Raw genomic sequence first — 223,803 nt, 5'->3', positions numbered from 1 at the left:
TAGCGCGAGAAGCCGCGCTTGGCGACGAGCTGCTCGAGGTCGGCCGGTGTCGCCCCGATCGGGAGGGTGACCAGACCGTCGACCGGTACGGCGACGTCGCCCGCGACCCGGTCGGAGAACTCCAGCGCCGCGCGGGTGCGGTCCTGCTGCTCCTTCTCGAGCAGGCCCTCACGGTGGCTCTCCTCCATGATCATGTGCACCTCCTGCGCCGAGAAGGTCGAGGCCACCTCGTCCTTGGGCTCGATGCCGAACCGGCGTACGAGCCACTTGGCGATCGCCTCGAGCAGCATGATCAGCGGCCGCAGCGCCTTGGTGATCCACAGGAGGGCCGGCGCGAGCAGGAGCGCGGCCCGGTCGGGTCCGGCGATCGCGAGGTTCTTGGGGATCATCTCGCCGACCACGACGTGCAGGTAGACGACGACCAGCAGCGCGAGCAGCAGCGCGACGACGTCGGCGGCCTCCTCGGGCAGACCGGCCGAGTGGAACGGACCCGCGAGCAGGTGGTGCAGGGCGTCCTCGGCGACGGCACCGAGGAGCACCGAGCAGACGGTGATGCCGAGCTGTGCGCATGCCAGCAGCGAACCGAGGTTCTCGAGCGACTCGAGGACCAGCTTGGCGCGCCGACTGCCTTGTGCCGCAAGGGGTTCCATCTGTGAGCGGCGCGCGGCCATGACCGAGAACTCGGCGCCCACGAAGAACGCGTTGCCGAGCAGCAGGAGCAGGGAGAACCAGAGGGCCATCAGCGCTGCTCCCCCTCGGCCGGCTCGTCGACGGGCAGCTGTGACACCCGCAGCCGGTCGACGCGGCGCTTGTCCATCGAGACCACGCGCAGCAGCCACCCGTGGGTGCTGACCTCGTCACCGACAGCGGGTACGCGCCCCACCTGCGCCATCACGAAGCCGCCGATGGTCTCGTACGTCGCACCCTCGGGGATCTGTGCGCCGATGCGGTCGCGCACCTCGTCGGGGCGCCACAGCCCGGAGACGGTCCAGGAGCCGTCCGGCAGCATCCGGCTCGGGTCGCGGACCCGGTCGTGCTCGTCGCTGACCTCGCCCACGATCTCCTCTATGACGTCCTCGAGGGTGACGACGCCGCTGGTGCCGGAGTACTCGTCGATGACGATCGCCAGCTGGAAGCCCCCTTTGCGCAGCAGCACGAGCAGCGGGTCGAGCCGGATCGTCTCGGGGACGAGCACCGGCGGGATCATCAGGGCCGTCACCGGGACGTCCGTACGACGCTCGGGCGGCACCGCGATCGCCTTCTTGACGTGGACCACGCCCTGCACGTCGTCCCACCCGTCGCCGGTGACGGGGAACCGCGAGTGGCCCGTACGCCGTGCGAGCGCCACGACGTCATCGGCACTGGCCGTCCGGTCGACCGAGACGCAGCGCACCCGGGGACTCATCACATCGCTCGCGGTCCGCTCACCGAAGTCGAGCGACCGCGTCACCAGACGGGCGGTGCCCTCCTCGATCGTGCCGGCCTCGGCCGAGCGACGCACCATCGAGGAGAGCTCCTGAGGGGTGCGCGCGGCCGACAGCTCTTCCTGCGGCTCGATGCCGAGCAGACGCAGGAAGCGGTTGGCCGAGCCGTTGAGCAGCAGGATCAGCGGCTTCATCAGGACCGAGAACCCACGCACCGGGCGGGCGACCACCTTGGCGACGGGTAGCGGTGCGGAGATGCCGAGGAACTGCGGGAGCAGCTCGCCGAAGATCATCGAGAAGATCGTCGCGAGGACGAGGGCGAGCGTCGTACTCGCCGCGAGCGCCGCCGTCTCGCCGAGCCCGAGGGCACCGAGCGGGGTCTCGAGCAGCGCGCCGAGCGAGGGCTCGACCAGGAACCCGAGGACCAGCGTCGTGAGCGTGATGCCCACCTGTGAGGCGGACAGCTGGGTCGACAGCTGACGCAGCGACCCGAGGACCGGCGTGGCCGCCTGGTCACCGGCGTCGATCGCGCGTTGCACGGTCGGACGGTCGAGCGCGACGAACGAGAACTCCGCGGCGACGAACACCGCCGTCCCGGCTGTCAACAGCACTCCGGCCAGGACAAGGAGCCACTCGGTCATAGTGCGGATCATCCTAGAGGCGGATCTCACGTGACCTCCTCCGACGTGAGGATGGTGGGATGGCAGCCATGTCCACGACCAGGGGGTCCGCGTGACCGCATCCGCTCTACCCGACAGCCCGCCTCCGCGCCCGGCTCCGCAGGGCGCACGTATCGAGATCAGCAACCTGTCCAAGACCTTCGGCAGCTTCCGGGCCGTCGACGACCTGTCCTTCTCGGTCGAGCCGGGCCGGATCACCGGCTTCCTCGGCCCCAACGGCGCCGGCAAGACCACCTCGCTGCGCATGCTGCTCGGGCTGATCCGGCCCTCCAGCGGCGCCGCCACGATCAACGGCGTCCCGTACGCCTCGCTCGACAACCCGATGCAGGTCGTCGGCTCCGCGCTGGAGGCGACCAACTTCCACCCTGGCCGCACGGGGCGTGACCACCTGAGGGTGCTCGCCGCGGCGGCCCGGGTGCCCGACGCCCGCGTCGACGAGCTGCTCGAGACCGTCGGCATCGCGGCCGCGGCCAAGAAGCGTGCGGGTGCGTACTCCATGGGTATGCGTCAGCGCCTGGGCCTGGCCGCGGCGCTGCTCGGCGACCCGCAGGTGCTGATCCTCGACGAGCCGGCCAACGGCCTTGATCCCGAGGGCATCCGATGGCTGCGTGGCTTCCTGCGCCACCTGTCGTCCGAGGGCCGCACGATCCTCGTGTCGAGCCACATGCTCAGCGAGGTCGAGCAGACCGTCGACGACGTGGTGATCATCGCCAACGGCCGCCTCGTGCGGCAGGGTCCGATCAGCGAGCTGCACGGCGAGCGACGGTCCCTGGTCCGTACGACGGACGCGCGCCGCCTGGCTCAGGCCCTCGCCGAGGCCGGTCACCCGGCCCAGCAGACCGGCGACGACACCCTCGAGGTCACCGGCGACGACCCGCGCCACATCGGCGACACCGCCCTCGCGGTCGGCTTGCCGATCTACGAGCTGCGCGAGTCCAAGTCGGACCTGGAGGACCTGTTCTTCCAGCTGACCTCCGCACCCGAGAACCGCAACCGCAACCTCGGTGACGACGCACCTGCCGGACCGACCGACGTACCTCAGGGAGGGGGTCAGTGATGGGCGCCGCCATCAAGTCCGAGATCCGCAAGATCTTCACGACGCGCATGTGGTGGGGCCTGCTCATCGGCCTGGCCCTCATCGCGGCTCTGCTGTCGATGCTGTTCGCCTCGCTCGTCGGCACCGACAACGCCGACGACGGCAGTGGCAGCGGCAACCCGTTCAAGACGATGACTCCCGGCACGGCTCAGCTGATCTACTCCGCGGGCATCAACTTCAACCTGACGACGCTGATCCCGCTCGCACTCGGGGTCATGCTCATCACCAACGAGTACCGCCACAAGACGATCAGCTCGACGTTCCTCGCGACGCCGAGCCGCACCACAGTGCTGCTGTCCAAGATCATCGCGCTCATCCCGCTCGGCATCGTCTACGGACTCGTCCACGACGTCGCGAGTGTGGCCGGCGCGGCGCCCATCCTGTCGTCCAAGGGCGAGGACACCCTGATCAGCAACGGCGACGTGATCACCACGTTCGGGCTGTGCATCGTGGCGTTCACCGTGTGGCTGCTGCTCGGGTTCGGGTTCGGGATGCTCGTGCGCAACCAAGTGGCTGCTGTGATGTCCGCCGTCGGTGTCGCCTTCGTGCTGCACATCGCGCTGAACATCTTCTTCAGCGCCAAGAACTGGGACGGCGCAGCCAAGTTCCTGCCCGGCAACCTGACCTCGGGCATGCTCATCACGAGCGACCCGACTGCAGGCCAGCAGACCACGTCCGACCCGGGCGCGGTCTACTTCGACCAGTGGTGGCAGTCGGCCGGCGTCCTGCTCATCTACGCCCTCGTGCTCGCGGGCGTCGGAGCGTGGCTGACGCGTCGTCGCGACGTGAGCTGAAGCGCCGTACGAGTGCTTCGAGAGAGGCGCGTCACACCCGTGGCGCGCCTCTCTCGTACCCGTCCGCGACAGGCCCGGGGCGGTCCATCGTCGGCAGGCCCTCCGCAGTACGCTTGCCCCTGTCTGTGCTATACGCAGGCAGTCGGCGAACCCGGCTCGAATCGACGCATTGAAAGAGGCGCATCCGCGTGTCATCTCAGTCCTCCAGCGGCGACCCACTCGCGGCCTTCGGCCCGAACGAGTGGCTAGTGGACGAGCTCTACCAGCAGTACCTCAACGACAAGAACTCCGTGGACGAGGCCTGGTGGGAGTTCTTCGCGGACTACCAGCCCGAAGGGTCCGCGACCAACGGCACCGCCGCCACACCCGCGCCGGCCACCACCGGGACCGCGACCGCGAGCAGCCCCGAGGCGAAGGCCGCGCCGGCCGCTGCCTCCACCGGCCGCCCGACCCCGAAGGCCGAGACGCCCGCGCAGCCGCCCGCCGGCGCACCCGAGGCTCCCGCAGCCGACAACGAGCAGGGCAGTGAGGTCACGCCCGAGGCGCCCGTCGCCGCGACCGACCACACCGCCCCCGGTCAGCCCGACCCGGCCAAGGCCGAGGCCAGCGCGTCTCGGCTGACCCCGCGTGACGGCTTCTCCACCACCGTGGAGCCCGTCGAGAACGCCGGGGCCTCCGAGTCCACGCCGTTGCGCGGTGTCGCCGCCCGCATCGTCACCAACATGGAGGACAGCCTCGAGGTCCCGACCGCCACGAGTGTGCGCGCGGTCCCGGCCAAGCTGCTGATCGACAACCGCATCGTCATCAACAACCACCTGTCGCGCAGCCGCGGCGGCAAGGTGAGCTTCACCCACCTGATCGGCTACGCCATCGTCAAGGCCCTCAAGGCCATGCCCGAGATGAACTACGCCCTCGGCACCGACGACAAGGGCAAGCCCCAGCTGCTCAAGCCGGGCCACATCAACTTCGGGCTCGCCATCGACCTGCAGAAGGACGACGGCAGCCGGACCCTCGTCGTCCCGAGCATCAAGGGCACCGAGGCGATGGACTTCGCCCAGTTCTGGACCGCCTACGAGGACATGGTCCGCAAGGCGCGCACCGGCAAGCTCACGATCGACGACTACGCCGGCACCACGATCAGCCTCACCAACCCCGGCGGCATCGGCACGAGCCACTCGGTGCCGCGTCTGATGAAGGGTGCGGGCGCGATCATCGGCGTCGGCGCGCTGGAGTACCCCGCCGAGTGGCAGGGCGCCAGCACCGAGCGGCTGATGAGCAACGCCGTCAGCAAGATCGTCACGCTGACCTCGACCTACGACCACCGCATCATCCAGGGCGCCGTCTCGGGTGAGTTCCTCCGTCGCGTGCACCAGCTGCTGCTCGGCGAGGAGGGCTTCTACGACGAGATCTTCGCCGCCCTGCGCATCCCGTACGAGCCGGTGCGCTGGGTGCAGGACATCTCGGTCACGCACGACGTCGACATCTCCAAGGTCGCGCGCGTCCAGGAGCTCATCCACGCCTACCGCGTGCGCGGTCACCTGATGGCCGACACCGACCCGCTGGAGTACAAGCAGCGCAAGCACCCCGACCTCGACATCACCACGCACGGCCTCACGCTGTGGGACCTGGACCGCACCTTCCCGACGGGCGGTTTCGGTGGCCAGCCGTTCCTGAAGCTGCGCAAGATCCTCGGCATCCTGCGTGACTCGTACTGCCGCACCGTCGGCATCGAGTACATGCACATGCAGGACCCGGCCGAGCGCACGTGGATCCAGGACAAGGTCGAGAAGCCGTACGCCAAGGAGTCCCCCGAGGACCAGCTGCGCATCCTGCGCAAGCTCAACGCGGCCGAGGCGTTCGAGACGTTCCTGCAGACCAAGTACGTCGGCCAGAAGCGGTTCAGCCTCGAGGGCGGCGAGTCCGTCATCGCCCTGCTGGACCGCATCCTGTGCGAGGCAGCCGACGAGGACCTCGACGAGGTCTGCATCGGCATGCCGCACCGCGGCCGCCTCAACGTGCTGGCGAACATCGCGGGCAAGTCCTACGGCCAGATCTTCCGTGAGTTCGAGGGCACCCAGGACCCCAAGTCCGTGCAGGGCTCGGGCGATGTGAAGTACCACCTGGGCACCGAGGGCGAGTTCGTCTCCGACGAGGGCAACAAGACCAAGGTCTACCTCGCGGCCAACCCCTCCCACCTGGAGGCGGTCGACCCGGTGCTCGAGGGCATCGCGCGCGCCAAGCAGGACCGCATCAACCTCGCCGGCACGGCGTTCACCGTGCTGCCGATCCTGATGCACGGTGACGCGGCGTTCGCCGGTCAGGGTGTCGTCGCCGAGACGCTCAACCTGAGCCAGCTGCGCGGCTACCGCACGGGCGGCACGATCCACATCGTCGTCAACAACCAGGTCGGCTTCACCACGGCGCCGTCGGCGTCGCGGTCCTCGACCTACTCCACCGACGTCGCGCGGATGGTGCAGGCGCCGATCTTCCATGTCAACGGTGACGACCCCGAGGCGTGTGTCCGGGTGGCCGAGCTCGCCTACGAGTTCCGTCAGAAGTTCCACAAGGACGTCGTCATCGACATGGTGTGCTACCGCCGCCGCGGTCACAACGAGGGCGACGACCCGTCGATGACGCAGCCGCTGATGTACAACCTCATCGAGGCCAAGCGCAGCGTCCGCAAGCTCTACACCGAGGCCCTCATCGGTCGTGGTGACATCTCGGTCGAGGACGCCGAAGCCGCGCTGAAGGACTACCAGCAGCAGCTGGAGCGCGTCTTCGTCGAGACCAAGGAGGCCCGCAAGGCCGCCGCGGCCTCCACCGAGCCGCCGACCGAGGACTCCAGCAAGGGCACCGACGCCGAGGGCCACGGCGGCCTCGAGCGTCCGTCCGCGCAGGAGGAGGACGACCGTCGCGGCTGGCAGCAGACCACGCGGCCGACCGCGATCTCGCCGCGCGACCTCAAGGCCATCGGCGACACCTGGGTCAACCCGCCCGAGGGCTTCACGCTGCACCCCAAGCTCAAGCAGCTCATGGACAAGCGCTCGGCGATGGTCAGCGAGGGCGGCATCGACTGGGCCATGGGTGAGCTCGCGGCGTTCGGCTCGCTGCTCCTCGAGGGCACCCCGGTGCGCCTGTCCGGTCAGGACTCCCGCCGCGGCACGTTCGTGCAGCGTCACTCGGTGCTGATCGACAAGACCAGCGGTGCTGAGTGGACCCCGCTGCGCTACCTGTCCGACGGTCAGGCGTGGTTCTGGGTCTACGACTCGCTGCTGTCCGAGTACGCCGCGATGGGCTTCGAGTACGGCTACTCCGTCGAGCGCCCCGACGCGCTCGTGCTGTGGGAGGCGCAGTTCGGTGACTTCGTCAACGGCGCGCAGTCGATCATCGACGAGTTCATCTCCTCCTCCGAGCAGAAGTGGGCGCAGCGCTCGTCCGTCGTGCTGCTGCTGCCGCACGGCTACGAGGGCCAGGGGCCGGACCACTCCTCGGCGCGCATCGAGCGGTTCCTCACGCTGTTCGCCGAGGACAACATGACGATCGCCTACCCGAGCACGCCGGCATCGTACTTCCACCTGCTGCGTCGTCAGGCGTACGCCCGTCCGCGGCGTCCGCTGATCGTCTTCACGCCCAAGCAGCTGCTGCGCCTGAAGGCCGCGACGAGCTCACCGGAGGAGTTCACCTCGGGCACGTTCCGTCCGGTCATCCCCGACACGTCGGTCCCGGCCGACAAGGTCACCCGGGTGCTGCTCGGCTCCAGCCGCGTCATGTACGACCTCGAGGCCGAGCGCGCCAAGCGCAAGGACGAGACGACCGCCATCGTGCGCGTCGAGCAGCTCGCGCCGATCCCGGCGGCCGAGATCACCGAGGCGGTCAAGGCCTACCCCGACGCCGAGCTGGTGTGGGTGCAGGACGAGCCCAAGAACCAGGGCGCCTGGCCGTTCATGGCGCTCAACCTGCCCGAGCTGCTGGCCGAGCACGGCGAACGACGCGGGCTGCGTGTCGTGTCGCGTCCGGCGTCCGCATCGCCGGCGACGGGGTCGTCCAAGAAGCACCAGGCCCAGCTCGCTGAGCTGCTCGCCGGCGCGTTCGACCGCTGAGTCATGACGAGTCCCCAGCCGGGTGTGCCGGCCGTCGAGGTCCCACCCGGCTGGGTGACTCGCGCCCCGTCCCCTGACGACGTGCCGGCGTTGATCGATCTGGTCGCCGCCCATCAGCGTGCCGTCCGTGGACGCAGCAGCGTCGACGCCGATGCCGTGCACTCCGTGGTGGTCGGCGTCGGCTCCTGGACGCGGCGTCATGTCGTGGTCACCGATGACGCGGGCACCGTCCGGGCGTGGGCGAGCGTCCACGACCGGGCCGCGGGCCGCACGTCCATCGAGGTCACTGTCTCGCCCGATCTGCCTGAGCCCCAGGCCGATCCGCTCGCGACGGGGCTCTACACCTGGACCTGCGAGACGGCCAAGGAGGTCGCGCGCGAGCGCGATCAGGACGTCACCCAGCTCGATGCGACGGTGCTCGCCGGCGACACCCGGCAGCAGCGCTGGATGCAGGCGATCCAGCTGCGCCGTACCCGCACCTGGTTGCAGATGTCGCGCCCCGTCGCCGCCGAGGAGGCGGACCCGCAGGCCTTCCCTCCCCCACGCGAGGGGGTCGTCGTACGCCGGGTCGCTCAGCACGAGGACGGCCTGCCGGTCGCCGAGGACGTCCGCGCCGTCCACCTGGTGCTGGAGGAATCGTTCGCCGACCACTTCAACTCCTACCGCGAGAGCTTCGCCGAGTTCGTCACCCGCCTGCGTGAGGACCCCGGCCACCGCTGGGACCACTGGTGGCTGGCGACGGTCGACTCGCCCGAGGGCCCGCAGCTGGCCGGTGCGGTCGTCGGCTCGGTGCTCGCCGAGGACGCCGACGGGTTCGAGGGCAGCTACATCGACTACATCGGCGTGCACCGCAGCGCGCGTGGCCGTGGTGTCGCGAAGTCGTTGCTGCACACCGTGATCCGTGACGCCGCCGAGCGCGGACGCAACCGCGTCGGGCTCGAGGTCGACGCCGACTCGCCCACCGGCGCCGACGGGTTGTACGCCTCGATGGGCTGGGAGACCGTCTACCGCACCGAGTCGTGGCAGCGCGACATCGAGACCTCCTGACGGCTCCACCCTCGAATCCCCGGCACCCCGGCCCGGCGCCGCAGCACGGTGAGGTCCCCGCGATAGCCTCGCCCTTGTGTACTTCACCGACCGAGGCCTCGAGGAGCTCGCGAGCCGCCGTGGCGAGGAAGAGGTCAGCCTGTCCTGGCTGGCCGACCAGCTGCGCGTGTTCGTCGACCTGAACCCCGAGTTCGAGGTCCCCGTGGAGCGGCTGGCCACGTGGCTGGCCCGGTTGGACGACGACGAGTGACGAGGCAGAGGCACCGCATCGCATGAGCTACCCACACGAGGGCAGTGAGCCCGACTTCACCCCGAGCGCCGAGTTCCAGGTCGCAGACGGACCCCGCCAGATCGGGCTCTGCTTCGTGGGCGACTCGCTGACCGCCGGCATCGGCGACCCCAAGTCGCTCGGCTGGGTGTCCCGGGTGATCGCTCGTACGACGCTGGGCGAGGCCCAGCTCGCGTCGTACAACCTGGGTGTGCGCGGTGAGAGCTCGACCGACGTCCTCGGTCGCTGGCGTGCCGAGACGACTCCGCGGTGGGCCCGCTCCAACGAGAAGCGGCTCGTCGTCAGCTTCGGCACCAACGACATCAACCAGGGCATGACCACCGCGCGCTCGCGGCTCAACCTGGCCAACATCCTCGACGAGGCGGCCACGACCGGCATCGCGACGTTCGTCGTGGGCCCGCCGCCCACGTCCGACGCCGACGTCAACGCCCGCCTCGAGGTGCTCGTCGACGCTCAGGCCGACGTCTGCTCACGCCGTCGGATCACCTACGTCGACTGCTTCCGCCCGCTGCTCGGTCACGACCAGTGGCAGGCCGACCTCGCCTCTGGCGACGGGTTCCACCCCGGCCAGGCGGGTTACGGCCTGATCGCCTGGCTCGTGCTGCACGCCGGTTGGCAGGACTGGCTTCAGATCTGATCCTTCTGGGCTCGACTCCTCATCGAAGAGCCGGGATGCTGCGGACTTCGTCCTCGGCTCCCCGGCTCTTCTTGATCGTCGTCTCGCCGTCCGATCCGCACCGGGCGCGGACAGGCGAGGTCGTCGTACGCGGTGTCTAGTCCCTGCCGAAGAGGTCGCGGCTGTAGACCTTGTCCTCGACGCCGGCCAGCACCGGTGAGAGGCGGTTGGCGAGGATCAGGTCGGAGCGTTCGCAGAACTCCTCGAAGTCGCGCACGACCTCGGAGTTGAACAGGCGCCGCTCGTCGAGGTTGGGCTCGTACACCAGCACCTCGATGCCCTTGGCCTTGAGGCGCTTCATGACGCCCTGGATGCTGGACTCGCGGAAGTTGTCCGAGCCTTCCTTCATCGCTAGCCGGAACAGGCCGACGACCTTGGGGCCTCGCCGCAGCACGTCGTCGGCGATGACGTCCTTGCGGGTGGTGTTGGACTCGACGATCGCCTTGATCAGCGTCTGCGGGACATCGCGGTAGTTCGCGAGCAGCTGCTTGGTGTCCTTGGGCAGGCAGTAGCCGCCGTAGCCGAACGACGGGTTGTTGTAGTGCGTGCCGATGCGCGGGTCCAGACCGACGCCCTCGATGACCTGGCGCGAGTCGATGCCGTGCGCGAGCGCGTAGCTGTCGAGCTCGTTGAAGTAGGCGACGCGCATCGCGAGGTAGGTGTTGGCGAACAGCTTGATCGCCTCGGCCTCCTTGGCGCCCGTCAGCAGCACGGGCGCCTCGTCGAGCGCACCCTCGGCGAGCAGGTCGGCGAACATCTTGGCCGCGTGCTCGGGCCCGCCGACGACGATGCGGCTGGGGTGCAGGTTGTCCCACAGCGCCTTGCCCTCGCGCAGGAACTCAGGTGAGAACACCAGAGCCAGGTCGGGGTGGACCTGGTGCATCCGGTCGGTGAACCCCACGGGGATGGTCGACTTGACCGCGACCACGGCGTCCGGAGCCGCCGCGGCGACGTCGGCGAGCACGGACTCCACGGTGGAGGTGTCGAAGTAGTTGCGGTCGGGGTCGTAGTTGGTCGGCGTCGAGATGACGACCAGCTCGGCTCCGTCGTACGCCTCGGGCGAGGCCTGCACTGCGCGCAGGTCGAGCTCGCGGTGCGCGAGGTAGTCCTCGAGCTCGGCGTCCTCGATGGGCGACTGACGGGCGTTGACCATCTCGACCCGACGCGCGTCGACGTCGACGGCGACGACCTGGTGGCGCTGGGCGAGGATCACCGCATTGGCGAGCCCGACGTACCCCAGGCCGACGACCACGATCTTCATGCGGGTCACGGTAGCCCAGCAGGACCGTCGCCGGACCCGTGATGCAGGACCGGCGCGGGTGTGCACCGCCGATCCTCGTGGCCGTCGCCCGCCGGTCACGGTGACGTCACGTTCAACCACCTGCACACGCTCACTCTCCCAGTGGTCGGCCCGTGGACGATTCGATGCAGGGGTCCACCCACCAGCCCTGCGGAGGTATCCGCATCCGCGGGACTGGTGGGCCTTGCGACGCTGGGGACAGTGCCGACCCGGGCTTACTGATCAACTACGAGCGGAAGAAACTGAATTTCTGGTTCGCTCTTCCGTTGCACCCCCACTGAAGAAGTGCGGCGTTGTTAGCTTGGCTAGCTCCCTGGATGTCCAGGCATCGCCCGTCAGTGAGCTGGGCATGGAGTGGAATACTCACCTGCGAACTCCAGAGCCCGTTATGAATCCTGAACCGCTGGTGCGACGTAAACTGGCAGGGCATTTGTACGATTCGCGCTCCGCGATTCGTAGAACCGCGGCTGACAGTCATGCATTTTCCGGTGCTCACTGCCTGAAAATAATAATCGACCGGAGCGCCAACCCCTCCGTTGGGCTTAAGCATTCGCCAGCGCTGATTCGCCCGCCCCAGGCACTGGTACTGATTGATCGCAGCACCATCGGAGTACGAGTTTCGGTTGACTGTCAAACACTTTCCGCTAAACGATGGTCTGATAGTGTAGATCGCTCCATTGATTGGCCACGTCACCGCCATGGGCTGCACCGTCTTTGCCGGCGCGGCCGGAGAGTCGCCAGCGGCATTCGTACTCTGTTTTGCCACCCCAGAAACCCGCACGGAACCCGTCGGAGCATCGGCTTCGGCCGATCCCGCCCCCACTACCAAGGCGCCGACCGAGACACACATGGCCACCGCCACTACCGCGCTGCTTACGGCGGTCCTTCTCTTCGCAGGTTTGCGCATTTCAGATTCCCCTCACTGGACTTCCTCGAATTCAAGAAGAATCGCAAGAATGCGGCCCCTGAGCAACAACGTTTCCGGATGCGGAAAAGTGTAAGGACGACGCTCGAGACCGGGATCCTCATGCTAGGTCGGTCACGGTGACGTCACGTTCAACCACCTGACGTACGCCGACCGGTCACCTCAGTGGCAAGATGCTCGCACCCGAACGGCCGCTGGAAGGACCTCCCCCATGTCATCTCGACTCAGCCGCGCCACTGGCGTCGGCGCCATCGCTGCGGCCACCTCGCTGCTGCTCGCTCTGACCGCGTGCGGCTCGGACTCGCTCGACACCGGTGGCGACAAGAGCAGCGCCCCTGCCGGCCCGACCACCAAGGTCTCGCAGGACACCTCCCTCGCGGCCAAGGTGCCGGCCGACATCAAGGCCAAGGGCACTCTCAACGTCGCGAGCGACGCGTCGTACCCGCCCAACGAGTACCTCGCCGCCGACGGCAAGACCATCGAGGGCATGGACATCGAGATCCTCGACGCCGTCGCCGCCAAGCTCGGTCTGAAGATGAACTACCAGAATGCCGGCTTCGACTCGATCATCCTCGGCGTGAAGTCCAAGAAGTACGACATGGCGGTCTCCTCGCTCACGATCAACCCCGAGCGCAAGCAGCAGGTCGACTTCGTCAGCTACTTCACCGCCGGCACCCAGTGGGTGACGGCCAAGGGCAACCCCAAGAAGGTCAACCCGGCCAGCGCCTGCGGGGCGACGATCTCGGTGCAGAAGGGCACGGTGCAGGTCGACGACCTCAACAAGCGCAGCGACGCGTGCAAGAAGGCCGGCAAGCCGGGCATCAAGCTGCTCATTGAGGACGCCCAGGTCAAGGCGACCACCGACCTGGTGTCGGGTCGCGCCGACGCGATGGCCGCCGACCTGCCGGTCTCGGTCGACGCGGTCACCAAGAACGGTGGCAAGGTCGAGCTGCTGGGCGACAACTACGACAGCGCCCCCTACGGCTTCGCACTGCCGAAGGGCCAGACGGCGTTCGCCGGTGTCCTGGTCGATGCGCTCAAGGCGATCAAGGCCGACGGCACCTATGACGCGATCCTGAAGAAGTGGAAGACCGAGGGCGGCGCCATCAGCAACTTCGCGGTCAACCCCTGATGTCCTCCCCCGCCGACGCAGCGGCAGGTACGCCGGGTCCGGCGACGCCGGACACGGAGCGGCCGGGCAAGATCGACGCCCGACCGGTCCGGCACCCCTGGAGATGGGTCGCGCTCGCGGTCATCGCGGTGCTGATCGCGATGATGATCAGCTCGTTCGTCACCAACGAGAAGTGGGACTGGGAATTCGTCCCCAAGGTGATGCGGTACAACCCGGTCCTCGAGGGTCTGGTCAAGGGCACGATCGTCGCGACCATCGGCGCGATGGTGATCGGCGTCGTTCTCGGCGTGCTGCTGGCGATCATGCGGCTGTCGGACAACCCGGTGCTCAAGGGTGTGGCCTTCGTCTACACCTGGTTCTTCCGGGCCGTCCCCCGCCTCGTCCTGCTGGTGATGCTGGGCGCCGGTGCGGCCTACCTCTACCCCACGCTCGACATCGGTGTGCCCTTCGGCAAGGAGTTCGCCGGCTGGCTGGGGCTGTCCAGCGACCTGACCATCGGGTCACTCGACGTCAACGACCTGTCGAAGGGCATCTGGGTCGGCATCATCGGCCTGGGCCTGTCCGAGGCGGCCTACATGGCCGAGATCGCCCGCGCGGGCATCATGTCGGTCGACAAGGGCCAGTCCGAGGCCGCCCAGGCGATCGGCATGTCACCCGGCAAGACGATGCGACGCGTCGTCCTCCCGCAAGCCATGCGCGTGATCGTCCCGCCCACCGGCAACGAGACGATCGCCATGGTCAAGGACACCTCGCTGATGTTCGCGGTCCCGATCAGCATGGAGCTGTGGTTCCAGGTGGATCAGGTCGCCAACACCCAGTACCGCATCATGGGCGCCTACGTCGCCGGCTGCATCTGGTACCTCATCCTCGGCACGATCCTGATGATCGGGCAGTACTTCCTGGAGCGCCGCTTCGGCCGAGGCTTCGGCGCCACCGCGCCCGGCGCCGGGCGCCGGGCGATCGCGACTCCTCGGACTCGGCGGAGGTAAGTGATGACCGAGACGACCGACTCGACGTACGCACAGGGCTCCGCAAGCGGCGTACCCCTGGTGCGAGCACTCAACGTCACCAAGGCTTTTCACGGCAACGAGGTGCTCAAGGGCATCGACCTCGACGTCAGTGAGGGTGAGGTCGTGTGCCTGCTCGGGCCATCCGGTTCGGGCAAGACGACGTTCCTGCGCTGCATCAACCAGCTTGAGAACATCGACGGCGGCCGCATCTGGGTCGACGGCGACCTCATGGGCTACGAGGACAAGGGCGGTCGCCTGCACCGGCTGCACGACAAGCGCATCGCTGCGCAGCGTCGTGAGATCGGCATGGTGTTCCAGCGGTTCAACCTGTTCCCGCACATGACGGCGCTCGAGAACGTCATGGAGGGCCCCGTCCAGGTCAAGGGCATCGGCAAGGCCGAGGCCAAGGGAGCGGCCCTGGAGCTGCTCGAGCGGGTCGGGCTGAAGGACCGCTGCGACCACTACCCCGCCCAGCTGTCGGGCGGTCAGCAGCAGCGCGTCGCCATCGCCCGCGCGCTCGCGATGAAGCCCAAGCTGATGCTGTTCGACGAGCCGACCTCGGCGCTCGACCCGGAGCTCGTCGGCGAGGTGCTGTCGGTCATGCGCGAGCTCGCCCAGGACGGCATGACGATGATCGTGGTCACCCACGAGATGTCGTTCGCCCGGGGCGTCGCCGACCGCGTGATCTTCATGGACGCCGGCGTCGTCGTCGAGAGCGGCCCGCCCTTGGAGGTCATCGACCGGCCGCAGCACGAACGCACCCGCGCGTTCCTGTCGCGGCTGCACGCCGACGAGGAGCACCGCCGCGAGGTCATCGAGGACCCGCTGCACGCCGAGCCGACCGACTAGTCGCGTGCAGCTCGGGATCGCCGTCGTCCGAGGCCGGTCGATGCTGCCGACCTACCGCGACGGCGACCGGCTGCTCGTCCTGTACGGCGCACGCGTCGTCCGCGGCCGGGCGCACGTCGTCGACCTGCCGCCAGGCCCCGACGGGCCGCGGCCGGTCGCGGTCAAACGGGTCACGCGGCGTGACGGCGACGGCTGGTGGGTCGAGTGCGACAACCCCGCCGAGGGCGTTGACTCCTGGACCGTGGGCGCGCTGCCCGAGAGCGCCGTACGAGCCCGCGTCGTCACCCGGCTGCCGCACCGGCGTACGGGCTGAAATGCGTTGAGGGCCCTGCAGATGCGACGTGGTCGCATCTGCAGGGCCGACCGTTTCGCGGTGCCGCCGGGCGGGGTACGTTGCCGATGAACGGCCATCCACGTGCGAAGGGATTCACAGCCATGCTCAAGCGCTTGTTCGCCCCCACCATCGAGGTCAGCGCGCACTGCGACCTCCCGTGCGGCGTCTACGACCCCGCCCAGGCTCGCATCGAGGCCGAGTCCATCAAGGCGATCCTGCAGAAGGTCGCCGAGAAGCCGGACGACCAGGACTTCAAGACGCGCGCCGCCATCATCAAGGAGCAGCGCAGCCAGCTCGTCAAGGAGCACCTGTGGGTGCTGTGGACGGACTACTTCAAGCCGCCGCACTTCGAGAAGTACCCGCAGCTGCACACCCTCGTCAACGAGGCCACCAAGCTCGCGGGCGCCGGTGGCACCAAGGCCAGCTGGGACGTCGCGACGGCCGACGAGCTGCTCGGCAAGATCGACGAGATCGCCACGATCTTCGCCGAGACCAAGAAGGCCTGACCTCGGTCTCACGTCGACGGGCCCGCTCCTTGCCGGAGCGGGCCCGTTCGCGTGTCCGGATCGTTGCCGAGCAACACCGACGAGTAACACTGTGACCGGCGTCACGACCGGTAGCGTTCGGATGTTTCTCGTTCCGGGCATCACTGGAGGTTCTTTTCGTGACTGATCACGAGAACCCCGACCAGGCTCCACCGGCCAACACCGGACTGCTCTGGCTCGCGGGCATCTTGCTGCTCATCCCCATGCTCGCGCTGGTCCCCGTCGGCTGGTACGCCAAGAAGGACCCCGAGCTGTGGGGCTTCCCCTTCTTCATCTGGTACCAGCTCATGTGGGTGTTCCTGTGCGCGGCGTGCACGTCGATCGCGTACGTCGTCGTCCAGAAGGCGCGGCCGCACGTGCCGATGCGCACGTCGGCACACATCGACGCCGAGGAGGGTGACGACCGATGAACGCACTTCTGCCTTTCGAGGCCAACCCGTCCACGCCGGGCACCGGCGTCAACGGCGTCGCCCTGACCGTGCTCATCGTGCTGTTCCTGATCGTCACGGTGATGGGCTTCATGGCCGCGCGCTGGCGCCGGGCCGACTCGATGGAGTCCCTCGACGAGTGGGGCCTCGGCGGTCGGTCGTTCGGCACGTGGATCACGTGGTTCCTGCTCGGCGGTGACCTCTACACGGCGTACACCTTCGTCGCCGTCCCCGCTGCGATGTTCAGCGCCGGCGCAGTGGCCGGGTTCTTCGCAGTGCCGTACACGATCGTCGCCTACCCGATCATCTTCTTCTTCATGTCGCGGCTGTGGTCGATCAGCCACCGCCACGGCTACGTCACGTCGGCCGACTTCGTCCGCGGCCGCTACGGCTCACGGTCGCTGTCGCTCGCGATCTCGGTCACCGGCTTCGTCGCGCTGATGCCCTACATCGCACTGCAGCTGGTCGGCATCCAGGCGGTCCTGGAGGTCGCCGGCATCGGTGGCAGCGGCAACTGGTTGGCCAAGGACCTGCCGCTGCTGATCGCCTTCGGCGTCCTCGCCGCGTACACCTACTCCAGCGGTCTGCGTGCGCCGGCGATCATCGCGTTCGTCAAGGACATCCTGATCTACCTGGTGATCATCGTCGCGATCATCTACCTGCCCGCCAAGGTCGGCGGGTGGAGCCACATCTTCGACGCCGTGCACGACAAGACCTCGGCGCCCGTGCCGCCGTCGAAGCCCGGCTACGGGCCCGGCGCCCCGTTCGCCGAGACGGTCGGGCCGAAGGCGCAGTGGGCGTACGTCACGCTCGCGTTCGGGTCGGCGATGGCGCTGTTCATGTACCCGCACTCGATCACCGCGGTGCTCTCGTCCAAGAGCCGCAAGACGATCCGGCGCAACGCGTCGATCCTGCCGGCGTACTCGTTCGTGCTGGCGCTGCTGGCGCTGCTCGGCTGGGTCGCGATCGCGGCCGGCACCAAGCCAATCGGCCTGGACGGCAAGCCCAACGCCCAGCTGGTGGTTCCGCAGCTGTTCGAGGACCAGTTCCCCGACTGGTTCACCGGAATCGCGTTCGCGGCGATCGCGGTGGGCGCCCTCGTGCCTGCGGCGATCATGTCGATCGCGGCGGCCAACACCTTCACGCGCAACATCTACAAGGAGTGGCTGCGACCCAACGCGACCGTCGCCGAGGAGGCCAAGGTCTCCAAGGTGACATCACTGGTGGTCAAGCTGTTCGCGCTGCTGTTCGTGTTCACGATGGACAAGCAGAACGCGATCAACTTCCAGCTGCTCGGCGGCATCTGGATCCTGCAGACGTTCCCGGCGATCGTCATCGGCCTCTACACACGGTGGCTGCACCGGTGGGCGCTGCTCGCCGGCTGGGCGGTCGCGATGGTCTACGGCACGGTGACGGCGTACGGCGTCAAGAGTCCTGCGACCAAGCACTTCGGTGGCTCGCTCGACACAATCCCGACCATCGGCAAGCTCGGCTACATCGCGCTCACGGCGTTCGTCATCAACGTGCTCGTGTCGGTGCTGCTGACGTTCGTCCTGCGCGCGGTGAAGGCACCCGAGGGTGTCGACGAGACGCGCAAGGCCGACTACTTCGTCGACTCCGACGACCCGCGGGTCCAGCAGTACGACCCCGACCCGTACGACGACGTGGAGCCCTCCACCGGCAAGGCCTAGCCTTCCGGTCCGGTCCCAACGGCAGAAGGTTCGGGCGTCATGGCGCTCGAACCTTCTGCCGTTCTCGGTCTCAGTGGCCGGCCATCCAGCGGGTGTACGCGACGCCCAGCTCGAACCGGCTGTGCACGTCGAACATCGTGTACAACGCGTTGACGTCGTTGCGGACCGTACGGCTGGTGACCGTGAGCTCGGATGCGATCTTCTCGTCGGTCAGGCCGTACGTCATCAGGTGCAGAATCCGCAGCTGACGCACCGTCGGCCGCAACGGCGCCCGCCGGTCAGGCGTCAAGACAGGCATACTCGTCTGCTGTAGCTCATCGAGGTAGAGGCTGATGTTGCGCACAACGACCCGATCCGCGGTCACGACATGCATCGATGATCCAAAGGGTGCGCCAGGGACGCCGATCACGGCGATCCGGTCGTCGACCAGGTGCGACTTCAGCGGCACAGCCGGATGGTCCCCCGCGAATCCCCCGCCCGTTCGCTGGCAGGGACAACCAGCCTCGCACAACACATCAGGGCTGATCGTGCGCCGGATGTTCGACGCACGCACGCCGCGTGAAGCAGAACGATGATGCGCCGCTCGCCCTCGGTCATCATTCGTCAGAACCGCCACGTCTGCGCAACCGCGAATCGTCGTTGAGCAGCTGGGCTCGAGCGACTCCATGCCATCCCGGAGCTCCCCGTAATCGAGCCAGACCGCTTCCACAGCGGGCGCATCCTCAATGCCCGCCCGCTGACCGAACCACGCAGCGGGCCACATCCCCTCGACATCTCCCATCGCCAACGCCCGCGACGACATCTCCCTCAGCAGCTCGACGGGCTGGGCAGTCATCGACCAGCGATCCAGTCGCGATAGGCAATGCCGAGCTCGAACCGGCTGTGCACGTCGAACATCGTGTAGAGCGCAGCCACGTCGTTACGGACCGTACGGCTCGTGACCTTCAGTTCGGAGGCCACCTTCTCGTCAGTCAGCCCGTACGCCATCAGGTGCAAGATCCGCAGCTGCCGCACCGTCGGCCTCAGCGGTGCACGTCGATCCTTCACAAACATCGGCATGCTGGTCGCCTGGATGCTGTCCAAGTACCGCAGGCTGTGCCCAACAACCCTCGAATCGCTGGACACGATGCTCATCGACTCCCGGTCCGGTCGGTGCACGGTGAACACGCTGATCGCGCGGTCGATCACGTGAACTGCGAGCGTGATTCCTTTGCACTCGCCGTAGTAGAACTCGCCGTTGCAATCGCACGATCGGGAGTCGCACAGCACGACCGGAGCAATGCGCTCCCGGACCGACCGGCTCCGCACTCCACGCGATGCGGACCGTCGATGAAGGGCGTAGAGCTCGGGATCCATCGCAAGGTTGATGGTCGGCGCAACGCTCTCGACAGTCCGCAAACAGGAACGCTCAAGCTCCGCCATGCCTTCACGCATGCGACGGCCGCCTACCCAGATTGCATCGATACCCGCGGCCCAGTCATGCGACCCCGGCTCCATCCCGCCGACGTGCGCGCGCAGTTCATCTGGGACATGCCCCTGTACGGCTGCCTGTCCCATCGCTCGGAGCAACTCGACCGGCGAGGCCGCGACCGGGCTCCCCTTGGATGGTGCACTCACTCGGGCCTCCCAACCACGACGACGGATGTTCTACCAGATCAGTCGCAGTCCCTGGCGCCCGTGACGTCCGCTCGCCCACTCTGCGGACCACCCGGCGTCATTGAACGGCCGCGGCCACCTCATCGCCGGCGATCACGCGCGCGAGGGCTTCGACAACCTCCGGGTCGTACTCGTAGCCGAGTCCTAGGCGCAGTCGCAGGATCGCGTTGTCGTGCTTTGTCGGGTCTCCGTGGCTGAAGTCGTCGTAGGCATTACAGACCTTGAGGATGCGGGCGGGCATCGTCAAAGGCTCCCCCTCCTCAACCAGCCGTCGGAACGGCATGGCCTGTTGCTCAATAATGTTCACTACCTGCTCCGTTGCACCGGCCTGCGCAGCGATTGCTGCCCCCTCGTCAGCAATGCGTTGCTGATCGCGCGGTGCGGCGTCGACTGTCGCTCCGGCCGGGATCGGTGCGCCCAATGACACCTGTCCGATGTCGTGCAGAAGCGTTGCGGACTCGAGCGCGCCCAGCTGTTCCTCTGTGAGCCTCATCGCTGTACCGACGCGTGAGCACAGCAGAGCTACCCGTCTCGCGTGGCCAGCCTCGGTGTACCCGGCGAGGTCAGTCATCTGTGACAGCGCGGCAACCGTCTGTATCCGGGCGGCATTGATGCGTTCCTCCTGCTGCATGGCGAATCGCATGAGGACCAGGGGAACCATGAAGAGCGGGATCGCGACCAAGCCGAGCGAACGCATGCCAAGTGCAATGACCACCGCTGTCGACAGCGCAGCCATCGATGCCGGAACCATCTCCCGGAAATCTTCCTGCAAGACATGCTTGACGCGCTGACGGGTTCGACAAGAGCGAAGGGCAACCTGAAGTAATAGTTCGACAAGATGCGCAAGCATGACCGAAAGAAGCATTCCCGCCGCAAGTCGCCATTGATCACCTCGCCAGAATGTGAGCCCTGCGACCGCACCGTCCTCAGAGAACGGGACCGAGCGGAACCCCACGGCCAACACCAAGAGCGCCAACAAACGCGCCACATACGGCATGACATCCACGCTTGCAGTCATTCCAGTGATTACCTTGCTCGATATCACCCCCGCAACGAGAGCAGCACACGATACCAACATGACTTCCGGCGCACCGAACGTCAGCCGTCCCGCTGGAACTTCTGTGGCGAGCGCGGCCGCGTATGTCGCGCTGACGGCCACAGGAGAAATTCCACGTGCGCCCAGGCCGCGCAACCGAAGCAGTTCTCCCACGTAGGCCGCTCCGAAAAATGCGAACAGGGCCCAATAATCCTGTGCGCTCAGGTCAGGAATACGAAACAGGCTTGCCACTGCAAACCCACCCACCAACGCTACCGCAACAAAGGAAAGCAGCCGCGACATCTTGACCACGAAGAGATTCCGGCCCAATCGACTCATCGGCGCACACTCGTCCGGACCCCTGCAAGGAGATCCGATGTGGCCGGATCATCGTGATCCAGATCGGGCAGCATCGCCAAAGTTTTCAAATGATCAAGCCGCCCGCGGCTAATCGCTTGGTCCAGAGCGACAACGCACCCAGGGTCAAGCTGCGACCCTGCGCGAGCCTTGATTGAGTCCAGCGCCCATGCGGGGTCCCCAGTGCGGCGAAGTAGCGCAACGTAAGTCGCGGAGACCGCCACGATCCGTGCCAGCAACGGAATTTCTTCACCTTCGAGCCCGTTCGGATACCCCGTTCCGTCCCATCGCTCGTGGTGGTGACGAATTGCGGCCGTACTGCCTTCCAGGAATTCAATCCCCTCCAGCATCGATACCCCGCGGTCAGGATGAGTGAGGTACTGGGCGATGTCAGAGTCGCCAAGCCGCCCGTCGATGCGATGCCGCGATACCATAGGCGCAATCAAACCCACGTCATGAAGAATCGCCGCAAACTGCAGCGATTCTGCCTGTCCGGCGCGCAACCGTAGTTCGTCGCCCACTGCGCCGGAAACGCTTGCGACCGCTTGACTTACGCCGCGAGTATTCGGGTGACGAGCTTCCACAGCTGCGACAACTGTCTCGACGGTACGATAATGCGTTCGTTGCTCCGCAGCCTGCTGCGACATTGACCACTGCGCTAGAGCGAGAGGCGCCACAACGAGGATCACGCTAACTGGACCAAGCCCTTCAACCGTCCAGAGGTCTGCAAACAAAAATGCGACGATCCCGTATCCCAGGTACGGGATCCATCCACCGCGAACCGAAGTCGCAAACGAATGCCTAATGGGCATACCTTCGGCAATCCTGATAACGGTGGCAACCAGGAAAGCGTTGAGAGTGAGCATGATGATATTCGCGGCAAACAAAGGGGCAAGTACGTGCACAAGAATTCCGGTTGCGGTTCGCCCATTCTGGGGCTCTATTACACCACCTAGCGCCAGATAGGCGATACCGCCCAAAACCGACACGAGCCCGCTCATGACCGTGTTGAAGATACGCTGGATCGCCAACTGCTTGCGGCGAACGGAACCAATCGTAGAAAGGGAGCCAACCAGCATTGAAGCAATTGGCCCCGCAACCACAATCGCCGCAGCCTGCACAATTCCAGAGAAAGAAATGTACGTCGTGGACTCGGCCTGCTTAATGCGGATCGATTTCGACAGTATTCCGAGTGCCACCAACACTGCGACTGTCGCCCAACTCCGAGGGCCGCCGACATGAATCCAAACGATAAATGCCGAAAGAACTAACGCAACAGCCAGCGCCGCGACGAGCCAAGCAATGTCACGCGCGCGTGATCGTGGCGTGAGCAGCCTTGCCACGGCGAGCGCGGAACTAGCCCCACTCAATCCCTGACGCGTTGGACTGGCCGTTGTACATGCCGAGCATCGAAGCCAAGTAGGCCCACATGACGTTCCTCTCTCGGCCACGGAGGGGGATCGTGGCCGACCTGCTGCCGCACCGGGGACGGCGAGACATGACGTGATTTTACCTGGACGTCCAACAACTGACCAGACATCACTCAGCCGCTCGTGTCTCCACGACCGAGCGGCATGTGGGACAATACCGCGGTTCGACTCGGCACGTCCGAGGTTCTGCGAAGCAGGGAGCACCAGATGAGCAAGCGCGCACGCAAGCGTCGCTCGCGCAAGGGCAAGGCCGCCAACCACGGCAAGAAGCCCAACGCTTGAGCATGACGGCCGCCAGCCGGCCGTCCTGACGACCACAAACCGGTCGTCGTACGACACAGCCCCCGTGGTGCCCAGAGGCACCAGCGGGGGCTGCGTTGTGTTCGGGGACGGCGACCGCGGTCAGCAGTCGGTGACCTGCACGGTGGTCACCGTCACGGAGATGCGCGTCAGGATCTGGGCGCGCAGCTCGCTGGGGGCTTCCTCGCACGCGCAGGACCGCTGCAGCAGGGACTTCAGCAGCAGGTCCCGCTCGTACTCCCCCACGCACGGTGGGCACTCGAGCAGGTGCTGCTTGAGCAGCTCCTGGGAGGGCCGGTCCAGCTCACCGTCGAGGTAGGCGTAGATCTGGTCCATCACGGCCTGGCACTCCGGTTTGGGCTTCTCAGGGGTGGTCACGACGTCGCTCCCTCGCGGATGAAGCCACGCTCGACGGCGTAGTCGCTGAGCAGCTCACGCAGCTGGCGCCGACCACGGTGCAGCCGCGACATCACGGTGCCGATCGGCGTCTCCATGATCTCGGCGATCTCCTTGTAGGCGAAGCCCTCGACATCGGCCAGGTAGACGGCCATGCGGAAGTCTTCGGGCAGGGCCTGCAGCGCGCGCTTGACGTCGGCGTCGGGCAGGTGGTCGAGGGCCTCGACCTCCGCCGACCGCAGACCCGTCGAGCTGTGCGCCTCGGCGCGAGCCAGCTGGTAGTCCTCGATCTCGGCCGAGTCGGACTGCTGCGGCTGTCGCTGCTTCTTGCGGTAGGTGTTGATGTAGGTGTTGGTCAGAATGCGGTAGAGCCAGGCCTTGAGGTTGGTGCCGGGCTTGTACTGGTGGAAGGCGGCGTACGCCTTGGCGAACGTCTCCTGGACGAGGTCCTCGGCATCGCTGGGGTTGCGCGTGGTGCGCAGCGCAGCGCTGTAGAGCTGGTCCAGGAACGGCATCGCTTCGCGCTCGAAGCGTGCGGCACGCTCGGCAGGGGTCTCGGCCGCCACGTCGACGTGGGCGTCGTCGATCGGCGTACGGTCGCTCGGTGTCTCGGCGGACACGGACTCGTCTGTCATCGTCGACCAGCCTAGTCCTGCCCCCGAGCCGGGCGTCTCGGAGCCGGACCGCACCTCGTCGGTGCGGTACCCGGTCGGCGTACTTGCGGCGAGCAGCAACGGAGCTCCTTCTGCTGTCAGCATCGGTCTGTGCCCTATAGCAGGGCACGTGCGCTTCAACGTCACCAGGTCCCCCGGACATTCCCTGTACGCCGGCCGCCTCGGTCAGGTCAGGTGTGGCTGACCTTGGGAGGGCTTGCCTTTCCTTGGGAGACAAGCCGCGCGCGCCGTCGTACGTTGCCCGCATGCCCCGCGCCAAGAACGCCCAGCCGACCTTCCGCAGCCTGCTGACCGAGCAGGTGCGGCACGAGTTCACCGCCTCGCAGCAGTACATCGCGATCGCCGTGTGGTTCGACGACCACGACCTGCCCCGTCTGGCCGCGCACTTCTACGCGCAGGCCGTCGAGGAGCGCAACCACGCGATGATGATCGTCCAGTACCTCCTCGACCGCGACTGGGGTGTCAGCATCCCGGGCGTCGACGAGGTGCGCGGCGAGTTCGAGGCCCCGACCGAGCCGATCGCGCTCGCCCTGTCGCAGGAGAAGATCGTCACCACGCAGATCGAGGCGCTGTTCCGCGCCGCCCGGAGCGAGGGTGACGTCCTCGGCGAGCAGTTCATGCTGTGGTTCCTCAAGGAGCAGGTCGAGGAGGTCGCCGCCATGAACACTCTGCTCGCCATCGCCGAGCGTGCCGGCAAGGACTGGTTCCAGATCGAGGACCACCTGGCCCGCGAGAAGGTCGGTGACGGCGGCGGCGACAGCGCCGCTCCGACCGCCGCCGGAGGCGCGCTCTAGCCGAGCGAGCGCAGCAGGGGTACGACGTCGCGTGCGAACTGGTCCAGGAACCGCCGCTGGTCGTGCCCCGGCGCATGGAACACCAGGTGGTCGAACCCGAGGTCGAGGTAGGGCTGCAGCTGCTCGACCACGGCCTCGGGTTCGGAGGCCACGATCCACCGCGACGCGACCTGCTCGATGGGCAGCTCGTCGGCGACGCGCTCCATCTCCTGCGGGTCGTGGACCGAGTGCTTCTGCTCGGGCGTCAACGACAGCGGTGCCCAGAAGCGGGTGTTCTCCAGAGCCTTCTCGGGGTCGGTGTCGTAGGACACCTTCACCTCGAGCAGCTGCTCAACCGAGCCCGGCTCGCGCCGACCGACCTCCATGCCTTCCTTCATCGCAGGGACGAGCTTGTCGGCGTACAGCTCGCGGCCCTTGCCCGAGGTGCAGATCATGCCGTCACCCATGCGGCCGGCGTACTTGGCGACGGTGGGCCCGCCGGCGGCGACGAACACCGGCACCGGCTCGTCAGGTCGGTCGTAGATCGTCGCGTCGCTGGTGGTGTAGTAGTCGCCCTCGAACGTCACGCGCTCCTCGGTCCACAGGCGGCGCATCAGGCGTACGGACTCGCGCAGCCTCCCGAACCGCTCCTTGAACTCGGGCCAGCTCTGCTGCCCGACCGCGATCTCGTTGAGCGCCTCGCCGGAGCCCACGCCGAGGACGACCCGGCCCGGGTAGAGGCAGCCGAGCGTCGCGAACGTCTGCGCGAGCACAGCCGGGTTGTAGCGGAACGTCGGCGTGAGCACGGAGGTGCCGAGTCGGATGCGAGACGTCCGCTCCCCCGCCGCGGCCAGCCAGGTCAGTGCGTGCGGCGCGTGGCCGCCCTGATGACGCCACGGCTGGAAGTGGTCGGACGCGAACGCCGAGTCGAGACCGACTCGCTCGGCGTGGACGGCGAGCTCGACGAGCTCGCGCGGGTCGAACTGCTCAGCAGAGGCCTTGTACCCGATCGTCAGCGGCATGCGTTCAGGCTATGCCTCACAGGGCGCCGTTCAGCCGGAGACCGTGTTGAGCCAGGACCGGACCTCGTCGACGACGTCCTCGGGATGCTTGCTGAAGCTGTGATCGCCGCGCGCCCTGAACACGTGCGCGCGTGAGCCCAGCGCGTCTCGTACGTCGTCGGGCGTCCCGAACGGGTCACGATCACCTTGTACGACGGCCAGGGGCAGCTCGGCGTCGAGCACCAGCTGTGCCTCGAACGCCCTTGACTTCTCAGGCTTTCCGGGCGGATGGAGCGGGAAGGACAGCGCGAGCACGGCATCTGCGCCCACCTCGACCGCCGTCCGGCACGCCACACGCGCACCCGCCGAGCGACCTCCTTGGACGAGGGGCCGCGGGAGCTTCCAGCGGCCCGACGTGAGCGACCGCATGATCGGAACCCAAGCGGTGTCAAGGGTTTTCGGTGGGGACGCGATGCGCTTGCCGGCCACCCGCCACGGCTGCTCGACGAGGACGTACGTCCAGCCCTCGTCGACGAGCTCACGCAGCGCCTGCAGGTCCTTCGACCCGATGCCACCACCGGCGCCGTGGCTCAGGACGACTGATCCACGCGGGTCACGAGCCCGCCACACGTGGGCTCGCGCCAGGCCTGCCGGGGTCTCGATCTCCTTGACGGACAACGTCATTCACCTCCGCCGATGACCTCGCCGGTCATCGGGTCGACGACGCCGACCAGCTCGTCGCGCCCGACCGGCTCGATCAGTGTCGCGCCGTTGTTGCGGTTGCTGCTGACCGCGCGACTGACCGGCCACGCCTCGAAGCGCCCGGTCTCGGACGGCTGCAGCATCTCCTCGACCGCGCCCGGGTCGGTGACGGCGGGGTCAAGCCAGGTCTGCCACAGGTCGCGGTCGAGCACGAGCGGCTGCCGGTCGTGGATGCGGTCCAGCCCCGTCTCGGCCGCCTGCGTGATGATCGAGTACGACGCGACCCACGCGAGCGGGTCGTCGGCGTCCTTGCTGCGGTCCTTCCAGAACTCGTACAGGCCGGCGAAGGCGATGCGGTCGCCGTCGGCCCGCCGGATGAAGAACGGCTGCTTGCGCGGCTTGCCCTTGGCGTCGGTCGCGGTCGGGCTGACCTGCCACTCGTACCAGCCGTCGGCGGGGACGATGCACCGGCGTACGAGGGCGGGCTTGGCGTAGGTGCGGCTCTCGAGCAGTTCCTCGGAGCGGGCGTTGATCATGCGTACGCCCACCTTGGTGTCCTTGGCCCACGCCGGCACCAGCCCCCAGGTCAGCAGGCGCAGCTGGCGGGTCGGCTCGGCGTCGGGCTCACCACGCGGCGCGCGGGTGAGGACCACGGGCGCCTGCTTGGTGGGCGCCATGTTGTAGTCGGGCTCGCCGGCGGGAGGCTGCTGGGGGTTGACCAGGACGCTTCGGGTGGCCTCGTCCAGTCGGTCCTGGTCGATGTCGAACTCGTCGACCAGGTCCTCCGGGCTCGCGCTCGAGGCGTAACGACCGCACATGCTCAGCGAGCATAGGCGGGCCGTGCACGGCGTGGACTCCCGTTCTGCGTGCCTCCGGGCATACCGTAGGGGCCCAAGGAGCACCATCGCCCGATCCGCACAAGGAGTGGAACGCATGCTCGTCCGCCGTCTGGCACGCCCCCTGCTGGCCTCGTACTTCATCTACGAGGGCCTCAACAACGTGCGTACGCCCAAGGCGCACGCCGAGGAGCTCGCTCCGTTCGTCGAGATGGCCGCCAAGCAGACCGGCGTGCCGAACGAGCCCGAGACGATCGTCCGCGGCGTCGGAGGCGCCCAGATCGCCGGTGCCGCGCTGCTGGCCACCGGTCGCGTGCCCCGCCCCGCGGCCGCACTCCTCGCGAGCCTCATCGGCCCGAGCACCTACGTCCACGAGGCCTTCTGGGCCGAGACCGACCCGGCGCGCAAGGCCGCCAAGAAGTCCGGGTTCTTCCGCAACGCCGCGATCCTCGGCGGCGTGATCCTGGCCGCGGTCGACACCGAGGGCAAGCCCAGCCTGCGCTGGCGCGCCGCCCAGGGTGCCGAGCAGTCCCGCCGTGGTGCGCGCCGCGCCGCCAAGGCAGCCCGCCGCGAGGCCAAGCTGTTCGCGACCCAGACGGAGAACAAGCTCACCTGATGCCTGCTCAACCTGCGAGTACCACGCTCGACGCCGACTGGCCGGCGCCGTACGCCGAGGAGCCCCTCGACGCCACGGTGTCCGTCCCCGGCAGCAAGTCCCTGACCAACCGGTTCCTCGTCCTCGCCGCGCTCGCGGGCGACGAGAGCCTCCTACGGCGTCCGCTGCGCTCGCGCGACACCCTGCTGATGGCCTCAGCACTGCGCAGCCTCGGCACCGAGGTGACCGACGTCGACGAGGACTGGCTCGTCCGCCCCCGCGACCTGCGCGGGCCGGCCCTCGTCGACTGCGGGCTCGCAGGCACGGTGATGCGGTTCCTGCCACCGGTCGCCGCGCTCGCGCAGGGGCCGGTCGAGTTCGACGGCGACGAGCACATGCGACGTCGCCCGATGGGCCCGATGCTCGACGCGCTGCGGGCGCTCGGGATCACGGTCACGGGTGACGCTCCGGGCCTGCCCTTCACCGTCGAGGGCAACGGGCACGTCACCGGCGGCAAGGTCGTCGTCGACGCCAGCGCGTCGTCGCAGTTCGTGTCGGCGCTGCTGCTCGCCGGAGCCCGGTTCGAGAAGGGCGTCACGGTCGTGCACGACGGCAAACCCCTGCCGTCACAGCCGCACGTCGACATGACCGTCGAGGCGCTGCGCGACACCGGTGTCATCGTCGACGACGGCGACGCCAACACCTGGCACGTCGAGCCGTCCGAGATCCACTCCCTCGACGTCGAGGTCGAGCCCGACCTGTCCAACGCCGCACCGTTCGTCGCTGCGGCGCTCGTCGCCGGCGGCACGGTCACCGTCCCGTCGTGGCCGCAGTTCACCACCCAGGCGGGCGATGCGATCCGCGACATCCTCGACGCGATGGGCGCCGACGTCAGCCTCACTCGCGACGGACTCACCGTGAGCGGCACGGGCCAGATCGACGGGGTCGACCTCGACCTGCACGACGTCGGCGAGCTCACACCGGTGGTGGCCGCCGTCGCGGCGCTGGCGTCCGGGCCGTCACAGCTGCGCGGCATCGCCCACCTGCGCGGCCACGAGACCGACCGGCTCGCAGCGATCACCACCGAGATCAACCGCCTCGGCGGCGACTGCCGCGAGACCGAGGACGGCCTGGTGATCCGGCCGCGGCCGCTGCACGGTGACCTCGTCCGCACCTACGCCGATCACCGGATGGCCATGGCTGCCGCGGTGCTCGGTCTGCGCGTGCCGGGCGTCGTCATCGAGAACGTCGCCACCACCGGCAAGACGCTGCCCGACTTCACGACCCGCTGGAGCTCCCTGCTCGGTCGAGCGTGAGGGTGACTGCGTGAGCGGGCGACGTCGCTACGACGAGAGCGACGTACGAGTTCGCCCGGGCCGCAAGGGTTCTCGGCCACGCACCAAGGACAGGCCGGCCCACAAGGACGCGGTCGTCGGCATGGTCATCGCCGTCGACCGCGGCCGCTGGACCGTCCGTCTCGACGATCGTCAGGTGACGGCGATGCGGGCCCGTGAGCTCGGTCGTACGAGCATCGTGGTCGGCGACCGCGTCGCTCTCGTCGGTGACACCAGCGGTGCCGACGGATCGCTCGCGCGCATCGTGCGCGTCGAAGAACGCAGCAGCGTCCTGCGGCGGACGGCCGACGACACCGACCCCTACGAACGCGTCGTCGTCGCCAACGCCGACCAGCTGGTCATCGTCACCGCCCTCGCCAACCCCGAGCCGCGCCCACGCATGGTCGACCGCTGCCTGGTCGCGGCGTACGACGCCGGCATGGACCCGTTGCTCGTGCTCACCAAGGCCGACCTGCGTCCGGCCGAGGACTTCGTCGGCAGCTATGCACCGCTCGACGTGCCCTACGTCGTCACCTCGGTCACCGATGACGGCATCAGCGGCATCGATCAGGTGCGCGCCGCCGTCGACGGCCGCATCAGCGTGCTCGTCGGGCACTCCGGAGTCGGCAAGTCCACGCTCGTCAACGAGCTCGTCCCCGGCACCGACCGCGCCACCGGCCATGTCAACGTCGTCACCGGACGCGGTCGACACACGTCGACCTCAGCCGTGGCGCTGCCCCTCGCCGGTGGCGGCTGGGTCGTCGACACACCGGGCGTCCGCTCGTTCGGGCTCGCGCACGTCGATCCCGCTCGCATCGTGCACCTGTTCCCCGACCTCGAGCCCGGCACCGCCGACTGCCCGCGCGGCTGCACCCACGACGAGGAGGAGTGCGCCCTCGACGCGTGGGTCGCCGACGGCCACGCCGGCCCGGCAGGGCCGTCACGGCTGGAGTCCCTGCGTCGTCTGCTGCGCTCGCGCGGAGACGGCGAGTGAGCTCGCCTGCGACACCGCCGCCGTCGCCGGGACGACGGACGGCCCGCACCGTCGTACGCCGCGTCGTCCGCCCGGTCGCCGCACGACGCAGCTGGCTCAGCGAGAACCTCGTCGTCCTCGCGCTGCTGGCGTTCGGCGCCGCCCTCGCTCTCGGACTCACCGCATCGGCCGCCGAGGTCTACGACGCGGTCGAGGAGGGCGACGGCATCGCCGGCCTCGACCAGCCGGTGCTCGACACGGCGATCGACCTGCGGACGCCCGGGCGCGCCGACGCCGTCACGTGGTTCACCGACCTGGGTGGCGAGACGTGGTTCCCGGTGGTGGCGGTCGTCGTCCTCGGCGCCATCGCGATCCGGTGGCGCACCTGGTCGGCCGTCCTCCTCCCTGCCGTCGGGTTCAGCGTCGCTCTGGCGATGACCTGGGTCGGCAAGGTGATCGTCGGGCGAGCCCGTCCGCCGTACTCCGAGGCGGTGCCGCCCTACGAGACGTCGGCGTCGTTCCCGAGCGGCCACAGCCTGCTCGCGACCGTGCTCGCCGCACTCGTCGGCTACCTGCTGCTGCAGCGCGTACGCCGCGGCTGGCTGCGCGGTGTCGTCGTCGGCCTGTGCACCCTGTGGGCGGTCGCGATGGGGCTCTCCCGCGTCTACCTCGGCCACCACTGGTTCACCGACGTGTGCGCGGGCTGGGCCCTGGGTCTGGCCTGGACCGCGGCGCTCATCACTGCGCACCAGACCTGGCTGCTCGTACGCCGCTCGCAGGACGAACCCGGCGAAGTCCCCTGAGGAGCCGCCCGCGTCGAGTACGGTCGGCCGAGTGCCGACCTACGACGACGACCTCCGCCTGGCTCACGTACTCGCGGATGCGGTCGAACCCACCACGATGGGCCGGTTCAAGGCCAATGACCTCGTGGTCGAGACCAAGCCCGACCTGTCCCCCGTCTCCGACGCCGACCTCGCCGCCGAAGAGCTGATCCGCACCCAGCTCAAGCGCACTCGCCCTCGGGACGCGGTGTCGGGCGAGGAGTTCGAGACCACCGGCCATGGCCCGCGTCGATGGGTCATCGACCCGATCGACGGCACCAAGAACTTCGTCCGCGGCGTCCCCGTGTGGGCCACCCTGATCGGTCTCGTCGTCGACGAGAAGCCCGTGCTCGGACTCGTCGCCGCACCCGCCCTCAACCGTCGCTGGTGGGCCGCCATCGGCTCCGGCGCGTGGACCGGCCGCAGCCTGTCGTCCGCCAAACGCGTTGGTGTCTCGAAGGTTTCGCGCATCCGTGACGCCTCGATGTCGTACGGCGACATCGAGGACTGGCGCAAGATCGGCAAGCGCCGCGAGCTGCTCGAGCTGATGGACGACTGCTGGCGCACGCGCGCCTACGGCGACTTCTGGTCGCACATGCTCGTCGCCGAGGGTGCCGTCGACATCGCCCCCGAGCCCGAGCTCGCGGTCTACGACATGGCGGCGCTGGTGCCGATCGTGCAGGAGGCCGGCGGCAGGTTCACCGGCCTCGACGGACGCGACGGCTGCTGGAGCGGCAACGCCCTGTCGAGCAACGGCCTGCTGCACGACGAGGTGCTCTCGCGCATCGGCAGCACGGCCGGGTCCGGCACCCTGCCCCTGGGCTGAGCCCGGCGCCGCCCGCGGCCGGTGGCAGGATGCACCTCGTTGCCCAACGCTGTGCACCGAAGGAGCCCTGCCATGCCCACGACCACCGAGGTCCCCCAGCGCCGCGAGATCAAGACCGCGCTGCCCGGTCCGCGCTCGCAGGAGCTCGCCGCCCGTCGTACCCAGGCCGTCGCCGCAGGTGTCGGGTCCGTCATGCCGGTCTACGCCGCCCGCGCTGCCGGAGGCGTCATCGAGGACGTCGACGGCAACCTGCTGATCGACCTCGGCTCGGGCATCGCCGTGACCTCGGTCGGGTCGTCCGCGCCGCGCGTCGTCGAGGGCGTGCAGCGGCAGGTCGCCGACATCACGCACACGTGCTTCATGGTCACGCCGTACGACGGTTACGTGGAGGTGTGCGAACGCCTGGCCGAGCTCACGCCGGGTGACCACGCCAAGAAGTCGGCCCTGTTCAACTCCGGCGCCGAGGCCGTCGAGAACGCCGTCAAGATCGCGCGGTACGCCACCGGTCGCCGGGCCGTCGTCGCGGTCGATCACGCCTACCACGGCCGTACCAACCTCACGATGGCCCTGACGGCCAAGGCGATGCCGTACAAGAAGGGCTTCGGGCCGTTCGCGTCCGACATCTACCGGGTGCCGACGTCGTACCCGTTCCGCGACCCCGAGGGCATGACCGGTGAGCAGGCGGCCCAGCGCGCGATCCTCGCCGCCGAGAAGGCCGTGGGCGCATCCGAGATCGCCGCGCTCATCATCGAGCCGATCCAGGGCGAGGGCGGTTTCATCGTGCCGGCGCCGGGTTTCCTTGCGGCACTAGCGGACTGGTGCACCGCCAACGGCATCGTGCTCATCGCCGACGAGGTGCAGAGCGGGTTCGCGCGCACGGGAGCGTGGTTCGCGTGCGATCACGAGGGCGTCGTCCCCGACCTGGTGACGACCGCCAAGGGCATCGCCGGCGGCCTCCCCCTGGCGGCTGTCACGGGTCGCGCCGAGCTGATGGACTCGGTGCACTCCGGTGGCCTCGGCGGCACCTACGGCGGCAACCCGGTCGCCTGCGCCGCCGCGCTCGGGTCGATCGAGACGATGCGCGCCGACGGCCTGACCGAGCGCGCCCAGCACATCGAGCAGCTGGCCCTCGGACGCCTGCGTGAGCTGCAGCAGCGGGTGCCGGCCATCGGTGACGTCCGCGGTCGCGGCGGCATGCTCGCGGTCGAGATCGTCAAGCCCGGCACCACCCAGCCCGACCCCGAGCTGACCGCCGCCGTCGCCAAGAAGTGCCACGAGCAGGGCGTGGTGATCCTGACGTGCGGGACCTACGGCAACGTCGTACGCCTCCTGCCGCCGCTGGTGATCAGCGACGGGCTGCTGCTCGAGGGCCTCGACGTGCTGGCAGCCGCCTTCTGACCCAACCGCTCTCGCCGAGAGGCCCACTCGTCGCCCAGAGGCCCACCTGTTCGAGCCGGACAGGTGGGCCTCTCAGCGCGTTGTGGGCCTCTCGGTGAGGACGATCATGCGGCGGGTACGACGTCGGCGGCCTCCGGCGCACCCGACCGCTGGGGTGTGCCGAACTCGCGAAAGCTCTTGCGTACCAACGGTGCCAGCGTGGTGACGAAGTAGGCGAGGCCGACGACCAGCATGGCCCACGAGACGCCGAGACCGGTCACGAGCAGACCACCGACGAGTCCGCCGAACGGGATGAGCGCCCAGCACAGCGCTGTGTTGAGCGAGGACACCCGACCCATCAGCGGCTTCGGGATGCGCTCGAAGATCACGGCACCGAGGATCGGGTTGATGAACCCCGATGCGAATCCGCCGGCGGCCAGCGTGACGACCACACCGGCGACCGGCACGTCGAGCGCGTACACAGCGAACCGAGGCAGCCCGCAGATCAGGAACGCCACGGCGTAGACCGGCAGTCGCGGCAACCGCTCGCCGAGCATCGCCGCGACCGCGGAGCCCCCGATCGAGAACGCCGCGAACACCGCGAACATCATGCCGAGCAGCCCGGCGCCGTGGCCGCCGTCCTTGATCCAGACGGGCAGCAGGACGGCTGACCATGCCTGGTCGAGCAGGTTGGTCGTCGCGACCATGACGACGATGCCGACGAGCACGGCGTCACGCCGCAGGAACTGCCATCCCTCGCGCAGCTCCTGGCCGTACGACGACGGCTCGGGCTCGGTCGCTGACGCACCCCGCTCGCGCAGCGCGGGGATGCCGAACTGCACGATGAGCGCGGCGAGCGCGAACGTCGCGGCGTTGACGCCGAGCGCCTGGCTCGGCCCGATCCAGCTGACGAGGACGCCGGCGAGCGCCGCACCCACGGTGGACCCGAGCCGCTCGATCATGCCGGCGACGCCGGTGACGCGTTCGAGAGGCACAGCGGCGATCTCGGCGATGTCGGGCACCATCGAGCTCTTGGCGGCGTCGGACGGCCCGCGCAGCAGACCCATCACGAACACGATGGCGACGAGCAGGCCGAACCGCAGCAGACCGAGCGCGTGCAGCACCGGGACGAGGACGACGGCGAGCACCGAGGCCGAGTCACAGGTGATGGCAACGCGTTTGGGGCCGAGGCGGTCGATCAGCGGCCCGCCGAGCGCCTTGGCGAGGACGTAGGGCAGCATCTCCGTGAACACGACGACGCCGGTGAGTGCGGCGCTTCCGGTGGTGCTCAGCACCAGCCACGGGACGGCGATGGTCGACAGCCGGGTGCCGGAGATCGAGAACGTCTCGGCGGCCGCGAGCGCGACGAACGGCTTGCGGCTGCTCATGACTCGGTGTCCGGGTCGTCGCGGTGCACCAGGCGCCCGGGATAGGGGAAGGCGTGCAGGAGCACGCTGTAGACCTCGGTGCCCTCGGGAGTCGGGGTGCCGAGCGGCGGGGCACTCTGCATCGCCTCGCGCAGGACCTCGTGCACGCGCTGCTTGAGCTGCATCGCCTGCTCGGCGGTCAACGGGATCGTGTAGTCGCTGTGGTCGGTGGTGCGCCGCCACTCCTCCGGCAGCTCGGCCTGCTCCTGCACCGACCGCTGCGCGAGCGTCGTCTGCCACGACAGCGCCGCCTGCGTGAACGCGACCTCGGCCTCGTCGTCCTGATCGCGATCGACCTCGTCCTGGCCGTACGCCGTCGACTCGTGCCGGGCGCGCCACCACCGGTCGCGCCGGCTCCCGCGGGTGTCGTCCTCCTCGATGAACCCGTGCTGGGCCAGCTGGCGGAGGTGATAGCTGGTGGCGCCGGAGTTGAGGTCGAGGCGCTGGGCGAGCTGGGTCGCGGTGGCCGGACCGTCGATGCGCAGCATGCCGAGCATGCGCAGCCGCACCGGGTGGGTCAGCGCCTTCAGCGCGGTGGCGTCCGGGACGATCTGGCTGATCTCACGGGGGTTGTCAGAGGCGGGCATGCCCCGACCGTACAACCGCAAATGATCCTTTGCAAACACTTCTTTGTGTTCTGCCCGGAGGGCTCTCAGATGCAGAGACAGTCCAGCTCGGCGGACTCGCGGGCCCCGCGGCCATGTGATTTCTGTCACGCTGACACGGACAGGCTGTCAGGCCGTGCCGCGATGAGTCACCTCGGAAGGACCCGCCGTGCAACGCACCCCCTCGGATGATCCGCACCTCGACCCACCCGCTGCTTCCGGCACCAGTCGGCGACGCTTCCTCGGGTACGTCCTCGCGGGCACCACGCTCACGGTCGCGGCCGACATGCGGCTCGGCACACCAGCAGAGGCCGCCATCCCCTCGCCGCCGCAGATCGCCGAGATCTTCGACCTCGAGGACCTGCAGACGACGACCGGGCTGGCCACCGCCAACCTGATCCGCATCACGATCGGCACCGACGGGACGGCGTCGTTCTCGTTGCCGCGGATGGAGGTCGGGCAGGGCATCACCACGTCGACGGCGATGATCATCGCCGAGGAGCTGGAGATCCCGGTCGAGCGCGTCACGGTCGGTCTCGCGCCCGCGCGGCCCGAGCTGGTGTTCAACCAGCTGACCGGCGGCTCCAACACGACGGTCTCGACGTTCACGCCCATCCGCGTCGCGGCTGCCGTCGCCAAAGGGGCCCTCCTGAAGGCAGCCGCGATCCAGCTCGGCGCCGTCGTCGACCAGCTGACCGCGAAGGCCGGCGTCATCACGGCCCCCGGCGGCGCATCCGTGACCTACGGCGAGCTCGCCGAGTCGGCGGCGAGTGCCAGTACGCAGGGGGTCCAGGTCCAGCTCAAGGCCGCGTCGTCGTACACCGTCGTCGGCAAGCCCACCCGCCGCGTCGACGCACGCGACATCGTCACCGGCGCCAAGAAGTTCGCGATGGACCTGGAGGTCCCCGACGCGCTGCCGACCATGCTGTGCCGGCCACCCGGACTCAACGGCTCGCCGAAGTCCGTGCGCAACCGCGAGGCGGTGCTCGCCATGCCGGGCGTCACTGACGTGGCCGTGGTCGACACCGGCGTCGCCGTCCGTGCCCGCACCTTCGGGCAGTGCATCACCGCCACCCGCGCGCTCGACGTCGAGTGGAACGCCGGTGGTATCGAGGGTGAGGACGACGAGTCGATCCTCGCGAAGGTCCGCCGAGCCGAGGTACCCCTGGCGGTGCCGAAGGTCCCGGTCCTCGCGACCCAGGTGGATGCGTCGTTCGAGTTCATGTTCCGCAGCAGCGCCGCGCTGGAGCCCAACTGTGCGATCGCCGACGTCCGCGACGGTCACGCGACCGTGTGGGCCGGGCTGAAGGCCCCGATCGTCGCTCAGGAGGACATCGCTCTCGCGGTCGGGTTGCCCCTGCACGCCGTCACGGTCAACGTGATCACCGGCGGCGGGTCGTTCGGGCACAAGCTGTTCGGCGACCACGCCATCGAGGCCGCCAAGGTCTCCAAGGCGATGGGCAAGCCGGTGCGACTGATGTGGCACCGGGTCGACGAGCCCCGCCAGGGACGCATGCATCCGATGGCGACGTCCCGCATCCGGGCGACCTGCCTGGCCGGCGAGGTGCTGACGTTCGAGCAGCGGCACACCAGCATCGCCACCGACTTCGGCCACGGCCTCGGCGACATGCTCACCGCCACGGCCGACAAGCTGCCGGGTGGGCTCGTCGGCGTCGGGTTGTCGCAGAGCATCTTCCTGCTCACCCAGGAGCTGCCCTACAACGTCGGGCTCGTGACCCAGCTGCTGAGCGAGACCGACACACGGTTCAACACCGGCAGCATGCGGGCGATCTACTCCCCCGACGTCGCGTGCGCGAGCGAGCTGGTCATCGACATGCTCGCCCAGAAACTGCGCAAGGACCCACTCGCGTTCCGGCTCGGGCTGGTCAAGCACGACAACGTGCGCGGCGTCCTGACAAAGGTCGCCGAGGTCGGCAAGTGGGGCCGGCCGATGGCGCCCGGCACCGCCCAGGGCATCGCCGTGCACCGCGAGTACAAAGGCGCCACAGCGGTTCTCGTCGAGATCGACTGCCGACCCGAGACGGTCAACCGGCAGGTCCGCGACGGTGTGACCGGCCCTCGTGTCACCAAGGCGGTCATCGCGGTCGACGCCGGCCTGGTCATCAACCCGCAGGGCCTGGAGGCGCAGATGCTCGGCGGGGTCTCCGACGGCATCGGGCTCGCGCTCACCAACAGCGTGCACCTCAAGGACGGGCACTTCCTGGAGGCCAGCTGGGACAACTACTTCTACACCCGCCAGTGGAACACCCCGCTGGAGTTCGAGTGCGTGGTCGTCCCCTCCGCCTCGGACACCCCGGGCGGCGCCGGCGAGGCCGGCGTACCCGCCTCGTTCGCGGCCGTGGCCTGTGCGTACGCGCGTGCCACCGGCACGGTGCCCCGCAGGTTCCCGATCAACCACCAGACGCTGTCGTTCGAGCCCAAGCCCTACACCCCGTCACTCCCCGAGTCGCCGGTCGACGGCCTCTCGCACACGTTCTGAGGAAGCCATGCCGACACACACCTTCGTCCTGAACGGCAAGCAGGTCACCGCCGACGTCGAGGACGACGTCCGGCTGCTGTGGGTCCTGCGCGACGTCCTCGGGGTCACCGGGCCCAAGTACGGCTGCGGCATCAACGTCTGCAAGGCCTGCACGTCCCACATCAACGGCAAGGCGTTCAACCCGTGCTCGGTGCGCGTCGCCGACGTCGAGCCCACCGACGAGATCACCACGATCGAGGGCCTCGCCGACACCGTCGAGGGAGACCTGCACCCCATGCAGGAGGCATGGCTCGAGCAGGACGTCGCTCAGTGCGGCTACTGCCAGCCCGGTCAGATCATGGCGGCCGTCGCCAAGGTCAAGCAGGTCAAGGCGCAAGGCCGCGAGATCACCGACGCCGACCTCGACACCATCCGCAACGTCTGCCGCTGCGGTACCTACGTCCGCATCCGCGAGGCCATCAAGGCCGGCGCCGCGCGGATGTGACCCGTGCTCGACGCACTGCAGCACCTGTCACGCTGCTGGGACCCCGCGTCCTGCGGCGTCCTGGCCACCGTCGTCGACCAGGAGGGCTCGGCTCCCCTGGAGGTCGGGACGTCCATGACCGTCGACGCCGCCGGTCGGCCGCACGGCTCGATCTCCGGCGGCTGCGTCGACGGCGATGTCTACGAGACCGCGCTCGACGTGCTGCGCAGCGGACGGCCGGTACTGCGCCGGTACGGCCCCGGCGGCTCCCCGTTCGCGGCGTCCCTGACCTGCGGCGGGTCGGTCGAGGTGCTCGTGCACCGCGTCGACCCGGACTCACCGCTGCGGTCGGGGTCGTGGGCCGACGCAGGGCGAGCACGGTCCGCCGTCGCTGTGACGCTCCGCGGTGACCGCGCCGCGGTGCTCGCCGAGGTGGGCTCGACCCGTTGGGGCACGCTGGGCGACCAGGCTCTCGACGACGCCGTCCTGCGCGACCACGAGAGCGGACCGCACTCGTACGCCGGGGCGTCCGGTCCGGTGCGGGTCTTCGTCTGGGCCGCTCCTCCCCCGCCCCGCCTGCTGCTCGTGGGCGCCAACGCCGTCACGGCCGCGCTCTCCCGGCTCGGCGCCGAGCTCGGCTACCTGGTGACCGTGTGTGATCAGCGTGAGGTCTTCACCGGTCCGTCGGCGTTCCCGGCGGCCGAGGAGGTCGTCGTGCAGTGGCCGCACCGCTACCTGGAGGCCGAGGCCGCCGGGGGCCGGATCGACGACCGCACCGTGATCTGCGTGCTCACCCACGACGAGCGCGTCGACGCACCGACGCTGCGAACAGCGTTGCGGCTCAACGCTGTTGGTTACGTCGGCGCGATGGGTTCGCGCACGACCCACCACGACCGCGTACGCCGGCTGGGCGCCCTCGGGGTCACGGCGCCCGAGCTGTCGCGGCTGTCCAGCCCGATCGGACTCGACCTGGGCGCGCGAACGCCCGCGGAGATCGCCCTCAGCATCCTCGCCGAGGTCACCGCGGTGCGCACGGCGGCCTCGGGCCGACCACTCACGACCCGCACCGGCCCGATCCACGCGGCTGCCGACCCGCGGTCGGCGTGCAGTGCGTGAGGTCTAGTCGACGACCGTGACCTCACCGCGCCCGAGCGCGCGGACGGCGTCGGCGTGCTCGGACGCGTCGCCCACCAGGACCGTCGTCCACGACCCGAGCGTCGCGCGCCAGGCCTCGCCGAGCCGCTCGGGCGTGAGGGCCTGGACCTCCTGGAGGTATCCGGTCACGAAGTCGGTGCCGAGACCGTCGAGGCGCAGCCGCACCGCCTCGTCGGCCACCACGTCGGCAGTGGCGTAGCGCGCGGGTGCGGTCTTGCCGATGTAGTCGATCGCCGAACGCGTCTCGTCGTCGGTGAAACCATCGGCCGCGCCTTCGAGGACCCCGAGCAGCAGGTCGTACGACTCGGCTGTCACGTCACCGCGCACCGAGCCGGCCGCGACGAAGACACCGTCACGGCGACGGGGCCGGAACGTCGTACGCATGCCGTAGGTGTAGCCCTTGTCCTCGCGCAGCAGTGCATCGACCCGCGCGCCCGGTGAGCCACCGAGTGCAAAGCTGAGGGCCGGGTAGGGAGCCCAGCCACCGTCGACGCGGCGGTCGGGACCGAGCGTGCCGACGTACATCTCGGTCTGCACCGACCCCGGCCGGTCGACGAACACGATGCGACCCGAGCCCGGGTCGCGCTCGTCACGCGGGTCGAGATCGGTTGCGGCTGAAGGGTTTTCGGACCGCCAAGCACCAATCGTGCGTTCGAGGTCGGCCACGACGGCAGCCTCGTCGACGTCACCGGCCACGATGACGGCTCCGCCGTCGGGCCGCACATGCGCGGCGTGGTAGGCCGCGCAGTCGGCGCTCGTGATGGCCCCCACGGTCTCGAGGCTGCCCGCAGTGGGGCGCGAGGCCCGCGACTGCGGTGTGTAGAACGTGCGCGCCCACTCGATGGCGGCGCGTGACGCGGCGGAGGCGCGCTCGTGCTCGATCTCGGACAGCCGCTGCCGCACGTGACGACCGACCTCGGCCTCGTCGAACGCCGGCTCGCGCAGACACTCGGTCGCGAGCTCCAGGGCCTGCCCGAACCGACCGGTCGTCGCCTCGAGCTCGACGACCATGCCCTGCTCGGTGACGCCTGCACCCAGACCGATCCCGTTGCGCTCGAACAGCTCCGCGAGCTCTTCGGCGGTGTGCGATGCGGTGCCCTCGTCCATCGTGCGCGACACGATCGAGGCGACGCCCTCACGGTCCTGCGGCTCGCCGGCGAGCAGCGACGGCAGCGCGATGCGCGTGGACGTGACGTACTGGCCGGGCAGCGGATAGATGAGCACGTCCATGCCGTTGCTCAGCCGGTGGCGTCGCGGCTCAGGGAACGCCCACGGCTGCGGGGGTACGACGTCGGGTCGGGTGACGGTCATGCCGCGCCCTCCTTGAGATAGGCCACGACGGCTCGGGAATGTGGCGAGATCCATTGCGCTGCAACGGTTCTGATGTCCTCGGCCGACACGTCGGCGATGCGGTCGAGGTAGGTGTTGACGTGCTCGGGGTCGTCGTGGAGCAGGGTGTACTGGCTGATCGTGTCGGCGCGCTCCTCGTGCGAGGCGAGCGCCGACAGCCACCACCGCTCGGTGTCGTTGCGCAGCGTCTCCATCTCGACCTCGGTCGGGCCCTCCTCGCCCAGCCGCGCGACCTCCTCGCACAGGTGGTCCTCGAGCTCGACCAGGTCGGTGCCGTCCGCGGCATCGACCACCAGCAGACCGAGCGAGGTGCCGTCGACCAGCCCCATCGCCGTACGCGACACCGACGTCGCGATCTGCTCGCGTCGCACGATGCGCCGGTAGAGCCGTGAGGTTGCAAGGCCGGCCAGCAGGTCCATGGCCAGCTCGGCGGCGTCGAACTCGGGGCTGCCGGCCACCGGCAGGCGCCAGGCGACGTAGAGACGGTTGCTCGGCACGTCCTCGACGCGCTCCAGCCGGACCGGCTCCGGCAGTGGCGCGAGGGGCGCGACCGGCTCCCGCGCCGGCTCGGTCGACGCCGGCAGCTCGCCGAAGTAGCGCTCCGCTGCTGCGAACCCGTCCTCAGGCGTCACGTCGCCGACGAGGGTGAGGACGGTGTTGTCAGGCCCGTAGTAGCGGCGGAAGAAGTCGTGGACGTCCTCGACCGAGGCGGCGTCGAGGTCCTCCATCGAGCCGATCGTCGAGTGGTGGTAGGGGTGGCCCTTGGGAAAGACCGTCGCGTAGACGTCGTCCAGCGCGTGACCGTACGGCCGGTTGTCGTAGCGCTGGCGCTTCTCCTCCTTGACCACGTCGCGCTGGTTGTCGAGGTTGGCCTGGTTGACGGCGTCCAGGAGGTGGCCGTGCCGGTCGGCCTCCATCCACAGCGCCAGCTCGTACGCCCCCGTCGGCACCGTCTCGAAGTAGTTGGTGCGGTCGAACCACGTCGTGGCGTTGAGCCGCGCCCCCTCGGCCATCAGCCGCGAGAAGTGCTCGCCCTCGGCGACGTTGCGCGACCCCTGGAACATCAGGTGCTCGAACAGGTGCGCGAACCCGGTCTTGCCCTCCGGCTCGTGGCGCGAGCCCACGTTGACCCAGATGTTGACGGTCACGGCGGGCACGTTGTGGTCGGGTGAGACGACCACGCGCAGCCCGTTGGCGAGCGTGCGTTGGTGGATCGGGTAGTCCAGCGGCATGCCCGCCACCCTAGATCGACCCGTACGACGACCGGCCCGGCGGGCGCTCCTCGCACCCGCCGGGCCGGCGTACCTGGTCTGCTGCCTGACGCGATCAGCTCGCGGCCGTGGCCTCCGGAGCCTTGTCGGAGGCCGCCTTGTCCGGCGCGGTCTTGTCAGGGGCCGCCTTGCCCGCGCCGGAGCCGAGGCCCGGCCCCCGGTCGATGTTGAGCGACGGCGTGAAGTCGTCGCCCAGGCGTTGGATCGCCAGCCGCGCGTAGATCTGCTGCTCGGTCGTGGTGCGCTCGCCGCGGGCCTTGCCGAGGAAGGCGACCGCCCAGTGCAGCAACGTGGTGATGCGGCTCTTGAACCCGATGATGTAGACGAGGTGGACGGCCAGCCACATGACCCAGGCGATGAAGCCCGACAGCCGAACCTTGCCGATGCTGGCGACCGCGCTGAACCGCGAGATCGTCGCCATGCTGCCCTTGTCCTTGTAGTGGAACGGGCCCTCGCGCTGCTCGTCCTTGACGCTGTGCTTGATCTGCTTGGCGGCGTAGCGGCCACCCTGGATCGCCACCTGAGCGACGCCCGGGAGCTTGTCGAGCGAGATCATGTCGCCGACCACGAACACCTCGGGGTGCCCCGGGAGGGTCAGGTCGGGCTCGACCTCGACACGACCGGCCCGGTCGATGCCCGCCCCGGACTGCTCCGCCAGCTGCTTGCCGAGCGGGCTGGCCTGGACGCCGGCGGCCCACACCTTGCAGATCGAGTCGATGCGACGGTGCTCGCCGTCGGCGTCCTCGACCTCGATGCCGGTGCCGTCGACGTCGACGACCTTGGCGCCGAGCTGGACCTCGACGCCCATCTTCTCGAGGCGCTGCTGAGCCTTGGCGCCGAGCCGGTCGCCGAACGCACCGAGCACGGACGGCGCCGCGTCGAGCAGGATCACCCGGGCGTCGGTCGGGTCGATGTTGCGGAAGTCCCGCTTCAGGGTGCGGCGGGAGAGCTCGCTGATCTGACCGGCCATCTCGACGCCGGTCGGGCCGGCGCCCACGACGACGAACGTCATCAGCGCGGCGACCTCGTCGTCACGGCCCGCGGCAGCGGCGATCTCGGCCAGCTCGAACGAGCCGAAGATGCGGCCGCGCAGCTCGAGCGCGTCGTCGACGGACTTCATACCCGGGGCGAACCGGGCGAAGTGGTCGTTGCCGAAGTAGGACTGGCCGGCTCCGGCAGCGACGATCAGGCTGTCGTACTCGTACGTCTGCGTGGTGTCGAGGGCCGTCGCGGTGACGCGCTTCTCGTCGAGGTCGATGTCGCCGACGTGACCGAAGATCACCTCGACGTTCTTCTGCCGCGCGACCACCTCACGGGTCGACGGCGCGATCAGGCCTTCGGACAGGATCCCGGTCGCCACCTGGTACAGCAGCGGCTGGAACAGGTGGTGGGTCGTGGAGGAGATGAGGGTGATGTCGACGTCGGCGCGCTTGAGTGCGCGGGCGCTGAAGAGGCCGCCGAAGCCCGAACCGATGATCACCACGCGGTGCCGACCGGTCGGCACCTGTCCCTTGTTGCTCATGGCGTCCAGGGTAGTGAGCACCCCCGTGTGCTCCAGGACACAGTCCACATGCGGGATACGCTGGCTCACGAAGGCACGACGCAGGACCACCCGATCGAGTCTGGAGACCGCTCATGACTCACCCTCAGGACCCTTACCGCCCGTACGACGGCGCGGGTCAGCCCGACCACGGCTCGCAGCCACGCGGCGGCGCCTCGCCGGCCGGCTACGACGCTCAGCAGCCCTACGGACAGGCACCCCAGGCGCCCTACGGCGACCAGGGCGGATATGCGCCCAACGGGCACAGTGCACAGGGTGCGCCTGACGCCGCGGCTCCGATCGTCTGGAACCAGCCCGCACCGAGTGGCGCGGCACCCGCGTGGTCCGGCCCGTCGGCGCGTGCGACCTCTCAGCAGGAGTCGTACGCCTCCGCCCCGTCGGACCCGTACGCCGGCCGGCCGGCCCCCGCCCAGCCCGAGCGGTGGGCCACCGGAGGCGGCGCCCCGACCGCGCACGAGGTTCATCAGGACTGGGTCGCCCGCGACAGCGGCCAGGCCTCGTCGATCCCCGACGTGCCCGAGCAGCCCGAGGTGCCTGCGCAGCCCGGCCCGGACCTCCCCGACCGGCCCTCGCAGCCCGACGCCCCGGACCAGCCCGGGCAGCCGCCTGCACCGGCTCCTGTTCCGCCGGCCCCCAGCCCCGCGCCGGACCCCGCTTCGTGGGGCGCCAAGCCCAGCGCCGCACCGGCAGCAGAGCCTGCGTCGTGGGGCGCCGAGCCCAGCGCCGCGCCGGCAGCAGAGCCTGCGTCGTGGGGCGCCGCGCCGGCGGCCGAGCCCGCAGCCTGGAGCAGCGCACCCGCTGCGCCGAATGCGCCGAGTGCGCCGGCTTGGGGCGAGCCGCAGCAGGACTACCCCCAGCAGGACTTCGCTGCGCAGCCCACTGCTCAGCCGTCGGCGCCGTACGCCCCGCCCGCCGAGCAGCCTCCGGTCCCGCAGGAGCCTGCCGGCTACCAGCCGCCGCCTGCTGCTCACCAGCGGCCGTCGTACGACGGTCCGCCCTCGGGCGCCAACGAGCCGCTCAACCCCTCGGAGGCCGCCGAGGCGCTGCCGACCCAGATGACGCCGGCGGTCGCGCCCGCCGACAACGCTCCCGAGGCGGCTGAGGAGGCGCTCACGATCGGCCGTGGTCGTGCCAACTCGATCGTGCTCGACGACATGCTCGTCTCACGTCAGCACGTGCGCATCACGGTCGACGACGAGGGCCTGGTCATCGAGGACCTCGGCAGCCGGAACGGCACCTTCGTCAACGGACGTCGTATCGAGCGCACGCACCTGCACGAGGGTGACCGCATCGGGATCGGTGCGTCGACCTTCGAGGTCCGTGACGGCTGGCTCGTCTCGATCTGACCGCGAAGGCCCGGCCACCCTCCCCGTTCTGGGTAGGGTGGCCTGCGCCTGCGGGGGAAGTCTCGGTCGAGGAGCTGTGCTGCCACCGGCTTCGAGTGGGTGACCCGCCGAACCTGACGCTGCACCACCATGACCACGGAGAGCCATGACGACACCGACCACCGGGCCCGCCGACCTCAGGCTGGTCTTCCAAGGCCGTCCGCTGATCGTCCGACCCGGCCAGACCGCCGTGGTCGGGCGCGATCTCGGGTGTGACCTGACGGTCGCCGACTCGCGCGCGTCCCGGCAGCACGCCCAGGTCCACTTCGACGGACGCGTCTGGCTCCTGGTCGACCGCGGCAGCTCCAACGGCACCTACCTGGACGGCCGACGTCTCGCACCGCACACCCCGACGCCCATCGGGCCGGGCGCCTCGATCCGCCTCGGCGCTCAGGACGGCCCCGAGGTCACGGTCGACCGCGCTGCCGGCCCGGCTCCGTCCGCGAGCGGGAGCAACCGGCTGCCTCCGCCTGCTGCCCAGCCCGGCTCCCACCAGACCGGTCCGCAGCACCCGACACCGCGCCATGGCGCACCGGCATCCGCTGCACGCCCCGTCCCGCAGCAGCCGGCGGCCGCCCGGCCCGCCCCCGCTGCCCAGCCGACCGCACAGCCTCAGCGTGCAGCCGAGCCGCAGCCGTCGTACGCCACCACCAACCCGGCACCTGCTCAGCAGCCCGCGCAGGCCCGGTCCTCGCGGCTGAGCCAGCCGCTGCCCCAGCGCAAGGCCGGCAGCCTGCTCCCCGACAACCCGGCGTCCCACACCGGCGTGGTGTTCGACCGGTGGACGCTGCCCAGCGGCCCGATCGCGACGCGCGGCTCGTCCGGCACCTCCGGCCGGGCGACCGTCACCGGTGCGGTGCCGCAGGTCCTCGCCGTGCCGCAGGAGGCGCGCGGACGCAGCAGCCAGGCCGGGTTCACGATCGGCCGTGGCCTCGAGAACCAGATCGTCGTCGACGACCTGCTCGCCTCGCGCCAGCACGTACGCCTGGTGCCGCGGCCGCAGGGCGGCTTCGAGGTGCACGACCTCGGCAGCCGCAACGGCACCTACGTCAACGGTCAGCGCGTCCAGCACGCCGGCCTGTCCGAGGGAGAGCTGCTGGCCGTCGGCCACAGCCGCTTCACCGTGCGGCACGGTCAGCTGGTCGCCAGCGTCGACGAGGGTGACGTCAACTTCGTCGCCAACCACCTGTCGTTCACGCTCGACTCGGGCAAGAAGCTCCTCGACGACATCTCCTTCGCGCTCGAGGGGTCGAGTCTGCTCGCGGTCGTCGGTCCGTCCGGCGCCGGCAAGTCCACGCTGCTCAAGGCGCTCACCGGAGCGCAGCAGGCCACCGAGGGCGAGGTCTACTACGACGGCCGAGACCTCTACGACAACTACCAGGACCTGCGCCACCGCATCGGCGTCGTCCCGCAAGACGACGTCGTCCACCGCCAGCTCACGGTGACGCAGGCGCTGCGCTTCGCGGCCGAGCTGCGCTTCCCGGACGACCTCGACAAGCACCTGCGCGAGCAGCGTGTCGACGAGGTGATGCACGAGCTCGACCTGACCGCGCACGCCGACACCCGCGTCGACAAGCTCTCGGGCGGCCAGCGCAAGCGCACCTCGGTGGCGCTCGAGCTGCTCACGCGCCCGTCGCTGCTGTTCCTGGACGAGCCGACGTCCGGCCTCGACCCGGGCCTGGACAAGCAGGTCATGCACACCCTGCGCGAGCTGGCCGACGGCGGCCGCACGGTCGTCGTCATCACCCACTCGGTCGCCAACCTCAACGTGTGCGACAAGGTGCTGCTGCTCGCGCCCGGCGGCAAGGTCGCCTACTTCGGCCCGCCTTCGGAGATGCTCGGCTTCTTCGGTGCAGCCGATCACGCCGACATCTTCACCTCAGTGGCGCGCGACCCCGAGGGCTCCAAGGGCCGGTTCCGCAGCTCGCCGCTGATGCAGGAGCAGGTCGAGGCGCCGCTGCGCGCACCCCGCCCGTTCCGACCCGGGCCGCCCGAGAAGCCACCCCGTCAGCAGTCCATCCCGTCCCAGCTGTCGACGCTGGCCCGCCGTCACCTGCGGGTGATCCTCGCCGACCGCGGCTATGCGGCGTTCATGCTGCTGCTGCCGATGGTGCTCGCCGTCCTCACGATGGTCGTGCCCGGCAAGAACGGCCTGGGCATGCCGATCCCGCCGCAGCTGCGCACGACCGAGGCGATGCAGCTGCTCGTCGTGCTGATCGTCGGAGCGATCTTCATGGGCACCGCGGCGAGTGTGCGCGAGCTCGTCGGCGAACGCGCAATCTTCTTACGCGAGAAGGCCGTCGGGCTCTCGCCCCAGGCCTACCTGTGGGGCAAGCTCACGATCTTCGGGCTGCTGACCCTCGTGCAGAGCATCATCATGGTGCTGCTCGTGATGCTCGCCAAGCCCGGTCCTGCAGACGCTCTCCTCTTCGGCTCCCCCACCGCCGAGATCGTCATCACCTGCTGGTTCACCGCCTTCGCCGCGGTCGCCCTCGGGCTCCTGATGTCCTCCTTCGTCAAGACGTCGGAGCAGGTCATGCCCCTGCTCGTGGTCTCGGTCATGGCGCAGCTGGTCTTCTGCGGCGGGCTGTTCCCCGTCAACGGTCGGCCCGTGCTCGAGCAGCTGTCGTGGCTGACCCCGGCCCGCTGGGGCTACGCCGGCACCGCCGCGACCTCCGACCTGCCCAAGATCTGGCCCAAGGCCGACGACCCGCTGTGGCAGCACGAGGTGACCTACCTCCTGCTCGCTCTGGCCATGCTCGCCGTGCTCGCGATGGCCTACTCGGCTGTGACGATGTGGCGGATCACCCGCAAGGCCGACGCCTGACCGGCAGGCGCACACGGCGTACGACGGCCTGTCACCTCACACAGGTGGCGGCGCCCCGCGACCGAGCCCTTAGGGTGCTCCGGGCAGCAGTCCATCTTTCCCAAGTCGGCGCATCACCAGCTCGTCGACCGGAGAGACGGATCCGATGTCGCCCGCGGTCAGCCAGGCGACCTCCTCGATCTCGGCAGCGGGTGTGATCTGGCCGGTGTACTCCGCGAAGTAGCACGCCATCCGCACCAGGACACCGTCTGGGTGGCCGTGGGCCTGGGCCTCGAAGACGCCGTACAGCCGGGCTGTGCCGGGATCGATCTCGACGGTGAGCTCCTCGCGGATCTCGCGCACCAACGTCTGCAGGCGCGACTCCCCCGGCTCCGGCTTGCCGCCGGGCACGTAGTACGCACCGCGCCCGCAAGAGCGGGTGCTCAGCAGCCGGCCTTGCTCGAGGTGGATCCAGGCGGACTTGTCGATCACACGAGCGGACATGCGTACATCCTGGCCGCCAGCGCAGCTCTGCGCATCGCCGGTGGGCGTCAGGACGCTCGGTCACCGGCGGGCAGGACGCCTGCCAGCTGGGCGCTCAGCGGCGTGCCCTCGGCGGCAATCTGCGCCAGCAGCTGCGCCAGGGTGCCCGAGGATGCGGCGTACACCCGGCGTCCCTTGCGGGTCAGCCGCAGCTGGAACGCACGCCCGTCGGCCTCGTCCCGGACACGCTTGAGGAGGCCCTCGTCCATCATCTGCGTCACCAGCCGCGAGATGCGCGGCTGGGAACGCCCCACCGCGTGGCACACCTGCGACAGCGGCGTCCAGCCGTGACGCCCGGCCAGGAAGTCGGAGATCTCGTACGCCGTCAGGCAGATGCTGTGCGCCTGGCTCAGCGCGGTCTCGATCCTGGCGGTCGCCTCCTCCACGGGCCGCGAGACCGCGAGCCATGCCTCCAGAGCCGCGTTGCCGCCGCCATCTCGCCCTGCCGTGGCCATCTCTCACCTCGCTGGACTGACCCGCTTGTTTTATATGCCTTGTAATGTACCGTAGCAGGCGGCCAACTAGATAACCGCGCATGGTTCTTCTGCAGCCACTGCGCCCGCCTGCTTGGAGGAAGCCAGCGATGACCGAGACCACTGCGACCGCCCAGGAACAGACCGGCTCCCCGCCGCAGCCCGCGCCCTGGGCCGCGCTGGCGATCGCCGGGATCGCCCAGCTGCTGGTGATGCTCGACTCCACCGTTGTCAACGTGGCGCTGCCCTCGATCGACGCCGACCTGGGTGCCTCGCCCGCGGTGCTGCAGTGGGTGGTCAGCGGCTACGTGCTGACCTACGGCTCGCTGCTGCTGTTCGGCGGCCGGCTGGCCGACGCGCTCGGCCGGCGCGCGGCGTTCGTGTCCGGTCTGGCCCTGTTCGGGCTGGCCTCCCTGGTCTGCGGCGTGGCTGGCGACGGCGGCCTGCTGGTGGCCGCGCGCCTGGGCCAGGGCGTCGGAGCGGCGGTCCTGTCTGCGGCAGCCCTGTCGATCATCGTGGCGACCTACGGCCCCGTGCCCGCCCAGCTGAACAGCGCACTGACGGTGTGGAGCGGCATGGGTGTCATCGGGGCCACCATCGGGGTGATCCTCGGCGGCGCGATCGTGCAGTCGGCCTCGTGGCGATGGGCGTTCCTGGTCAACCTGCCGATCATCGCCGCGGTGCTGGCTGCGGCGCTGGTGCGCCTGCCGGCGATGCGAGCCGCAGCCGGGCGAACCAGTCTGCGGCCGGTGGCCGCTCTCGCCGCGACAGCCGGCATCGGGCTGGTCTGCTACGGCCTGATCGAGCTGCCCGACGGCCTGGCCCGCGCGTTGCCCTGGGCCGCGGTCGCCGCCGGCCTGGCCGTCATCGCGCTGCTCGTGCGCGCCGAGGCGCGCTCGAGTGACCCGCTGCTGCCGGTGCACCTGCTGCGCACCCCCGCCTACGCGTGGGCCGGGTTCGGCCTGCTGCTGGCCGCGACCCTGATGCTCGGCGCGCTGTACCTGTCCAGCAACTACCTGCAGACCGGGCAGGGCATGTCCCCGCTGGCCACCGGCTTCGCGCTGCTGCCGCTGTGCCTGGGCTCGCTGGTGTCGGCATTCGCCATCCCCGCCGTCGCCGCCAAGACCGGCATGAGCCGCCTCTACCTCGGCGGCATCATCGCCCAGCTCGCGGCGCTGGCCGTCGTGGTGGCCGCCACCGCCTCCGGGACCGGCAACGCACCACTGGTCATCGCCGCCCTGGCCGTGTTCGGCCTCGGCCTGCCCACGATGTTCGTGCCGCTGTACACCTTCGGGTCCGCACCCATCCCGCCCGAGGAGGCCGGCGTCGGCTCCGGCCTGCTGAACACCTTCAACGAGGCCGGCGCAGGCGTGGGACTGGCGATCGTCGCGCCCATCTCCGCCGCCGTGATCGCCAGCCAGCACGACCAGGGCGCAAGCACCGCCGCCGCAGCCGCAGCCGGTGCGCACGCCGGCTACTGGGCACTCATCGGCGTGGCCCTGCTCGCCGCGCTGACCGCCGTCGCCCTCGGCCGGATCCAGGCACGCTCGACCGTCTGACCCGACGGACCCCCAGGAAGCAGGGGTGTGCCCGACTTCTCGGGCGCAGCCGAAGATCAATGTAACGACATGGATATTTCGAGCACCTGAACAACGCGAGCGACAGCCCCGAGCGGCCCTCATCGCCTGCGCCTCACCAGTGCTCGGCCGCGGACCGTCGGCGCGTGTGCGACGGCGCAGGGTCGGCGAAGCCCCAACGCTCGTAGAAGCCGTCGAGCTCGGGCAGGCAGCTCAGGTCCCACTTGCGCACGGACCGCAACCCAGGGTGAGCGACGATGGCGTCCATGATCGCGGCACCCACCCCGGTCCCGCGCGAGCCTGGTGCCGCGATGACGTCGCCAACCCAGGCGAAGAAGACTCCGTCGCTCAGGGCACGGGCGAAGCCCACGACCTGGTCGTCCTCGTCGATCACCAGCGCGACGTAGGAGGCCCCAAGAGCTGCATCAGCCTCCTCGGTCGTGCGGTGCTTCGTCCACCACTCGCCGAAGTAGAAGCCGTACAACTGGTCGCGGCGACGTGGCGTCAGCTCGTACTCGACTCGCATGGATGACGACGATGCCACAGCGAAAGGCTGGCCCTGGCCTTGCCGCGCAGGACCAGAGCGCGGTTGGGCATCGAGCTGCGTTGTGTCACAACGGGATCCGCAATCTCACCCCTCGGCGATGTTGGTCTGTGCCAGCGGTGGCCCGATCAAGTCCCATCGGTTCCCCGCCACGTCGCGGAAGACCGCGACCTGGCCGTAGGGCTCGCTGCGCGGCTCCCCATCGAATCGCACACCAGCGGCCCGCAGGCGCTCGTAGGCGGCACCGAAGTCCTCCACGTGCAGGAACAGCCCCACCCGGCCGGCGAACTGCTCCCCCACCACGCGCTGCTGGGCCTGGCCGTCGGCCCGGGCCAGCAGCAGGCCGGTCTGCGCGCCCGGCGGCCGCACGACGACCCACCGCTTGGGCCGGCCGTCGCCGGTCAGCGCTGGCTCGTCCTGGGCGAGCTCGAAGCCGAGCACGCCGACGAAGAACTCGATCGCCTCGTCGTAGTCGCGCACGACCAGCGTCATCAAGCCCAGGTGCATGACCGGCAGTCAACCAGCCTGCTGGTCAGGTCGTTCAGCGCGTGGTCGAGCAGGTCCGGACTACGGGTCATGACGAGGCGGCGGCAGCCTGGGCGATGCCGTGCAGCATCAGGTCGAGGCCGGCCTGGTAGGCACCCTCGGGGTCGTTGGCTCTGCCGGTCTGCTCCCCGAGCGCGCGCGAGACCCGCGCGGCGACCGGGAACCGGTCCGGGTCGCCGATGGCCGCGGTGAGCGTCGGCTCGATGGCCGACCACCAGCCGGTGTCTGCGTCCTCGCCTGCTCCCCTCGCCCGCTGCGCGGCCAGCGCTGCACGTGCAGTGCCTTGCACCATCGCGAGCAGAGCGGTCAGGGTGTGCTCCATCTCGACGTCGGTCAGTCCGGTGCCCTCCAGTGCTCGCAGCTCTGTCTCGTACTTGTCCGCGGCACCGGGACCGGGCACCGGACGCCCAGTGGCCAGGTCGGTGACCCACGGGTGGGCCTGGCAGCTGGCCCAGTTCGCGTCAGCGACCGCGGTGACCCGTGCCCGCCAGTCGGGCCCGCCGGGAGGTGTGTTCGCCACGTAGACGGTGCCAGCGACGTGGTCGAGCATCAGCTCGACGAGCTCGGCGCGCCCGCCGATGTGCGGGTAGAGCGCCATGGCCGTCACACCTGCCTCCTGTGCCAGAGCGCGGATCGTCACCGCCTCCAGGCCGTCCCGGTCGGCAAGCGCGACCGCCTGGGCGGTGATCCCGCGGGTGCTAATACCGCTGCGCGGGCTGGCCGGTGCGTCCCGCCAGAGCAGCCCGATCAGCCTCAGCTCGTCCACGCCTGTGGTCTTGACCATCGCCATCCCGCCAATTATACGTTGTAGAGTACGCGGTACATCTTAGCGAGGAGAGCGCCTCATGGGTCTAGCGACGAGCCTGCCCAGCTCGTCACCGGCGGCCGCTCGCGACGTGATCCGCGTGCGCGGGGCCCGGCAGAACACGCTGCAGGACATCGACCTCGACGTGCCCAAGCACCAGCTCATGGTCGTGACCGGCGTGTCCGGCTCGGGCAAGTCCTCGCTGGTGTTCGACACGATCGCGGCTGAGTCCGCGCGCCAGCTCAACGAGACGTTCTCCGCGTTCGCTCAAGGGCGGCTGCCCAGCTACGCCCATCCCGACGTCGACGAGCTGGAGAACCTGTCGGCCGTCATCGTCGTGGACCAGCAGCGCCTGTCCGGCGGGCCTCGCTCCACGGTCGGCACGATCAGCGACATCGGCGCACGCCTGCGGCTGCTGTACTCCCGGCTCGGGCAGCCCTCGGCCGGCTACTCCAACGCCTACAGCTTCAACGACCCCGCCGGCATGTGCCAGGCCTGCCAGGGCCTTGGGGTCGCCGCGCGCGTGGAGGAGTCCGAGCTCGTCGACGAGAGCCTCTCCCTTGATGAGGGCGCGATCACCTTTCCCACCTTCAAGCCGGGCACCTGGCTGTGGAAGGCCTACGCGAGGTCGGGGTCCTTCGACCCGGCGATGAAGGTCGCTGACTACACGCCCGAGCAGCGCGAGCTGTTTCTGCACGCGCCCGCCGGCAAGCACATCCCGCCGGCCGGGATGGACGCCGTCGGCACCGCCTACGAGGGCCTGGTCACCCGGTTCAACCGGTTGTACCTGCAGCGCGAGCCGGACTCGTTCAAGGGCAAGCAGCGCCGGGCGTTCGAGCGCATCGTCTCCCGCGGCCCGTGCACCGACTGCGGCGGCTCCCGGCTCGCGGGACCAGCCCGGGCCAGCCTGATCGCGGGCCGGTCCATCGCCGACTGCAACGCGATGCAGGTCAGCGACCTCGCCGAGCTCATCGGCGGCATCCGCGCCGGCGGCCTCGCGCCGCTGGTGGACAACCTGCGCGTCCACCTGGAGCGGATGATGACCCTGGGCCTGGGCTACCTCAGCCTCGACCGGGCCACCTCCACCCTCTCGGGCGGGGAGGCGCAGCGGATCAAGATGGTCCGGCACCAGGGCAGCGCGCTGGCAGACATGCTCTACGTCTTCGACGAGCCCACCGTCGGGCTGCACCCCCGCGACGTCGCCGCACTGGGCCGGATGCTGTAGTCGCTGCGTGACCGCGGCAATACCGTGCTCGTGGTCGAGCACGACCCCGACATGATGGCCATCGCCGACCACCTCATCGACCTCGGCCCCGGTGCCGGGCCGGACGGAGGCCAGGTCGTCTACCAGGGCGGCTACCAGGGTCTGACCCGGGCCGACACACCCACCGGGCATGGGCTGCGCGAGCACCGCCACACCTCGCGGAACCGGCGTAGGTCCACCGGCTGGATCGACATCACCGACGCCACGACCAACAACCTCCAGCACGTCAGCACCCGCATCCCCCGCGGCGTCCTCACCGCCGTCACCGGGGTCGCCGGGTCAGGCAAGACCAGCCTGCTCCTGGGCAACCTGCCCACGGCCGAGCCCGGCACCGTCGTCATCGACCAGCGCCCCATCCGCGGCTCCCGACGCTCCAGCCCCGCCACCTTCACCGGCCTGCTGAACCCCATCCGCGACGTCTTCACCAAGGCGACCGGCGCACCGGCCGGGCTGTTCACGCCCAACTCCACCGGAGGATGCCCCGCCCGCGAGGGCAACGGCGTGATCTACACCGACCTCGCATTCATGGAAGGGGTCCTGACCCGCTGCGAGGTCTGCGCGGGCCGGCGCTTCACCCCCCAGGCCCAAGCCCACAAGGTCGCCGGCAAGAGCATCGCCGACGTCCTGGAGATGAGCGTCGCCCAGGCACTCAATCACTTCACCCAGCCAGCGATCCGGGCCACCCTGTCCCGGCTACAAGACGTCGGACTGGCCTACCTCACCCTCGGCCAGACCCTCACCAGCCTGTCCGGCGGCGAGCGCCAACGCCTCAAGCTCGCCACCGAGCTCGCCGACCCCGGCCGCACGATCGTCCTGGACGAACCCACTACCGGGCTGCACATCGCCGACGTCACCCGACTCATCGAACTGCTGGACCGGCTCACCGAGGCCGGGTCCACGCTCGTGGTCATCGAGCACAACCTCGACGTCATCGCCGCAGCCGACTGGATCATCGACATCGGGCCCGAGGCCGGGCACGACGGCGGCCGCATCGTCTTCGAAGGCACCCCCGACCAGATGGTCACCGATAGCCGTACCCACACCGCTGAGCACCTGCGCCGGCACATGAGCAGCTGACCAGCAGGGGTCAGACCATCAAGCCCTCAGGGGTCTTTGCGGCCTGGCTCGCGAGGCCGACCGAGGGGCGCTTCAGAGCGGGTGGTCCACCGGTGCCAGACCGCGCGCCGCGCGGGCCCGGTTCACCACGCGCAGCACGAACGCGGCTTTGGCGTCGGTGTACGCACTGCCCCAGACACCGGTCTCGACCAGCTGCCGCTTCAGCGCCGCGTACTCGCGCCGGTCGCCCTCGTGGTCGCGCAACCACTGCGCGAACAGGCGCACATGGGCCTGCGGCCACTGCTCGGCGCTGAAGAGGTGGCCGACCGCCGCCCGCTCGCCCGACGGCGGGTAGAAGCTGGCCCAGTGGTCACCGACCACCATGGGCCGTGACCAACCGGCCCCCTGCAGGGCATCGCCTGAGGCATCCAGGCTGACCCCTGCTGGCAACCGCAGTGCGACGTCGATCACCGGCTTGGCGACCAGCCCGGGCACCGACGTCGACCCGACGTGCTCGACCACCCACTCTGAGCCGAGCACCGCCAGCAGCTCGGCCTTCAGCTCGGCGAAGCGATCCGGCCAGGCCGGGTCATAGGCGGCCAGCCTCGCTGCCGGGTACTTCCGATCCTCGGGCGAGGTCATGCCGGGAGCCTAGACATCGCCGCGGACACAAGTACTACGTCTGCGGACCTCGTGGACGTATATTCGCCGAATACCGTTGCGCAGCAACGGAACTAGGCACACGCTTCGCTCCCTTTCAGGCCAGGAGGTCGGGACGGCCAGCCATCGGGATTTCGATGAAATCTGGACGTCACTTGATAAGTCTTAGAGCGGGCGGTGCCTTCGCGAAGCTCATGCGGTAGTCCCGGGGAGGTAGTCCGAAGGCACGGGAGAAGTGGCCGCGCAGGTTCGCGCTGGACCCGAGGCCAACGCGGCGCGCGATCGCCTCAGTGGTCAAGCTGGTGGACTCGAGGAGCTCTTGCGCAACGCTGAGTCGTTCGCGTAGGAGCCATTCTTGCGGGGACTGCCCAGTCCGGCCGGTGACGGTTCGGTGCAGGGTGCGGGTGCTGGTGCCCGCCCGTGTGGCCATCGCAGTCACCGTGACGGTGTCGAGGTTGTGCCGGGCCCAGTCCAACGTCGTGGCCAGGTCGTGGCCGACCGGCAGCGGACGGTGTCGCACGTACTGGGCCTGGCCACCGTTGCGGTGTGGCGGGATCACGATGCGCCGTGCTACCTCGTTCGCGACAGAGCTGCCGTGATCGGCTCGCACGATCTCGAGGCACATGTCCAACGCGGCGGCGCTGCCGGCCGATGTCCATACGTCGTCGTGGACGTACAACACGGATGGGTCAACGGTGATCAGCGGATAGCGGGCGGCCAGCTCAGCGGTGTACATCCAGTGCGCGGTGGCACGTCGGCCATCGAGAAGTCCGGCTTCGGCGAGCACGAACGCGCCGGAGCAGATCGACACGATCCGTGCGCCGCGCGCGTGCGCCGAGCGCAGAGCATCGATCAGGTGCTGCGGGACTGCTTCGTGGATGCTGGCGCAAGCGGGGACGACGATGGTGTCCGCGTCGTTGAGTGCAGCGAGCCCCCTACCGGCCGAGACGCTGAGTCCGTGACTGAGGCTCACGCCGCCCGTGGTCTGGGCATCGGCAGCTGAGACGACCTCGAAGGAATACCACTGCGGCGTCAGGTCGCCGCGGTCGATGCCGAATACCTCGCAGGGGATCGCGAGCTCGAAGACGTGCACGCCCTCGGTCGCAACGACCACCACGTGATGCTCGACGGCCGAACCCCGTCGAGTCCGCCGGCCTTTGGGTGCCATCTGGGCTGTGGCCGATTCGTTGCGCATGGTGTCAAGTCTGCCACTCCCCAGCGCTGGTCTGACGCAGTGATGGTGATGGTGTGACACGCAACGAGTTGGTGAAGCACATCGGTCTCGGCCAAGGGATCGCGTTGTACGTCTCGGCGATCCTCGGCGCGGGCGTGCTCGTACTTCCCGGTCAGGTGGCCTCGATGGCCGGTCCCGCCTCGCTAGCTGCGTGGTTGATCACCGGGCTGCTAGGCAGCCGTCATCATCAGCCTCGGGACCGCCAACGCATTCATCGCAGGGGTGTCCCGGCTAGCGCACTCACTCGCAGCATCCGGATGGCTACCCCGACCCGTTGCCGTGATCAACCGTGATGGAGTCCCGACCGGGGGCATCGTCGCCGTGTCCGGCATCGCCGCGGCCGGGCACCGAGACCCTGGTCACGATCCCATCCACTCTGGTGGTCGTGGTGTACCTGGTCGCCGCCGCATCAGCAGTGCGGCTTCTACCTGGGTGGGGCCGGGTTTCCGGAAGTTCCACCCTGGCGATCGCCGCTTTGGTCCTCCCGACGGCGATTCAGCACGTACTGATCCCCGTGCTAGTCATCGCGATCGCGTTGGCTTGTCGGGCTGCGCTGCGGGGCCGAACCCGTGAACCGGGGCTCCACGAAGGAGCGGACCGAACCAAAGATGGTGACCGCCTGAGTTGAGCAGGACCACCGTCCGCAGTGTCAGCTGCCCACGATGACCTGCGGGTCACCGGTGAACCACACGCAGTCGATGTACACACACTTCATCTGCCACAGGTCTCCACCGTTCACCAGGTCGACCGCGTAAAGGTTCTTCAGCAAGGCGTGCCGGGAGTGGTCGTTCTTGGGCAGGTGCTGTGCCTCGACCAGAGCGGTCAGGCTCGCCGTATCGCCGTCCATCCTGATTCGTGGGTTCGTGACCACGTGGGTGGTGTCGATGCGAGTGGCGGGACTCATGATGATGTCGGCGATCATCGATCGTCCCTGCATGAGCGGAACGTCCAGGCCGCATGTCCTCGCTGCCGGGCGGAAGTCGAGCTCTGCGTCCTCGGTGAAGGCACTGAAAAGCAGATCTTGAGCGCCGGGGTCGTCCCGGCGGTCCTGAGCGAGTCGCCGGCGGTCGCCTGTCCGTGCTCGGCGACCGCCCGGGCTCACCGACCTGCGGTCCCGGATCGGGTACGTCACCCAGGCCGTCAGCGTCTACCGTGACCTCACCGTCCGGCAGAACGTCGGCTACTTCGCCACCCTGGTCGGCGCCTCCCGCACCAGCGCTGCCGCGGCCGTCGAGACGGTCGGGCTGACGGCGTACGCCGACCGTCGCGTCGAGCAGCTCTCCGGCGGTCAGGCGAGCCGCGCCTCCCTCGCCGGCGCGCTCGTCGGGAACCCCGACCTGCTGGTCCTCGCCGAGCCCACGGTCGGGCTCGACCCGCTCACCCGCGAGGAGCTGTGGAGCTCGCTGCGCGCCCTCGCCGACCAGGGCGTGACGCTGCTGATCTCCAGCCATGTGATGGACGAGGCCGCACGCTGCGACAGCGTCCTGCTCATGCGCGAGGGACGCCTGCTGCGGCACCTGCCACCCCATGGGCTGCAGCAGACGGGCGCCGACACGATGGACGAGGCGTTCCTGACGCTGATCCGCCAGGAGCAGGCGGCGTGAAGCCCCGCATCGCCCTCGCGACGGCCGGGCGCAACCTCCAGCAGCTCAAGGCCGATCCACGGACGGTCGCCCTGATCGTCGCGGTGCCGTCGTTGCTGCTCACGCTGCTCTACTTCGTCTACGACGGCGGGGTGCGCTTCACCCCGATCGCCGTCTCGATGCTCGGCATCCTCCCGATGCTCGTGATGTTCCTGATCACCTCGGTCGCCATGCTGCGCGAGCGGACGACCGGCACCCTGGAGCGGCTGCTCACCACTCCCCTGCACCGCGCCGACCTGCTCGCGGGCTACGGCGCCGCGTTCGCGCTCGCCGCACTCGTCCAGTCGGCCGTTCTGGTCGCCATCAGCGTCTGGTTCCTCGGCGTGGACACCCGCGGGTCGATCCTGTGGGTCCTGCTCGTCGCGGTGTTCGCAGCCGCGGTCGGTGTCGCGACAGGGCTGCTCGCGAGCGCGTTCGCCCGCACCGAGTTCCAGGCGGTGCAGTTCATGCCGTTGTTCATTGGTCCGCAGGTCTTCCTGTGCGGACTGCTCGCACCGCGCGAGCAGATGCCCGATGTGCTGCGCTGGGTGTCGGACTGCCTGCCGATGACCTACGCCGTCGACGCTCTGAAAGCCGTTGCCGCACAACCGAACCCGGCCACAGACGTGCTGCGCGACGTGGGCGTGCTGGCGGCGTTCGCGGTCGGTGCGCTGGTGCTGGCGGCGCTCTCGATGCCTCGCCGGACCCGATGAGCGGGCGGCCGACCGGGCGGCGTCCGGGACAGTCCGACACCCGGCAGCGCATCCTGACCGAGGCGCGAGAGCTGTTCGGACGCAACGGTTTTGCTCAGACGCCTTTGCGCTCGGTCGCGGCCGCAGCCTGGGTCGACGTCGCGCTCATCAGCCACTACTTCGGCAACAAGCGTGGGTTGTTCCTCGAAGCCGTGCAGCTGCCTGTGGACCCCGACACCGTGCTCGGCCCGCTCGCCGACGCGCCCGAGCACGAGCTCGGCAGCACGCTCGTACGCCAGGTCCTCACGGCCTGGGAGTCACCCGCAGGTCCCGCTGTGGTCGCCGCCTTCCGCACTGCCATGTCCGGCGAGGACCAGGGGCTCCTGCGCGAGTTCGTCCTCGGCGTCGCGCTCGTCCCGCTGCGGGAGCGACTGGCTCGGCACCACGACGACATCGACGTACGCCTCGCCCTGGTCGCCTCGCAGATCGCCGGCCTGCTGGCGATCCGCAAGGTCATCGGAGTCGACCCGTTGGCGTCGATGCCCGTCGAGGACGTCGTACGCCGGGTGGGGCCGACCGTCCAGCGCTACCTCACCGGCGACCTGGACTGACACGTCAGCGCTGCCGCCTAGGCTCACAGTCATGAGCAGGATCTTCACGACCAGCGTGGCCTCGGTCTACCCACACTACGTCGCCAAGGTGACCAAGAAGGGGCGCACCACCGCCGAGCTCGACGAGGTGATCCGGTGGCTCACCGGCTTCGACGACGCGACCCTGCGCGAGCACCTCGACGCCGGCACGACGTTCGAGGACTTCTTCGCCGCGGCCGACCTCAACCCTGATGTCGACCTGATCACCGGCTCGGTGTGCGGCGTCAAGGTCCAGGAGGTCCAGGACCCGCTGATGCGACAGATCCGCTACCTCGACAAGCTCGTCGACGAGCTCGCGCGCGGCAAGGCCATGGACAAGGTGCTGCGCAGGTCGTGAGCCGCCGCAGGAGCGCTCTCGCTACCGTGAGCAGCACTGGACGGCCCGACACAGGAGGCGCACACGTGAGCGAGGACCCGACAACCCACGGCAGCACGGTCCTGGAGCAGACCGACGACCCGCCTCCTCGGCCGGGCGTCATGGACGATCTGCGTGACGCTGTCACACCACGCACGGTCGGGCTGGTGCTCGGCGTGCTGCTGCTCCAGCTCGGGTTCATCCTCAGCTACGTCGGGGCGTTCCACGCGCCGACCCCGCACGACGTGCCCGTCGCTGTCGTCGCGCCGGCTCAGCAGCGCGCCGCGATCGTCGAACGCCTCAACGGCATCGACGGCTCACCCCTGAAGGCCACCGCCGCGAGCAGTGAGCAGGAGGCTCGCGCCCAGGTCGAGCGCGGTGACCGCAGTGCGGCGTTCATCGTCGACCCTTCCAGCACCCGTGACCGGCTGCTGGTCGCCTCCGGTGGCGGCTCGGCCGTGGTCACCGCCGTCGAGCAGGTCCTGACCCGCGTCGACGCGAGTCAGCAGCGCACGCTCACCACGACCGACGTCGTACCCCTGGAGGACAACGACGCCCGCGGCCTGACCGGGTTCTACCTGGTCGTCGGCTGGATCGTGGGCGGCTACCTCGTCGCATCGTTGCTCGGCGTCGCCAAGGGGTCACGCCCCGCCACGCTGCGACGTGCGGCGATCCGCCTCGGCGCGACCGTGCCGTACGCCGTCCTGTCCGGTCTCGGCGGCACGCTCATCGTCGACCAGGTGCTGGGCGCGCTCACCGGTCACTTCTGGCCGATGTGGGGCCTGGGAATCCTGCTCGTGCTCGCCGCCGCCACGGTCACGATCGCCTTCCAGACGATGTTCGGGGTGCTCGGCATCGGCGCGACCGTGCTGCTGTTCGTGGTCCTCGGCAACCCCTCGGCCGGCGGACCGTACCCGTCGCCCCTGCTCCCGGCGTTCTGGCGGGCGATCGGCCCGTGGATCCCCAATGGCGCTGGTACTGATGCGATTCGGCGCATCGTCTACTTCGACGGGCACGATGTCACGAGCAACCTGGTGGTGATCTGCGCGTACGCCCTCGTCGGCGCCGTGGTCGCCCTCGCCGCCGCGCACCTGAAGTCCCGTCCCCGCAACGAGGCGGACTCCGTCTGAGGACCCCGAGCATGACGAAGGCCCGGACCGTGAGGTCCGGGCCTTCGTGTATCCGGCACAGGTCACGGGCCTTCAGGATCGAGAACCCACGCCTGCTTCAAAGGGATCCGAGCGCGCGTGCCGGTAGGTAGCCGGTCATACGTCTCGAACAGACGGTTGAGGAGTTCCTCCGAGTCCCAGATCCGAAGGGAGGTGCGGTCCCGGAGGAACTCACGCGTCGCCGCGGTGGTGACTCCGCCTCGTGCCACGAGGAGACCCTGGTCAGCGCGGTGCTGGGTCATTGCGGAGTGCAGGCCGCGCACGACCTTGACGTCGATCGCGGTTGGTTCGCTCTTGACCTCGACTATCAGGGTTGGTGAGTCGAGCCCCAGCGGCCCACGTCCAGCAAGGATGTCGACTCCGCCGTCTGGGCCAGGCGGAGACACTTCGCAGCGGAACCCCAGTGCTTCCAGGATGTCAGCCACCAGGCTGGTGAGTTTGTGACCGGCGAAGTTCTCGACCAAATGCGTACGGATCTGGTCCTTGATCGCTTCGAGGCTTGGAGTGGGATCGGGGTCGCTGACCTCGGTCGACTCTGGGCTCGGGCGGGCCCCTCGCGGCCGGGGGGGGGGGGACTGCTGCACGAACAGGTGACAGGTGGTAGTCATGCCGCCTGATCGGCTGGCGTGGTCATGATGGTCTCGTACTCGATGGGGGTCAACTGGCCGAGGCGGTCTTGGCGTCGACGTCGGTGGTAGGTGCGTTCGGTCCAGGTGATGATCGCGATCCGCAGGTCTTCGCGGGTGTCCCAGGTGCGGCGGTTCAGGACGTTCTTCTGCAGCAGCGCGTAGAAGGACTCCATCGCGGCGTTGTCACCGGCAGCGCCGACCCGGCCCATCGACCCGGTCAGCGCGTGCTGGTTCAAGGCGTGCACGAACTTGCGTGAGCGGAACTGGCTGCCGCGGTCGGAGTGCACGATGCACCCGGTGACGTCCTGCCCCTGCGCGCGTCGCCGCGCGACGGCCGAGTCCAGGGCTGCGACCGCGAGGGCTGACCTCATCCGGTCGCTGATGGAGTAGCCCACGATCCGCCCGGAGCAGGCGTCCTTGATCGCGCACAGGTACAGCTTCCCCTCACCAGTGCGGTGCTCGGTGATGTCGGTCAGCCACACCTGGTTCGGCGCGGCGGCGGTGAAGGAGTGCCGGATCACACCGTGCTCGTCCTCAACAGCGAGCAGGTCATCGTGCACCGGTGGCCCGGGCTTCTTGCCGTGGCTGCCGCGCTTCTTGCCGAAGACCGACCACCACGCGTTCGCCGAGCAGATCCGCCACGCCGTGCGCGGCGTCATCACCTCACCCGCGCCGGCGGCCTCCACAAGCAAGTACCGGTACCCGAACTCCGGATCATCACGGTGGGCATCGAACAACGCGTTGGCCCGGTAGGCCGCCTGCAGCTCACGACCGGTGACCGGCCTGGCCAGCCAGGCGTAGTACTTCTGACGGTGGAGCTTCAGGACCCGGCACGTGACCGTCACGGGAATCCCGTCAGCGGCCAGCTCACTCACGAGCGGGTAGAGCCTTTTCCCGGCAGATGCGCCTGAGACAGGTAAGCCGCCGCCCGGCGCAGCACCTCGTTCTCCTGCTCCAGCAGCCGTATCCGCCGGTTGGCCTCCCGCAGGTCAGCAGACTCAGCCGTGGTCGTGCCGGGCTTGTCGCCATCATCGACCGCGGCCTGGCGCAACCACTTGTTCAACGTCATCGGGTGGACACCGAAGTCCTTGGCGACCTGCTCCAGCGTCACACCCGGCTCACGACCTCGGGCGACGCGCACGACATCATCACGAAACTCTCGGGGGTAGGGCTTAGGCACAGCAACATCCTTCCAGGCCACCCTCACGGGCAAGCCAGATCAGATGTCACCTGTTCGTGCAGCAGTCCCGGGCGCCTGCGGCGAAGGCAGCTTGTTGCCTGGGTCCTCGCCGGTCTCAAAAAGCGTCACCACCCGTTCACCAGCATTGTTCCGGGCGGGGTTGAACACCGTCATGATCGAGTTGAGCGAGTACAGGAGGTCGTCCTTAACCACCGATTTGGGAGCGGGCTCTTTCTTCCACGCCACGGGAATCTGGTGTGGTCAAGTCCCTTGTAGTGGTGTAGCGCTGCGTTCTCCTTGCTGAGGGTTTAGGCGGTCAGGGCGGGCAGGTCATCAACTCCGGTGTCGGGTTCGGTGGTGGGCACGATGTTGATGCGGCAGCGGGCCAGCAGGTCCAGGCCGAGGTAGCGGCGGCCTTCGGCCCATTCGTCGGTCTGCTCGGCCAGGACCGCGCCGACCAGCCGCACGATCGCCGCGCGGGTGGGGAAGATGCCGACGGCGTCGGTGCGGCGGCGGATCTCGCGGTTGAGGCGTTCGGCGGGGTTGTTGGACCAGATCTGGGTCCACACGTCCTTGGGAAACGCGGTGAACGCGAGGATGTCCTCGCGGGCGTGTGCGAGGTGCTCGGCCACGGCGGGCAGCTTCTCGGCCGTGTACTCGATGAGCCGGTCGAACTGGGCTTGTACGGCTTGGTCGTCGGGCTGGTCGTACACGCTGTGCAGCATCGCCTTGACCGCCGGCCACATGCTCTTGGGACAGATCGACATGAGGTTGGCGGCGTAGTGGGTGCGGCAGCGTTGCCAGGTCGTGCCGGGCAGGCTCGCTGCGATCGCCTCGACCAGCCCGTGGTGGGCGTCGGAGGTGACCAGCCGCACCCCGGTCAGGCCGCGGGCGACCAGGTCGGCGAAGAACTCATTCCACGCCGCGCCGGTCTCGGCGGTCGCGACGCGCAGGCCCAGGACCTCGCGGTGCCCGTCGTCGTTGACGCCGGTCGCCAGCAGCACCACGGCGTTGATGACCCGGCCGCCCTCGCGGACCTTCATCGTGAGCGCGTCGGCGGCCACGAACGTGAACGGGCCGGCCTCGCCCAGTGGGCGGTGGCGGAAGGAGTCGACGTGCTCGTCCAGGTCGGTCGCCATCCGCGAGACCTGCGACTTCGACAACGAGTCGATTCCCAGGGTCTTCACCAGCTTGTCCATGCGCCGGGTGGACACCCCGGCGAGGTAGCAGTCGGCCACCACGGTGATCAGCGCCGACTCGGCCCGTTTGCGCCGTTCCAGCAGCCATTCGGGGAAGTAGCTGCCGGTGCGTAGCTTGGGGACTGCGACATCGATCGTGCCGACGCGGGTGTCCAGGTCCCGGTGCCGGTACCCGTTGCGCTGAGCCGTGCGCGACGGGCTGGGCCGGCCGTACTCGGCGCCCACGACCGCGTCAGCGTCCGCGGACAGCAACGTGTTGATGATCGACTGCAGCAGGTTGCGCATCAGATCAGGGGACGCTTCGGCCAGGGCTTCACCCAACAGGCCAGCAGGGTCGACAATGTGTGGTGCGGTCATCGTGATGACTCCGTTCGAGAGTGCTGTGGAAGGTTCACTCGAAGGATCACGCGGTGGCCGCACCCACGTCCACGACCAGCTCGTGTCGACGATGGTCAGCGACCGCGCTACACCACTATCAGGGACTCAACTTCTGGTGTCGGCGCTCCGCGTCCAGCGCGTCGGCCTGATACCGGTAGGGACCCGAGGTCTTGCCGAGGTACAGGTACCCGGGTCGCAGTTTCGACGGCATGATGACAATGTCACCGGGCCGTATCTGGTTGCGGAATGCCCACGCCTGTCCAGTCAGATTAGCCAAACGGCCCGGAGAGTCTTCTGGGAACGCGGCGTCCATACGCGAACGGACCTCCTCGCGAGACGACACCCCCGTGAGGTCGCCGATTCCCCAGCCGATGGTCGCGGTGCCTTCGACCAGGTTGGCTTGCTCCTGCTCTCCGTTGCGGCCTGCACGGACAACCCATGCCTTGCTCATCGTGCGCTCCCAGCTGAGGAAGTAATGAAGTTCCGCCGATGGCCGACGGTCGTTTGGTGCGGCTCAAAACTACACAGCCACTCCATCGGCTTGACATCGTCATCGGTACCCCGAAAGACCACACCCGCATGCTCTCGAAGGTGAGATCCACGCCGTTGGTCGCCCACCCATGAAGTGGAACGGGTTCTCATTTGGCCGCGGCAGTGTGCTCACGAAGCAGGTTCATGCTGCTCGCCCGTGTCGAACACGATGGACCCCCAACAGATCACCGGCGAGAATCGGCGCGCGCCCGCCGCACATCCCGAGGGAGGACTGCTGGCTCGAACATGACGAAGGCCCGGACCGTGAGGTCCGGGCCTTCGTACGCCTGACGCGTTTGGTAGCGGGGGCAGGATTTGAACCTGCGACCTCCGGGTTATGAGCCCGGCGAGCTACCGAGCTGCTCCACCCCGCGTCGGTGAACACAACCTTACGGGACGCCCGCCCGAGCGCCAAATCGGGGCCTGAGCAGGCGAATCCGCGCTACTTCGTCGACGGTGACGGAGTGCTCGACGGCGCCGGAGTGACGCTGACCGATCCACTCGGGCTGGACTTCAGAGCCCGGTTGATCGCCTCTCCGAGCCGCTTCTGCGCCTGGCCGTACGCGGTCCAGTCGCCCTTCTTCAGAGCCGCCTGGCTGTCCTGGTACGCCTTCTGGATGTCCTGTACCGCCTGCTGCTGCGGAGGCAGCGTGCCGCTCGGCGCAGGGGTCGTGCCGCCGGGTTGCGGGGGCGCACTGGTCGTCCCGCTCGGCGAGGGAGACGGGCTCGGGGACGGAGACGGTGAGGTGCCCGGCGGCGTCGTCGGCGTTGTACCCGCATCACCCGCGGAAGCACCCGAGTTGCCGCCGAACAGCTGGTCGAGGGCGCCGTCGAGCGTGCCCGACCAGGCGAGCTTGCCACCGAACGCCACGACGACGTAGCGCTGTAGCGGATAGGAGTTGGCACCCGTGGAGCGGACGTACAACGGCTCGACGTACAGGAGTCCGCCGCCGACCGGCAGCGTCAGCAGGTTGCCGAACTCGATCTGGGCAGAGTTCTGCCGCAAGAGCTGAGACAGGTTCAAGCCGGTCGACCCGTCTGCAGGTTGCTGCTCGTTGGAGGCCAGCTGGTTGGAGAACTGCCCCGGTCCGTCGATCGTGGTGTTGCGCGGCATCTCGAGCAGCCGGATGGTGCCGTACCCGGGCTTCTTCTTGCCGGTCTGGTCACCGGCGTCCGCGTCGACGGCCATGTAGCCGGAGAGGTTCTGCCGGTCGCCGGTCGGGATGAACGCCGTCGTCAACGAGAACGACGGCGAGGACTGGCCGGGCATCGCGACCGACAGGTAGTACGGCGGGATGACCGGCCCGTTCGAACCCGAGGCCGCCGCACCGGCGGCGCTCTGGGTCGGGTCGGTGGGGATCTGCCAGGCGTCGTTGCCCTGGTAGAACGCGCGCGGATCGGTGACGTGGTAGCGCGCCAGCAGCTCGCGCTGCACCTTGAACAGGTCCTCCGGGTAGCGGAGGTGGCTCATCAGCGTGCCGTCGATCTGCGACAGCGGCTTGACCGTGTTGCCGAACGCCTTGGACCACGCCTTCAGGATCGGGTCCTGGTCGTCCCAGGCGTAGAGGTCGACGGAGCCGTCGTACGCGTCGACCGTCGCCTTGACCGAGTTGCGGATGTAGTTGACCTGGCCACCCTCGACGGCCTGGACGTTCTGCGACCGGTTGGTGAGCGAGTCCGAGGTCGCGTCGCCGATGGAGGCGAGCTGGGAGTAGGGGTAGCGCGAGCTGGTGGTGTAGCCGTCGATGACCCACTTGATGCGGCCGTCGACGACGACCGGGTAGGCGTTGCCGTCGACCGTCAGCCAGGGCGCGACCCGCTCGACCCGCTCGCGCGGCTCACGGTGGTCGAGCAGCCGTGAATCGTCGTTGACCACGTCGGACAGCATGATGTTGTACTGCCGGTACTTCACGGCGTACGCGAGCTTGCGGGTCCACGACCCGACCTTGACACCGCCCTTGCCCTGATAGGTGTTCTTGGTCTCGCCACCCTCGGTGCCGCTGGGGTAGTCCAGCTCGCGCGGCGCCGCGCCTGCGGCGGCACCGACGATGGAGTACGTCGGCGACGACTCACCGAAGTAGATGCGCGGCTCGTACTTGCCGAGCTGGCCCGTGGGCGGGATGTCCCGCTCCATGAACTCGGGAGCGCCCTGGTCGGTGCGGTTGTTGCCGTATGCGGCGACCAGGCCGAAGCCGTGGGTGTAGACCGCGTGCTGGTTGACCCAGTTGCGCTGGCCCTCGGGGATGCCGTTGAGGTCGAGCTCGCGTGCCGCGATGACCGTGTCGGTGCTCTGACCGTTGATCTTGTAGCGGTCGACGTCAAGGGCGTCGGCGAACTGGTAGTAGTTGACCCGGCCCTGCAGCTGGCGGAACGTGGGCGGCACGATCGTCGGATCGACCAGCCGGATGCCCGGCACCGTCGCGGCGTCCTTGCGCAGCCCGCCGGCCGAGGCGTTGGTGTTGGGGGTGTAGTTCTGGCTCTTGGTGTCCTTGAGGTCGTACGCCGCACGCGTGGCGTCGATGTTGCGCTTGATGTACGGCGCCTCCTTGGTCGGCTCCGACGGGCGCACGCTGAAGTTCTGGACCAGCGCCGGGTAGATGCCGCCGATGAGCACGGCGCACACCACGAGCAGACCGGTGCCGAGCAGCGGCAGCCGCCAGGTGCGCGTCCAGATCGTCGAGACGAACAGCGCCGCGCACAGCAGCGCCGCGATCGCGAGGATCGCCTTGGTCGGCAGCACCGCGTGCTTGTCGGTGTAGCCGATACCGGTGAACAGCCGACCCTTGCTCGTGGTCAGGTCGTAGCGGTCGAGCCAGTACGCGAGCGCACGCAGCAGGACGATGCCGGCGAGCAGCAGCGACAGGTGCACCCGGGCCGCGGACGTCGTACGAGGACCGTTGCCCTGCAACGAGATCCCGCCGTAGATGTAGTGCGTCAGCACTGCCGCGACGAGCGACAGCACGAGGGCCATCGTCAAGAAGCTCACCAGGAAGCCGAGCAGCGGCAGCGTGAAGACGTAGAACCCGATGTCGAGACCGAACTCGGGGTCCTTGGTGCCGAACGACTGCCGGTTCATCCACAGCAGCGGGAGCTTCCACTGCGCCTGCGCGGCGACACCCGCGAACAGCCCGAACACGATCGGGACGGCGACGAACGCGACCCGACGGAACGGGTCGAGCATCTCGCGGTAGCGGTCGAGGTTGTCCTGCTCGGGCGTCGACGGCGCGTAGATCGGGCGCTGCCGGTGGGCGACGACCAGGCTGACCGCGATGAGAGCGCCGGTGATCGCCCCACCGGCGAGGAACATCGCGACCTTGGTGAGCAGCTCGGTGCGGAACACCTGCGAGTAGCCGACGCTGTCGTACCAGAGCTTCTCGGTCCACAGGTTGGACCAGATCAGGCCCAGGACGATCACGCCCGCGACGACGACCAGCGCGGTCGCGAGTGGCGAGCGGCGGGTCCTCAGCACACCAGGGATGCGGGGTCCGCCCGCACTGAACGGCGAACGGCCGCGACGGCCGCCCTCACTGTCGAAGTCGTCCGTCGAGCTCACCGAGTCGCTCTCTCGAGGTGGGGCCAGGAGCCCCTAACCTAACCCGCGCTCCTGTGACGTCGAGCACCAACCCCGCAGGTCACGTGCCCGCTCCTGCGCGGGCGTACGGCACGATGGTGCGGTGACGTCCTCGCAGCCGCCCATCCGTCCGGTCCTCACCCCGCTCATGAGCTGTGCGGTCGACACCGAGCAGCACGTCGCCGCAGCCGGATGGGACCAGGCGCCACGGTTGTTCGCGATCGCCCGCAACGCCGACATCGCGCGTCGCGAGCCGGCGCTGGCCGAACAGCTCGCCGGCGTCGACCCCGATGCGTACAGCACCATCGAGCAGGAGGGCATGCCGCCGACCTCGTCGATCGAGTCGATGCTCGGCCGGCTCGCCTGGCCCGACGAGGTCGACGGCGTCGCGCTGTCCATCGAGCGCATCGTCGTGCCTCCGGAGGCCGAGCAGGACCTGCCCGAGGACCCCGACCAGGCGAGCGAGGCTCTGGCCGCCCACCCCGACCGCGAGGACGTACGCCTGCTCGTCGCGGTGCTGCGCGACGGTGAGGCCGTCTGCCTGCTGCGTCAGCGCAAGCACGACTCCGACGACAAGGTCGCCATCGGCAACGACATCGCCCCGGGGCTGGTCGAGGCGCTGCGCGCGACGCTCAGCTGACCCGCCGTCGTACGACGACCGGGACGGGATGCGTCAGCCGCAGCTGGGCAGGCCGCTGGTCTGCCCCTTGGCGACCTTCTCGATGGCCGTCCGCGCCTCGTCGAACGTGCCGACCTTGACGACCGTGAGCCCGTCCGGCACATGGCCCTTGACGTCACCGCAGTTGGACGCCGGGGCCAGGAAGTAGTCGACCCCGTCGTCGCGAGCGCCCACCATCTTCTGCTGGATGCCACCGATGGGGCCGACGGTGCCCTCGGTGTCGATGGTGCCGGTGCCGGCGAACTCCTTGCCGCCGGTGAGAGGGCCGGGCGTGATCTTGTCGTAGATCGCCAGGCTGAACATCAGCCCGGCGGACGGACCACCGACGTCGCCGGCGTTGACCGCGACCTTAAACGGGAACGTGTACTTGGGCGCGAGCGAGATGCCGATGACCGCGCGCCCGGTCTCGGGGTCCTTGGCGGTCGGCACGCTCACCGTCTGACGTGCGCCCGCTCGCGTGACCACGATCTGCACGGGCGAGCCGGGCGTGACAACGTCCATCCGGTCGTGGACGGCGGACAGCGTGGTCGCCGGACCGCCGTTGATGGTCTCGATCCGGTCGCCGACCTTGAGCCTGCCCTCGGCGGGCCGGCCCTTGCCGATCGCCCCGACCGTCACGGTCTCACCGACCTTCTTGCCGGCGGCGCGCAGCCCGACGACCTCGGCGGCCTCCTGCGAGCCGACCATCTCGGCGGTGTTCTCCTGCTCGACCTGCTTGCCGGTGACGCCCTTGGGGAACACCTGCTCCTCGGGCACGATCTTGCTGTCGCTGTCGGTCTTGGCTCGCAGCCACTGCCAGAACGTGACGGGGTAGTTGGGGCCGCCGTAGAGCGAGACGGTCGTGAAGTCCAGACGGCCCGACGTCGGGTAGGTCTGGGTGCCGCTGATGGCGATGATGTCGCGGTTGTCGGTCTTGCCGAGGGTGTCCTGGGCCGGGCCGGGGCTGAAGATCGCGTACGGCATCTTGACCAGCTGACCGATCGCCCCGATGACCACCGCCAGCAGCACGACCACGAGCAGCCACGTCGTACGACGGGACAGGCCGCCCGGTCGCTGCGGTGCCTGCGGCACGCTCGTCTGCGGCGTACTCATGGCAGTCCCACCCACTCATCGCTCCCGTCACTGAACTGCTGGTGCTTCCAGATCGGCACCGTGCGCTTGAGAGTGTCGATCATGTCGCGGCACACCTCGAGGGCGGGCCCGCGATGCGCAGCGCTCACGGCCACGACCACCGCCGTCTCGCCGATCGCGAGGTGCCCTGTGCGGTGGACCGCGGCGAGCCCGACGACGTCGTCGCGCAGCACCTGATCGGCGGCAGCCTCCAGGGCCGCCACGGCCGTGGGGTGCGAGGAGTAGTCGAGCGCGGCGACCGGCTTGTCGTGGTCCTGCTCGCGCACGACACCGACGAAGAGCGCGATGCCGCCTGCTGCCGGGTCACGGACGGCGTCGAGTGCCTCGTCGACCGACAACGGCCGGTCGACGACGTCCAGGAGCCGGATGCGCGGATCGCGCTCGGCGGAGACCTGCTGACTCACGTACTGCCCTTCTTCCGACGTCTGCGCATGATCGCGGCCGTCGCGCCGACGGCCACGGCGGCACTGGCGGCTCCGATCGCCGCCCCATCCTTGCGGTCGAACCTGCGTGTTGCCCCCATGCGGTGCGCCCGCGCGTCGTCGAGCAGCACCTCGACGCAGGTGCTGTTGTCGTACGCCGGCCGCCAGCCCTCCGCGCGCAGCCGCGAGCTGCCGACCGCCCACGGCTGCGCGACGTAGCTGAGGTCGGTGGCCGGTGACGGCAGCGAGCCGATGCGGTGCAGCCGGTGGGCGATACCCGTCGCCGCGGCCGTACTGAGCTCGACCGTGCGCAGGGCGGTGAGCTCTTCGAAACGGTCCTGGTCCAGCCATCCCTCGCACCCGACGGTGACGACCGGTGCCAGCTGCGCGGAGACGACGTACGAGATCGCGGCGCCCAGGTCGTCGACATGGCACAGCTGCCATGCCGGAGCCGAGTCCTTCAGCCGCAACAACCTGGGCGCGGCGACGTGCCGGGTGATGATCGTGTCGGTGCCGCCGACGAGGGTGGCCGGACGCACGATCGTGGTGGTGAGGCCCGGGTGGATCGCTGCGGCGCTCTCGAGCGCCTCCTCGGCAGCGACCAGGTCGGCGACCAGGCCCGACGCGGAGCCTGCAGCGCGCACGGCGTCCTCGGGCAACGGCAGGTCGTTGTCGGCGCTCGCGCCGCAGACCATCGCGCTGGTCACCAGCACGAGGTGCCGTACGCCGGTGGCGGCCCCGGCGAGCACCAGCGTCTGGATCTCTCGGGTCAGCCGCTCGCGGCGGCCGTGGTCGGCGAGCTCGCCGGCGAGGTCGTCAGGCGCGAGGACGTGGACCACCGCCCGAGCTCCGCTGAGGTGGTCGGCGACGGTCGGCACGACCAGGTCGGCGTCCTCGACGAGCCGGACCAGATCGCCGGGCAGGTCGTCGGGCGCCGGGCGCTCCGATGACGCGAGCGCGACCACCGGGGTTGGCGCACCGGCCGCGCCCGAGACGAGAGCGCGCACGACCGCCGCACCCGCCGGCGTACCGGCGTGGGTGACCACCACGGGGCTGGTCCGCCGAGAGCGAACACGCCGCCCTGAGGAACTCACTACGGCCCCCTCGTGGTTGTCTGGGAAGAGACGTCATCCTCTCACCGACGCAACAGCGCGCGACGACTCACACCCGACGTCCGAGGAGCCCCATCGTGTCCGACACCCCGCACCTGCAGCCGAGCGGCCCCGGCGACGACGACCAGCCCGACCTCGCCGAGATCCTGCGAGCGCTCACGGGCGGCGACCTGTCGTCCAACCCCGAGCTGGCCGACGCCCTCATGCAGATGGGTGTTCAGGACCTCGACCCCGCGATGCTGCAGATGGTGCAGGCGCAGGTCCAGGCGATGATGTCGGGTCCGGCCGATGGCTCGTTCAACGTGCAGCTCGCCACCGACGCAGCCCGCAAGACCGTCTCGGCCGCCGGCGACTCCAGTGTCAGCAGCACGACCAGCCGCGATGTCGAGCAGGTCGTGCAGGTCGCCAACCTGTGGCTCGACGAGGTCACCGACCTGCAGGCCCCGACGGCCGGTGCGCGCGCCTGGTCGCGTGCGGAGTGGGTCGAGCAGACCATGCCGGTGTGGCGTCGGCTCGTCGAGCCCGTCGCCGTCGGAGTGGGCGGTGCCATCAAGACCGCCATGCAGCAGCAGCTCGGTCAGCTCGGCGAGGCCGACCTCGCGTCCGAGCTGGGCCTGCCTCCGGGTGTCGACGCGTCAGCGCTCGTCGGCCAGATGGAGCCGATGGTCGCGCGCATGAGCAGTGCGATGTTCGGGATGCAGGTCGGTCAGGCGGTCGGAGCGCTCGCCAGCGAGCTGGTCACCGGCACCGAGGTCGGCCTGCCGCTGGTCGAGGGCAACCCGATCGTCGTGCTGCCCGCCAACGTCGCCGCCTTTGCCGAGGGCCTCGGCATCGAGCCCGGCGAGGTGCACCTCTACCTCGCCGTGCGTGAGGCTGCGCGGGCTCGCCTGTTCGACGAGGTCTCCTGGGTGGCCCCCGCGCTGATCGCGGCCGTGCAGTCCTACGCCGGTGACATCAGCATCGACACCGACCGCATCGAGGAAGCGCTGCGCGAGGCCGACACCTCCGACCCGGCCGCGATGCAGTCGGCGTTGCAGGGCTCGCTGTTCACCCCTGAGCCGAGCGAGGCGCAGCAGCGCGCAGTGCAGCGCATCGAGACCACGCTCGCCCTCGTCGAGGGCTGGGTCGACGTCGTCAGTGAGCGCGCCACGACACCGCACCTCCCCCACGTCGCCGCGCTGTCCGAGGCCGTACGCCGCCGCCGCGCCTCGGGCGGGCCCGCCGAGCGGGTCTTCAGCTCGCTCGTCGGCCTGGAGCTGCGTCCGCGACGACTGCGCGACGCCGCCAACCTGTGGGCGGCGTTGGAGGAGGCGGGCGGTGCCCAAGCGCGCGACACGGCCTGGGAGCACCCCGACTTCGCGCCCTCCGGAGCCGACCTGGACGACCCGCTCGCCTACGTCGAACGACGCACGGGCAGCGCCCCGGCCGCGCCCGAGCGCGACGCCTTGGATGACGAGCTCGACAAGCTGCTCGCCCAGGGACGCGCCGAGATGGACAACGACACACCCACCGACGACGGCGACGACGAGTCGTCGTCCCGGACGTCGGAGTGACGACCGCGCCCGAGGTGCCTGCGGCGTACGTGGCCCTCGACGCCGACGTCGCCCGCCTCCTCGGCGAGTGGACGCCACCGGACGCCGAGCAGCAGCGCCTGCGCGACCGGTTCGTCGCGCACGAACGCGCCCACACCGGTGCGACGTGGCGTGACGGCCCGGCCGAGCACTTCACCGCCAGCACGATGGTGCTGGACGCCTCGCTCGAGCGCGTGCTGCTGACGCTGCACAAGAAGGCCGGCATCTGGGTTCAGGTCGGCGGTCACCTCGAGCCGGGTGACGTCGACGTGCTCGCCGCCGCGACCCGCGAGGCCCGTGAGGAGACCGGCATCGCGGGCCTCACCCTGGCCCCGCACCTCGTCCAGCTGCACGAGCACGCCCTGCCTTCGGCGTTCGGGCGCTGCCGCGCTCACCTCGACCTGAGGTTCGCCGCGCGCACTGAGCCGGGGGCTCAGCCGGTCATGTCCGACGAGTCCGACGACCTGCAGTGGTGGCCGGTCGACGCCCTGCCCGAGCTCACCGACCCCGACATGGGCGAGCTGGTCACTGCCGCACGCAACACGTTCGGCTGACCCTCACCAGCGCAGCCCGGCCTGCGCCAGCTCTGCCTCGACCTGCAGCCGTTCCAGGCCCTGCATCTGCCGCCGACGATGCGGGGGCGCCGGCAGGCCGAGCTGGACGCAGCATGCACGCAGCGTGTCGTCGTACGCCAGCATGACGGCCTCGAGCCGGTGCACGCGCGCCGGCTGGGTCGAGCGCTCGAGGGCCAGGAGCGCGAGGCCCGGCAGCACGCAGATCGCGAGGTAGACCAGCAACGCGCCCATGTCGACTCCCGTGGAACGCCGGCGGTGCCGGCGGCGTACGCCCGTCTCACGTCATCGTGGCACTCCGCCGACGGCGCGGCCAGGGTCAGCCGACGCCGGTGTCGTCCTCGGCCTCGTCGGTCTCGTCGACGTCCGGCTCGGACGCGGAGCCGTCAGCGTGGGCCACACCCTCGAGGAACCCGCGCGCACGGTCCAGGTGCGGATAGCCGCTCAGCAACGACCAGAACGACTTGCCGTGGCCTGGCTGGAGCAGGTGAGCGAGCTCGTGGAGCAGGACGTAGTCGACGACCCACTCGGGCATGCCCTGCAACCGGTCGGACAGCCGGATCGTGCCGTCGAGCGGGGTGCACGAGCCCCACCGCGAACGCTGGTTGCTGACCCAGCGCACCGACGCCGGACGGGCGAGCCCGCCCAGATATCTCGCGGACAGGTCGGCGGCTCGCGCCGCCAGCTGGGTGTCGCTCGGGCGCAGCCGGCGGTCGCGCGCCTGCACCTTGTCGACCATCTCGGCGACCAGCGTCGCCTCACGGGCCTTGCTCAGCCGGGCAGGGACGAGGACGATGATGCGATCACCGTCGCGATAGGCGCTGACCGTACGCCGACGACGGGCACTGCGGCGGATCTCCACCACCGGCTCGGTGGCGGAGCGGACCGTCAGCGGCTGCTCGCCCATACCCGACAACCTAGGTGACGACCCTGACAAAGTCCCGCAGGCCGGACCGGGACGAGCCGACATCAGTGCAGGTCAACGCCCCACGAACCGCGCCGGGCGCTTCTGAGCGGCGGCTGCGATGCCTTCGTGCACGTCGTCGGTGGTGAGCGTGACGGCCTGCGCGAGGGCTTCCCACTGCAGGGCCTCCTCGGGGCCTGCATGACCGCCGTCGCGCAGCGCGAGCGTGGTCAGCCGAGAGGCGATGGGCGCGCTCCGCGCGATGCGCTCGCCGGCGCCGAGCGCTTCGTCGAGCACCTGCGCGGACGGGAGCGCGCGGGAGGCCAGCCCCAGGCGTACGGCCTCGTCGCCGTCGATCACCCGGCCGGTCAGGAGCAGGTCGCGGGCCACGGCCAGGCCGGCGACGTCGGGTAACGACCAGGTACTGGCCATACCGGGGTGCAGGCCGAGGTGGGTGAACGGCACACCGAGCCTGGCCTCCTGCGCGACGTAGCGGATGTCGCAGGCCAGCGCGACGGCGAGCCCGGCGCCGATGGCGTGCCCGTTGACCGCGGCGATCGTCGGCACCTCCAGCGCACGGATCGACAGCCACGACCGGTAGAACGCCAGCATCCGCCGACGCAGGTCGGCCACCGAAGAGCCCTTGTCGGCGACGATCCAGTCCAGGTTTCCGCCTGCGCAGAACGCCGGACCCGCACCGGTCACCACGACCGCGGCGAGCTCGGTGTCTGCGGAGAGCGCGTCCATCAGCCGCACCCAGGAGTCGGTCATCGCGTCGGACATCGCGTTGCGCTTGTCGGGCAGGTCGAGCGTGACGACCGCGAGGTGGCGGCCGTCGATCTCACGGCGTTCGGCACGCAGGTCATCGAGGGGAAGGTCCCACCAGAGAGCGTCAGTCATGCGCCGAACGCTAGCTGCCGGGCGGTTCAGTCTCCTCCTCCGCCGCCCGAGTCTCCTCCGCCGCCGGAGTCACCTCCCCCTCCCGAGTCGCCTCCGCCGGAGTCACTGCCGCCCGAGTCGCCGCCGTCCGCGCTCGACGCCAGGTCACCGACGTCGCCGGTGACGTCGTCGACCAGCGACTCGACCGAGTCGGCGAACGCGTCGAACGCGTCCGGGATGCCGTCGAGCACGTCGATCCCGTCGGTCCAGCCGAGGTCGAGATGGGTGATGCCGGTGTCGCCGACGGCGTAGCCGCTGTGCTGCGCGGCGACGAGAACGTCGCGGAACACCCGGCACCAGTGCTCGGTCAGCCCGAGCGCGACCGCCCAGGGCAGGCCCCGGCTGAACAGACCGGCGGCCTCCTCGAACCTGATCCGGCGCGCCTCGGCCACCTGCAGGAAACGGCCGAACCCGCTGATCTGGACCGCGAGCGCCGTGCCCTCGGCCGTACGACGCGGTGTCGCGGTGAGGGCGATGACGACCATCGACACGAGCACGCTGATCGTCGCGAGGGAGCCGAGCAGCGGAGGGACTCCGGCCAGCGTCACGTGGTCGCCGAACGTGAGGGCGGCGGCTGCGAGCACCCCCAGTGCGAGGACGACGCCCAGGCTGAGCAGCAGCGGCCGGCCGGACAGCCAGCGCAGGTCTCGAGCCTGCTGGTCGAGCTCGGTGCGCAGGCCCTGGAGGGCGGTGCGCAACCAGTCCTTGCGCTGAGCGATCGTCACCGGGACGTCGATGGGGAACAGCGCCCGCAGGACGCCCCGCTCAGCGGGTGAGAGCGAGGACCACTGCGCCGTCGTGCCGGTCGGGTCGAGCACCCAGTCGCCGGGCGCGAACGCCTCACGCCGGTGCGGACGTCTGATCCTGAAGTGACCGCGGATCGCGAGGTCGACGAACGCCGCGCCGAGGTCAGGGGCCTGCGTACGACGTCGGGTGAGAACGCCCACGCTGGCGGGTCGGACCTGCGGCGAGTCGAACCGCACGGCCGCGTCCTGGACCATCTGCCGCGCGCGTCGCCCGTGCTGCCGCCGTGCGGGCTGCCCGTGCACCGGGAGCAGGCCAGGTACGAGGTCGGCGAAGTACTCGTCGACGCTCCCGGCCCGCACCCGGCGACGCCACCACAGCGCCACGAGTGGTGCGGCGACCAGCACCACCAGCGCGATCCCTGCTCCCACGATCAGGTCCCCTCTCGTCCGCCCCTGTGGACGACCGATCATGCCGGTCGCGTTCCCCTGCAAGAGTGCGGGCAGCCCACACCCTGGAGGTGGCCCATGTCCCCCACCGATTCCCGGTCCGCCGTGATCCTGCGCGCCTCGCCGCACGCCCCCGGCGCTGTGCACGTCAGCCTCGCCCGCCTGCGGTCGGTCATCGTCGCCGGCCTGGAGCCGCCCGACCGCCGCGTCCTCGTCGAGCTCGGCTCCACCACCAGCAGCGCGCTGCGGGCCGTGTCGTCCGGTCGGACCACCCGCCCGGAGGCTGCCGCAGCGCTGCGGCTGCTGGCCAGTGCCGCCGAGCAGGCGGCCGGGTCCGAGGTCCTCACGGGCACGGTCTCGGTGACCGGTTACGGCTCGCTGCGCGAGACCGTCGCCGCAGTCGTCGCGTCGTCCGGTGGCGAGGTGGTCCGCGACGCACCGACGGCGGTTCGACCACCCGTCGTGCCGACCTCGTACGCCGCTCCCGACCTCGCCGTGTGCGTCAGCGCCGAGGTCGCGGACGTGGCCCGCGCCGAGAGCTGGGCCGCGCTCGGCGTCCCCGTCGTGCCGGTCGTCACCCACGGAGACCGCATCGCGGTCGGGCCGGTGCTGCGACCGGGCCACGGCCCGTGCGCTCAGTGCCTCGAGCTGTACCGCGCCGACCGCGACCCGGGGCGAGCCGCGCTCGGCGCCGCTCTGCTACGCGCCCCGGTCGCCGCCGACCCGCAGCCCGGGCTCGGGAGCCTGGCGGCCGGGCTCGTCGCGCTCATCGTCCGGGGCGAGCTGATCGGGACGCCGGCGCCCCTCGGCGTCGGGCAGGTCGTGTCGATGCCCCACGGGCACGTGTCGTATCACCAGTGGTCGCAACATCCTCGGTGCCCGTGCGTGACAATGAACGCATGAGCAGACACCGGGCCGGCACGACGCGATGAGCGAGATCCCGCGCAAGGCGGTGGTCCGGTCGGCCCGGCTCGCCACGCTGCCGATCGGGTTCGCCGGCCGAGCCGCCCTCGGTCTCGGCAAACGCGTCGGCGGTCGACCGGCCGAGCTCGTCGCCGCCGAGCTGCAGGCCCGCACCGCCGAGCAGCTGTTCCAGGTGCTCGGCACCCTCAAGGGCGGCGCGATGAAGTTCGGGCAGTCGCTGTCGATGTTCGAGTCCGCGCTGCCCGAGGAGCTCGCCGGGCCCTACCGGGCAACGCTCACCAAGCTGCAGGACGCCGCTCCACCGATGCCCGTCGCGATGGTTCACGCGACTCTGGCCGACGAGCTCGGCGACGACTGGCGCGAGCGGTTCGAGTCGTTCGAGGACGAGCCCGCAGCAGCAGCGTCCATCGGCCAGGTCCACCGCGCGGTGTGGGCCGACGGCCGTGACGTCGCCGTCAAGGTCCAGTACCCAGGCGCGGCCAAGGCCCTGATGTCCGACCTCAACCAGCTGACCCGCGTCGTACGCCTCACCGCCAGCTGGATCCCGGGCCTCGACCTCGCCCCCATCCTCGATGAGCTGAAGGGCCGGATGGCCGAAGAGCTCGACTACGAGCTGGAGGCGGCCTCGCAGGCACAGCTGGCCGAGGCGTACGCCGACGACCCCGACTTCTGCCTCCCCGACGTGCTCGACTGGTCGCCCCACGTCATCGTCTCGGAGTGGGTCGACGGGACGCCGCTCTCGGAGGTCATCGCCTCAGGCACCCAGGCGCAGCGCGACCTCGCTGCGGCTCGCTACCTGGAGTTCCTCGTCGCCGCACCCGAGCGCGCCGGAGTGCTGCACGCCGACCCCCACCCGGGCAACTTCCGGCTCCTGCCCGACGGGCGTCTCGGGGTCCTGGACTTCGGGGCGGTCAACCGGCTGCCCGACGGACTGCCGCCAGCGCTCGGCGAGCTGATCTCGCTCGCGCTCGAGGGTGACGCCGAGGGCGTGGTCGACGGGCTGCGCGACGAAGGCTTCATCAAGTCACGCATCACGATCGACGCCGAGGAGCTGCTCGACTACCTCGGGCGGTTCCTGGAGCCCCTGCACGAGCCGACCTTCGCGTTCTCCCGGTCGTGGCTGCGCGGGATCTTCGCCTACGTCAACGATCCCCGCAGCAGCCAGTTCACCGTCGGCCTGCGCCTCAACCTTCCCCCGCAGTACCTGCTCATCCACCGCACCTGGCTGGGCGGCATCGCCGTGCTGTGCCAGATCGAGGGCACCGTCCCCGCCCGCGAGATCGTCGGCCGGTGCGTGCCCGGCGCCGGCTTGCCGCCGCTGCCCTGACCTCACCCGGACATGGCGAAGGCCGGGTGAGGTGAAGGACAACCTCACCCGGCCTCCCGGAGTCACACTCGACGATCGGACCGCGTGCTACGGCGGTGCCTGGCGTCGAGCGGTCGATGCGCGGCCTCACCGCTCGAGGCGGTGACGCTCCTGGCGGCGTACGTGCAGGGCCACCTGAAGCGACCGGCGACGTACACCCGTGTTGCGGGGGTGTACTCGCTGGCGCGCCAGCTGCTCGTTCAGTACCTGATACATGGTGAATCTCCTTGAGACAGAACGCTTTTCGAGTTGCTCAGATGGACACGGCCTCCCGTGGAGGGACGTGTCGAACAGGTCGGCGGATCGCATGACGTGCATGGGATCACGCGGCGACCGGGTGCTTGCGCGGACGACCGCGCGGACGCTTGCGCGGGATCACGACGCCCTGGAGGAAGAGCTCGCCACCCCAGACACCCCACGGCTCGCGGCGGTCCTTGGCCCCGGACAGGCAGCCCTCGCGGAACGGGCAGCTGCCGCACAGGGCCTTGGCGAACTCGACGTCGTCAGGGCGCTCGGCGAACCACAGCTCCGGGTCGTTGACCCGGCAGGGCAGCTCCGTGCCCTGGTCAACGGCGTCCATGGTGTCGGCTATCAGATCGGTGAGCATCATGGGTGGCACCTCCTTCTTCTCCTGACCCCGGTCCAGGGGTCGCTGTGTCGTGCTCCGGCGCTGCGGGTTCACCGCTGCTCCGGTGGTGTTGGCGGGCGGGCATTCGGCTGGCGTGCTGGTCGGCATTGCTGGCTTTCTGCTGTCAATGGCCCCGCGGACACGAGAAAGGCCGCGGACCCTGATATCGGGTTCCGCGGCCTGAGGAGGCTGGTCTAGCAACTAGACCGGATGACTCCAGGAAGCGGAACGAACGACACCATCGGCAAAGGACTTGGTGTACGGGTGGGCAGAGCGATCGGTGGCGATGACCGGGACTCCGGCTCCGGAGAGGCGCTCGGCCTGGACGTCGGCCAGGCCGGCGACGGCGCGCTCACGGACGACAGCGGACACACTGATCCCCTGAACCTCGACACGTGCGGATCCGAGGATCGGACGCATGAAGGCAGCAGTGATCGGCATGCCGGTGCTCTCGCACGTCATGCTCTTCATCGTGGTGATGTCCATGTCTCCAACCCTCCTTCGTTCGTATCGATGACCCCACCCGGCTGCCTGAGCCGGCGGCCTGAACATCAGACAGATTACGTCCGCCCTGTGAGAGCGCACAACCGAATTAATCGTGATTTCTTCAGATTCTTTGTGTGGATCACGCAGATTCTTCGGATTCCGTTGCAGCACAACACCTTTCGGCGGTCTGCTGCGGATCGGAACCGCCAAGAACATCGAGGACGAACGGGCCGTAGCGCTGGAGCTTGCGTACGCCGACGCCTGAGATCCGGCTCAGCTCGCCGGCGCTGGACGGCCGCTTCTCGGCGATGGCGATCAACGTCGCGTCGGTGAAGACCACGAACGCCGGCACCTTGCTGATCGAGGCGACGGCCAGTCGCCAGGCCCGCAGGGCCTCGAACTGGGCCTCGTCGTAGGTCGGCGGGCAGTCGGCGCACCGGCCGATCTTGCGCTCGGCGGCGGTGGCGAGGTCCTTGCCGCAGCCGCGGCAGCGGGTGGCCGCAGCGACCTTGCGCTCCTTGGCCTTCTTGCGCGGTTGCGACCGGGCCGCCTCACCCAGCACCGACGCAGCGCCGTCGAGGAAGCGGGAGGGGCGACGCGACGCGCGCCCGCCGGGGTTGCGGGCCGCAGCGTACGAGACGACCAGCCGCTGACGGGCACGGGTGAGCCCGACGTAGAGCAGCCGCCTCTCCTCCTCGACCGCCTCGGGGCCTTCGGCCATCGAGATGGGCAGGAGCCCGTCGCTGCAGCCGATGAGGAAGACGTGGTCCCACTCCAGGCCCTTGGCGGAGTGCAACGACGCCAGCGTGACGCCCTGCACCGTGGGCGCGTGCTGCTCGGCGGCACGACGGTCGAGCTCGACGACCAGGTCGGGCAGGCGTACGCCCTCGCCGGCGGCCGCGACGTCGTCGGCGAGCTCGGCGAGCGCGTTGAGCGACTCCCAGCGCTCGCGCACGGCGCCCCCGGACGTCGGCGCCTTCGGGGACCAGCCCGCGCCGGTGATGACGTCGCGCACGAGGTTGCCGAGCGGCACGCTGCCGTCGTCGGATCGCGCCGCACCGCGCAGCAGCAGCACGGCGTTGCGGACCTCCTGGCGGCTGAAGAAGCGTTCGCCGCCGCGCACCAGGTAGGGCACGTCGACCTCGGTCAACGCGGACTCGACGGCCTCGGACTGGCCGTTGGTGCGGAACAGCACGGCGATCTCGCTGGCCGGGGTCCCCTTGCGCACGAGCGCTGCGATCTGATCGGCGACGCCGCGCGCCTCGCCCGGGTCGTCGGCGTACGACGTCAGCGTGGGCGCGGGGCCGGACGCACCCTGCGCCTGCAGCTCGACCGTGCCCTGTGTGCCGGCGCGGACGACGAGGTTGGCGAGGCCGACGATCTCGGGCGTGGAGCGGTAGTTGCGCACGAGCTTGACCTGCTCGGCGTCAGGGTGCTGGGCGCGGAACCCGAGCAGGTGCTTGGGCGAGGCCCCGGTGAAGGAGTAGATCGTCTGAGCGGGGTCTCCGACGACGCACAGGTCGCGCCGCTCGCCGACCCACGCGTCGAGCAGATGCTGCTGGACGACGTTGACGTCCTGATATTCGTCGACCACGAAGTGCCGGTACTGCGAACGGATCTCGCGGGCGACGTCGTCGCGGTCGTGCATGATGCCGACCATCAGCAGCAGGACGTCCTCGAAGTCGATGACACCGCGCTCGGTCTTGACCTCTTCGTAGACCTCGAGCATGCGGGCCATCGCGGTGAGGTCGAGGTCGGCCGGGCTGCGACCGGCTCGCCGCGCGGCAGCCGGATAGGTCTCGGGCGTCAGCATCGACACCTTGGCCCACTCGATCTCCGAGGCGAGGTCGCGCATCACGGCGCGGTCGAGCTGCAGGCGCAGCCGGGTGCCCGCCTCACCGACCGCGGGCGCCTTGTGGGGCATCACCTCGGGCGCGGGGCCGCCGATCACCCGCGGCCAGAAGTAGTGCAGCTGACGCAGGGCGGCGGCGTGGAAGGTGCGTGCCTGGACCGCGGGGACGCCGAGCCCACGCAGGCGCGTACGCATCTCACCGGCCGCGCGCGCCGTGAACGTCACCGCGAGCACGCGTTGCGGCTGGTAGGCGCCGGAGTGCACGCCGAAGGCGATGCGGTGGGTGATCGCGCGGGTCTTGCCCGTGCCGGCACCGGCCAGCACGACCATGCGACCGAGCGGGGATGCGGCCACGGCCCGCTGCTCGGGGTCGAGCCCTTGGAGGACGTCGTCGGCGTTCATCGCGAGCCATGCTCGCACCTGCGGCCGACAGGCGCGCCGCTCAGGTGGCGCGCAGACCGGTCGGGGTGCCCTCCGGCTCGCGGATGCGCCCGCCGTACCAGTCCTCGATGAGATGGCGCGCGATCGACAGGTGCGGCGAGAGCAGCAGCTCACCCGCGTCGACCGCTGCGGTCAGCTCGTCGCGGGTGAACCAGCGCGCCTCGGCGATCTCGACCGGGTCGAGGTGCAGCTCGGTCGTCGTGGCGCGCGCCCGGAAACCGACCATGAGCGAGGCCGGGAACGGCCAGGGCTGGTTGCCGCGGTAGCGGACCTCCTCGACCGTGACGCCGACCTCCTCCATCACCTCACGAGCCACGGCCGCCTCCAGCGACTCGCCCGGCTCGACGAAACCGGCCAGCACCGACATGCCGTTCGGACGCCACTCGTGACCGCGAGCCAGCAGGAGGCGGTCGTCGCCGTCGACGACGGCCATGATCACGGCGGGGTCAGTGCGCGGGAAGTGGTTCGACCCGTCACGGGTGCAGACCCGTACCCAGCCGCCCTCGCGGGGCTCGGTGGGCGAGCCGCAGCGCGGGCAGTAGCCCTGTGCCGCATGCCAGTTGGCGATACCGACCGACGCGGCGAGCACGCCGACATCAAGATCGTCGAGCTCCAGACCCAGCGAGCGCAGGTTGGCGCGCCGGTCGTCGCCGTCGTCCTCGGCGTCGTGCACCGCGCACGCGTAGGAGATGCCGTCGTGGGCCCCGAGGTAGACGACCAGGGCGTCGTGGTCGGCGTCGCCCGGTGGCCGGTAGCGCAGCGCGCGGGAGCCGCGCTCACCGTCGTACGGCACGCGGTCTCGGTAGAGGTCGAGCACCCGCGTCGTCGGGTCGCGCAGGACCGCCGCGAGGGTGTCGGGGTCCTTGCGCTGGGCTGCCGACCGGTCCAGCGCGGAGCGGGACAGGCCGAGCTCGAGCAGGGTCTCGGAGTCGTAGGGCGCCACGCCCAGCAGGCTATGCCGCGAGCCTGCGCGGTTCGCGGCGGCACCTGACCTACCGTGGGGGCCGTGTCCAGTCGTCCGCTCGCCCTGGCCGCCCTGGCCACCGCCGCCGTACCGGGACTGCGACCCGTGCAGGTCCAAGGGCTCGCGGTCCGACCCGGTGCGCCTTATCAGCTGGCCGTCGTCACCACCGACGACGACCGGCGGCTGCAGGTCCGTTCGGCCCGCACGACGGCCGCCGCAGCAGCCCTCGACCAGACCGAGCGCCTGGCCACCCTCCTCGCCAAGCGACTGACGTTCGCGATGCCGCGCCTGGTCGGCAGCGTCACCGCGCGCGACGGCAGCACCGTCGGCGTCGTGCACCTGCTGCCCGGCTCACCCGTGACGTGGCGCGACCTGCAGCCCCGCTCCGAAGAGGCGCGCTCGCTCGGCCGCTGCCTCGCCGAGCTGCACGACACCGACCCCCGCGTGTACGACGAGGCGGGCCTGCCGTCGTACGACGCCGACTCCTACCGCAGCCGTCGCCTGGCCGAGCTCGACCGCGCGGCCTCGACCGGGCACGTCCCTCCGGGCCTGCTCAACCGCTGGGAGCGGGCGTTGGAGGAGGTCAGCCTCTGGAGGTTCGCGACGACCCCGACCCACGGCGGCCTGCACGACGGCGACGTGCGCGTGGCCGACGGCGAGGTCGTCGCACTCGACTCGTGGGAGGGCGCCGCGGTCAGCGACCCGGCCGCCGACTTCGCGCTCCTGTCGCTGATGGCCGCCCCCGACGCGGTCGACACGGTCGTCGAGTCCTACGCGCAGTCGCGCCGCGAACGCCCCGACACCCACCTCGAACGCCGGATCCGGCTGGCCGCCGAGCTGCGGCGGGTGACCTTGCTGATGGAGGCCGCCGCCGCCGAGGACGACCCGCTCGTCGACCGACGCGCTGCAGCACTGCGACGCCTCGAGGAGCGCACCGCTGACGACGAGTCGCTGCTGCCGCCCCCGGTGGCGCGGCGTACGACGGCGACGGCTCCTGCGGCACCGGCCGAGCCCGCGGTCGACCCGGCCGACATCGAGGTCGTGACCGTGCGCGAGTCCAACGACGAGGACGAGACCCTCGAGATCCCGCAGATGGACGACGAGGAGGACGTCGACTCCAGCCGCTCCGCGCCCGATGTGTCGGCCGCTCCCGGCAGCACTGCCGTGAGCGCCGCACTGCCCGAGGCGTCGCCGGCCGACTCGGCGACGACCTCATCGGACGTCGGCACCATCCACGGGCAGGACGACGCCGACGACGACCCGCACGACATCCGCCGCCGGCGCGACGACCTGCGCGACGCCGTCACCGAGCCGATCCGCCGCGATCGCTCCGACCCCGACGCGCACGCCGGCTGACCGCCCGCTCTCAGTCCTCGGGACGATCGTCCGCATAACGAAACGTTCTCGATGAGTGTTGCCATGCTTATGCATGGCTCGGTAGTTTCTCTGCAGGTCACGAGATCCAGCGCGAAGCCCCGGCTTGCTGGACGGCAACCCTCCCTCGCGGCGGGGTGCTCCGGGTGATGACCCGGCGGCGACCAGAGCCGGTCGCCGCAAGCGCGAGCTCCCAGCCTCTCTGACGAGACGGGTGAAATCTGCCATGAGCACAGCCCTCATGACTCGCACTCTGTGCCGTCGTCGGCACGTCGACCTGCTGCGCGTGTCGAGCGCGCTCTGTCGCGACTGACGCACGTCCGGCGCACAGCGCCATCACCGGCGCGTCCACGACGCTGCCCCCTGCCCATCTGCACACCAGCCGTAAACCCTTGGCCATCAGGGCATCTCGGCGTCCCCTCAAGGAGGAACACATGGCTCGTATCGCCGCGATCTCCAGCAGTCCGAGCTCAACCTCACGCACCGACGCCGTCCTCGGCACCGTCACCGACTCCCTCACCCGTACCGGCCACAGCATCAGCCCGATCGTGCTGCGCGACCTGCCGGCCGACGCGCTGCTGCGTGCGGACACGAACGACGCGGACGTCGCCCATGCGGTGCAGACCCTGACCTCCTCCGACGCCGTGATCGTCACGACGCCGGTCTACAAGGCCTCCTTCGGTGGGCTGCTCAAGGTCTTCCTCGACCTGCCCCAGTACGCCCTCCAGGGCAAGGCGGTCCTGCCGCTGGCCACGGGCGGTACGCCGGCGCACGTGCTGGTCGTCGACTACGCCCTGCGTCCGGTGCTCTCCAGCCTCGGCGCCACCCACATCACCCCCGGCTGGTTCGTGCTGTCCCAGCACGTCGCGATCGACGCCGACGGTGCGGTCACGGTCGACGACGCCTCGGGCGCACCTCTGCGCGAGGTCACCGACGGCTTCGCCCAGGCGATCGCCCGGCTCGACCCGGTCGTACGCCAGCACGTCGCCGTCGCCTGACAGCGCTCGTACTCCCCTCTCCTTCAAAGGAACTCACGTGAAGACACTTCGTCATGCCGTCATGCCCGTTTCCGCCCTCCTCGCACTGTCGCTGACCGGCTGCGCGATCGGCGCCGGCACCGCGGCCGAGCCGCAGAAGGCTGCTGACGGCCGCGTCACCCTGCGTTATCAGGGCTCGGCGAACGCGGTCACCCTGCCCGAGCTCGCCGAGGACCTCGGCTACTTCAAGCACGTACGCCTCAAGTGGGTGGGCAACACGATCAACGGCCCGCAGGACATCCAGTCCGCCGCCACCGGTCAGACCGACTTCGGCGGCGCCTTCTCCGGTGCCGTCGTCAAGCTCATCCGAGCGGGAGCGCCGGTCAAGGCCGTCGTCAACTACTACGGCGAGGACGCCAAGACGTTCAACGGGTTCTACGTGAAGGCCGGCAGCCCGATCCGCACACCCCGTGACCTGATCGGCAAGAAGATCGCGGTCAACACGCTCGGCGCGCACTCCGAGGCCGTGATCGACACCTACCTCACCCGGAACGGGCTGACGAAGGCCGAGATCGACAAGGTGCAGCTGGTCGTGCTGCCGCCGAACGACACCGAGCAGGCGATCCGCCGCGGTCAGGTCGACGTCGGCTCCCTCGGCGGCGTCCTGCAGGACCGTGCTGTCGCCGCCGGGGGCCTGCGGAGCCTGTTCAACGACTACCAGCTGTTCGGGTCGTTCAACGGCGGGCAGTACGTCCTGCGCAACGACTTCGCGGCCAAGAACCCCGAAGCCGCCCAGGACTTCGTCACCGGTGTCGCCAAGGCCGTCGAGTGGGAGCGCACGACACCACGGGCGCAGGTGATCCAGCGGTTCACGAAGATCATCAACGAGCGCAAGCGCAACGAGTCCACCGCGTCGCTGAAGTACTGGAAGAGCGTCGGCATCCCGTCCCAGGGCGGCGCTGTCAGCGACGCGGACTACACCCGTTGGACCGACTGGCTCGACAGCAGCGGCATCGTGCCGAAGGGCGAGCTCGACCCGAAGTCGTTGTACACCAACGAGTTCAACGGTCTCGCGAAGGCCGGAGGCCAGTCGTGACGACACCCAAGATCAGCCTCCGTGGGGTCGGCAAGCAGTTCGTCGTACGACCGACGCGCGAGCAGCCGCACGCGGTCACGCTCGACGCGCTGGTCGACATCGACCTGGACGTGGCCGACGGTGAGTTCCTCACGCTCCTCGGCCCGAGCGGCTCGGGCAAGACCACCCTGCTGGACCTGCTCGGTGGCTTGACACAGCCCTCGTCGGGCCAGGTCCTGGTGGACGGGTCCGAGGTGACCGGGCCAGGCCTCGACCGCGGGATCGTGTTCCAGCAGTACGCGCTCTTCCCGTGGCGGACGGCGCTGGCCAACGTCGCCTTCGGACTCGAGCAGCAAGGTCTGTCGAAGTCCGAACGCACCGCCAAGGCACGCGAATACCTCTCTCTCGTGGGGCTTTCGGGCTTCGAGGACCGCTACCCGCATGAGCTCTCCGGCGGTATGAAGCAGCGCGTCGCGATCGCGCGCAGCCTCGCGTACGAGCCCGGTGTCCTGCTCATGGACGAACCGTTCGCTGCCCTCGACGCCCAGACCCGCGAGCAGCTGCAGGACGAGCTGCTGCGCATCTGGCGGACGACCGGCGCGACCGTCGTGTTCATCACCCACTCCATCGAGGAGGCGGTCTACCTCGGGCAGCGGGTCGCGGTGCTCACGTCCCGGCCAGGACGGGTCAAGGAGGTCATCGACATCGACCTCGGCGACCGGTCGGCGTCCACCGACCTGCGTTCGGAGCTGCGGCGCTCGTACGCGTCCCACGCCAGCTGGCGTGTGATCTCGGCCTTCGTCGTGGGTACGGGCGTGGCCGGCTCGGCCGGTCGCGGCTCGCCCGGGATGTCGGGGCAGCTCACGTGCTGGGAGCGCCCGGTGCCTCGCGGATCGATGGCGATGATGTCGAACCGGTCCGTCACGCCCGAGCCCAGCATCTGCTGGAAGACATCGGACAGCCCGATGACCGGCTTGCCGGGACCGCCCGGGTGCACCACGAGCGCACCGATGCGCTGGTCGGGGCGCGCGGCCTTGAGCCGGGCGACCGCCACCGTGGTGGTCCCGCGTGCAGGGTGCGCGTAGTCGATCGGCAGCTGCACCTCTGCGCACTCGGCGCCAGGCGGGGCCGGGGGCTCAGGGTCCTTGGCACACGCGTGCCAGGCCAGCGTCGACGACACGGCCGCTCCGGTGTCGCCGGCGTCGGCCGCTGCCGCCCCGGTGGTGATGCTCGCGCCGCCGAGCAGCACGGCCAGACCTGCCGCCCACACCCGTCGTCGCGCCCGACCTGTCTCTCCCCTGATGATCCCCATGTCGCCCGAGACTGGCCGCCTCGCACGGCTCACGGCACCGGCCTGAGAGCAACGAGACACGTTCGTGACGTGGGTGACCTGCCCGTGACCTAGCGGGGAATGGTGGCGAGCAGCTCACGCAGCGCGTCTTCGTCGGGCATCGCCGGCCAGACGGTCTCGCCCGTCGCGGCGTAGTAGAACGCGGCGTCCACCTGCTCGACCGGCACATCGCGCAACCGGGCGTAGGCGAGCCGATACGCAGCGAGCTGGAGCACCTTCGTACGCGCCGCCTCACCGGCCGGCGGACGCCCGGTCTTCCAGTCGACGATCGTGAATTCGTCTGAGCCAGAACGAAATACGGCGTCGATGCGGCCACGTACGGCGATGTCGTCGACCACGGTCTCGACCGCGACCTCGATCGCATCCGGATGACGCCCGGCCCACTCGGACTCCAGGAAGTGAGCCTTCATCGCAGGCAGGTCGGCGTCGTCGTCGGCGTCGGGGTCGGAGGCGCCGGGCATCTCGGTGATGTCGACCAGCGCCGCCTGCGCGTAGTGCTGCTCGACCCACGCGTGGAACGCCGTACCTCGGCGCGCGGCGAGCGCCGGCGGGTGCGGCATCGGTCGACGCAGCTCGAGCGCGAACGCCTCGGGATCGGCCGCGAGAGCGACGACCGCTGATGCCGACAGGTGACGCGGCACGGTGACCGTGGCCTCGTGCGGACGGCGAGCGCGATCGCGTTCGCGCAGCAGCAGGTCGATCTCCAGAGCCCGGTCGTCGACCGGGACGAGCCCCTGCTCCAGCGGTGGTGGTTCGGCGATCGCCCGTCGTACGCGCAGTGCGCCGTCGGCGAGCTGCTCGCGTCGGCGCGCCAGCGGGTCGTGCGGCCACGTCGCCGTCAACGCCACCGCGAGCCGGGGGTTGGGCACCGACTTCTCGCCCTCCGGCACGACCGGCATCGGCGCCCACTCACCGACCGTGAGCAGACCGGCCGAACGCAGCTCCTCGACGAACCTGGAGGTGACCCGTGGTGTCTTGCCGTCGGCCCACACCGGTGCCGTGAGCAGCAGCTCGCGCCGGGCCCGCGTGAACGCGACGTAGGCGAGCCGGCGCTCCTCGGCCACCGCGTGCGCACCGCCGTCCTCGTGGAAGCGCACGAACGCGTCCTTGAGCTCCTGGGTGCCTTCGACGCTGTGCCACGGAAGCACCGGGAGGCCGTCGGCGTCGCCGCGCAGGTCGTACGGGACGCCGTCCAGCCCGGAGGTCCAGCCCTTGTCCTTGACCGTGCCCATGCGCCACTCGCCCTCGCCGTCGTCACCGGCGTCGGGCACCCAGGACGCGCGGGCGTCGTGCGCGGGGAACGTGCCCTCGGTGAGGCCGGGCACCGCGACGACGTCCCACTCCAGCCCCTTGGACGCGTGGACCGTGAGCACCTGCACCGCATCGGTCTCGACCTCGAGGTAGCCCAGGTCGAGGCCGCGTTCTTCCTGCTCGGCCGCGTCGAGCCAGGCCAGGAACCCACCGAGGGTCGGACGGTCCGCCGAGGATGCGAACTGGGCGGCGACGTCGGCGAACGCGTCGAGGTGGACGCGCGCCGTCGTCGCCGTGTGCTCGGGGCGCGACAGCACCTCGATGTCGAGACCGAGGACGCGCTCGGCCTCGCCCGCGAGATCGGACAGCGGCAGGCCGGTGAGACCGCGCAGTCGGCGTACGGCTGCGGCGAGGCCCTCGAGGCGCCCACGCGCGACGTCGCTGACGTGCTGGCCCTCGCGACCGGCCCAGCCGGGGCGGGGCAGCTCGTCGAGCGCCTCGACCAGCGAGGCCTGCTCGCGTGAGTCGGGCGCGATGTCGGCCTGGTCGCGAGGGACCTCGGGCTTGTCGCGGGCGGCGAGGTGACGTGACCACGCGGCCAGGCCGTCGAGGTCGGCCGGGCCGAGCCGCAGCGCGGGGCCGGTGAGCAGCCGCATCAAGCGGTCGCCGCGGCTCGGGTCCTGGACGACCCAGAGCAGACTCACCAGGTCGGAGACCTCGGGCGTCGTGAGCAGACCGCCGATGCCCACGATCTCGACGGGCAGGCCGGCCTCGGTGAGCGCCTCGGCCACCACCGGGAACTGAGATCGTTTGCGGCACAGCACCGCTGCCGTACGACCGGAGCGGTCTCCCTCGGGCGTGAACCACCGCGCCCGGACCCACTCGGCGACGTGCGTCGCCTCGGCCTCGGTGGTCTCGAAGCGGGCCGCCCGGATGGTGCCCTCGCCGGCGTCGGGCCTCGGGTGCAGGACCTCGACCGCGACCTTGCTCGCAGCCCGCAGCGGCGCCGCGGTCAGGTTGGCCACCTCGAGCACGCCACGGTCGTTGCGCCAGCTCGTCGACAGGGGCAGCACGCCGGCGTCGCCGTCTGCGTCGGTGAACAGGTGCGGGTAGCGCGACAGCGTGGTCGCCGACGCACCACGCCACCCGTAGATCGACTGGTGCGGGTCGCCGACCGCTGTGACCGGCACCCGCTCGCCGCGGGCGACGAACAACGACTTGAGGAGCACCATCTGGGCTTCGCTGGTGTCCTGGAACTCGTCGAGCAGAACCGCCCGAAAGCGTTGGCGCTCAAGCGAACCCAGCACCGGGAACTGCTCGGCGAGCTGAGCGGCCAGAGCCATCTGGTCGGAGAAGTCGAGAGCCGAACGCCGACGCTTCAGCGCGCCGTACGCCTCGACCAGCGGGATCAGGTCACGCCGTGCTGCGAGCCGGGCGAGCATGGCCGTGGCGTCGGGCGGTGTGCCCCGCGTGCGGCCGGTCACCGGCAACGTCGGGACGTGTGCTGCGACGCGGTCGAGGTAGTCGGCGACCTGCTCGGGTCGCAGCAGGTGCTCGGCCATCTCACCGGCGAGCGCGACGACCGCCGCGGTGATCGTGCTCTCGGCGAACTCGATGCGCTCCATCGGGCCGTCGTAGCGCTGGACGACCTCACTGGCGTACTGCCAGGCCGCGGCCTCGGACAGCATCCGTGACTCGGGCTCGACGCCGAGCCGCAGACCGTGCTCGCCGACCAGCCGTCCGGCGTAGGAGTGGTAGGTCGAGACCGACGGGATGTCGCCGAGCCCCTCGGTGCCGTCGTCATCGACGGTCGGGGTCCACAACCCCTCATGACGCAGGCGTCGCAGCCGTTTGCCGATGCGTTCGGCCAGCTCGCCGGCAGCCTTGCGGGTGAACGTCAGGCCGAGCACCTGGTCGGGCTCGACGAACCGGTTGGCGACGAGCCACACGACGCGCGACGCCATGGTCTCGGTCTTGCCCGAGCCTGCGCCCGCCACCACCAGCAGCGGCCGCAGCGGCGCCTCGATGACGGCTCGCTGCTCGGGGGTCGGCGGCGGGTTGCCGAGCGCGGTCGCGAGGTCGAGCGCGGTGTACGAGGGTGCCATCAGATCGCCTGCCCCTCGGGCTGGAGCGGGCACGACCGGCGTACGGGGCAGACACCACAGCGATCACTCACCGTCGCGACGAAGGTGGCCGCGCCCATCCCGTCGGCCGTGGCGCGTACGACGTCGTGGGCCCACGAGTGCTCGTCACCCGGCTCGATGGCCGGCTGCGCCTGCACGTCGGCACGGCCCTTGAGGCCGGCCTTGCCGAGCTGGACCAGCGCCGCGCCACCCGCGACGTCGCCCTCGTCGAACCCGCCCTCGGCCACCGCGACCTGGTAGGCGCCGAGCTGGGGGTGCTCGGTCAGCTGGTCCTTGGTGGGCTTGCTACTGCCGGTCTTGAGGTCGATGATCCGCAGCCCGTGCTCGTCGTGCTGCTCGAGCCGGTCGACACGACCGCGCAGCCGTGCCCGTCCGACCTCGACGTCGAAGGCGATCTCGACCGCGGCCTTGCGCCAGCCCATGGCCGCCGCGCTGTCGAGGTAGTCGGCGAGCCGGTCGAGCATGCGGTGCGCCTCCTGGCGCTTGCGCTCGGAGATCCATCCCTCGCCCAGGCCCAGCCGCGGCCACCGCTCGTCGAGCACGTCGTGCATGCGCTCGGGCTCGGTGTCACCGAGCTCGGCGGCGACCTCGTGGACGAGCGTGCCGAGCGTGGCCGCACCGACGTCGGGCCCCTCGCCACCGCACGTCGTGAGCAGCCAGTTGAGCCCGCAGGTGGCGAACTGGTCGACCTTGGACGGCGACACCCCGACGAGCTGGTCGGGCCGCCGCAGCGGTCGGTCGTCGGACAGCTCGGTGAGCGCCCACCACGACGCCGGATCAGCGCCCGGGACGTGCTCGCGGGCGAGCCGGGACAGCGCGGCGGCGGCTTCGGCACGCTGTTCGTCGTCGCCGACCGCGACCTCGCGGCGCAGCTCGGCCACGGCCGCCTGCAACGTCATCGGACGCTGCACATCGGTGAACTCGCGCAGCTCGTCGTGAGACGAATCTCCTTGCACGTCAAGGGGATCGACGATGTCGAGGTAGACCGAGGGCTGCTCGTCCTCGGAGCGCACCGCCGTCACGACCAGACGCTCACGGGCGCGCGAGCAGGCGACGAGGAACTGCCGCGTCTCGTCGTAGCGCACCGCGGCCTGCGCGGCCCGCAGCGTGCTGCCGCGCTCGGTGAGCACGTCGACGAGGCGCTCGGATCCGAGCAGCGAACCGCGCAGCCGAAGGTCGGGCCAGACGCCTTCCTGGACGCCGGCGACCACGACGGTGTGCCACTCGCGCCCCGCCGCGCCGGCCGGAGTCATGAGCGAGACGCACTCGTCGTCGGGCGCGCGGGCGACGAGCGTGTCACCCGGCACGTCCTGCCCACGAACGTGCTCGAGGAAGTCGGCAGGCCCCGACTGGGGCAACCGGTCGACGTACGCCGCCGCCGCACCGAACAGCGCCACGACCGCGTCGAGGTCGCGGTCGGCCCGGGCACCGGCCGGGCCACCCGCGAGCGCCGCGGACGACCACGGCTCGGCCAGGCCCGACGCCTGCCACATCGCCCACAGCACGGTCTCGGCGGTGGCGTTGTCGACACGCGCAGCCGTGACACCGGCCTGGACGACCCTGGCGACCCTGCGCGCGGGCGCGACCTCCGGGCCGTGCAGCGTCAGCTGAGCAGGGTCGAGCACGGACGCCGCGAGCAGCTCGTCACCCGTGCGGCTGCCGCCCGACTCGAGCTCGACGCTGCGCAGCGCGCGCCGCATCCGCCGCAGCGCGACGGCGTCGGCGGCCCCGAGCGGTGAGGTCAGCACGTCCGTCGCGACCTCGGGTGTGATCGGCAGGGCCGACTCACCCGCCTGGTCGGGGTCCGTAGGTGGCTCTGCGGCGAGCCGCAGAGCCACCTCGATCAGGGTGAGGAACGGTCGGACGGCGGGCTCGTCGCGCAGCGGCACGGTCGTGGGCGGCACCGCGACGGGCACTCCGGACGCCGCGAGCGCGCGGCGCAGCGAGCCCGTACGGCCCTGCCCGCGCACGATGACCGCCATGTCGCTCCAGGCGACGTTGTCGATCAGGTGAGCCCGCCTCAGCAGGCCCGCGACGTGCGCGGCCTCCTGCGACACCGCGCGCAGCAGCGCGACCTCGACCACGCCGCCACTGCGGGTCTGCGTCTCGCGGTGCAGCGCGCCGCTCACGGCGCCGATGCGCGCGCTCACGCGTTCGCTGACCGCGCGCAGTGCCTCGGGCTGCCTGTACGAGACCTGCAGCCGGCGTACCTCGTCGGCACCCCACTCGGTCGCGAGCGTGCCGAACAGCCGCGGGTCGGCACCGCGAAAACCCTGCACCGTGGTGTCGGGGTCGGCCACCAGCCGCACCTGGGTCTGCGGGCCGACGACCACGCGCAGCAGCCGCGCAGCAGCGGAGGTCAGCTCCTGGGCGTCGTCGACGACGACGAACCGCACGCTGTCGCGCACGCGCCGCAGCGCCTCGTCGTCCTCGAGCAGCAGGTCGGCAGCCGACCCGAGGATCCAGGCCGGGTCGTACGCCCCCGGGCGCGACAGCGCTGTCACCTCGTCGTAGTCGTCGAGCACCTGCGCCGCCGCCACCCACTCGGGCCGGTCGTGCTCGACACCGAGCCTGCGCAGGTCGTCGGACTCCTGTCCGTGCTCGACCGCCCTCATCAGCAGATCGCGCAGCTCGGCCCGAAAACCCCTGGTGGGCAACGCTTCTCGCACGTACGCCGGCCATGGCGGCTCCGGCGCGAGACCGGTGGCATAGCCCTCGAGCAGCTCCTTGAGCACGACGTCCTGCTCAGGCCCGTTGAGCAGCCGCGGCGCCGGCAGGCCACGCAACGAGGCGGCCTGGCGCAGGAGCCCGAACCCGAGAGCCTGGTGAGTGCGCGACACCGGCTCGGTGGTCGTGCCCGCGAGCCGCGACGTGACCCTGTCACGCAGCGCGCCGGCTGCCACACGGGTCGGCGAGAGCAGCAGGCAGTGCTCGGGTCGTACGCCGCGGGCCACGGCCTCGACCACCATCTCGACGGCGGTGGTGGTCTTGCCCGTGCCCGGAGCACCCAGCACGGTCAGGGCCCGGCCGTCGAACTCGACCGCCTCGCGCTGGACGCCGTCGAGGACGGGCAGCACGGCCGTGGGGTCGGCGGCGCGTCGCATCTTCAGCACGCGCGCCATCCCATCACGCAGGTCCGACGTCCTCGATGCTGTGCAGCGTGTGGCGTGCCCGGCGCAGGTCGACCCGCCCGTTGCGCATCGGGGTGTCCTCCTCGCGGTAGAACGCGACCGCCTCGTCCTCGTGCCCCTGCGGTGGGCGACCGTCGGCCCGCAGCACACGCCACCAGGCCGCGAGCGAGCCGTACTGCGACATCACCGCACCGACCTGGCGCGGCCCCGTGCCGGCGACCGCGGCCACGTCGCCGTAGGTCGTCACGAACCCCTCGGGCACCTGGTCGACGATCGCGAGGACGAGGTCGGCGAGCTCGGGCAGCTCCTCGACACGGTCGAGATCAGCCATCAGTAGGTCGCCATCGTCGGGTCGACGTCGCGCGCCCAGGCGAGCACTCCCCCGTCGAGCGAGCGCGCCTCGCGACCGGTCGCCTCACGCAGGAGACGAACCGCCTCGGCCGACCGAGCGCCCGACTTGCACGTGATGACCAGCGGAACGTCGGCCGGCGTCCGCGCCAGCTCGGGCAGCGCCTCCCCCGACCGGAACGCGTCGAGGTGCACCGGCTCACTCCCCTCGATCGCGGCGATCGCGCGCTCACCGTCACCGCGCACGTCGACGAGGCGTACGCCCGCTGGACCGTGCAGCAGGGCGGCCAGCTCGCGCGGCTCGATGGTGCGTACGCCGACCGGCTCGGGCGCGCACGCCTGCACCAGGTCGGTGGGCTCGGTGATCGACGGCTCGTCGCCGCAGACCGCACAGGCCGGGTTGCGGCGTACGGTCAGCTCACGCCACCGCTGCGAGAGCGCGTCATGGACGAGAAGCCGGCCGACCAGGGGCTCGCCGATGCCGACGACGAGCTTGACCGCCTCGGTGGCCTGCACCGACCCGATCGTCGCCGCCACCGCGCCGAGCACGCCGCCCTCGGCGCACGAGGGCACCTGACCCGGCTCGGGCGGTGTCGGGAACACGCAGCGGTAGCACGGTCCGTGGCCGCGCCACCACACCGACACCTGGCCGTCGAACCGCAGGATCGAGCCCCACACCAGCGGTACGCCGGCGAGCGCGCAGGCGTCGTTGACCAGGTAGCGGGTGGCGAAGTTGTCGGTGCCGTCGACGACGACGTCCGCGTGCTCCACCAGCGCCATGACGTTGGCCGCCGTCACCCGCTCGGGGTGCACGACGACCTCGACCTCCGGGTTGAGGTCGAGGAGGCGCGCTCGCGCGGACTCGACCTTCAGCCCGCCGACCGCAGCCGTGCCGTGGACGACCTGACGCTGCAGGTTGGTGAGGTCGACGACGTCGTCGTCGACCACGTCCAGACGGCCCACCCCGGCTGCGGCGAGGTAGAGCAGCACGGGTGACCCGAGGCCGCCGGCACCGATCACCAGGACGCGGGCGTCGCGCAGACGCTGCTGGCCCGCGGGGCCGACCTCGGGCAGGAGCAGGTGGCGGGCGTAGCGCTCGGCAGTCACCCGACCATTGTCGCCCCGGGGCCTGACGTTCACACGCAACTCACCGGGGCGTACCTGTGACTGGCCAGTAGGCCGCGGCATAGGATGCCGAGACGGAGCCGCTTGGTGAGGAGTACGAGGTGACGACACTGTCTGAGGGACGCGGGCGCACGAGCCGTCTGCCGCGATCGGCGCGACGCGCCCAGCTCATGGAGGCGGCGCAGTCGGTCTTCGTCGAGTCGGGCTACCACGCCACCGCGATGGACGAGATCGCCGACCGGGCCCAGGTCAGCAAGCCGGTGCTCTACCAGCACTTCCCCGGCAAGCTCGACCTCTACCTCGCCCTGATGGACACCCACACCGCGCAGCTGCCGGTGCTCGTGCAGACCGCCCTGGGGTCGACCACCGACAACGCCCAGCGCGTCGCGGCCACGGTCGAGGCGTTCTTCGAGTTCGTCGAGCGCAAGGACGCCGCGTTCCGGATGGTCTTCGAGTCCGACCTGATCAACGAGCCCGCCGTCGCCGAGCGCGTCGAGCGAATGATGGGCCAGTGCGCCCACGAGATCTCGCTCGTCGTCAAGGAGGACACCGGCCTCCCGGACGAGCAGGCGCACCTGATCGGCATGGCGATGGTCGGCATGTGCCAGGTCGTCGCCCGCTACTGGCTGAGCAAGGGCACGTCCATCCCGCGCGAGGAGGCCGCTTTCCTGGTCTCCAAGCTCGGCTGGCGTGGTCTGGGCGGTCTGCCGCTCACCGACGAAGGGCCCGGGGAACACCCGGGCGCCTGACCGGCGTTGCCCTCGACAGTCATATCGTTGCGGCCGGCTGCGGAGCATGCCCGCACCGTGAGTCGAGCCCACCACCGAAGGGATTCCACCGTGGAGGTCAGGATCGGCGTGCAGCACGTCGCACGCGAGGTCGTCATCCAGTCCAACCAGTCGCCCGACGAGGTGCAGGCGCTCGTCCAGGAGGCGCTCACCGCGGGCACGCCGCTGACCCTCGTCGACGAGGCCGGGCACAGCGTCACGGTGCCGGCCGGCGTTCTCGGCTACATCGACATCGGCGCCGAGAACAAGGGTCGCGTCGGCTTCGGCGGCTGACCCCTCACAGCACACCGGTCACACTCGTCACACCTGGGTTCTCGGCGAGCACGCCGGTCTGCGGGCTTGCCAACAGCCGCCATCAGCGGCACAGTCGGCCTCAGAAGCACCCGTACCGACCCTCACGGTGCGGGACGTTGAGGCGGCCGTGGGGACACGGCCCGAAGGGAGTCATCCCATGATCGGCAACATCATCGTCTGGCTCATCATCGGCATCGTCGTCGGAGCCCTCGCTCGCCTGGTCCTTCCGGGCAAGCAGTCGATCGGCTGGGCGCCGACGATCATCATCGGCATCGTCGCCGCGCTGATCGGTGGATTCATCAGCTACTCGCTGCTCGACGTCGACGACAACGGCGGCATCCAGTGGATCCCGCTCATCATCAGCGTGGTCCTCGGCGCCATCGGTGTGTCGATCTACGCCGGTATGCAGGCCAAGAAGGTCCGCTCCGGTCTGCCCACTGACCTCAGTGGCAACAGCCGGGCGCACTGACCCGCACCCGCACGACCGAAGGGCCCCGTCTCACCGAGACGGGGCCCTTCGTCGTACGAGCAGCGGTCAGGCCGACAGGCCGAGCCACTCCATGCGGTCGGTGTGGGCCTGCGTGATGCGCGCGAACATCTGTGTCAGCTCGGCCAGGTCGGCGCCGTTGCCGGAGCCGTCGTCGACCAGCAGGTTGGTGATCGCGTCACGCTCGGCGGCCACGCGCTGAGCCTGCGAGAGCGCCTCGCCGATGAGCCGGCGACCGTAGAGCGCGAGTCGCCCACCCGCCGCAGGGTCCTGCGAGATGGCCTCACGCAGTGTGCGCTCGGCGAAGTCGAGGTGGCCGGTGTCGTGCAGCACCTCCTCGACCAGGGCCTTGGTCTCGGGGTCGACGTACGCCGAGATCTCACGGTAGAAGTCGGTCGCGAGGGTGTGGCCGGCGTAGACCTTCATCAGGCCCTCGAGCCAGCTGCCTGCGGGTGTACGCCGGTGCCAGTCGTCGAAGCCCTCGGTGAACGGCGCCATCGCCGTCTCGGGATCGCCGCCCAGCTCGGTGACCCGGCCCGAGAGACGTTCGTACTGCTCCAGCTCGTGCGCCGCGAGGCGGGCCAGCGCGATGCGGTCCGACAACCGCGGAGCGGTCTCCGCGTCGTGCACGATCATGAAGAAACCGACGAGCTCGCCGTAGGCGAGAGCGCCGCACAGCTCGACGACGCCGGCGCGGAACGAGGGGTCGGCGAGATCGCGCCCGGTACTGGTTGCCATACGTGGATGCTAACGATCCGGCGCTGCACGGTTAGAGTGGCCAGGACAACTGGTGCCCGGTCGGCCTGTGACCTTCATGACCCGGCGCATTCCCCACCTGAGGGACGCGCCCTGCGAGAGCTCCGATCGGCCCGCACGCCACGGTGTGGCCCGCACGACGACGTGCGCGTGGCCCACCTGCCGATCAGAGAGCAGCTCATGACCGACCAGATCACGCCCGCGCCGGACGAGGCACCCGCAGCGGAGCAGACCTTCGCCGACTTCGACGTCCACCCCGACATCGTGGGCGCGCTGGCCGACGCCGGCATCACCACGCCCTTCCCCATCCAGGCGATGACCCTGCCGGTGGCGCTCAGCGGCCACGACATCATCGGCCAGGCCAAGACCGGCACCGGCAAGACGCTCGGCTTCGGCGTCCCGTTGCTCAACCGCACGGTCGCCCCGGGCGATGCGGGGTACGCCGACCTGCCCGCCCCGGGCAAGCCCCAGGCCCTCGCGGTCGCCCCGACCCGCGAGCTGGCCGTGCAGGTGTCCGGTGACCTCGAGCGCGCCGGCAAGAAGCGCGGTATCCGGGTGCTCACCGTCTACGGCGGTCGCGCGTACGAGCCCCAGATCGAGGCGCTCAAGAAGGGCGTCGAGGTCGTCGTCGGCACACCCGGCCGACTGATCGACCTGGCCAACCAGGGCTACCTCGACCTGTCCTACGTCAAGGGTGTCGTCCTGGACGAGGCCGACGAGATGCTCGACCTGGGCTTCCTGCCCGACGTCGAGAAGCTGCTCGCGATGACCCCCGCATCGCGTCAGACGATGCTGTTCAGCGCGACCATGCCCGGTGCGGTCGTCGCGCTGGCCCGCCGCTACATGACCCAGCCGACCCACATCCGGGCGATGGACGAAGGCGGCGACGACAGCCACACCGTCAAGGCCATCGAGCAGTTCGTCTACCGCGCCCACGCGATGGACAAGGTCGAGATGCTCTCGCGCATCCTGCAGGCCCGTGAGCGCGGCCTCACGATCATCTTCACCCGCACCAAGCGCACCGCGGCCAAGGTGTCCGACGAGCTGATCACGCGCGGGTTCGCCGCGGCGGCGATCCACGGCGACCTCGGTCAGGGTGCCCGCGAGCAGGCGCTGCGCGCATTCCGCACCGGCAAGGTCGACATCCTCGTCGCGACCGACGTCGCCGCCCGCGGTATCGACGTCGACAACGTCACGCACGTCGTCAACTACCAGTGCACCGAGGACGAGAAGACCTACGTCCACCGCATCGGCCGCACCGGTCGCGCCGGCAACACCGGCATCGCGGTCACGTTCGTCGACTGGGACGACATGCCGCGCTGGGCGCTCATCAACAAGGCGCTGGATCTCGGCATCCCCGAGCCCGAGGAGACCTACTCCTCCTCCGAGCACCTGTTCACCGACCTCGACATCCCCACCGACGCGACGGGCACGCTGCCGCGCTCGGCACGTACCCGCGCCGGCCTGGACGCCGAGCAGGTCGAGGACCTCGGCGAGACCGGCAAGTCCGCCGGTCGGGGCGAGGGCCGTCGTCGTCCGCGCTCGGGTGGTGGCTCGGGTCGTCCCTCGGCCGCCAAGGAGCGTCCGGAGACCGCAGGCGAGGGTGCGCGCAGCGGCGGCGATGCCCGCCGACGTCGCCGTCGTCGTACCCGGGGCGGCAAGCCGGCCGCAGGCGACCAGGGCTGACGAAGGGCTAACCTTCGCGTTATGGCCGACCCGTCCCCTGCGTTCAGCCCGCTCACCGTGGCGGTCCTGCGCAACACGGACCGGCGCCTGCGCTCTGTCGAGCGCGGTGACATGACGCGTCGGTACGCCGCGTGCAAGACCGCGCTGACCGGCCTGGCCCAGCTCGACGCGTTCTACATCGGCTACTTCAAGGGCGACAACAGCCTGGTCATCACCTACATCTACGACGGTGACCAGTACCTCCAGCCCGAGGTGCTGTTCTTCACGCCCGGCGGGGTGTCGCACTGGGTGCGCACCTCGCGCAAGCCCTACCTCTCCCGGCACGACAACGGTCGGATGCTGCACAAGGGCGCGCCCGTCGGCGATGCCACGACCCTGTCGCAGGACTCGGTCTCGGTGCCGCTGCTCGACAGCAACGGCGAGGCGGTCGGGCTGATGAGCGCTCAGAGCCTCAAGCCCGACACCTACGACGACGAGTTCGTCCGGGCGATGGAGTGGGTGGCCCGCGCCCTGATGCAGTCCATCTCGCGCGACTCCGCCGACGCCGACTCCCTGGGCCTGTACGAACTCTACCCCGAGCTCGACAGCAGCCGGGTCCAGAACGAGGCCGACCTGGTCAACCGCATCGGCGAGAAGCTCGACGACCTGCGCCTGATGCTGGTCGACCTCGCGCGCGTCGCCGCCGGGTCGGGCAGCGAGGTCACCGGGGGCATCACGCAGGCCCGTGAGCTGGCCGAGAGGGTGCAGACCGAGGTCGCCGAGCTCGTCCGGGTGCACGAGCCGCGCCCGGTCCAGCTCGACCTCACGAGCCGCGAGATCGAGATCGCGGCGCTCATCGCCCGCGACGGGCTCTCCAACAACGAGCTCGCCCGCAAGCTGCACATCTCCGAGAAGACCGTGAAGACCCACGTCGGCAACATCCTGCGCAAGCTCGGGGTCACGCAGCGCTCGGCGATCGCCTGGACGCTCCCGCCCGAGGTCCTCGTCGCGCCGAGCGGACCGGGTCCGCGGCCGCTCGACGGCGCCGCCGATACGCCGTAGGCCCGCATGGTCCTAGGACCATGACCATCTGAAGATCAGCCCCAGTCCCATGGAGCGTTCCTTCAGGAACAGGCAAAGTAGTGGTCAAGCCGAAGGGGCGGGGGCCCGAGGCCAGCTGATGGGCGGTTCTGGGGGGACCCGCTCATCGGCCGTCACGTTCGAGAGGTCAGGGGAGACGAGCTCGTCCACGACGCCAGCAGATGCCGTCTGTGAACCACAGCCAGGGGGGTGGCTCACAGACGGCATCTCCATGTGTGCGCCCACCCGCCCGACCACCGCGATCACCCGTCGTCTCGGGCTCATACACGGGTTGATCCGTCGTCGCGAACTTGCCGCAGAACGCATACCCAGGCAAAGTGGCGGGGGCTTTTTGTCGCCTCGGCGGCAGAGTCCGTACAAGACTTCAGTGAAGACCGCACACAACTGACGACGACGAGATCGAGGTCCGGACGTGGCATCGCCGACATCCACCAGCCCGCCAACGGAGCAACCTGACGAGCCGCACGGCTCCACCCCCACCGACACCCACGAGCTGCTCGGCGGCATCACGGCCCCCATCTCCGAAGGCCTGCGCGCCGGACGCGGTGGCGGGCTCGACAAGGTGATCTTCGGCGTCGCCGCCGTCGTGGCCGTCGGGTTCGTGATCTGGGGCTTCGCCCTTCCCGACAACCTCAGCGACACCTCGGGCAGCGCCCTGAGCTGGGTCATGGAGAGCGCCGGCTGGGCGTTCGTGCTGCTCGCGTCGCTGTTCGTCGTGTTCGCGATCTGGCTGGCCGCCAGTCGCTACGGCAACATCCCGCTGGGCGCCGATGACGAGGAGCCGGAGTTCAAGACCGTCTCCTGGATCGCGATGATGTTCAGCGCGGGCATGGGTATCGGTCTGATGTTCTGGGGCGTCGCCGAGCCGCTGAACTACTTCTCAGCGCCGCCGCCCGACACGGGCATCGACCCGCAGACGACCGAGGCCATGAAGACCGCCATGGCCACCACGCTGTTCCACTGGACCCTGCACCCGTGGGCGATCTACGCCGTCGTGGGTGTCGCGATCGCGTACGGCACGTTCCGCAAGGGCCGCAGCCAGCTGATCTCCTCGGCGTTCCGCTCGCTGCTCGGCGACCGTACCGACGGCCCGATCGGCAAGGTCATCGACATGCTCGCGATCTTCGCGACGCTGTTCGGCTCGGCCGCATCGCTCGGCCTCGGTGCCCTGCAGATCGGCGCCGGCCTCGAGGCCAACGGCTGGGTCGACAAGGTCGGCAAGGTCTCGCTCGTCGCCATCATCACCGTGCTGACGATCTGCTTCATCCTCAGCGCCGTGTCGGGCGTCTCGCGCGGCATCCAGTGGCTGTCCAACATCAACATGGTGCTCGCGCTCGCGCTGGCGCTGTTCGTGTTCGTGGTCGGCCCGACGGTGTTCATCCTCGACCTGCTGCCGACGTCGTTCGGCAGCTACATCGACAACCTGCCGGGGATGGCCGCCCGCACCGACGCCAGCGGTGACGCCGAGCTCGCCAAGTGGCTGTCCTCGTGGACCGTCTTCTACTGGGCGTGGTGGATCTCCTGGACCCCCTTCGTCGGCATGTTCATCGCGCGCATCAGCCGCGGCCGCACGATCCGCCAGTTCGTCACGGGCGTGCTGCTCGTGCCGAGCGTGGTCAGCCTGGTCTGGTTCGCGATCTTCGGCGGCTCGGCCATCGACGTGCAGCGCGACAGCAAGGACCTGGTGCAGAACGTCAAGGGCGTCGCGACGGTCAACAGCGACACCGCGCTGTTCCAGCTGCTCGACCACTACCCCATCGCGTCGGTCACGACCGTCCTGGTGATGGTCCTCGTCGGCATCTTCTTCGTGTCGGGCGCCGACGCGGCGTCGATCGTCATGGGTTCGCTGTCCGAGCGCGGCACGCTCGAGCCGAGCCGTCCGACGGTCATCTTCTGGGGTGTCCTGACCGGTGGCGTCGCCGCCGTGATGCTGCTCGCCGGGTTCGCCGAGAACGCCGACGACCCGGGGGCGGCCCTCACCTCGCTGCAGAACATCACGATCGTCGCGGCGCTGCCGTTCGTGGTCGTCATGGCCGCGATGTGTGTCGCCCTGGTCAAGGACCTGCAGGCCGACCCGATGATGCGCCGCGCGGCGCTGGGCCAGGAGATGGTCGAGCGCGCCGTCGTGGCCGGTGTCACCGAGCACGGGCACGACGACCTGGTGCTGGTCGCCGAAGAGCTGCCCGAGGCCGAGCGCGGCGCCGAGGACGACGACGATCAGTCGTCGGGCTCCAAGGCCGCCCAGGAGGACCGCTCGGGTCCGACCGCCTGACCTTCGGGGCAGTGGGCCCGGAAGTCGCACCACCGGCACAGCGGTGTCGGGTTGGGTGCGAAGTCCGGAGCCTGCTGCCCCTGGTCGCGGTACGCCGTGTCGACGCGGCGCAGGTCACGTGCGATCGACTCGGCCTCGGCGATCTTGCGCTCGATCGACTCGGCGGTGTGCTCGTGCGCGATCACCTCACCAGTCGGCACGTGGTGCAGCTCGACCCGCACGCACGGCTTGCGGAACACCGCCGCACCCGCCGCGGCGTAGAACGCCAGGGCCAGCGACGTCCGCGCGTCATCGGCGGTCGGCGTACGACGACTGGTCTTGTAGTCGACCACCACCGCCTCACCCTCACGCTCGTCCATCCGGTCGACCCGACCGGACAGGGCGAGCGTCGGTGTCTTCAGGGCCACGCTGCGCTCGCGGGCGAGCGGCTCGGTGAGGCGGTCGGCCGTACGCAGGTAGTCGGTGATCTCCTGCGTCACCTGCTGACGCCAGCGCGCCGACTGGTCGGCGTCCTTGAACCCCACGTCGATCCACGAGCTGCGCACGAGCTCGACGACACCGGTCGGCGTACGGGCGTCGAAGGGCAGGTCCCAGAAGTCGCGCAGCACGTTGTGGGTCACGAGCCCGACCGAGGTGTGCGCCCGCTGCGGACGTGCCTGCGGACGCGGCCGGTCGAGGTACTGCATGCGGTAGCGGCGTGGGCAGTCCAGCCAGGTCATCAGCCGGCTGGGGCTGGCGAGGTAGAGCCGCTGCGGCATCCCGGGCAGCTCGGTCTGCTGGCGGTCGGGGGCGGCTGGCTGGCTCATCGCGGCCACCGTACTCGCGGGCCCGGACGTTGCGGTGGACCCCTGTGGACGACCCGCGTCAGGCGCGAGCGATCGTCGTACGGCCGCCCGACTGCTCCACGATCTGGGCCAGTACCTCGGGATCGGTGGTGTGCTCGCCGAGCCGGTTGGGCTTGCCGTCACCGTGGTAGTCGCTCGAACCGGTGACCAGCATGCCGAGCCGCGCGGCGAGCTCGACCGCGTGCGCTGTGGCCGCCTCGTCGTGGTCGCGGTGGTGGGCCTCCAGACCGGCCAGGCCCGCCTCGGCCATCCGCTCGACGACGTCGTCGGCCACGATCCTGCCGCGCTGGTGCGCGAACGGATGGGCCATGACCGGCACTCCCCCGGCGGCGCGGACGAGCTCGACGGCGTGCACGGGGTCGGGTGCGTAGTGGCCGACGTGGTAGGGCCCGGAGCTGTGCAGGTAGCGCTCGAACGCCGCCGACCGGTCCGGCACCAGCCCCCCGGCGACCATCGCGTCGGCGATGTGCGGACGCCCCAGCGTGGTCTCCGCGCCTGCCTGGGCGGTGACCTGGTCCCAGGTCAGCGGCAGGTCACGGGCGATCAGCTCGACCATGCGACGCGCGCGAGTACGCCGCGACTCACGGGCGCGCTCGAGCTCGGCCAGCAGAGCCGGCTCCTGCGGGTCGTGCAGGTAGCCGAGCAGGTGCACCGAGATACCGCGCGACTGGCAGCTGATCTCGATGCCGGGCACGACGTCGACGCCGTACGCCGTCGCGGCCGCGCGGGCCGCGTCCCATCCGCGCGTGGTGTCGTGGTCGGTGAGCGCCACCGTGGTGAGCCCGGCCTCGGCCGCGGACTCGACGACCTGCTCGGGCCGCTGGGTGCCGTCGCTCTCGGTGGAGTGTGCGTGCAGGTCGATGGTCACGCCGCGAGGCTATCCCGGCCGCCGACTCCTCCCGGTGCGCCCGCACCTGAGAGGGTGTGGGCCATCGCACACATCTCGGAGGAACACATGTCAGACCAGTACCCCGCCGACCAGCCGCAGGCCGGCTCGTCCCCGGTCCCGCCGCCGCCCGCACCGCCGGTCGAGGGCCAGTACCCCGCAGCGCCCGGCTATCAGAGCGCCCCGCAGATCTCCGGAGGCTTCGCAGCACCCGGCGCGGACGTGGCGCCGCCGAAGTCGATCGTCAAAGCCGTCAAGCTCATGTACGTCGGGGCCGCACTCTCCCTGCTCGGCATCGTGCTCTCGTTCGTGCAGAAGGGCGAGATCGAGGACCAGGCGCGCGAGCGCCTCCAGGAGGACGGCAAGTCGCTCAGTGACCTGGACTCCATCGTCAACGTCGCGATGATCTCCTCGGTCGTCTTCGGGCTGATCGGCGCCGCGCTGTGGATCGCGATGGCCAAGACCAACGAGGCCGGCAAGTCGTGGGCCCGCATCGTGGCGACCGTGCTCGGGGCGCTGGCGATCCTCAGCTTCCTCGGGACGTTCGCGCAGGGCACGGCGACTCCGCTCAGCGTCGTCGTCTCGCTCATCTCGTTGGTCCTCGCGGTCGCCATCCTGATCCTGCTGTGGCACAAGGACTCCTCGGCGTACTACGCGGCCAAGTCCGCACCTCGTCACTGAGCCCGAGCCGGGTGACGACCCGGCGGTGTACGACGCGCGCCCCGGCCCTGCACTGCGGGGCCGGGGCGCTGACGTAGCCTCCTGGGCGTGAGAACTCGTCGGTATGCACGGGCCCTGGTGCCCCTCGCGGTCCTGCTCAGCGCAGGCTGCTCGCAGACCAGCGGCTCCGACCCCAGCAGCGTCCCGCCGGCGTTGCCGACGACCCTGGACCAGCCCTCACCGACGAGCCTGACGACCAAGCCCACGCTGGGCGCCGTCCCGGCCGCCGACCGCTCCTTCGGGGTGCTGCCACCGAGCGGCTGGATCAACGACACGGCCCGGGAGCGAGGCACCATGCTCTACCTGCGCGCTCCGCAGCCGACCCGCAACGTCTACCCCTGCTTCACCGTGGTCAAGACCACGATGAAGGAGCCGCCGTCGCTGGACGAGCTGGTCAACCAGGGCATGATCGCCCAGCGCCAGAAGGGCTCGACCGTCACCAAGCTCGCGAGCCGCAGCATCGGCGGGGCTCCGGCCGAGGGCTACACGATCGCGCGCGTCTCGCAGGGTTTCCAGGTGTCCCAGACGCAGTACTACGTCCTCAACGGCACCCAGGTGGTCGTGACCACGATGACCTCCGCCGCCCAGGACAAGGCTGCGGCCACCAGCACGCAGGAGGCGATCCTCGCGTCCTGGTCGTGGGGTGCTCCCCTGGCCCCCAAGCCGACGACGGCTCCGAGCTCGACACCGTCGAGCAGCCGCTGACGCCCCGCGCAGGGAGGCTGCTCAGTCGCGGGTGTCCGCCACCGAGCGGCGCAGGATGCGGCGCTGCACCCGGTCGGCGCGCAGCAGACGCAACGGCAGGGCACCGAGCGAGATGCCGCCGGCGAGCGCCAGTCCGAGCGCGGCCGCGGTGATGAGTGACCCGACGCCCTTGGCCGGGTCGGACGCGGAGTGCACGAGCTGGTAGATCCCGTTGAACAGCGAGAGACCGGGCAGCAGCGGGATGATCGCCGCCGCCGTGACGGCCAGTGAGGGCACGCGGTAGCGCACGGCGACGAGCTGGGCCACGGCACCGGCAGCGACGGCCGCCACGAACGTCGCAGGGATCGCAGCGAGGATGCCGTGGTCGGAGCCGGTCTCCTGGTGCAGCGCCTTGCTGTCGAACCACGTCGGCGGTGCGGCCCACATGTTGGTGGCCCAGTACATCAGCCAGGAGAACGCCGCCACGCCCATCGCGAACAGCGTGCCGCGCAGCCCGGTGTAGCTCGCCACCGAGTGCGCGGCGGCGATCATGGCCGAGGCCGCCATGCCGAGCACCAGGCCAGGAGTGAGCGTCACCGACGCCGCCGTGAACGGCATCTGCACCTCGAACCGCTGGGCGATCGCGAGCACGGTGGTGATGCCGGTCGCGACGCCGACCGACAGGATGACGACCTCGAACGTGCGAGCAGCCGCGGTGAGGTAGTAGCCGTCCAAGGTCTCCAGGGCCGCGCTGACGACGGCCAGTCCCGAGAGCAGGACGACGATCGTCGTGGCGATCAGCGCGGACAGGTTGTTGAGCCCGAGCTCGGCGCGTTGGCTCTGCGGGACCACGGTCCACAGCAGGACCACGACGGTCGTCGGGATGGCCGCGCCGACCGCCTGGGTGAAGAACGCCGAGACGCCCCGCAGCGAGATGAACCGCTGGACCCGGTCGATCACCATCGAGATGACGAGCGACAGCAGCACCAGCGCCCACGATCCCTCGAGCAGGGTCGTGATCGCGGCGCCGAGCAACCCGATCGCCACCGTCACGACACCGCGACGGTAGGGGTGGTGCACCGCGAGGATGCGCTCGAGACGGTCCTGCGCCGCACCCACCTCACCGGGGTCCTCGACGACGTCGCGGACCAGCGTGTGGATCGCCTCGAGCCGGCCGTAGTCCGCCGCGAGCGCGGGCACGATGCGCATGACGGTGAGCGGGTCACGCATGACGCCACGGTGGTAGGACACGGTGATCGAGGTATAGGTGACGTCGACGTGCACCGAGCGCACGCCGTACGCACGGGTGAGGCGCAGGACGGTCGCGGTCACGTCGGAGGCGGAGGCGCCCGTCGCGAGCATGGTCTCGCCGACCCGCAGCGCCAGGTCGATGACGGATCGGGAGTGCCACTCGGTCAGACCGTTGTCGTCGCCGCGGATGCCGATCGGCACGGTCGGCGGAGCCTTGGCGCGCATGACGCGCTGCGCTCGACCGCGCAGCTCACCCGGCACCGGGCGACGCGCGCGCTGGGGCTTGCCCTGCAGCTCTCCGGGCATCCGCCGACGCGGCCGCTGCGGCGGCTGGGACGGCTCGGCGCTCGGATCAGTGGGCACGACCGTCACTGTGCTGCACCGTGGCGACCCGCTTCAAGTCGCCGGCCCGATCGCCGCATCAGGTGCGACGAGTATTACTTCGAAATCGAATGTCATTCGGTGAGAGGATGGTCCCGTGAGTGAAGAGCAGCAGAAGCCCGAGCACCGCAGCCGACCCACCAGCCAGGCGTTCCGCGACTTCGTCGCCCAGGGCTGGGCCCCTCGTGACACGACGCCACCGCAGCGTGCCGAGGTCGCCGAGTACGCCGCGCGCCGCCGTGCCGAGATCTCCTCGGCCTTCCCCGGCGAGCGCCTGGTGATCCCCGCGGGAGGGCTGAAGGTGCGCAGCAACGACACCGACTACGTCTTCCGTCCGCACAGCGCGTTCGCCCACCTCACCGGCCTGGGCGCCGACCGCGAGCCGGACGCCGTGCTCGTGCTGGAGCCGCAGACCGACGACGACGGCAACGACGCCGGGCACGAGGCCGTCCTGTACTTCCGTCCGCTCGCCGGCCGCGACAGCGAGGAGTTCTTCGGCGACTCCCGCTACGGAGAGTTCTGGGTCGGCGCGCGCCCCACTCTCGAGGACGTCGAGGCCGAGCTCGGAGTCAGCGCCCGGCACGTCGACGAGCTGCCCGACAGCATCGCCAAGGACGCCGGCGCGACCACGGTGCGCGTGGTGCGCGAGGCCGACAGCGACGTCAGCGCGCTGGTCGACCGAGCGCGGACGACCGAGGCGCAGACCGACGAACGCACCGAGCGCCAGCGCGAGGCCGACGCCGAGCTCGCCCGCCAGCTGTCCAGCGTGCGGTTCGTCAAGGACGAGTGGGAGATCGGCCAGATGCGCGAAGCCGTCGAGGCGACCGCGCACGGTTTCGAGGCCGTCATCGCCGACCTGCCCGAGGCGATCAGGCGCGGCCGCGGCGAGCGCTGGGTCGAGGGCGTCTTCGGCCTCTATGCCCGGCACGAGGGCAACGGCGTCGGCTACGACTCGATCGCCGCGTCGGGCGACCACGCCAACACCCTGCACTGGATCAAGAACACCGGCGACATCAAGGAGGGCGACCTGCTGCTGCTCGACGCCGGCGTCGAGGTCGACTCGCTCTACACCGCCGACATCACCCGCACGCTGCCGGTGAGCGGTCGGTTCAGCGAGGCGCAGCGCAAGGTGTACGACGCGGTCTACGCCGCGCAGGAGGCCGGCATCGCAGCGGTCAGGCCCGGAGCGAAGTTCTCCGATGTCCACGCTGCCGCCATTCGCGTGATCGCCGAGCACCTGCACGCCTGGGGGCTGCTGCCCGACGGCGTCGGCGTCGAGGACACCCTCGACCAGGAGAACGGGCAGTACCACCGGCGCTGGATGGTGCACGGCACCTCGCACCACCTCGGCATCGACGTGCACGACTGCGCGGCGGCCCGCCGGGAGGAGTACATGGAGGGTGAGCTCAAGCCCGGCATGATCCTCACGGTCGAGCCGGGGCTGTACTTCAAGTCCGACGACGAGCTGGTGCCGGACGAGCTGCGCGGCATCGGCGTCCGCATCGAGGACGACGTGCTGGTGACGGCCGACGGCCACGACAACCTGTCGGGCTTCATGCCGCGTTCGGCCGACGAGGTCGAGGCCTGGATCGCGCGGATCCAGCAGGGCTGACGTCGCAGACATGAGGAAGGGCCGGGCATCCCGAGGGGTGCCCGGCCCTTCGTCGAGCTCAGTGCGTGAGGTCCGGTCCGGCGCCGGGACGACCGGCGAGCAGGTCGCGGGCCTGCTGAGCGAGCTTGTGCTCGACCAGGACCTCGTACTTGGTCGCGATGACCTGGGTGACGGAGGTGAAGTCGCGCTGGCCGCGCGAGACGGCGTACCCGATCGCCGCCCACACCGCACCGAACACGGCGCCGAAGATCACGGTGGAGATGACCATGGCCGCCGTGCCGTCACCATCGCTGAACAGCGCGAAGATCAGGCCCACGAACACACCCAGCCAGATACCGGAGAGGGCGCCACCGAGCAGCACGCGCCCCCATGTGAGGCGACCGGTCACGCGCTCGACCTGCTTGAGCTCGGTCCCGACGATCATGCAGTTCTGCACCGGGAACTCACGGTCGGAGAGGTAGTCGACGGCCTGCTGGGCGTCGGCGTACTCGTCGAAGACCCCGAGCGACATGGGGTACTGCAGGGCCAGACCTGAGGCGGGCGGGCGCATCGGTGACATTCCGGGGGTGCTCATGGCCGTGAGTCTTCCACACCGCGGCGCCGGGGTACGACTCAGGGGCTGCGCCGGTCCCCCACCAGCGCAGCCCCTGGGCCGTGGTCCGATCCTCAGTAGACGTTGACCGTGGCACCGATCTTGAGCGAGCCCCGCGCGATGATCTTGTCCTGCGCAGCCGTGCTCACCCGGCAGCAGCCGTGCGAGGCGTTGTACGGCGGGATGCTGGTCGAGCCGTGGACCGCGATGCCGCCGTTGAAGAACATCGGACGGTAGAGGTCACCGAGCGAGCCGGAGTACCACCCCGGCACGTAGCGGAAGACCTTGAACGTGCCGCTCGGCGTCCGGCCGTCGTACCAGCGGCCGCCGCTCTCGAACGGCTTGTTGGCCCCCGTGCTCGTGTTGATGCACATCTGCATGCCCACGCTGTCGCGCACGAACATCAGCTGCTTGGCCTTGTCGACCTCGATGCGGGTGCCGCTGTAGCGCGAGCGCGGACGCTGGCGCAGGTTGACCTTGGCCCAGGTGCTCGGGCCGACCACGCCGTCACGCGAGAGCCCCCAGTACTTCTGGATCGCCCACACGGCCTGCTGCGTGAGGTGGCCGAACGAGCCGTCGATCCCGCCGAGCCAGTAGCCGGCGCCGGCGAGCTTGTTCTGCAGGTCACGCACAGCTGCGCCGCTGCTGCCCCGGCGCAGCTCGGGGTAGGTCGCGGTGAGCAACGCCGGCGCGCTGCGGTGCGGCGCCCCTGCCGCCGCGTCCGCGCGTCCGGCAGCGGCGATCCCGATCGCCCCCGTCGCCCCGACGACGGCCGCTCCCTGCAGCGCGCGACGCCGGTCGATCTCGATGCTGGTCATCATGTGCCCCTCTGGAGTTGGCAGTCGGCCTGGCGCCGACCGTCTGTGGCCGACGGGCCTCCCCAGCCCGTCAGTCCCCATGACGCGCGAGCGCCCGGTGACGTTGTCCTGATGGACAGGTTTTGCTGACCGTGTCCATACCGTGACCTTAATGAGTAGATCTCGGCGCCCCTGATACGGCGCCGGGCAGCAGAAAGCCCCCTGCCTGTCGGACAGAGGGCTCGTGTGCGTAGGGGCTCAGCGGCGGCCGAACCGGCGACGCGAACGCTCGGTGCGGTACTTGTCCATCGCCTTCACCAGGGCATACCCGCCGTTGGTGTAGTTCGAGGTGGTGTTCAAGGCTCCTCCTCCCAGGATCTCGGTACTCATCTCGCTCAACGCTTGCTCGCCAGTTTATATTTCGAACTCGAAAAGTTTCCAATCGTACGACCGTGACGTCCATCACCCGCGGCGCGCGCAGCCGTACGATCCCCGCATGAGCTCCGCAGCGGTGACACCTTCTGCCCCGCCGGCCTCGGACCGCCTGGTCGGTGAGGCCCTGAGCAAGTCGGCGATGCTGTGGATCCGTACGCCCGAGCGCACCTGGCCGGTCTGGCACGCCCACAGCGAGGGTCGCGCCTACGTCGTGTGCGGCCCTGGTGAGCAGTCGCTCCCCGATCCGCTGCCGGAGGTGGTCGAGCTCGTGCTGCGCGCCAAGGACAGTCGCGCGCGTCTGCTCACCGTCCCCGCGATGACCCATCGCGTACGCCCCGAGAGCCCCGAGTGGGAACCTGCGGCCACCGCGCTGCAGAGCGCCCGGCTCAACTCCCCGGTCGCCCATCACGACCTCCCGCAGCACTGGGCCGAGCACGCGCGCGTGCTGGCGCTGGTGCCTGACACGGCTCAGGCAGAGGTGGGCGCAGCCGGTGAGGAGGGCTCCGGCGCCGCGCCGCCACCGCCGTCGGGCGCCACGACCCGCTGACCCGACACGGCGGGGCGCGCAAGCCCGCGCGCACCGGTGGATAACCTGTGCCCGATGAGCATGACCCGCGTCTTCGTGGCCCGGATGGCCGGGCTCAAGGTCTTCGACCCCCTGGGTGACCAGGTGGGTCGAGTTCGCGATGTCGTCGTGACCTTCTCCGGGCCGCAGCGAGCGCGCGCCATCGGACTGGTGACCGAGGTGCCCGGGCGTCGCCGGGTGTTCGTCCCGATGACCAGGGTGACCTCGGTCGATGCGGGCGCGGTCATCACGACCGGTCTCGTCAACATGCGCCGGTTCGAGCAGCGTGCCAACGAGACACTCGTGTGCGCCGAGGTCCTCGACCGCGGTGTGGTGGTGCACTCCCCCGACGGCGACTACGAGGGCGTGGTCGAGGACGTCGCCATCGAGCAGAACGCCCGTCGCGACTGGATGGCCGTCAAGGTGTTCGTCCGACAGCGCGGGCACACCTCGACCGCGACGCGTGCGGTCTCCCGGCTGACCCGTCGCCGCGCCGGCGCCACGGCCCTCGTCGACATCGCCGACGTGACGGGCCTGCACGAGCAGGCCGCCGCCCAGAGCGCCGAACGCCTGCTCGAGACCTACGACGACCTGCGCGTCGCCGACCTCGCCGAGGTCATCCACGACCTCAACCCCAAGCGTCGGGCCGAGGTCGCCGCGGCCCTCGACGACGACAAGCTCGCCGACGTCCTCGAGGAGCTCCCCGAGGACGACCAGGTCGAGATCATCGTGGGCCTCGGCACCGACCGTGCCGCCGACGTGCTCGAGGCGATGGAGCCCGACGACGCCGCCGACCTGCTGGCCGACCTGCCGCCCGAGCAGGCCGAGGAGCTCCTGCAGCTGATGGAGCCCGACGAGGCGGCCCCGCTGCGCCGACTCCTGGAGTACGACGAGAACACCGCCGGCGGTCTGATGACGACCGAGCCGGTCATCCTCGGTCCGGAGGCGACGATCGCCGAGGCGCTCGCCCTCGTACGCCGTGAGGAGATCGACCCCGCCCTGGCGGCCTCGATCTACGTGTGCCGACCACCGATCGAGCCGCCGACGGGACGCTACGTCGGCATGGTCCACACGCAGCGGCTGCTGCGTGAGCCCCCGCACACCTCGGTGGGCCAGGTGGTCGACAAGACCGTCGAGCCCATCCCTCCCGATGCGCCCCTGGGCCAGGTCACCCGCACGCTCGCGACGTACAACCTGGTCGGCGTTCCCGTGGTCGACGAGGACGGCCGACTCCTCGGCGCCGTCACCGTCGACGACGTGCTCGACCACATCCTCCCCGACGACTGGCGCGAAGAACGTCACGAGATCAACCGGGGCGCCCGGCCCAGTCCGACCTGAAGCTCGACCTGACGAAGGAGGTGGCTCATGACCGAGCGGACCACTGACGACCGCGCCCGCGAGCGCGACAAGGGCTCGAAGTCCGAACGCACCCGGCTGCGCTCCGGCGGCAGACGCGAGGTCAGCCGCCTCGACCAGCCACGCGAGCTGCGTCGGGCCCTGCTGCCGCGAGTGCCGATCAGTAACGAGCGCTTCGGGGTGCTCAGCGAGAAGTTCGCGCGCTTCATGGGCACCGCGACCTTCTTGATCTGGATGACGATCTTCGTCGCGGTCTGGCTGGCCTGGAACACCTTCGCGCCCGAGGCCGCCCAGTTCGACCCGCGCTCGCTCAACTACACGCTGCTCACGCTCATCCTCTCGTTGCAGGCGTCGTACGCCGCTCCCCTCATCCTGCTCGCGCAGAACCGCCAGGACGATCGCGACCGGGTCGGGCTCGAGCAGGACCGCGCCCGCGACGAGCGCAACCTCGCCGACACCGAGTTCCTCACCCGTGAGGTCGCCTCGTTGCGACTGGCGATGCGCGAGACCGCGACGCGTGACTTCGTCCGCTCCGAGCTGCGTTCGCTGCTGGAGGAGATGGAGGACCGGGGCTACCTGCGTACCGAGGACGACGACGAACGCGAGGACCGACCCACCGCGTGAGGGGGTCGTCCTACGGCGACCTACCATGGAGTACATGTCTGCAGCACCCACCCAGGACGCTGTCCTGGCCGCACTCGCCACCGTCGACGACCCCGAGATCAAGAAGCCCATCACCGAGCTGGGCATGGTCGAGTCGGTCGACATCACCGAATCCGGCCACGTCACGGTGACGGTGCTGCTCACGATCTCCGGCTGTCCGCTCAAGGCGACGCTCACCGAGCGCACCACCCAGGCCGTCCAGTCGGTCGAGGGCGTGACCGGCGTCGAGGTGCGTCTCGGCGTCATGACCGACGAGCAGCGCGCGGCTCTCAAGGAGCACCTGCGCGGCGGTGCCGCTGAGCGCGAGGTGCCTTTCGCCAAGCCCGGTTCGCTCACGCGCGTGTACGCCGTCGCGTCCGGCAAGGGCGGCGTCGGCAAGTCGTCGGTCACCGTCAACCTCGCGGCCGCGCTGGCCGAGCAGGGCCTGTCGGTCGGCGTCGTCGACGCCGACGTCTACGGCTTCTCGGTGCCGCGCATGCTCGGCGTCGAGCAGCGCCCGACGCAGGTCGACGACATGATCCTGCCGCCGATCAGCCACGACGTGAAGGTCATCTCGATCGGCATGTTCGTCCCCGGCAACCAGCCGGTCGTGTGGCGTGGACCGATGCTGCACCGCGCCCTGCAGCAGTTCCTCGCCGACGTGTTCTGGGGCGACCTCGACGTCCTCCTGCTCGACCTGCCGCCGGGCACGGGTGACATCGCGATCTCGGTCGCTCAGCTTGTCCCGGGCGCCGAGATCCTGGTCGTCACCACGCCGCAGCAGGCCGCCGCCGAGGTCGCCGAGCGCGCGGGCGCCATCGCTCTGCAGACCAAGCAGCGTGTCGCCGGCGTCATCGAGAACATGTCCTGGCTCGAGCTGCCCGACGGCACCCGCCAGGAGCTGTTCGGCGCGGGCGGCGGTCAGACGGTCGCCGAGAGCCTCACCCGTTCCATCGGCGCTCCGGTGTCGCTGCTCGGTCAGATCCCGATCGACGTGCGCCTGCGCGAGGGTGCCGACGCCGGCACTCCCGTCGTCCTGGGTGACCCGACGAGCCCGGCCGCTGTCGCGCTGCGCGGCATCGCCAAGGGGCTCGGCACCCGCTCGCGTGGTCTCGCCGGCCGGTCGCTCGGCCTGACCCCCGCGGGCCGCTGAACCCGCCGCTCCCGATCGTCCGGGCCGACCTCGACGACCCGCGGCTCATCGCGTTCCTGCAGGCGCACCTGGCCGACATGGAGCCGACCGCTCCGCCGGAGAGCCGGCACGCCCTCGACCTCGCGGCCCTGCGCGACCCGTCCGTACGCCTGTGGGCCGTGCACGGCGCCGCTGGCGTCCTCGCGACGGGAGCCGTGAAAGACCTCGGTGAGGGTCACCACGAGCTCAAGAGCATGCGTACGGACCCGGCTAGCCGCGGGCAGGGCCTCGGCTCGCGGATGGTGCGCCACCTGGTCGCCGACGCACGATCGCGCGGGGCCCACCGCATCTGGCTCGAGACCGGCAGCATGGACTTCTTCGCCCCGGCCAGAGCGATGTACGCCCGTGCCGGGTTCGTCGAGTGCGGCCCGTTCGGGTCCTACGTGCCCGACCCGCTCAGCACGTTCATGACGCTCGACCTCGTCTCGGCCGGTCAGTGACCCATCGGGCGGTCGCGCACCACCGACGTGAGGGTCAGCGCCAGCCGGTGAGGCGCTCGGGGCCGATCCTGATGAGCGTCGAGTACTCCTCGTGGAAGGCGTCCGCCGACATCTGCAGCTCGCGGTAGCCCGAGGCGTACTTGGTGTCGTACGCCGTCCGCTCCGCTGCGCTGAGACCCGACTCGTCCACCCGCGCCGTGCCGCTGAGCACCTGGACGTCGTTGCCGTCCCCGCCGAAGTTGAAGTTGACCGCCACACGAGCACCAGCAGCGATGTTGCGCAGCTTGCGGGCGCTGGGCTGACTCAGCACCAGGAGTTCCTGCCCGGTCCACAGGAACCACACGGGAGTCGGCTGCGGGCGTCCGCCCGGTGAGACCGTGGTCAGCCAGATGCTGATCTCGCTCTCGAGCCGTTCGAGGGCGCGCGGTCCGACGCCGGCCCGCAGGTCGACCGCGCTCATGCGAGGCCCCCGCGAAGTATCCGGAGGAGCGGAGCGGAGGAGGAACGTCGTGGGGTGATCATGCTGTCCTCGTCCCGGCGCTGTTGGGCCCCAGACGCGGCCACTCGATCGCCGGGCACCGGTCCATGACCATGTCCAGACCTGCTTCGGTGACCCGGTCGTACGCCGCCTCGTCGATGACGTCGAGCTGGAACCACACCGCGTCCGCCCCGATCTCGACCGCCTGGTCGGCGACATCACCAGCGAGCTCGGAGCGGACGAACACGTCGACCACGTCGACCGGGAACGGGATGTCGGCGAGGCTGGCATAGCCCTGCTCCCCGTGCACGGTCTCGGCCTTGGGGTGCACCGGCACGATGCGCTTTCCGTTGCGCTGCAACAGCTTTGAGACGCCGTAGGCGGCCCTTCTCGGGTTGTCGGAGAGTCCGACGACGGCCCAGGTCTCGCTCTCGGCGAGGACCTTGCGGATCACGGCCGGGTCGCCCCATCGCGTTGTCACGTCGTTGGTCATGCTCGTGGAACGTCGGCGCAGGTGGGCGACATTCCACGGTGGCTCAGGTCGCCTCGAGGTCCCACGGAGTCATGCGATCGGGGTCGTACGTCTGCCCGAACGGCGGGGCGTACGTCGGCGCCGGCTCGGAGGTCGCCTCGGGTCCCGCATCGGCATCGACGGCGTCGGGAGCCGGGTCGGCCGGCTCGTCGAGCAGCGCCTGGCGGACGATCTTGCGGGGGTCGTACTGGCGCGGGTCGTACTGCTTCCAGTCGACGTCCTGGAACTCCGGACCCATCTGGTCCTTGAGCTGGCTCTGAGCGCCCTCGGCCATGTCACGCGCCTGGCGGATCCAGCCGCGCAGCTTGGCGACGTACTCGGGCAGGCGGTCGGGACCGACGACGAGCATCGCCAGCACGAGCAGCCCGAAGAACTCCCAGGTGTTGATCCCGAGCACCGATCAGACCCCCTGCGGGCGTTGCGGTCGTGTCATCCCGTGGCTCCTGCCAACGTCACTGCGACCGTGCGTTCCTGGCCACCGGACCGTACCAACAGGCGCACCGTCTCTCCCACCTGCCTGGCACGGATCGTCACGATGAGCTGGTCGGGCGAGGTCACACGGCGCCCGTCGATCTGCACGATGATGTCGCCCTCCTTGAGCCCGGCCTTGGCGGCGGGGCCACCCGCACTGACCGCAGGCTGACCGTCGCCACCGCCGAGACGCGCCCCCTCGCCGGTGTAGGACTGATCGACGTAGGCGCCGATGATCGGGTGCTCGGCCTTGCCCTTGCTGATGAGCTGCTCGGCGGTACGGCGCGCCTGGTCACCCGGGATCGCGAAGCCCACGCCGATGTTGCCCGACCCACGCGAGCTGCTGCCCGGCACCCGCGCGATCGCAGTGTTGACCCCGACGACGCGCCCGGCGCTGTCGAGCAGCGGGCCACCGGAGTTGCCGGGGTTGATGGCCGCGTCCGTCTGGATCGCGTTGATGTAGGACCGCTGGTCCTGGGTGCCGCCCGGTGAGACCGGACGGTCGAGCGCACTGACGATGCCGGTCGTGACGGTGTTGTCGAGTCCCAACGGTGAGCCGACCGCGATGACCGGGTCGCCGACCGTCGTCGCCCCCGTGCGGAACGGCACCGGCGACAGACCGGTGCGGTCGACCTTGACGACGGCGAGGTCGTACGACGCGTCCTTGCCGACCAGCCGAGCGGGCACCTGGGTGCCGTCGGAGAACGTCACGGCGATCTTGCCCTGGTCACCGCCCGCCGCGACGACATGGTTGTTGGTGACGATGTAGCCGTCCGCGCGCATCACGAAGCCCGACCCCGTGCCGCCGGACTCCTCGCCGGCGTCGGCGACCTCGAGCGTGACCACGCCGGGGAGGGCAGACCTCGCGACCTCGGCGACACCCATCGGCCTCGCGTCGGCGACGGTGGCCGCCGACCCGTCGTCCTGCGCGGCGCCGATCAGAAAACCGACGGTGCCGCCAGTGGCACCGGCGACCAGGGCAAGTGCTGTCACAGCCGCACCCGCAGCGAGCACGCTGCCAGCGCGGGGTCGGGCCGCAGGGCCGGGCCGCTGCTGCGCCGTCGGCGGTCCGAAGGCCGGGCCGTACGGAGGCTGGGGGCCGAACGGCCCAGGTTGCGGCCCGGGTGGGCCTGGGCGGGGTCCCGGAGCAGGCGGGCCCGGACGGCTCGCGGGGGCGGACGTGGGCACGTCGACGGGGCCGGTGCGTTCGATGCTGATCGGCTGCGTCGATCCCTCGGCAGGATCGGGGCGCCCGCCGTCATCAGTCATGGAGCAGATTGTGCCGCAGCGCTGAACCGCTCACGGCACCCGGACCGACGCCCGGACGTGGAGCGCACGGGGGTCCGGGATCTGCACGGCGTCGTCGGCGTCGCGTTCGGCACGCGCCACGGCGGCGGGCACGACCCCGCCTGCCGGCGCTGTGTCTGCGCCCGGGGAGGTCGTGAGCCGCACGCTCGCGGGCATGTTGACTCCGCCTGTGCTCGCCGCGCGCGACGGAAGGCTGACCACGACCAGTGACACCCCGACACAGCCGGCCACGGCGACCAGCGCCAGGAGCATCGGGTGCTGCCGGACCGACTCGTACTGCGGGGGCGCGTCGCACATCACGAGTGACGGCGTACGGCGCGGGGCCGGTGCAGGAGGGATGGGCGCCTCGTCGGCCAGGCCGAGCAGACCGGCCATCAGGTCCTGCTGCCGACGCGGGTCGGGTCGGAACGCCCGCAGGCTCTCGACCAGTCGTCGTTCCTGCTCGACCTGTGCGCGGCACATCGTGCACACCAGCAGATGACGCTCGACGCGCAGCGTCCGCTCAGCGTCGAGCAGGCCGTCCACGTAGTCGTGGACCGCCTCGCCGAGGTGATGAGCGCGCACAGTCATCATCCTGCCCCAGGAATCACGCGTCCTGAAGTGAGGGACGGCCCCGAGCTCACCGGGGTGCGCGTGGGACGCGGTGCCGGAGCCCGGTGCGCCAGGGCCTCACGCAGCTGGGCGCGGCCACGGTGGATCCGCGAACGCACCGTGCCGAGCTTGATGCCGAGCGTGGTCGCGATCTCGTCGTAGGACAGCCCCTCGATGTCGCACAGGACGACGGCGGCCCGGAACTCCGGTGCAAGAGCGTCCAGCGCACGCTGCACGTCGTCGTCGAAGTGGGTGTCGGCGTACTGCTGCTCGGGGCCGGCCTCACGGCTGGGCAGCCGCGCAGCGGCGTCGTCGGCGAGCGCGTCGAACCGGATGCGCTGCTTGCGACGCATCTTGTCGAGGAAGACGTTGGTGGTGATGCGGTGCAACCAGCCCTCGAAGGTGCCCGGCCGGTAGGAGTGCAAGGAGCGGAAGACCCGCACGAAGACGTCGTGGGTGAGATCTTCGGCGTCGTGGACGTTGCCGGTCAACCGGTAGGCGAGGCGGTACACGCGAGCGGAGTGCTCGGTGACGATCTCTTCCCAGGTCGGCGGCTCCCACCCGGGCGGGGCCTGGTCGGGCACCTCGGTGCGGGTCGGTCGCACGGGCGCAGCCTGTGTGGCGCTGCTGCTGGACATGGGCTCACCTCTTCCGGGCGCGACGCCCCCGCGTCGCCCGAGACGCCTTGGCCTCGTCACGCCATCCTGGCGCGGCAACCTGGACGCCACCTGGGCAGAACCTGGGGTGCGCCCGACCTTGTCGGGCGCGACTACAGTCGTCGCCATGAGCACCATGAAGCCTGCAACGTGGGCCTACGCCGAGGAGTTCCCCCACGAGCCGGAGGTCATCGAGGCGGCTCGTCGGCGCGGCAGCGAGCTCGGCTGCCCGCCCGTGTCTCCCGGCACCGGTGCTGCGCTGTCGATGCTCGCGGCTGCCGTGGCGGCGCGCGCCGTGGTCGAGATCGGCACCGGCGCAGGCACCTCCGGCCTGTGGTTGCTGCGCGGCATGCCGGCCGACGGGGTGCTCACCACGATCGACATCGAGCCCGAGAACCAGCGTGCGGCCAAGCAGGCGTACGCCGCCGCCGGCGTCGCCTCGCAGCGCACCCGCACGATCTCCGGCAGCGCCCTGGACGTGCTCCCTCGCCTCGCGGACAACGCCTACGACCTCGTCCTGGTGGACGGGCACAAGCCGGAGTACCCGCGCTACGTCGAGCAGGCGATCCGACTCCTGCGTCCGGGCGGCGTCATGGCCATCGACAACATGCTCTGGCACGACCGGGTCGCCGATCCAGCGGTGCGCGACGAGACCACGGTCGTGCTGCGTGACCTCGGCAAGCAGCTGCGTGACGACGAGACGCTCACGGTCGCGCTCCTGCCCGTCGGCGACGGACTCCTGACCGCCGTCAAGCGCTAGACCCGCCGGTCCGGCTCGACGCGCGCACCGCCGCTCACGGTGTGCCCGGCCGCGACCCGAGAACGCGCACCGATCAACGTGATCCGGTCCGTCGGCACCGGCCGGGTCCGCGGGCGACCACCGACACGGGCGCTGCGCCCGACGGTGACGTGCTCGTCGACGATCGTCCACGAGACCTGTGCACCGGCACGAATCACGGTGTCCTGGAACACGATCGAGTCGGTGACCTCCGCACCGCGCTCCACGACCACACCCGGACCGAGGACGCTGCGGCGCACGGTCCCCTCCACGCGTGCGCCGTTGCTGACGAGGCTGTCGACGACCTGGGCGCCCTCGACCACCCGCGCCGGCGGTCGTTGCGGCTGCTGGGTGAGCACGGGGCGGTCGGACCTGAACACGTCGACCTTGCCCGCGATGAGGTCTCGGTGGGCCTGCAGATAGGTCTCGGGCCGTCCCACGTCCATCCAGTAGCCCGCCATCGCGTGCGCGACGGTGCGTCCACGGTCGACGAACCATGGCACGAGGTGCTCACCGAAGTCGCCCAGGCCGGTGTCGCCCTCCTCCGCCTCGTGGGTGGTCCTGCGCTGCAGCTCTTCGAGACCCTCGACGAGCAGGCGCGCGTCGTACGCGAACACCTCCGTGGCGATGACCGAGGTCCGGGGATCGTCGGGTTTGTAAGCGAAGTCGGTGACGCGGCCTGCGTCGTCGGCCTCGACGGTCGCGTGCGCGGACGCCTCGGACCGGCTGCAGGTCGTCGTCACGATCGTGCACTCCGCGTTGGAGGCCCGGTGCGTCGCGAGCACCTCGGTGTAGTCGAGCTCGTAGACGTGGTCGGCACTCATCACCAGCACGACGTCGACGTCCGCCCGCCGGATCTGATCGCGGATGCGGAAGAGCTGATCGGCGTTGCCCGTCGCGAACCCGTCCTCCTCGGCGGAGTCCCGCGACTCCTGCGGGAAGACCAGGCGCAGCCCTCCTCGGGTGCGGTCCAGGTCCCAGGGGCGGCCGTTGGCGACGAGGTCGTCGAGCGAGCCGGCTTCGTACTGCAGGCACAGCCACACGTCGTCGACGCCGCTGTGGTGCAGGTTGGACAAGGGGAAGTCGATCAGCTGGTAGGTCCCGGCGAACGGCAGTGCTGGCTTGGCCCGGCGGTGGGTGAGGACCTCCATGCGTGATCCCTGGCCTCCGGCCTGGACCACGGCGAGGCATCGCGACACGGTCATGCTCCGATCGTGCCTCACACCGCCTCTGAACGCGACGAACCCCGGCCCTCTGCAGGAGGAGCCGGGGTCCGGTCGTACTGAAGTGGCGTCAGCCGATGCAGCCCTTGATGGCCTCACCGAGCGCGGCGGCCTCTTCGGCGTTCATCTCGACCACCAGTCGCCCGCCACCTTCGAGGGGCATGCGCAGCAGGATGCTGCGGCCCTCCTTGGTGACCTCGAGGGGACCGTCACCGGTCCTGGGCTTCATCGCCGCCATGGGGAACTCCCTTTCGCATCGCGTGGTCCGCTGTCTGAACGCATCACCACGCGGAGGTTGCCTGCCTGCTGGGTGCCCAGCTGATGCGCTCAAGTGCTGGCCTATTATCGCCTGCCGCGCCGCCGGTGGGAAATCCCGGGGTGGCCGGGATCGCGCGTCGGGCAGACTGGGGCCCATGCACGCCCGCTCCGCCGTGTTCGACCTGTACGGCGATCACCTCGCCGAACGCGGCGGCTGGGCTCCCATCGCCGCCGTCGTACGCCTGCTCGCGGCTGTCGACGTCGCCGCTCCGGCCGTGCGCACCGCGGTCTCGCGGCTCTCGCGCGAGGACTGGCTGGAGCCCCAGGAGCGCGACGGAGTTCGCGGATACGCCACCACACCCCGCGCTCAGCGCCGTCTGCGCTCGGCCTGGGACCGCATCTACCGCACCGCTCCCGCACCGTGGGACGGCTCGTGGCACGTCGTCGTGGTCGAGCACGTCGCCGACCGCAGCCGCCGCGACCGCATCACCGCCTCGCTCGGCTATCTCGGCTACGCCCGGATGGCGACCGACACCTGGGTCGGGCCACGCCGCAGCGATGAGCTCGACACCGCCCTCGAGGGGCAGCGCACCCGCAGCTTCTCCGGTCGGCTCGACGGCGACGGCGCCGCACTGGCCCGTGACCTGTGGGACCTGCGGGGGCTGTCGCGGGCGTACGACGGGTTCCTGCGCTCGGCCGAACGGCTCACCGGCCGCGTCGACGACCTCGTGCGACAGCCGGAGGAAGCCTTCGCCGTACGCACCACCTTGGTCCATGAGTGGCGCAAGTTCCTGTTCGACGACCCCGGCCTGCCACCGGAGGTGCTACCGGACGACTGGGCCGGGCACGCGGCGGCCGAGAGGTTCGACGAGCTGACGCGCGCGCTGCGCCCGGCGGCGTCGGCGTACGTCGACGCGTGTCTCGTCGGCGACCCCGACACCGTCCAGCAGACACCCGCAGCCCTACAGTCGTCCGACTGACCGCGCCCACCCGAAGGAGCAGCCTCGATGTCCGATGCGCCCGTGCTCGTGACCCGCGACGGCGGCGTCGCCACCGTCCGGCTCAACCGCCCCGACGCGATGAACTCGCTCGACGTCGCCACCAAGGAGTCGCTGCTCGCCGCGCTGCAGCAGGTCGCTGACGACGCGGAGGTACGGGTGGTCGTCCTCACCGGGTCGGGGCGGGCGTTCTGCGTCGGCCAGGACCTGAAGGAGCACGTCGGGCTGCTCAAGTCCGGCTCGGAGGCGTTGTTCGCGACCGTTCCCGAGCACTACAACCCGATCGTCACGCTGGTCGCGGAGATGAACAAGCCGGTCATCGCCGCGGTCAACGGCGTCGCGGCCGGTGCGGGCGCTTCTCTCGCGTTCGCGTCCGACCTGCGGATCGTGGCCGACACGGCCGGCTTCAACATGGCGTTCACGGGCATCGCACTGTCGTGCGACACCGGCGCCTCGTGGACCCTCCCCCGCCTGATCGGCACCGCGAAGGCCAAGGAGCTGCTGCTCATGCCTCGCACGGTCAAGGCCGACGAGGCGCTCTCCTTGGGGCTGGCCACGCGCGTCGTGCCGGCGGACGAGCTCGATGCTGCCGTGGCCGAGCTCGCCGCGACGTTGGCGGCCGGCCCGACGGTGGCGTACGGCTCGGTGCGCCGCGCCGTCGACCACTCCGCCTCGCACGACCTCGAGCAGTCCTTGGCGTACGAGGGTGAGTTGATGACGCTCACCGGCAAGACCCAGGACCACGCCGACGCCGTCGACGCCTTCCTCGCCAAGGAGAAGCCGACCTTCCACGGCCGGTAGCCCCACCGCCCGGCCTGCGAGCCCGGCCGGAGGAGGAGTCGAGGGCCAGACGGAACCGCTGATCTGCGACGCCGAACGAAGGAGGAGATCAGCGAGAAGAAGCCGCTGATCGACGATGCCGGCTCGGCGGAGCCTGCGACGCCGAACGAAGGACGAGATCAGCGAGAGGAAACTAGATCGGGTTGTCGGCGGGAGGGATGAACCGCAGGAGCTCCCAGCCCCACCAGACCTGCCACCCCAGCCCGAGCAGCACGAGCACGACGGTGCGCAGGCCGACGAACCGGTAGACCCGGGACCGCTCGTCGTCCGGTGCCCAGCCTCCGCCGACCATGACGACGGCGAGCGGGAACACGAACAGCAGGTAGCGGTAGATGCTCGTCCACGGGTCGAGGACCGCGCCGAGGTAGAGCAGGTAGCCGAGCGTCCAGGTGCGCATCGGAGCGCCCAGCCCGCGCGCCCAGGGGCCCAGCATCGCGACGAGCATCGCGACGACGAACGCCAGCAGCCAGAACCGTCCCCAGAAGTCGCCGAGCGCGACCGCCGAGTTGTGCCACCACGGCTGGAACGCGTGCACCTCACCGCCCACGCGCCAGGTGCCCATCGTGTCGGTGTACGCCGTCGGGCTGCCGGTCTGCGACCAGGCGATGGCGGGCCACATCAGCCCGGCGAGCCCGCACGCGACCAGCGTGCTGAGCATGCCGCCCCAGTCACGTCGGGAGATCGGCCGCTCGGACCGGTCGCGCCAACGCAGGACCACCACGACCAGCGCGACCAGCCCGAGCGGCAGCGCGATCGGACGGGTGAGGCCGGTGAGCAGCGCGAGAGTCGCCGCCACCGCCCACTGCTCACGCTGCACGGCGAGCAGGAACCCGCACAGCAGCAGCATCGCGAGCGACTCGGTGTAGGCCATCTGCAACGTCGGGGAGGGCGGCGAGGCGGCGTACACGCAGACGGCCGCGAGCGCGACGGCCGGGCCGACCTTGTCGCGGATCAGCACACCCATGACACCCGCAGCGGCTGTGCCGAGGACGAGCGACAGCATCGACCCGACCACGCCGAAGGGCAGGCCGGTGATCGACATCAGCAGTCGGGTGAGCTCGGGGAACAGCGGGTAGAACGCCCACTGGTTCTGCTGGAGCGCGCCGTCCTGCACGGGCAGCTGGTCGGGGTAGCCCTCGTTGACGATCGTCTCGTACCAGCGACCGTCCCACATGCGGGTCATGTCCCAGTACGTCGTCGTGCTGCCGCTCTCGGGGCCGAAGGGGACGCCCTCGGGCACCTGGTGGCGCGCCAGCCAGATCATCAGGACCGCCGACAGCAGACGGAACAGCAGGTAGGACCCGATCACCAGCGGCAGGAACCGCCGGGCGAGCAGGTGCGCCCGCTCGGTCGTCTCGGCCACGCGGCCGCTGCGCTCGGCGCCCAGCACGGCTGTGCTCATGGTGTCAGTCCCCCGCACCGAGGAAGCAGCCGAGCAGGTGGTCGTCGACCACCCCGCAGGCCTGCATCGCGGCGTACATCGTCGTGGGCCCCACGTGCGCGAAACCCGCCTTCTTCAAGGTCTTGGCCACAGCGACCGACTCAGGTGTGGTCGCCACTGCGTCGGCGAGCGTACGCGGCGGGTGGTGCACAGCCGGACGGTGGGACCAGAACACCGCGTCCAGACCACCCTCGTCACGCAGGCGTACGACGGCGCGCGCGTTGGTGATCGCCGCCTCGATCTTGCGTCGGTTGCGGACGATGCCTGCGTCGTTCATGAGCCGCTCGACGTCGCCCGCGCCATAGCGGGCGACGGTGTCGGCGTCGAAGTCGGAGAACGCCGCCCGGAAGGCCGGGCGCTTGCGCAGGATCGTGATCCAGGACAGCCCGGACTGGAACGCCTCGAGGGTCAGGCGTTCGTACAGAGCGGACTCACCGTGGACCGGACGGCCCCACTCCTCGTCGTGGTAGACGAGGTAGTCGGGCGTGGAGCCGGCCCAGGCGCAGCGGGGCCGCCCGTCAGGGCCGATCACGATGCCGTCTGCGGACGTCATCGGCTCTGCTCGGCTTCTCGGACGAGACCGTCGACCACGCGCGCGAAGAGCATCCGGGTGGGCACGGTCGCCACCGGTGCGGTCAGGCGTCCGAGCCAGGCCGGCCGCGGTCGGACGTCCTCGTCCCACTGCACTCGTGAGCCGGCTCCGGTCGCCGTGATCTCCAGCCGCCCGAACCCGCTCAGGACACGGCCGGTCTTGGTGAGCAGCGCGACGCCCGGGCGTTCGCGCGACGGAGGCTGCCAGATGTCGACACGCATGGTGTCGTGCACCTCGAGCGGGCCGAGCCGGGTGATCGCGTCGACCACCTGACCCACGCCCGGCCGCCCGGTGACCTCGAGGCGGCTGAGGGGGACGTACGCGCCGTGGCGAGGCCAGTCGACGAAGACCTCCCACAGCCGCTCGGCGGCCACGGGACTGGTGCGGACGATCTGGACCGGCACGGAGATCAGTCGGTCGACAGCGAGCGCGTGCGCCCGTCGACCTCGGAGCGCAGCTGCTCGATCTCGCGGTCGCGCGACAGCAGCTCGTCGCGGAGGCGGTCGATGACGCCGTCGACCTGGGTCATGCGGTAGCCCCGCAGGGTCTGGTCGAAACGGAGCTCGTCGAGGTCGGCGTCGGTGATCGGCCCCGCCGGCAGCGGCTCGAAGGGCGTGGTCGTCGTGGCGTCGTCCATGCCGGTCACCGGGATACGGCCGATGACGACGCCTGTGGCCAGGCCGATCACGATCAGCAGGAGCGCGAGGAGGACGACGATCACGCGACCGAGGATAGGTCACGGCTCTGACGGCCGGGTCGGCCTCGCGTCATTCGGGGCGACCTGCGGCCGCACGTCGCTCGTCGTTGGACGACACGATCAGGTCGACCGCCTCTCGAGGGTCGTCCACGACGTGGAGCCGCTCGACGTCGGCCTCGCTGATCATCCCGTGCGCGAGCAGGCTGCCGCGCAGCCAGTCGATCATCGGCGTCCAGAAGTCGCTGCCGAGCAGGACCACCGGAAAGCTCGTGACCTTCTGGGTCTGCACGAGGGTGATCGCCTCGAACAGCTCGTCGAGCGTGCCGAACCCGCCGGGCAGCACGACATAGCCCTCGGCGTACTTGACGAACATCGTCTTGCGCGCGAAGAAGTAGCGGAAGTTGACGCCGAGGTCGACGTAGGGGTTGAGGCCGTTCTCGAAGGGCAGCTCGATGCCCAGCCCGACGCTGGTGCCGCCCGCCGCCATGGCGCCCTTGTTGGCCGCCTCCATCGCGCCCGGACCGCCTCCGGTGATGACGGCGTACCCCGCCTCGGCGATCAGCCGGCCGACCTGCTCACCGAGCGCGTAGTACGGCGAGTCGACCGGCGTCCGGGCGGAGCCGAAGACGCTGATCGCCGGGCCGAGCTCGGCGAGCGCGCCGAACCCCTCGACGAACTCGCTCTGGATGCGCAGCACCCGCCACGGGTCGGTGTGCAGCCAGTCGGAGGACTCGGCGTTGTCGAGCAGTCGCGCGTCGGTGGTGGTGCCCGGCACGCGGTCTCCGCGCAGTGTGGTCGCGCCCTTGCGGTACTCGCGGGTGGTCATGGGTGGCCCTCTCGGTCGGAGCGGTCAGTGGTCGCCGTCGAGCCAGCGCCGCAGCGCCGCCTCGGCGTCGATGATCTGCTGCTCGGCGCAGCGCTCGTCGTCGGTGTGGGCGAGGTTGGGATCTCCTGGCCCGAAGTTCACCGCCGGGACACCGAGCGTCGAGAAGCGGGCGACGTCCGTCCACCCTTCCTTCGCCGTGACCGGCAGGCCGAGCGCTGCGACGAACGCCTGCGCGGCGGGGCGGTCGAGACCCGGTCGGGCGCCGTCGGCGGTGTCGCCGAGCACGACGTCGTACCCCTCGAACACCTCGCGGACGTGCGCGAGCGCCTCCTCGCCCGAGCGGTCGGGGGCGAACCGGTAGTTGACGGTGACCGTGCACGCGTCGGGGATGACGTTGCCGGCGATGCCGCCGCTGATGCCGACGGCGTTGAGCGCCTCGTGGTAGTCGAGCCCGTCGACGCGGGCGGTGCGGGTCTCGTACGCCGACAGCCGGGCCAGGATGTCGCCCGCGGCGTGGATGGCGTTGCGGCCGTTCCACGGCCGGGCGGAGTGCGCGGCCACACCCTCGGCGCGCACGTCGACCCGCAGCGTGCCCTTGCAGCCGCCCTCGATTCCGCCGTCGGTGGGTTCGAGGAGCACCGCGAAGTCGGCCCCGAGCAGCTCGGGTCGGGTCTCGCCCAGCCGGCGCAGACCGTTGTGGACGTCCTCGACCTCCTCGGCGTCGTAGAACACGTAGGTCACATCACGCGTCGGCTCGGTCAGGGTCGCGGCGAGCCTGAGCTGGACCGCGACGCCACCCTTCATGTCGGTCGTCCCGCGGCCGACGAGCATGCCGTTCTCACGTCGTACGGGCAGGTTGGGCGGGTCGGTGAGCGGCACCGTGTCGAGGTGTCCCGCGAGCACCACCCGCTCGGCACGGCCGAGGTCGGTGCGCGCGATCACGGCGTTGCCGTCACGGACGACCTCCAGATGAGGCAGCGCGCGCAGGGCCGCCTCGACCGCGTCGGCCAGGTCGCTCTCGTGATGACTCACCGACTCGATGTCGCAGACCGCGGCGGTGAGGGTGACGACGTCGGAGTTCAGGTCCAGCTCAGGCATGCTGCTCATCCTGTCGCATCGCACCGGGCGGCTCGGGAGGCCGTCCGTAGGTCGCGAGCGCTCGCTCGGCTCCGGCCGCCACCTCGTCACGCAGCCACTGGGGCTCGAGCAGAGTCATCTCGCGGGCCTTCAGCACGGCCGTCGACGCCACGACGGACGGCAGACGTGCCTGCAACGACCAGACCGCGCGGTCTCCCCCGCCGTTGCGCACCTCGATCTGCGAGCCCGGCGCGAGCTGCATGCTGAGCAGTCGCCACAGCTCACCCTCGGCGTCCGGGTCGACCGACACGGTGACGCGCGTCGGCGCGGCGCCGCCCTCGAACCGGCGCCGCAGGTCGTCCCAGACCTCGGAGAGCGGCCGTGGGTCGGCGAGGTCGACGGGCTCGGCCAGCACCTGCACGTCCTGCACGCGCGACACCCGGTAGGTGCGCTGCTGCCGACGGTGCTCCGCGACGAGGTACCAACGTCCGGAGTGGTCGACGATCCCGACCGGGTGCACGGTACGGACCGACGGACTCGTCGACTCCGCGGACGCGTACGAGATGCGTACGCGTCGACCAGCCGTGGCCGCCTCACGCAGTGCCGGCAACCAGGCGACGTCGTCAACCGCAGCGAACCAGCGCCGCCGGTCGGCGAGCACCACATCGCCGAACGCCTCGGCCTGCTGCACCGCCTGAGCGGGAGCCGTCGCGGCGATCTTGGCGAGCGCGGAGGTGAGATCGGCGCCGAGCCCGAGGTCGCCGGCCGTCTCACGCGCCGCCCAGGAGAACAACGCCTGTGCCTCGGTCGGCGTCAGGCCCGAGGCCTGCGTCGTGAACCCCTCGAGCAGGACACAGCCGCCTCCCCTCCCCTGCTCGGTGTAGACCGGCACGCCCGCCGCGGACAACGCGTCCATGTCGCGCAGCACGGTGCGGGTGCTGACCTCGAGCTCCTGAGCCAGCCACGGCGCGGTCGCTCTGCCGTGCCGCTGCAGGAGCATCAGCAGTCTCAGGAGGCGATCAGCGCGCATGCTCGGATCGTCCCATCAGAACATGACAGAGGATGTCTTGTTTGGGCGATGGACTGGTGCACCAGCGGATTCGGCGCCGAGCCGACCGACGACGAAGGAGACACCATGCCCACCACCTCCACACCGACGATCCCCGACCTGCGTCCGCAGCTGCGCGGCGCCCTCGCCCAGGTCGACCGACTCATGCAGGTCGCCTCCACCGACCAGGCTCACCGGCCGACGCCGTGCGCCGACTTCGACGTCAAGACCCTGATCGAGCACCTGCAGGGCGTCGTACGCCGACTGGCGACGATCCTGTCGGGCGAGCACTTCTCGACGGCCCCGCCTCAGGTCGCCTCGACCGACTGGGCAGGCGACTGGAGAGCCGGGGTCACCGCGCTCGAGCCGCTGCTCGCGGACGACGCGAACCTCGACCGCTCCGTCGAGGTGCCGTGGGGACGCACCACCGGGCGCGGCGCGATCGCGTCGTACGTCGGCGAGATCACGGTGCACTCCTGGGACCTGGCCGCGGCGATCGGCCGCACCGACGACCTCGACCCCGAGCTCGCGACGACCGCTCGACAGTCGTACGTCGCCATCCTCCCGGAGCAGCCCCGCGGTGGCGCGATCCCGTTCGGACCCGTCGTCCCCGTGAGCGAGGACGCGGGCGCGTACGAGCGGCTGGTCGCCTGGACCGGTCGCGACCCCCACTGGTCCTGACCGGACTCGGGCGGCGCGGCCACCAGGTGAGCCGCGTCGCCCGCAGCCGCCCTGCCCTTCTAGGCTTGGCGCATGACTTCCCCGCGCACGGCCTGGGGCTTCGGCCTGGCCACTGAGACCTCGACCGGTCAGGTCCTCGACACCTGGTACCCCTCGCCCGCGCTCGGCAGCTCACCGCACACCGACGACCCGTACGCCGCCCCGGCCGAGCTGTCCGCCGCCGCCCGCGAGTACCCGCGTCGCGGCGTCCGTACCCGTGTCGTGCACACCCAGGTCGACCTGGACGCCGCGCCGGCTGATGTGTCGGATGCCTACCTGCGACTGCACCTGCTCTCCCACCGGCTGGTGCAGCCCAACACCATCAACCTCGACGGCCTGTTCGGCGTCCTCAACAACGTGGTCTGGACCAACCACGGACCGTGCGCGGTCGACGGCTTCGAGACGACCCGCCTGCGACTGCGTCAGGACGGCGCGGTCCAGGTCTTCGGCGTCGACAAGTTCCCGCGGATGACCGACTACGTGCTGCCGACCGGAGTGCGCATCGCCGACGCCGACCGCGTCCGCCTCGGCGCGCACCTCGCCTCGGGCACCACGGTCATGCACGAGGGGTTCTGCAACTTCAACGCCGGCACGCTCGGCACCTCCATGGTCGAGGGCCGCATCGTGCAGGGCGTCGTCGTGGGCGACGGCTCCGACATCGGCGGCGGCGCCTCGATCATGGGCACGCTCTCGGGCGGCGGCACCGAGCGCGTGTCGATCGGCGAGCGCTGCCTCATCGGCGCACAGGCCGGCATCGGCATCGCCCTCGGCGACGACTGTGTGGTCGAGGCGGGCCTCTACATCACGGCCGGCACCAAGGTCACCCTGCAGGACGGCACCGTGGTCAAGGCCAAGGAGCTCTCCGGGCGCAACGGCATGTTGTTCATCCGCAACTCCACCACCGGAGTCGTCGAGTGCCGCGCACGCCAGGGCGACGGCATCACGCTCAACGACGCGCTGCACGCCAACGACTGACCTCCGTGAGCCAGCACCCCCCGGGTGACGCCGGGCACGACGGCGCCCATCCCTACGACCTGGACGACTTCGACTTCGAGGAGCACGGCGCCCGCGGCCCGTGGCGCAAGGTGATCGGTTGTGCCATCCCGCTGGTCGTGGTCAGCCTCGTCGCCTACGGCGGATTCCGCGCCTACGACTACCTGGAGAACTACCTCGGCGGCCGCAGCTGCCGGATGGTCGACGGGGGCACCGAGGAGAAGTGGGATCCCGAGCAGGCCGCCAACGCCTCGACCATCACCACGGTCGCCGTCACGCTCGACCGTCTGCCGACCGAGGCCGCGTACATCGCGGTGACGACGGCGATCCAGGAGTCCAAGCTGCGCAACCTCACCTACGGCGACCGTGACTCGCTCGGGCTGTTCCAGCAGCGACCGAGCCAGGGCTGGGGCACCGCCGAGCAGATCGCCGACCCGGTCTACTCCAGCCGCGAGTTCTACAAGCACCTGCTCAAGGTCGACGGCTGGCGCGACCGACCGCTCACCGAGGTCGCCCAGGAGGTCCAGCGCAGCGGGCACCCCGACGCGTACGCCGACCACGAGGACCAGGGACGCACCATCAGTCAGGTGCTCTCCGGCGAGGTGCCCGCGGCCGTCGGATGCCGGCTCGACCCGGCCACCGAGTCCACCGCTCCCGACGAGCTCCTCGCGAAGATGAAGAAGCAGACGGGCGCACGCGGCTCGGTCGCCGACGGTGGCCTGTCGCTCACGGCGTCCAGCGAGAAGGTCGCCTGGGCGCTCGCCGGGTGGGCCGTCACCCATGCGGAGGCCGACGGCGTCACCCGGGTGACCGTCGGCGACCGCGAGTGGCGCCGTGAGCGTGGCAAGGCCGGCTGGAGCTGGCACGACGCGAGCGAGCCGACGGCCGGTTCGACCACAGTGCGCGTCGAGCTCGCCTGACCACGAGGAAATACTGGCGTTTCCCGCGTCTAAGTGACCCAACTCACGAGTAATCTCCGTCACACCGGCCACCCCTGGGCCGGTGTGAAGCTCGACCTAGGAGTTTGCTCATGCTGCGTTCGCCCTCACGCAAGACCCGCCTCGGCCTCGCGGCCGCCGGTGCCGCCACGGCCCTCCTGGCCGCAGCCGGTGCACCGGCCCACGCAGCCGAGCTGCCCGAAGGCGGGGTCCCTGAGGCGCTCTACCGGTTCGCCGTCTCGCCCGACTCGACGGCGGGGGCGAACGACTTCTCCTGCAAGCCGACTGCCGAGCACCCCAACCCGGTGGTGCTGCTGCCCGGCACGTTCTTCAACCACGGCGCCAACTTCGTCAAGGCCGGTCCGCGCCTGAAGAACGCCGGCTACTGCACGTTCGCCTACAACTACGGCATGACGTCGATCTCCGCCGACCGCGTCGGCGGACTGGGCTCGATCAAGGCCTCCGCCCAGGAGCTCGACGCCTTCGTCACCAAGGTGCTCACCTCGACCGGCGCCAAGAAGGTCGACATCATCGGCCACTCCCAGGGCGGCAGCGTCCCGATGTGGTGGATCAAGAAGATGGGCGGAGCCAGCAAGACCGCACACTACGTCGGCTGGGCCCCGAGCTCGCGGGGCACGTCCCTCAACGGCATCGTGGCTCTCGGCGACAGCCTCAACCTGATGGGCTTCGTGACCGGCATCAGCAACGTCGGCCAGTTCCCCGGCGTCATCGACCAGACCTACACCAGCGACTACACCCGCGAGCTGTTCCCGAACGGCAGCAACGACGTGCCGGCCGGCCCGAAGTACACGGTCATCTCGACCAAGCAGGACAGGGTCGTGACCCCGTACATCAACCAGACCCTGTCCGGCGCCGACGTCAACAACATCGTGCTCCAGGACAAGTGCCCCTGGGACGCTGCCGGTCACATCGGCCTGTTCAACGACGACCCGACCCTGCAGATGACGATGAACGCTCTCGCCGACGGCCCGAAGACGTTCAACCCGGTCTGCAAGGGCTACGGCGTCCCGTTCCTCTGATCGAGACCCCGTCCTTCGTACGACGAAGCCCCCTTCCGCCGCGGCGGAAGGGGGCTTCGTCGTACGAGCGAGAGACTCAGCGCTTGTCGATACCGACGAAGTCGCGGGCCGGCTCACCGATGTAGAGCTGACGCGGGCGGCCGATCTTGGTGGCCGGGTCCTCCATCATCTCGCGCCACTGGGCGATCCAGCCCGGCAGACGCCCGATGGCGAACAGCACCGTGAACATCTCGGTCGGGAAGCCCATGGCCTTGTAGATCAGGCCGGTGTAGAAGTCGACGTTCGGGTAGAGCTTGCGCTCGACGAAGTAGTCGTCCTTCAGGGCGATCTCCTCGAGGCGCATGGCGATCTCGAGCTGCGGGTCGTTGACGCCCATCTTCTGGAGCACCTCGTGGGCGGTCTCCTTGACGATGGCGGCGCGCGGGTCGTAGTTCTTGTAGACCCGGTGGCCGAAGCCCATGAGCTTGACGCCGTCTTCCTTGTTCTTCACCTTCTTCATGAAGGTGTCGACGTCGTCGTCGCTGCCGTCGATCTTGTCGAGCATCTCCAGGACGGCCGAGTTGGCGCCGCCGTGCAGCGGGCCCGACAGGGCGTGGATGCCCGCGGAGATCGACGCGAACAGGTGCGCGTGACCCGAGCCGACCAGACGGACGGTCGAGGTCGAGCAGTTCTGCTCGTGGTCGGCGTGCAGGATGAACAGCTGGTCGAGGGCCTTCGAGACGACCGGGTCGACCTCGTAGTCCTCGGCCGGGACGCCGAACGTCATGCGCAGGAAGTTGGACACCAGGTCCAGGCGGTTGTCGGGGTACAGCGTCGGCTGACCCTGGCTCTTCTTGTGCGCGTAGGCCGCGATCGTGGGGAGCTTGGCGAGCAGTCGCGTGGTGGACAGCTCGACCTGGTCCTTGTCGGTGATCGACAGGCTGTTGGGGTAGAACGTGCCGAGCGCAGAGACCGCCGCGGAGAGCACCGACATCGGGTGCGCGTCGCGCGGGAACGCTGCGAGGAGGTCCTTGAGGTCCTCGTGCAGCATCGTGTGGCGACCGATGCGCGAGGTGAAGGCCTCGAGCTCGGACGGGGTCGGCAGCTCGCCGTAGATCAGCAGGTAGGAGACCTCGAGGAAGCTCGAGTTCTTGGCCAGCTGGTCGATCGGGTAGCCGCGGTAGCGCAGGATGCCAGCGTCACCGTCGATGTAGGTGATCGCGGACTGGCACGACGCCGTGTTGACGAAGCCCACGTCGAGCGTGGTGTTGCCCGTCTCCTTCATCAGGGAGGAGATGTCGTAGCCCGCATTGCCCTCGGTTGCCGGGAGCAGTGGGAACGACAGCTCCTTGTCGCCCGCCTTGAACGTGGCGGTGCCCTCAGTTGTCATGTGCTGTCCGTCCTCCTTGCGTGCCGGCGAGGTCCGCCGGAAAGTCAGCCCGGCCGACGTTACCCCAGCGTTGCCTTGTCGATGCAATCGGCCCAGGGGCGTCAGCACGCACCTTTTGACTGGGTGTCAATCCGCGGTGAGTCGGGTGACTGCCGCGTCGATCCGTTCGTCGGTCGCGGTGAGCGCGATCCGGACGTGCTGAGCGCCGGGTGCGCCGTAGAAGTCGCCCGGCGCGGCGAGGACGCCTCGCTCGGCGAGCCACGCGACGGTGTCCCGGCACGGTTCGTCGCGGGTCGACCACAGGTAGAGGCCGGCCTCGCTGTGGTCGACGCGCCAGCCGGTCTGCTCCAGTGCGGTGCGCAGGCGAGCCCGGCGGGCGGCGTACCGCTGCTTCTGCTCCTGCACGTGGGCATCGTCGCCGACGGCTGCGCGCAGGACCCGCTGGACGGGCCACGGCACGATCATGCCGGCGTGCTTGCGCACCTCGACCAGTCGGCGTACGAGCGCGGGGTCGCCCGCGACGAACGCGGCGCGGTAGCCGGCGAGGTTGGACTGCTTGGACAGCGAGTAGACCGCGAGCAGCCCCTCGTGCGAGCCGCCGCTGACGCGGTCGTCGAGGATGCTCGGTGCGGGCTCGTCGCCCTCCCAGGTCAGCTCGGCGTAGCACTCGTCGCTCGCGACGACGACGCCGCGAGCGCGCGCCCACTCGACGACCTTGCGCAGGTGCTCGACGCCGAGCACCTGGCCGGTGGGGTTGCTCGGGCTGTTGAGCCACAGCAGTCGCGGGGACGACGGCCCCAGCTCGAGCAGACTCGTCATCGGCCGGGGTGTCGCACCCGCCAGACGCGCGCCCACGTCGTACGTCGGGTAGGCGATCGCCGGGAACGCGACGGTGTCGCCGGCGCCGAGGCCGAGCAGCGTCGGCAACCAGGCGACGAGCTCTTTGCTGCCGACCGTCGGCATGACGCCGTCGGGGTCGACCGAGGCCGCGCCGCGACGACGCGCGAACCAGGCGCTGACCGACTCGCGCAGGTCGGGGGTGCCCCACACCTGGGGGTAGCCCGGTGCGTCGGACGCCGCCGTCAGCGCGTCACGCAGGATGCGCGGCGTCGGGTCGACCGGGGTGCCGACCGAGAGGTCGACGATGCCGTCGGGGTGCTCGTGGGCCCGGGCCTTCGCCTCAGCGAGCGAGTCCCAGGGGAAGTCAGGAAGCTGCAGACTCACTCGTGCCCCCGGTCGTGACTCCACGCGACCCTCCGGGCCTCGCTGCGCTCGTTTCCTCGTGCCGCTGTCGTCACTCGTCGTGCTCTTGGGGCGGCAGCGCGGCAATGATCGGGTGGTCCTTGGCGATCTTGCCGAGCTTGGCCGCACCGCCGGGGCTGCCGAGGTCGTCGAAGAACTCGACGTTGGCCTTGTAGTAGTCCGCCCACTCCTCAGGAGTGTCGTCCTCGTAGTAGATCGCCTCGACCGGGCAGACCGGCTCGCACGCACCGCAGTCGACGCACTCGTCGGGGTGGATGTAGAGCGAACGCTCACCCTCGTAGATGCAGTCGACCGGGCATTCCTCGATGCAGGCCTTGTCCTTGAGATCGACGCACGGCTGGGCGATGACGTAAGTCATGGGGGCGAGTCCTCCTGCTGGTCGTCGGCGCGCAAGCGCCGGTGCTCTGCCTAGTATGCCGACGCGATGAACGACAACCGTAGTGAGTCTGACCTCACCTGCGCGCTCCGTGTCGGCATGCGGATCGTGGTCCGGTCACGGCTGGACGCCGAGCCCGGCTCTCCCTCTCTCACCGACACGGTCGGAGAGCTGGTCGCGACCTCGCCGGAGGCACTCGAGGTACGCACCCGTCGCGGTGACGTGACCATCGAGCGTGACCGTGTGGTCGCGGCCAAGGAGGTGCCGCCTGCGCCGTCGCGTCGAGGACGTCCGCATCTGGCGATCTCGATGACCGACCTGCAGGAGCTGATGGTCGCGGGGATGCCGCCACTGCGACGCGACTGGCTCGGCCGGTGGCTGCTGCGCAGCGCCGACGGCTACACTGGCCGCGGCAACTCCCTGCTCCCGCTCGGCGACCCCGGCCTCCCGCTCGGGTCGGCGATGGCCGAGGTCGAGCGCTGGTACGCCGATCGCGGCCGTCCCCCGCTCGTGCAGCTGTTCGGGCCGGTCGGGTTCGCCGTGGCTGAGGACCCGATCGGGGCGTGGGCGCTCGACCACGACTGGCAGGTGTTCCAGCAGACGCTGGTCATGACCGCCCCCGCTGACCTGCTGGCCGCGGCGTCCGCACCGGACGTGCGGGTCGAGGCGCTCGCCCGCCCGGACGAGCGCTGGTGGTCGGGCACGACCGGCCGCGAGCAGGAGCATCGCGCGACGCTGGCAGCGATGCTCGACCAGGTCGATGACGGCGCCTACCTCGTGGCCACGGTCGACGGTCAAGTCGCCGCGATCGGGCGCGCGGCCTTCAGCCAGGGCTGGGCCGGCGTGTTCGCGGTGCACGTGCTGCCGGCGTTCCGCCGTCGCGGGCTCGCCCGGGCGGTGATGCGTGCTGCGGCAGCTGAGGCGCAGACTCGGGGCGTGCGGTCGGCGTACCTGCAGGTGTCGGCCGACAACGACGCGGCGGTGGGGCTGTACCGGTCGCTGGGGTTCGACGTGCACCACGAGTACTGGTACGCCAAGCCCCACTGACAAGGCGAAATGTGACTTCACGGGCCGGCGGTATACCGACGTCTGAAGTCATATTTCGCATGGTGAGTGGGCGTTCGGGCGCCTAGGGTCGCGGCCATGCCTGCTGAGCAGCCCACGATCCTGGCCACCTCCGGCGGACTCCGTCCGGGTGAGCACACCGCGCTGGAGATGTCAGCGCTGTCGACGTACGCCGTCGACCTCGCCGGCGTGAGCGGCCGGGCGCCGCGCGTCTGCTTCCTCGCGACCGCTCTCGGCGACAACGAGCTGGTGCTCACCCGCCTGCACGAGGCGGCACGCGTGGCGGGCTGGTCGTCGTCGCACGTCCAGCTGTTCCCGATGCCCAACCACGCCGACGTCGCGGCGCACCTGCTGGAGCAGGACGTCATCTGGGTGATGGGCGGCAGCGTGGCCGGGCTGCTCGCGATGTGGCAGCTGCACGGCGTCGACGACGCCATGCGCGCCGCGTGGGAGGCGGGCGTGGTGCTGACCGGCGTCTCCGCTGGGTCGATCTGCTGGCACGTCGGGGGTACGACCGACTCGTTCGGGCCGCAGCTGCGCCCGGTCACCAACGGGCTGGCGCTCGTGCCGTACAGCAACGGCGTGCGTTACGACTCGGAGGCTCGGAGGCGTCCGCTGTTCGAGTCGCTCATCGCCGACGGCACGCTCCCGGCCGGATTGCGAGCGACGACGGCGTCGGAATCCTTTACCGCGGAACGAAATTCGCCGAAGCAGTCACCGAGATCGACGGCAAGGGCGCGTACTTCGTGGAACCCGGCGCCGACGGCACGGCACGCGAGACGCAGCTCGACGTCCGTCGCCTGTAGCCCGCCGGCACAAGCTGGCGAGGCGCACACCCATACGTGTGCAGCTGCTCAGCTTTCGCCGGCGATGCGGTCAGGGTCGAGCAGCTGGGCGAGGTGGACGCCGCGGCGTTCGGTGAGGTCGGCCACCTGCGTACGGCACGAGAACCCGTCGGCGAGCAACGTCGCAGAGCCGTCCGCGTCGTCGCGCAGCGCGGGCAGCAACGAGTGCTCAGCGACCTTGACCGACACCTCGTAGTGGCCGAGCTCGACGCCGAAGTTGCCTGCCAGACCACAGCATCCGCCCAGGCGCTGCACGTCGGCGCCGGACTTCTTGAGCAGGGCGGCGTCCGGGGTCCAGGACATGATCGCGTGGTGGTGGCAGTGCGGCTGGGCGATGACCTTCTCGCCCGCGAGCGACGGCGGCGCCCAGTCGGGATCAGCGGTCAGCAGCTCGGCCAGGGTGCGCACAGCACCGGCGACCGTACGAGCCCGTTCGGCCGCCTCTCCCCCAGCCGCGTCGAACAGCTCGATGGCGTCGGACCGCAGCACGGCCGTGCACGACGGCTCGAGACCCACGACGGGTACGCCGGCCGCGGCCGCGTCGTACAGGCCGGCGATCGTGTCGCCGAGGATGCGACGTGCCGCATCGAGCTGGCCGGTCGTGATCCAGGTGAGGCCGCAGCAGCCGGGCGGGTCGAGCACCGGGTCGTAACCGGCGGCGCGCAGCACGCGCACGGCCGCCTGGCCGACCTCGGGCGAGAAGTGATCGGTGAACGTGTCCGCCATCAGCACGACCTGACGGTCGGTGATCGCCGAACGGTCAAACGTGGCAACGCCGTTCGCCTTCGCCCAGGCTCGGAACGTCTGCGGCGCCATCTCAGGGATCGACCGCCTGGGGTCGACGCCCGCGACCTTCTTGAGCGCCGACAACCTGTCGCCCACCTTGAACATCGCGTTGACGGCCTTGGGCATCCGCGAGCCCATACGGACCCAACGCGGCAGCTGCCCGAGGGCGTAGTGCGAGCGCGGACGCACCTTGCGCTTGTAGGTCTGGTGCAGCACCTCGGACTTGTAGGTGGCCATGTCGATGCCGGTCGGGCAGTCGGACGCACAGCCCTTGCACGACAGGCACAGGTCGAGGGCCTCGTGCACCTCGGGCGCGTCCCAGCCCTTGACGAGCGAGCCGTTGACCATCTCCTGCAGGACGCGCGCCCGACCGCGGGTGGAGTCCTTCTCCTCACCGGTCGCGAGGTACGACGGGCACATCACGCCGCCCGTCGCGGTGTTGTCGGCGCGGCACTTGCCGACACCGGTGCACCGGTGGACGGCCTCGGTGAAGTCGCCTCGGTCGTGAATCAGGCTGAGCGCCAACGGTGTACGCACCGGCTTGGCCTGTGGCACGCGCAGGTCGGCGGTCGCCGGGTCGGGGTCGACGAGCACGCCCGGGTTGAGCAGGTTGTCCGGGTCGAAGTGGTGCTTGATCTCGGCGAAGAGCGCGAGCGCCTCGGGTGAGTACATCGTCGGCAGCAGCTCACTGCGCGCCCGGCCGTCGCCGTGCTCACCGGACAACGACCCGCCGTACGACGCCACGAGCGCGGCCGACTCACGCAGGAACTGGCCGAAAGCCTCTGAGCCAGAAGGCTTTTCGAGAGGGAAGTCGATGCGGATGTGCAGGCATCCGTCACCGAAGTGGCCGTAGGGCAGGCCTGTGAGGTCGTGCTGCTCGAGCAACGCGTCGAAGTCGCGCAGGTAGGCGCCGAGCCGCTCCGGAGGCACGGCGGCGTCCTCCCAGCCGGCGTGGGCCGGGCGGTCGCGCGGGCTGCGACCGGAGAGCCCGGCGCCGTCCTCACGCACGCGCCACAGCGTCGCCGCCTCGGCCTTGTCGGTGACCACGCGAGCCTCGAGGGCGCCGGCCGCGGCCGCGAGCCGCTGCGCGCGAGCGGCCACCTCACCTGCGTCGTCGCCGGCCAGCTCGATCAGCAGCCAGCCGTCACCCCGCGACAGCTCGGGCACGGCTGCAGGACCGCGACGCGCGAGCAGGATGTCGACGATGCGTCGGTCGAGCCCCTCGACCGCGACCGGCCCGAACTCGAGCATGTGGGGCGAGGCGTCGCCGGCGGAGGCGATGTCGGGGAAGCCGAGCACGACCAGCAGCCGCTCGGCCGGCTCGGTGACCAGGCGCACCGTGGCCTCGGTGAGCACGCCGAGCGTTCCCTCGCTGCCGGCCAGCAGGCGCGTGACGTCGAAGTCGTTCTCGGGGAGCAGGTGCTGAGCGGCATAACCGGACACCTGGCGCCCGAACCGGCCGAGCTCGGTACGGATCGTCGACAGGTGGCGACCGGTGATCTCGTCGAGTCCGGCCCACACCGGCGAGGAGGCGACCACGTCGGCGCGCGGGGTGCCGACCGTCGTACGCAGGACCTCCCCCGCCGCCGTGATCAGCTCGGCGCCCAGCAGGTTGTCGCCGGTCTTGCCGTAGCCGAGCGCCCGGTTGCCGCACGCGTTGTTGCCGATCATGCCGCCGATGGTGCAGCGGGTGTGCGACGACGGGTCCGGGCCGTAGCGCAGGCCCGCCGCGAGCGCCTGCTTCTGCAGCGTGGCGTGCACCGTCCCGGGCTGCACCACCGCACTGGCCGACGCACGGTCCAGCGAGATCACCTGGTTCATGTGCCGGCTGAAGTCGAGCACGATGCCGCGCCCGACCGCGTTGCCCGCGATCGACGTACCGCCTCCGCGCGAGGTCAGGGGCACGCCGTGCTGGCGCGCCACCGCGACCGCGGCGAGCACCTCGTCACGGTCGTACGGGCGCACGACCACCTGCGGGACCAGGCGGTAGAGCGAGGCGTCGGAGGAGTACGCCGCGCGCGTGGTGGAGTCCGCGAGGACGTCACGCAGCCCAGCGGCGCGCAGGTCGGCGACCAGGTCCGAAGTCATTCACGCATCATCGCCGTTCGCCGTCGGGCGCCGTCGGACGGGTCCGATCTGCGAACGCCGCCCTCAGTCCTGCGGAGGCTCGGTGCTCTTGGACGGAGGCTTGGTGCTCGAACCCGCCGGAGCCTTGCCGCAGACGATGTCGTCAGCCGCCTTGTAGGTCGTCGTGATCTTCTCGTTCTTGACGACCTCAGAGCCCTTCTTGACCGTCCGGAACACATCGACGGTGAAGCCGGGGTTGGGCGACACCTCGATGCACTCGGGGTGCTCGTCGTAGACCTTCTTGGGCTGGGTCTTGTTGCGGGGCTTGCCCGTGGTCGTCGTGACCGTGAACGCCTTCTTGCCGTAGAAGCGCATCACGACCTCGTTGCCCTCGGTGCCGGCCTGGATCAGGATCGGCGCCCCGGTGTCGTTGGTCCACTTGTTGTCCAGGCTCGGGATCCACAGGGTGGCCTCGCGGCCCATCGGGTAGCGCTTGATCCAGAACGAGTGGGGCTTGTGCTCGTCCAGCTGCACCCCCGCGAAGAACGCGGTGTTGTAGACCGTCGTCGAGACCTGCGAGACGCCGCCACCCATCGCCGGACGCTCGCGCCCGCCCTGGATGGTCGGGGCGTCGACGTAGCCCTGCTCCGCGGTCATCTCGCCGCCCAGGGCGTTGACCAGGCTGAACTGCTCGCCCGGCGCCACGACCTGGCCGTTGAGGATGCTCAGCGCCACCTTGATGTTCTTGGTACGCGCCGCGTTGGACTCACCACCGGGGAACCGCGAGCGGAACTCGGAGATCGCCGTCGTGGTGTTGACCGACTTGACCTGCTCGGTGGTGATCTTGGCCTTGACCGGCGAGGTGGGCACGGTCGCCGTACGGCTCTCGGAGGTCAGCGCGGCGAGCACGGCCGGACCGACCTTGGCGCGGTCGATCTGCGAGCCGTCCTGGGCCGGCGTGATCTTGGGCTGGCCTCCCGTGAGCTCGATCCTGGCGTTGCGAGCCGGCTTGTCGAACTTCGGCTCGGACTCGGCGATCTTGTCGACGAGCTTCTCGGTGTCGAGCACCGGCGTCAGCCGGCCGCGGTCGTTCTTGACGGACAGGTACGCCGACATCTGCTTCGGCGACAGGCTCGCCTCAGCGCTGCCGTCGGTGACGGTGATGTCGCCCGACATCGCCTTGTAGGCGAATGTGCTCACGAACCGGTCGATCTCGGCGTTCTTGAGGCGACCCTCACGCTCACCGATCGGTGCGGAGTACTGGCGCTTGCCGGGCCAGCCCTTGCTGATCTGAGCCGCGACCGCATCGGAGTCGATGCCCTGACCCGGCTTGGACCGGACGACCTCGACCTCACCGTCCTCGAACTTGACCGAGCCGTCGACCGGGGCACTCGTCAGCAGCGGTGCGGCGGCCTTGTCGACCGCCTCGGCGACCTTGGCGGAGTCGGTCTTGACCACACCTGCGCGGTCCTCGCCACCGGTGAAGTAGCCGAACACCCGACCGGGGCCGAAGCCGCGTCCGCCGAGTCCGTCGAGTGACTTCGGCACGTCGAGCGCGAGACCGGCCGAGGCCGGCTGCAGCTGGACACGGTCCTCGCCCACGGTCACGCTGACCGGCTGCGCGGCCAGGCGGGTGGCCTCGGCGTTGAGCTTGGCGGTGGCGTCGGCCTTGCTGAGGCCACCGACCTCGACACCGGCGACCGTCGTACCGGAGGAGATCCGGTCGCCCTCCCACAGGGCGAGCGCGACGTAGGCGCCGATCAGCACGAACGCGAGCACGCCCACACGCAGCCAGATGTTGCGCAGCAGGTCGTCGCGCGCGGGCTTGGGCGACGGCGCGGTGGCCGGCCGGGCGGTGGTGCCCTCGGCCTGGTCGTCGGCCAGGTCGTCCAGGTCGTACGCCGGTGCGGCCGCACCGGCAGCCACCGGCCGGTGCCCGATCGGGTGGGCCTGCGTCGCATCCGGGTCCGGACCCGCAGCGGGCTGCTCCGGCCGCGCCACGCGCTCGGGCTCAGGCGCGGGTGTCGGCTCGGGACGTGCGGGCGGTGTGGCGCTGACCTGCTCGGTGCGCGGCGGCTTGGCCGGTGCGGGCAGCGGAGCCGCGCCGACGACCGTGGCGTCGTCGTCCGCGGGCTCCTCGACGACCTCGTCGTCAGGTGCCGACGTGGGCTGCTCAGGCGCGCCGTCCTTGCGGATGTCGACCGGCTGCGTACGGGCCTCGGAGGCGTCCTCGGGCTCGGGCGTCGGGGTGCGCTCGGCGACCACGGTCTCGTCCTCGACGGGCTCCGCGTCAGCCTTGGGCTCGGCGACCACTGTCTCGTCCTCAGCAGACTCGGCGTCGCTGCTGTCTTCGACGGACTCGGCATCGCTGCTGTCGTCGGCGGACTCCGCCTCGACGGCCGGCTCAGCGACGACCGTCTCATCGGTGTCGGCGGCGTCGGTGTCGGCGGCGTCGGTGTCGGCGGCGTCGGTGTCGGCGGCGTCGGTGTCGGCGGCGTCGGTGTCGGCGGCGTCGGTGTCGGCGGCGTCGGTGTCGGCGGCGTCGGTGTCGGCAGCGTCGGTGTCGGCAGCGTCGGTGTCGGCAGCGTCGGTGTCGGCAGCGTCGGTGTCGGCAGCGTCGGTGTCGGCAGCGTCGGTGTCGGCGGCGTCCTCCACGGACTCGCGAACGGACTCGTCGGCGTCCTGCGGCTCGACCTCGGAAGCGCCGGACTCATCGGTCGAGGCGGTGTCCTGCGGAGTGCCCTGCTCGTCTGCGGCCTGCTCGGCCGCGGACTCCTCCACCTCAGGCTGCTCGGCCTTCGGTGTCCCCTCGTCCTTCGTACTCACTCCAGTGCTCCAAATCGTCCTCGGTAGTAGACCAGGGCGTCCCCCGGGTGCTCGCTGGTCTGCACCGAGAGTACGTGGCCCACCACCAACGTGTGATCGCCTGCGGCGTGTGTCTGCACCGTCCGAAGCTCCATCTGCGCCAGTGCCTCCGACAGCAGTGGTACGCCGGTCGCCTCGCCCCTGTGGTGCGGCACCCGGTCGAGCTGCCCGTGCAGCGGACGACCGCGTGTCGCCAGCCATTGTGCCGTGCCGCGGGCGGTCGCCGGAAGGATGCTCACGCCCCACACGCCGGAGTCCATCACCGCGTCGTAGAAACGCGCCTCGTTCTCGACGCTGACGAGCATGAGGAGCGGGTCGAGGGAGACCGAGCAGACGGCGTTGGCGGTCATCGCGTGGTCGATCTCGCCGGACCGCGTACTGACGACCGTGACACCCGTCGCGAACCTGCTCACGGCACGCCGGTAGGCGCCCTCGTCGACGTCGGTCACCTGCTCGCTCGTCATCGTCCCTCCAGTCCTCGTCGTGGCCGGCCCGAGCCTGCCACCGTACGACCGTCACGCGGATCGAGCTCGACGAACCCCTCGCGACCGGACAACCGGGCGAGCACGTCGTTGGACAGCGCGTAGAACTCCTCGTCGAGCACCCGCACCTGGGTGGCGTGGTGCTGCAGCGCGGCAGCCTGCCGCCGCCGTGCCGCGAGGTCGACGACCTCGTGGGTCACCACCTCGTCGGGAGCCACGGACAGCTCGGGGGCGTACGGCTCAGGTGCCAGGGTGACACCCCAGCCGTGACGCACGTCAGGGGCGACGCCGGCCGTCGCGGCGCGGTCGTCAGCCGCCCACGAGCGTGGCGTCAGAGCGGCGAAAAGCCTTGGCGGAGAAGGCATCTCACGCACAGCAACCACCGTCGCACGATGCGTCTGGATGTGATCGGGGTGGCCGTACCCGCCGCGCTCGTCATAGGTCACCACGACGTCGGCGGCACAGCGCTCGACGTGAGCACGCACCACGGCAGCCGCCTCGTCGACGGGCACCGACACGAACGCGCGGGGGTGGCGCGCCGACAGCGTACCGACCATGCCGGAGTCGCGGTAGCCCTCGTGCAGCGTCCACGACGCGACGCCCATGACGTCCATGGCCGCGGCGAGCTCATCGCGCCGTACGCCGGCCAGGTCGCTCCCCTGCTCGGGGTCGCGCTCCTGGCCGGCGGGCAGCTCGAGGTGCTTCAGCTCGGCCGGGATGACCTCGCCCTCCTCACCGGCGGTCATGGTGAGGACGTGCACCTCGTCACCGGCAGCGACGTGGTGCGCGATCGAGACGCCGGTCCACAGGGACTCGTCGTCAGGATGGGCGTGGACGAAGAGCAGACGCACGGTCGGGCAGGAACTTCAGCGACGGGCGCGGGCAGCAGCGCGGGCGCGCTCACCGGCGTCGAGGATGACCTTGCGGATGCGGATGGCGTCCGGGGTCACCTCGACGCACTCGTCCTCGCGGCAGAACTCCAGGGACTGCTCGAGCGAGAGCTTGCGCGGCGGCACGACCTTCTCGAAGTTGTCGGCCGACGACGCACGCACGTTGGTCAGCTTCTTCTCCTTGGTGATGTTGACGTCCATGTCGTCGGCGCGGGAGTTCTCGCCGACGATCATGCCCTCGTACACCTCGGTGCTCGGCTCGACGAACAGCGAGCCGCGCTCCTGAAGGTTGACCATCGCGTAGGAGGTCACCGGGCCGGAGCGGTCCGCGACGAGCGAGCCGGAGACGCGCGTGGTGATGGTGCCGACCCACGGCTCGTAGCCCTCGAAGATGTGGTGGGCGATGCCCGCGCCACGGGTCTCGGTGAGGAACTCGGTGCGGAAGCCGATCAGGCCGCGCGACGGCACGAGGAACTCCATACGGATCCAGCCGGTGCCGTGGTTGGTCATCTGCTCCATGCGGCCCTTGCGCGCCGCGAGCACCTGCGTGATCGCGCCGAGGTACTCCTCGGGGGTGTCGATCGTCAGGCGCTCGACCGGCTCGTGGGTCTTGCCGTCGACCTCCTTGGTGACGACCTGCGGCTTGCCGACGGTCAGCTCGAAGCCCTCGCGCCGCATCTGCTCGACCAGGATCGCCAGCGCGAGCTCACCACGGCCCTGGACCTCCCAGGCGTCGGGACGCTCGGTCGGCAGGACGCGCAGCGACACGTTGCCGATGAGCTCCTTGTCGAGGCGGTCCTTGACCATGCGCGCGGTGACCTTGGTGCCCTTGGTCGGCCCACGGCCCACCAGCGGGGACGTGTTGGTGCCCAGCGTCAGCGAGATCGCCGGCTCGTCGACGGTGATGACCGGCAGCGGGATCGGGTTGTCGGCGTCGGCGATCGTGTCGCCGATCATGATCTCCGGGATGCCGGCGATGGCGATGATGTCGCCGGGGCGGGCCGCGCCGGTGTCGAGCGGCTTGCGCACCAGACCCTCGGTGATCAGCAGCTCGGTGATCTTGACCTTCTCGGTCGAGCCGTCGTGGCGGCACCAGGTGACCTGCTGGCCCTTGCGCAGCTCACCGTTGAACACGCGCAGCAGTGCCAGGCGGCCGAGGAAGTTGCTCGAGTCGAGGTTGGTGACGTGTGCCTGGAGCGGGGCGTCGTCGTCGTACGACGGGGCCGGGATCGTCTCCATGATGGTCTTGAAGAGCGGCTCGAGGTCCTCGTTGTCGGGGAGGGTGCCGTCCTGCGGGCGGTTGAGGCTCGCGGCACCGGCCTTGCCGGAGGCGTAGACGATCGGGAACTCGATCTGGTCCTCGTCGGCGTCGAGGTCCATGAACAGCTCGTAGGCCTCGTCGACGACCTCGGCGATGCGGCTGTCGGGTCGGTCGACCTTGTTGATGCACAGGATGACCGGCATCTTGGCGGCGAGCGCCTTGCGCAGCACGAACCGGGTCTGGGGCAGCGGGCCCTCGGACGCGTCGACGAGCAGGACGACACCGTCGACCATCGACAGGCCGCGCTCGACCTCGCCACCGAAGTCGGCGTGACCGGGAGTGTCGATGATGTTGATCGTGACGCCGTCGGGGGCGTCGTGCGCAGCAGCAGAGGGACCGTTGTAGTGGATCGCCGTGTTCTTGGCGAGGATCGTGATGCCCTTCTCGCGCTCCAGGTCACCGCTGTCCATGGCCCGCTCGTCGACGTGGTCGTGCTCGCCGAAGGCACCTCCCTGCCAGAGCATCTTGTCGACAAGAGTGGTCTTGCCGTGATCGACGTGGGCGACGATGGCGACATTGCGGATGTCGCTGCGAGACATGCTGGGCATGATCCCTAGTGTCTCAGGATTTTCGAGCCCCGCTGACCACCCGCCCGGCGGGCGGACGGTGCCGCGCTTACCCTGACCCCATGCCGCAGTCCGCGTCCCGCCGACCCGCGGTGCCCGACGAGCTCTTCTACAACGTGTTCCTCATCGAGCAGCAGGTCGGAGCGGTGCTCTCACAGGCTCTGCAGGGCACGGGCATCACGCCCTCGGAGTTCGCGATCTACTCAGCCCTGGCGATGCACCGCGAGCCGGTCAAGCCCAGCGACCTCGCCGACGAGCTGTCCTTGCCGCGCTCGACGCTGACGGGCTACCTCGGCACCCTCGAACGCCGCGCCCACCTGTCGCGGGTGCCCAACCCCGCCGACGGCCGGTCCTCGTACGTCGCGCTCACCCCGGCCGGCGCCGAGGCCCACCGCGGCGCCGCCCGGTCGGCGATGGCGGCCCAGGCGCGACTCGACGAACGACTGGGCTCCGACCTCACCGGCGTACGAGCCGCCCTGGTGACGCTGTACTCGCACCTGGACGCAGCCCTCGCCGACCCCTCAACCGTCTGAGGCCAGCAGCCGCTGCACCGCCTCGATGACGGGACGGTCGTCGCGCAGCCAGCCCACGTCGTACAGCTCGGTCTGCTCCAACCAGCGCAGCGCGTCGTGCTCGGCCAGGGCCCGGGGCGTCCCGTGGATGATGCGCGCGAGCCGGACGTGCATGGCGTAGGCGTCGCCCAGCGGCCACGCTCCCCTCTCGGTCCCGCCGACGAGCGGGCCGGGCACCACCTCGCCCAGCTCGACCTGCACGCCGAGCTCCTCGTCGAGCTCGCGATGCAGAGCCTGATCGAGTCCCTCACCCGGCTCGACCTTGCCGACGGGCAGCTCCCAGCCGCCGGCGAGAGAGGAGGGCTCGGTACGCCGGGCGGCGAGCAGCCGCGTCGGCCGGGTCAGGTCGTCGACGAGTGCCGCGCCCACCACGAGTCGTCTGGTCACGGGCGACAGCGTGCCAGGTCGCAGGTGTCGTGCATCTGGCGTCGAGGTGGCCAGATCTCAACTCGGACAAGGCTCGCCGTTAACGCCCCCGTCTCGGCATGTGGTCGGTAGTGTCGCGCGCACTCCACATCAAGACGGGTCCATGCGCGCACTCCGAGCGCCTGGGGCTGAAGGACTGAGAGGTATCCATGAAGGTCAACCGCAAGGCCTCGGCCATCGCTGCGGCCAGTGTCGCCGCACTGGCCCTGGCGTCGTGCGCATCCTCCGACCGCGACAGCGGCGGCGACAGCAGTGGCGACTCCGGTGGCGGCACGTTCACGTTCGGCGCGGCCGGCGCCCCGGCCAGCTTCGACCCGTTCTACGGCACCGACGGCGAGACGTTCCGCCCGGCACGCCAGATCTTCGAGACGCTCGTCGACTTCAAGCCCGGCACCGCCGACCTCGCCCCCGGCCTGGCCACCAAGTGGACCCCGTCCAACGGCGGCAAGACCTGGACGTTCGACCTGAAGTCCGGCGTGAAGTTCACCGACGGCACGCCGTTCAACGCCGACGCCGTCTGCAAGAACTTCACCCGCATGTTCGACCAGAACGAGGCCGGCCAGACCGCGGCGTCGTACTGGGCCGACAACATGGGCGGCTTCAAGTCCAAGGGTGCGGCCGAGGCGCTCTACAAGAGCTGCGCGGCCAAGGGCGCCAACCAGGTCGTGCTCGAGATCAGCCGACCGACCTCGAAGTTCCCCGCCCTGCTCGGCCTGCCGTCGTTCTCGATGCAGAGCCCGACCGCGATGGACAAGTACAAGGCCAACCAGATCACCCCGCAGGGTGACGGCTACACCTACTCCGAGTACGCCAAGTCGCACCCGACCGGCACGGGCAAGTTCAAGCTCGACAAGTACGACGAGGCCAACAAGACCATCACGCTGGTCCGCAACGACGCCTACGCGGGTGAGAAGGCCAAGCCCGCCAAGCTCGTGTTCAAGATCATCCCGGACGAGTCCTCGCGCCGGCAGGCCCTGCAGGCCGGCACGATCGACGGCTACGACCTGCCCAACCCGGTCGACTGGCCGACGCTCAAGAAGGACTACAACCTGGCGATCCGCCCGGCCTTCAACCTGCTCTACCTGGGCTTCAACCCCAAGGCCAACCCGGCGCTGAAGGACCTCAAGGTCCGCCAGGCCCTGATGTACGCCATCAACCGCGAGGGCTTCGTCAAGGCTCAGCTGCCCGAGGGCGCCAAGGTCGCCACGCAGTGGATCCCCGACACGGTCGACGGCTACAACAGCGGCGTCACCCAGTACGGCTACGACGTCAACAAGGCCAAGCAGCTCCTCAAGGAGGCCGGCCAGCCCAACCCGACGATCAAGCTGTGGTACCCGTCCGAGGTGAGCCGTCCGTACATGCCGGACCCGCAGAAGGTCTTCCAGGCGGTCAAGGCCGACTGGGAGAAGGCCGGCGTCAAGGTCCAGCCGGTCACCAAGCCGTGGAACGGCGGCTACCTCACCAGCACCGACCAGGGTCAGGCGGACGCGTTCTTCCTGGGCTGGACCGGTGACTACAACACGGCCGACAACTTCGTCGCCAACTTCTTCGGCTCGCCCGGTGGCGCGTTCGGTGTCGACGGCTACCCGTTCGGCCAGACGCTGCTGAAGGAGATCAAGGACGCCGACGGCATCGTCGACTCCGCTCAGCGCAAGTCCGCCTACGAGACCCTCATGGGCAAGCTCATGAAGGACTACATGGTCGGCCTGCCGATCTCATCCAGCCCGCCGGCGCTGGTCTTCGCCAAGAACGTCAGTGGCGTCGTCCCCAGCCCGTTGACCGCGGAGGACTTCTCCACCGCCGTCAAGAAGTAGCGCACGCTCAGGCGGGGCGCCCTCACCCGGGCGCCCCGCCTGCTGCGCCGCCGCAGCCGTACCCGTGACCCGGAGAGGCCCTCGTGCTCAGATTCATCGTGCGCCGCATCTTGCAGATGATCGGCGTGCTGTTCGTGCTCTCGATCCTGTTGTTCGCCTGGACCCGGTCGCTGCCGGGTGGGCCCGTCGACGCCATCTGCGGTGAGCGCTGCAACGCCGACCAGCGCCAGGCCCTGCGAGCCCAGCTCGGTCTCGACAAGTCGGTGCCTGCGCAGTACTGGACGTTCCTGACCAATGCCTTCCAGGGCAAGTTCGGCACGTCCACGGGTGTGCTCCCCGGCACCGACGCGCTCGACCTGTTCCTCAAGCGACTGCCCGCCACCATCGAGCTCTCGTTCGGCGCGATCCTCATCGCCCTCGTCCTCGGTGTGCCGCTCGGGTTCCTCGCCGCCAAGCGCCGCGGCGGCTGGCTCGACAACACCTCGGTCATGACCTCGCTGATCGGCGTGGCCGTGCCGGTGTTCTTCATCGCCTACCTGCTCAAGTACTTCCTGGCGATCAAGTACCACGTGCTGCCGTTGCAGGGACGCCAGGACGACATCGACGCCACGCGCGTCACCGGGTTCTTCGTCCTCGACGGACTGCTCACCCAGGAGTGGGACGCCGCCTGGAACGCGCTGAAGCATCTCGTGCTGCCGTCGATCGCGTTGTCGACGATCCCGTTCGCCGTGATCTTCCGCATCACTCGCGCATCGGTGCTCGACGTCCTCGACGAGGACTACGTGCGGACGGCCGAGGCCAAGGGACTCACCAGCCGCACCATCCGCGACCGCCACGTCCTGCGCAACGCGATGCTCCCGGTGGTGACCACCCTGGGCCTGCAGATCGGCGCGCTGCTCGGTGGCGCCGTGCTGACCGAGCGGGTGTTCGTCTGGGGTGGCGTCGGTGAGTCGCTGGCCAACGCGTTCTCACTCAAGGACTACGCCGTGATCCAGGTCTTCATCCTGATGGCCGCGGCCGGCTACGTCATCATCAACCTGCTGGTCGACATCATGTATGCGGTCATCGACCCCCGCGTGCGGACGAGGTGACCCCCGTGAGCTCTTTGAACCCCATGACTCGCAAGAAGGAACGCATCGACGAGCTCGCCACGGCGGCCGCAGGCGAGGGCCAGGTGGCCGACGCCGGCGCCGTCGCCGGTGGCGAGGGCACCAGCCTGTGGGCGAGCGCGTGGCGGCGACTGCGGCGTAACCCGATCTTCATCGTCGGCGCCGTGCTGACGCTCCTGGTGATCCTGCTCGCCGTCTTCGCCCCGCTCATCGCCGAGCACGGCCCGACCGACCGGATCCTCGCCGACAAGGTGTCGCGCTCGTCCAACCCGGTGCCCGGGCCCGAGCCGGGTTCGCTGCTCGGCGCCGACAGCAGCGGCCTGGGCTGGGACCTGTTCTCGCGTCTGGTCTACGGCTCGCGGATGACCCTGGTGATCGGCTTCGCCGCGACGCTGGCCGGATTCTTCGGCGGCCTGGTGCTCGGCACCCTCGCCGGCGCCTTCGGCGGCTGGGTCGACTCGGTGGTGATGCGCATCGTCGACGTGATGCTCTCGATCCCCTCGATCCTGCTCGCCACCGCCGTCGCCACGTTGTTCGGCGACCCGTCCAACCTCACCCTGATCATTGCGATCGCGACCGTGCAGATCCCGATCTTCGCGCGGCTCCTGCGCGGCTCGATGCTCGCCCAGCGCAGCAGCGACCACGTGCTCGCCGCTCGGTCGCTCGGTGTCAGACGGGGCGCCATCGTCCGGCGGCACATGCTGCCCAACTCGCTGGCACCGGTGCTCGTACAGGCCACGCTCGTGCTCGCGACCGCCGTCATCGAGGCCGCGGGCCTGACGTTCCTCGGCCTCGGCGCGGCCACCAACGACGTGCCCGAGTGGGGTCAGATGCTCGGCGAGTCGCAGGCGTTCTTCGACTCCTTCCCGCACCTGGCCTTCTGGCCGGCGGGCTGCATCATCGTCACCGCCCTCGGCTTCACCCTGATGGGTGAGTCGCTGCGCGAGGCCCTCGACCCCAAGAGCAGGAGGTGAGGCAGCGATGACTGCCACCACGACCCAGAGCGGGGGCACCGCGCGTACGGCCAAGGAGCCGCTGCTGCAGGTGCGTGACCTGTCCGTCACGTTCAAGCGTTCGGGCGAGGAGCCCTTCCACGCCGTCAGCAACGTGTCCTTCGACGTCCAGCCCGGGCAGACCGTCGGCCTGGTCGGCGAGTCCGGTTGCGGCAAGTCGGTGACCTCGCTCGCGATCATGGGCCTGCTGCCCAGCCGCGGCAACACCGTGAGCGGTGAGGCGATCTTCGACGGCACCGACCTGCTGTCCCTGTCGCCCAAGCAGATGCGCGACCGGCGCGGTCGCGACGTCGCGATGATCTTCCAGGACCCGCTGTCGTCGCTGAACCCCGTCGTCCCGATCGGCCGTCAGGTCACGGAGGTGATGGAGCGCCACCGCGGGATGTCGCGCAAGGAGGCCGAGCCGCACGCCCGCGAGCTGCTCGCCAAGGTCGGCATCCCCGACCCGAGCCGGCGCCTGAAGGAGTACCCCCACCAGCTGTCCGGCGGGATGCGGCAGCGCGCGCTCATCGCGATGGCGCTGGCGTGCGAGCCGCGGCTGCTGATCGCCGACGAGCCGACCACCGCGCTCGACGTGACGATCCAGGCGCAGATCCTCGCCCTGCTCAAGGAGCTCGTCCAGGACTCCGACACCGCGCTGATCATGATCACCCACGACCTGGGCGTGGTCGCGGGTCTGTGCGACGAGGTCAACGTGCTCTACGGCGGTCGCATCGTCGAGCGCGCCGACCGCTACGACCTGTTCGCCCGGCCGCGCCATCCCTACACGCACGGCCTGCTCGCCTCGATCCCGCGCCTGGACTCCGCGCGCGGTGAGCCGCTCAACCCGGTCCCGGGCTCGGTCGCCGACAACCTGCCGTGGGACCACGCGTGCGCGTTCGCCCCGCGGTGCGCCAATGCGATCGACACCTGTACGACCGCGCAGCCCGAGCTGGAGCAGATCGAGGGCGGGCTGGAGTCGCCCCGGCTGCTGCGCTGCCACAACCCGATCGAGCAGGAGGCCTGATGTCGACCGCGGCCACCGAGGTCAACCCCGAGCCCGACGCCGAGACGCCCGACGACGTCCTCGTCGACGTCCGCGGGCTCAAGGTCCACTTCCCCATCAAGCGCGGCGTGATCTTCGATCGCACCGTCGGTCACGTCTACGCCGTCGACGGCATGGACATGCAGATCAGGCGAGGCGAGACGTACGGCCTGGTCGGCGAGTCCGGCTGCGGCAAGTCGACGTTCGGCCGCGCGCTGCTGCGCCTGGAGGAGCCCACCGACGGCACCGTCACCTTCGACGGCGTCGACGTGGCGTCGCTCAACGGCGAGGACCTGCGCCGCAAGCGCCAGGACATGCAGATGGTCTTCCAGGACCCGATGTCCAGCCTCGACCCCCGCCAGACCGTCGAGTCACTGCTGCTCGAAGGCATGAAGGCGCACGGGCTCACCAAGGACGGCAAGGCTGCCGGCGAGCGCCTGCGCGAGCTGCTCAAGGCGGTCGGCCTGCCGCCCGCTGCGCTGAGCAAGTACCCGCACGAGTTCTCCGGCGGTCAGCGCCAGCGCATCGGCATCGCCCGCGCGCTCAGCGTCAACCCCCGGCTGATCGTCGCCGACGAGCCGGTCTCCGCGCTCGACGTGTCGGTGCAGGCGCAGGTCATCAACCTGCTCGAGGACCTGCAGGAGGAGTTCGACCTGACCTACCTGGTCGTCGCGCACGACCTGGCCGTCGTCCGCCACATCAGCGACACCGTCGGCGTGATGTACCTCGGCGCGCTGGTCGAGGAGGGTGCGGCCGACGACCTGTACGCCGAGCCGCTGCACCCCTACACCCGCGCGCTGATGTCGGCCGTGCCCGTCCCCGACCCTGGCCAGGAGGACCGCCGCGAGCGGATCATCCTCGCCGGTGACCTGCCGAGCCCGGCCAACCCGCCGACCGGCTGCCGCTTCCACACCCGCTGCCCGTGGAAGCAGGACACCCTGTGCGACACCGACCGCCCGCAGCTGCGGACGGTCGAGCTCACGGGCGTCCCGGGCACCCACCGGGTGGCGTGCCACTTCGCCGAGCAGATCCACGCCGGCGAGATCCAGCCGCACGAGGTCGACCCCGAGCTCACCGCGCAGATGGGCCTCGACGGCCCGGACGGCAAAGACATCATTCCGGTCAGCGTGGTGCACAACCCGGTCGGCGGCCCCTGATCGACGCGACACTGCGCAGCTCGGCTGCGTAGTTCTGCGGTGCTGCGGCACCACCCCGGCGGGCGAGGCTTCGGGGCATGCTCTCGACACATGCCCCGCGGCCCTCGCTCGCCGACGCCGCCGCCCGCACTCCCGCCGACCGTGACCGGTTCGTCGACCTCGCGCGGGCGCTCAGCGTCCTGACGGTCGTCCTGGGTCACTGGACGATGGCGGGCCTCGAACGCTCCGACGACGGCCTGCGCCTGCGCAACGTGCTCGAGGTCGCCACCTGGGCCCACCCGCTGACCTGGCTCGCCCAGGTGATGCCGGTGTTCTTCTTCGCGGCGGGGTTCACCAACGCACTGGCGCTGCGCAGCGGGCGCACCCGCGCGCGGGCCTTCATCGCCGGTCGCGTACGCCGGGTCCTCGCCCCCACCCTGGTCTTCGTCCCGGTCTGGCTCGCACTGGCCGTGACCCTCCCCCACCTCGGCGCACCCGCGCGACTGGTCGACTCGGCGAGCACTGCTGCGTCGATGCCGCTGTGGTTCCTCGCGGTGTACGTGCTGGTCGCGCTGACCGCACCCGCGCAGTACCGACTGCACACCCGGCACCGGGTCGCCGTGCTCGCCGGCCTGGCCGCCGCGTCCGCAGCGCTCGACGTCCTGCGCATCCACGACATCGCACCCGCGGCCTCGATGCTCAGCTTTCTCACCGTCTTCGGCTTCGCCCAGGAGCTCGGGTTCTGGTACGCCGACGGCTCGCTCACGCGCGTACGTCGACGGGCCTGGGCCGGCGTCGCCGCCGCCGCGGTCACGGCACTCACCGTCGTCACCCAGGTCGGCCCCTACCCCGTGAGCATGGTCGGCCTGCCCGGCGAGGACGTGTCGAACATGATGCCGCCAAGCGTGTGCGTCGTCCTCGTCGGCGTGCTGCAGGTGAGTCTGCTGATGCTCGCCCGCCCGATGATGCTGCGCCTGCTCGACCGCGCCCCGGTGTGGCGCGCGGTGGTCGCGGTCAACGTGCTCGTCATGCCGATCTTCCTGTGGCACCTGACCGCGTACCTCCTCGCGGCGACGCTCCTGCTGGGCGGCGGTGTCCCGACTCCCGCGCTGGCCAGTGGCGGCTGGTGGCTGCTCAAGGTCGTCTGGCTGGCACTGGCCGCTGCGATCGCGATCCCGTTGGTACGCCTCATGTCTCGCGTCGAGGTGCGCCTGCGCTGGTCATCGGTCGGGTGGGCCGGTGTCATCGGTGCGGTGCTGTGCGCGGCCGGTCTCGCGATCATCGCGGCGGCGGGACTCTCGGACCCGTTCGCCCGTGGCGGCGTACCGCTCGGTGGCGTGACCGTCGCACCGGCGTGGGGTGTGGCGCTGCTCGGTGCGGGCGCGTTGCTCGTCCGCGGCCGGGCTCAGGCGACGGGCGAGCCGGCTTCTTCGACCGGACGGTCCTGAGCCGGCCGCACGTGCGGGTTACGGAACAGCAGGGCTGCCACGACGCCGACGCAGATCACGATGCCCGGGAGATAGATCGCCTCACCCATCGCACGCGCGAACCCGGCGCGCACGGCCTCGGGCAGCTGCTGCTGACCACCCTCGGCTCCCCCGCCCATGCCCGATCCAGCAGCCCCGAGGTGCGCCGCCAGGCGTGACTCCATCAGTGCGGCGATCGCCGCACTGCCGAGCACCGCACCGACCTGACGGGTCGTGTTGTAGACACCGGCGCCGGCACCCGCGCGCTGGGGCGGGAGCGTACGAGTGGCCGTGACCGACAACGGCGACCACATGAACCCGTTGGCGACGCCGAGCAGCACGATCGGCAGCAGCAGCTGCCACACCGGCGTCCCCTCGCGCAGGATCGCGCCGAGCCACACCATCGCGACCGCGAAGCACGAGAGCCCGAACCCGGCGAGCACGCGCGGGTGCATGCGGTCGACCAGGCGCCCCACGAACGGAGCGAGCACACCGGTGAGCACCGCCATCGGTGCGAGCAGCAGCGCGGACCGCGTGGGCGACATCCCGCGTACGGCCTGGGCGTAGAGCATCAACGGGAACGCCATCGCGGTGATCGCGAAGCCGACCGAGGTGATCGCCACGTTGGCGAGGCTGAAGTTGCGGTCGGCGAACAGCACCAGGGGTACGAGCGGTTCACGGACTCCCCGCGCCTGCCACCACACGAACGCCGCCAGCACGAGCAGGCCGAGCACGATCAGCAGCGGGACCGAGAGGATGCCGTCGATCTGGCCCCAGTCGTACGTCTGACCCTCCTGGATGCCGAACACCAGCAGGAACATGCCGACCGCCGAGAGCCCCACGCCGACCAGGTCGAACTGGTGGGAGTGCACCGGCAGCCTCGGCACCAGGCGCATCGCGAGGACGAAGCCGACGATGCCGACCGGCACGTTGATGAAGAAGATCCACTCCCATCCCCAGTGATCGATGAGGAAGCCACCGACGACCGGACCGACCAGGGTGGCCATGCCGGCGACCGCACCCCAGAACCCCATCGCTCGGCCTCGACGCTCGGCCGGGAAGATGCGCGTGATCACGGCCATCGTCTGCGGGGCGAGCAGCGCCCCGCCGAGGCCCTGCAGCACGCGCGCGGCGACCAGCATGCCGACGCTCGTGGTGAGCCCGCACCACGCCGAGGCGATCGTGAAGACTGCGAGACCGACCAGGTAGACGTTCTTGGGCCCGAACCGGTCACCGAGCCGGCCGGTGATGAGCAGGGGTACGGCGTACGCGAGCAGGTAGGCGCTGGTCACCCAGACCACACCGTTGATGTCGCTGTCGAGGCCCTGCATGATCGCGGGTGTCGCCACCGACACGATCGTGGAGTCGACCAGGATCATGAAGAAGCCGATGCACAGCGCGTAGAGCGCCGGCCACGGCTTGAGGTCGTCCGAGGACGTGCTGCTCGCGCCTGAGGTCACCGATACATATTGGCACCCTCAGCAGACAGCCCTCTCAGGCGATCCCGGACCACGCGAACGCGGCAGCCACGGCGAGCGCCGGCGGTACGACGGACCACCACGGCACCGGCGCATCGCCGATCACCTTGCGCCGCAACGCCACTCGTACGAGCACCCAGCAGCCCCAGCCGATGAGGAACCCGAGCACGACCAGCGCAGGGACGGTCATCGCAGGCTCGGGGCTGAGGTTGACGAACGCGATGTAGCCGACCACGAAGACGCCCATGGCGAGGAACACCCGGCGCGGTGATAACAGCTCGTCACCGATCGCCACGTGCGCAGGCTGCCGCCCGTCGCCGAGCACCCGCTCGAACAGTGCGTCGCGCACGACCAGGCACAGGTGCCCGGCGAGGAGCAGCAGCAGGGCGACGAAGACGGTCAGGGACACGGCACGCATGGCGTGCAGTATGACGGAGGCCTACTTCACCGATCCCGCGGTGAGGCCGCCCACCAGGTGCTTCTCGATCAGCGCGAAGAGGACCACGACCGGGATGATCGCGATGATCGACGCGGCGAAGAGCTGGTCCCAGTGCTGCTCGTACCCCGTCACGTACGACGTCAGGCCGACCGGGAGCGGCTTCTTGTCCTCGTCGATCATCAGCGTGAGCGCGACGACGTACTCGTTCCAGGCCGCGATGAACGTGAAGATCACCGCGGTGACCAGGCCGGGCACCGTGAGAGGCAGCATCACCCGGATCAGCGTCGTGAACCGGTTGCAGCCGTCGAGGTGGGCAGCCTCCTCGACCTCCTGCGGGATCGAGGAGAAGAACCCGTGCAGGATCCACACCGCGAAGGCCAGGTTGAAGGCCGCGTTGGTGAGGATGAGCGCGCCGTAGGTGTTGACCATGTTGAGGTTGAACCACTCGCGGTAGATGCCGACGACCAGTGCGGTCGGCGAGAACATCTGGGTCACCAGCACCAGCAGCAGGAACGCCGTACGCCCGCGAAAACGGAAGCGGGCGGTGAAGTACGCCGCCGGGATCGCCACGACGATGACGAGCGCGGTCGAGGCACCGGCGACGATGAGCGAGGTCTTGAGCCAGCCGATGAAACGCTCGTCGCCGAGCACCTGCGAGAAGGTGTCCCACTGCCAGCGCCGCGGCAGCAACGAGCCCGGTGCCTGGACGATGTCGTCGCTCGGCCGGAACGCATTGAGCAGCATCACCAGGTAGGGCGCGAGGAACGCCAGCGCGACGAGCAGCCCGACGAACGGCAGCAGCACCGTGCGCGCGCTGCGCCAGCCGCGCGAGCTCGTACCGACCGGGCGGACGTCACGCACCTCGTCGAGCGCGGTCATCGCGTCTCCTCCTTCCAGCTGGTCACCTTCAGGTAGATCGCGACGACGACGAGGATCAGCAGCACGTTGAAGATGCCGGCGGCCGCTGACATGCCGACGTCCTTCTCGGCGCTCTTGAACGCCAGCTTGTACATGAACGTGATCGTCGTGTCGTGGGAGAACCCGGGGTTGCGGTCGTTGAGCGTCCAGATGATCGGGAACGAGTTGAAGACGTAGATGATGTTGAGGACCGAGGCGACCATCAGCGCCGGTCGCAGCAGCGGCAGGGTGATGCGGCGGTAGATCTGCCACGGGCTCGCCCCGTCGATACGGGCGGCCTCGTAGACGTCGCCCGGGATCGCCGCGAGCCCGGCGATGAACACGTACGCGGTGAACGGCACCGACACGAAGACGCCGACGACGATCATCGCGGGCAGGATCCAGGTGTCGCTCCCGAGGTAGTCGACCGGTGACATCCCGAGGTGGTCGCGCACCGTGTTGAGCGTGCCGTAGTAGAAGTCGTAGATCAGCACGAACGTCTTGGCCGTGATGACCAGCGACGCCGCCCAGGGCACGATCAGCGCCCACCGCACCAGCCGGCGCCCGAAGAACTCCTTGGTCAGGAACTGCGCCACGGCCAGGCTGATCAGCACGGTCAGCGCCACCACCGCGACGACCCAGATGACGGTATTGGTGAGCACCGTGCCGAGGTCGGGGTGGTCGAGCACGTGGCGGTAGTTGTCCGCGCCCGCGCCGCCGAGGCGCAGGCCGGTGACCGAGAACCGGCTCAGCGACGCCTGCACCAGCGCGATCGCGGGATAGACGACCACGCCCGCGATGAGCAGCAGCGCGGGCCCGAGCCACAGGAGGGCCGATCCGAAGGAGGCGCGCTGCCCGACCGTACGACGACGCCGTCGCGCCGGGCGGGCTGGCGCCGGGGCCGCGGCGTCCGAGGACGTCACGGCCCCGGAGGGCGTCGCCATCAGCTCGAGCTCTCCGCAGTCTTCTGCAGGGAGTCGAGGGTCTTCTTCGGGTCACCGCTCGGCCCGACGCCCGAGCCGAGGTTCTGCTGCACGGCGAGCTTGACCTTGTCCCAGGCCGGGTCGTCGGTCGGCGTGAGCTGGATGTTGGGCAGCGTGTCGAGGTAGACCTTGAGCTTGGCGTCGTTCTTGAAGTAGTCCAGGCCGGTCTTGGTCACCGGGAGGAAGCCCTCGGCCTTGATGAACTGGTTGACCTGGTCCTTGGAGTAGTAGAGGTCGTAGAAGTCCTTGACGGCCTGCTGGTTGCCGGGCTTCTTGAACGCCATCAGGTAGTCGGTCACACCGAACGTCTTGGGCGTGCCACCGTCGGCGGTCGGCATCGGTGCGACGCCGTAGTCGACCTTCTTCTCCTTGTCGAGGTCCGCGGCCAGCGGCGAGAACCCGACCACCATGCCGACGTTGCCCGACTTGAACAGGTCGAACGCCTGCTGCCGGTTGGTCTTGCCGGGGTTGTTCTGGGTGACCTTGTCGTCGACGGCGAGCTTCTTCATGAACTCCAGCGTCTTGACGTTCTTGTCGGAGTTGATGGCCCAGGTGTCGCCGTTCTTCCAGGTGCCGCCGTTGTTGAACGTCCAGATCGAGAACTCGCCCTGCGACTCCTCGGGGCCGAGCGGCAGCGCATAGCCGATGGCGCCCTTGCCGAGAGCCTTGATCTTCTTGGCGTCCGCCTCGAACTCGGCCCACGTCTTGGGCGGCGAGGCGATGCCGGCCTTCGTGAAGAGGGCCTTGTTGTAGAAGAACGCGCGCGCCGACGACAGGTCGGGCATGCCGTACATCTTGTCCTTGTAGGTGCCGCTCTTGACGAACGCCGGGAGCAGGTCGGCCTTCGCGGTGGGCGAGAGCACGTCGTCGGCGCTGTAGAGCAGGTCGTCCTTGGCATACGACGCGTACGCGTTGAGGTTGAGGATGTCCGGTGCGTTGTTGTTCTGGATCATCGTGCTCGACGTCTGGTCGATGGTGTCCCAGCTGACGATCTGGACCTCGAGCTTGTTGCCGGTCTTGGCCTCGTACTTCGTCTTGAACTGGTTCCAGAACTTCGCGGTGTTGTCCTTGGAGTACTCGGCCGCGACGAGCTTGATGGTCTTGCCACCCGAGCCGGAGCCGCCCGAGCCGGACGCGCCACCACCGGTCGCCCCCGAGTCGCCCGCGCCCGTGCCGCCCCCGCATGCGGCCAGCGCCAGAGCCGCGACGAGCCCACCGGCCACCACTGTTGTCTTCGTGTGCATCGGTCCTCCGACCTCCCTGTCCCGACGCGACCGCCGAAACGTTCTTACCCGTTCGTCGACCGTAGCGACAATCGTCACCACAGGGGCGGATGTTGCTGGTACGCGCGAGCGGGCCCTCGACGCCGTCCCGTTCGTCGTCGGTCAGACCACGGACGTCAGCGGGTGCTGCCGCTCCAGCCACGCGTCGTACGACTCGACGTGCCTGGCCTCGGCGTCGAGCCGGTCACGGATCGCGCGGGCGAGCCGGGCGCCCTGGCGCGCGAGCGGACTGCGAGCCCCGGTGAGCAGCAGGTGGCGCACCCGCACGGGACAGTCCGCGATCGGCCTGGTCACGAGCCGGTCGAAGCGCGCGGTCGGGTAGCACAGCCCCAGGCGGCTGCCGTCACGGATGAACGCCAGGGCCGCCGCACCTCGCAGCGTGTGCTCGACGTGCGGTCGGATGCCGGCGCGTGCGCAGGCCTCGGTGAAGACGTCGATCTCACGGTCCATGTCACTGGGCTCGACGACCCACCGCTGGTCAGCGAGATCGGCCACGCGCAGCTCGTCGTGCGCTGCCAGCGGGTGATGACGCGCCATCACCACGAAGACCGGCTCGACCGTGATGGTGTGCCGCTCGACGCCGGCGGGCAGGTCGACCTCCCACCCGACGAACTCGCTCACCGCGGCTGCGTGCAGCAGACCTGCACCGAGCATGTCGACGAGCGTCTGCATCCGCGTCTCGCTCTCGAGCACGACGCGGGTGGAGGGCATCGTCACGTCCAGGCACTCGGCCATCGCGATCAGCGGCGAGCCGGTACGCGCCCCGATCGTCACGACGCTCGGCGGCCCGCTGCTCTGGTCGGCGTCGGCGCACAACGTCTCGACCGCCGTCAGCACGCTCTGGGCGCGAGCGAGGACCATCTCGCCGACCGGCGTCGGGGTCATGCCGTCGGGCGATCGTTCGAACAGTCGGCTGCCGAGGGAGTCCTCGATCCGGCGCAGCTGTCGCGTCGCCGCCGGCTGCGTGGTGCTCAGCGCAGCCGCCGCACGGGACACGCTGCCCAGCTCGCCGACCGCTTGTACCAGCTTCAGGTGTCGCAGCTCGATCTCCATCGCTCTTGACCGTAGGCATGGCTGCCCGGCAGCGGGTCTTGAACTCCTTTGCCGCACACCAAGACTCCGCAAGGAAGGCATGGCCCTCTGGCATACCGGCGCGTCCACGACCCGGACACAGTGAGAGTTGCCACTGCCCCGGCCGCCTCCAGCGGCCGGACACCTCGGGGGACCAGCAGTACCGGGGTGGACAGGGCAGACACCCAGAGAGGAAACCTCATATGAGGAAGAAGCACATCGCGCTCACCGGTTCGGCGCTCATCGCGCTCGGCTCGCTCGCCTCGGCCCCGGCCCACGCGGCAGCCACCGACGACACGGCGCCGACCGACCAGGCCGCCGTGTCGTCGTACCTGAAGAACGACACCGCCGCGATCCAGGGCGCAGCCGGCGACTCCTACCAGCTGGTGCGCACCACGACGTCCAAGGACGGTGCGCAGCACGCGCGCTACCACCGCACGTTCCAGGGCCTGCCGGTCATCGGCGGCGACTTCGTCGTGCACTCCAAGTCGGGCAAGGTCCTCGGCCAGAGCGTCGCGCAGCAGGCGCCCATCGCGGTCAGCACCACGGCCACGGTCGCCGGCGCGACGGCGCGTACGACGGCCGCGGGCTCCTCGCGGTCGTACGACGTCAACGGTGCGACCACGCCGATGCTCGTCGTCGACGCCCAGGGCGCCAAGCCGGCCCTCGCGTGGATGACGGTCGTGACCGGCGTCCAGGCCGACGGCATCACGCCGAGCCACAAGGCGGTGCTCGTCGACGCCCACAGCGGCAAGACGATCCGTTCGACCGAGATGGTCACGTCGCTCATGTCGGCGACCACGTCCAAGGCCGCCATGGCGCGCAAGGGCATCCACACGTCGGCCACCCTCACGACCACGGCGCCGAGCACCCTGCGCACCGTCAGCTGGGCCTCGGTCGGCACGCCCGGCGCGGCGAAGTCGGCTGCGAAGCCCACGAAGGGTGTCGCTGCCGAGGGCACCGGCAAGTCGATCTTCCTCGGCGACGTGACGCTGTCGACGACCGAGTCCGACGGCACCTTCTCGATGACCGACCTCAACCACGGCGGCAACACCGCCTGCGACATGAACAACTCCGAGTCGGGCAGCTGTGAGGTCTTCACCGACGAGGACAACGCCTGGGGCGACGGCACCAACAACGACCGCGCCAGCGCCGCGGTCGACGTCTACGCGGGTGCGGCCTCCACGTGGGACTACTACAAGGACGCCTTCGGCCGTAACGGCATCTTCGACGACGGCAAGGGTGTGCCCTCGCGCGTCCACTACGGCAGTGGCTACGTCAACGCGTTCTGGGACGGCAGCCAGATGACGTACGGCGACGGCCAGGGCGACAACGCCCCGCTGGTCGCGATCGACGTCGCGGGCCACGAGATGTCGCACGGCGTCTCGGAGGCGCTCGCCGACCTCGGCTACTCCGGTGACGTGGGCGGCATCAACGAGGCCAACAGCGACGTCTTCGGCACGATGGTGGAGTTCAAGGAGAACAGCGCCGTCGACAAGCCGGACTTCCTGATCGGCGAGGAGATCGACATCAACGGCGATGGCACGCCGCTGCGCTACATGGACGAGCCGTCCAAGGACGGCGCGTCGCAGGACTGCTGGACCTCCGCCGGCCAGAACGAGGACCCGCACTACACCTCCGGTGTCGGCAACCACGCGTTCTTCCTGCTGGCCAACGGCAGTGGTGAGTCGGAGTTCGGCAACAGCCCGACCTGCGACAACAGCACCGTCACCGGCATCGGCCGGGACAAGGCGGCAGCGATCTGGTACAACGCGATCAAGGACTACGGCACGAGCAACATGTCGTACGCCGACCTGCGCGCCGGCATGATCAAGGCCTCCGACACGCTCTACGGCGCCGACAGCACCGAGAGCAAGACGGTCGCCGCGGCCTGGACCGCGGTCAGCGTCTCCTGACGCCAGACCACCCGCTGACGGCCCCCGGTGAGCTCGCTCGCCGGGGGCCGTTCGGCGCTCGGCGACGACCGAGGCGGATCACATCGCCGCGCCACCCGCGAGCGTTACGCCCGTGACCTGCGCCACATTTCACCGCGGCCGCCCGCCAGGCGGGACGGCCGACCGAAACAATTTCGAAATATTTTGAGCAGAGCGCGCCGATCGCAAGAATCGCCCGAGATACCGGACGAAACAGGCACTTCGTCCCGTACGCCCCGCTCGGCGTGTCGTCCCATGAATCGGCGCCGCCAGGTTGATAACTGCTGCAGAGTCGTTACGTTCATGGAGCGTGAGCAGCGCCATCCTGACGCCCATCGCCCCTTCGACCCCGAGCACGACGACCGCCTTCCGGCCGCCGACTGTGGCCGACGGCGGTGAGCTGTGGAGGATCGCCACGGACTCCAAGACGCTCGACGTCAACACGTCCTACGCCTACCTCCTGTGGGCTCGTGACTACGCCCGTACGTCGATCCTCGCCGAGGTCGACGGCTCGCCCGCTGGTTTCGTGACCGGCTACGTGCGCCCCGACGCACCGCACACGCTGATGATCTGGCAGGTCGCCGTCGACGACGCCTACCGCGGTCAGCGCATCGCCCTGCGCATGCTGCAGGCCCTCACCGACCAGGTCGGCGACGTCACCACGATGGAGACCACCATCACCGACGACAACGCCGCCTCGATCGGCCTGTTCACCCGCTTCGCGCAGGAGCGCGGTGCGTCGATCAGCCGGCACGACCTGTTCGAGTCCGCGCACTTCCCGGACGACCACGACGCCGAGCGCCTCTACCGCATCGGCCCGCTGCGCTGATCGTCCCTCGGCGAGCGCCGCTCCCGGCGTACGCCGCCCCGAACCTTGCACTGCCCGCTTCTCCGGAAGGAATGACCCATGACCACCCCTGACACCACGATCTTCGAGACACGCGAGTCGCAGGTCCGCAGCTACTGCCGCGAGTGGCCGGCCGTGTTCGACACCGCGCAGGGCGTCCACCAGTTCACCGAGGACGGCAAGCGCTACGTCGACTTCTTCTCGGGCGCCGGTGCGCTCAACTACGGGCACAACAACCCCGAGCTGAAGAAGTACCTGGTCGAGTACCTCGGCGGCGACCACGTCGTGCACTCGCTCGACACCTACACCGTGGCCAAGCGGGAGTTCCTGCAGACCTTCCAGGACCTGATCCTCACGCCGCGCAACCTCGACTACAAGGTGCAGTTCCCCGGCCCGACCGGCACCAACGCCGTCGAGACGGCGCTGAAGATCGCGCGCAAGTGCACCGGCCGCTCCGACGTCGTGAGCTTCACCAACGCCTTCCACGGCATGACGCTCGGCTCGCTCGCCGTCACCGGCAACTCGATGAAGCGCGCCGGCGCCGGCACGCCGCTCTACCACTCCAACACCGCACCGTACGACGACTACTTCGACGGCGAGACCGCCGACTTCATGTGGCTCGACCGCACCTGGAGCGACAGCGGCTCCGGCCTGGACATCCCGGCCGCCGTGATCGTCGAGACGGTCCAGGGTGAGGGCGGCCTCAAGGCCGCACGCACCGTGTGGCTGCGCGAGCTGCAGGCCCTGTGCCGCCGCCACGGCGTGCTGCTGATCGTCGACGACGTGCAGGCCGGCTGCGGTCGTACGGGTCGCTTCTTCTCCTTCGAGGAGGCCGGCCTCGAGCCCGACATCGTGTGCCTGTCCAAGTCGATCTCCGGCTACGGCCTCCCGATGTCGCTCACGCTGATGCGTCCCGAGCTGGACCAGTGGGAGCCCGGCGAGCACAACGGCACGTTCCGCGGCCACAACCCGGCGTTCGTCACCGCGACCGCCGCGCTGAAGACCTACTGGGCCGACGACGCGCTGGAGCAGAACATCGCCGCGCGCGCCGAGCAGCTGCGCGACGGCCTGCAGCGCATCATCGCCCGCACCGAGGGCGCCTCGCTGCGCGGCCGCGGCCTGCTCACCGGTGTCGCGTTCGCCGACACCGAGGTCGCCGGCAAGATCCAGGCTGCGGCGTTCGAGCGCGGCCTGCTCGTCGAGACCTCCGGCCCGAGCAGCGAGGTCGTCAAGGTCATGCCGGCCCTGACGATCACCGAGGCCGAGATGGCCGAGGGCCTGGAGATCCTGGTCGACGCCGCCAGCGCGGTCCTGCACCCGTCGGCCTCGACCAGCGCCCGCGCGATCCCGACGGTCACCGAGGACACCGAGCGCGAACCCGCGCTCGCCGCGTCCTGAACCGACCGTCGTACCCGCGAATCTTCTTGATCTGAAAGGACTTTCATGAAGGTCATCAACCTCAACGACCTCGACGGCACCGAGAACGACGTCGAGCACGGCAACTGGCGCAGCCGCCGGTTCGTGCTCGCCAAGGACGGCGTGGGCTTCTCGTTCCACGACACCCACCTCAAGGCGGGCACCGAGTCGGAGTTCTGGTACGCCAACCACGTCGAGTGCGTCTACGTGTACGCCGGCAAGGGCACGCTGCTCAACCGCGACACCGGCGAGGAGTTCCCCCTCGGCCCCGGCACGATGTACCTGCTCGACAAGCACGACAAGCACACGGTCAAGGTCGAGGAGGACATCCACTGCGCGTGCGTGTTCAACCCGCCGGTCACCGGCCGTGAGGTGCACGACGAGAACGGCGTGTACCCCCTGATCCGCGAGGAGCCTGCGGCCGTCTGATCCGGTCTGGTTCCCCTCCCCCGTGAGTCCTGTTGCCCTGCAACAGGACTCACGGCTTCTGAAAGGAAACAACTCGACACCAGGAGGACGCAGTGACCACGTTGGCATCGCCGACGGACACCTACCCCACCCGGCTCGACAGTGACGGTCGGGTCATCGACCGCCACGGCCCCGTCGTGCACGGCGGACCAGCGGACGGACCGCTGGACGCCGGCACCCTGCAGCACTTCGACGACAAGGGCTACCTGCTCATCGACCAGCTCATCAGTGACGGTGAGCTGGCGTCGATGCGTCAGGAGCTCACCCGGATATCGTCCGACCCGCAGGTGCGTGCTGACGAACGCACCGTCATCGAGGCGGCGTCGCAGGAGGTGCGCAGCATCTTCGACGTCCACCTGAGCAGTGACGTGTTCGGGGCGATCGCCCGCGACCCTCGTGTGGTCGGGCGCGCGCGGCAGATCCTCGGGTCGGACGTCTACATCCACCAGAGCCGTGTCAACGCCAAGCCGGGCTTCACGGGCAAGGACTTCTTCTGGCACTCCGACTTCGAGACCTGGCACGCCGAGGACGGCATGCCCACGCCGCGCGCGGTGAGCATCTCGATCTCGTTGACGGACAACTACTCGTTCAACGGACCGCTGATGATCATGCCCGGCTCGCACCGCCGCTACGTGTCGTGCGTCGGGCCGACGCCGGACGACAACTACAAGAGCTCGCTGGTGATGCAGGGCGCGGGGACGCCGGCGCACGAGACGCTCAGCGCGTTCGCGGGCGACTACGGCATCGACGTGCTCGAGGGGCGCGCCGGCGGAGCGATCATGTTCGACTCCAACTGCATGCACGCCTCCAACGGCAACGTCACGCCGTATCCGCGCTCCAACGTGTTCATCGTCTACAACAGCGTCGAGAACACCTGCGTCGAGCCGTACGCCGCGCCGTCGCCCCGGCCCTCGTTCCTGGGGTCGCGCGACTTCACACCCGTCGGCTGAGCCACCACGGGTCGTACGCCGCTCCGCTGGTCGAGTAGGGCCGGAACGGGTCTCGATACGGCTCGCCCTGTGGGGCTCGCCTGCTCGACCAGCGAGGTGGCGGTGTTCCTCGACCACCGGGACTGTCCAGCAGTGGAGTCCGAGAGGACTGTGCGCGTCGAGGACGGCCGGCCCTCACCGCCGGTCGAGTAGGGCCGCGCGCTCGCACCCACCGCTGGTCGAGTAGTCCGAGGCGCTAGCCGAGGACGCGATCGAGACCAGGTGACCGCGCGCACCTGGTCTCGATACGGCTCAGCGGAGCAGCGACCGGCCAGGACTGGGACGGGGAGGACCGGCTGGTCGCGCAGTCGCGCCAGCTGGCCCAGCCCCGTCAGAACTGAGTCCTGGTGATCTGACCGAGTTCGAACTGCGTCAGACCACCAGGACTCAGTTCTGACGCAGGGCTGGCGCTTACTCGACCGGCGGAGCAGCGGCTCGTCTGCTCGACCGGCGGGAGGGATTCGACCAGCCGGAGCGGTCGGCGTACGGTCAGGGGTGCAGCGTGCGGGGGCGGTGGACCGCGTCCGGGCCGTGGGCGTCCAGGCGCGGGTCGAGCAGGTCGGCGACACCGTCGGGCACGTGGGCCGGGTCGGTGCCGGCCTCGGCGATGCGGTTGTCCTCGTCGACGAACACGATGCGCGGCTGCAGGGTGCGTGCCTCGGCGTCGTCGACCACGGCGTAGCTGATGATGATGACCAGGTCGCCGGGGCTGATGAGCCGGGCGGCCGCACCGTTGATGCCGATGACGCCGGAGTCGACCGGGCCCTCGATGACGTAGGTCGTGAGGCGGTTGCCGTTGTCGATGTCGACGATGTCGATCTGCTCACCGGGCAGCAGATCAGCGGCGTCCATCAGGTCCTTGCTGACGGTCAACGAGCCGACGTAGTGCAGGTCGGCCTGCGTCACGGTGGCGCGGTGGATCTTCGACTTGAGCATCGTGCGCTGCATCGGGGGACCTCCGGAAGTCGCGGTGACAGCCGCTCAACGGTACGCGAGAGGCACCGCTCACGAGAAATGCCCGGATGGCACGATGGATGCGGTGTGATCCAGACCTCAGCGGACGGAGTGTGCACATGCAACACCGGCTCAGCCCCGACGACGCAGCCTTCCAGCAGAAGATGCGCGAGTTCTTCACGAGCAAGGTCCCGCAGGACCTGCGCGACCGGTGGGCCGCCGGGGGTGAGCCCGACCCCGACGACATCCGCACGGCACAGCGCATCCTCAACGCCGAGGGCCTGGCCGTACCCCACTGGCCCGTCGAGTACGGCGGCTCCGACTGGTCGATGCTGCAGCGGCACATCTACCTGCAGGAGATGCAGGCCGCCTCGGTCCCTCCCCCGCTGGCGTTCAACGCCAACATGGTCGGGCCGGTGATCGCGGCGTTCGGGTCGACGGAGCAGAAGGACCGGTTCCTGCCTCCGACCGCCAACCTCGACATCTGGTGGTGCCAGGGGTTCTCCGAGCCGGACGCGGGCTCGGACCTGGCGTCCCTGCGTACGACAGCCGTGCGCGACGGTGACGAGTGGGTCGTCAACGGGCAGAAGACCTGGACCACGCTCGGCCAGCACGCCGACTGGATCTTCGCGCTGGTCCGCACCGATCCTGACGCCCCCAAGAAGCAGATGGGCATCTCGTTCCTGCTGATCGAGATGTCGACGCCCGGCGTCGACATCCGTCCGATCCAGCTCATCGACGGCGGGCACGAGGTCAACGAGGTCTTCTTCGACAACGTGCGCGTGCCGGCCGACCAGCTCGTCGGCGAGGTCAACAAGGGCTGGGACTACGCCAAGTTCCTGCTCGGCAACGAGCGCGTCGGTGTCGCTCCGGTCGGCTCGATCAAGCGCAAGCTCGCCGAGGCCAAGGAGCACGCCGGCTCGGTGCAGACCGACACCGGCACGCTGCTGGACGATCCGCTGCTCGCCGCGCGCATCGCCGAGCTCGAGGCGCAGGTGATGGCGTTGGAGCTCACCGTGCTGCGCGTCGCCGCCAACTCGCGCGAGGGCAAACCCGATCCGGCGTCCTCGACCCTCAAGCTGCGCGGGTCGCAGCTGCAGCAGGACGTGCTCGAGCTGATCGTCGACATCGCCGGCCCGGCTGGTCTGGCCTGGGGCGACGACAGCTGGACGGGGCTCGCCGCACCGACCTACCTGAACTTCCGCAAGGCATCCATCTACGGCGGGTCCAACGAGGTGCAACGTCAGGTCATCTCGTCCGGGATCCTCGGGCTGAAAGGCTGAGCTGACATGGACTTCTCGATCGACTCCGAGCAGAAGGCGCTGCGCGACGCGGTGCGTGAGCTGGCGGCCCGACGCGCGCCCCAGCACGGCGAGGGCGACGTCCCCGTCGGCCCTGCCCCGCACGACCCCGACACCTGGTCGGCCCTGGCCGAGGTCGGCGCGCTCGGCCTGCCGTTCGCCGAGGACGCCGGCGGCCTCGGCGCGTCCGCTGTCGAGGTGTCTCTCGTCGCGACCGAGCTCGGCCACGCAGGCGTGCAGACGGCGTACGCCGACGCCCTGGTCGCGGGTTCCGTTCTCGCTGCAGCGAGCTCGGACCTGCTGAGCTCCCTCGTCGACGGCTCGGCGCTGGTGGTGCCGGCGCTCGCCGAGCCCGGCCGCGGGTGGTCACTGGCCTCGTCGTCGGTGCACGCATCCGGATCCGGTGACTCCTGGACGCTCACCGGCAGCAAGGGGCCGGTGCCGTACGCCGACGCGGCCACCCACCTCGTCGTACCCGCTGCCGCCGACGGTGGGCTCGCGCTCTTCCTGGTCGAGGCACCGTCGTTCGCCGACGGGATCGCGACGTTCGATGGTTCGGCTGCGACACAGCTCGTCGGGCCTGCTGACGGTGCCACTGCGCTCGCCGCCGCCGTCAACCTCGGCATCATCGCGGTGTGCTCCGAGGCGCTCGGCGCGATGGACGCCGCGTCGACGATGACGTTCGACTACCTCAAGACGCGCAAGCAGTTCGGGGTGCCGCTGATGACGTTCCAGACGCTCACCCAGCGCGCCGCCGACATGTACGTCTCGCTCGAGCTCGCCCGCAGCACAACGCTTTTCGCGGCCATGGCGATCGCCGACGACCCTGGTGACTCGGCCACCGCGTCACGCGCCAAGGTCGTCGTCGGCCAGTCCGGACGCCACATCGGGCAGGAGGCGATCCAGCTGCACGGCGGCATCGGCATGACCGCCGAGTACGCCGTCGGTCACTTCACGACGCGCCTCACCGCGATCGAGCGCACGTACGGCGACACGCGTCAGCACCTCGCGTCGTTGGCGTCGTCGTTGTCCGACCACGACCAGGTCGACGTCCTGGCCTGACCCTCCGCTCCTCCTCGCGCTGCGCTCCTATCGTCGAGAGGCGAACCGTTCACCGAAAGGCACACCACCAGGGTTTGCCTGTCGGCGATCGGTTTGCCTCTCGAGGAGTCAAGGGCGGCGGGCGACGAAGACCCACTCACGGCCCGGCCGGTCCGGCGCGTCCAGCACGTCGACAATCTCGAATCCCGTTGCGGCCAACGAGGACTCGACCTCGACCCGCGAGCGAAATCGCAACGTCGAGGTCGACGACAAGCGCTCCCCCGAGGTCAGCACGACCGTGCCACAGAACGTCACGAGCAGCGGCGTCCCAGCGCTGACAGCGTCGGGGTCGCCCGTCACGTCCAGCAGATCGAACCAGGTCTCGTCCACCCCGTCGCCCGGCGCCTCGGCGTACGACACCTCACGGGTCCACGACTCCCACGCCCGGTACGCCGGCACCCGGGTCTCGAACACCAGGTGCCCACCGGGTCGCAGTGCCGCGTACGCCGCCGCCAGCGTCTCCCGCCACGTCTCGTCCGTGACGAACACCTGCGCAACGTTGGCGGTCATGGTCGCAGCGTCGACCTGCACGGACGGCAGAGCGGTGGCGTCGCCGTGCACCCAGCGGACGCGGTCGGCGTACGGCTTGGCACGGGCGACGTCGAGCGAGGCGAGCGCAGGATCGACGGCGATCACGTCGAGACCGGCCGACGCGAGCATGCACGCGAACGTGCCTGTGCCACAACCGATGTCGAGCACCGACGACGCTCCGAGATCGTCGAGCAGAGCGGCGTACACATCCAGGTCACTGCGGTCGGGATCGAGCACGTCGTAGAGCCGGGCCAGGCGCGGGTCAGCGAAAGCGGCGTCCACCATGCTCGCCACCGTAGGCAGACACGGCACGGTGCCTCACCGGGTTTTCAGCACCCCTGCTGCTGTGGCTGCGACCGTCGGGTCGGTGTCCGTGGCCAACGACCGGAGCGCGCCGGTGGCCTCCGCGTGGTCGATCTCGGCGAGCGCCTGCGTCACGCGAAGTCGAGCGCTCGGCCGTCCGGCCTCGGCGACCGACGTCGCCGCACCGAGGAGAGCCTCGACCACACCCGCAGCGCCCAGGTCCGAACCAGCCAGCGCGCCCAGCGCCTCGGCGGCCTCGACGTCCCGGCGCCCGGACACCACCATCTGCACGAGCGGACGCAGCGCCTCGGGTCGACCGTGGAGGCCGAGCACGAGGGCGGCGGTCTCGCCCACCTGCACGTCCGCGTCGTCGAGCCCGGGCAGCAGCGTCGCGACCGACTCGTCGTCGACGAGCGAGGACAGCGCACGCACGGCCCGGCGGCGTACGACGACGTCGTCCGCCCCCAGTCCGCGCGTCAGCACTGCGAGACCGTGACCGTCAGCCCGCGCGAGCGCCCACAGCAGGGTGCCCGCGACGTTGGGGTCGTCCTCGGCGAGCAGGCGCTCGGCCAGCGCGTCGGCCGGCAGGTCGGCGTCACCGTGGGTGAGCAGCGCGTGCGTACGCCGGGCACCCGACCCCGACTCGACCGCCCGCAGCAGCCCGATCACCTGCAGCGCCGAGCCCCACGTCTCGGTCGACGTCGAGCGCAGGTGCTTCAGCCTGGCCAGCAGCTCGGTCTCGGCGTCGATGCGCTCCTGCGTCCGCGCGGCCAGGTCGTCGATCAGCCGCATCGGCGAGAAGTCGTCCTCGTCGAGCGCCCGTCCGACCTGCTCCAGGGTCAGCCCGAACGCCCGCAGGCTCTCGACGTGCAGGAGCCTGCGGACGTCGGCCTCGGCGTACTCGCGGTAGCCACCTGACGTGCGCTCGCTCGGCGTGACCAGACCGAGCCGGTCGTAGTGACGCAGCATCCGCACGCTCACCCCTGAGCGTCGGGCGACCTCGCCGATCAGCATCAGCCGCCCTCCCCCGGCGGTGGCCCGATCGCGGCGCGGGTGGCCAGGTCGAGCGCGAGCTCGAACCCACCCTCGGGGTCGTGGAACAGCCGCTCGGACGCCTCGGCGTGCGCGCGCACGACCGGGTCGTCGGACCGACCGGCGGCGTCGAGCACGGGCAGGACAAGCTCGCCGAGAGCGATCAGCGCGCGGCTCAGGCTGAGCTGGACCTCACGCCCGCCGCGTCCGAGCTCAGCGGCGAGCTGCGTTGCGAGCCAGTGCTTCTCGGCCTCCGGCGCGAGTACGACGGCTGCCCGCCACGCGGCGCGTGCCACGTCGTCATCGGTCTCGTGCAGAAGGGTCCGCACGGCAGGCCAGGCGGTCGGGTCGCCGATCTTCGACAGCGAGTGCAGCGACTGGCTGCGCGCCTGAGCGACATCGCGGCTCAGCTCGGCGACGAGCAACGGCACGGTTGCCGCGGCGGGCAGCCGGACGAGCGCCCACGTCAGCATCTCGCGCACGAAGAAGTCGGGCTCGACGGCGCTGCGGGCGACGAGCACGTCGGCGTACGTCACCTCGGGCCGCGTCCCCGCCGTCATCGCCGCCCGCAGCCGCAGCGACGGGTCGCGGTGCTCGAGCGCGCGGGCGAGCCGCAGGGTGTCCGTGGTCATTCGCTCACCTCCTGCGCTCCACCCAAGACCCTGACACAGTGTCAGGGTCAAGGCGCGCGGTCAGCGGCGCGACACGGGCAGCGCCAGACGGCCGTCCTCGAGCGCCGAGCCCGCCTGCTTGAGTGTCGTCGCGATGAGCGTCGTCTCGACGTGGCTGACGCCGGTCTGCGAGCCGAGGTCCGCTGTGACGAACCGGTACAGCTCGTCCGCCGACCGGCACACCACGTTGACGCCGAGGTTGGAGCGCCCGGTCGTCGCCCCCACGAACACCACCTGGTCGTGCCGGGCCATCGCCTCCCCGATCGCCGCGAGGTGGGCGGGCTCGACGCTCAGGCTCAGCAGCGCCGACGTGGTCATGCCGAGCCGGGGCATCACCAGGTCGACGTCGAGGTAGATCAGGCCCGCGCCGATCAGCTGGGCGAGCCGGCGGGCCACCCGTCCCTCGCTCCACCCGGTGGCGGCGGCCAACCTCGCGTACGACGCGCGCCCGTCGCTCCCCAGCACCTGGACCAACGCCTCGTCCTCAGGGCTCAGGCTGTCGAGCCGCCCGTCGTACGCCGGCTGGGCGGCGACCAGGCGAGCGGTGTCCTGGTCGCTGAGGAACCGTTCGCCGAGTCGCCAGTCGTTGGTGGTCGACGCCCGGAACACGTGCAGGTAGGCGAACGCGTCGATGCCGTGCACCTGTGCTGTCCGGGGCAGCTGGTCGAGCATCAGGGCGTTGCGGTCGGCGTCCGAGCGCGCCCGCAGCACGCAGATGACCTCGGTGCCGCCCGCAGCGATGCTCACCCATGACACGTCGTCACGCCGGGCCAGCGCCCGCGCGATCTCCAGCGTCGCGGACGGCCGGCACCGCAGGCGTACGCCCCAGGCGGTCTGGCCCATCGGCACCGGGTTGACGAGGCCGACGACCCGGATGAGCCCGGCACCGTGCAGGCGTCGGTAGCGCCGGCTGACCGTCTGCTCCGAGACGCCCAGCACCTCGGAGATCACCGCGAACGGTGCTCGTCCGGCCACCTGGAGACAGTGGATGATGCGCTCATCGAGCGCGTCGACGTGCTCGGATCGGTCGTACGAGACGGCGTCCATGGAGGAAACCTACGCGCAGCCCGACCTGGCTCGCCCAGCGCTCGTCGACCGTCGACCCTGGACACCGTCGCCGCGGCAAGGGGGCCGCGGCGGCTTCCTACCCTTCGTGACAAGGACTCGACCCGTGCGCAAGTGGCTACCGCTCCTCACGATCTGCACCGGCACGCTGATGCTGCTGGTCGACGTGACCATCGTCAACGTGGCCCTGCCCGACATGGCCTCCGGACTCGACACGACCTTCTCGGCCCTGCAGTGGGTCGTCGACATCTACGCGCTCGTGCTGGCCGCGCTGCTGATGAGCGTCGGCACGCTCGCCGACCGGCTCGGCCACCGCGGCACGTACGTCGCGGGGCTCGCGCTGTTCGCTACCTCGTCGGCCGTGTGCGGACTCGCGACGTCCTCCGGCCTGCTGATCGCCGGCCGCGGCGTACAGGGCCTCGGCGCCGCCGCGATGTTCGCGACCACGTTCGCGCTGCTGAACTCCTCCTACCAGGGCAAGGACCGCGGCACGGCGTACGGCATGTGGGGCGCCGTGTCCGGCGCGGCCGCGGCCATCGGCCCGATCGCCGGCGGCCTGCTCACCGAGCACCTCTCGTGGCGGTGGATCTTCTTCGTCAACCTGCCGTTCGCCCTGGCCGCGATCGCGCTCTGCTTCCGGGTCCTGCCCGCCGACACCGACCGCCGTCGTACGCCCACCGACGTCCTCGGGATGCTCACGTTCACGACGTTCGCCGGCACGTTGACGTACGCGCTCATCAAGGCGAACGAGGACGGCTGGGGCGCCGGTGTCGTCCTCGCGCTGCTGGCCGTGAGCGTCCTCGCGCTGCTCGCCTTCGTCGCGATCCAGGCACGGATCCCCCACCCGATGCTCGACCTGTCGCTGCTGCGCAACGGCCCGTTCGTGGGAGCGCTGGTCGCCGGATTCGTCCTGACCGCAGGCGCATTCGCCTACCTGACCTACGCGTCGATCTGGATGCAGTCGGTGCTGCACATGTCGCCCGTCGAGGCAGGCCTCGCCTCACTGCCGCTCGCGGTGACGTCGTTCGTCACGAGCGCGAGCATCGGGCGCATGCTGCACGGCTCGCGCACGTGGATCGCGATCAGCGCCGGCATCGTCCTGACCGGGGTCGGTGGCCTCGTCGTCGCGGCACAGCTCGGCGAGGGTGCCGACTGGAAGGCCCTCATGGCCGGAATGGCGATCTCCGGCGTGGGCGTCGGCCTGGCTGCTCCCACGATCAGCTCGACCGCGATGGCGTCCGTGCCCATCCAGCGCGGTGGGATGGCGGCCGGGGCCGTGAACACCGCACGCCAGCTCGGCTTCGCTCTGGGCATCGCGGCCCTCGGCAGCGTGTACGCCGCACGGATCTCCTCGACGATCACCGACCGGGGTGTGCCCCGCGCCGACGAGGTGTCGGACGCCGTGGCCGGCGGGCAGGCGGCGCAGGTCATCGCGCATGCACCGGCCGGCGTCCGGGCGTCGCTGGAGTCGGCCGTGCAGGCCGCATCCGTCGACGGACTGCGCGCCACCGCTCTCATCGCCGGGTTCCTCGGAGTGGCGGGTGGCCTGGTCGCGGCGGTGCTCGTACGACCACGCCCGGAGCCCGAGCCGCAGGCGCCACGGTCAACGGATGACGTGGAGGCGTCGCTCGCCTAGCGTGGTGCGGGTGCGTGTCGCGATCAGCGGGGGCTCGGCGGTCGGTGCCACCAGCGCGCTGCTGTTCGCCCGCAGTGGCTGGGAGGTCCTGCTCGTCGAGCCCGAGACGCGCCGGTTCGTCGGTGACGGCGGCCTGCCCGAGACCGCACCACGACCGGGTGCCCCGCACGCCGTCCACGCGCACGGGCTGATGTCACGAGCCCGCTACGAGCTGCGGCACCGCCTGCCCGACGTCTACGACGACCTGCTCGCGCACGGTGGCACCGAGGTCACCCTGGACCGACTCTGCCCGCCGGCGCTCGTGGACGGCGGCCGTGATCAGGACGACGACTTCACCTGCCTGCGTTCACGCCGGGTGCTCCTCGACCACACACTCGGGACCGCGGTCCGCGCTACTCGCGAGATCGTCGAGATCGCCTCTCGCGCAACGGGACTCGAGATCGACGCGACGGGTTCGGTGCCGCGCGTGACCGGCGTACGCGTCGACGGTGCGACCGAGCGCGCGGACCTCGTCATCGACGCGGGCGGACGCCGGTCACCCGTCTCGTCGTGGTTGGCACGAGCCGGCGTCGAGCAGCCCGTGCAGGTCGACCCGGGCGAGGTGACGTACTACTCGCGGCACTACCGGTTCGAGCGCGAGCTGCGCATGAACCGTGGCTTCGCCGACGCGCACCTGTTCGGCTCGGTGCACCAGTTCATGTTCCTCGGCGACAGCAGCACCGCGATGGTCGCCCTGTGCACGCACGACGCCGACCCGCTGCTCAAGCGGCTGCGCCACCCGGAGGCGTGCGAGGCGGTGCTCGGCGCCAACGAGGACTTCGCCGAGTGGTACGCCGTGCTCGAACCCGTCTCGCCGGTGTTCGCGCTCGGCTCCATCGACAACAGGATGCGGTCGCTGGTGCGCGACGGGCGCCCGCTCGTGCGCGGCCCGGCTCAGGTGGGCGACAGCCTCGCGATGACGAATCCCACTCGTGGCCGGGGCATCTCGATGGGCCTGGCCGCCGCCGGGCGGCTGCACGACCTCGCCCAGGAGCACACCGGCGACGACCTGACCCACTCGTACGACGCCTGGCAGCGCGACAGCCTCGCGCCGTACTACCGAGAGGCGAGCGCGAGCGACACGACGATGACGTCGGCGCTGCGCGCGTCGCTGCACGGTACGCCGGTGCCGCCCAACGCACCCGACCTCGAGCTGCCGCACGGTCACCCGGTGAGCGCCGACGAGGTCGAGCGGGCGGCCCGTCTCGACCCGGACCTGTTCAGGGTGGTGCTGCGCGCCAGCATGGTGCTCGACGACGAGCGCCGGATCGCCTCACCCGAGGTCGTCGAGCGCGTACGCCGCATCGGGGCTCCCGCCGCGGCTCCTGCGCCACCGCCGACCCGCCGCCTCGACGACCGGGCCGAGCTGGTGGGTCTGCTCGCCGACTACGCCTGACACTGCGGGTCGGACTCGTCGTCGGCAGGACCGGCGGCGTCGAGCAGGCGTTGGCCGAGCGCTCGTGCCGTCGCCCTCAGCTCAGGCCCGTGCACGATGCGGTAGTCGGCCGGGATCGTGGCGAGCTGCTCGGCGTAGAACCAGGGGTTGCTGGTGCTGCCGACGAGCCGGGTGGTCTCGGCGTCGACCGCCTCGAGCCGGCCGATCGAGCGCGGCACGCAGCGCTGCAGCCGGTCGATCGGCCCGTCGATGACGACCTCGACGTCGTACTCCCACCCGACCGCGAGGTGGTCCTCGAGCATCGCGACCGCGTCGAGGTCGGGCGGCGGGACGAACGACGTGTCGAGCAGCTCGGCCGCACGGACGCGGTCGATGCGGTAGGCCCGTTGCGCGTCGACCGTGTGCGAGTGGCACATGAGGTACCAGCGGCCGTGGCGTACGACGACCGCCCACGGGTCGACCTCGGCGACCCACTCGGTGCCCGCCTCGGTGCGGTAGTCGATGCGTACGCGACGCTGGTCGACGCAGGCCTGCACGAGCGTGCTCGTCGTGGTGGGGTCGGGCCTGGCCGCCGACCGGTCGGTCGCGGCGGCGGCCCGCTGCCGGACCATCTCGGCCTGAGCGGCGACCGGCTCGGGCAGGGCGCGCACGATCTTGCCGAGGCCGCTGCCGACCGGGTCGGTGGGGTCACCGGCGTCACGGTGGCCGTCGAGCACGGCCATCACCAGGCCGAGCGCCTCGGTGGCGCTGAACACCAGCGGCGGCAGCCGCAGTCCGCGCCCGACGCGGTAGCCGCCGTACGGGCCACGCTCGGACTCGATCGGGATGTCGGCCTCACGCAGGATCGCGACGTAGCGGCGGGCCGCGCGTTCGGAGACGCCGAGCTTGTAGGCGAGCCGATCGGCGGAGATGCCGGGACTGCCCTGGATCAGCTCGAGGGCCAGCAGCGCCCGAGCGGTGGGGCTCGTGTCACCAGCCACGGTGGGTCACTCCTTGATGCGGCAGCGTTTCGACCGGCACCGAATCTAGTCTCGGACCATGACAGGCGATGCTCTCGAGGTCACCGGTGAGGTCTGGTACTGGCGCGGCCCGGCGCCGTACCACTTCGTCACCGTGCCCATGCCCCAGGCCGAGGAGATCCGCGAGATCGCGGCCGAGGTGACCTACGGCTGGGGCATGATCCCGGTGAGCGGCCGGCTCGGCGCGACGGAGTTCACGACGTCGCTGTGGCCCAAGGACGGCGGCTACGTCGTACCACTGAAGGACGCCGTACGCCGCGCCGAGCAGATCGACCTCGACGACACGGTGACCGTCCACCTCACGATCGCCCCGCGCGACCGCTAGCCCATCTGCGGCCCCACCCTCGAGCGCCCCACATCTCGACGACCCGTACCCGTCCGATGACCGGGCCCCTGACAACCGCGGGGTGCCTCGTCACCCGACGGGGTGGCGTGGCGTGCCTTCAGCCCGGCACGACCGAGCAGGCGAGGTCGCGGGCGCGGTCGAGCGCGGCATCGTCACCGAACAGCTCGCGCCGAGAGTTGGCGGCGCCCAGGTAGGCGTCGATGCAGAACGCGTCACGCGCCGGGTCGTCGGACCCAGCGGTCGCGAGCTCGGCCTCCAGCAGGTCGAGCCACTCTCGCTTGAGCCGGCGTACGGCGTCGGCGACCGGGCCGTCGCGGTGGCCGAACTCGACGGTCGTCGCTGCGACGAAGCAGCCGCCCGGGAAGGTGCCGGCCCGCAGGTAGGCGACCCAGGAGTCGAGCAGGGCCAGCAACCGCTCGCGCCCTGGCTCGATGTGCCAGACCGGCGTGATCACCGTGCTGATGTAGATGCGCCGCGCCTCGGCGACCGCTCCCACCTGGATCGCCTCGCGCGTCCCGAACACCGTCAGGATGCCGCTCTTGCTGAGGCCGGTCGCCGCCGCGAGTGCGCCTACCGAGATGGAGTCGAGGCCGTGGGTGGTGGCGATGTCGGCGGCAGCACGCGCGGCCGTACGCCGGGTGGCGTCGCCGCGCGCGCGTCGGCCGTCGGTGGCGTGCTCGGTCATGCCGCGCAGTTTATGCGACCGACTGGACGCAAACCACTGGTCGACGCTAGCGTCGACAACAAGGCGTCCGAGCGGACGCATAGATCACGTCGCAGGAGGGGCCATGCCCACGTCGTACGACACCCGGCTGGAGTCCAGCACCGACATCGCCGCCCCGCCGGAGCAGGTCTGGTCGCTCGTCGGCGACGTGCTGCGGATGCCCGAGTGGAGCCCCCAGGTCGACTCGACGCGGCTGCGGTCCGGCTTCGAGCGCCTGGAGCTCGGCGCCGAGTTCACCAACAAGAACAGCCAGGGCGAGCTGGAGTGGGTCACCCACGGCCGGGTCGTGCGCTGGGCGCCCGGCCGCGAGGTCGCGTTCCGCATCGAGGAGAACTGGACGGTGTGGTCGTACACCCTGCAGCCGTACGCCGACGGCACGCGCCTCACGTTGCGACGCGAGGCGCCGGACGGTCTCTCCGACGCGTCGCGGTCGAGCATCGACGACTGGTTCGGTGGGCCGGACACCTTCGCCGCGACGATGCGCGACGGCATGGACCGCACGCTCGCCGCCATCAAGGCCGCCGTCGAGGGCTGACCACCCCATCGTTCAGTTGCTGCGTGGCACAGGCCGATCCAGACTCAGCCCATGAGCCTCTTCCGGACTCCTCAGATCGTCCTGTTCACGCGCGACATCGAACGTGCTGTCACGTTCTACAGCGCGCTCGGATTCGAGGAGGCGTTCCGTACGCCGGAGGTAGGCACACCCATCCACGTCGACCTCGTGCTCGACGACTACCGGATCGGCCTCGCCGCCGAGTCCAGCACCCGACATGACCACGGCCTCGACCCGGTCGCCGTCGGTCAACGCGCCGCGGTGATCCTCTGGACGGACGACGTTCGTGCGGGCCATGCACGGCTCATCGAGCTCGGTGCGAAGCCGATCAAGGCGCCAGCGCCATGGCTCGATCACCTGCTCATCGCGTGGGTCGAGGACCTCGACGGACATCTCGTCCAGGTCGTGCAGGCCGTCAGACCTTCTTGACGACGCTCGACTTCAGCTGCATCTGGCCGAAGCCCGGGACCTTGGCGTCGATGTCGTGGTCGCCGACGCCATCGGTGATCAGTCGGATGTCGCGCACCTTGGTGCCGACCTTGACTACGCCACCCCCGGCGCCCTTGACCTTGAGGTCTTTGACGATCGAGACGGTGTCGCCGTCGGCGAGCTCGTTGCCGACAGCGTCCTTGACCACGCGTATGGCGTCGCTCTCGTCAGTCTCACCGGGCGCCCACTCGTGGCCGCACATCGAGCAGACCAGCAAGGCACCCTGCTCGTAGGCGTACTCGCTCTTACACTCGGGGCACGGCGGCAGCTGCGGGTCAGACATTGAAGCGGAACTCCACCACGTCGCCGTCCTGCATGACGTAGTCCTTGCCCTCCATGCGCGCCTTGCCCTTGGCGCGAGCCTCGGCGACCGAACCGGTCGCGACCAGGTCCTCGAACGAGATGACCTCGGCCTTGATGAAGCCCTTCTGGAAGTCGGTGTGGATCACACCGGCCGCCTGAGGCGCGGTCGCACCCTGCGGGATCGTCCACGCACGCGACTCCTTGGGGCCGGCCGTGAGGTAGGTCTGCAGGCCGAGCGTGTGAAAACCCTTGTGCGCCAGCTGATCCAGGCCGCGCTCGGTGATGCCGACCGACTCCAGCAGCTCGGCGGCGTCCTCGTCGTCGAGCTCGGCGACCTCGGACTCGAGCTTGGCGTTGAGGAAGATCGCGTCGGCCGGAGCGACCAGCGCCTGCATCTCGCTCTGGAACGCCTCATCGGTGAGCTGGTCCTCGTCGACGTTGAACACGTAGACGAACGGCTTGGTGGTGAGCAGACCGAGCTGACGCGTGTAGGTCGTGTCGATGTCGGTGTTGCCGGCGTGGATCGCGGCGTACAGCGTCTGCCCCGCCTCGAGCACCGTGCGTGACGCGAGCGCCGTGTCGAGGAGTTCAGAGGACTTCTTGTCGTCCTTTTTCTGCCTGACCTCCTTCTCGATGCGCGGGATCGCGTTCTCGAGGGTCTGCAGGTCGGCGAGGATCAGCTCGGTGTTGATGGTCTCCATGTCGGACGCCGGCGAGACCTTGCCGTCGACGTGCGTGACGTCGTCGTCGACGAACGCGCGCACGACCTGGCAGATCGCGTCGGCCTCACGGATGTTGGCGAGGAACTTGTTGCCCAGGCCCTCACCCTCGGACGCTCCGCGCACGATGCCGGCGATGTCGACGAACGACACGGTCGCGGGCAGGATCTTCTCCGACCCGAAGATCTCGGCGAGCTGCTTCAGCCGGGGGTCGGGCAGCGGCACGACACCGACGTTGGGCTCGATCGTCGCGAACGGGTAGTTCGCGGCGAGCACGTTGTTCTTGGTCAGTGCGTTGAACATGGTCGACTTGCCGACGTTGGGAAGTCCGACGATTCCGATGGTGAGTGCCACGGGGACAAGAGTGTAGGTGCTCGGCTGCGTGGCGGCCCCATCCGCAGAGGCCGCCGCACCGAACACCGGTCATGACCCCTTCCCGAGCGCGAGCCGCGCTCGTCGGCATCATCGCTGCCGTCGCCGGTATGGCAGCGGGCCACCTGGTCGCGGCACTCACCCGAGCCGAGGCCTCACCGGTGCTCGCGGTCGGATCAGCGGTGATCGACCGCACGCCCACATCTGTGAAGACCTGGGCCATCCGTCAGTTCGGCACCGCCGATAAGCCCGTGCTCCTGGCGTCGGTCGCGGTCGGCACGCTCCTGCTCGCTGCTGCGGCGGGACTGCTCGCGCGCCGGTGGCTGCCGGCCGGGTTCGCGCTGCTGCTCGCCCTGGTCGGGCTCGCGGCGTCCGCCGCGCTGTCACGTCCCGCAGCCGGCGCGGCGTACGTCGTGCCGTCGCTGGTGACCGCAGTGGTCGCCGCAGCCGTCCTGTGGGTGCTGCTGCCCGTACGCGCGAACGCCCTCGGTGGCCTGACGGCGTACCCGTCCGGCATGGACACGCGGCGCGGGTTCCTCATCGGGTCGGGTGCGGTCGTCGCCGCATCGGCGGGTGCCGCCGTGCTCGGGCAGCGGCTCTCGGAGTCGGACCCGACCCGCGGCGTACGCCTGCCCTCCGCTGCGCAGACGCGACCGCCGCTCCCCCGCGGCCTGGAGACCACTGACCGGCAGATCACGCCACTGCGTACGCCGAACGCCGGGTTCTACCGCGTCGACACCGCGCTCAGCGTGCCCAAGGTCGACCGCGACAGCTGGGAGCTGCGCATCGACGGCGACGTCCGCAAGCCCTACACGCTGACCTACGCCGACCTGCGCACCATGCCGCTGATCGAGCGCGACATCACCATGACCTGCGTCAGCAACGAGGTGGGTGGGCAGTACGTCGGAGGCGCCCGCTGGCTCGGTGTCCGCGTCGCCGACCTGCTCGCGCGCGCCGAGGTGATCGACCCGGACCACCCCGGCCGACAGGTGCTCAGCCGATCGGTGGACGGGTTCACCGTCAGTACGCCGTTGGGTGCGCTCACCGACGACCGTGACGCACTGCTGGCGATCGGCATGAACGGTGCGCCGCTCCCGGCGACGCACGGCTTCCCCGCCCGCCTCGTGACACCCGGGCTGTACGGGTTCGTCGGTTCGACCAAGTGGGTCACCCGGCTCACGGTGACGACGTACGACGCGGCCGAGGCCTACTGGACCAAGCGCGACTGGGCTACTGACGCCCCGGTCAAGCCCTCCGCCCGTATCGACACGCCGGCGAGCCTGGCGCAGGTGAAGCGCGGTGTCGTCACCATCGGCGGCGTCGCCTGGGCACAGCGGCACGGCGTGGCCAAGGTCGAGGTGTCGATCGACGAGAAGCCTTGGCAGCCGGCGCAGCTCGGCCCCGACATCAACGTCGACTACTGGCGCCAGTGGATCCTGAGAGCACCGCTCTCTGAACCCGGGAGGCACTCGATCCGGGCACGTGTCACGGACGGAAGCGGTCGCGTACAGGACGACACCAGAGCCCCTGTGTTCCCGTCCGGCTCGTCCGGCATCCAGGAAGTCGTCGTCATGGTGACGTAAGCGAAAAACATTGCGGCACAGACCGATCCGGCGATCGGCCTGCTCCGAACCACGCATGACAGACCACACCGGATCGAAGGAGTACGACCATGAAGACGACCTCCCGCCGCAGCCTCGCCGCTGCGCTCGTCCTCTCGCTTCCGCTGGCGCTGGGCGCCTGCGGCTCCAGCGACGACAGCGGCTCGGGCGACAGCAGCGCGGCAGCCTCGTCGGCAGCGACCCCGGCCGCCTCCGACTCGTCCATGGCGGGCAGCAGCTCTGACACGGCGGCGCCGTCCAGCTCGGCCGCCGGCAACGGGATGGATCAGGCCGCAGCGCCGTTCGGGCCGGGCTGTGCGGCCGTGCCGAAGTCGGGCAAGGGCTCGTTCTCCGGCATGGCGCAGGACCCGGTCGCCACCGCCGCGAGCAACAACCCGGCGCTGTCCACCCTGGTGACCGCCGTCAAGAAGGCAGGCCTCGTCGACACGCTCAACAACGCCAAGGACATCACGGTCCTCGCACCGACCAACGACGCGTTCGACAAGGTGCCGAAGGCCACGATGGACAAGGCGATGGGCGACCCGAAGGGCCTGCTGACCACGGTGCTCACCGGTCACGTCATCCAGGGCAAGCTCACGCCGGAGCAGCTCGCGGGCACCCACAAGACGCTCTCGGGCAGCACCGTCAAGGTGACGGGTTCGGGCGAGTCGTTCACGGCCGACACCAACGCCAAGGTGGTCTGCGGCAACGTGCAGACCGCCAACGCCACGGTCTACATCATCGACTCGGTGCTGCTGCCGAAGAGCTGAGCAGGTGCATCGTGACCGCCGTCGCCGCTCCCCGTCGCCCATCCGTCATCATGGGCGACATGGCACCGGCCGGTCACGATCTCGCAGACCTGCTCGCCGCGGTCTCACGCGGCGAGCAGGTCGCGTTCTCGCGCCTGTACGACGCCACGGCCCCGCGGGTCCACGGTCTGGTGCTGCGCGTGCTGACCGACCCCGCCCAGTCCGAGGAGGTCACCCAGGAGGTGTTCCTCGAGATCTGGCGCACGGCAACGAAGTTCGACCCCTCTCGCGGATCGGCGCTCGGCTGGTTGCTGACGATCGCCCACCGCCGCGCGGTCGACCGCGTACGAGCCTCGTCCGCAGCCCGCGCCCGCGACGCGACCTACGAGCGACAGGCGACGCCGACGTCGTACGACAGCACCGCCGAGACCGTGACGGCACGACTCGACGCCGAGCGGGTCCGCGGCGCGATGGCGCTGCTCACCGACATGCAACGCGAGGCGGTCGAGCTGGCGTACTTCGGCGGCCGCACCCACACTGAGGTCGCCGAGACCCTCGGCATCCCGCTCGGGACGGCCAAGTCCCGCATCCGAGACGGCCTGAACCGGCTACGAGACCACATCGGAGGTGACCGATGAACGACGACATCCACGAGCCGGCTGCCGCCTACGCCCTCGGGGCGGTCGACGACATCGAGCGCGCCTCCTTCGAGCGCCACCTGCGCACCTGCGAGCGCTGCCGGGCCGAGGTCGCCTCGTACGACGAGGCCGTGCTCTCGCTCGCGACGTCGGCACCCGAGGTCGCTCCCCCGCCGTCCTTGAAGGCGAGCGTCATGGCCGCCCTGCCTCCCCAGGAGCCGTCCGACCGTCGTACGGCGCCACGTACGGCGCCCGCCCGGCCCTGGCTGACACGCACGCGAGTGCTCGTCGCGGCTGCGGCCGTCGCCGTGCTCGCGGTCATCGGAGTGGGCGTGGCCCAGCCGTGGCAGCAGCCGACCTCCGTCGCCGCGCTCTCGCCCGCAGAGCGCGTCCGCCTGTCGGCCGACGCGCAGCAGCACACGGCCGCGGTGGGCGACGCGCGCCTCGTCGTCACCACGTCACGGTCGGCGGGTGCGGCCACGGTCCAGACCGAGCGCATGCCCGACGCGCCCAAGGGTCACGTCTACCAGGCGTGGTTCCTGGACGCGGCCGGCACGCCCCGCTCGGCCGGCATCATGACCGGCGCCCAGCCTCAGCTGCTGCAGGGGACACCGGGCGCGAGCCTGGCGGTCACCGTCGAGCCGACGGGCGGCTCGGCTGCGCCCACAACGGCCCCTGTCGTGCGAGTCTCCTTGGTATGAGCCTGCTCGTCCACCTGCGACTGGTGGTCCCGGTCGACCTGACCGACGACGTACGCCACATCCTCGCCGACCACGACTGCGCCACGAACGTCGTTGTCCTGCAGGGGGTTTCGCTCAAACCTGCCGGAGACGTGATCGAGGCCGACGTCGCGCGTGAGGCGGCCAGCGACGTGCTCGACGCGCTCTCGGCGACGGGCCTGGAGCAGCGCGGCGGCATCACGATCTCCGAGCCGTCCAGCACACCGTTCGCGGCCGCCCGTCGCATCGCCGACGCCGCCCCCGGCGATGCCGACGACGCGGTCATCTGGCCCCAGATGATCGACAGCGCCTACGCGGGGAGCCGGCCGACGTTCACGTACGGCGTGTTCCTGGTGCTCGCGACCGTGCTGGCCGCGATCGCCGTCATCACCGACTCGTCCGTGCTCGTCGTGGGCGCCATGGTGGTCGGGCCCGAGTTCGCGTCGGTCGCCGCCATCTGCACCGGGGTCATCCTGCGGCGCTGGTCGCTCGCGGCCCGCAGCCTCACGCTGCTGCTGCTCGGCTTCGCCGCTGCGATCGCCGTGGTCACCGCCCTGGCGCTCATCGGCGCAGCCACCGGTCTGATCACCGACGACATGGTGACGCGGGCCCGGCCGCAGACCGGGTTCATCTGGCACCCGGACCGCTGGTCGTTCATCGTCGCCGTGGTCGCCGGCGCGGCGGGCGTGCTGGCGATGGCCACGCAGAAGAGCAGCGCCATGGTCGGCGTGTTCATCTCCGTCACGACCGTGCCCGCCGCGGGCAACCTGGCCCTCGGGCTCGCCGTCCGCGACCGGCACGAGATCGTCGGCAGCGCGACCCAGCTGGGTGTCAACCTCGTCGGCATGGTCGCGGCCGGCGTCGTCACCGTCGCGGTGCTGCGGCTGGTCTGGCACCGCGTCGGTCGTCGTACGACGGCCGCCCCGGCGCGGCTGCCCTGACGCTGTCGGTGCCACCTGCCAGGGTGAGCGCCATGGAGATCGTGCTCGCCCTCGTCGCCGGCCTGCTGCTCGGCGCCACCCTGGCGTGGCTGTGGCTGCGCCAGTCCTTCGTCGCGCACAGCGCTGCCCTGGCCACCGAGCGCGACCTCCTGCGCGAGCGCGTCGTCGACCTCGAGGCGGCCGTGAGCGACGACGCCCAGACGGCGTCGGTGCTGCTGCCCCTGCGCGACGCGCTCGGGCGGGTCGAGCGCCAGGTCACGACCCTCGAGCGCGATCGTGTCCAGCAGTACGGCGAGCTCGCCGCACGTCTCACCGACGTCACCGGCAGCACGGCGGCGCTGCGCGACCAGACCGCCTCCCTCGCAGGCGCCCTCAACTCCTCGACCACCCGCGGCATGTGGGGCGAGGTCCAGCTGCGGCGCATCCTCGAGCACGCCGGCATGCTCGCGCACTGCGACTTCGACGAGCAGGTCACCGCCACCAGCCGCCACGAGTCGCGCATCCGCCCCGACGTGGTCGTGCGCCTGCCCGGCGACAAGGTGCTCGTCGTCGACAGCAAGGCACCGCTCACCGCGTTCCTCGCCGCGCAGGCCGACGACGTGCCCGACGACGAGCGGCAGGCCCGTCTGGCCGAGCACGCCCGCCACCTGCGTTCTCACGTCGACGGGCTCGCCGCCAAGGAGTACTGGTCGGCCTTCCGTACGACGCCCGAGATGGTCGTGTGCTTCGTGCCCGGTGACGCGATCCTCGTCGCAGCGCTCGCGGCCGACCCGACCCTGCTCGACCGGGCCATGGCCCGGCGGGTCGTGCTCGCCTCACCGAGCACGCTGCTCGCCGTGCTGCGCTCGGTCGCGTTCACCTGGCAGCAGGAGGCCCTGTCGGGCAGCGCGCGCGAGCTGCTCGCGCTGGGCAAGGAGCTCTACGCCCGGCTCGCCACCCTCGGCAAGCACACGTCCGACATGGGCGCCTCGCTGCGTCGGTCGGTCGAGACCTACAACGCGATGGTCGGCTCGCTGGAGTCCCGGGTGCTCGTGACGGCGCGGCGCATGAGCGAGCTCGACCTCACGGCCGACCCTCTCGCGACGGTCGAGCCGGTGCAGTCCGCGCCCCGGCCGCTCACCGCCCAGGAGCTCATCGACGCGGTCGACGTCGACGTCGCCCGCCCCCAGCTCGACCTCGACCTCGCGACACCCCGCCGCGAGGTCGAGCCGCGACGCCAGGACGGCGAGACCGCCTGACCTCAATAGTCGTGCGATGCGCCGCACCACGTGAATAGCGTGAATGCTCCATCACTGCAACGAAGGAGCACGTATGCGTCACGTCCTGCGTAGGAGCACCTCCGGCGCCGCCGCCGCGCTCGCACTGGTCGCCACCGCGGCCCTGACGCCGGCACAGGCGGACGAGCACAACCAGTGGCGGTTCCAGACCCGGTACGCCGAGACGCTGGGAGAGTTCTGGTCCTACGGCGAGCACCTCTACATCGACGACTACAAGGCAGACGGTCACGGCGCCGCTGCGCAGTGGCGTTACTTCGGCAGCACGGTGGTGCGGGGCACGTACCACAACGGCGGAGGCTACGGCAGCTCCAAGGAGTTCAACCTCAGCTTCCCCGAGGGCACCGAGATCGACTGGCGAGCGTGCCTCCAGGACGGCAACGGACCGGTGTTCTCCTGCGGTCCCTGGCGCACGACCATCGCCTGAGAGCGACGCGCGCCGATCAGCGCACGACCGCAGTCAGGTGCTCGTCCAGCCAGCGCAGCACCACCGGTCGCGAGCGCGCGCCGACCATCTCGGCGACACGCTCGCCGGCGACGTACAGCTGCAGGGTCGGCATGCCGAGGACGCCGGTCGCCCGCATGGTCTCGGGGTTGCGGTCGCCGTCGAGCGCGACGACGCGCAGCGTCTCTGAGCGCTCGTGGGCGACCTGCTCGATCACCGGGCTCATCTGGCGGCACGGGCCGCACCAGTCGGCCCAGAACTCCACCAGCACGGGCTGGTCGGCGGCGAGGACGACCTCGGCGAAGTCGGCGTCGGTGACCGGCGTCAGGGCCGGTGCAGCAGTCGAGACGGACATGGGCTCTCCCTCATCAGGTGCGTCACCCGGCCGGTGCGGCCGGGTGGGAGGTGAGCTCGCACTGCGGCGGACCGGCCGCACGGGTGAGCAGCGCGACGTCGAGCTGGTCCTGCAGCTCGCGGCGTACGGACTGCATCCGCTCCAAGTAGTCGTCGACCTCGGCCAGCTTGCGCCGGTAGACCGCGATCGAGTCGGCGCACACGCCGGCCAGGTCGTGGCCCGAGCGCAGGCAGTCGACGAACGGCTTGGTCTCGGCGAGCGCGAAGCCCAGGTCGACCAGTGACCGGATCTCCTGCACAGCGCGCACGTCGGACTCGTCGTACGTGCGGTGGCCGTTGCCGTCACGCGTCGCCCGGATGAGTCCGAGCGCCTCGTAGTGCCGCAGGGTGCGCGTGGTCACGCCCACCCGCTGTCCGAGCTCACCGATCCGCATGTCGAGCACCTCCGTGCCGGACGTTAGGCCTTGACGTCGACGACAAGGCAAGCGATTTCAGTCTGCCGTCACCCGTTCGACCGCCATGGCGCAGATGTCGACCAGCTGGTCGTTCGAGAGTGGAAGGTGCTCCAGCTCCGCGAGGCTCACCCATCTCGCCTCGAACACGTTGCCGACCTCTCCGTCCTCGAGGCCGTCCAACGACAGGTGGACCGCCGCGGGCAACCGCACGGTGAAGAACGCCGCGTCGTTGACGTAGTGGACGCCGTCGAAGGAGGACTCGTGCTGGCCGGTGTGGAACTGCTCGCTCAGGACCGACGGCGCGATCTCGACGCCGGTCTCCTCCCGGAGCTCCCGCACCGCAGCCGCGCGCAACGACTCACCGGGCTCGACGCCGCCGCCGACGGTGAACCAGTAGTGCCTCGCCGGCCGCGCCGGGTCACACCCTCGGAGCAGCAGGACCTCGTCGCGCTCGTTGACGGCGACGACCCGCGCCGTACGCCGACGGACGGAGTCGCTCAGTGCAACGACCCGGCGTCGTGGCGGACCTTGCCGGCGTCGCTGCCGTCGCGCGCCTTGAGGTCGCGTCGCAGCTCGTTGGGCAGCGCGAACAGCAGGCTCTCCTCGGCCGCCGTGACGGCCGAGACGTCCTCGTAGCCGCGCTGAGCGAGGAAGTCGAGCACGTCGCGCACCAGGACCTCCGGCACCGAGGCGCCTGAGGTGACGCCGACGGTGGTGACGCCCTCGAGCCAGGCCTCGTCGATCTCGTCGGCGTAGTCGACCAGGTGACCGTCCTTGGCGCCGTGCTCGAGCGCGACCTCGACCAGGCGCACCGAGTTGGAGGAGTTGGTCGAGCCGACCACGATCATCAGGTCGGTCTCGGGGGCCATCTGCTTGACCGCGAGCTGGCGGTTCTGGGTGGCGTAGCAGATGTCGTCCGAGGGCGGGTCCTGCAGCTGGGGGAACTTCTCGCGCAGCCGGCGTACGGTCTCCATCGTCTCGTCGACCGACAGCGTGGTCTGCGAGAGCCAGACGACCTTGTCGGGGTCGCGCACCTCGACCTCGTCGACGTGCTCGGGGCTCTGCACGAGCGTGATGTGCTCGGGCGCCTCACCGGAGGTGCCGACGACCTCCTCGTGCCCCTCGTGGCCGATGAGCAGGATGTCGTAGTCGTCGTCGGCGAACCGCACGGCCTCGCGGTGCACCTTGGTGACCAGCGGGCAGGTGGCGTCGATGGTCTTCAGGCTCAGCTGCTTGGCCTCGTCGTGGACGACGGGCGCGACGCCGTGCGCGGAGAAGATCACCGTGGCGCCCTCGGGCACCTCGTCGGTCTCGTCGACGAAGATCGCGCCGCGCTTCTCCAGCGTGGTCACGACGTGCTTGTTGTGGACGATCTGCTTGCGCACGTAGACGGGCGGGCCGTAGAGGTCGAGCGCCTTCTCCACCGTCACCACGGCCCGGTCGACGCCCGCGCAGTAGCCGCGAGGTGCGGCCAGCAGCACGCGCTTGGTGTCGGTCTGCGCCTGGGCGGAGGTGGGAGCAGTCATGCCGACCATCGTAGGTGCGCGGTGGCGTCCACGACGAAGCCGGTTCAGCGCGCGGTCAGCCGCACGCGCAGTCCGGCGGGTACGAGCAGCCCGCCGAACGACTCCGTCGCGGTCTGCTCGCGCTGCAGGTCGAAGCGCGCCACCAGCCACGCCGTGATCAGCGTGAGCTGGAGCATCCCGAGCTGAGCGCCGACGCAGACGCGCGGACCGGCCCCGAACGGCACGTACGCGTGACGTACGGGTGCGGGCGCGCCCGGCAGCCAACGACGCGGACGGAAGTCCTCGGGCTGGTCCCAGAACCGGCCGTCGCGGTGCAGCAGGTAGGGGCTGAACACCACCTCGGCACCCCGGGTCAGTCGCCAGGACCCGAGCGTGGTGTCGTGCCGCGCGTGCCGTCCGATCAGCCAGGTCGGGGGCCGCAGTCGCAGCACCTCGCGGACGAACGCCGCCGTCTGCACGAGCGCGGCCACGTCGGGGCGGCGCAGGTCGTGCGCGTCGACCTCGGCCCGGACGACCCCGGCGTGCTCGGGCTGGTCGAGCAGGGTGTCGACGACCCAGCTCATCGCGGCGGCCGGGACGCCGTACCCGGCCATGAGGACGCCCCGCAGAAAGCGTTGGGCGTCGCCGTCGCTCACCCGCGGGTCGGCGAGCAGGAGCTGGTCGAGCAGGTCACGAGGCTCGTGCTGTCCCGGCTCGCGTTCCAGCTCCGTCCCGCGGGTGCGCACCGCCGTCCCGAGGCCGTCCCACAGCTGCGCGCGCAGCTCGACGAACGTGCGCGTCGACCGGGTCGGCAACCACGACGGCAGCCGGTACGACGTGCCGCCGACAGGCACGAGCGCGGCGGTGCTCGCCGCGACGAGCTCGGGTACGCCGGCGGCGCTGCGGCCGAGGCAGAAGTCGGCCGTCGCGGCACCGAGCAGGCGCTCCATGGTGGGCAGCACGTCGATGCTCCCCGAGCCGGTGAACGTCGCGTCGAACATCCCCGCCAGACGGTCGACGTGGGCTCCGACGGCCGACCGCGACAGCCGATGCCAGCCCACTCGACGGGCGGCCATCCACTCGTCGGCGCTGGTGTCGGCGCCGTCGAGGTCGCGCTCGTTGCTGAACGGGCTGCCGTCGCCGTCGAAGTCGGTGTTGGTGCGGGTGAGAACGCCGTGGATCAGCTCGGGGTCCGCGACGACGACCGTGCGTCGGTCGTAGGAGAAGACGTCACCGAACTCCGCGTGGGCCCGGCGCAGGAAGCCGACCCGGTCACGGTCGTACTCCAGGGTGTTGCCGAGCAGGCGCGACGTACGCGGCCCCGGCGGTCGGTCGTACCTCATCGCACCCCTCCCGCGGATGCGGCCGGGCCCGCGGCGACGAGTGTCGTCCACGGGCCCGGCTGCGGTGATGATGCTGTGTCAGTTCCAGTAGGTGTAGCGGCCACCGAGCTGCGTACGGCGGGTGGCGCGGGCGAGAACCTGCTTGACGACCTTGGCCATGGCTGACTCCTCATCTTCGGGTGCGCTGTTGCGCACGCTCTCAGGTGCGATCACCTTCTCCCCGAGCACGACGGCGCGCCACCCGCGAATCACCAAGAGTTGGCCAAGACTTCGGTCGGCTGCGGCCCGCAGCACGCCCGTCGGAGGCAGGCGTTAGCGTGCCGCCTGTGACCACACCCCTGCCGGAGCGCGCGGCCGACACCTCGGCCGAGCAGCCCTGGCCGGTGCGCAGGCTGAGCCTGAAGATCTCCGAGTACGTCGACAAGATGTCGCCACTGTGGGTCGAGGGCCAGGTCGTCCAGCTCAACCGGCGTCCGGGCACCTGCTACCTCACGCTGCGCGACACCGAGGTCGACATGTCGCTGTCGGTGACGGTGCCGGTCAACACGCTCGACGCGATGGGTGTGGCCGTCCGCGAGGGCGCCCGGGTGGTCGTGCACGCCAAGCCGACGTTCTGGACCAAGCGCGGCTCACTGCACCTCGACGCGCGCCAGATCCGGCCCGTCGGCGTCGGTGAGCTGCTCGCGCGGCTGGAGCACCTCAAGCAGCTGCTGCGGAGCGAGGGCCTGTTCGACAGCTCGCGCAAACGACCGCTGCCGTTCCTGCCGCGCACCGTCGGGCTCATCACCGGCCGTGCCGGCGCCGCCGAGAAGGACGTCGTCGAGAACTCCCGACGCCGTTGGCCCGCCACGAGATTCGAGATCCGCAACGTCGCGGTGCAGGGCCCTGACACGGTGCCCGGCGTCACCGAGGCGCTGGGTGAGCTCGACGCCCTGCCCGAGGTCGACGTCATCGTGATCGCCCGCGGCGGTGGCGCGTTCGAGGACCTTCTGCCGTTCAGCAACGAGGCCCTCGTCCGGGCCGTCGCCGAGACCCGTACGCCGGTGGTCTCGGCCATCGGTCACGACGTCGACACTCCCCTGCTCGACTTCGTCGCCGACGTCCGCGCCTCGACGCCCACCGACGCGGCCAAGCACATCGTCCCGTCACTCCAGGAGCAGCTCGCCGGGCTGGCCGCCACGCGCGAGCGCGCTCGTCGCGCGGTGCACCACCGGTTCGCGGCGGAGCGCAGGCACCTCGACTCCCTGCGCAGCCGGCCGGTCCTCGCCGACCCGCACACCCTCGTACGCACCCGGCGGGCCGAGATCGACGCGCTGCGCGAGCGGACGACGTACAGGCTGCGCTCGCGCGTCGAGCGAGCGAGCGACCAGATCGGCCACCTGCGGGCCCAGGTACGAGCGCTGTCACCGCTGCAGACCCTCGAGCGCGGGTACGCCGTGGTCCGGCTCGAGGACGACACGGTCGTGACGGACCCGGCCCAGGTCGAGGACTCCCAGGAGATCCTCAGGGTCTCGGTCGCGCGGGGAGACTTCCGTGTCAGGCCGGCCACGTAGGGTTGTCGTCATGTCTGGCACCGAGCAGAGCCTGTCCGAGCGCATCGACCTGTCCGCGCACCCCGATATCGCCGAGCTCGGTTACGAACAGGCGCGTGACGAGCTCACGACCATCGTCGCCAAGCTCGAGGGCGGGCAGGCCCCGCTCGAGGAGTCGATGAAGCTCTGGGAGCGCGGCGAGCTGCTGGCTCAGCACTGCCAGGCGTGGCTCGACCAGGCCGAGGAGCGCCTCACCGCCCAGGACGACAACGCCTCCGACGAGGACTGACCCCTCGCCTCACACACCGTGGCGGTCCAGGAACGCCGCGACCAGGGCTGCCCACTCGACGACCTCGGGAGCGGTGAAGATGTGTCCAGCCCCGGGCAGCTCCACGAGCTCGGCCTCCGGGATGCCGCGCGCCAGGTCACGTGTCGATCCCGGCAGCACGATCCGGTCCTGACCGGCCGCGATCACGAGGGTCGGCACGCTGATGCCGGGCAGACGGTCGGTGAGATCGACGCGCGGTGCGAGCTCCATCTGCGGCGCGCGCAGCGCAGCTGTCTGCTGCAGCCCTGCCGCCATCGCGTCCAGCACCTCGGACCTGGTCTGCTCGTCCCTGTCCGCAAGCACAGCCGGGCTCTCGGCGAGCACCAGCATCCGGGCCAGCGCGTCGACGCGGCCGTCGGCGGCGAGCACGGCGTACTGCTCCGCGAACGTCGTCAGCTGGCTGTCGCCGCGGGGAAAGCCGACGGTCAGCACCAGCGCGCTCACCCGATCCGGATGGCGTAGCGCGGCGGTGATGGCCACGGCCGAGCCGAGCGACAGCCCCAGCACCGGGAAGTGTGAGAGCCCGTGCGAGACCGCCGTGTCCACGAGCTCGTCGGCGAGGTCGTCCAGCTGAAGCGGTGCACCGGCGACCGGTCGCGACCCGCTGCCGGGGTAGTCGCGCCCGAGGAGCGTCCGCCGATGCCTCAGCTCGCCGACGAGCCCGCCGAAGTTGTCGTCGAAGGACCCGCCCGCACCGTGGGCGAGCAGCAGCGCCGGACCTGCGCCGTGGACGTGGGCGTGCGGTGTCGTGGAATGAGGAAGCATGGCGGCGACGCTAGGTACTGACATGGATGTCAAGGTCAAGGCCGAGTCGTCGCCGCTGCTCATCGGTGACCTGTCCCGGTGCACCGACGCCTCACCGCGATCGCTGCGGCACTACGAGGCGGTCGGCCTGATCCGGGCGCGGCGGGCTGCCAACGGATTTCGTGAGTACGACCCCGAGACGGTCACGCAGGTGCGTCGGATTCGCGCGCTCCTGGCCGCGGGCTTCAACCTGGCTGCTGTCGCCACGATCCTGCCGTGCCTCGACGACGACGCCGAGCACCTGCAGATGTGCCCGGACGTGGCGGCGCAGGTGCGCCGGACGCTCGGCTCGATCGCCGAGCAGAGCGAGGAGCTGATGCGCCGTCGTCAGGAGATCGAGCGACTCATCGGCTCGTAGCTCAGGCGCCGGGCTTGAGCGTGCCGGCGAAGTGCTGCAGCTCGTCCCAGCCGGCCTTGCCCGTCACGACGGTGTCGAGGCCGCCGAGCGGGCCGGTGCGCACGAGACTGCGCTGGTCCTTGTCGGTGTTCTCGAACTTCGTCCAGGTGGTGCCTCCGACGCTCACCGACCCGATCGCCTGACCGAACCCGGTCTGGTCCTTGAACCAGCCGTCCGAGCCGCCCTTGGTCTGCTCGAGCGAGACGAACTTGCCCGACGGCGCCTGATAGCCGGCGTGCCAGGTCGGCGCCTTGCCGTCGTACTTCAGCAGGCGCACGTTGGTCGCGACCCACTGCGCGGGCAGGCCCTGCGGCAGGGCGACCTGCCACTTCTGCTGAGCGCCGACCTCGCGGGCGATGCCGGGCACGTCCTGGACCTCGCGCGGGACGGTGCTGACCCGCGGCACCATCGCGAGCCACACGGCGCACCCCGCGACCAGCACGACCATCGAGATGATCATGCTGCGGGCGGAACCGCCCATCCCCCGACGTCGCTGGGGCGCGGGTGCCGGCGCTGCGGGGGCGGTCTGCGGTGTCGTGCTCACCGCACCATCGTCCCTGATCTGCGTCTCGCGGGCGAACCGGGCCCGGTCGGCGGTCCGAGCGCTCGATAGAGTCGCCCTCAGTCACCCGCTACTGCCCGAGGAGTACCCATGTCTGCGGACAGCACGCCCACCAGCCCCGAGGTCCCTGACCGCAACCTGGCTCTTGAGCTCGTCCGCGTGACCGAGGCCGCCGCGATGGCCGGTGGCCGTTGGGTCGGCCGCGGTGACAAGAACGGCGCCGACGGTGCGGCCGTCGCCGCGATGCGCAGCCTCATCTCCTCGGTCAGCATGAACGGCACCGTCGTGATCGGCGAGGGCGAGAAGGACGACGCCCCCATGCTGTTCAACGGCGAGCAGGTCGGCGACGGCACCGGCCCCGAGGTCGACGTCGCGGTCGACCCGATCGACGGCACCACCCTCACCGCCAAGGGCATGACCAACGCCGTCTCGGTCCTCGCCGTCAGCGAGCGCGGGTCGATGTACGACCCGAGCGCGGTGTTCTACATGGACAAGCTCGCGACCGGTCCCGAGGCCGCCGACGTCGTCGACATCCGCCTTCCGGTCGCCGAGAACATCAAGCGGGTCGCCAAGGCCAAGAAGCGCGGCGTCTCCGACGTGACGGTGGTGCTGCTCGACCGCCCGCGCCACGAGCAGATCGCCTCCGAGATCCGCGAGGCCGGCGCCCGCATCCGCTACATCTCCGACGGTGACGTCGCCGGCGCCATCATGGCCGCCCGCGAGGACACCGGCATCGACCTGCTGCTCGGCATCGGCGGCACGCCCGAGGGCATCATCGCCGCGTGCGCGATCAAGTGCCTCGGCGGTGTGCTCCAGGGCCAGCTGTGGCCCAAGGACGACGACGAGCGCCAGAAGGCCCTCGACGCCGGCCACGACCTCGACGCCGTGCTGTCCACCGACGAGCTCGTGACCAGCGACAACTGCTTCTTCGTCGCCACCGGCATCACCGACGGTGAGCTGCTCAAGGGCGTCCGCTACCGCTCCGGCGGCTGCACCACCCAGTCGCTGGTGATGCGCTCCAAGAGCGGCACGATCCGCGTCATCGACGGCCACCACCAGCTGTCCAAGCTGCGTGAGTACGCCGCCGTGGACTTCGAGCGCTGAGCCCAGCGCACCCATGAGTCGCTCGCTCGTCGTCGGTGAGGCGCTGGTCGACATCGTCCGCGCCGCCGACGGCTCGGTGCGCGAGCACCCCGGTGGCAGTCCGCTCAACGTCGCGATCGGTCTCGCGCGGCTCGGTCACGACGTCGAGCTCGCGTGCTCCATCGGCGACGACGCCCACGGTGCAGCGGTCCGCGCTCATCTGGCGGCCGACGGCGTACGACTGAGCCCGGGCAGCACGTCGGCCGCACGTACGTCGACCGCGACGGCCACGCTCGACGAGTCCGGTTCTGCCACCTACGAGTTCGACATCGAGTGGGCACCGCCCGCACTGCCGGGCGGATTCGCGCACCTGCACACCGGTTCGATCGGAGCGGTGCTCCAGCCGGGTGCGACGACGGTGCGCGAGGCGGTCGAGGCTGCTCGTGCGACGACGACGATCTCCTACGACCCCAACGCCCGCCCTTCGCTGATGGGCGACCCGCACGACGTGCGCTCCGACGTCGAGCAGCTCGTCGGGCTGTCCGACGTGGTCAAGGCGAGCGACGAGGACGTGCGCTGGCTCTACGGCGACGACGTGTCGCTCGGCCAGGTGGCCGGCCTGTGGGCACGTCTCGGGCCGCGTCTTGTCGTCATCACGCGAGGCGGCGAGGGTGCGCTCGCGCACGTCGCGCCCACCGAAGACGTCGTCGACCTGCCCGGCCGGACCGTCGAGGTGGTCGACACGGTGGGCGCTGGCGACTCGTTCATGTCGGGCTTGCTGTCGGGACTGCTCGACGCCGGCCTGCTCGGCGGTCCGGACGCCCGCGACCGGTTGCGTACGGCCACCCTGGCGCAGGTCCGTCCAGCGCTGGAACGCGCCCTCGCGACGTCAGCGATCACGGTCTCGCGGGCGGGCGCCCAGCCCCCGACACGCGCCGAGCTCGGCTGAGCGGTGTCCGTGCTCGATGTGATGATCGAGCCATGCCACTCACGCTTGCCGAACGCCAGGAGTTCCTGACTCAACCGCACACCGCCACCATCTCGGTGCAGGCGCTGCGCACCGGACGCGGCCCGCTGGCCGTGCCGATCTGGTACGACGTCGACGCCGAGGGCCGTCCGTGGATCCTGACCGATGCGGGGTCGGTCAAGGCGCGTCACATCGAGGCGGCCGGCAGCTTCACGCTCACCGCGCACCAGCTGACGCCGTCGGTGCGCTACGTCTCGGTCGAGGGCCCGGTGCAGGCGAGCCGGGCCGCCGCGGACGCCGACCTCGTCGGCATGACCGAGCGCTATCTGACCGGAGACGCGGTCGCGGCCTACCTCGACTTCGCGCGACCGGGGCTGAGCACCCTGCAGGTCATCACCATGGAGCCGCAGCACTGGTTGTCGGGCGACCTCGGGTCGTGGTGAGCCCGCTCAGGCCCGGCGGTTGGTCGCGGCCGGGCCCGGGCGGATCGAGATGGTCTCGTAGGTCGCGTCCGGCGTCGCCGTGAGCACGCTGCGGACTGCGGTGGCCACCGACTCCGGGCGCAGGTAGCTCGCCTCGTCGTAGTCCCGCCCCTCGAACGCGTTGAGCTCGCGCTGCATGTCCGTGGAGACGCGCCCGGGGTGGACCGACGACACGCGCACGCCGTCCGCACGGACCTCCTCACGCAGCGAGTCGGTGAAGGCGCGCACCGCGAACTTGGAGGCCGAGTAGATCCCGCCCGGGCCGTGGGCGTTGAGTCCCGAGCCCGAGTTGATGACCACGACAGTGCCCTGTGCCGCCTGCAGCGAAGGCAGCAGCAGCCGGGTGAGATCAGCGACCGCGAACACGTTCAGCTCGAACGTGGCCCTCCAGTCAGCTCGGCTCACCTCCGTCAGAGCACCGTTGCCGAGCATGCCTGCCGAGTGGACGACGCCGTCGAGGCGGTCGAGCGCGAGCGCAGCCACAGCGTCGGTCGTCGACTGCTCGTCGGCGAGGTCGACCACGAACGGCCGCGCGTGCTCGTACGCGGCACACACCTGCTCGACCGCGGCCCGGTCGCGACCGCCCACGATCAGCTCGTGGTCGGGTGCGAGCGCATCGCACACCGCCTTGCCGATCCCGCGGGTGGCACCAGTGACAAGGACGACAGGACGAGCAGCGGAGTCGGTCATGTCGTCACGGTACGACGCGTGGGGCCGGCCCCGTCAGGAGCCGGCCCCACGTCGTACGGGCGATCGTCAGGAGGCCTTCTCGGCCGCTGCGGCCTCACGGGCACGCGCCCGCTCCAGCGCCGCGCGCCGGGCGTCCTCGCTGTCGCGGGCGATCTCGGCCGCCTTGTCGTCGTCGCGGGTCAGGCACTCGCCCGTCTCGGGGTCGAACACGTGCATCAGCGACGGGTCGAACACCAGCTGCGCCTCGTCACCCTCGCGGATACGCGAGCGGGCGTCGAGGTTGACGACGAGCTGGGTACGCATGCCCTCACCGTCGAGCTCGCGGTCGAGCTCTTCGAGCTTGCCCTTGACCGCTTCGTGCGCTTCGAACGGGATGTAGGCGTACTGCTCGTTGCCGAGCCACTCGGTCTGGTCGACCACCGCCGAGAAGGACACCCCGCCGGGCACGTTGTCGCCGAGACCGGCGTCCTTGAAGTACTCCGGGCGGATGCCGGCGATCACCAGGTCCTTACCGGCGACCTTCTGGGCGAGCTCGCCGGTGACCTCGACGTCGACGAACGGCAACGACAGCGTGCTGCCCTTGACCTCGGCCGGCAGGAAGTTCATCGGCGGCGAACCGATGAAGCCGGCGACGAACAGGTTGACGGGCTGCTCGTACAGCTCGCGCGGTGAGGCGACCTGCTGCAGGACGCCCTTCTTGAGGACGGCCACCCGGTCACCGAGCGTCATCGCCTCGGTCTGGTCGTGGGTGACGTAGATCGTGGTCACCCCGAGGCGACGCTGCATGCGCGCGATCTCGGTGCGCATCTGCCCGCGCAGCTTGGCGTCGAGGTTGGACAACGGCTCGTCGAACAGGAACGCGTCGGCGTCGCGCACGATCGCCCGGCCCATCGCCACCCGCTGACGCTGACCGCCGGACAGGTTGGCCGGCTTGCGCTCGAGGTGCTCGTCGAGCTCGAGCATCGAGGACGCCTGCTGGACCTTGGCGCGGATCTCGTCGTCACTGTGCTGCCCCTTGGCCAGGCGCAGCGGGAACGCGATGTTCTCGAACACCGTGAGGTGAGGGTAGAGCGCGTAGTTCTGGAACACCATCGACAGGTTGCGGTCGCGCGGCGCGAGGTCGTTGACCCGCTTGCCGTCGATCAGCAGGTCACCTGAGGTGATGTCCTCCAGGCCGACGACCATGCGCAGCAGCGTGGACTTACCGCAGCCGGACGGGCCCACCAGGATGATGAACTCGCCGTCGGCGATGTCGAGCGACACGTCGTTGACCGCCGGGAAGCCGTCGCCGTACTTCTTGACGATGTTCTTCAGCTCGATACTGGACATGAGGAGAGCTCCTTAACCCTTGACCGCGCCGGAGGTGAGTCCGGCCACGATGCGGCGCTGGAACAGCAGCACCAGGATGACGACGGGGATGGTCACGACGACGGCCGCGGCCGCGATCGCGCCGGTGGGCTGGGTGAACTGGCTCGCACCGGTGAAGAACGCCAGTGCCGCCGGCACGGTGCGCGAGCTGTTGGACGAGGTCAGGTTGGACGAGAACACGAAGTCGTTCCAGGCGGTGAAGAACGCGATGATCGCCGTGGTGAAGACACCCGGTGCGGCGAGCGGCGCGATGACCTTGCGGAACGCCTGCCAGCTGGTCGCTCCGTCGACCTGAGCGGCCTGCTCCATCTCCCACGGGATCTGCTGGAAGAACGCCGACAGCGTCCAGATCGACAGCGGGAGGGTCAGCGCGAGGTAGGGGATGATCAGGCCCGGCAGCGTGTCGAACAGGCCGACCTGCCGCCACAGGTTGAACAGCGGCGTGACCATCGCGATCACCGGGAAGAACGACACCGCGAGCGCGGTGGTGAGGATGAGCTTCTTGCCGGGGAAGTCGAGGCGGGCGATGGCGTACGCGCAGAACATCGCGAGCACGACACTGATGAGTGTCGCGATGAGGCACACGATGATCGAGTTGCGCAGGGCCGGGTTGAACAGGTCGCTCGCGCCGCCGGTGAAGATCAGCTTGTAGTTCTCCAGCGTCGGGTCCTTGGGCCAGAAGTTGCCGAACATGTTCTTCTCGGAGTCGGCCAGGGCGTCGGAGCCCTTGAGCGACGTCGCGAGGATCCACAGCAGCGGCACGGCGGTCCAGATGATGACCGGGATGGCGGCGATCGCCATCCAGTTGCGGGACTTGGTGCTGACGTTGGTCTCCATGGCCTACTTGCCTCCACCGGTGAGGTCGACCTTGAACCCGCGCACGAAGATGAACGCGACGATGAGCACGATCACGAACAGGATCACCGCGAGCGCCGAGCCCATCCCGATCTCGACCCGGTTGATCGTCTCGTTGGAGACCAGCATCGACAGGGTCATCGTCTTGTTGGCGCCTCCGGTCATGACCTGCGGGTTGTCGTAGATCCGGATCGCGTCAAGGCTGCGGAACAGCACGGCCACCATGAGGGCGGCCTTCATGTTGGGCAGCACCACCCGGCGGAAGCGCTGCCACCAGGTCGCGCCGTCGACCTTGGCGGCCTCCTCGAGCGAGGTGTCGACCTGCGCCAGGCCGGCGAGCAGCAGCAGCGACATGAACGGTGTGGTCTTCCAGATCTCCGACAGGCAGATGATCGTCAGCGAGGACCAGCGGCCGCCGAACCAGTCGTAGTCGAGCGGGAACTGCCCGAAGCTGAAGAAGTGCAGCCAGTGGTTGAAGAACCCGGTGTCGACCGAGGCCGCGAACAGCCAGGAGAACGCCGAGACCACGGTGATGATCGCGTACGGGATGAGCACGATCGTGCGCAGCGTGCGCCGCGGCAGGACGATCTTGTTCATCAGCATCGCGATGGCCATACCGAGGATCAGCTCGATGATCAACGTGACCACGACGATGACCGCGGTGGTCGTGAACGCCTCCCAGAACAGCGGGTCACCGAGCGCGGTGACGTAGTTCTGGACGCCGGCGAACTTGCGGTTGTCCGGGTCGGTCAGCCGGTACTTGAACAGCGACAGGTAGATCGCGTAGCAGATCGGGTAGAGCGTGACGAGCAGCATGATGACGAACGCCGGCCCGGCGAGCTTCCAGCCGAGCGAGCGCTCGCCCTTGGCCCGGTCGGACAGACCGTTCTTCTTCGGACTGGGCTGCGCCCCGGCCGCGCTCGCGCCGTGGGCGTCATCCGAGGTGGCGACAGTGCTCATAGCAGGGCCTCACCTTTCAGGACGTCGATGATGAAGCGTTGCGCGGTGGCCGGCGTCTGCTGTGAGACCGCACCGGGTGGGCTGAACTTCTGCTGCAGCCCGGTCGAGATGTCGCCGTAGTACTGCGACTGCGGTCGCGGGGAGGCCACGTCGAGCGAGCCCCGGATGGTCTGTGCGATGCCGTTGGGGAACGCCTTGAGCACCTCGGCGTCGGTGTACGACGCCTTGCGGCTCGCGGGGTTGCCGGCCTTGGCCATGTAGTCGGCCTGGTGCTGCCGGTTGGTGATGCAGGCCGCGGCCTCGTACGCGAGGCCGGGGTTCTTGCTCTTGGCGCCGACGCCGATCTGGATGCCGCCGTACGGCGGGGCCGAGGCCTTGTCGGCGACCGTGCGCGGGTAGACCGTGGCCGCGACGTCCTTCTTGTCGCCGGTCAGTGCGCCGTACGTGTAGGGCCAGTTGACGAGGAAGTTGGCCTTCTTGCCCTGGAACAGGTCCAGGCTCTGGGTCTCCTCGTTGCTGCCGATCGAGGGCCCGCCGAGGCCCTTCTTGGCGATGGTGCTGATGATGCGCGCGGCCTCGCGCCCGGCGGCGCTGTCGAGGCCGAGCCGGGTGTCCTCGCCGGCGGCGCCGGGGTTCTGCAGGATCTTGCCGCCCGCGCCGGCGACGAGGGCGTTGATCCAGACGGTGTAGCCCTCGTACAACGACGCCTGGACGCCGATGTCGGTCTTGCTCTTGTCGGCGGCGGCGATGAGCTGGTCCCAGGTGACCGGTTTGGTCATGTCGAGCCCGGCCTGCTGCGCGGCGGACTTGCGGTACCAGAGCAGCTGGGTGTTGGACCAGAACGGTACGGCGACCAGCTTGCCGTTCCAGGTGGAGGCCTCGATCGCCGACTGGACGCGGTCCTCACGGAACTGGGGCTCGAGACTGGCCGGCACCGGGGCGAGGTAGCCCGCCTCGGCGAACTCGGCGACGAACACCGGGTCGATGCTCATGAGGTCCATCGAGGTGTCGCCGGCAGCGAGCCGACGCAGCAGCTGGATGCGCTGGTCGCTGGCGCTGTTGGGCAGCAGCTGCACGTTGATGCGGTACTTGCCGCCCGAGGCGTCGGCGCACTCCTTGGCCAGCGTGGCCTGACCGCCCTTGGTGGCATCGGCGTTGCCGACGTCGGGGTTGATGTACCAGGTCAGGGTGCGGGAGCCCCCGGCCGAGTCGTCACTGCCGCACGCGGCCAGGCCCATACCGGCTGCCAGGGCGGCGGCCAGCGTGAGAGCCGTCCCGCGACGACGCTTCCTTGCGTGGTCCATCGGCGACCTCGATCCGTAGGGACAGGGTGGGAACAGGTCTACACCCGGGGTTGTGAGCCACGCCACTCGACCTGCCGATTCGTACGCCGATCGTGACCGCGCCGCACGGATCCGCGGGCCCCGTCGATATTCTCGGAGCATGGCGGAATTCGCGTACGAGGACATGCTTCCCACCGGTCCGGACGACACGTCGTACCGGCTGCTGACGACCGAGGGCGTCCGCACGGTCGAGGGTCCTGGTGGGCGCACGTTCCTCGAGGTCGACCCCGAGGCTCTTCGGCTGCTGACCGACACCGCCATGCACGACATCGCGCACTACCTGCGCCCGGCGCACCTCACCCAGCTGCGCTCGATCCTCGATGACCCCGAGGCGTCCAACAACGACAAGTTCGTGGCGCTCGACCTGCTCAAGAACGCCAACATCGCCGCAGCCGGCGTGCTGCCGATGTGCCAGGACACCGGCACCGCGATCGTCATGGGCAAGAAGGGCGGGCAGGTGCTCGTCGGCGACGGCAGCGAGCCCGACGAGAAGGCCATCGCGCACGGGGTCTACGACGCGTACACCCGGCTCAACCTGCGCTACTCGCAGATGGCGCCCGTGACGATGTGGGAGGAGAAGAACACCGGCTCCAACCTCCCCGCCCAGGTCGAGCTGTACGCCAACAGCTCCCCCGGCGCCGAGACGTCGTACAAGTTCCTGTTCATGGCCAAGGGCGGCGGCTCGGCCAACAAGTCCTTCCTCTACCAGGAGACCAAGGCGATCCTCAATCCCGAGCGGATGATGGCCTTCCTCGACGAGAAGCTCCGCTCGCTCGGCACGGCCGCGTGCCCGCCGTACCACCTGGCCGTGGTCATCGGCGGCACCAGCGCCGAGCTCGCGCTCAAGACCGCCAAGTACGCCAGCGCCAAGTACCTCGACGAGCTGCCCAAGGAGGGCGACGCCGCCACCGGCCACGGCTTCCGCGACCGTGAGCTGGAGGAGCAGATCCTGGAGCTGACCCGGCAGTTCGGCATCGGCGCGCAGTTCGGCGGCAAGTACTTCTGCCACGACGTACGCGTGGTGCGCCTCCCCCGCCACGGCGCGTCACTGCCCGTCGCCATCGCGGTCAGCTGCTCGGCCGACCGGCAGTGCCTCGGCAAGATCACGCCCGAGGGGGTGTTCATCGAGCAGCTCGAGACCGACCCCGCACGCTTCCTGCCCGACACCACGCACGCCGAGCTCGAGGACAAGGGCGCGGGCGAGGACGTCGTCCAGATCGACCTCAACCAGCCGATGGACCAGATCCTGGCCGAGCTGACCAAACACCCTGTCAAGACTCGGCTTTCACTCACCGGCCCGTTGGTGGTGGCCCGCGACATCGCGCACGCCAAGATCAAGGAGCGCCTGGACGCCGGTGAGGAGATGCCGGCGTACCTCAAGGACCACCCGGTCTACTACGCCGGTCCGGCCAAGACGCCCGAGGGCTTCGCGTCCGGCTCGTTCGGCCCGACCACGGCCGGACGGATGGACTCCTACGTCGAGCAGTTCCAGGCCGCGGGTGGCTCGATGGTCATGCTCGCCAAGGGCAACCGCAGCAAGCAGGTCACCGACGCGTGCGACGCGCACGGCGGGTTCTACCTCGGGTCGATCGGCGGCCCGGCCGCACGGCTGGCCCAGGACTGCATCAAGCACGTCGAGGTCATCGAGTACGAGGAGCTGGGTATGGAAGCCGTCTGGAAGATCGAGGTCGAGGACTTCCCGGCCTTCATCATCGTCGACGACAAGGGCAACGACTTCTTCACCACGACCGCCAAGCCGACGGCGTTCACGATCCAGAAGCGGCCCGGGCTGTGAGCGGGGGCTTCGAGGACTTGGTCGCGGCCAACCAGAAGTTCGCGGACTCGTTCTCGCTCAAGGGTTTTGACGGTGTCGCCAAGGCGGGCGTCGCGGTCGTGACGTGCATGGACTCGCGCATCGACCCGCTCGGCATGATCGGTCTCAAGCCGGGTGACGCCAAGATCTTCCGCAACCCGGGTGGTCGCGTCGACAACTCCGCGCTCGAGGCGCTCGTGCTCGCGACGCACCTGCTCGGTGTCGAGCGGGTGCTGGTCGTGCCACACACCCGGTGCGCGATGGCGTCCAAGTCGCAGCAGGAGCTGCGCCAGGTCATCGGTGAGTCCGCCGGCCAGGACGCGTCGTGGCAGAGCTTCCACGTGATCGAGGACCAGCTCGACGCCCTCGCCCAGGACGTCGCCAAGGTGCGCAGCCACCCGCTGATCTCCGACCGCATCAAGGTCGCCGGGTTCCTCTACGACGTCGACACCGGTCTGCTCAACCAGCACCAGTGAGGCGCGAATGCGCCTGAGCGCGCTCAACATCCACCCTGTCAAGTCGACGGCGATCCGGCCGGTGGATGAGGCGTACGTCGGTCGCGCCGGCCTGCGTGGCGACCGCGAGTGGATGGTCGTCGACTCCACCGGCACGCTCGTCAGCGCCCGTGAGCAGCCGTCGCTGTTCGACGTCGTCGCCGACACTCCCCACACCGACGCGTCGGTCACAGGAGCGCTCCGGCTGCGCCACCCTCGGCTGGCCGACCTGGCGCTGAGTCCGCTTGAGCCGCAACCGGTTCCGGTCGTCCTGCACAAGAAGGACGTGCTCACCACGCCCGCCGGTGCGATCGCCGACCAGTGGCTGCGCGAGGCGATCGGGCGCGACGACGTACGGCTGATGTGGTGCGACGACCCGACCCGGCGTGGGCTCAACCCGGCGTACGCGCAGCCGGACGACCACACCGCGTTCGCCGACAGCGCTCCTCTGTCACTCGCCTCGACGACCTCGGTGCGACAGCTCAACGACTGGACCGCCGAGACCGCGCTCGATCTGGGCGAGCCCGCGCCAGAACCGTTGCCCGTACAGCGTTTTCGGGCCAACGTGATCATCGAAGGCGCCGACGAGCCGTTCGCCGAGGATGGCTGGCGGCGCGTGCGCATCGGCGACGTGACGTTCAGGGTGCCTGCGCCGATCGACCGCTGCGTCATGACGACCATCGACCCCGCGTCGCTCGACCGCGGCAAGGAGCCCATCCGCACCCTCGCTCGCCACCGTCGCTGGGACGGCAAGACGTGGTTCGCGGTCAAGCTGGTCCCTGACGGCGAGGGCACGATCCGCGTGGGCGACGAGCTGACCGTCCGACTGACGGTCAGCCGCCGCCGTACGGCACGGTGTTGATCTCCATGCTGTGGCCGTCCGGGTCCTCCCAGTAGAGGCCGCGTCCGCCGTCGTGGGTGTTGATCGCGCCTTCCTGCCGGTGAAACGGGTCGGCCCAGTACGTCAGGCCGCGCGCGGTGATGCGTTCGAAGATCTGGTCGAACTCGGCCTCGCTCACCAGGAAGGCGTAGTGCTGCGGGTGCGGTGTGCCGTGGTCGTCGGCGTAGTCGAGCGAGACGCCGTTGGCCGCCTGGACGACGACGAACGGCCCGTACGTCGTGGGCTCGGCCTCCCCTCATCGTCCACCTGCCGTCGACCGGGAGCGACCACGTTCTCGGACATCTCGCCCTGGTCAGGGGCCCTGATCGGTGTCGCGGTCGAGCCCGGCGGGCCAGCTGGATTGGACCAGTCGACGGGCGTCGAATTGGCTCTTCTGGGTGGTCCGAAATGCGCCTAGCGTCGTCATCATGACCGCGTCCTCATCGTCCGGGCTGTCCGTCCTGCAAGGCGGCGCCCTCACCACCGGAGCCGTCCTCGGCACCGGTGTCATCTCGCTGCCCGCCGTCGCTGCAGGCCTTGCCGGGCCGGCGTCCCTGATCGCGTGGATCGCCCTGGTAGCGCTGTCGATCCCGCTCGCGGCGACGTTCGCCGCGCTCGGCTCGCGATACCCCGACACCGGTGGTGTCTCGACGTACGCCCGCCTCGCCTTCGGGCGCCGCGCAGCCGCGGTCGTCGGCTGGTGCTTCTACCTGGCTGTGCCGATGGGCGCTGCCCCGGCGGCCGCGTTCGCGGGAGGGTACCTGTCGGACCTGCTCGGCGGCGGACGGCGTACGGAGGTGCTGACGATCCTGGTCCTGATCGTACTGGTGGGGACGACGAACGCGTTCGGGATCCGGGTGTCCGGCCGGGTCCAGCTGGTGCTCGCAGCCGTCCTGGTGGTGCTGCTCGTGGCCGCGATCGCCGTCGCGCTCCCCCAGGCCGACCTCGATCACCTGACGCCGTTCGCCCCGCACGGCTGGGGCGCGATCGGGTCGGCGACCGCGGTCCTGGTGTGGGCGTTCGCGGGGTGGGAAGCGGTCTCGTCGCTGTCGGCCGACTACCGCAGTCCCCGCCGCGACATCCCGCGCGCCACGGCGATCGCGATCAGCGTCGTGGGGGTCCTCTACGTCGGAGTCGCCGCGACGAGCGTGCTCGTCCTGGGCCCAGCGGCCGGCAACAGCACCGCTCCCCTGTCGGACCTGCTGGCCACCGGTCTCGGTGAGTCCGCTCGGATTGCCACGACGGTGCTCGCCCTGCTGCTCACCATCGGCGTCATGAACGCCTACTTCGCCGGGGGCGCACGGCTGGGTGCCGCGCTGGGGAGGGACGGTGCACTGCCCGCGTGGCTCACCCGGGGCAGCTCCGCCGGTGAGGTGCCGCTGCGATCGCTCGGTGCGCTCGTCGGCCTGTGCCTGATCTCGACGACGGTCACCGTCGCGGTCGGTGTCGACCTCACGGCGGCGCTGCTGCTCGTGACCGGGTCGTTCACGCTGGTCTACGTGATCGGCTCGGCTGCTGCCGTACGCCTGCTGCCGCACGGCACCTGGAGCCACCGCGGAGCGGTGATCGCGCTGATCAGCACGCTCGGCCTGCTCTGGATGACCGGGTGGCACGTGCTGTGGGCGCTCGGTGTCGCAGCGGCCGCACTGGTCTACGACGCGGTGACCGACCGGCGTACGAGCTCGCTCACCGTCGCGAGCGCGCCCGAGATCGCGCTGGACCGGACCGCGCCGTAGCCGAGGACCAGGCCGTCCCGGGGTGCGGGTCCGGCGTACGCGGGCCGCAGCGACTCCAGCCCGATGCCCCCACGCATAGCCATACGGACGAGCTCGTCGACGTCGAGCCGGACACCCGCCCGCAGGGTCGTGCAGACGTGCAGCCCGGCCGAGGAGGGCACCAGCTCGAACCACGGGTCGAGCTCGGCCCGTACGCCCTCGACGACGGCGGCGTGCCGGCGAGCGTACGCAGCACCCGCTCGACGCACGTGCCGCGCGAGCAGCCCCTCGTCGATGAACCTCGCGAGCGCCGCCTGCACCGCGACCGCGCCGTGCCAGCCGCTCATCTGGCGAGCCGCGACGAGGGCGGGGCGCAGCCCGACCGGCGCGAGGGCGTAGCCGAGACGCAGCGCGGGCACCATCGACGTGGAGAACGTGCCGACGTAGACGACCCTGCCGGTGTCGTCGAGAGCATGCAGAGGCTCCAAAGGCCTTGTCGTGTAACGGAACTCGCTGTCGTAGTCGTCCTCGACGATCACTGCGTCGTGGCGCTCGGCCCACGTGATCAGTGCGCGCCGACGGGCGAGCGACATGGGCACGCCCGTGGGGTACTGGTGGGACGGTGTCGCGATCACGACCCGTGCGTCTGCAGGCAGCCGGTCGACGACGAGCCCCTCGGCGTCGACGGGTGTCGGCACGGCTCGTACGCCGTGACCGGCGAGCAGACGCCGAGCCATCGGGTAGCCCGGGTCCTCGACAGCCGCCACGTCACCGGGTGCGAGCAGCACCCGGCAGATGAGGTCGAGCGCGTGCTGGGCTCCGTCGGTCACGACGACCTCGTCGGCGCTCACGGCCAGCGAGCGGGAACGGCCCAGGTGCGCGGCGACGGCCACGCGCAGCGGCGGGTGGCCGGCCGGGTCGCCGTACGCGCCTGTGCTGCTGCGCATCTCGGCGGTCAGCAGGCGTCGCCACGTGTCGAACGGGAAGAGGGACGCATCAGGCATCCCGACGCGTAGGTCGATCGCGGGGCTGTGCTCGGCTGCGATCGGAACCGGCTCGAACGACCAGTCCCGCCGCGGACGGGCGCCGGCTGCAGTCTGCGTACGCCGCACCGACGGCACGGCCGCCTCGGTGACGAAGGTGCCCGATCCGACGCGGCCCTGGACGTAGCCCTCGGCGGCCAGCCGGTCGTACGCCGCCGCCACCGTCGTGCGTGACATGCCGACCTGCGCGGCCAGGTCGCGCGTGGGCGGGAGCCGATCACCCGGGCGCAGCCGCCCGTCGGTCATGGCGCCGACGAGCGCTGCGTAGACGGCGGCCGTCCGCCCGCCCGGGTGATCGAGCCGGACCGTGAGGTCCACGGGGCTCGGTCAGACCAGGCCGACCGTGACGGGGATGTTGCCGCGGGTGGCCTTGGAGTAGGGGCAGACCTCTTCGTGGGCCTTGCGGACGAGCTCTTCGGCCTTGGCCCGGTCGACACCCGGGATGTCGGCCTTGATGTCGACCGCGATGCCGGCGCCCGACGGCGTCTTGCCGAACGTCACATCGGCCGTGACCGTCGAGTCGCTGGTGTCGAGGCCCTCCTGGCTCGCGACCAGGTTGAGCGCGCCCGAGAAGCACGCGGCGTAGCCTGCGGCGAACAGCGTCTCGGGGTTGGCCTTGGGGTTGGTCTTGCTGCCCGGCTTGCCGAGCGGCAGGTCGACAACGCCGTCGGCGCTCTTGACCTGACCCTCGCGACCGCCCTGGGCGGTGGCGGCGGTGGTGTAGATGACCTCGGTGACTTCCTCGAAAGGCATGCTCAGATCCTCATCTGTCGGTCGGGAGGGGACAACAGTCCCAACGTAGCGCCGACCACGAACATGCCCTCAGCCCACGTGTCGGACCAGGCGCTCCATCGCCTCGGTGACCTCGGCGGTCGTCCCGGCGAAGGACAGCCGCATGAACCGGTTGCCGTCGACGGGGTCGAAGTCGACACCGGGCGTGATCGCCACCCCGGTCTCGGCGAGGACCTCGCGGCACCAGGCGGTCGAGTCGTCGGTCAGGTGCCCGATGTCGCACCATGCGTAGAACGCGCCGTCGGGCGGGGCGTACGACGTGACGCCGATGCGGGGCAGCGCCTCGACCAGGTGGGCGCGGTTGGCGGCGTAGCGGCCCACGTGGCCGTCGAGCTCGGCGCGCGCCTCGTCGGTGAAGCCCGCGAGCGCGGCGTACTGCGCAACGGCCGGCGGGCAGATCGACAGGTTGCCCGACAGCAGCTCGACCGGGCGCGCGAGCTGCTCGGGCAGGAGCATCCAGCCCAGTCGCCAGCCCGTCATCGAGAAGTACTTGCTGACCGAGCCGACGACCACGCTCGACGTCGAGGTCTGCCAGGCGCTCGCGCACTCTCGGCCGTAGGAGACGCCGTGGTAGATCTCGTCACTGATGAGCAGGCAGTCGTGCTCGTCGCACCAGCGGGCCAGCGCCGCGAGCTCGTCGGCGTCAATGATCGTGCCGGTCGGGTTGGCCGGGCTGGCGATGATCAGACCGGCGGGCGGCTCGGGCATCGCCTCGAGCATCGCGACCGTCGGCTGATAGCGCGTCTCAGCCCCGCACACGAGCTCGTGGGTGCGAATCCCCAACGCCTGCAACGTGTTTCGGTACGCGGGGTAGCCGGGTCGCGTCATCGCCACCACGTCTCCAGGCTCGAACGCCGCAAGGAACAACGCGGTGAACCCACCCGACGAACCGGTCGTCACGCACACCTGGTCAGGGCTCACGTCGATGCCGTACGACGACCGGTGGTACTCGGCGATGGCCTCACGCAGCGGCAGGATGCCGGTCGTCTCGGTGTAGCCGAGCGTGTGCGACCCCATCGCCTCGCGCGCTGCGTCGAGCACCACCTGCGGGGCCGGCGTCGACGGCTGACCGGCGCACATCAGGATGACGTCGCCATGGGTGCGCTGTCGCTCGGCCCCCGCCTTGAGGACCTCCATGACGTGGAACGGCTCGACCTGGCCCCGCGCTGACGGCGAACGCATCAGCGCACCCGGACGACGCGGCGTACGAGGTCGTGCCAGCCGGCCACGAGCCGCTCGAGCGACATGCCGCGCTCCCGCTGCAGGGCCACGAGGGCGGGGTCGAGCGGTGCCATGAGCGCGCTCGCGAGCAGCTCGACGTCGCCGTCGACCTCCAGGGCCCGCAGCAGCAGTCGCACGTGGGTGAGCGCGAGCGTGTGGGCCGGCACGTCGAACCGGCGACCGACGTCGCCGATCTCGATCATCAGAGGGCCTTGCGCGGCGACGATCTCCAGGCGTGCGGCCCCGAACGCGAGCAGGCGGTCGAGGGGCGGCGCGCCCGGACCGAGCGGCGGCGGGCCGGTCATGAACCGTTCCTGCAGGTCGCGCTCGATGTGGTCGACCAGGGCCGCCATGAGACCGGCGCGGTTGCCGAAGCGGCGGAACACCGTGCCCTTGCCGACCCCGGCCTGGTCGGCGACCGCGTCCATCGTGAGCGCCTTCGCCCCGCAACGACCGACGATCGTCGACGCGGCGTCGAGCACCCGTGTGGCGTTGCGCTGCGCGTCGCGCCGCCCGCTCGCACTCGGCGGCGGGCCCATCAACGACGGGCGCACAGACTCCTGTGACACGTGTCACACCCCTTGATCTTGACCCCGACGGAACAAAGCGGACTACAGTCCGTTTTACTGGACGTACCCCGAACGGCTTCCTCGAAAGGCACCCTCTCATGACCACCGTTCTCGCCCTCGTCGGCAGCCTGCGCGCCGACTCCACCAACCGCAAGATCGCCGAGCTCGCCCAGAAGATCGCCCCCGAGGGCGTCGAGGTGCGCATCGGCACCGGCCTCGGTGACGTGCCGTTCTACAACGAGGACATCGACGGCGACGACGTTCCCGCCGCCGCCGTGGCCCTGCGCGAGCAGGTCGCGGCCGCCGACGCGGTGCTGCTGGTCACCCCCGAGTACAACGGCGGCCTGCCGGCTGTTCTGAAGAACGCCATCGACTGGGCCTCACGCCCGTACGGCCAGGGCTCGCTCACCGGCAAGCCGGTCGCCGCGCTCGGTGCCACCCTCGGTGCGTACGGCGGCGTCTGGGCCCACGAGGACTCGCTGAAGTCGGCCAAGATCGCGGGCGGCAAGCCCCACGAGACCCCGGCCGGCTCCTTCAAGGTCGGCGCCTGGACCGGCACCGGCCACCCGGAGGAGCAGCCGGAGGTCGTCGAGGCCGTCACGAACGCCCTGACCACGCTGGTCGCCGAGGCCAAGGCCTCCGTCGCCGCCTGAGCGGTTCCCGTACGACGACGAAGGGCCCCGGGAGACCGGGGCCCTTCGTCGTACGGCAGATCAGGCGGGGTCGCCCAGAGCGAGCTCACGGCGTACGACGCCGGCGAGCTCTTCGGCCACCTGGGTGGCGCGGTCGGCCGTGTCGGCCTCGACCATCACGCGCACGACGGGCTCGGTGCCGGACTTGCGCAGCAGCACCCGACCGATGCCGGCCAGGGCGGACTCGGCGCCGCGCACCGCGTCCTGGACCGCCGCGTGCGAGTCGACGCGGTGCTTGTCGACGTCCTTGACGTTGATCATGATCTGCGGAAGTCGGGTCATGACCGCCGCGAGATCGGCGAGCGGCTTGCCGCTGGAGGCGACCCGGGCCGCGAGCACCAGGCCCGTGAGGACGCCGTCCCCCGTGGTGCCGTGGTCGAGCAGGATCACGTGGCCGGACTGCTCACCGCCGAGCGCGAACCCGCCCTGGCGCATGCCCTCGAGCACATAGCGGTCGCCGACCGCGGTCTGCTGCACGGTGATGCCCTCGCGCTCCATCGCCTGCATCATGCCGAGGTTGCTCATGACGGTCGCGACGAGCGTGTCGTGGGCGAGCACGCCGCGCTCCTTCAGGTCGAGCGCCAGGATCGCCATGATCTGGTCGCCGTCGACCTTCTGACCCGCGGCGTCGACCGCGAGGCAGCGGTCGGCATCGCCGTCGAACGCGACGCCCAGGTCGGCCTGGTGCTGCTGGACCGCCTCCTGCAGCGGCTCGAGATGGGTGGAGCCGAAGCCGTCGTTGATGTTGAGGCCGTCGGGCGAGGCACCGATGACGGTGACCTTGGCACCGGCCTGCTCGAACACCTGCGGCCCGACCACGCTGGCCGCACCATGGGCCGCGTCGAGGACGACGTGCAGGCCCTCCAGCCGGTGCGGCAGCGCTCGCAGCAGGTGCTCGACGTAGTCCTGGCCGCCCCGGTCGTAGGTGCGGATGCGGCCGACGCGGTCACCGGTCGGCCGGTCCCACTTCTCGCGCAGGCGCTTCTCGATGGCGTCCTCGACCGCGTCGGGGAGCTTGTGCCCGCCCCGGGAGAAGAACTTGATGCCGTTGTCGGGCATCGGGTTGTGCGACGCCGACAGCATGACGCCCAGGTCGGCGCCGGTGTGCGCGGTGAGGTGAGCGATCGCCGGCGTCGGCAGCACACCCGCGTCGTGCACGTCGACGCCCGCGGACGCGAGCCCGGCGACGGTCGCCGCCGACAGGAACTCACCCGACGCGCGCGGATCTCGTCCGACGACCGCCTTGGGCCGATGGCCCCTGAACGCACCCTGCTCAGCGAGCACGTGGGCCGCAGCCACGGCCAGGTCGACCGCCAGCTCGGCCGTCACATCGACGTTGGCGACGCCGCGTACGCCGTCGGTCCCGAACATCCGCCCCATGGGCAGCACACTCCTTCGTTATGCAGAAACACCCCGAGCACTCTTGCACGTGGCAAGAGCGCTCGGGGTGCTGTCGAACGTCACGCTGCGGACGAGAGCCCGACGATCAGCGCTTGCTGTACTGCGGAGCCTTACGGGCCTTCTTGAGACCGGCCTTCTTGCGCTCCGGGACGCGCGCGTCACGGGTCAGGAAGCCGGCCTTCTTCAGCGCCGGGCGGTTGAGCTCGGGGTCGACGTCGTTGAGCGAGCGCGCAACGCCGAGACGGACGGCACCGGCCTGGCCGGAGGGGCCACCACCGTTGACGCGCACGAGGACGTCGTACGCACCGTCGAGCTCGAGCACGGTCAGCGGCTCGTTGACGATCTGCTGGTGCACCTTGTTGGGGAAGTACTCCTCCAGCGAGCGGCCGTTGATCTTCCACTCACCGGTGCCGGGCACGATGCGCACGCGGGCGATGGCCTGCTTGCGGCGGCCGGTGCCGGACGACGGCGCGGACGCGCTCGGACGGCGCACCTCCTCGCCACCCTCGACGGGGGCGCCGGTGCTCTCGCTGGTGTACTCGGTCAGAGCGGGCTCGTCGGTCTCGAGAGCATCGATCTGGGTCTGGTCAGCCACGGGTTCTCCTCGAAAAAGTTCTGTCGTCGCCGCGGCTGTTACTGCGCGACCTGGTTGATGGTGAACGGCTGCGGCTGCTGCGCACCGTGGGGGTGCTCGGCGCCGGCGTACACCTTGAGCTTGCTCATCTGCTGACGGCCGAGGGAGTTGTGCGGGATCATGCCGCGCACAGCCTTCTCGACAGCCTTGGCCGGGTCCTTGGCCATGAGCTCGGTGTAGGAGGTCGACTTCAGACCGCCCGGGAAGCCCGAGTGGCGGTAGGCGATCTTCTTCTCGAGCTTGGCGCCGGTGAGGGCGACCTTGTCGGCGTTGATGATGATGACGAAGTCACCGGTGTCGGTGTGCGGGGCAAAGGTCGTCTTGTGCTTGCCCCGCAGCAGGATGGCGACCTGGCTGGCGAGCCGGCCGAGGACGACGTCGGTGGCGTCAATGACGTGCCAGACACGGTCCTTCTGGACCTCTGCCGGCTTCGGGGTAAACGTACGCACAGTCGTAGCCTTCGTTTGTCTGCTGACGAATCGGGAACCGGGTTCAGCGCCGTACGGGCGAACCACAGCAAGAGACAAGATTACCGGCGCCTCGGAACGACTCAAAATCCGGCAACTTCCCTTGCGCCCCAAGGGAAGTTCAGCCCTGTCGACCACTTGTGCACCGAGATTGTGCACAACTATTGTGCATTTTCATGGCCGCTGCACCCGAACGCCCTGCCCTGCGTGTCCTCGCTCACCCGCTGCGCTCGCGGCTGCTCGGCCACCTGCGCGTGCACGGGCCGGCGACCGCCACCGAGCTCGCCGCCGCGCTCGGCACTCACACCGGCGCGACGTCCTACCACCTGCGCAAGCTGGACGAGGTCGGCCTGGTCGAGGACACCGGCGCGGGCGACGGGCGACGCCGCGTCTGGGCCGCCGCCGCAGAGCCCGCCCTCCCCGACGTCGCCGACCCGGACGTGATGCTCGACGAGGACGACCAGGCCGCGGCCGACTGGCTCGCCCGCGACTACGTGCAGCACTTCGCCGAGCGCGCCGACGGCTGGGTGAGCGACCGGCAGCAGTGGCCCGCGACCTGGCGTCAGCACTGCGGCCTCGCCGACCACGCAGTGCTGGTCACCACCGAGCAGCTGACCGCGCTCACCGCCGAGCTCACCGAGGTGCTCGAGCGCTACCGCAGAGCCGGTGCGGGTACGCCGGGGGCCCGGCGCGTGGCGGCGTACACCTGCCTGCTTCCGGTCGACCCCGCGCCGACGGCGTGACTACCAGGCCAGACGCGAGCGCAGCACGGGCGCGAGGTGCTCGGCGTACGTCGTCGTGATGTGGTCCCTGTCGCGGTAGACCACGATGTCGCGGACCACGACCGGGCAGGTGCGCTCGTCGCAGAAGTACGGCGTCATGTCGACGAACTGCGTGTCGTGCCGGCGCGCCGCACGCTGCCAGGCGGCGTTGCGGTCCTCGACGAGCGCGTTGTGGGGCTTGGCGCAGGTGGCCATCGTCGAGGTGCGTGATCCGAGGCAGGCACCGGCGTCCTTGGGCAGCAGGTTGCCGTCGGAGATGATCTGTCGCTTCGACTGCGGTGACGCGGCCTCCAGCCGCTGCAGCCAGCGGTCGACGCCCTGCTCGAACAGCTGGGTGCCCCGGGCTGCGCTCGGTGGCCGCTGCGTCTGGGGGTCGGCCATCGTCTGGAACGCCGACCCGCTCATCACGATGTACGCGGGCTCGAGCTTCGCGATCTGGCCCACCACCCAGTCGCGGTAGGTGCTGCACTCGGGGTAGGGCTTGCCGTAGTACCACTGCAGCTGGTCGATCGGCAGACAGCTGGCCTTGGTGAACGGCACCAGCCGCAGGCCCTTGTCCTTGGCGTAGGCGTTGAGGACGTCGTACCAGACACCCATGTGCGAGTCGCCGATCACGGCGACGGTGCGGCTGCTGCTCGCGTCACCGCCGGAGCACAGCGGGTGGGAGACCTTCGGGACCGCGAGGGCCATGCACTGCCCGGGCGCCCGCGAGACGTCGTCGAACAGGTCGGTGAGTGCGGGGTGGAGCGTGCCCGGCAGGTCTGCGCCGTCGCGCGAGAGGGCCGCGGCCTGGCGTACGTCACGCACGTAGGAGTCGGCCCCCTGCTGCTGTGCGGCGGCCCGGTCGAACGACGCCGCCTGCTCGGTGGCCTTGCTGCCCTGGAGCCAGCTGTCACCGGCGCGCACGCCGAGTGCACTCACCAGCACCAGTGCGACCGCGACCGGCCACAGCACCAGGGCGCGGCTGCGCCGCTGGGAGCCGACCGACCGGAACGGCGTCTCGACGAACCGGTAGCTGAGCCACGCCAGCACGATGGCCGCCGCGATCAGCACGAGCCGACCGCGCAGCGAGACCGGGTGGCCGAGGTAGGCCGGCGGCAGGATCAGCAGCGGCCAGTGCCACAGGTAGAGCGAGTAGGAGATGTCGCCGACGAACCGCATCGGGCGGGTGTCGAGCAGCACCCGTGCACCCCAGCGCGGACCGTCGATACCGCCGGCGAGCACCAGCGCGGCACCCAGCACGGGCAGCGCGGCGTGGTGCCCGGGGAAGGGTGTCGCGTCGTCGTACTGCGTGCCGGCGAGCACGATCGCGGCCAGTCCGACCCAGGTCGCGACGAGCTTGAGCGGTGCCGGGCGGCGCGACACCCAGCCGGCACACAGCGCGAGGAGCGCGCCGATGCCGAGCTCCCAGCCACGCGTGAACGTCGAGTAGTACGCCATCTGCGGCTCGGCACCGGTGCGCCAGACCGACCAGATGAACGACAGCACGACGAGGACGGCGATGACCGCGGCCGACCAGCGCACCACGGTCTCGCGGGTGTGCTCGCCATCGGCCGACCGGCCGCGGCGAGCGAGCAGCACGAGGGCGGCGATGAGCGCCGGCCACGCCAGGTAGAACTGCTCCTCGACCGCGAGCGACCAGAAGTGCTGGACGGGCGAGACGAACGAGCTCGTCGAGAAGTAGTCGGTGCCGGCGCGAGCGAGGTTGATGTTCTCGCCGAAGAACGCCGCCCAGACCACGTCCTTGAGCACCAGCCGCAGGTTGCCCGTCGTGTAGACGAACGCCGCCGCCACCGCGATCGCGACCAGCGCGACGCTCGCCGCGGGCAGGATCCGCCGGGCTCGGCGGGCGTAGAAGTCGAGGATCGAGACCCGGCCCGACCGGCGTACCTCACGCGCGAGGATGCCGGTGATCAGGAAGCCGGAGATGACGAAGAAGACGTCGACACCGACGTAGCCGCCCGTGAAGCCGGCGATGTGCGCATGGCTGAGCACGACGAGCAGCACCGCGACGGCTCGCATGCCCTGGATGTCGCCTCGCTGGGCGGAGCGCTTCGGCTGCGGCTCGGGGTTGCGAGCTGATCGCCGGGGCTCGGTGCCCAGGTCGCTGGCCATACGTTGCACTACCTCTTGCGTCGGGAATCGCGGGCGAAGGCGTGAGCGAGCATACGTGCCGAGGGGCGCCGGTCGATCACTCCGCCGCGACGTGCACGCGGACATGTCGTTGGGCGACGCGTGCTGCACGCAGGTCGACCGTGACCGCCCTCGCGGTGGGTCACACCGCGATCCGCAGCTCGCCGTACGCCACACCGAGCGGTCACCGACCGCCCTCGCGGTACCGCTTCAGCGCTGACGGGCGACGCGGCCCTCGTCCCAGCCCGGCTCGGCCGACTCGTAGACCGTGCCGTCGGCGCCGAACACCAGGAAGCGGTCGAAACCGCGGGCGAACCACCGGTCGTGCGTCACCGCGATCACCGTGCCGTCGAAGGCCTCCAGCCCCTCCTCCAGCGCCTCCGCCGAGTGCAGGTCGAGGTTGTCGGTGGGCTCGTCCAGCAGGAGCATCGTGGCTCCGCTCAGCTCGAGCAGCAGGATCTGGAAGCGCGCCTGCTGTCCGCCCGACAACGAGCCGAACGTCTGCTCCGAAGCCCGCGCGAGCTCGTACCGGTCGAGGGCCCGCGCCGCCTGCTCGCGCCCCATGCCCGCGCGGTGCTCGTCGCCCCGGTGCAGGATCTCCAGCAGCGTGCGGCCGACCAGCGACGGGTGCTGATGGGTCTGCGCGAACCAGCCCGGTCGTACGCGCGAGCCGAGGCGCGCAATCCCTTGGTGCACAACGGGATCCGGCTGCACGTCTCCCACGGGCCGGTGCTCCGCCTCGGGGTCGGAACCACCTGCGGCGAGCAGCCGCAGGAAGTGGCTCTTGCCCGACCCGTTGGAACCGAGCACGGCCACCCGCTCGCCGTACCAGACCTCCAGGTCGAACGGCTTCATCAGGCCGGACAGCTCAAGTCGTTCGGCGATGACCGCGCGCTTGGCCGTACGACCGCCCTTGAGTCGCATCGTGACGTTCTGCTCCTGCGGGGTGACCTCCGGCGGTCCGGCCTCCTCGAACTTCGCGAGACGCGTCTTGGCCGCCTGGTAGCGCGAGGCGAGCCCGTCGTTGAACGCGGACTTGGTCTTGTACATCAGCACGAGAGCCTTGAGCTTGGCGTGCTCCTCGTCCCAGCGCCGGCGCATCTCCTCGAGCCGGGCGTTGCGGTCGGCGCGTGCCTGGTGATAGCTCGAGAACCGCCCGGGGTGCACCCACGCGATGCTCCCGGCAGCCGTCGGCTCCAAGGTCGCCACCCGGGTCGCCGCCTGGTCGAGCAGCTCACGGTCGTGGCTGACGAGCAGCACGGTCTTGGGCGAGGTCTGCAGCTGCTGCTCCAGCCAGCGCTTGGTCGGCACGTCGAGGTAGTTGTCCGGCTCGTCCAGCAGCAGCACCTCCTCGGGGCCACGCAGCAGGGCCTCCAGCACGAGTCGCTTCTGCTCACCGCCCGACAGCGTGTTGACGTCGCGCCACTGGGCCTTGTCGTACGGCATGCCGATCGCGGCCGTCGTACAGACGTCCCAGAGGGTCTCCCACTCGTAGCCGTCGACGTCGGCCCAGTCAGCGAGGGCCTGCGCGTACGCCATCTGTGCGGGTTCGTCGTCGCGCTCCATGATCGCGACCTCGGACTCGTCGACCGCCGTGGCGGCGTCGCGGATCGGCTTTGGGGCGACGCTCACCAGCAGATCGCGCACGGTGTAGGGCTCGTCGCGCAGCTTGCCGACGAACTGCGACATGACACCCAGGCCGCCGCTGCGGGTGATGGCGCCGTCGTGTGCGTCGATCTCGCCGGCGATGATGCGCAGCAGGGTCGTCTTGCCGGTGCCGTTGGGGCCGACGAGAGCGACCTTGGCCCCCTCGCCCACCCGGAGGCTGACGTCACCGAGGAGCGGCCTGCCGTCCGGCAGGAAGTAGCTGATGCTGTTGACGTCGACGTGACCCACAACGGAGCAGTCTGACCCACCCGCGCCGTGAAGTCACACCGATTTCAGACGGCGGCCTCGAGCTCGGCCAGCGAGTCCTCCATGTGGTGGATCATCCGCTGCACGTGCGGTGCGCTGCGACGGCAGGCCGTGATGCCGAAGTCGACCTGGTCGTCGTACGTCACGAGGGTGATGTTCATGGCCATGCCGTCGATCGGGATCGACGCCGGGTAGGTGCCCTCGAGGTGAGCGCCGTTGAAGTACATCTGCTTCTTCGGGCCGGGCACGTTGGAGATGATCACGTTGAACGGCGGGCCCGAGACGTTGAGGTAGCCCGGCATCGGCGCGAGACCCAGACCGGCGACGTTGAGACCCGACATGAGCAGGATCTGCAGGGGGCTGAGCTCGCGCATCGAGGTCTTGGCCGCCATCGCCGACCGGTGGATCGCCTCGAGCCGCTTCACCGGGTCGATCACGTCGGTGGCGAGCGAGGTGATGATCGCCCCGATGTTGTTGCCGCCGACCTCGGTGAGGTCCTCGCGCAGGTTGACCGGGCACATCGCGGTGAGGGACTTCTCGGGCAGCTCGCCGAGCTCGCTGAGGTAGGCCCGCAGACCACCCGCGCAGACGGCCAGGACGACGTCGTTGAACGACACGTCGGCAGCCTTGGAGATGGTGCGGAAACGGTCCATCTCCCAGGTCTGCGCTACGAACCGGCGCGACCCGCCGATGCGACCGTTGAGGATCGTGCGCGGGGCGTCGAACATCGTGGCGAAGTCCGGGTCGCGCAAGGCCTTCCAGCCGACCTGCAGGGCACGCGGGCCCATTGTCGCCAGCTCGCCGATGAGGTCGCGGCTGCCGCGGGCCAGGCTCGAGGGCGACAGCAGCCCGCTGGCCGGGACGGTGTCCTCCAGCCGCTGCGCCTCGGGTGCGGCGTACGGCGGAAGGCAGTCGCGCGCGTCCGGGTCGGGGCTGCACGCGCGCTGCATGAGCTGCAAGGCCGAGACCCCGTCGACCAGCGCGTGGTGCACCTTGCTGAAGACCGCGATGCGCCCGTCCTCCAGGCCCTCGACGACGTGCGCCTCCCACAGCGGGCGGTAGCGGTCGAGCAGCGAGCCCTGCCAGCGCGAGGTCAGCTCGAACAGCTCACGCAGGCGACCGGGCCCGGGGACGGCCGACCGGCGTACGTGGTGGTCGAGGTCGATGTCGTTGTCCTCGCGCCAGAACACACTGCCGACCGTGTTGATCGGGAGCGCCGGACGCATCCGGAACCGCGAGTTGATCTGCGACGGCTCAGGACGCAGCGCTCCGACCATCTCCTCGCGCACCCAGTCGGGGCCGGCGCCCTCGGGCGGGGTGAACAGCTGGAGGCCACCGATGTGCATCGGATGCTCGCGCGACTCCACGAGCAGGAACATCGAGTCGATGGGTCCCATGAGCGCCACGATGCGCACCTCCCGGTTTCCCGCGCTACTGGCGGGTAGACGTATGGTTGACTGCCTGATTGTGACCTGGACCACAATGCCACGGACCGAGAGGAGGCACACGTGCCGAAGGCGCCGATGACAGCCGTACGCACCAGCCGCCCCTCACCGAGCAAGCGGTCCCAGCTCCTGGCAGCTGGGCTGCGCCACACCGTCAAGCCCACGCTCGTCGCATGGAGCTTTGTCCCGTCAGTGATCTGGCCTTCCCGCATCCTGGACCGCGCTGCCGAGTACCTCCCCCCACCGGGCGGTACGACGATCGACCGCGTCCGGCTCGCGTCCTGCGGTGCCGAGTGGGTCCACGGTCCGGGCGTCGACGGCGATGAGGACCGCGCGATCCTCTACCTGCACGGCGGGGCCCTCGTCACCTGCAGCCTGGCCACGCACCGACGTCTCGTGTCGTACGTGTCGCACGCGGCCGGTGCTCCGGCGCTCAACGTCGACTTCCGGATGATGCCGGCCGTCACCATCGAGCACATGGTCGCCGACTGCCTCGCGGGCTACCGGTGGCTGCTCGACCGGGGTTACTCCCCCGAGCGCATCACGCTGGTCGGCGACTCGGCGGGCGGGTTCCTGGCGTTCCTCACCGCCATGGCCATCCGCGACGAGGGCCTTCCGCTGCCGGCCGGCATCGCGTGCATGTCGCCGTTGCTCGACCTCGGCGTCGAACGCAAGGAGGCCAGCCCCTACTCCGACCGGTGCGACGTGTTCACGGTGCGCGCATGCCGTGGGCTGCAGCGCTTCACGGCCTCAGTCGACGAGCGGCACGAGGTGGTCGGCGAGCGCGTCTCCCCGATCGACGCCGACCTCACCGGCCTGCCGCCGGTGCTCATCCAGATCGGCTCGCGCGAGATCCTGCGCCCCGAGTGCGAGGAGATGGTCGACCGGCTCGCCGCTGCGGGCGTCGGCGCCGAGCTGCAGGTCTGGAAGGGTCAGGTGCACGTCTTCCAGGCCGCCGGGTGCTGGGTTCCCGAAGGACGTGACGCCGTCCGCGAGCTCGGCGCGTTCGTCCGCGACGCAGTCACGCCCCACGCCGTCGCGGGTTGACGGCGGTCACTCCTGGCCGTCGAGGGTGCGTACGGCACGCGCCTCGGCAGCCCGCTCGGCCAGCCGGTCGTCGTCCGGGTAGGTCACCTCTTCCAGCGACAGCCCCTGCGGCGGCATGACCGCCACCTCCGGGTCGCGCGTCCGGCCGGCGAGAACCGTTGCAGGCCAGTCGATCTCGCGCTTGCCCTCCCCCACGGGCACCACCGATCCGACGAGTGCGCGCACCATCGAGTGGCAGAACGCGTCGGCGACCACCGTGGCCTCGAGCACGCCGTCGGCGCCGCGCGACCAGGAGTACTCGATGAGCGTACGCACCGTCGTCGCGCCCTCACGTCGCTTGCAGAAGGCCGCGAAGTCGTGCAGCCCGACCAGCCGCCCGGCCGCGGCGTCCATCGCGGTGACGTCCAGCGGCCGCCGGTGCACGGCGGTGTCGCGACGGCGCAACGGGTCCAGGCTCGCGAGGTCGTCGCTCAGCCGGTAGCGGTAGCGGCGTTGCGTCGCCGAGAAGCGCGCGTCGAAACCCTCCGCGGCTTCGCGCACCCGGCGTACGACGACGTCGCCGGGCAGCACACCGTTGAGCCGGGTGACGGCGGCCGCCTCGGGCGTACGGTCGCTGCGACCCGGCAGGCGCGCGTAGGCCTCGTCGTCGACATCGGCATGGCACACCGCGCCGCGGGCGTGCACCCCGGCGTCGGTGCGGCCGGCCACGGTGAGGCGC

General features: G+C 70.2%; 222 protein-coding genes, 1 tRNA gene, 4 pseudogenes and 1 riboswitch (2 of these 228 cut by a window edge). Of the genes and pseudogenes, 108 read left to right on the top strand and 119 right to left on the bottom strand.

All coding sequences use genetic code 11. The features are described from left to right. Both VV01_RS04590 and VV01_RS04585 read right to left on the bottom strand, forming a co-directional pair. Positions 1–740 carry the 5' portion of a hemolysin family protein gene (locus tag VV01_RS04590; protein WP_050668864.1) on the bottom strand. 286 nt of this gene lie to the left of the window's left edge, so the window shows 740 of its 1,026 coding nt (coding positions 1–740); its start codon is at positions 738–740; the stop codon falls past the left edge of the window. After that, positions 740–2,065 (bottom strand): hemolysin family protein, encoded by a 1,326-nt coding sequence (locus VV01_RS04585; RefSeq protein WP_050668863.1) that lies wholly within the window; start codon positions 2,063–2,065, stop codon positions 740–742. Before VV01_RS04585 ends, VV01_RS04590 begins: the two co-directional genes overlap by 1 nt. A gap of 91 nt (positions 2,066–2,156) precedes the next feature. Here VV01_RS04585 and VV01_RS04580 point away from each other — a divergent pair, with 91 nt between their 5' ends. The 6 genes from VV01_RS04580 (at position 2,157) to VV01_RS04560 (ending at position 10,067) form a co-directional block, all read left to right on the top strand. Beyond that, entirely contained in the window at positions 2,157–3,161 is a 1,005-nt protein-coding gene (locus VV01_RS04580; RefSeq protein ID WP_050668862.1) for an ABC transporter ATP-binding protein, read from the top strand. Further along, positions 3,161–3,994, top strand: a complete 834-nt coding sequence (locus VV01_RS04575; protein ID WP_050668861.1) for an ABC transporter permease subunit — start codon at positions 3,161–3,163, stop codon at positions 3,992–3,994. Before VV01_RS04580 ends, VV01_RS04575 begins: the two co-directional genes overlap by 1 nt. Before the next feature lie 188 nt (positions 3,995–4,182). Next, positions 4,183–8,094 (top strand): multifunctional oxoglutarate decarboxylase/oxoglutarate dehydrogenase thiamine pyrophosphate-binding subunit/dihydrolipoyllysine-residue succinyltransferase subunit, encoded by a 3,912-nt coding sequence (locus tag VV01_RS04570; RefSeq protein ID WP_050668860.1) that lies wholly within the window; start codon positions 4,183–4,185, stop codon positions 8,092–8,094. A 3-nt stretch (positions 8,095–8,097) separates the two neighbouring features. Further along, complete coding sequence (locus VV01_RS04565) at positions 8,098–9,141, top strand: GNAT family N-acetyltransferase (protein ID WP_050668859.1); 1,044 nt, start codon at positions 8,098–8,100, stop codon at positions 9,139–9,141. A 76-nt stretch (positions 9,142–9,217) separates the two neighbouring features. Continuing rightward, entirely contained in the window at positions 9,218–9,391 is a 174-nt protein-coding gene (locus VV01_RS23780) for a DUF6104 family protein (protein ID WP_197274989.1), read from the top strand. Positions 9,392–9,413: 22 nt separating this feature from the next. Then, on the top strand, positions 9,414–10,067 hold the full coding sequence (locus VV01_RS04560; protein WP_050668858.1) for a DUF459 domain-containing protein: 654 nt from the start codon (positions 9,414–9,416) through the stop codon (positions 10,065–10,067). Positions 10,068–10,203: 136 nt separating this feature from the next. On the opposite strand, the gene VV01_RS04555 is transcribed toward VV01_RS04560, so the two are convergent. Then, positions 10,204–11,367 carry a nucleotide sugar dehydrogenase gene (locus tag VV01_RS04555; RefSeq protein WP_050668857.1) on the bottom strand — a complete coding sequence of 388 codons (1,164 nt, stop codon included), beginning with the start codon at positions 11,365–11,367 and terminating at the stop codon, positions 10,204–10,206. A 265-nt stretch (positions 11,368–11,632) separates the two neighbouring features. After that, the gene (locus VV01_RS24880) at positions 11,633–12,106 is read right to left on the bottom strand and encodes an RICIN domain-containing protein (RefSeq protein WP_071606288.1); all 474 of its coding nucleotides are present in this window, start codon (positions 12,104–12,106) and stop codon (positions 11,633–11,635) included. Positions 12,107–12,542: 436 nt separating this feature from the next. Here VV01_RS24880 and VV01_RS04550 point away from each other — a divergent pair, with 436 nt between their 5' ends. The 7 genes from VV01_RS04550 (at position 12,543) to mctP (ending at position 18,320) form a co-directional block, all read left to right on the top strand. Then, entirely contained in the window at positions 12,543–13,463 is a 921-nt protein-coding gene (locus tag VV01_RS04550; RefSeq protein WP_050668856.1) for an ABC transporter substrate-binding protein, read from the top strand. Beyond that, positions 13,463–14,452 (top strand): amino acid ABC transporter permease, encoded by a 990-nt coding sequence (locus VV01_RS04545; RefSeq protein ID WP_050668855.1) that lies wholly within the window; start codon positions 13,463–13,465, stop codon positions 14,450–14,452. The genes VV01_RS04550 and VV01_RS04545 overlap by 1 nt, the downstream gene beginning before the upstream one ends. Positions 14,453–14,455: 3 nt before the next feature. Beyond that, positions 14,456–15,322 carry an amino acid ABC transporter ATP-binding protein gene (locus VV01_RS04540; RefSeq protein WP_050668854.1) on the top strand — a complete coding sequence of 289 codons (867 nt, stop codon included), beginning with the start codon at positions 14,456–14,458 and terminating at the stop codon, positions 15,320–15,322. Positions 15,323–15,326: 4 nt separating this feature from the next. Then, positions 15,327–15,635 carry a S24 family peptidase gene (locus VV01_RS04535; protein ID WP_082220822.1) on the top strand — a complete coding sequence of 103 codons (309 nt, stop codon included), beginning with the start codon at positions 15,327–15,329 and terminating at the stop codon, positions 15,633–15,635. Positions 15,636–15,757: 122 nt separating this feature from the next. Next, a complete protein-coding gene (gene sodN, locus VV01_RS04530) occupies positions 15,758–16,162 on the top strand; it encodes a superoxide dismutase, Ni (protein ID WP_050668853.1) in 405 nt (134 codons plus the stop codon). A 158-nt stretch (positions 16,163–16,320) separates the two neighbouring features. Continuing rightward, a complete protein-coding gene (locus VV01_RS04525; protein ID WP_197274988.1) occupies positions 16,321–16,611 on the top strand; it encodes a DUF3311 domain-containing protein in 291 nt (96 codons plus the stop codon). Continuing rightward, on the top strand, positions 16,608–18,320 hold the full coding sequence (gene mctP, locus VV01_RS04520) for a monocarboxylate uptake permease MctP (RefSeq protein WP_050668852.1): 1,713 nt from the start codon (positions 16,608–16,610) through the stop codon (positions 18,318–18,320). The genes VV01_RS04525 and mctP overlap by 4 nt, the downstream gene beginning before the upstream one ends. Before the next feature lie 70 nt (positions 18,321–18,390). Here mctP and VV01_RS22760 read toward each other — a convergent pair whose 3' ends face one another. From VV01_RS22760 to VV01_RS22755, 4 genes are all read right to left on the bottom strand, one after another. After that, a complete protein-coding gene (locus VV01_RS22760; RefSeq protein ID WP_082220821.1) occupies positions 18,391–19,155 on the bottom strand; it encodes a helix-turn-helix transcriptional regulator in 765 nt (254 codons plus the stop codon). Continuing rightward, positions 19,152–19,937 (bottom strand): helix-turn-helix transcriptional regulator, encoded by a 786-nt coding sequence (locus VV01_RS04510; RefSeq protein WP_197274987.1) that lies wholly within the window; start codon positions 19,935–19,937, stop codon positions 19,152–19,154. Before VV01_RS04510 ends, VV01_RS22760 begins: the two co-directional genes overlap by 4 nt. Before the next feature lie 97 nt (positions 19,938–20,034). After that, positions 20,035–21,351: an HD-GYP domain-containing protein gene (locus VV01_RS04505; protein ID WP_157508736.1), complete on the bottom strand. Its 1,317-nt coding sequence runs from the start codon at positions 21,349–21,351 to the stop codon at positions 20,035–20,037. Beyond that, positions 21,348–22,712 carry an HD-GYP domain-containing protein gene (locus VV01_RS22755; RefSeq protein ID WP_157508735.1) on the bottom strand — a complete coding sequence of 455 codons (1,365 nt, stop codon included), beginning with the start codon at positions 22,710–22,712 and terminating at the stop codon, positions 21,348–21,350. Before VV01_RS22755 ends, VV01_RS04505 begins: the two co-directional genes overlap by 4 nt. A 294-nt stretch (positions 22,713–23,006) precedes the next feature. Here VV01_RS22755 and VV01_RS24875 point away from each other — a divergent pair, with 294 nt between their 5' ends. Continuing rightward, positions 23,007–23,081 carry a 50S ribosomal protein bL37 gene (locus VV01_RS24875; protein WP_370670776.1) on the top strand — a complete coding sequence of 25 codons (75 nt, stop codon included), beginning with the start codon at positions 23,007–23,009 and terminating at the stop codon, positions 23,079–23,081. 120 nt (positions 23,082–23,201) lie between these two features. Here VV01_RS24875 and rsrA read toward each other — a convergent pair whose 3' ends face one another. After that, complete coding sequence (gene rsrA, locus VV01_RS04500; protein WP_071606286.1) at positions 23,202–23,477, bottom strand: mycothiol system anti-sigma-R factor; 276 nt, start codon at positions 23,475–23,477, stop codon at positions 23,202–23,204. After that, complete coding sequence (locus tag VV01_RS04495) at positions 23,474–24,130, bottom strand: sigma-70 family RNA polymerase sigma factor (protein WP_050671717.1); 657 nt, start codon at positions 24,128–24,130, stop codon at positions 23,474–23,476. The genes rsrA and VV01_RS04495 overlap by 4 nt, the downstream gene beginning before the upstream one ends. 284 nt (positions 24,131–24,414) lie before the next feature. Here VV01_RS04495 and VV01_RS04490 point away from each other — a divergent pair, with 284 nt between their 5' ends. Beyond that, positions 24,415–24,963, top strand: coding sequence for a ferritin (locus VV01_RS04490; protein ID WP_050668847.1), 549 nt, complete (start codon positions 24,415–24,417; stop codon positions 24,961–24,963). On the opposite strand, the gene fgd is transcribed toward VV01_RS04490, so the two are convergent. Genes fgd through VV01_RS04475 form a run of 3 tightly spaced genes read right to left on the bottom strand, consistent with a single transcriptional unit; the run spans position 24,960 to position 27,463 of the window. Then, positions 24,960–25,964 (bottom strand): glucose-6-phosphate dehydrogenase (coenzyme-F420), encoded by a 1,005-nt coding sequence (fgd, locus tag VV01_RS04485; RefSeq protein ID WP_050668846.1) that lies wholly within the window; start codon positions 25,962–25,964, stop codon positions 24,960–24,962. The two genes, VV01_RS04490 and fgd, sit on opposite strands and share 4 nt — an antisense overlap. A gap of 30 nt (positions 25,965–25,994) precedes the next feature. After that, on the bottom strand, positions 25,995–26,627 hold the full coding sequence (locus VV01_RS04480) for an alpha/beta hydrolase family protein (protein WP_071606285.1): 633 nt from the start codon (positions 26,625–26,627) through the stop codon (positions 25,995–25,997). Beyond that, positions 26,624–27,463: an SOS response-associated peptidase gene (locus VV01_RS04475; RefSeq protein ID WP_050668845.1), complete on the bottom strand. Its 840-nt coding sequence runs from the start codon at positions 27,461–27,463 to the stop codon at positions 26,624–26,626. Before VV01_RS04475 ends, VV01_RS04480 begins: the two co-directional genes overlap by 4 nt. Before the next feature lie 115 nt (positions 27,464–27,578). Between VV01_RS04475 and VV01_RS04470 the strand changes: the two genes are divergently transcribed. The 6 genes from VV01_RS04470 to gabT all read left to right on the top strand — a co-directional run bounded on the left by VV01_RS04470 (position 27,579) and on the right by gabT (position 33,428). Beyond that, positions 27,579–28,097 carry a DoxX family protein gene (locus VV01_RS04470; protein WP_050668844.1) on the top strand — a complete coding sequence of 173 codons (519 nt, stop codon included), beginning with the start codon at positions 27,579–27,581 and terminating at the stop codon, positions 28,095–28,097. After that, positions 28,097–29,392, top strand: a complete 1,296-nt coding sequence (gene aroA / locus VV01_RS04465; protein ID WP_050668843.1) for a 3-phosphoshikimate 1-carboxyvinyltransferase — start codon at positions 28,097–28,099, stop codon at positions 29,390–29,392. The genes VV01_RS04470 and aroA overlap by 1 nt, the downstream gene beginning before the upstream one ends. A gap of 10 nt (positions 29,393–29,402) precedes the next feature. Beyond that, positions 29,403–30,404, top strand: a complete 1,002-nt coding sequence (gene rsgA, locus VV01_RS04460) for a ribosome small subunit-dependent GTPase A (protein WP_050668842.1) — start codon at positions 29,403–29,405, stop codon at positions 30,402–30,404. Next, on the top strand, positions 30,401–31,186 hold the full coding sequence (locus VV01_RS04455; protein ID WP_050668841.1) for a phosphatase PAP2 family protein: 786 nt from the start codon (positions 30,401–30,403) through the stop codon (positions 31,184–31,186). Before rsgA ends, VV01_RS04455 begins: the two co-directional genes overlap by 4 nt. A 31-nt stretch (positions 31,187–31,217) precedes the next feature. Beyond that, entirely contained in the window at positions 31,218–32,030 is an 813-nt protein-coding gene (locus VV01_RS04450) for an inositol monophosphatase family protein (protein WP_050668840.1), read from the top strand. A gap of 72 nt (positions 32,031–32,102) precedes the next feature. Continuing rightward, entirely contained in the window at positions 32,103–33,428 is a 1,326-nt protein-coding gene (gene gabT, locus VV01_RS04445) for a 4-aminobutyrate--2-oxoglutarate transaminase (RefSeq protein WP_050668839.1), read from the top strand. Positions 33,429–33,532: 104 nt separating this feature from the next. On the opposite strand, the gene VV01_RS04440 is transcribed toward gabT, so the two are convergent. Together VV01_RS04440 and VV01_RS04435 are read right to left on the bottom strand one after the other, a co-directional pair. After that, complete coding sequence (locus tag VV01_RS04440) at positions 33,533–34,795, bottom strand: MFS transporter (protein ID WP_050668838.1); 1,263 nt, start codon at positions 34,793–34,795, stop codon at positions 33,533–33,535. Continuing rightward, positions 34,792–35,421: an ArsR/SmtB family transcription factor gene (locus tag VV01_RS04435; RefSeq protein ID WP_050668837.1), complete on the bottom strand. Its 630-nt coding sequence runs from the start codon at positions 35,419–35,421 to the stop codon at positions 34,792–34,794. Before VV01_RS04435 ends, VV01_RS04440 begins: the two co-directional genes overlap by 4 nt. Before the next feature lie 187 nt (positions 35,422–35,608). Between VV01_RS04435 and VV01_RS04430 the strand changes: the two genes are divergently transcribed. Genes VV01_RS04430 through VV01_RS04420 form a run of 3 tightly spaced genes read left to right on the top strand, consistent with a single transcriptional unit; the run spans position 35,609 to position 39,518 of the window. Next, a complete protein-coding gene (locus VV01_RS04430) occupies positions 35,609–37,939 on the top strand; it encodes a molybdopterin cofactor-binding domain-containing protein (protein ID WP_050668836.1) in 2,331 nt (776 codons plus the stop codon). Between the two features lie 7 nt (positions 37,940–37,946). Continuing rightward, positions 37,947–38,423, top strand: a complete 477-nt coding sequence (locus VV01_RS04425; protein WP_050668835.1) for a (2Fe-2S)-binding protein — start codon at positions 37,947–37,949, stop codon at positions 38,421–38,423. A gap of 3 nt (positions 38,424–38,426) precedes the next feature. Then, on the top strand, positions 38,427–39,518 hold the full coding sequence (locus tag VV01_RS04420) for an XdhC family protein (protein ID WP_050668834.1): 1,092 nt from the start codon (positions 38,427–38,429) through the stop codon (positions 39,516–39,518). Between the two features lie 3 nt (positions 39,519–39,521). Here the strand turns inward: VV01_RS04420 and VV01_RS04415 are convergent, their stop codons facing one another. The 3 genes from VV01_RS04415 to VV01_RS04405 all read right to left on the bottom strand — a co-directional run bounded on the left by VV01_RS04415 (position 39,522) and on the right by VV01_RS04405 (position 43,700). Then, a complete protein-coding gene (locus VV01_RS04415; RefSeq protein WP_050668833.1) occupies positions 39,522–40,868 on the bottom strand; it encodes a M16 family metallopeptidase in 1,347 nt (448 codons plus the stop codon). Further along, positions 40,865–42,139 (bottom strand): M16 family metallopeptidase, encoded by a 1,275-nt coding sequence (locus tag VV01_RS04410; RefSeq protein ID WP_050668832.1) that lies wholly within the window; start codon positions 42,137–42,139, stop codon positions 40,865–40,867. The genes VV01_RS04415 and VV01_RS04410 overlap by 4 nt, the downstream gene beginning before the upstream one ends. Before the next feature lie 94 nt (positions 42,140–42,233). Then, positions 42,234–43,700 (bottom strand): NAD(P)/FAD-dependent oxidoreductase, encoded by a 1,467-nt coding sequence (locus VV01_RS04405; RefSeq protein WP_071606510.1) that lies wholly within the window; start codon positions 43,698–43,700, stop codon positions 42,234–42,236. A 113-nt stretch (positions 43,701–43,813) separates the two neighbouring features. Here VV01_RS04405 and VV01_RS04400 point away from each other — a divergent pair, with 113 nt between their 5' ends. Both VV01_RS04400 and VV01_RS04395 read left to right on the top strand, forming a co-directional pair. Further along, the gene (locus VV01_RS04400; RefSeq protein ID WP_050668831.1) at positions 43,814–45,085 is read left to right on the top strand and encodes an FHA domain-containing protein; all 1,272 of its coding nucleotides are present in this window, start codon (positions 43,814–43,816) and stop codon (positions 45,083–45,085) included. Positions 45,086–45,230: 145 nt separating this feature from the next. Next, positions 45,231–47,951 carry an FHA domain-containing protein gene (locus VV01_RS04395; protein WP_050668830.1) on the top strand — a complete coding sequence of 907 codons (2,721 nt, stop codon included), beginning with the start codon at positions 45,231–45,233 and terminating at the stop codon, positions 47,949–47,951. 69 nt (positions 47,952–48,020) lie between these two features. On the opposite strand, the gene VV01_RS04390 is transcribed toward VV01_RS04395, so the two are convergent. After that, positions 48,021–48,434, bottom strand: a complete 414-nt coding sequence (locus VV01_RS04390) for an NUDIX hydrolase (RefSeq protein ID WP_050668829.1) — start codon at positions 48,432–48,434, stop codon at positions 48,021–48,023. A 47-nt stretch (positions 48,435–48,481) separates the two neighbouring features. Further along, positions 48,482–48,928, bottom strand: coding sequence for a MarR family winged helix-turn-helix transcriptional regulator (locus VV01_RS04385; protein WP_050668828.1), 447 nt, complete (start codon positions 48,926–48,928; stop codon positions 48,482–48,484). 128 nt (positions 48,929–49,056) lie between these two features. Between VV01_RS04385 and VV01_RS04380 the strand changes: the two genes are divergently transcribed. Then, a complete protein-coding gene (locus VV01_RS04380) occupies positions 49,057–50,505 on the top strand; it encodes an MFS transporter (RefSeq protein ID WP_050668827.1) in 1,449 nt (482 codons plus the stop codon). Between the two features lie 133 nt (positions 50,506–50,638). Here VV01_RS04380 and VV01_RS04375 read toward each other — a convergent pair whose 3' ends face one another. The 3 genes from VV01_RS04375 to VV01_RS04365 form a co-directional block, all read right to left on the bottom strand. Then, entirely contained in the window at positions 50,639–51,049 is a 411-nt protein-coding gene (locus tag VV01_RS04375) for a GNAT family N-acetyltransferase (RefSeq protein WP_050668826.1), read from the bottom strand. A gap of 105 nt (positions 51,050–51,154) precedes the next feature. Further along, complete coding sequence (locus tag VV01_RS04370) at positions 51,155–51,559, bottom strand: VOC family protein (protein WP_231635154.1); 405 nt, start codon at positions 51,557–51,559, stop codon at positions 51,155–51,157. Positions 51,560–51,641: 82 nt separating this feature from the next. Continuing rightward, positions 51,642–52,403, bottom strand: coding sequence for a TetR/AcrR family transcriptional regulator (locus VV01_RS04365; protein WP_071606284.1), 762 nt, complete (start codon positions 52,401–52,403; stop codon positions 51,642–51,644). A gap of 55 nt (positions 52,404–52,458) precedes the next feature. Here VV01_RS04365 and VV01_RS24750 point away from each other — a divergent pair, with 55 nt between their 5' ends. Then, the gene (locus VV01_RS24750; RefSeq protein WP_331456411.1) at positions 52,459–53,643 is read left to right on the top strand and encodes an excinuclease ABC subunit UvrA; all 1,185 of its coding nucleotides are present in this window, start codon (positions 52,459–52,461) and stop codon (positions 53,641–53,643) included. A gap of 30 nt (positions 53,644–53,673) precedes the next feature. Continuing rightward, positions 53,674–54,759 (top strand): ATP-binding cassette domain-containing protein, encoded by a 1,086-nt coding sequence (locus tag VV01_RS24745; RefSeq protein WP_331456410.1) that lies wholly within the window; start codon positions 53,674–53,676, stop codon positions 54,757–54,759. A 72-nt stretch (positions 54,760–54,831) separates the two neighbouring features. On the opposite strand, the gene VV01_RS04355 is transcribed toward VV01_RS24745, so the two are convergent. Together VV01_RS04355 and VV01_RS04350 are read right to left on the bottom strand one after the other, a co-directional pair. Beyond that, positions 54,832–55,380 carry a GrpB family protein gene (locus VV01_RS04355; RefSeq protein WP_050668824.1) on the bottom strand — a complete coding sequence of 183 codons (549 nt, stop codon included), beginning with the start codon at positions 55,378–55,380 and terminating at the stop codon, positions 54,832–54,834. Positions 55,381–55,549: 169 nt separating this feature from the next. After that, a complete protein-coding gene (locus VV01_RS04350; RefSeq protein WP_231635153.1) occupies positions 55,550–56,593 on the bottom strand; it encodes a DJ-1/PfpI family protein in 1,044 nt (347 codons plus the stop codon). Positions 56,594–56,815: 222 nt separating this feature from the next. Here VV01_RS04350 and VV01_RS24870 point away from each other — a divergent pair, with 222 nt between their 5' ends. Then, positions 56,816–57,205 (top strand): hypothetical protein, encoded by a 390-nt coding sequence (locus VV01_RS24870; protein WP_157509075.1) that lies wholly within the window; start codon positions 56,816–56,818, stop codon positions 57,203–57,205. A 76-nt stretch (positions 57,206–57,281) separates the two neighbouring features. Here VV01_RS24870 and VV01_RS22190 read toward each other — a convergent pair whose 3' ends face one another. Continuing rightward, positions 57,282–57,734, bottom strand: coding sequence for a nuclear transport factor 2 family protein (locus VV01_RS22190; RefSeq protein WP_231635308.1), 453 nt, complete (start codon positions 57,732–57,734; stop codon positions 57,282–57,284). Positions 57,735–57,738: 4 nt separating this feature from the next. Here VV01_RS22190 and VV01_RS24275 point away from each other — a divergent pair. The 6 genes and pseudogenes from VV01_RS24275 to VV01_RS04325 all read left to right on the top strand — a co-directional run. Beyond that, a pseudogene (locus tag VV01_RS24275) lies at positions 57,739–57,933 on the top strand (ATP-binding cassette domain-containing protein); the annotation flags it as partial. A 126-nt stretch (positions 57,934–58,059) separates the two neighbouring features. Further along, entirely contained in the window at positions 58,060–58,236 is a 177-nt protein-coding gene (locus VV01_RS24270; protein WP_231635152.1) for an ATP-binding cassette domain-containing protein, read from the top strand. Beyond that, positions 58,233–58,967, top strand: a complete 735-nt coding sequence (locus tag VV01_RS04340) for an ABC transporter permease (RefSeq protein WP_050668821.1) — start codon at positions 58,233–58,235, stop codon at positions 58,965–58,967. The genes VV01_RS24270 and VV01_RS04340 overlap by 4 nt, the downstream gene beginning before the upstream one ends. Then, complete coding sequence (locus VV01_RS04335) at positions 58,964–59,557, top strand: TetR/AcrR family transcriptional regulator (protein WP_050668820.1); 594 nt, start codon at positions 58,964–58,966, stop codon at positions 59,555–59,557. The genes VV01_RS04340 and VV01_RS04335 overlap by 4 nt, the downstream gene beginning before the upstream one ends. Positions 59,558–59,588: 31 nt before the next feature. Beyond that, complete coding sequence (locus VV01_RS04330) at positions 59,589–59,933, top strand: DUF2200 domain-containing protein (protein WP_050668819.1); 345 nt, start codon at positions 59,589–59,591, stop codon at positions 59,931–59,933. A gap of 65 nt (positions 59,934–59,998) precedes the next feature. Further along, positions 59,999–61,081, top strand: a complete 1,083-nt coding sequence (locus VV01_RS04325) for an ABC transporter permease (protein ID WP_197274986.1) — start codon at positions 59,999–60,001, stop codon at positions 61,079–61,081. Positions 61,082–61,143: 62 nt separating this feature from the next. Here the strand turns inward: VV01_RS04325 and VV01_RS04320 are convergent, their stop codons facing one another. From VV01_RS04320 to VV01_RS04295, 7 genes are all read right to left on the bottom strand, one after another. After that, on the bottom strand, positions 61,144–61,728 hold the full coding sequence (locus tag VV01_RS04320; protein ID WP_050668818.1) for a restriction endonuclease: 585 nt from the start codon (positions 61,726–61,728) through the stop codon (positions 61,144–61,146). Beyond that, positions 61,725–62,929, bottom strand: a protein-coding gene (locus VV01_RS04315) for an IS3 family transposase (RefSeq protein WP_157508734.1) whose coding sequence is annotated in 2 segments (ribosomal slippage) — positions 61,725–62,642 and positions 62,645–62,929 — 1,203 coding nt in all. Because the reading frame shifts where the segments join, the coding sequence is not laid out codon by codon here. Before VV01_RS04315 ends, VV01_RS04320 begins: the two co-directional genes overlap by 4 nt. A 39-nt stretch (positions 62,930–62,968) precedes the next feature. Continuing rightward, positions 62,969–63,175, bottom strand: a complete 207-nt coding sequence (locus tag VV01_RS23200) for a hypothetical protein (protein ID WP_157508733.1) — start codon at positions 63,173–63,175, stop codon at positions 62,969–62,971. Positions 63,176–63,237: 62 nt separating this feature from the next. After that, positions 63,238–64,485 carry an IS256 family transposase gene (locus tag VV01_RS04305; protein ID WP_050668298.1) on the bottom strand — a complete coding sequence of 416 codons (1,248 nt, stop codon included), beginning with the start codon at positions 64,483–64,485 and terminating at the stop codon, positions 63,238–63,240. Positions 64,486–64,603: 118 nt separating this feature from the next. After that, complete coding sequence (locus VV01_RS23195; RefSeq protein WP_157508732.1) at positions 64,604–64,957, bottom strand: hypothetical protein; 354 nt, start codon at positions 64,955–64,957, stop codon at positions 64,604–64,606. Positions 64,958–65,334: 377 nt separating this feature from the next. Beyond that, positions 65,335–65,411 (bottom strand) — tRNA-Met (locus tag VV01_RS04300). A gap of 68 nt (positions 65,412–65,479) precedes the next feature. Beyond that, positions 65,480–68,590 (bottom strand): UPF0182 family membrane protein, encoded by a 3,111-nt coding sequence (locus VV01_RS04295; RefSeq protein WP_231635151.1) that lies wholly within the window; start codon positions 68,588–68,590, stop codon positions 65,480–65,482. A gap of 166 nt (positions 68,591–68,756) precedes the next feature. Between VV01_RS04295 and VV01_RS04290 the strand changes: the two genes are divergently transcribed. Further along, positions 68,757–69,248 carry a PPA1309 family protein gene (locus VV01_RS04290; protein WP_050671712.1) on the top strand — a complete coding sequence of 164 codons (492 nt, stop codon included), beginning with the start codon at positions 68,757–68,759 and terminating at the stop codon, positions 69,246–69,248. Positions 69,249–69,281: 33 nt separating this feature from the next. Here VV01_RS04290 and VV01_RS04285 read toward each other — a convergent pair whose 3' ends face one another. The 3 genes from VV01_RS04285 to VV01_RS24260 are packed head-to-tail and all read right to left on the bottom strand — an operon-like array spanning position 69,282 to position 71,889. Next, positions 69,282–70,379 (bottom strand): YlbL family protein, encoded by a 1,098-nt coding sequence (locus VV01_RS04285; protein ID WP_050668815.1) that lies wholly within the window; start codon positions 70,377–70,379, stop codon positions 69,282–69,284. Beyond that, positions 70,376–70,822 carry a molybdopterin synthase catalytic subunit gene (locus VV01_RS24265; RefSeq protein ID WP_050668814.1) on the bottom strand — a complete coding sequence of 149 codons (447 nt, stop codon included), beginning with the start codon at positions 70,820–70,822 and terminating at the stop codon, positions 70,376–70,378. The genes VV01_RS04285 and VV01_RS24265 overlap by 4 nt, the downstream gene beginning before the upstream one ends. Beyond that, on the bottom strand, positions 70,819–71,889 hold the full coding sequence (locus VV01_RS24260) for an NAD(P)H-binding protein (protein WP_050668813.1): 1,071 nt from the start codon (positions 71,887–71,889) through the stop codon (positions 70,819–70,821). The genes VV01_RS24265 and VV01_RS24260 overlap by 4 nt, the downstream gene beginning before the upstream one ends. Before the next feature lie 140 nt (positions 71,890–72,029). On the opposite strand from VV01_RS24260, the gene VV01_RS04270 reads away from it, so the two are divergent. After that, positions 72,030–73,505, top strand: coding sequence for a zinc-dependent metalloprotease (locus VV01_RS04270; RefSeq protein WP_050668812.1), 1,476 nt, complete (start codon positions 72,030–72,032; stop codon positions 73,503–73,505). Then, positions 73,502–74,077, top strand: a complete 576-nt coding sequence (locus tag VV01_RS04265; RefSeq protein ID WP_231635150.1) for an NUDIX hydrolase — start codon at positions 73,502–73,504, stop codon at positions 74,075–74,077. Before VV01_RS04270 ends, VV01_RS04265 begins: the two co-directional genes overlap by 4 nt. Positions 74,078–74,080: 3 nt before the next feature. Here VV01_RS04265 and VV01_RS04260 read toward each other — a convergent pair whose 3' ends face one another. The 4 genes from VV01_RS04260 to VV01_RS04245 all read right to left on the bottom strand — a co-directional run bounded on the left by VV01_RS04260 (position 74,081) and on the right by VV01_RS04245 (position 77,113). Then, entirely contained in the window at positions 74,081–74,329 is a 249-nt protein-coding gene (locus VV01_RS04260; RefSeq protein WP_050668811.1) for a hypothetical protein, read from the bottom strand. 85 nt (positions 74,330–74,414) lie between these two features. Further along, entirely contained in the window at positions 74,415–75,002 is a 588-nt protein-coding gene (locus tag VV01_RS04255) for a M48 metallopeptidase family protein (protein ID WP_050668810.1), read from the bottom strand. A gap of 72 nt (positions 75,003–75,074) precedes the next feature. Further along, positions 75,075–75,899 carry an enoyl-CoA hydratase/isomerase family protein gene (locus VV01_RS04250; RefSeq protein ID WP_050668809.1) on the bottom strand — a complete coding sequence of 275 codons (825 nt, stop codon included), beginning with the start codon at positions 75,897–75,899 and terminating at the stop codon, positions 75,075–75,077. Between the two features lie 26 nt (positions 75,900–75,925). Beyond that, positions 75,926–77,113 carry a DUF2207 family protein gene (locus VV01_RS04245; RefSeq protein ID WP_071606280.1) on the bottom strand — a complete coding sequence of 396 codons (1,188 nt, stop codon included), beginning with the start codon at positions 77,111–77,113 and terminating at the stop codon, positions 75,926–75,928. A gap of 96 nt (positions 77,114–77,209) precedes the next feature. On the opposite strand from VV01_RS04245, the gene VV01_RS04240 reads away from it, so the two are divergent. Both VV01_RS04240 and VV01_RS04235 read left to right on the top strand, forming a co-directional pair. Beyond that, positions 77,210–78,034 (top strand): TOMM precursor leader peptide-binding protein, encoded by an 825-nt coding sequence (locus tag VV01_RS04240; RefSeq protein WP_157508731.1) that lies wholly within the window; start codon positions 77,210–77,212, stop codon positions 78,032–78,034. Between the two features lie 25 nt (positions 78,035–78,059). Beyond that, entirely contained in the window at positions 78,060–79,382 is a 1,323-nt protein-coding gene (locus tag VV01_RS04235) for an ABC1 kinase family protein (protein WP_050668806.1), read from the top strand. Positions 79,383–79,508: 126 nt separating this feature from the next. Here VV01_RS04235 and VV01_RS24585 read toward each other — a convergent pair whose 3' ends face one another. From VV01_RS24585 to nudC, 5 genes are all read right to left on the bottom strand, one after another. After that, positions 79,509–79,637: a hypothetical protein gene (locus VV01_RS24585; protein WP_269431112.1), complete on the bottom strand. Its 129-nt coding sequence runs from the start codon at positions 79,635–79,637 to the stop codon at positions 79,509–79,511. A 106-nt stretch (positions 79,638–79,743) separates the two neighbouring features. Next, entirely contained in the window at positions 79,744–80,031 is a 288-nt protein-coding gene (locus VV01_RS04230; RefSeq protein WP_050668805.1) for a WhiB family transcriptional regulator, read from the bottom strand. A 219-nt stretch (positions 80,032–80,250) separates the two neighbouring features. Then, complete coding sequence (locus VV01_RS04225) at positions 80,251–80,535, bottom strand: hypothetical protein (RefSeq protein WP_050668804.1); 285 nt, start codon at positions 80,533–80,535, stop codon at positions 80,251–80,253. A gap of 139 nt (positions 80,536–80,674) precedes the next feature. Further along, a complete protein-coding gene (locus VV01_RS04220) occupies positions 80,675–82,789 on the bottom strand; it encodes an ATP-dependent DNA helicase UvrD2 (protein ID WP_050668803.1) in 2,115 nt (704 codons plus the stop codon). Positions 82,790–82,829: 40 nt separating this feature from the next. Next, on the bottom strand, positions 82,830–83,771 hold the full coding sequence (nudC, locus tag VV01_RS04215) for an NAD(+) diphosphatase (RefSeq protein ID WP_050668802.1): 942 nt from the start codon (positions 83,769–83,771) through the stop codon (positions 82,830–82,832). A 63-nt stretch (positions 83,772–83,834) separates the two neighbouring features. Between nudC and VV01_RS04210 the strand changes: the two genes are divergently transcribed. The 5 genes and pseudogenes from VV01_RS04210 to VV01_RS04195 all read left to right on the top strand — a co-directional run. Then, entirely contained in the window at positions 83,835–85,148 is a 1,314-nt protein-coding gene (locus VV01_RS04210; RefSeq protein ID WP_050668801.1) for a phosphotransferase, read from the top strand. A gap of 95 nt (positions 85,149–85,243) precedes the next feature. After that, positions 85,244–85,358: riboswitch (SAM riboswitch) on the top strand. A gap of 34 nt (positions 85,359–85,392) precedes the next feature. After that, positions 85,393–85,479 carry a putative leader peptide gene (locus tag VV01_RS24865; protein WP_407942934.1) on the top strand — a complete coding sequence of 29 codons (87 nt, stop codon included), beginning with the start codon at positions 85,393–85,395 and terminating at the stop codon, positions 85,477–85,479. 121 nt (positions 85,480–85,600) lie between these two features. Continuing rightward, positions 85,601–86,164 (top strand): NADPH-dependent FMN reductase, encoded by a 564-nt coding sequence (gene ssuE, locus VV01_RS04205; protein ID WP_050668800.1) that lies wholly within the window; start codon positions 85,601–85,603, stop codon positions 86,162–86,164. 61 nt (positions 86,165–86,225) lie between these two features. Next, the gene (locus VV01_RS04200) at positions 86,226–87,239 is read left to right on the top strand and encodes an ABC transporter substrate-binding protein (protein ID WP_050668799.1); all 1,014 of its coding nucleotides are present in this window, start codon (positions 86,226–86,228) and stop codon (positions 87,237–87,239) included. Then, a pseudogene (locus VV01_RS04195) lies at positions 87,236–88,009 on the top strand (ABC transporter ATP-binding protein); the annotation flags it as partial. The gene VV01_RS04200 and the pseudogene VV01_RS04195, both read left to right, overlap by 4 nt. Positions 88,010–88,619: 610 nt before the next feature. Here the strand turns inward: VV01_RS04195 and VV01_RS04190 are convergent. The 4 genes from VV01_RS04190 to moeB are packed head-to-tail and all read right to left on the bottom strand — an operon-like array spanning position 88,620 to position 96,631. Next, complete coding sequence (locus tag VV01_RS04190) at positions 88,620–91,925, bottom strand: ATP-dependent DNA helicase (RefSeq protein ID WP_050668798.1); 3,306 nt, start codon at positions 91,923–91,925, stop codon at positions 88,620–88,622. Beyond that, positions 91,925–95,068 (bottom strand): ATP-dependent helicase, encoded by a 3,144-nt coding sequence (locus VV01_RS04185; RefSeq protein ID WP_050671710.1) that lies wholly within the window; start codon positions 95,066–95,068, stop codon positions 91,925–91,927. The genes VV01_RS04190 and VV01_RS04185 overlap by 1 nt, the downstream gene beginning before the upstream one ends. A gap of 22 nt (positions 95,069–95,090) precedes the next feature. Next, on the bottom strand, positions 95,091–95,426 hold the full coding sequence (locus tag VV01_RS04180) for an MGMT family protein (RefSeq protein ID WP_050668797.1): 336 nt from the start codon (positions 95,424–95,426) through the stop codon (positions 95,091–95,093). Next, positions 95,426–96,631 carry a molybdopterin-synthase adenylyltransferase MoeB gene (gene moeB / locus VV01_RS04175; RefSeq protein WP_082220812.1) on the bottom strand — a complete coding sequence of 402 codons (1,206 nt, stop codon included), beginning with the start codon at positions 96,629–96,631 and terminating at the stop codon, positions 95,426–95,428. Before moeB ends, VV01_RS04180 begins: the two co-directional genes overlap by 1 nt. A gap of 38 nt (positions 96,632–96,669) precedes the next feature. Between moeB and VV01_RS04170 the strand changes: the two genes are divergently transcribed. The 3 genes from VV01_RS04170 (at position 96,670) to VV01_RS04160 (ending at position 98,119) form a co-directional block, all read left to right on the top strand. Further along, positions 96,670–97,317, top strand: coding sequence for a TetR/AcrR family transcriptional regulator (locus tag VV01_RS04170; RefSeq protein ID WP_050668795.1), 648 nt, complete (start codon positions 96,670–96,672; stop codon positions 97,315–97,317). A 90-nt stretch (positions 97,318–97,407) separates the two neighbouring features. Further along, positions 97,408–97,629: a DUF3107 domain-containing protein gene (locus tag VV01_RS04165; protein WP_050668794.1), complete on the top strand. Its 222-nt coding sequence runs from the start codon at positions 97,408–97,410 to the stop codon at positions 97,627–97,629. Between the two features lie 178 nt (positions 97,630–97,807). Next, the gene (locus tag VV01_RS04160; RefSeq protein ID WP_050668793.1) at positions 97,808–98,119 is read left to right on the top strand and encodes a GlsB/YeaQ/YmgE family stress response membrane protein; all 312 of its coding nucleotides are present in this window, start codon (positions 97,808–97,810) and stop codon (positions 98,117–98,119) included. Between the two features lie 66 nt (positions 98,120–98,185). On the opposite strand, the gene VV01_RS04155 is transcribed toward VV01_RS04160, so the two are convergent. Then, positions 98,186–98,875, bottom strand: a complete 690-nt coding sequence (locus VV01_RS04155; RefSeq protein WP_050668792.1) for a ferritin-like fold-containing protein — start codon at positions 98,873–98,875, stop codon at positions 98,186–98,188. Between the two features lie 198 nt (positions 98,876–99,073). Here VV01_RS04155 and VV01_RS04150 point away from each other — a divergent pair, with 198 nt between their 5' ends. The 3 genes from VV01_RS04150 (at position 99,074) to VV01_RS04140 (ending at position 103,931) form a co-directional block, all read left to right on the top strand. Further along, positions 99,074–100,579, top strand: coding sequence for a DEAD/DEAH box helicase (locus VV01_RS04150; protein WP_050671709.1), 1,506 nt, complete (start codon positions 99,074–99,076; stop codon positions 100,577–100,579). A gap of 21 nt (positions 100,580–100,600) precedes the next feature. After that, the gene (locus VV01_RS04145) at positions 100,601–101,620 is read left to right on the top strand and encodes a response regulator transcription factor (RefSeq protein ID WP_050668791.1); all 1,020 of its coding nucleotides are present in this window, start codon (positions 100,601–100,603) and stop codon (positions 101,618–101,620) included. A gap of 451 nt (positions 101,621–102,071) precedes the next feature. Continuing rightward, positions 102,072–103,931, top strand: coding sequence for a BCCT family transporter (locus VV01_RS04140; protein WP_082220810.1), 1,860 nt, complete (start codon positions 102,072–102,074; stop codon positions 103,929–103,931). Here the strand turns inward: VV01_RS04140 and VV01_RS04135 are convergent. Then, the gene (locus VV01_RS04135; protein WP_050668790.1) at positions 103,877–104,737 is read right to left on the bottom strand and encodes a RecB family exonuclease; all 861 of its coding nucleotides are present in this window, start codon (positions 104,735–104,737) and stop codon (positions 103,877–103,879) included. The two genes, VV01_RS04140 and VV01_RS04135, sit on opposite strands and share 55 nt — an antisense overlap. A 58-nt stretch (positions 104,738–104,795) precedes the next feature. Continuing rightward, the gene (locus VV01_RS04130; protein WP_050668789.1) at positions 104,796–105,644 is read right to left on the bottom strand and encodes a PHP domain-containing protein; all 849 of its coding nucleotides are present in this window, start codon (positions 105,642–105,644) and stop codon (positions 104,796–104,798) included. Between the two features lie 87 nt (positions 105,645–105,731). Between VV01_RS04130 and VV01_RS04125 the strand changes: the two genes are divergently transcribed. Next, positions 105,732–106,343 carry a hypothetical protein gene (locus VV01_RS04125; RefSeq protein ID WP_050668788.1) on the top strand — a complete coding sequence of 204 codons (612 nt, stop codon included), beginning with the start codon at positions 105,732–105,734 and terminating at the stop codon, positions 106,341–106,343. 87 nt (positions 106,344–106,430) lie between these two features. Then, a complete protein-coding gene (locus VV01_RS04120) occupies positions 106,431–107,087 on the top strand; it encodes a DcrB/PsbP domain-containing protein (RefSeq protein WP_157508730.1) in 657 nt (218 codons plus the stop codon). A 21-nt stretch (positions 107,088–107,108) separates the two neighbouring features. Here VV01_RS04120 and VV01_RS04115 read toward each other — a convergent pair whose 3' ends face one another. Next, complete coding sequence (locus VV01_RS04115) at positions 107,109–108,680, bottom strand: threonine/serine exporter family protein (protein ID WP_157508729.1); 1,572 nt, start codon at positions 108,678–108,680, stop codon at positions 107,109–107,111. A 115-nt stretch (positions 108,681–108,795) separates the two neighbouring features. Between VV01_RS04115 and VV01_RS04110 the strand changes: the two genes are divergently transcribed. Further along, complete coding sequence (locus VV01_RS04110) at positions 108,796–110,310, top strand: aminopeptidase P family protein (protein WP_050668785.1); 1,515 nt, start codon at positions 108,796–108,798, stop codon at positions 110,308–110,310. A gap of 58 nt (positions 110,311–110,368) precedes the next feature. Here VV01_RS04110 and VV01_RS04105 read toward each other — a convergent pair whose 3' ends face one another. Next, a complete protein-coding gene (locus VV01_RS04105; protein WP_050668784.1) occupies positions 110,369–110,884 on the bottom strand; it encodes a general stress protein in 516 nt (171 codons plus the stop codon). Between the two features lie 92 nt (positions 110,885–110,976). Next, positions 110,977–111,720, bottom strand: coding sequence for a L,D-transpeptidase family protein (locus VV01_RS04100; RefSeq protein ID WP_071606506.1), 744 nt, complete (start codon positions 111,718–111,720; stop codon positions 110,977–110,979). A 475-nt stretch (positions 111,721–112,195) separates the two neighbouring features. On the opposite strand from VV01_RS04100, the gene VV01_RS04095 reads away from it, so the two are divergent. The 5 genes from VV01_RS04095 to VV01_RS04075 all read left to right on the top strand — a co-directional run bounded on the left by VV01_RS04095 (position 112,196) and on the right by VV01_RS04075 (position 116,329). Next, entirely contained in the window at positions 112,196–112,681 is a 486-nt protein-coding gene (locus VV01_RS04095) for a hypothetical protein (RefSeq protein WP_050668782.1), read from the top strand. Between the two features lie 54 nt (positions 112,682–112,735). Then, positions 112,736–114,037, top strand: a complete 1,302-nt coding sequence (locus tag VV01_RS04090; protein WP_050668781.1) for a magnesium transporter MgtE N-terminal domain-containing protein — start codon at positions 112,736–112,738, stop codon at positions 114,035–114,037. Positions 114,038–114,064: 27 nt separating this feature from the next. Beyond that, positions 114,065–114,679, top strand: a complete 615-nt coding sequence (locus tag VV01_RS04085) for a DUF1003 domain-containing protein (protein WP_082220808.1) — start codon at positions 114,065–114,067, stop codon at positions 114,677–114,679. 34 nt (positions 114,680–114,713) lie between these two features. Beyond that, complete coding sequence (locus tag VV01_RS04080; RefSeq protein ID WP_050671706.1) at positions 114,714–115,850, top strand: Mrp/NBP35 family ATP-binding protein; 1,137 nt, start codon at positions 114,714–114,716, stop codon at positions 115,848–115,850. A 77-nt stretch (positions 115,851–115,927) separates the two neighbouring features. After that, the gene (locus VV01_RS04075; protein WP_082220807.1) at positions 115,928–116,329 is read left to right on the top strand and encodes a GNAT family N-acetyltransferase; all 402 of its coding nucleotides are present in this window, start codon (positions 115,928–115,930) and stop codon (positions 116,327–116,329) included. A gap of 34 nt (positions 116,330–116,363) precedes the next feature. On the opposite strand, the gene VV01_RS04070 is transcribed toward VV01_RS04075, so the two are convergent. From VV01_RS04070 to sigE, 6 genes are all read right to left on the bottom strand, one after another. Further along, positions 116,364–116,789: a TIGR03667 family PPOX class F420-dependent oxidoreductase gene (locus VV01_RS04070; protein WP_050668779.1), complete on the bottom strand. Its 426-nt coding sequence runs from the start codon at positions 116,787–116,789 to the stop codon at positions 116,364–116,366. A 58-nt stretch (positions 116,790–116,847) separates the two neighbouring features. Further along, entirely contained in the window at positions 116,848–117,300 is a 453-nt protein-coding gene (locus VV01_RS04065) for a CoA-binding protein (RefSeq protein WP_050668778.1), read from the bottom strand. 43 nt (positions 117,301–117,343) lie between these two features. After that, a complete protein-coding gene (locus VV01_RS04060; RefSeq protein ID WP_231635148.1) occupies positions 117,344–117,736 on the bottom strand; it encodes a Sec-independent protein translocase family protein in 393 nt (130 codons plus the stop codon). Positions 117,737–117,768: 32 nt separating this feature from the next. After that, on the bottom strand, positions 117,769–118,803 hold the full coding sequence (locus tag VV01_RS04055) for a S1C family serine protease (protein ID WP_231635146.1): 1,035 nt from the start codon (positions 118,801–118,803) through the stop codon (positions 117,769–117,771). Positions 118,804–119,109: 306 nt separating this feature from the next. Beyond that, a complete protein-coding gene (locus VV01_RS04050) occupies positions 119,110–119,682 on the bottom strand; it encodes an anti-sigma factor family protein (protein WP_197274985.1) in 573 nt (190 codons plus the stop codon). 5 nt (positions 119,683–119,687) lie between these two features. Continuing rightward, entirely contained in the window at positions 119,688–120,347 is a 660-nt protein-coding gene (gene sigE, locus VV01_RS04045) for an RNA polymerase sigma factor SigE (protein WP_050668775.1), read from the bottom strand. Between the two features lie 145 nt (positions 120,348–120,492). On the opposite strand from sigE, the gene VV01_RS04040 reads away from it, so the two are divergent. Then, the gene (locus VV01_RS04040; protein ID WP_050668774.1) at positions 120,493–121,125 is read left to right on the top strand and encodes an O-methyltransferase; all 633 of its coding nucleotides are present in this window, start codon (positions 120,493–120,495) and stop codon (positions 121,123–121,125) included. On the opposite strand, the gene VV01_RS04035 is transcribed toward VV01_RS04040, so the two are convergent. Together VV01_RS04035 and VV01_RS22180 are read right to left on the bottom strand one after the other, a co-directional pair. Further along, positions 121,122–122,348, bottom strand: coding sequence for a glucose-1-phosphate adenylyltransferase family protein (locus VV01_RS04035; protein WP_050668773.1), 1,227 nt, complete (start codon positions 122,346–122,348; stop codon positions 121,122–121,124). The genes VV01_RS04040 and VV01_RS04035 overlap by 4 nt on opposite strands. Before the next feature lie 88 nt (positions 122,349–122,436). Continuing rightward, positions 122,437–122,604: a DUF3117 domain-containing protein gene (locus VV01_RS22180; RefSeq protein WP_071606277.1), complete on the bottom strand. Its 168-nt coding sequence runs from the start codon at positions 122,602–122,604 to the stop codon at positions 122,437–122,439. Between the two features lie 175 nt (positions 122,605–122,779). Here VV01_RS22180 and VV01_RS04030 point away from each other — a divergent pair, with 175 nt between their 5' ends. Both VV01_RS04030 and VV01_RS04025 read left to right on the top strand, forming a co-directional pair. Continuing rightward, the gene (locus VV01_RS04030) at positions 122,780–123,604 is read left to right on the top strand and encodes a PaaX family transcriptional regulator (protein WP_050668772.1); all 825 of its coding nucleotides are present in this window, start codon (positions 122,780–122,782) and stop codon (positions 123,602–123,604) included. A 27-nt stretch (positions 123,605–123,631) separates the two neighbouring features. Then, positions 123,632–124,423 (top strand): enoyl-CoA hydratase/isomerase family protein, encoded by a 792-nt coding sequence (locus tag VV01_RS04025; RefSeq protein WP_050668771.1) that lies wholly within the window; start codon positions 123,632–123,634, stop codon positions 124,421–124,423. Between the two features lie 172 nt (positions 124,424–124,595). On the opposite strand, the gene VV01_RS04020 is transcribed toward VV01_RS04025, so the two are convergent. Genes VV01_RS04020 through VV01_RS03990 form a run of 7 tightly spaced genes read right to left on the bottom strand, consistent with a single transcriptional unit; the run spans position 124,596 to position 130,125 of the window. After that, a complete protein-coding gene (locus VV01_RS04020; RefSeq protein ID WP_231635145.1) occupies positions 124,596–125,864 on the bottom strand; it encodes a hypothetical protein in 1,269 nt (422 codons plus the stop codon). A gap of 4 nt (positions 125,865–125,868) precedes the next feature. After that, a complete protein-coding gene (locus tag VV01_RS04015; RefSeq protein ID WP_050668770.1) occupies positions 125,869–126,456 on the bottom strand; it encodes a DNA-3-methyladenine glycosylase I in 588 nt (195 codons plus the stop codon). Beyond that, the gene (locus VV01_RS04010; protein WP_050668769.1) at positions 126,453–126,899 is read right to left on the bottom strand and encodes an SRPBCC family protein; all 447 of its coding nucleotides are present in this window, start codon (positions 126,897–126,899) and stop codon (positions 126,453–126,455) included. Before VV01_RS04010 ends, VV01_RS04015 begins: the two co-directional genes overlap by 4 nt. 5 nt (positions 126,900–126,904) lie before the next feature. After that, positions 126,905–127,216, bottom strand: coding sequence for a DivIVA domain-containing protein (locus VV01_RS04005; protein ID WP_050668768.1), 312 nt, complete (start codon positions 127,214–127,216; stop codon positions 126,905–126,907). A 46-nt stretch (positions 127,217–127,262) separates the two neighbouring features. Beyond that, on the bottom strand, positions 127,263–128,018 hold the full coding sequence (locus VV01_RS04000) for an LOG family protein (RefSeq protein WP_050668767.1): 756 nt from the start codon (positions 128,016–128,018) through the stop codon (positions 127,263–127,265). 24 nt (positions 128,019–128,042) lie between these two features. Then, positions 128,043–129,116 (bottom strand): succinyl-diaminopimelate desuccinylase, encoded by a 1,074-nt coding sequence (gene dapE, locus VV01_RS03995; RefSeq protein WP_050668766.1) that lies wholly within the window; start codon positions 129,114–129,116, stop codon positions 128,043–128,045. Then, complete coding sequence (locus VV01_RS03990; RefSeq protein ID WP_050668765.1) at positions 129,109–130,125, bottom strand: helix-turn-helix transcriptional regulator; 1,017 nt, start codon at positions 130,123–130,125, stop codon at positions 129,109–129,111. The genes dapE and VV01_RS03990 overlap by 8 nt, the downstream gene beginning before the upstream one ends. Positions 130,126–130,230: 105 nt before the next feature. Between VV01_RS03990 and VV01_RS03985 the strand changes: the two genes are divergently transcribed. From VV01_RS03985 to VV01_RS03970, 4 genes are all read left to right on the top strand, one after another. Further along, on the top strand, positions 130,231–130,824 hold the full coding sequence (locus tag VV01_RS03985) for a TIGR03086 family metal-binding protein (protein WP_071606504.1): 594 nt from the start codon (positions 130,231–130,233) through the stop codon (positions 130,822–130,824). Positions 130,825–130,896: 72 nt separating this feature from the next. Then, complete coding sequence (gene dapD / locus VV01_RS03980) at positions 130,897–131,838, top strand: 2,3,4,5-tetrahydropyridine-2,6-dicarboxylate N-succinyltransferase (RefSeq protein ID WP_050668763.1); 942 nt, start codon at positions 130,897–130,899, stop codon at positions 131,836–131,838. 5 nt (positions 131,839–131,843) lie between these two features. Further along, the gene (locus tag VV01_RS03975; RefSeq protein WP_050668762.1) at positions 131,844–132,776 is read left to right on the top strand and encodes a hypothetical protein; all 933 of its coding nucleotides are present in this window, start codon (positions 131,844–131,846) and stop codon (positions 132,774–132,776) included. 110 nt (positions 132,777–132,886) lie between these two features. Further along, positions 132,887–133,834: a lipase family protein gene (locus VV01_RS03970; RefSeq protein ID WP_050668761.1), complete on the top strand. Its 948-nt coding sequence runs from the start codon at positions 132,887–132,889 to the stop codon at positions 133,832–133,834. Between the two features lie 76 nt (positions 133,835–133,910). Here the strand turns inward: VV01_RS03970 and VV01_RS03965 are convergent, their stop codons facing one another. The 3 genes from VV01_RS03965 to fdxA form a co-directional block, all read right to left on the bottom strand. Then, the gene (locus VV01_RS03965) at positions 133,911–135,203 is read right to left on the bottom strand and encodes a citrate synthase (RefSeq protein WP_050668760.1); all 1,293 of its coding nucleotides are present in this window, start codon (positions 135,201–135,203) and stop codon (positions 133,911–133,913) included. A 126-nt stretch (positions 135,204–135,329) separates the two neighbouring features. Further along, on the bottom strand, positions 135,330–136,427 hold the full coding sequence (gene dapC, locus VV01_RS03960; RefSeq protein WP_050668759.1) for a succinyldiaminopimelate transaminase: 1,098 nt from the start codon (positions 136,425–136,427) through the stop codon (positions 135,330–135,332). A gap of 70 nt (positions 136,428–136,497) precedes the next feature. Beyond that, positions 136,498–136,824 carry a ferredoxin gene (gene fdxA / locus VV01_RS03955; RefSeq protein ID WP_050668758.1) on the bottom strand — a complete coding sequence of 109 codons (327 nt, stop codon included), beginning with the start codon at positions 136,822–136,824 and terminating at the stop codon, positions 136,498–136,500. Positions 136,825–136,890: 66 nt separating this feature from the next. Here fdxA and VV01_RS03950 point away from each other — a divergent pair, with 66 nt between their 5' ends. Together VV01_RS03950 and VV01_RS22175 are read left to right on the top strand one after the other, a co-directional pair. Next, a complete protein-coding gene (locus VV01_RS03950) occupies positions 136,891–137,889 on the top strand; it encodes a GNAT family N-acetyltransferase (protein WP_050668757.1) in 999 nt (332 codons plus the stop codon). 96 nt (positions 137,890–137,985) lie between these two features. Continuing rightward, positions 137,986–138,713 (top strand): annotated as a pseudogene (locus tag VV01_RS22175) (Type 1 glutamine amidotransferase-like domain-containing protein). A gap of 48 nt (positions 138,714–138,761) precedes the next feature. Here VV01_RS22175 and VV01_RS03940 read toward each other — a convergent pair. The 5 genes from VV01_RS03940 to typA form a co-directional block, all read right to left on the bottom strand. Then, the gene (locus VV01_RS03940; RefSeq protein ID WP_050668755.1) at positions 138,762–141,626 is read right to left on the bottom strand and encodes an FAD-binding and (Fe-S)-binding domain-containing protein; all 2,865 of its coding nucleotides are present in this window, start codon (positions 141,624–141,626) and stop codon (positions 138,762–138,764) included. Positions 141,627–141,689: 63 nt separating this feature from the next. Further along, positions 141,690–144,431 carry a VanW family protein gene (locus VV01_RS22740; RefSeq protein WP_050668754.1) on the bottom strand — a complete coding sequence of 914 codons (2,742 nt, stop codon included), beginning with the start codon at positions 144,429–144,431 and terminating at the stop codon, positions 141,690–141,692. Next, the gene (locus VV01_RS03930) at positions 144,428–144,934 is read right to left on the bottom strand and encodes a flavin reductase family protein (protein WP_050668753.1); all 507 of its coding nucleotides are present in this window, start codon (positions 144,932–144,934) and stop codon (positions 144,428–144,430) included. The genes VV01_RS22740 and VV01_RS03930 overlap by 4 nt, the downstream gene beginning before the upstream one ends. Continuing rightward, positions 144,931–145,803 (bottom strand): PIG-L family deacetylase, encoded by an 873-nt coding sequence (locus tag VV01_RS03925; RefSeq protein WP_050668752.1) that lies wholly within the window; start codon positions 145,801–145,803, stop codon positions 144,931–144,933. The genes VV01_RS03930 and VV01_RS03925 overlap by 4 nt, the downstream gene beginning before the upstream one ends. Before the next feature lie 15 nt (positions 145,804–145,818). Further along, positions 145,819–147,711, bottom strand: a complete 1,893-nt coding sequence (gene typA / locus VV01_RS03920; protein ID WP_050668751.1) for a translational GTPase TypA — start codon at positions 147,709–147,711, stop codon at positions 145,819–145,821. Positions 147,712–147,791: 80 nt separating this feature from the next. On the opposite strand from typA, the gene VV01_RS03915 reads away from it, so the two are divergent. Then, positions 147,792–148,262 carry a MarR family winged helix-turn-helix transcriptional regulator gene (locus VV01_RS03915; protein WP_050668750.1) on the top strand — a complete coding sequence of 157 codons (471 nt, stop codon included), beginning with the start codon at positions 147,792–147,794 and terminating at the stop codon, positions 148,260–148,262. On the opposite strand, the gene VV01_RS03910 is transcribed toward VV01_RS03915, so the two are convergent. Further along, positions 148,251–148,688, bottom strand: coding sequence for a (deoxy)nucleoside triphosphate pyrophosphohydrolase (locus VV01_RS03910; protein WP_231635144.1), 438 nt, complete (start codon positions 148,686–148,688; stop codon positions 148,251–148,253). The genes VV01_RS03915 and VV01_RS03910 overlap by 12 nt on opposite strands. A gap of 188 nt (positions 148,689–148,876) precedes the next feature. Here VV01_RS03910 and VV01_RS03905 point away from each other — a divergent pair, with 188 nt between their 5' ends. From VV01_RS03905 to VV01_RS03880, 6 genes are all read left to right on the top strand, one after another. After that, positions 148,877–150,541, top strand: a complete 1,665-nt coding sequence (locus VV01_RS03905) for an ABC transporter substrate-binding protein (protein ID WP_050668748.1) — start codon at positions 148,877–148,879, stop codon at positions 150,539–150,541. 83 nt (positions 150,542–150,624) lie between these two features. After that, positions 150,625–151,632, top strand: a complete 1,008-nt coding sequence (locus tag VV01_RS03900) for an ABC transporter permease (RefSeq protein WP_050668747.1) — start codon at positions 150,625–150,627, stop codon at positions 151,630–151,632. A 23-nt stretch (positions 151,633–151,655) separates the two neighbouring features. Then, on the top strand, positions 151,656–152,624 hold the full coding sequence (locus VV01_RS03895; protein ID WP_050668746.1) for an ABC transporter permease: 969 nt from the start codon (positions 151,656–151,658) through the stop codon (positions 152,622–152,624). A gap of 7 nt (positions 152,625–152,631) precedes the next feature. Further along, positions 152,632–153,669 carry an ABC transporter ATP-binding protein gene (locus VV01_RS03890; protein WP_050668745.1) on the top strand — a complete coding sequence of 346 codons (1,038 nt, stop codon included), beginning with the start codon at positions 152,632–152,634 and terminating at the stop codon, positions 153,667–153,669. Then, entirely contained in the window at positions 153,669–154,844 is a 1,176-nt protein-coding gene (locus tag VV01_RS03885) for an ABC transporter ATP-binding protein (RefSeq protein ID WP_050668744.1), read from the top strand. Before VV01_RS03890 ends, VV01_RS03885 begins: the two co-directional genes overlap by 1 nt. A gap of 77 nt (positions 154,845–154,921) precedes the next feature. After that, a complete protein-coding gene (locus VV01_RS03880; protein ID WP_050668743.1) occupies positions 154,922–156,271 on the top strand; it encodes an acyltransferase family protein in 1,350 nt (449 codons plus the stop codon). Here the strand turns inward: VV01_RS03880 and VV01_RS03875 are convergent. The 6 genes from VV01_RS03875 to VV01_RS03850 all read right to left on the bottom strand — a co-directional run bounded on the left by VV01_RS03875 (position 156,229) and on the right by VV01_RS03850 (position 162,422). Further along, positions 156,229–157,668: a DHA2 family efflux MFS transporter permease subunit gene (locus VV01_RS03875; RefSeq protein ID WP_082221164.1), complete on the bottom strand. Its 1,440-nt coding sequence runs from the start codon at positions 157,666–157,668 to the stop codon at positions 156,229–156,231. The two genes, VV01_RS03880 and VV01_RS03875, sit on opposite strands and share 43 nt — an antisense overlap. A gap of 115 nt (positions 157,669–157,783) precedes the next feature. Then, positions 157,784–158,185 (bottom strand): hypothetical protein, encoded by a 402-nt coding sequence (locus VV01_RS03870; protein WP_050668741.1) that lies wholly within the window; start codon positions 158,183–158,185, stop codon positions 157,784–157,786. Between the two features lie 21 nt (positions 158,186–158,206). Beyond that, the gene (locus tag VV01_RS03865) at positions 158,207–159,085 is read right to left on the bottom strand and encodes a carbohydrate ABC transporter permease (RefSeq protein WP_050668740.1); all 879 of its coding nucleotides are present in this window, start codon (positions 159,083–159,085) and stop codon (positions 158,207–158,209) included. After that, positions 159,082–160,047, bottom strand: coding sequence for a carbohydrate ABC transporter permease (locus VV01_RS03860; protein WP_050668739.1), 966 nt, complete (start codon positions 160,045–160,047; stop codon positions 159,082–159,084). Before VV01_RS03860 ends, VV01_RS03865 begins: the two co-directional genes overlap by 4 nt. Then, entirely contained in the window at positions 160,047–161,330 is a 1,284-nt protein-coding gene (locus VV01_RS03855; protein WP_050668738.1) for an extracellular solute-binding protein, read from the bottom strand. The genes VV01_RS03860 and VV01_RS03855 overlap by 1 nt, the downstream gene beginning before the upstream one ends. Before the next feature lie 141 nt (positions 161,331–161,471). Beyond that, the gene (locus VV01_RS03850) at positions 161,472–162,422 is read right to left on the bottom strand and encodes a LysR family transcriptional regulator (protein WP_050668737.1); all 951 of its coding nucleotides are present in this window, start codon (positions 162,420–162,422) and stop codon (positions 161,472–161,474) included. 221 nt (positions 162,423–162,643) lie between these two features. Between VV01_RS03850 and VV01_RS03845 the strand changes: the two genes are divergently transcribed. From VV01_RS03845 to thpD, 5 genes are all read left to right on the top strand, one after another. Continuing rightward, a complete protein-coding gene (locus VV01_RS03845; protein WP_050668736.1) occupies positions 162,644–164,356 on the top strand; it encodes a M4 family metallopeptidase in 1,713 nt (570 codons plus the stop codon). A 328-nt stretch (positions 164,357–164,684) separates the two neighbouring features. Continuing rightward, the gene (gene ectA / locus VV01_RS03840) at positions 164,685–165,203 is read left to right on the top strand and encodes a diaminobutyrate acetyltransferase (protein WP_231635143.1); all 519 of its coding nucleotides are present in this window, start codon (positions 164,685–164,687) and stop codon (positions 165,201–165,203) included. Positions 165,204–165,281: 78 nt separating this feature from the next. Then, positions 165,282–166,619, top strand: a complete 1,338-nt coding sequence (gene ectB / locus VV01_RS03835; protein ID WP_050668735.1) for a diaminobutyrate--2-oxoglutarate transaminase — start codon at positions 165,282–165,284, stop codon at positions 166,617–166,619. A gap of 45 nt (positions 166,620–166,664) precedes the next feature. Continuing rightward, a complete protein-coding gene (locus VV01_RS03830; protein WP_050668734.1) occupies positions 166,665–167,066 on the top strand; it encodes an ectoine synthase in 402 nt (133 codons plus the stop codon). A 92-nt stretch (positions 167,067–167,158) separates the two neighbouring features. Next, entirely contained in the window at positions 167,159–168,055 is an 897-nt protein-coding gene (gene thpD, locus VV01_RS03825; RefSeq protein WP_050668733.1) for an ectoine hydroxylase, read from the top strand. Between the two features lie 528 nt (positions 168,056–168,583). On the opposite strand, the gene panD is transcribed toward thpD, so the two are convergent. Continuing rightward, positions 168,584–169,042, bottom strand: a complete 459-nt coding sequence (gene panD, locus VV01_RS03820) for an aspartate 1-decarboxylase (RefSeq protein ID WP_050668732.1) — start codon at positions 169,040–169,042, stop codon at positions 168,584–168,586. A 125-nt stretch (positions 169,043–169,167) separates the two neighbouring features. Between panD and VV01_RS03815 the strand changes: the two genes are divergently transcribed. Both VV01_RS03815 and VV01_RS03810 read left to right on the top strand, forming a co-directional pair. Then, complete coding sequence (locus VV01_RS03815; RefSeq protein ID WP_050668731.1) at positions 169,168–170,331, top strand: acyl-CoA dehydrogenase family protein; 1,164 nt, start codon at positions 169,168–169,170, stop codon at positions 170,329–170,331. A gap of 6 nt (positions 170,332–170,337) precedes the next feature. After that, positions 170,338–171,411, top strand: coding sequence for an acyl-CoA dehydrogenase family protein (locus VV01_RS03810; protein WP_050668730.1), 1,074 nt, complete (start codon positions 170,338–170,340; stop codon positions 171,409–171,411). Positions 171,412–171,519: 108 nt separating this feature from the next. Here the strand turns inward: VV01_RS03810 and VV01_RS03805 are convergent, their stop codons facing one another. Genes VV01_RS03805 through VV01_RS03790 form a run of 4 tightly spaced genes read right to left on the bottom strand, consistent with a single transcriptional unit; the run spans position 171,520 to position 175,034 of the window. Continuing rightward, positions 171,520–172,266 (bottom strand): class I SAM-dependent methyltransferase, encoded by a 747-nt coding sequence (locus VV01_RS03805; protein WP_050668729.1) that lies wholly within the window; start codon positions 172,264–172,266, stop codon positions 171,520–171,522. A 33-nt stretch (positions 172,267–172,299) separates the two neighbouring features. After that, positions 172,300–173,298 carry a HEAT repeat domain-containing protein gene (locus VV01_RS03800; protein WP_050668728.1) on the bottom strand — a complete coding sequence of 333 codons (999 nt, stop codon included), beginning with the start codon at positions 173,296–173,298 and terminating at the stop codon, positions 172,300–172,302. Beyond that, positions 173,298–173,948 (bottom strand): HEAT repeat domain-containing protein, encoded by a 651-nt coding sequence (locus tag VV01_RS03795; RefSeq protein WP_050668727.1) that lies wholly within the window; start codon positions 173,946–173,948, stop codon positions 173,298–173,300. Before VV01_RS03795 ends, VV01_RS03800 begins: the two co-directional genes overlap by 1 nt. A gap of 60 nt (positions 173,949–174,008) precedes the next feature. Next, positions 174,009–175,034: an Lrp/AsnC family transcriptional regulator gene (locus VV01_RS03790; RefSeq protein WP_050668726.1), complete on the bottom strand. Its 1,026-nt coding sequence runs from the start codon at positions 175,032–175,034 to the stop codon at positions 174,009–174,011. Between the two features lie 124 nt (positions 175,035–175,158). On the opposite strand from VV01_RS03790, the gene VV01_RS03785 reads away from it, so the two are divergent. Together VV01_RS03785 and VV01_RS03780 are read left to right on the top strand one after the other, a co-directional pair. After that, positions 175,159–176,688: an MFS transporter gene (locus VV01_RS03785; protein WP_050668725.1), complete on the top strand. Its 1,530-nt coding sequence runs from the start codon at positions 175,159–175,161 to the stop codon at positions 176,686–176,688. Positions 176,689–176,698: 10 nt separating this feature from the next. Beyond that, complete coding sequence (locus VV01_RS03780) at positions 176,699–178,123, top strand: FAD-dependent oxidoreductase (protein WP_157508727.1); 1,425 nt, start codon at positions 176,699–176,701, stop codon at positions 178,121–178,123. Here the strand turns inward: VV01_RS03780 and VV01_RS03775 are convergent. Further along, positions 178,114–179,103, bottom strand: coding sequence for a helix-turn-helix transcriptional regulator (locus VV01_RS03775; protein ID WP_050668723.1), 990 nt, complete (start codon positions 179,101–179,103; stop codon positions 178,114–178,116). The genes VV01_RS03780 and VV01_RS03775 overlap by 10 nt on opposite strands. A 58-nt stretch (positions 179,104–179,161) precedes the next feature. Between VV01_RS03775 and VV01_RS03770 the strand changes: the two genes are divergently transcribed. Next, positions 179,162–179,467, top strand: a complete 306-nt coding sequence (locus tag VV01_RS03770; RefSeq protein WP_050668722.1) for a DUF1905 domain-containing protein — start codon at positions 179,162–179,164, stop codon at positions 179,465–179,467. A 118-nt stretch (positions 179,468–179,585) separates the two neighbouring features. On the opposite strand, the gene VV01_RS03765 is transcribed toward VV01_RS03770, so the two are convergent. After that, a complete protein-coding gene (locus VV01_RS03765; RefSeq protein ID WP_050668721.1) occupies positions 179,586–180,173 on the bottom strand; it encodes a TetR/AcrR family transcriptional regulator in 588 nt (195 codons plus the stop codon). Between the two features lie 103 nt (positions 180,174–180,276). Between VV01_RS03765 and VV01_RS03760 the strand changes: the two genes are divergently transcribed. After that, positions 180,277–180,747: an SRPBCC family protein gene (locus tag VV01_RS03760; RefSeq protein WP_050668720.1), complete on the top strand. Its 471-nt coding sequence runs from the start codon at positions 180,277–180,279 to the stop codon at positions 180,745–180,747. 51 nt (positions 180,748–180,798) lie between these two features. After that, the gene (locus VV01_RS03755; protein WP_050668719.1) at positions 180,799–181,194 is read left to right on the top strand and encodes a VOC family protein; all 396 of its coding nucleotides are present in this window, start codon (positions 180,799–180,801) and stop codon (positions 181,192–181,194) included. On the opposite strand, the gene VV01_RS03750 is transcribed toward VV01_RS03755, so the two are convergent. Further along, on the bottom strand, positions 181,181–181,537 hold the full coding sequence (locus tag VV01_RS03750; protein ID WP_050668718.1) for a zinc ribbon domain-containing protein YjdM: 357 nt from the start codon (positions 181,535–181,537) through the stop codon (positions 181,181–181,183). The two genes, VV01_RS03755 and VV01_RS03750, sit on opposite strands and share 14 nt — an antisense overlap. After that, the gene (gene ychF, locus VV01_RS03745) at positions 181,530–182,630 is read right to left on the bottom strand and encodes a redox-regulated ATPase YchF (protein WP_050671702.1); all 1,101 of its coding nucleotides are present in this window, start codon (positions 182,628–182,630) and stop codon (positions 181,530–181,532) included. Before ychF ends, VV01_RS03750 begins: the two co-directional genes overlap by 8 nt. Positions 182,631–182,701: 71 nt before the next feature. On the opposite strand from ychF, the gene VV01_RS03740 reads away from it, so the two are divergent. The 7 genes from VV01_RS03740 (at position 182,702) to VV01_RS03710 (ending at position 188,997) form a co-directional block, all read left to right on the top strand. Further along, positions 182,702–184,231: a molybdopterin-dependent oxidoreductase gene (locus tag VV01_RS03740; RefSeq protein ID WP_050668717.1), complete on the top strand. Its 1,530-nt coding sequence runs from the start codon at positions 182,702–182,704 to the stop codon at positions 184,229–184,231. 89 nt (positions 184,232–184,320) lie between these two features. Then, a complete protein-coding gene (locus tag VV01_RS03735) occupies positions 184,321–185,019 on the top strand; it encodes a fasciclin domain-containing protein (RefSeq protein ID WP_050668716.1) in 699 nt (232 codons plus the stop codon). 50 nt (positions 185,020–185,069) lie between these two features. After that, positions 185,070–185,636, top strand: a complete 567-nt coding sequence (sigK, locus tag VV01_RS03730) for an ECF RNA polymerase sigma factor SigK (protein WP_407942933.1) — start codon at positions 185,070–185,072, stop codon at positions 185,634–185,636. Continuing rightward, positions 185,633–186,337 carry an anti-sigma factor gene (locus tag VV01_RS03725; RefSeq protein ID WP_050668715.1) on the top strand — a complete coding sequence of 235 codons (705 nt, stop codon included), beginning with the start codon at positions 185,633–185,635 and terminating at the stop codon, positions 186,335–186,337. The genes sigK and VV01_RS03725 overlap by 4 nt, the downstream gene beginning before the upstream one ends. Then, positions 186,334–187,296: a DUF389 domain-containing protein gene (locus VV01_RS03720; protein ID WP_050668714.1), complete on the top strand. Its 963-nt coding sequence runs from the start codon at positions 186,334–186,336 to the stop codon at positions 187,294–187,296. The genes VV01_RS03725 and VV01_RS03720 overlap by 4 nt, the downstream gene beginning before the upstream one ends. Before the next feature lie 32 nt (positions 187,297–187,328). Further along, positions 187,329–188,534, top strand: a complete 1,206-nt coding sequence (locus tag VV01_RS03715) for a DNA recombination protein RmuC (RefSeq protein ID WP_050668713.1) — start codon at positions 187,329–187,331, stop codon at positions 188,532–188,534. 73 nt (positions 188,535–188,607) lie between these two features. Beyond that, positions 188,608–188,997 carry a hypothetical protein gene (locus VV01_RS03710; RefSeq protein WP_050668712.1) on the top strand — a complete coding sequence of 130 codons (390 nt, stop codon included), beginning with the start codon at positions 188,608–188,610 and terminating at the stop codon, positions 188,995–188,997. A gap of 16 nt (positions 188,998–189,013) precedes the next feature. Here the strand turns inward: VV01_RS03710 and VV01_RS03705 are convergent, their stop codons facing one another. The 6 genes from VV01_RS03705 to VV01_RS24580 all read right to left on the bottom strand — a co-directional run bounded on the left by VV01_RS03705 (position 189,014) and on the right by VV01_RS24580 (position 192,885). After that, complete coding sequence (locus VV01_RS03705; RefSeq protein ID WP_050668711.1) at positions 189,014–189,370, bottom strand: thioredoxin family protein; 357 nt, start codon at positions 189,368–189,370, stop codon at positions 189,014–189,016. Positions 189,371–189,392: 22 nt separating this feature from the next. Beyond that, a complete protein-coding gene (locus VV01_RS03700; RefSeq protein WP_050671700.1) occupies positions 189,393–189,803 on the bottom strand; it encodes a MerR family transcriptional regulator in 411 nt (136 codons plus the stop codon). 57 nt (positions 189,804–189,860) lie between these two features. Beyond that, on the bottom strand, positions 189,861–190,325 hold the full coding sequence (locus tag VV01_RS03695) for an NUDIX hydrolase (protein WP_082220804.1): 465 nt from the start codon (positions 190,323–190,325) through the stop codon (positions 189,861–189,863). Further along, positions 190,322–191,350: a 4-hydroxy-3-methylbut-2-enyl diphosphate reductase gene (locus VV01_RS03690; protein WP_050671699.1), complete on the bottom strand. Its 1,029-nt coding sequence runs from the start codon at positions 191,348–191,350 to the stop codon at positions 190,322–190,324. Before VV01_RS03690 ends, VV01_RS03695 begins: the two co-directional genes overlap by 4 nt. Positions 191,351–191,394: 44 nt before the next feature. Then, the gene (locus VV01_RS03685) at positions 191,395–192,672 is read right to left on the bottom strand and encodes a cytochrome P450 (RefSeq protein ID WP_050668709.1); all 1,278 of its coding nucleotides are present in this window, start codon (positions 192,670–192,672) and stop codon (positions 191,395–191,397) included. A gap of 78 nt (positions 192,673–192,750) precedes the next feature. After that, positions 192,751–192,885, bottom strand: coding sequence for a hypothetical protein (locus tag VV01_RS24580; RefSeq protein WP_269431111.1), 135 nt, complete (start codon positions 192,883–192,885; stop codon positions 192,751–192,753). A 113-nt stretch (positions 192,886–192,998) separates the two neighbouring features. Between VV01_RS24580 and xseA the strand changes: the two genes are divergently transcribed. Further along, complete coding sequence (gene xseA, locus VV01_RS03680; RefSeq protein ID WP_050668708.1) at positions 192,999–194,225, top strand: exodeoxyribonuclease VII large subunit; 1,227 nt, start codon at positions 192,999–193,001, stop codon at positions 194,223–194,225. Positions 194,226–194,235: 10 nt separating this feature from the next. Next, positions 194,236–194,493, top strand: coding sequence for an exodeoxyribonuclease VII small subunit (locus tag VV01_RS03675; RefSeq protein ID WP_050668707.1), 258 nt, complete (start codon positions 194,236–194,238; stop codon positions 194,491–194,493). A 9-nt stretch (positions 194,494–194,502) separates the two neighbouring features. Here VV01_RS03675 and VV01_RS03670 read toward each other — a convergent pair whose 3' ends face one another. Continuing rightward, positions 194,503–195,297, bottom strand: a complete 795-nt coding sequence (locus tag VV01_RS03670; protein ID WP_050668706.1) for an alpha/beta fold hydrolase — start codon at positions 195,295–195,297, stop codon at positions 194,503–194,505. 22 nt (positions 195,298–195,319) lie between these two features. Between VV01_RS03670 and VV01_RS03665 the strand changes: the two genes are divergently transcribed. Beyond that, on the top strand, positions 195,320–195,694 hold the full coding sequence (locus VV01_RS03665) for a MerR family transcriptional regulator (protein ID WP_050668705.1): 375 nt from the start codon (positions 195,320–195,322) through the stop codon (positions 195,692–195,694). A 1-nt stretch (position 195,695) separates the two neighbouring features. On the opposite strand, the gene VV01_RS03660 is transcribed toward VV01_RS03665, so the two are convergent. Next, positions 195,696–196,277, bottom strand: a complete 582-nt coding sequence (locus tag VV01_RS03660; RefSeq protein ID WP_071606274.1) for a DUF4245 domain-containing protein — start codon at positions 196,275–196,277, stop codon at positions 195,696–195,698. 108 nt (positions 196,278–196,385) lie between these two features. Here VV01_RS03660 and glpX point away from each other — a divergent pair, with 108 nt between their 5' ends. From glpX to VV01_RS03645, 3 genes are read left to right on the top strand one after another with little or no spacing between them, the layout of a single operon-like run. Beyond that, the gene (glpX, locus tag VV01_RS03655; protein WP_050668703.1) at positions 196,386–197,399 is read left to right on the top strand and encodes a class II fructose-bisphosphatase; all 1,014 of its coding nucleotides are present in this window, start codon (positions 196,386–196,388) and stop codon (positions 197,397–197,399) included. Positions 197,400–197,412: 13 nt separating this feature from the next. After that, positions 197,413–198,327, top strand: a complete 915-nt coding sequence (locus tag VV01_RS03650) for a carbohydrate kinase family protein (protein ID WP_050668702.1) — start codon at positions 197,413–197,415, stop codon at positions 198,325–198,327. 32 nt (positions 198,328–198,359) lie between these two features. Then, the gene (locus VV01_RS03645; RefSeq protein ID WP_050668701.1) at positions 198,360–198,788 is read left to right on the top strand and encodes a pyridoxamine 5'-phosphate oxidase family protein; all 429 of its coding nucleotides are present in this window, start codon (positions 198,360–198,362) and stop codon (positions 198,786–198,788) included. A gap of 6 nt (positions 198,789–198,794) precedes the next feature. Here VV01_RS03645 and VV01_RS03640 read toward each other — a convergent pair whose 3' ends face one another. The 5 genes from VV01_RS03640 to VV01_RS03620 all read right to left on the bottom strand — a co-directional run bounded on the left by VV01_RS03640 (position 198,795) and on the right by VV01_RS03620 (position 204,004). After that, on the bottom strand, positions 198,795–199,517 hold the full coding sequence (locus tag VV01_RS03640; RefSeq protein WP_050668700.1) for an SDR family oxidoreductase: 723 nt from the start codon (positions 199,515–199,517) through the stop codon (positions 198,795–198,797). Positions 199,518–199,583: 66 nt separating this feature from the next. Then, positions 199,584–200,846, bottom strand: a complete 1,263-nt coding sequence (locus VV01_RS03635) for an ABC transporter ATP-binding protein (protein ID WP_050668699.1) — start codon at positions 200,844–200,846, stop codon at positions 199,584–199,586. 12 nt (positions 200,847–200,858) lie between these two features. Then, positions 200,859–201,722 (bottom strand): carbohydrate ABC transporter permease, encoded by an 864-nt coding sequence (locus tag VV01_RS03630; protein WP_050668698.1) that lies wholly within the window; start codon positions 201,720–201,722, stop codon positions 200,859–200,861. 3 nt (positions 201,723–201,725) lie between these two features. After that, entirely contained in the window at positions 201,726–202,700 is a 975-nt protein-coding gene (locus VV01_RS03625; protein WP_050668697.1) for a carbohydrate ABC transporter permease, read from the bottom strand. After that, positions 202,697–204,004, bottom strand: coding sequence for an extracellular solute-binding protein (locus VV01_RS03620; RefSeq protein WP_050668696.1), 1,308 nt, complete (start codon positions 204,002–204,004; stop codon positions 202,697–202,699). The genes VV01_RS03625 and VV01_RS03620 overlap by 4 nt, the downstream gene beginning before the upstream one ends. Positions 204,005–204,143: 139 nt before the next feature. On the opposite strand from VV01_RS03620, the gene VV01_RS03615 reads away from it, so the two are divergent. Genes VV01_RS03615 through VV01_RS03605 form a run of 3 tightly spaced genes read left to right on the top strand, consistent with a single transcriptional unit; the run spans position 204,144 to position 207,212 of the window. Further along, positions 204,144–205,838 (top strand): fumarate hydratase, encoded by a 1,695-nt coding sequence (locus VV01_RS03615; RefSeq protein ID WP_050668695.1) that lies wholly within the window; start codon positions 204,144–204,146, stop codon positions 205,836–205,838. Continuing rightward, the gene (locus VV01_RS03610) at positions 205,835–206,332 is read left to right on the top strand and encodes a beta-class carbonic anhydrase (protein WP_050668694.1); all 498 of its coding nucleotides are present in this window, start codon (positions 205,835–205,837) and stop codon (positions 206,330–206,332) included. The genes VV01_RS03615 and VV01_RS03610 overlap by 4 nt, the downstream gene beginning before the upstream one ends. Positions 206,333–206,339: 7 nt before the next feature. Further along, a complete protein-coding gene (locus VV01_RS03605) occupies positions 206,340–207,212 on the top strand; it encodes an MOSC domain-containing protein (RefSeq protein WP_050668693.1) in 873 nt (290 codons plus the stop codon). On the opposite strand, the pseudogene VV01_RS03600 reads toward VV01_RS03605, so the two are convergent. Next, a pseudogene (locus tag VV01_RS03600) lies at positions 207,184–207,399 on the bottom strand (VOC family protein); the annotation flags it as partial. The gene VV01_RS03605 and the pseudogene VV01_RS03600 overlap by 29 nt on opposite strands. Before the next feature lie 259 nt (positions 207,400–207,658). Between VV01_RS03600 and VV01_RS03595 the strand changes: the two are divergent. Next, positions 207,659–208,966, top strand: coding sequence for an APC family permease (locus VV01_RS03595; protein WP_050668692.1), 1,308 nt, complete (start codon positions 207,659–207,661; stop codon positions 208,964–208,966). On the opposite strand, the gene pdxR is transcribed toward VV01_RS03595, so the two are convergent. The 4 genes from pdxR to VV01_RS03575 all read right to left on the bottom strand — a co-directional run bounded on the left by pdxR (position 208,882) and on the right by VV01_RS03575 (position 212,570). Next, positions 208,882–210,306, bottom strand: a complete 1,425-nt coding sequence (pdxR, locus tag VV01_RS03590) for a MocR-like pyridoxine biosynthesis transcription factor PdxR (RefSeq protein ID WP_050668691.1) — start codon at positions 210,304–210,306, stop codon at positions 208,882–208,884. The two genes, VV01_RS03595 and pdxR, sit on opposite strands and share 85 nt — an antisense overlap. Positions 210,307–210,315: 9 nt before the next feature. Then, a complete protein-coding gene (locus tag VV01_RS03585) occupies positions 210,316–210,741 on the bottom strand; it encodes an organic hydroperoxide resistance protein (RefSeq protein WP_050668690.1) in 426 nt (141 codons plus the stop codon). A 69-nt stretch (positions 210,742–210,810) separates the two neighbouring features. After that, the gene (locus tag VV01_RS03580; RefSeq protein ID WP_050668689.1) at positions 210,811–211,962 is read right to left on the bottom strand and encodes a pyridoxal phosphate-dependent aminotransferase; all 1,152 of its coding nucleotides are present in this window, start codon (positions 211,960–211,962) and stop codon (positions 210,811–210,813) included. Continuing rightward, positions 211,962–212,570, bottom strand: a complete 609-nt coding sequence (locus tag VV01_RS03575) for a TetR/AcrR family transcriptional regulator (protein WP_231635142.1) — start codon at positions 212,568–212,570, stop codon at positions 211,962–211,964. The genes VV01_RS03580 and VV01_RS03575 overlap by 1 nt, the downstream gene beginning before the upstream one ends. A gap of 98 nt (positions 212,571–212,668) precedes the next feature. Here VV01_RS03575 and VV01_RS03570 point away from each other — a divergent pair, with 98 nt between their 5' ends. Beyond that, positions 212,669–213,223: an NADPH-dependent FMN reductase gene (locus VV01_RS03570; protein WP_050668687.1), complete on the top strand. Its 555-nt coding sequence runs from the start codon at positions 212,669–212,671 to the stop codon at positions 213,221–213,223. A gap of 60 nt (positions 213,224–213,283) precedes the next feature. Here the strand turns inward: VV01_RS03570 and glmM are convergent, their stop codons facing one another. The 3 genes from glmM to rplM form a co-directional block, all read right to left on the bottom strand. Further along, a complete protein-coding gene (gene glmM / locus VV01_RS03565; protein WP_050668686.1) occupies positions 213,284–214,642 on the bottom strand; it encodes a phosphoglucosamine mutase in 1,359 nt (452 codons plus the stop codon). 106 nt (positions 214,643–214,748) lie between these two features. Beyond that, positions 214,749–215,258, bottom strand: coding sequence for a 30S ribosomal protein S9 (gene rpsI, locus VV01_RS03560; RefSeq protein ID WP_050668685.1), 510 nt, complete (start codon positions 215,256–215,258; stop codon positions 214,749–214,751). A 38-nt stretch (positions 215,259–215,296) separates the two neighbouring features. Beyond that, on the bottom strand, positions 215,297–215,746 hold the full coding sequence (gene rplM / locus VV01_RS03555; protein WP_050668684.1) for a 50S ribosomal protein L13: 450 nt from the start codon (positions 215,744–215,746) through the stop codon (positions 215,297–215,299). A 194-nt stretch (positions 215,747–215,940) separates the two neighbouring features. Between rplM and VV01_RS03550 the strand changes: the two genes are divergently transcribed. Further along, positions 215,941–216,507 (top strand): winged helix-turn-helix domain-containing protein, encoded by a 567-nt coding sequence (locus VV01_RS03550; RefSeq protein WP_050668683.1) that lies wholly within the window; start codon positions 215,941–215,943, stop codon positions 216,505–216,507. Here the strand turns inward: VV01_RS03550 and VV01_RS03545 are convergent, their stop codons facing one another. The 3 genes from VV01_RS03545 to VV01_RS03535 form a co-directional block, all read right to left on the bottom strand. Next, positions 216,508–218,661, bottom strand: coding sequence for an acyltransferase family protein (locus tag VV01_RS03545; protein ID WP_050668682.1), 2,154 nt, complete (start codon positions 218,659–218,661; stop codon positions 216,508–216,510). 228 nt (positions 218,662–218,889) lie between these two features. Then, a complete protein-coding gene (locus tag VV01_RS03540; protein WP_050668681.1) occupies positions 218,890–220,575 on the bottom strand; it encodes an ABC-F family ATP-binding cassette domain-containing protein in 1,686 nt (561 codons plus the stop codon). 44 nt (positions 220,576–220,619) lie between these two features. After that, a complete protein-coding gene (locus VV01_RS03535) occupies positions 220,620–221,990 on the bottom strand; it encodes a WS/DGAT/MGAT family O-acyltransferase (RefSeq protein ID WP_157508724.1) in 1,371 nt (456 codons plus the stop codon). Positions 221,991–222,101: 111 nt separating this feature from the next. Between VV01_RS03535 and VV01_RS03530 the strand changes: the two genes are divergently transcribed. Continuing rightward, positions 222,102–223,085 (top strand): alpha/beta hydrolase, encoded by a 984-nt coding sequence (locus tag VV01_RS03530; RefSeq protein ID WP_050668680.1) that lies wholly within the window; start codon positions 222,102–222,104, stop codon positions 223,083–223,085. A 6-nt stretch (positions 223,086–223,091) separates the two neighbouring features. Here the strand turns inward: VV01_RS03530 and truA are convergent, their stop codons facing one another. Then, positions 223,092–223,803, bottom strand: partial view of a tRNA pseudouridine(38-40) synthase TruA gene (gene truA / locus VV01_RS03525; RefSeq protein ID WP_050668679.1) — the 3' portion only. Its footprint extends 131 nt past the window's final position; 712 of the gene's 843 nt are visible here — the last part of the coding sequence; the start codon falls outside the window, past its right edge; the stop codon is at positions 223,092–223,094.

Origin of the sequence: Luteipulveratus halotolerans, assembly GCF_001247745.1 — a bacterium.
GTDB classification, from domain to species: domain Bacteria; phylum Actinomycetota; class Actinomycetes; order Actinomycetales; family Dermatophilaceae; genus Luteipulveratus; species Luteipulveratus halotolerans.
This window is presented reverse-complemented; position numbering and strand designations above follow the sequence as displayed.

What these genes read in the sequence shown, in the direction of transcription:
- VV01_RS04585 (WP_050668863.1), bottom strand. Translation starts at nt 2,065, where the DNA reads ATGACCGAGTGGCTCCTTGTCCTGGCCGGAGTGCTGTTGACAGCCGGG.
- VV01_RS04575 (WP_050668861.1), top strand. Translation starts at nt 3,161, where the DNA reads ATGGGCGCCGCCATCAAGTCCGAGATCCGCAAGATCTTCACGACGCGC.
- VV01_RS04565 (WP_050668859.1), top strand. Translation starts at nt 8,098, where the DNA reads ATGACGAGTCCCCAGCCGGGTGTGCCGGCCGTCGAGGTCCCACCCGGC.
- VV01_RS04560 (WP_050668858.1), top strand. Translation starts at nt 9,414, where the DNA reads ATGAGCTACCCACACGAGGGCAGTGAGCCCGACTTCACCCCGAGCGCC.
- VV01_RS04555 (WP_050668857.1), bottom strand. Translation starts at nt 11,367, where the DNA reads ATGAAGATCGTGGTCGTCGGCCTGGGGTACGTCGGGCTCGCCAATGCG.
- VV01_RS24880 (WP_071606288.1), bottom strand. Translation starts at nt 12,106, where the DNA reads ATGGCGGTGACGTGGCCAATCAATGGAGCGATCTACACTATCAGACCA.
- VV01_RS04550 (WP_050668856.1), top strand. Translation starts at nt 12,543, where the DNA reads ATGTCATCTCGACTCAGCCGCGCCACTGGCGTCGGCGCCATCGCTGCG.
- VV01_RS04545 (WP_050668855.1), top strand. Translation starts at nt 13,463, where the DNA reads ATGTCCTCCCCCGCCGACGCAGCGGCAGGTACGCCGGGTCCGGCGACG.
- VV01_RS04540 (WP_050668854.1), top strand. Translation starts at nt 14,456, where the DNA reads ATGACCGAGACGACCGACTCGACGTACGCACAGGGCTCCGCAAGCGGC.
- sodN (WP_050668853.1), top strand. Translation starts at nt 15,758, where the DNA reads ATGCTCAAGCGCTTGTTCGCCCCCACCATCGAGGTCAGCGCGCACTGC.
- mctP (WP_050668852.1), top strand. Translation starts at nt 16,608, where the DNA reads ATGAACGCACTTCTGCCTTTCGAGGCCAACCCGTCCACGCCGGGCACC.
- VV01_RS22760 (WP_082220821.1), bottom strand. Translation starts at nt 19,155, where the DNA reads ATGACTGCCCAGCCCGTCGAGCTGCTGAGGGAGATGTCGTCGCGGGCG.
- VV01_RS04505 (WP_157508736.1), bottom strand. Translation starts at nt 21,351, where the DNA reads ATGAGTCGATTGGGCCGGAATCTCTTCGTGGTCAAGATGTCGCGGCTG.
- VV01_RS04495 (WP_050671717.1), bottom strand. Translation starts at nt 24,130, where the DNA reads ATGACAGACGAGTCCGTGTCCGCCGAGACACCGAGCGACCGTACGCCG.
- VV01_RS04490 (WP_050668847.1), top strand. Translation starts at nt 24,415, where the DNA reads ATGCCCCGCGCCAAGAACGCCCAGCCGACCTTCCGCAGCCTGCTGACC.
- fgd (WP_050668846.1), bottom strand. Translation starts at nt 25,964, where the DNA reads ATGCCGCTGACGATCGGGTACAAGGCCTCTGCTGAGCAGTTCGACCCG.
- VV01_RS04480 (WP_071606285.1), bottom strand. Translation starts at nt 26,627, where the DNA reads ATGACGTTGTCCGTCAAGGAGATCGAGACCCCGGCAGGCCTGGCGCGA.
- VV01_RS04475 (WP_050668845.1), bottom strand. Translation starts at nt 27,463, where the DNA reads ATGTGCGGTCGTTACGCCTCGAGCGCGAGCCCGGAGGACCTGGTCGAC.
- VV01_RS04470 (WP_050668844.1), top strand. Translation starts at nt 27,579, where the DNA reads ATGCTCGTCCGCCGTCTGGCACGCCCCCTGCTGGCCTCGTACTTCATC.
- aroA (WP_050668843.1), top strand. Translation starts at nt 28,097, where the DNA reads ATGCCTGCTCAACCTGCGAGTACCACGCTCGACGCCGACTGGCCGGCG.
- gabT (WP_050668839.1), top strand. Translation starts at nt 32,103, where the DNA reads ATGCCCACGACCACCGAGGTCCCCCAGCGCCGCGAGATCAAGACCGCG.
- VV01_RS04440 (WP_050668838.1), bottom strand. Translation starts at nt 34,795, where the DNA reads ATGAGCAGCCGCAAGCCGTTCGTCGCGCTCGCGGCCGCCGAGACGTTC.
- VV01_RS04435 (WP_050668837.1), bottom strand. Translation starts at nt 35,421, where the DNA reads ATGCCCGCCTCTGACAACCCCCGTGAGATCAGCCAGATCGTCCCGGAC.
- VV01_RS04425 (WP_050668835.1), top strand. Translation starts at nt 37,947, where the DNA reads ATGCCGACACACACCTTCGTCCTGAACGGCAAGCAGGTCACCGCCGAC.
- VV01_RS04415 (WP_050668833.1), bottom strand. Translation starts at nt 40,868, where the DNA reads ATGACCGTCACCCGACCCGACGTCGTACCCCCGCAGCCGTGGGCGTTC.
- VV01_RS04410 (WP_050668832.1), bottom strand. Translation starts at nt 42,139, where the DNA reads ATGCCGCTGGACTACCCGATCCACCAACGCACGCTCGCCAACGGGCTG.
- VV01_RS04405 (WP_071606510.1), bottom strand. Translation starts at nt 43,700, where the DNA reads ATGAGCAACAAGGGACAGGTGCCGACCGGTCGGCACCGCGTGGTGATC.
- VV01_RS04400 (WP_050668831.1), top strand. Translation starts at nt 43,814, where the DNA reads ATGACTCACCCTCAGGACCCTTACCGCCCGTACGACGGCGCGGGTCAG.
- VV01_RS04395 (WP_050668830.1), top strand. Translation starts at nt 45,231, where the DNA reads ATGACGACACCGACCACCGGGCCCGCCGACCTCAGGCTGGTCTTCCAA.
- VV01_RS04390 (WP_050668829.1), bottom strand. Translation starts at nt 48,434, where the DNA reads ATGTCCGCTCGTGTGATCGACAAGTCCGCCTGGATCCACCTCGAGCAA.
- VV01_RS04385 (WP_050668828.1), bottom strand. Translation starts at nt 48,928, where the DNA reads ATGGCCACGGCAGGGCGAGATGGCGGCGGCAACGCGGCTCTGGAGGCA.
- VV01_RS04380 (WP_050668827.1), top strand. Translation starts at nt 49,057, where the DNA reads ATGACCGAGACCACTGCGACCGCCCAGGAACAGACCGGCTCCCCGCCG.
- VV01_RS04375 (WP_050668826.1), bottom strand. Translation starts at nt 51,049, where the DNA reads ATGCGAGTCGAGTACGAGCTGACGCCACGTCGCCGCGACCAGTTGTAC.
- VV01_RS04370 (WP_231635154.1), bottom strand. Translation starts at nt 51,559, where the DNA reads ATGACGCTGGTCGTGCGCGACTACGACGAGGCGATCGAGTTCTTCGTC.
- VV01_RS04365 (WP_071606284.1), bottom strand. Translation starts at nt 52,403, where the DNA reads ATGGCGATGGTCAAGACCACAGGCGTGGACGAGCTGAGGCTGATCGGG.
- VV01_RS24750 (WP_331456411.1), top strand. Translation starts at nt 52,459, where the DNA reads ATGGGTCTAGCGACGAGCCTGCCCAGCTCGTCACCGGCGGCCGCTCGC.
- VV01_RS04355 (WP_050668824.1), bottom strand. Translation starts at nt 55,380, where the DNA reads ATGACCTCGCCCGAGGATCGGAAGTACCCGGCAGCGAGGCTGGCCGCC.
- VV01_RS04350 (WP_231635153.1), bottom strand. Translation starts at nt 56,593, where the DNA reads ATGCGCAACGAATCGGCCACAGCCCAGATGGCACCCAAAGGCCGGCGG.
- VV01_RS04335 (WP_050668820.1), top strand. Translation starts at nt 58,964, where the DNA reads ATGAGCGGGCGGCCGACCGGGCGGCGTCCGGGACAGTCCGACACCCGG.
- VV01_RS04330 (WP_050668819.1), top strand. Translation starts at nt 59,589, where the DNA reads ATGAGCAGGATCTTCACGACCAGCGTGGCCTCGGTCTACCCACACTAC.
- VV01_RS04320 (WP_050668818.1), bottom strand. Translation starts at nt 61,728, where the DNA reads ATGACTACCACCTGTCACCTGTTCGTGCAGCAGTCCCCCCCCCCCCGG.
- VV01_RS04305 (WP_050668298.1), bottom strand. Translation starts at nt 64,485, where the DNA reads ATGACCGCACCACACATTGTCGACCCTGCTGGCCTGTTGGGTGAAGCC.
- VV01_RS23195 (WP_157508732.1), bottom strand. Translation starts at nt 64,957, where the DNA reads ATGAGCAAGGCATGGGTTGTCCGTGCAGGCCGCAACGGAGAGCAGGAG.
- VV01_RS04290 (WP_050671712.1), top strand. Translation starts at nt 68,757, where the DNA reads ATGAGCTGTGCGGTCGACACCGAGCAGCACGTCGCCGCAGCCGGATGG.
- VV01_RS04285 (WP_050668815.1), bottom strand. Translation starts at nt 70,379, where the DNA reads ATGAGTACGCCGCAGACGAGCGTGCCGCAGGCACCGCAGCGACCGGGC.
- VV01_RS04260 (WP_050668811.1), bottom strand. Translation starts at nt 74,329, where the DNA reads ATGGGCGCGTTGCTGGTCTACCTCGCGATCTGCGTGCTGCCGGGCCTC.
- VV01_RS04255 (WP_050668810.1), bottom strand. Translation starts at nt 75,002, where the DNA reads ATGGGCGAGCAGCCGCTGACGGTCCGCTCCGCCACCGAGCCGGTGGTG.
- VV01_RS04250 (WP_050668809.1), bottom strand. Translation starts at nt 75,899, where the DNA reads ATGACTGACGCTCTCTGGTGGGACCTTCCCCTCGATGACCTGCGTGCC.
- VV01_RS04240 (WP_157508731.1), top strand. Translation starts at nt 77,210, where the DNA reads ATGTCCCCCACCGATTCCCGGTCCGCCGTGATCCTGCGCGCCTCGCCG.
- VV01_RS04235 (WP_050668806.1), top strand. Translation starts at nt 78,060, where the DNA reads ATGAGCGAGATCCCGCGCAAGGCGGTGGTCCGGTCGGCCCGGCTCGCC.
- VV01_RS24585 (WP_269431112.1), bottom strand. Translation starts at nt 79,637, where the DNA reads ATGTATCAGGTACTGAACGAGCAGCTGGCGCGCCAGCGAGTACACCCC.
- VV01_RS04230 (WP_050668805.1), bottom strand. Translation starts at nt 80,031, where the DNA reads ATGATGCTCACCGATCTGATAGCCGACACCATGGACGCCGTTGACCAG.
- VV01_RS04225 (WP_050668804.1), bottom strand. Translation starts at nt 80,535, where the DNA reads ATGGACATCACCACGATGAAGAGCATGACGTGCGAGAGCACCGGCATG.
- VV01_RS04220 (WP_050668803.1), bottom strand. Translation starts at nt 82,789, where the DNA reads ATGAACGCCGACGACGTCCTCCAAGGGCTCGACCCCGAGCAGCGGGCC.
- VV01_RS24865 (WP_407942934.1), top strand. Translation starts at nt 85,393, where the DNA reads ATGAGCACAGCCCTCATGACTCGCACTCTGTGCCGTCGTCGGCACGTC.
- ssuE (WP_050668800.1), top strand. Translation starts at nt 85,601, where the DNA reads ATGGCTCGTATCGCCGCGATCTCCAGCAGTCCGAGCTCAACCTCACGC.
- VV01_RS04200 (WP_050668799.1), top strand. Translation starts at nt 86,226, where the DNA reads ATGCCCGTTTCCGCCCTCCTCGCACTGTCGCTGACCGGCTGCGCGATC.
- VV01_RS04190 (WP_050668798.1), bottom strand. Translation starts at nt 91,925, where the DNA reads ATGGCACCCTCGTACACCGCGCTCGACCTCGCGACCGCGCTCGGCAAC.
- VV01_RS04185 (WP_050671710.1), bottom strand. Translation starts at nt 95,068, where the DNA reads ATGCGACGCGCCGCCGACCCCACGGCCGTGCTGCCCGTCCTCGACGGC.
- VV01_RS04180 (WP_050668797.1), bottom strand. Translation starts at nt 95,426, where the DNA reads ATGGCTGATCTCGACCGTGTCGAGGAGCTGCCCGAGCTCGCCGACCTC.
- moeB (WP_082220812.1), bottom strand. Translation starts at nt 96,631, where the DNA reads ATGCCGCGGCCTACTGGCCAGTCACAGGTACGCCCCGGTGAGTTGCGT.
- VV01_RS04160 (WP_050668793.1), top strand. Translation starts at nt 97,808, where the DNA reads ATGATCGGCAACATCATCGTCTGGCTCATCATCGGCATCGTCGTCGGA.
- VV01_RS04155 (WP_050668792.1), bottom strand. Translation starts at nt 98,875, where the DNA reads ATGGCAACCAGTACCGGGCGCGATCTCGCCGACCCCTCGTTCCGCGCC.
- VV01_RS04150 (WP_050671709.1), top strand. Translation starts at nt 99,074, where the DNA reads ATGACCGACCAGATCACGCCCGCGCCGGACGAGGCACCCGCAGCGGAG.
- VV01_RS04145 (WP_050668791.1), top strand. Translation starts at nt 100,601, where the DNA reads ATGGCCGACCCGTCCCCTGCGTTCAGCCCGCTCACCGTGGCGGTCCTG.
- VV01_RS04135 (WP_050668790.1), bottom strand. Translation starts at nt 104,737, where the DNA reads ATGAGCCAGCCAGCCGCCCCCGACCGCCAGCAGACCGAGCTGCCCGGG.
- VV01_RS04125 (WP_050668788.1), top strand. Translation starts at nt 105,732, where the DNA reads ATGTCAGACCAGTACCCCGCCGACCAGCCGCAGGCCGGCTCGTCCCCG.
- VV01_RS04105 (WP_050668784.1), bottom strand. Translation starts at nt 110,884, where the DNA reads ATGAGCACCCCCGGAATGTCACCGATGCGCCCGCCCGCCTCAGGTCTG.
- VV01_RS04100 (WP_071606506.1), bottom strand. Translation starts at nt 111,720, where the DNA reads ATGACCAGCATCGAGATCGACCGGCGTCGCGCGCTGCAGGGAGCGGCC.
- VV01_RS04095 (WP_050668782.1), top strand. Translation starts at nt 112,196, where the DNA reads ATGAGCTCCGCAGCGGTGACACCTTCTGCCCCGCCGGCCTCGGACCGC.
- VV01_RS04090 (WP_050668781.1), top strand. Translation starts at nt 112,736, where the DNA reads ATGAGCATGACCCGCGTCTTCGTGGCCCGGATGGCCGGGCTCAAGGTC.
- VV01_RS04085 (WP_082220808.1), top strand. Translation starts at nt 114,065, where the DNA reads ATGACCGAGCGGACCACTGACGACCGCGCCCGCGAGCGCGACAAGGGC.
- VV01_RS04080 (WP_050671706.1), top strand. Translation starts at nt 114,714, where the DNA reads ATGTCTGCAGCACCCACCCAGGACGCTGTCCTGGCCGCACTCGCCACC.
- VV01_RS04075 (WP_082220807.1), top strand. Translation starts at nt 115,928, where the DNA reads ATGGAGCCGACCGCTCCGCCGGAGAGCCGGCACGCCCTCGACCTCGCG.
- VV01_RS04070 (WP_050668779.1), bottom strand. Translation starts at nt 116,789, where the DNA reads ATGAGCGCGGTCGACCTGCGGGCCGGCGTCGGACCGCGCGCCCTCGAA.
- VV01_RS04065 (WP_050668778.1), bottom strand. Translation starts at nt 117,300, where the DNA reads ATGACCAACGACGTGACAACGCGATGGGGCGACCCGGCCGTGATCCGC.
- sigE (WP_050668775.1), bottom strand. Translation starts at nt 120,347, where the DNA reads ATGTCCAGCAGCAGCGCCACACAGGCTGCGCCCGTGCGACCGACCCGC.
- VV01_RS04040 (WP_050668774.1), top strand. Translation starts at nt 120,493, where the DNA reads ATGAGCACCATGAAGCCTGCAACGTGGGCCTACGCCGAGGAGTTCCCC.
- VV01_RS04035 (WP_050668773.1), bottom strand. Translation starts at nt 122,348, where the DNA reads ATGACCGTGTCGCGATGCCTCGCCGTGGTCCAGGCCGGAGGCCAGGGA.
- VV01_RS22180 (WP_071606277.1), bottom strand. Translation starts at nt 122,604, where the DNA reads ATGGCGGCGATGAAGCCCAGGACCGGTGACGGTCCCCTCGAGGTCACC.
- VV01_RS04030 (WP_050668772.1), top strand. Translation starts at nt 122,780, where the DNA reads ATGCACGCCCGCTCCGCCGTGTTCGACCTGTACGGCGATCACCTCGCC.
- VV01_RS04025 (WP_050668771.1), top strand. Translation starts at nt 123,632, where the DNA reads ATGTCCGATGCGCCCGTGCTCGTGACCCGCGACGGCGGCGTCGCCACC.
- VV01_RS04020 (WP_231635145.1), bottom strand. Translation starts at nt 125,864, where the DNA reads ATGAGCACAGCCGTGCTGGGCGCCGAGCGCAGCGGCCGCGTGGCCGAG.
- VV01_RS04015 (WP_050668770.1), bottom strand. Translation starts at nt 126,456, where the DNA reads ATGACGTCCGCAGACGGCATCGTGATCGGCCCTGACGGGCGGCCCCGC.
- VV01_RS04000 (WP_050668767.1), bottom strand. Translation starts at nt 128,018, where the DNA reads ATGACCACCCGCGAGTACCGCAAGGGCGCGACCACACTGCGCGGAGAC.
- dapE (WP_050668766.1), bottom strand. Translation starts at nt 129,116, where the DNA reads ATGCCTGAGCTGGACCTGAACTCCGACGTCGTCACCCTCACCGCCGCG.
- VV01_RS03990 (WP_050668765.1), bottom strand. Translation starts at nt 130,125, where the DNA reads ATGCGCGCTGATCGCCTCCTGAGACTGCTGATGCTCCTGCAGCGGCAC.
- VV01_RS03985 (WP_071606504.1), top strand. Translation starts at nt 130,231, where the DNA reads ATGCCCACCACCTCCACACCGACGATCCCCGACCTGCGTCCGCAGCTG.
- dapD (WP_050668763.1), top strand. Translation starts at nt 130,897, where the DNA reads ATGACTTCCCCGCGCACGGCCTGGGGCTTCGGCCTGGCCACTGAGACC.
- VV01_RS03970 (WP_050668761.1), top strand. Translation starts at nt 132,887, where the DNA reads ATGCTGCGTTCGCCCTCACGCAAGACCCGCCTCGGCCTCGCGGCCGCC.
- VV01_RS03965 (WP_050668760.1), bottom strand. Translation starts at nt 135,203, where the DNA reads ATGACAACTGAGGGCACCGCCACGTTCAAGGCGGGCGACAAGGAGCTG.
- fdxA (WP_050668758.1), bottom strand. Translation starts at nt 136,824, where the DNA reads ATGACTTACGTCATCGCCCAGCCGTGCGTCGATCTCAAGGACAAGGCC.
- VV01_RS03950 (WP_050668757.1), top strand. Translation starts at nt 136,891, where the DNA reads ATGAACGACAACCGTAGTGAGTCTGACCTCACCTGCGCGCTCCGTGTC.
- VV01_RS03940 (WP_050668755.1), bottom strand. Translation starts at nt 141,626, where the DNA reads ATGACTTCGGACCTGGTCGCCGACCTGCGCGCCGCTGGGCTGCGTGAC.
- VV01_RS03930 (WP_050668753.1), bottom strand. Translation starts at nt 144,934, where the DNA reads ATGACGAGCGAGCAGGTGACCGACGTCGACGAGGGCGCCTACCGGCGT.
- typA (WP_050668751.1), bottom strand. Translation starts at nt 147,711, where the DNA reads ATGCCCAGCATGTCTCGCAGCGACATCCGCAATGTCGCCATCGTCGCC.
- VV01_RS03915 (WP_050668750.1), top strand. Translation starts at nt 147,792, where the DNA reads ATGCCGCAGTCCGCGTCCCGCCGACCCGCGGTGCCCGACGAGCTCTTC.
- VV01_RS03905 (WP_050668748.1), top strand. Translation starts at nt 148,877, where the DNA reads ATGAAGGTCAACCGCAAGGCCTCGGCCATCGCTGCGGCCAGTGTCGCC.
- VV01_RS03895 (WP_050668746.1), top strand. Translation starts at nt 151,656, where the DNA reads ATGACTCGCAAGAAGGAACGCATCGACGAGCTCGCCACGGCGGCCGCA.
- VV01_RS03890 (WP_050668745.1), top strand. Translation starts at nt 152,632, where the DNA reads ATGACTGCCACCACGACCCAGAGCGGGGGCACCGCGCGTACGGCCAAG.
- VV01_RS03885 (WP_050668744.1), top strand. Translation starts at nt 153,669, where the DNA reads ATGTCGACCGCGGCCACCGAGGTCAACCCCGAGCCCGACGCCGAGACG.
- VV01_RS03880 (WP_050668743.1), top strand. Translation starts at nt 154,922, where the DNA reads ATGCTCTCGACACATGCCCCGCGGCCCTCGCTCGCCGACGCCGCCGCC.
- VV01_RS03875 (WP_082221164.1), bottom strand. Translation starts at nt 157,668, where the DNA reads ATGATCCTGGTCGACTCCACGATCGTGTCGGTGGCGACACCCGCGATC.
- VV01_RS03870 (WP_050668741.1), bottom strand. Translation starts at nt 158,185, where the DNA reads ATGCGTGCCGTGTCCCTGACCGTCTTCGTCGCCCTGCTGCTGCTCCTC.
- VV01_RS03865 (WP_050668740.1), bottom strand. Translation starts at nt 159,085, where the DNA reads ATGACCGCGCTCGACGAGGTGCGTGACGTCCGCCCGGTCGGTACGAGC.
- VV01_RS03860 (WP_050668739.1), bottom strand. Translation starts at nt 160,047, where the DNA reads ATGGCGACGCCCTCCGGGGCCGTGACGTCCTCGGACGCCGCGGCCCCG.
- VV01_RS03855 (WP_050668738.1), bottom strand. Translation starts at nt 161,330, where the DNA reads ATGCACACGAAGACAACAGTGGTGGCCGGTGGGCTCGTCGCGGCTCTG.
- VV01_RS03850 (WP_050668737.1), bottom strand. Translation starts at nt 162,422, where the DNA reads ATGGAGATCGAGCTGCGACACCTGAAGCTGGTACAAGCGGTCGGCGAG.
- VV01_RS03845 (WP_050668736.1), top strand. Translation starts at nt 162,644, where the DNA reads ATGAGGAAGAAGCACATCGCGCTCACCGGTTCGGCGCTCATCGCGCTC.
- ectB (WP_050668735.1), top strand. Translation starts at nt 165,282, where the DNA reads ATGACCACCCCTGACACCACGATCTTCGAGACACGCGAGTCGCAGGTC.
- VV01_RS03830 (WP_050668734.1), top strand. Translation starts at nt 166,665, where the DNA reads ATGAAGGTCATCAACCTCAACGACCTCGACGGCACCGAGAACGACGTC.
- panD (WP_050668732.1), bottom strand. Translation starts at nt 169,042, where the DNA reads ATGCAGCGCACGATGCTCAAGTCGAAGATCCACCGCGCCACCGTGACG.
- VV01_RS03815 (WP_050668731.1), top strand. Translation starts at nt 169,168, where the DNA reads ATGCAACACCGGCTCAGCCCCGACGACGCAGCCTTCCAGCAGAAGATG.
- VV01_RS03810 (WP_050668730.1), top strand. Translation starts at nt 170,338, where the DNA reads ATGGACTTCTCGATCGACTCCGAGCAGAAGGCGCTGCGCGACGCGGTG.
- VV01_RS03805 (WP_050668729.1), bottom strand. Translation starts at nt 172,266, where the DNA reads ATGGTGGACGCCGCTTTCGCTGACCCGCGCCTGGCCCGGCTCTACGAC.
- VV01_RS03800 (WP_050668728.1), bottom strand. Translation starts at nt 173,298, where the DNA reads ATGCTGATCGGCGAGGTCGCCCGACGCTCAGGGGTGAGCGTGCGGATG.
- VV01_RS03795 (WP_050668727.1), bottom strand. Translation starts at nt 173,948, where the DNA reads ATGACCACGGACACCCTGCGGCTCGCCCGCGCGCTCGAGCACCGCGAC.
- VV01_RS03790 (WP_050668726.1), bottom strand. Translation starts at nt 175,034, where the DNA reads ATGGACGCCGTCTCGTACGACCGATCCGAGCACGTCGACGCGCTCGAT.
- VV01_RS03770 (WP_050668722.1), top strand. Translation starts at nt 179,162, where the DNA reads ATGACAGGCGATGCTCTCGAGGTCACCGGTGAGGTCTGGTACTGGCGC.
- VV01_RS03765 (WP_050668721.1), bottom strand. Translation starts at nt 180,173, where the DNA reads ATGACCGAGCACGCCACCGACGGCCGACGCGCGCGCGGCGACGCCACC.
- VV01_RS03760 (WP_050668720.1), top strand. Translation starts at nt 180,277, where the DNA reads ATGCCCACGTCGTACGACACCCGGCTGGAGTCCAGCACCGACATCGCC.
- VV01_RS03755 (WP_050668719.1), top strand. Translation starts at nt 180,799, where the DNA reads ATGAGCCTCTTCCGGACTCCTCAGATCGTCCTGTTCACGCGCGACATC.
- VV01_RS03750 (WP_050668718.1), bottom strand. Translation starts at nt 181,537, where the DNA reads ATGTCTGACCCGCAGCTGCCGCCGTGCCCCGAGTGTAAGAGCGAGTAC.
- VV01_RS03740 (WP_050668717.1), top strand. Translation starts at nt 182,702, where the DNA reads ATGACCCCTTCCCGAGCGCGAGCCGCGCTCGTCGGCATCATCGCTGCC.
- VV01_RS03735 (WP_050668716.1), top strand. Translation starts at nt 184,321, where the DNA reads ATGAAGACGACCTCCCGCCGCAGCCTCGCCGCTGCGCTCGTCCTCTCG.
- sigK (WP_407942933.1), top strand. Translation starts at nt 185,070, where the DNA reads ATGGGCGACATGGCACCGGCCGGTCACGATCTCGCAGACCTGCTCGCC.
- VV01_RS03725 (WP_050668715.1), top strand. Translation starts at nt 185,633, where the DNA reads ATGAACGACGACATCCACGAGCCGGCTGCCGCCTACGCCCTCGGGGCG.
- VV01_RS03720 (WP_050668714.1), top strand. Translation starts at nt 186,334, where the DNA reads ATGAGCCTGCTCGTCCACCTGCGACTGGTGGTCCCGGTCGACCTGACC.
- VV01_RS03715 (WP_050668713.1), top strand. Translation starts at nt 187,329, where the DNA reads ATGGAGATCGTGCTCGCCCTCGTCGCCGGCCTGCTGCTCGGCGCCACC.
- VV01_RS03710 (WP_050668712.1), top strand. Translation starts at nt 188,608, where the DNA reads ATGCGTCACGTCCTGCGTAGGAGCACCTCCGGCGCCGCCGCCGCGCTC.
- VV01_RS03705 (WP_050668711.1), bottom strand. Translation starts at nt 189,370, where the DNA reads ATGTCCGTCTCGACTGCTGCACCGGCCCTGACGCCGGTCACCGACGCC.
- VV01_RS03700 (WP_050671700.1), bottom strand. Translation starts at nt 189,803, where the DNA reads ATGCGGATCGGTGAGCTCGGACAGCGGGTGGGCGTGACCACGCGCACC.
- VV01_RS03690 (WP_050671699.1), bottom strand. Translation starts at nt 191,350, where the DNA reads ATGACTGCTCCCACCTCCGCCCAGGCGCAGACCGACACCAAGCGCGTG.
- VV01_RS03685 (WP_050668709.1), bottom strand. Translation starts at nt 192,672, where the DNA reads ATGAGGTACGACCGACCGCCGGGGCCGCGTACGTCGCGCCTGCTCGGC.
- VV01_RS03675 (WP_050668707.1), top strand. Translation starts at nt 194,236, where the DNA reads ATGTCTGGCACCGAGCAGAGCCTGTCCGAGCGCATCGACCTGTCCGCG.
- VV01_RS03670 (WP_050668706.1), bottom strand. Translation starts at nt 195,297, where the DNA reads ATGCTTCCTCATTCCACGACACCGCACGCCCACGTCCACGGCGCAGGT.
- VV01_RS03665 (WP_050668705.1), top strand. Translation starts at nt 195,320, where the DNA reads ATGGATGTCAAGGTCAAGGCCGAGTCGTCGCCGCTGCTCATCGGTGAC.
- glpX (WP_050668703.1), top strand. Translation starts at nt 196,386, where the DNA reads ATGTCTGCGGACAGCACGCCCACCAGCCCCGAGGTCCCTGACCGCAAC.
- VV01_RS03650 (WP_050668702.1), top strand. Translation starts at nt 197,413, where the DNA reads ATGAGTCGCTCGCTCGTCGTCGGTGAGGCGCTGGTCGACATCGTCCGC.
- VV01_RS03645 (WP_050668701.1), top strand. Translation starts at nt 198,360, where the DNA reads ATGCCACTCACGCTTGCCGAACGCCAGGAGTTCCTGACTCAACCGCAC.
- VV01_RS03640 (WP_050668700.1), bottom strand. Translation starts at nt 199,517, where the DNA reads ATGACCGACTCCGCTGCTCGTCCTGTCGTCCTTGTCACTGGTGCCACC.
- VV01_RS03635 (WP_050668699.1), bottom strand. Translation starts at nt 200,846, where the DNA reads ATGTCCAGTATCGAGCTGAAGAACATCGTCAAGAAGTACGGCGACGGC.
- VV01_RS03630 (WP_050668698.1), bottom strand. Translation starts at nt 201,722, where the DNA reads ATGGAGACCAACGTCAGCACCAAGTCCCGCAACTGGATGGCGATCGCC.
- VV01_RS03625 (WP_050668697.1), bottom strand. Translation starts at nt 202,700, where the DNA reads ATGAGCACTGTCGCCACCTCGGATGACGCCCACGGCGCGAGCGCGGCC.
- VV01_RS03620 (WP_050668696.1), bottom strand. Translation starts at nt 204,004, where the DNA reads ATGGACCACGCAAGGAAGCGTCGTCGCGGGACGGCTCTCACGCTGGCC.
- VV01_RS03615 (WP_050668695.1), top strand. Translation starts at nt 204,144, where the DNA reads ATGGCGGAATTCGCGTACGAGGACATGCTTCCCACCGGTCCGGACGAC.
- VV01_RS03605 (WP_050668693.1), top strand. Translation starts at nt 206,340, where the DNA reads ATGCGCCTGAGCGCGCTCAACATCCACCCTGTCAAGTCGACGGCGATC.
- VV01_RS03595 (WP_050668692.1), top strand. Translation starts at nt 207,659, where the DNA reads ATGACCGCGTCCTCATCGTCCGGGCTGTCCGTCCTGCAAGGCGGCGCC.
- VV01_RS03585 (WP_050668690.1), bottom strand. Translation starts at nt 210,741, where the DNA reads ATGCCTTTCGAGGAAGTCACCGAGGTCATCTACACCACCGCCGCCACC.
- VV01_RS03580 (WP_050668689.1), bottom strand. Translation starts at nt 211,962, where the DNA reads ATGCGTTCGCCGTCAGCGCGGGGCCAGGTCGAGCCGTTCCACGTCATG.
- VV01_RS03570 (WP_050668687.1), top strand. Translation starts at nt 212,669, where the DNA reads ATGACCACCGTTCTCGCCCTCGTCGGCAGCCTGCGCGCCGACTCCACC.
- glmM (WP_050668686.1), bottom strand. Translation starts at nt 214,642, where the DNA reads ATGGGGCGGATGTTCGGGACCGACGGCGTACGCGGCGTCGCCAACGTC.
- VV01_RS03550 (WP_050668683.1), top strand. Translation starts at nt 215,941, where the DNA reads ATGGCCGCTGCACCCGAACGCCCTGCCCTGCGTGTCCTCGCTCACCCG.
- VV01_RS03545 (WP_050668682.1), bottom strand. Translation starts at nt 218,661, where the DNA reads ATGGCCAGCGACCTGGGCACCGAGCCCCGGCGATCAGCTCGCAACCCC.
- VV01_RS03535 (WP_157508724.1), bottom strand. Translation starts at nt 221,990, where the DNA reads ATGGGACCCATCGACTCGATGTTCCTGCTCGTGGAGTCGCGCGAGCAT.